215 protein-coding genes, 2 tRNA genes and 1 other RNA gene (1 of these 218 only partly in view) are annotated in these 223,959 nt (G+C 67.4%); 100 read left to right on the top strand and 118 right to left on the bottom strand.

Translation table 11 applies throughout. The features are described 5' to 3' along the window. Positions 1–1,005: the 3' portion of an MATE family efflux transporter gene (locus tag BM397_RS14295; RefSeq protein WP_092425045.1), read on the top strand. It extends 321 nt beyond the left edge of the window; only the last 1,005 of its 1,326 coding nucleotides appear in the window; its start codon lies beyond the left edge, outside the window; its stop codon occupies positions 1,003–1,005. 202 nt (positions 1,006–1,207) lie between these two features. Here BM397_RS14295 and glmM read toward each other — a convergent pair whose 3' ends face one another. The 7 genes from glmM to BM397_RS14260 all read right to left on the bottom strand — a co-directional run bounded on the left by glmM (position 1,208) and on the right by BM397_RS14260 (position 13,279). Then, on the bottom strand, positions 1,208–2,554 hold the full coding sequence (gene glmM, locus BM397_RS14290; RefSeq protein WP_092425047.1) for a phosphoglucosamine mutase: 1,347 nt from the start codon (positions 2,552–2,554) through the stop codon (positions 1,208–1,210). Next, a complete protein-coding gene (folP, locus tag BM397_RS14285; protein WP_092425049.1) occupies positions 2,551–3,555 on the bottom strand; it encodes a dihydropteroate synthase in 1,005 nt (334 codons plus the stop codon). The genes glmM and folP overlap by 4 nt, the downstream gene beginning before the upstream one ends. A gap of 52 nt (positions 3,556–3,607) precedes the next feature. After that, positions 3,608–4,537, bottom strand: a complete 930-nt coding sequence (locus tag BM397_RS14280; RefSeq protein WP_092425051.1) for a dihydroneopterin aldolase — start codon at positions 4,535–4,537, stop codon at positions 3,608–3,610. Positions 4,538–4,633: 96 nt separating this feature from the next. Beyond that, complete coding sequence (locus BM397_RS14275) at positions 4,634–5,275, bottom strand: cell wall hydrolase (protein WP_092425053.1); 642 nt, start codon at positions 5,273–5,275, stop codon at positions 4,634–4,636. Positions 5,276–5,436: 161 nt separating this feature from the next. Next, positions 5,437–8,001 (bottom strand): putative PEP-binding protein, encoded by a 2,565-nt coding sequence (locus tag BM397_RS14270; RefSeq protein WP_092425055.1) that lies wholly within the window; start codon positions 7,999–8,001, stop codon positions 5,437–5,439. A gap of 151 nt (positions 8,002–8,152) precedes the next feature. Further along, complete coding sequence (gene glyS / locus BM397_RS14265; RefSeq protein ID WP_092425057.1) at positions 8,153–10,375, bottom strand: glycine--tRNA ligase subunit beta; 2,223 nt, start codon at positions 10,373–10,375, stop codon at positions 8,153–8,155. A 105-nt stretch (positions 10,376–10,480) separates the two neighbouring features. Continuing rightward, entirely contained in the window at positions 10,481–13,279 is a 2,799-nt protein-coding gene (locus BM397_RS14260) for a hypothetical protein (RefSeq protein ID WP_092425059.1), read from the bottom strand. A 164-nt stretch (positions 13,280–13,443) separates the two neighbouring features. Between BM397_RS14260 and BM397_RS14255 the strand changes: the two genes are divergently transcribed. Beyond that, on the top strand, positions 13,444–14,169 hold the full coding sequence (locus BM397_RS14255) for an SIMPL domain-containing protein (protein ID WP_245696076.1): 726 nt from the start codon (positions 13,444–13,446) through the stop codon (positions 14,167–14,169). 221 nt (positions 14,170–14,390) lie between these two features. On the opposite strand, the gene BM397_RS14250 is transcribed toward BM397_RS14255, so the two are convergent. From BM397_RS14250 to BM397_RS14230, 5 genes are all read right to left on the bottom strand, one after another. Beyond that, positions 14,391–15,536 carry a glycoside hydrolase gene (locus BM397_RS14250; protein ID WP_092425060.1) on the bottom strand — a complete coding sequence of 382 codons (1,146 nt, stop codon included), beginning with the start codon at positions 15,534–15,536 and terminating at the stop codon, positions 14,391–14,393. Positions 15,537–15,686: 150 nt separating this feature from the next. Continuing rightward, positions 15,687–16,688, bottom strand: coding sequence for a GT-B fold glycosyltransferase domain-containing protein (locus tag BM397_RS14245; protein ID WP_092425062.1), 1,002 nt, complete (start codon positions 16,686–16,688; stop codon positions 15,687–15,689). 144 nt (positions 16,689–16,832) lie between these two features. Further along, the gene (locus BM397_RS14240; RefSeq protein WP_092425064.1) at positions 16,833–17,525 is read right to left on the bottom strand and encodes a metal-dependent hydrolase; all 693 of its coding nucleotides are present in this window, start codon (positions 17,523–17,525) and stop codon (positions 16,833–16,835) included. 224 nt (positions 17,526–17,749) lie between these two features. Continuing rightward, a complete protein-coding gene (gene adh / locus BM397_RS14235; protein ID WP_092425066.1) occupies positions 17,750–19,267 on the bottom strand; it encodes an aldehyde dehydrogenase in 1,518 nt (505 codons plus the stop codon). 397 nt (positions 19,268–19,664) lie between these two features. Then, positions 19,665–20,630 carry a GAF domain-containing protein gene (locus BM397_RS14230; RefSeq protein ID WP_092425068.1) on the bottom strand — a complete coding sequence of 322 codons (966 nt, stop codon included), beginning with the start codon at positions 20,628–20,630 and terminating at the stop codon, positions 19,665–19,667. Between the two features lie 506 nt (positions 20,631–21,136). Here BM397_RS14230 and rpsA point away from each other — a divergent pair. From rpsA to BM397_RS14205, 5 genes are all read left to right on the top strand, one after another. Then, the gene (gene rpsA / locus BM397_RS14225; protein WP_092425070.1) at positions 21,137–22,813 is read left to right on the top strand and encodes a 30S ribosomal protein S1; all 1,677 of its coding nucleotides are present in this window, start codon (positions 21,137–21,139) and stop codon (positions 22,811–22,813) included. Positions 22,814–22,985: 172 nt separating this feature from the next. Then, positions 22,986–23,675, top strand: a complete 690-nt coding sequence (locus tag BM397_RS14220) for a gamma-glutamylcyclotransferase (protein ID WP_092425072.1) — start codon at positions 22,986–22,988, stop codon at positions 23,673–23,675. A 268-nt stretch (positions 23,676–23,943) separates the two neighbouring features. Beyond that, positions 23,944–24,225 carry an integration host factor subunit beta gene (gene ihfB, locus BM397_RS14215; RefSeq protein ID WP_092425075.1) on the top strand — a complete coding sequence of 94 codons (282 nt, stop codon included), beginning with the start codon at positions 23,944–23,946 and terminating at the stop codon, positions 24,223–24,225. A 5-nt stretch (positions 24,226–24,230) separates the two neighbouring features. After that, positions 24,231–24,581 (top strand): LapA family protein, encoded by a 351-nt coding sequence (locus BM397_RS14210; RefSeq protein WP_092425077.1) that lies wholly within the window; start codon positions 24,231–24,233, stop codon positions 24,579–24,581. A gap of 120 nt (positions 24,582–24,701) precedes the next feature. Continuing rightward, positions 24,702–25,370, top strand: a complete 669-nt coding sequence (locus BM397_RS14205; RefSeq protein WP_092425079.1) for a phosphoribosylanthranilate isomerase — start codon at positions 24,702–24,704, stop codon at positions 25,368–25,370. A gap of 166 nt (positions 25,371–25,536) precedes the next feature. Here BM397_RS14205 and ykgO read toward each other — a convergent pair whose 3' ends face one another. Both ykgO and BM397_RS14195 read right to left on the bottom strand, forming a co-directional pair. Next, entirely contained in the window at positions 25,537–25,662 is a 126-nt protein-coding gene (gene ykgO / locus BM397_RS14200; RefSeq protein WP_008884645.1) for a type B 50S ribosomal protein L36, read from the bottom strand. A gap of 80 nt (positions 25,663–25,742) precedes the next feature. After that, positions 25,743–25,817 (bottom strand) — tRNA-Val (locus BM397_RS14195). A gap of 159 nt (positions 25,818–25,976) precedes the next feature. Here BM397_RS14195 and BM397_RS14190 point away from each other — a divergent pair. Next, on the top strand, positions 25,977–26,837 hold the full coding sequence (locus BM397_RS14190) for an N-formylglutamate amidohydrolase (RefSeq protein ID WP_092425081.1): 861 nt from the start codon (positions 25,977–25,979) through the stop codon (positions 26,835–26,837). A 58-nt stretch (positions 26,838–26,895) separates the two neighbouring features. Here the strand turns inward: BM397_RS14190 and BM397_RS14185 are convergent, their stop codons facing one another. Together BM397_RS14185 and BM397_RS14180 are read right to left on the bottom strand one after the other, a co-directional pair. Continuing rightward, a complete protein-coding gene (locus BM397_RS14185; protein ID WP_092425083.1) occupies positions 26,896–27,543 on the bottom strand; it encodes an RluA family pseudouridine synthase in 648 nt (215 codons plus the stop codon). Positions 27,544–27,607: 64 nt separating this feature from the next. Next, the gene (locus BM397_RS14180; protein ID WP_092425085.1) at positions 27,608–28,795 is read right to left on the bottom strand and encodes a thiolase family protein; all 1,188 of its coding nucleotides are present in this window, start codon (positions 28,793–28,795) and stop codon (positions 27,608–27,610) included. Between the two features lie 547 nt (positions 28,796–29,342). Here BM397_RS14180 and BM397_RS14175 point away from each other — a divergent pair. After that, positions 29,343–29,702: an STAS domain-containing protein gene (locus BM397_RS14175; RefSeq protein WP_092425087.1), complete on the top strand. Its 360-nt coding sequence runs from the start codon at positions 29,343–29,345 to the stop codon at positions 29,700–29,702. A 15-nt stretch (positions 29,703–29,717) separates the two neighbouring features. Beyond that, positions 29,718–30,200, top strand: coding sequence for an ATP-binding protein (locus BM397_RS14170; RefSeq protein ID WP_092425514.1), 483 nt, complete (start codon positions 29,718–29,720; stop codon positions 30,198–30,200). Between the two features lie 722 nt (positions 30,201–30,922). Here BM397_RS14170 and BM397_RS14165 read toward each other — a convergent pair. From BM397_RS14165 to BM397_RS14150, 4 genes are all read right to left on the bottom strand, one after another. Then, complete coding sequence (locus BM397_RS14165) at positions 30,923–32,293, bottom strand: glutamate--cysteine ligase (RefSeq protein ID WP_092425089.1); 1,371 nt, start codon at positions 32,291–32,293, stop codon at positions 30,923–30,925. 66 nt (positions 32,294–32,359) lie between these two features. Then, positions 32,360–32,887 carry a hypothetical protein gene (locus tag BM397_RS14160; RefSeq protein WP_092425091.1) on the bottom strand — a complete coding sequence of 176 codons (528 nt, stop codon included), beginning with the start codon at positions 32,885–32,887 and terminating at the stop codon, positions 32,360–32,362. Beyond that, positions 32,884–33,741: a GNAT family N-acetyltransferase gene (locus tag BM397_RS14155; protein ID WP_092567398.1), complete on the bottom strand. Its 858-nt coding sequence runs from the start codon at positions 33,739–33,741 to the stop codon at positions 32,884–32,886. Before BM397_RS14155 ends, BM397_RS14160 begins: the two co-directional genes overlap by 4 nt. Next, a complete protein-coding gene (locus tag BM397_RS14150; RefSeq protein WP_092425095.1) occupies positions 33,738–34,466 on the bottom strand; it encodes a 16S rRNA (uracil(1498)-N(3))-methyltransferase in 729 nt (242 codons plus the stop codon). The genes BM397_RS14155 and BM397_RS14150 overlap by 4 nt, the downstream gene beginning before the upstream one ends. Positions 34,467–34,478: 12 nt before the next feature. Here BM397_RS14150 and ubiA point away from each other — a divergent pair, with 12 nt between their 5' ends. From ubiA to BM397_RS14135, 3 genes are all read left to right on the top strand, one after another. Continuing rightward, positions 34,479–35,447, top strand: coding sequence for a 4-hydroxybenzoate octaprenyltransferase (gene ubiA / locus BM397_RS14145; protein ID WP_245696077.1), 969 nt, complete (start codon positions 34,479–34,481; stop codon positions 35,445–35,447). A 62-nt stretch (positions 35,448–35,509) separates the two neighbouring features. Further along, positions 35,510–37,495, top strand: a complete 1,986-nt coding sequence (locus BM397_RS14140; protein WP_092425099.1) for an OmpA family protein — start codon at positions 35,510–35,512, stop codon at positions 37,493–37,495. Continuing rightward, entirely contained in the window at positions 37,492–37,821 is a 330-nt protein-coding gene (locus BM397_RS14135) for a hypothetical protein (protein WP_092425101.1), read from the top strand. The genes BM397_RS14140 and BM397_RS14135 overlap by 4 nt, the downstream gene beginning before the upstream one ends. A gap of 257 nt (positions 37,822–38,078) precedes the next feature. Here BM397_RS14135 and BM397_RS14130 read toward each other — a convergent pair whose 3' ends face one another. The 7 genes from BM397_RS14130 to dctP form a co-directional block, all read right to left on the bottom strand. Continuing rightward, on the bottom strand, positions 38,079–39,593 hold the full coding sequence (locus tag BM397_RS14130; RefSeq protein WP_092567397.1) for an aldehyde dehydrogenase (NADP(+)): 1,515 nt from the start codon (positions 39,591–39,593) through the stop codon (positions 38,079–38,081). 328 nt (positions 39,594–39,921) lie between these two features. Next, positions 39,922–40,647, bottom strand: coding sequence for a ribonuclease activity regulator RraA (locus BM397_RS14125; protein ID WP_092425105.1), 726 nt, complete (start codon positions 40,645–40,647; stop codon positions 39,922–39,924). Positions 40,648–40,670: 23 nt separating this feature from the next. Continuing rightward, positions 40,671–42,404 carry an L-arabinonate dehydratase gene (gene araD / locus BM397_RS14120; RefSeq protein ID WP_092425107.1) on the bottom strand — a complete coding sequence of 578 codons (1,734 nt, stop codon included), beginning with the start codon at positions 42,402–42,404 and terminating at the stop codon, positions 40,671–40,673. A gap of 5 nt (positions 42,405–42,409) precedes the next feature. Continuing rightward, positions 42,410–42,577: a hypothetical protein gene (locus tag BM397_RS29345; protein ID WP_176806657.1), complete on the bottom strand. Its 168-nt coding sequence runs from the start codon at positions 42,575–42,577 to the stop codon at positions 42,410–42,412. A gap of 10 nt (positions 42,578–42,587) precedes the next feature. Beyond that, complete coding sequence (locus BM397_RS14115; protein ID WP_092425109.1) at positions 42,588–43,904, bottom strand: TRAP transporter large permease; 1,317 nt, start codon at positions 43,902–43,904, stop codon at positions 42,588–42,590. Further along, positions 43,894–44,415, bottom strand: coding sequence for a TRAP transporter small permease subunit (locus tag BM397_RS14110; RefSeq protein ID WP_092425111.1), 522 nt, complete (start codon positions 44,413–44,415; stop codon positions 43,894–43,896). The genes BM397_RS14115 and BM397_RS14110 overlap by 11 nt, the downstream gene beginning before the upstream one ends. 74 nt (positions 44,416–44,489) lie before the next feature. Beyond that, a complete protein-coding gene (gene dctP, locus BM397_RS14105) occupies positions 44,490–45,515 on the bottom strand; it encodes a TRAP transporter substrate-binding protein DctP (RefSeq protein ID WP_092425113.1) in 1,026 nt (341 codons plus the stop codon). 135 nt (positions 45,516–45,650) lie between these two features. Between dctP and BM397_RS14100 the strand changes: the two genes are divergently transcribed. The 3 genes from BM397_RS14100 (at position 45,651) to BM397_RS14090 (ending at position 50,823) form a co-directional block, all read left to right on the top strand. Further along, positions 45,651–46,376: a GntR family transcriptional regulator gene (locus BM397_RS14100; protein ID WP_245696078.1), complete on the top strand. Its 726-nt coding sequence runs from the start codon at positions 45,651–45,653 to the stop codon at positions 46,374–46,376. 177 nt (positions 46,377–46,553) lie between these two features. Beyond that, positions 46,554–49,805 carry a M10 family metallopeptidase C-terminal domain-containing protein gene (locus BM397_RS29910; protein WP_092425115.1) on the top strand — a complete coding sequence of 1,084 codons (3,252 nt, stop codon included), beginning with the start codon at positions 46,554–46,556 and terminating at the stop codon, positions 49,803–49,805. Positions 49,806–49,896: 91 nt separating this feature from the next. Beyond that, positions 49,897–50,823: a LysR family transcriptional regulator gene (locus BM397_RS14090; protein ID WP_092425117.1), complete on the top strand. Its 927-nt coding sequence runs from the start codon at positions 49,897–49,899 to the stop codon at positions 50,821–50,823. A gap of 9 nt (positions 50,824–50,832) precedes the next feature. On the opposite strand, the gene BM397_RS14085 is transcribed toward BM397_RS14090, so the two are convergent. The 5 genes from BM397_RS14085 to BM397_RS14065 all read right to left on the bottom strand — a co-directional run bounded on the left by BM397_RS14085 (position 50,833) and on the right by BM397_RS14065 (position 57,235). Further along, positions 50,833–51,834, bottom strand: coding sequence for a glycosyltransferase (locus tag BM397_RS14085; RefSeq protein WP_092425119.1), 1,002 nt, complete (start codon positions 51,832–51,834; stop codon positions 50,833–50,835). Between the two features lie 27 nt (positions 51,835–51,861). Continuing rightward, positions 51,862–52,839: a glycosyltransferase family 2 protein gene (locus tag BM397_RS14080; RefSeq protein ID WP_092425120.1), complete on the bottom strand. Its 978-nt coding sequence runs from the start codon at positions 52,837–52,839 to the stop codon at positions 51,862–51,864. Positions 52,840–52,858: 19 nt separating this feature from the next. Then, positions 52,859–53,773 carry a glycosyltransferase family 2 protein gene (locus BM397_RS14075; RefSeq protein WP_092425122.1) on the bottom strand — a complete coding sequence of 305 codons (915 nt, stop codon included), beginning with the start codon at positions 53,771–53,773 and terminating at the stop codon, positions 52,859–52,861. A 301-nt stretch (positions 53,774–54,074) separates the two neighbouring features. Beyond that, entirely contained in the window at positions 54,075–56,699 is a 2,625-nt protein-coding gene (locus tag BM397_RS14070) for a hybrid sensor histidine kinase/response regulator (RefSeq protein WP_092425124.1), read from the bottom strand. Positions 56,700–56,725: 26 nt separating this feature from the next. Then, positions 56,726–57,235 carry a putative pterin-binding protein gene (locus BM397_RS14065; RefSeq protein WP_092425126.1) on the bottom strand — a complete coding sequence of 170 codons (510 nt, stop codon included), beginning with the start codon at positions 57,233–57,235 and terminating at the stop codon, positions 56,726–56,728. A 357-nt stretch (positions 57,236–57,592) separates the two neighbouring features. Here BM397_RS14065 and BM397_RS14060 point away from each other — a divergent pair, with 357 nt between their 5' ends. Beyond that, a complete protein-coding gene (locus tag BM397_RS14060) occupies positions 57,593–58,255 on the top strand; it encodes a response regulator (protein WP_092425128.1) in 663 nt (220 codons plus the stop codon). A gap of 151 nt (positions 58,256–58,406) precedes the next feature. On the opposite strand, the gene ffs is transcribed toward BM397_RS14060, so the two are convergent. Then, an RNA gene (gene ffs / locus BM397_RS14055) (signal recognition particle sRNA small type) lies at positions 58,407–58,503 on the bottom strand. A gap of 198 nt (positions 58,504–58,701) precedes the next feature. Between ffs and BM397_RS14050 the strand changes: the two genes are divergently transcribed. Continuing rightward, positions 58,702–59,853, top strand: a complete 1,152-nt coding sequence (locus tag BM397_RS14050) for an ATP-binding protein (RefSeq protein ID WP_092425130.1) — start codon at positions 58,702–58,704, stop codon at positions 59,851–59,853. A 7-nt stretch (positions 59,854–59,860) separates the two neighbouring features. Here the strand turns inward: BM397_RS14050 and BM397_RS14045 are convergent, their stop codons facing one another. From BM397_RS14045 to BM397_RS14030, 4 genes are all read right to left on the bottom strand, one after another. Then, on the bottom strand, positions 59,861–60,622 hold the full coding sequence (locus tag BM397_RS14045; protein ID WP_092425132.1) for an ABC transporter permease: 762 nt from the start codon (positions 60,620–60,622) through the stop codon (positions 59,861–59,863). 103 nt (positions 60,623–60,725) lie between these two features. Next, positions 60,726–61,520: an ABC transporter ATP-binding protein gene (locus BM397_RS14040; RefSeq protein ID WP_092425134.1), complete on the bottom strand. Its 795-nt coding sequence runs from the start codon at positions 61,518–61,520 to the stop codon at positions 60,726–60,728. A gap of 87 nt (positions 61,521–61,607) precedes the next feature. Then, complete coding sequence (locus BM397_RS14035; protein WP_092425136.1) at positions 61,608–62,612, bottom strand: ABC transporter substrate-binding protein; 1,005 nt, start codon at positions 62,610–62,612, stop codon at positions 61,608–61,610. 151 nt (positions 62,613–62,763) lie between these two features. Further along, entirely contained in the window at positions 62,764–63,453 is a 690-nt protein-coding gene (locus BM397_RS14030) for an HAD family hydrolase (RefSeq protein ID WP_176806659.1), read from the bottom strand. Between the two features lie 138 nt (positions 63,454–63,591). On the opposite strand from BM397_RS14030, the gene BM397_RS14025 reads away from it, so the two are divergent. After that, complete coding sequence (locus BM397_RS14025; protein ID WP_092425140.1) at positions 63,592–63,903, top strand: antibiotic biosynthesis monooxygenase family protein; 312 nt, start codon at positions 63,592–63,594, stop codon at positions 63,901–63,903. Here BM397_RS14025 and BM397_RS14020 read toward each other — a convergent pair. Both BM397_RS14020 and BM397_RS14015 read right to left on the bottom strand, forming a co-directional pair. After that, complete coding sequence (locus BM397_RS14020) at positions 63,893–64,474, bottom strand: histidine phosphatase family protein (protein ID WP_092425142.1); 582 nt, start codon at positions 64,472–64,474, stop codon at positions 63,893–63,895. The genes BM397_RS14025 and BM397_RS14020 overlap by 11 nt on opposite strands. 43 nt (positions 64,475–64,517) lie before the next feature. Further along, positions 64,518–66,491, bottom strand: a complete 1,974-nt coding sequence (locus BM397_RS14015; RefSeq protein WP_092425144.1) for a bifunctional 2',3'-cyclic-nucleotide 2'-phosphodiesterase/3'-nucleotidase — start codon at positions 66,489–66,491, stop codon at positions 64,518–64,520. A 399-nt stretch (positions 66,492–66,890) separates the two neighbouring features. On the opposite strand from BM397_RS14015, the gene nudC reads away from it, so the two are divergent. Then, positions 66,891–67,865: an NAD(+) diphosphatase gene (gene nudC / locus BM397_RS14010; RefSeq protein WP_092425146.1), complete on the top strand. Its 975-nt coding sequence runs from the start codon at positions 66,891–66,893 to the stop codon at positions 67,863–67,865. A gap of 48 nt (positions 67,866–67,913) precedes the next feature. Further along, positions 67,914–68,372 (top strand): SRPBCC family protein, encoded by a 459-nt coding sequence (locus tag BM397_RS14005; RefSeq protein ID WP_092425148.1) that lies wholly within the window; start codon positions 67,914–67,916, stop codon positions 68,370–68,372. Here BM397_RS14005 and xylB read toward each other — a convergent pair whose 3' ends face one another. From xylB to BM397_RS13985, 4 genes are all read right to left on the bottom strand, one after another. Then, entirely contained in the window at positions 68,373–69,827 is a 1,455-nt protein-coding gene (gene xylB / locus BM397_RS14000) for a xylulokinase (protein WP_176806661.1), read from the bottom strand. Positions 69,828–69,902: 75 nt separating this feature from the next. Further along, a complete protein-coding gene (locus tag BM397_RS13995) occupies positions 69,903–70,535 on the bottom strand; it encodes an ATP-binding cassette domain-containing protein (RefSeq protein ID WP_092425152.1) in 633 nt (210 codons plus the stop codon). Next, positions 70,528–72,216 (bottom strand): ABC transporter permease, encoded by a 1,689-nt coding sequence (locus tag BM397_RS13990; protein ID WP_245696079.1) that lies wholly within the window; start codon positions 72,214–72,216, stop codon positions 70,528–70,530. The genes BM397_RS13995 and BM397_RS13990 overlap by 8 nt, the downstream gene beginning before the upstream one ends. Beyond that, complete coding sequence (locus tag BM397_RS13985; RefSeq protein ID WP_425425939.1) at positions 72,217–73,449, bottom strand: ABC transporter substrate-binding protein; 1,233 nt, start codon at positions 73,447–73,449, stop codon at positions 72,217–72,219. Between the two features lie 179 nt (positions 73,450–73,628). Here BM397_RS13985 and BM397_RS13980 point away from each other — a divergent pair, with 179 nt between their 5' ends. After that, the gene (locus BM397_RS13980; RefSeq protein ID WP_092425154.1) at positions 73,629–74,222 is read left to right on the top strand and encodes an SAM-dependent methyltransferase; all 594 of its coding nucleotides are present in this window, start codon (positions 73,629–73,631) and stop codon (positions 74,220–74,222) included. Between the two features lie 12 nt (positions 74,223–74,234). Here the strand turns inward: BM397_RS13980 and gph are convergent, their stop codons facing one another. From gph to coxB, 11 genes are all read right to left on the bottom strand, one after another. After that, a complete protein-coding gene (gene gph / locus BM397_RS13975) occupies positions 74,235–74,900 on the bottom strand; it encodes a phosphoglycolate phosphatase (RefSeq protein ID WP_092425156.1) in 666 nt (221 codons plus the stop codon). Positions 74,901–75,030: 130 nt separating this feature from the next. Beyond that, entirely contained in the window at positions 75,031–75,873 is an 843-nt protein-coding gene (locus BM397_RS13970; RefSeq protein ID WP_092425158.1) for an MBL fold metallo-hydrolase, read from the bottom strand. Between the two features lie 139 nt (positions 75,874–76,012). After that, entirely contained in the window at positions 76,013–76,597 is a 585-nt protein-coding gene (locus BM397_RS13965; RefSeq protein WP_092425161.1) for a GNAT family N-acetyltransferase, read from the bottom strand. Next, a complete protein-coding gene (locus tag BM397_RS13960; RefSeq protein WP_092425163.1) occupies positions 76,597–77,859 on the bottom strand; it encodes a M16 family metallopeptidase in 1,263 nt (420 codons plus the stop codon). Before BM397_RS13960 ends, BM397_RS13965 begins: the two co-directional genes overlap by 1 nt. Continuing rightward, positions 77,856–79,244 (bottom strand): threonine synthase, encoded by a 1,389-nt coding sequence (gene thrC, locus BM397_RS13955; RefSeq protein ID WP_092425524.1) that lies wholly within the window; start codon positions 79,242–79,244, stop codon positions 77,856–77,858. The genes BM397_RS13960 and thrC overlap by 4 nt, the downstream gene beginning before the upstream one ends. Before the next feature lie 15 nt (positions 79,245–79,259). Continuing rightward, positions 79,260–79,949 (bottom strand): SURF1 family protein, encoded by a 690-nt coding sequence (locus BM397_RS13950; RefSeq protein WP_092425165.1) that lies wholly within the window; start codon positions 79,947–79,949, stop codon positions 79,260–79,262. 345 nt (positions 79,950–80,294) lie between these two features. Further along, the gene (locus tag BM397_RS13945) at positions 80,295–81,095 is read right to left on the bottom strand and encodes a cytochrome c oxidase subunit 3 (protein WP_092425167.1); all 801 of its coding nucleotides are present in this window, start codon (positions 81,093–81,095) and stop codon (positions 80,295–80,297) included. Between the two features lie 25 nt (positions 81,096–81,120). Continuing rightward, the gene (locus tag BM397_RS13940) at positions 81,121–81,705 is read right to left on the bottom strand and encodes a cytochrome c oxidase assembly protein (protein WP_092425169.1); all 585 of its coding nucleotides are present in this window, start codon (positions 81,703–81,705) and stop codon (positions 81,121–81,123) included. Further along, positions 81,695–81,877: a cytochrome c oxidase system small membrane protein gene (locus BM397_RS13935; protein ID WP_092425171.1), complete on the bottom strand. Its 183-nt coding sequence runs from the start codon at positions 81,875–81,877 to the stop codon at positions 81,695–81,697. The genes BM397_RS13940 and BM397_RS13935 overlap by 11 nt, the downstream gene beginning before the upstream one ends. After that, positions 81,877–82,839, bottom strand: a complete 963-nt coding sequence (cyoE, locus tag BM397_RS13930) for a heme o synthase (protein WP_092425173.1) — start codon at positions 82,837–82,839, stop codon at positions 81,877–81,879. Before cyoE ends, BM397_RS13935 begins: the two co-directional genes overlap by 1 nt. 67 nt (positions 82,840–82,906) lie before the next feature. Continuing rightward, a complete protein-coding gene (gene coxB / locus BM397_RS13925) occupies positions 82,907–83,812 on the bottom strand; it encodes a cytochrome c oxidase subunit II (RefSeq protein WP_092425175.1) in 906 nt (301 codons plus the stop codon). Positions 83,813–83,999: 187 nt separating this feature from the next. On the opposite strand from coxB, the gene tldD reads away from it, so the two are divergent. The 6 genes from tldD to BM397_RS13895 all read left to right on the top strand — a co-directional run bounded on the left by tldD (position 84,000) and on the right by BM397_RS13895 (position 92,910). After that, positions 84,000–85,421, top strand: coding sequence for a metalloprotease TldD (tldD, locus tag BM397_RS13920; protein ID WP_092425177.1), 1,422 nt, complete (start codon positions 84,000–84,002; stop codon positions 85,419–85,421). A 169-nt stretch (positions 85,422–85,590) separates the two neighbouring features. Continuing rightward, positions 85,591–86,769 carry a DNA-processing protein DprA gene (gene dprA, locus BM397_RS13915; protein ID WP_092425179.1) on the top strand — a complete coding sequence of 393 codons (1,179 nt, stop codon included), beginning with the start codon at positions 85,591–85,593 and terminating at the stop codon, positions 86,767–86,769. Between the two features lie 154 nt (positions 86,770–86,923). Continuing rightward, positions 86,924–89,614, top strand: coding sequence for a type I DNA topoisomerase (gene topA, locus BM397_RS13910; RefSeq protein ID WP_092425181.1), 2,691 nt, complete (start codon positions 86,924–86,926; stop codon positions 89,612–89,614). Between the two features lie 280 nt (positions 89,615–89,894). Further along, entirely contained in the window at positions 89,895–90,599 is a 705-nt protein-coding gene (locus BM397_RS13905; protein WP_092425184.1) for a CoA transferase subunit A, read from the top strand. Next, positions 90,599–91,225: a CoA transferase subunit B gene (locus BM397_RS13900; protein WP_092425186.1), complete on the top strand. Its 627-nt coding sequence runs from the start codon at positions 90,599–90,601 to the stop codon at positions 91,223–91,225. Before BM397_RS13905 ends, BM397_RS13900 begins: the two co-directional genes overlap by 1 nt. Before the next feature lie 182 nt (positions 91,226–91,407). Further along, positions 91,408–92,910, top strand: coding sequence for an SLC13 family permease (locus BM397_RS13895; RefSeq protein WP_092425188.1), 1,503 nt, complete (start codon positions 91,408–91,410; stop codon positions 92,908–92,910). Positions 92,911–93,073: 163 nt separating this feature from the next. Here the strand turns inward: BM397_RS13895 and BM397_RS13890 are convergent, their stop codons facing one another. Together BM397_RS13890 and BM397_RS13885 are read right to left on the bottom strand one after the other, a co-directional pair. Next, positions 93,074–93,526: a phasin family protein gene (locus BM397_RS13890; RefSeq protein ID WP_092425191.1), complete on the bottom strand. Its 453-nt coding sequence runs from the start codon at positions 93,524–93,526 to the stop codon at positions 93,074–93,076. Positions 93,527–93,671: 145 nt separating this feature from the next. After that, complete coding sequence (locus BM397_RS13885; RefSeq protein WP_092425193.1) at positions 93,672–95,468, bottom strand: PHA/PHB synthase family protein; 1,797 nt, start codon at positions 95,466–95,468, stop codon at positions 93,672–93,674. Positions 95,469–95,630: 162 nt separating this feature from the next. On the opposite strand from BM397_RS13885, the gene phaZ reads away from it, so the two are divergent. Next, complete coding sequence (gene phaZ, locus BM397_RS13880; protein ID WP_092425195.1) at positions 95,631–96,896, top strand: polyhydroxyalkanoate depolymerase; 1,266 nt, start codon at positions 95,631–95,633, stop codon at positions 96,894–96,896. Between the two features lie 112 nt (positions 96,897–97,008). On the opposite strand, the gene BM397_RS13875 is transcribed toward phaZ, so the two are convergent. From BM397_RS13875 to BM397_RS13860, 4 genes are all read right to left on the bottom strand, one after another. Next, positions 97,009–97,548 (bottom strand): adenine phosphoribosyltransferase, encoded by a 540-nt coding sequence (locus BM397_RS13875; protein ID WP_092425197.1) that lies wholly within the window; start codon positions 97,546–97,548, stop codon positions 97,009–97,011. A gap of 13 nt (positions 97,549–97,561) precedes the next feature. Further along, positions 97,562–98,185 (bottom strand): LysE family translocator, encoded by a 624-nt coding sequence (locus BM397_RS13870; protein WP_092425200.1) that lies wholly within the window; start codon positions 98,183–98,185, stop codon positions 97,562–97,564. Positions 98,186–98,258: 73 nt separating this feature from the next. Next, entirely contained in the window at positions 98,259–99,131 is an 873-nt protein-coding gene (locus BM397_RS13865) for an S-methyl-5'-thioadenosine phosphorylase (RefSeq protein ID WP_092425202.1), read from the bottom strand. 56 nt (positions 99,132–99,187) lie between these two features. Further along, positions 99,188–99,928 (bottom strand): sulfite exporter TauE/SafE family protein, encoded by a 741-nt coding sequence (locus BM397_RS13860; protein ID WP_092425204.1) that lies wholly within the window; start codon positions 99,926–99,928, stop codon positions 99,188–99,190. A 224-nt stretch (positions 99,929–100,152) separates the two neighbouring features. Between BM397_RS13860 and BM397_RS13855 the strand changes: the two genes are divergently transcribed. Further along, complete coding sequence (locus BM397_RS13855) at positions 100,153–101,772, top strand: SulP family inorganic anion transporter (protein WP_092425206.1); 1,620 nt, start codon at positions 100,153–100,155, stop codon at positions 101,770–101,772. Between the two features lie 218 nt (positions 101,773–101,990). On the opposite strand, the gene rpe is transcribed toward BM397_RS13855, so the two are convergent. The 9 genes from rpe to BM397_RS13810 all read right to left on the bottom strand — a co-directional run bounded on the left by rpe (position 101,991) and on the right by BM397_RS13810 (position 110,910). Next, positions 101,991–102,686, bottom strand: a complete 696-nt coding sequence (gene rpe, locus BM397_RS13850) for a ribulose-phosphate 3-epimerase (protein WP_092425208.1) — start codon at positions 102,684–102,686, stop codon at positions 101,991–101,993. Between the two features lie 37 nt (positions 102,687–102,723). Further along, entirely contained in the window at positions 102,724–103,659 is a 936-nt protein-coding gene (locus tag BM397_RS13845) for a 2-hydroxyacid dehydrogenase (RefSeq protein ID WP_092425210.1), read from the bottom strand. A gap of 17 nt (positions 103,660–103,676) precedes the next feature. After that, the gene (gene rodA, locus BM397_RS13840) at positions 103,677–104,816 is read right to left on the bottom strand and encodes a rod shape-determining protein RodA (RefSeq protein ID WP_092425213.1); all 1,140 of its coding nucleotides are present in this window, start codon (positions 104,814–104,816) and stop codon (positions 103,677–103,679) included. Further along, positions 104,813–106,732, bottom strand: coding sequence for a penicillin-binding protein 2 (mrdA, locus tag BM397_RS13835; protein ID WP_092425216.1), 1,920 nt, complete (start codon positions 106,730–106,732; stop codon positions 104,813–104,815). The genes rodA and mrdA overlap by 4 nt, the downstream gene beginning before the upstream one ends. 10 nt (positions 106,733–106,742) lie before the next feature. Next, the gene (locus BM397_RS13830) at positions 106,743–107,285 is read right to left on the bottom strand and encodes a rod shape-determining protein MreD (RefSeq protein WP_092425218.1); all 543 of its coding nucleotides are present in this window, start codon (positions 107,283–107,285) and stop codon (positions 106,743–106,745) included. Continuing rightward, positions 107,278–108,237, bottom strand: a complete 960-nt coding sequence (gene mreC, locus BM397_RS13825) for a rod shape-determining protein MreC (protein WP_092425220.1) — start codon at positions 108,235–108,237, stop codon at positions 107,278–107,280. Before mreC ends, BM397_RS13830 begins: the two co-directional genes overlap by 8 nt. A gap of 118 nt (positions 108,238–108,355) precedes the next feature. Beyond that, positions 108,356–109,402, bottom strand: a complete 1,047-nt coding sequence (locus tag BM397_RS13820; RefSeq protein ID WP_092425222.1) for a rod shape-determining protein — start codon at positions 109,400–109,402, stop codon at positions 108,356–108,358. Positions 109,403–109,735: 333 nt separating this feature from the next. Then, positions 109,736–110,185 carry a YtoQ family protein gene (locus BM397_RS13815; protein ID WP_092425225.1) on the bottom strand — a complete coding sequence of 150 codons (450 nt, stop codon included), beginning with the start codon at positions 110,183–110,185 and terminating at the stop codon, positions 109,736–109,738. A gap of 83 nt (positions 110,186–110,268) precedes the next feature. Further along, positions 110,269–110,910: a hypothetical protein gene (locus BM397_RS13810; protein ID WP_092425228.1), complete on the bottom strand. Its 642-nt coding sequence runs from the start codon at positions 110,908–110,910 to the stop codon at positions 110,269–110,271. Between the two features lie 757 nt (positions 110,911–111,667). Between BM397_RS13810 and mscL the strand changes: the two genes are divergently transcribed. Together mscL and BM397_RS13800 are read left to right on the top strand one after the other, a co-directional pair. Continuing rightward, positions 111,668–112,090: a large conductance mechanosensitive channel protein MscL gene (mscL, locus tag BM397_RS13805; RefSeq protein WP_092425231.1), complete on the top strand. Its 423-nt coding sequence runs from the start codon at positions 111,668–111,670 to the stop codon at positions 112,088–112,090. A 114-nt stretch (positions 112,091–112,204) separates the two neighbouring features. Beyond that, positions 112,205–113,092 carry a cation diffusion facilitator family transporter gene (locus BM397_RS13800; protein WP_092425234.1) on the top strand — a complete coding sequence of 296 codons (888 nt, stop codon included), beginning with the start codon at positions 112,205–112,207 and terminating at the stop codon, positions 113,090–113,092. Positions 113,093–113,248: 156 nt separating this feature from the next. On the opposite strand, the gene ald is transcribed toward BM397_RS13800, so the two are convergent. After that, entirely contained in the window at positions 113,249–114,367 is a 1,119-nt protein-coding gene (gene ald / locus BM397_RS13795) for an alanine dehydrogenase (protein WP_092425236.1), read from the bottom strand. 150 nt (positions 114,368–114,517) lie between these two features. On the opposite strand from ald, the gene BM397_RS13790 reads away from it, so the two are divergent. The 3 genes from BM397_RS13790 (at position 114,518) to BM397_RS13780 (ending at position 117,045) form a co-directional block, all read left to right on the top strand. After that, complete coding sequence (locus BM397_RS13790) at positions 114,518–114,976, top strand: Lrp/AsnC family transcriptional regulator (RefSeq protein WP_092425238.1); 459 nt, start codon at positions 114,518–114,520, stop codon at positions 114,974–114,976. A gap of 81 nt (positions 114,977–115,057) precedes the next feature. Beyond that, positions 115,058–116,635, top strand: a complete 1,578-nt coding sequence (locus BM397_RS13785; protein ID WP_092425240.1) for a GMC family oxidoreductase — start codon at positions 115,058–115,060, stop codon at positions 116,633–116,635. Between the two features lie 83 nt (positions 116,636–116,718). Then, on the top strand, positions 116,719–117,045 hold the full coding sequence (locus tag BM397_RS13780) for an EF-hand domain-containing protein (RefSeq protein WP_092425242.1): 327 nt from the start codon (positions 116,719–116,721) through the stop codon (positions 117,043–117,045). Between the two features lie 204 nt (positions 117,046–117,249). Here BM397_RS13780 and ccoS read toward each other — a convergent pair whose 3' ends face one another. From ccoS to ccoN, 9 genes are all read right to left on the bottom strand, one after another. After that, positions 117,250–117,411, bottom strand: a complete 162-nt coding sequence (gene ccoS, locus BM397_RS13775) for a cbb3-type cytochrome oxidase assembly protein CcoS (protein WP_092425244.1) — start codon at positions 117,409–117,411, stop codon at positions 117,250–117,252. Continuing rightward, positions 117,408–119,603: a heavy metal translocating P-type ATPase gene (locus tag BM397_RS13770; protein WP_092425246.1), complete on the bottom strand. Its 2,196-nt coding sequence runs from the start codon at positions 119,601–119,603 to the stop codon at positions 117,408–117,410. Before BM397_RS13770 ends, ccoS begins: the two co-directional genes overlap by 4 nt. 3 nt (positions 119,604–119,606) lie before the next feature. After that, on the bottom strand, positions 119,607–120,080 hold the full coding sequence (locus BM397_RS13765; protein ID WP_092425248.1) for a FixH family protein: 474 nt from the start codon (positions 120,078–120,080) through the stop codon (positions 119,607–119,609). After that, the gene (gene ccoG / locus BM397_RS13760; protein ID WP_092425250.1) at positions 120,080–121,513 is read right to left on the bottom strand and encodes a cytochrome c oxidase accessory protein CcoG; all 1,434 of its coding nucleotides are present in this window, start codon (positions 121,511–121,513) and stop codon (positions 120,080–120,082) included. The genes BM397_RS13765 and ccoG overlap by 1 nt, the downstream gene beginning before the upstream one ends. 90 nt (positions 121,514–121,603) lie before the next feature. Next, entirely contained in the window at positions 121,604–122,482 is an 879-nt protein-coding gene (locus tag BM397_RS13755; RefSeq protein ID WP_092425252.1) for a LysR family transcriptional regulator, read from the bottom strand. Positions 122,483–122,929: 447 nt separating this feature from the next. Further along, the gene (gene ccoP, locus BM397_RS13750; protein WP_092425255.1) at positions 122,930–123,817 is read right to left on the bottom strand and encodes a cytochrome-c oxidase, cbb3-type subunit III; all 888 of its coding nucleotides are present in this window, start codon (positions 123,815–123,817) and stop codon (positions 122,930–122,932) included. A gap of 13 nt (positions 123,818–123,830) precedes the next feature. Next, the gene (locus tag BM397_RS13745) at positions 123,831–124,028 is read right to left on the bottom strand and encodes a cbb3-type cytochrome c oxidase subunit 3 (RefSeq protein ID WP_092425257.1); all 198 of its coding nucleotides are present in this window, start codon (positions 124,026–124,028) and stop codon (positions 123,831–123,833) included. A gap of 12 nt (positions 124,029–124,040) precedes the next feature. Beyond that, positions 124,041–124,769, bottom strand: coding sequence for a cytochrome-c oxidase, cbb3-type subunit II (gene ccoO, locus BM397_RS13740; protein WP_092425259.1), 729 nt, complete (start codon positions 124,767–124,769; stop codon positions 124,041–124,043). 12 nt (positions 124,770–124,781) lie between these two features. Beyond that, entirely contained in the window at positions 124,782–126,395 is a 1,614-nt protein-coding gene (ccoN, locus tag BM397_RS13735; protein WP_092425261.1) for a cytochrome-c oxidase, cbb3-type subunit I, read from the bottom strand. 205 nt (positions 126,396–126,600) lie between these two features. On the opposite strand from ccoN, the gene BM397_RS13730 reads away from it, so the two are divergent. Both BM397_RS13730 and BM397_RS13725 read left to right on the top strand, forming a co-directional pair. Next, positions 126,601–127,440, top strand: coding sequence for a universal stress protein (locus BM397_RS13730; protein WP_092425263.1), 840 nt, complete (start codon positions 126,601–126,603; stop codon positions 127,438–127,440). Positions 127,441–127,667: 227 nt separating this feature from the next. Then, positions 127,668–127,982 (top strand): SH3 domain-containing protein, encoded by a 315-nt coding sequence (locus tag BM397_RS13725; RefSeq protein WP_245696080.1) that lies wholly within the window; start codon positions 127,668–127,670, stop codon positions 127,980–127,982. A 41-nt stretch (positions 127,983–128,023) separates the two neighbouring features. Here the strand turns inward: BM397_RS13725 and BM397_RS13720 are convergent, their stop codons facing one another. Beyond that, positions 128,024–128,479: a MarR family winged helix-turn-helix transcriptional regulator gene (locus BM397_RS13720; protein WP_092425265.1), complete on the bottom strand. Its 456-nt coding sequence runs from the start codon at positions 128,477–128,479 to the stop codon at positions 128,024–128,026. Between the two features lie 71 nt (positions 128,480–128,550). On the opposite strand from BM397_RS13720, the gene BM397_RS13715 reads away from it, so the two are divergent. After that, the gene (locus tag BM397_RS13715; protein WP_092425267.1) at positions 128,551–128,901 is read left to right on the top strand and encodes a DUF1428 domain-containing protein; all 351 of its coding nucleotides are present in this window, start codon (positions 128,551–128,553) and stop codon (positions 128,899–128,901) included. 28 nt (positions 128,902–128,929) lie between these two features. Here BM397_RS13715 and fnrL read toward each other — a convergent pair whose 3' ends face one another. Further along, positions 128,930–129,676 carry a transcriptional regulator FnrL gene (gene fnrL, locus BM397_RS13710; RefSeq protein ID WP_092425269.1) on the bottom strand — a complete coding sequence of 249 codons (747 nt, stop codon included), beginning with the start codon at positions 129,674–129,676 and terminating at the stop codon, positions 128,930–128,932. Between the two features lie 64 nt (positions 129,677–129,740). Here fnrL and hemN point away from each other — a divergent pair, with 64 nt between their 5' ends. Next, positions 129,741–131,096: an oxygen-independent coproporphyrinogen III oxidase gene (hemN, locus tag BM397_RS13705; RefSeq protein WP_092425271.1), complete on the top strand. Its 1,356-nt coding sequence runs from the start codon at positions 129,741–129,743 to the stop codon at positions 131,094–131,096. 47 nt (positions 131,097–131,143) lie between these two features. On the opposite strand, the gene BM397_RS13700 is transcribed toward hemN, so the two are convergent. The 7 genes from BM397_RS13700 to BM397_RS13670 all read right to left on the bottom strand — a co-directional run bounded on the left by BM397_RS13700 (position 131,144) and on the right by BM397_RS13670 (position 138,852). Beyond that, positions 131,144–132,739 (bottom strand): ABC transporter ATP-binding protein, encoded by a 1,596-nt coding sequence (locus BM397_RS13700; RefSeq protein WP_092425273.1) that lies wholly within the window; start codon positions 132,737–132,739, stop codon positions 131,144–131,146. Beyond that, a complete protein-coding gene (locus tag BM397_RS13695) occupies positions 132,736–133,941 on the bottom strand; it encodes an ABC transporter permease (RefSeq protein ID WP_092425275.1) in 1,206 nt (401 codons plus the stop codon). Before BM397_RS13695 ends, BM397_RS13700 begins: the two co-directional genes overlap by 4 nt. A gap of 1 nt (position 133,942) precedes the next feature. Then, positions 133,943–135,058 (bottom strand): microcin C ABC transporter permease YejB, encoded by a 1,116-nt coding sequence (locus BM397_RS13690; RefSeq protein ID WP_092425277.1) that lies wholly within the window; start codon positions 135,056–135,058, stop codon positions 133,943–133,945. 1 nt (position 135,059) lies between these two features. Continuing rightward, positions 135,060–137,036, bottom strand: coding sequence for an extracellular solute-binding protein (locus BM397_RS13685; RefSeq protein WP_092425279.1), 1,977 nt, complete (start codon positions 137,034–137,036; stop codon positions 135,060–135,062). Between the two features lie 175 nt (positions 137,037–137,211). Then, positions 137,212–137,637: a lipocalin-like domain-containing protein gene (locus BM397_RS13680; RefSeq protein ID WP_092425282.1), complete on the bottom strand. Its 426-nt coding sequence runs from the start codon at positions 137,635–137,637 to the stop codon at positions 137,212–137,214. 85 nt (positions 137,638–137,722) lie between these two features. Then, entirely contained in the window at positions 137,723–138,178 is a 456-nt protein-coding gene (locus BM397_RS13675) for an NUDIX hydrolase (protein WP_092425284.1), read from the bottom strand. Between the two features lie 164 nt (positions 138,179–138,342). Then, a complete protein-coding gene (locus BM397_RS13670; protein WP_092425286.1) occupies positions 138,343–138,852 on the bottom strand; it encodes a c-type cytochrome in 510 nt (169 codons plus the stop codon). 144 nt (positions 138,853–138,996) lie between these two features. Here BM397_RS13670 and BM397_RS13665 point away from each other — a divergent pair, with 144 nt between their 5' ends. Together BM397_RS13665 and BM397_RS13660 are read left to right on the top strand one after the other, a co-directional pair. Continuing rightward, positions 138,997–139,830 (top strand): prephenate dehydratase, encoded by an 834-nt coding sequence (locus tag BM397_RS13665; RefSeq protein ID WP_092425289.1) that lies wholly within the window; start codon positions 138,997–138,999, stop codon positions 139,828–139,830. Between the two features lie 20 nt (positions 139,831–139,850). Next, positions 139,851–140,357 (top strand): hypothetical protein, encoded by a 507-nt coding sequence (locus BM397_RS13660; protein ID WP_245696081.1) that lies wholly within the window; start codon positions 139,851–139,853, stop codon positions 140,355–140,357. Positions 140,358–140,433: 76 nt separating this feature from the next. Here the strand turns inward: BM397_RS13660 and BM397_RS13655 are convergent, their stop codons facing one another. Genes BM397_RS13655 through BM397_RS13645 form a run of 3 tightly spaced genes read right to left on the bottom strand, consistent with a single transcriptional unit; the run spans position 140,434 to position 143,050 of the window. After that, positions 140,434–141,180: a TadE/TadG family type IV pilus assembly protein gene (locus BM397_RS13655; RefSeq protein WP_092425291.1), complete on the bottom strand. Its 747-nt coding sequence runs from the start codon at positions 141,178–141,180 to the stop codon at positions 140,434–140,436. 11 nt (positions 141,181–141,191) lie between these two features. Then, positions 141,192–141,716, bottom strand: a complete 525-nt coding sequence (locus BM397_RS13650) for a TadE/TadG family type IV pilus assembly protein (protein WP_245696082.1) — start codon at positions 141,714–141,716, stop codon at positions 141,192–141,194. Between the two features lie 8 nt (positions 141,717–141,724). Further along, complete coding sequence (locus BM397_RS13645) at positions 141,725–143,050, bottom strand: Tad domain-containing protein (protein ID WP_245696083.1); 1,326 nt, start codon at positions 143,048–143,050, stop codon at positions 141,725–141,727. A gap of 458 nt (positions 143,051–143,508) precedes the next feature. Here BM397_RS13645 and BM397_RS13640 point away from each other — a divergent pair, with 458 nt between their 5' ends. Beyond that, a complete protein-coding gene (locus BM397_RS13640) occupies positions 143,509–144,945 on the top strand; it encodes a Glu/Leu/Phe/Val family dehydrogenase (protein WP_092425298.1) in 1,437 nt (478 codons plus the stop codon). Between the two features lie 81 nt (positions 144,946–145,026). Here BM397_RS13640 and ribD read toward each other — a convergent pair whose 3' ends face one another. The 4 genes from ribD to BM397_RS13620 all read right to left on the bottom strand — a co-directional run bounded on the left by ribD (position 145,027) and on the right by BM397_RS13620 (position 147,555). Beyond that, a complete protein-coding gene (ribD, locus tag BM397_RS13635; RefSeq protein ID WP_256218756.1) occupies positions 145,027–146,115 on the bottom strand; it encodes a bifunctional diaminohydroxyphosphoribosylaminopyrimidine deaminase/5-amino-6-(5-phosphoribosylamino)uracil reductase RibD in 1,089 nt (362 codons plus the stop codon). Positions 146,116–146,163: 48 nt separating this feature from the next. Beyond that, positions 146,164–146,631 carry a transcriptional regulator NrdR gene (gene nrdR, locus BM397_RS13630; RefSeq protein ID WP_092425303.1) on the bottom strand — a complete coding sequence of 156 codons (468 nt, stop codon included), beginning with the start codon at positions 146,629–146,631 and terminating at the stop codon, positions 146,164–146,166. A 174-nt stretch (positions 146,632–146,805) separates the two neighbouring features. Next, positions 146,806–147,225 carry a secondary thiamine-phosphate synthase enzyme YjbQ gene (locus BM397_RS13625; protein ID WP_092425305.1) on the bottom strand — a complete coding sequence of 140 codons (420 nt, stop codon included), beginning with the start codon at positions 147,223–147,225 and terminating at the stop codon, positions 146,806–146,808. 78 nt (positions 147,226–147,303) lie between these two features. Further along, positions 147,304–147,555 carry a hypothetical protein gene (locus BM397_RS13620; RefSeq protein ID WP_092425308.1) on the bottom strand — a complete coding sequence of 84 codons (252 nt, stop codon included), beginning with the start codon at positions 147,553–147,555 and terminating at the stop codon, positions 147,304–147,306. A gap of 198 nt (positions 147,556–147,753) precedes the next feature. Between BM397_RS13620 and BM397_RS13615 the strand changes: the two genes are divergently transcribed. The 15 genes from BM397_RS13615 to BM397_RS13550 all read left to right on the top strand — a co-directional run bounded on the left by BM397_RS13615 (position 147,754) and on the right by BM397_RS13550 (position 162,188). After that, the gene (locus BM397_RS13615; RefSeq protein ID WP_092425310.1) at positions 147,754–148,428 is read left to right on the top strand and encodes an SDR family oxidoreductase; all 675 of its coding nucleotides are present in this window, start codon (positions 147,754–147,756) and stop codon (positions 148,426–148,428) included. A 143-nt stretch (positions 148,429–148,571) separates the two neighbouring features. After that, a complete protein-coding gene (locus BM397_RS13610; RefSeq protein WP_092425312.1) occupies positions 148,572–151,985 on the top strand; it encodes a transglutaminase family protein in 3,414 nt (1,137 codons plus the stop codon). Positions 151,986–151,992: 7 nt separating this feature from the next. Then, entirely contained in the window at positions 151,993–154,395 is a 2,403-nt protein-coding gene (locus BM397_RS13605; protein ID WP_092425530.1) for a circularly permuted type 2 ATP-grasp protein, read from the top strand. A gap of 15 nt (positions 154,396–154,410) precedes the next feature. After that, positions 154,411–155,289: a transglutaminase family protein gene (locus tag BM397_RS13600; protein ID WP_092425315.1), complete on the top strand. Its 879-nt coding sequence runs from the start codon at positions 154,411–154,413 to the stop codon at positions 155,287–155,289. Between the two features lie 97 nt (positions 155,290–155,386). Further along, positions 155,387–156,376, top strand: a complete 990-nt coding sequence (locus tag BM397_RS13595; RefSeq protein ID WP_092425317.1) for a beta/alpha barrel domain-containing protein — start codon at positions 155,387–155,389, stop codon at positions 156,374–156,376. A gap of 401 nt (positions 156,377–156,777) precedes the next feature. Beyond that, complete coding sequence (locus BM397_RS13590; protein WP_092425320.1) at positions 156,778–157,539, top strand: sulfite exporter TauE/SafE family protein; 762 nt, start codon at positions 156,778–156,780, stop codon at positions 157,537–157,539. 150 nt (positions 157,540–157,689) lie between these two features. Next, the gene (locus BM397_RS13585; RefSeq protein WP_092425322.1) at positions 157,690–158,583 is read left to right on the top strand and encodes a 2-dehydro-3-deoxygalactonokinase; all 894 of its coding nucleotides are present in this window, start codon (positions 157,690–157,692) and stop codon (positions 158,581–158,583) included. Further along, positions 158,580–159,200 carry a 2-dehydro-3-deoxy-6-phosphogalactonate aldolase gene (locus tag BM397_RS13580; protein WP_092425324.1) on the top strand — a complete coding sequence of 207 codons (621 nt, stop codon included), beginning with the start codon at positions 158,580–158,582 and terminating at the stop codon, positions 159,198–159,200. Before BM397_RS13585 ends, BM397_RS13580 begins: the two co-directional genes overlap by 4 nt. A gap of 46 nt (positions 159,201–159,246) precedes the next feature. Continuing rightward, complete coding sequence (tsaA, locus tag BM397_RS13575; RefSeq protein WP_092425326.1) at positions 159,247–159,747, top strand: tRNA (N6-threonylcarbamoyladenosine(37)-N6)-methyltransferase TrmO; 501 nt, start codon at positions 159,247–159,249, stop codon at positions 159,745–159,747. A 180-nt stretch (positions 159,748–159,927) separates the two neighbouring features. Then, positions 159,928–160,770, top strand: a complete 843-nt coding sequence (locus BM397_RS13570) for an urease accessory protein UreD (protein ID WP_092425328.1) — start codon at positions 159,928–159,930, stop codon at positions 160,768–160,770. 2 nt (positions 160,771–160,772) lie between these two features. Further along, positions 160,773–161,075: an urease subunit gamma gene (locus BM397_RS13565; protein ID WP_092425330.1), complete on the top strand. Its 303-nt coding sequence runs from the start codon at positions 160,773–160,775 to the stop codon at positions 161,073–161,075. A gap of 47 nt (positions 161,076–161,122) precedes the next feature. Continuing rightward, positions 161,123–161,290: a hypothetical protein gene (locus BM397_RS29340; protein WP_176806664.1), complete on the top strand. Its 168-nt coding sequence runs from the start codon at positions 161,123–161,125 to the stop codon at positions 161,288–161,290. Continuing rightward, positions 161,287–161,592: an urease subunit beta gene (locus BM397_RS13560; RefSeq protein ID WP_092425332.1), complete on the top strand. Its 306-nt coding sequence runs from the start codon at positions 161,287–161,289 to the stop codon at positions 161,590–161,592. The genes BM397_RS29340 and BM397_RS13560 overlap by 4 nt, the downstream gene beginning before the upstream one ends. Positions 161,593–161,624: 32 nt before the next feature. Next, positions 161,625–161,954: a hypothetical protein gene (locus BM397_RS13555; protein ID WP_092425334.1), complete on the top strand. Its 330-nt coding sequence runs from the start codon at positions 161,625–161,627 to the stop codon at positions 161,952–161,954. 21 nt (positions 161,955–161,975) lie between these two features. After that, the gene (locus BM397_RS13550; RefSeq protein ID WP_092425336.1) at positions 161,976–162,188 is read left to right on the top strand and encodes a hypothetical protein; all 213 of its coding nucleotides are present in this window, start codon (positions 161,976–161,978) and stop codon (positions 162,186–162,188) included. A gap of 93 nt (positions 162,189–162,281) precedes the next feature. On the opposite strand, the gene BM397_RS13545 is transcribed toward BM397_RS13550, so the two are convergent. Continuing rightward, on the bottom strand, positions 162,282–163,124 hold the full coding sequence (locus tag BM397_RS13545; RefSeq protein WP_092425338.1) for a c-type cytochrome: 843 nt from the start codon (positions 163,122–163,124) through the stop codon (positions 162,282–162,284). A 100-nt stretch (positions 163,125–163,224) separates the two neighbouring features. Between BM397_RS13545 and BM397_RS13540 the strand changes: the two genes are divergently transcribed. The 8 genes from BM397_RS13540 to argC all read left to right on the top strand — a co-directional run bounded on the left by BM397_RS13540 (position 163,225) and on the right by argC (position 170,347). After that, the gene (locus BM397_RS13540; RefSeq protein WP_176806666.1) at positions 163,225–163,581 is read left to right on the top strand and encodes a lysozyme inhibitor LprI family protein; all 357 of its coding nucleotides are present in this window, start codon (positions 163,225–163,227) and stop codon (positions 163,579–163,581) included. A gap of 20 nt (positions 163,582–163,601) precedes the next feature. Beyond that, positions 163,602–165,350, top strand: coding sequence for an urease subunit alpha (gene ureC, locus BM397_RS13535; protein ID WP_092425342.1), 1,749 nt, complete (start codon positions 163,602–163,604; stop codon positions 165,348–165,350). A gap of 453 nt (positions 165,351–165,803) precedes the next feature. Next, positions 165,804–166,022, top strand: a complete 219-nt coding sequence (locus BM397_RS13530) for a DUF1127 domain-containing protein (RefSeq protein WP_092425344.1) — start codon at positions 165,804–165,806, stop codon at positions 166,020–166,022. Positions 166,023–166,161: 139 nt separating this feature from the next. After that, complete coding sequence (gene ureE, locus BM397_RS13525; protein ID WP_092425346.1) at positions 166,162–166,749, top strand: urease accessory protein UreE; 588 nt, start codon at positions 166,162–166,164, stop codon at positions 166,747–166,749. Then, the gene (locus BM397_RS13520) at positions 166,739–167,374 is read left to right on the top strand and encodes an urease accessory protein UreF (protein WP_092425348.1); all 636 of its coding nucleotides are present in this window, start codon (positions 166,739–166,741) and stop codon (positions 167,372–167,374) included. Before ureE ends, BM397_RS13520 begins: the two co-directional genes overlap by 11 nt. Before the next feature lie 16 nt (positions 167,375–167,390). Further along, positions 167,391–168,023 (top strand): urease accessory protein UreG, encoded by a 633-nt coding sequence (gene ureG / locus BM397_RS13515; RefSeq protein ID WP_092425350.1) that lies wholly within the window; start codon positions 167,391–167,393, stop codon positions 168,021–168,023. Continuing rightward, the gene (locus tag BM397_RS13510) at positions 168,020–168,991 is read left to right on the top strand and encodes a ketopantoate reductase family protein (protein WP_092425352.1); all 972 of its coding nucleotides are present in this window, start codon (positions 168,020–168,022) and stop codon (positions 168,989–168,991) included. The genes ureG and BM397_RS13510 overlap by 4 nt, the downstream gene beginning before the upstream one ends. Positions 168,992–169,372: 381 nt before the next feature. After that, positions 169,373–170,347, top strand: coding sequence for an N-acetyl-gamma-glutamyl-phosphate reductase (argC, locus tag BM397_RS13505; RefSeq protein ID WP_092425354.1), 975 nt, complete (start codon positions 169,373–169,375; stop codon positions 170,345–170,347). Between the two features lie 182 nt (positions 170,348–170,529). Here argC and BM397_RS13500 read toward each other — a convergent pair whose 3' ends face one another. Together BM397_RS13500 and BM397_RS13495 are read right to left on the bottom strand one after the other, a co-directional pair. Then, the gene (locus BM397_RS13500; protein ID WP_092425357.1) at positions 170,530–175,398 is read right to left on the bottom strand and encodes a translocation/assembly module TamB domain-containing protein; all 4,869 of its coding nucleotides are present in this window, start codon (positions 175,396–175,398) and stop codon (positions 170,530–170,532) included. Further along, on the bottom strand, positions 175,395–177,047 hold the full coding sequence (locus BM397_RS13495; protein ID WP_245696085.1) for an autotransporter assembly complex protein TamA: 1,653 nt from the start codon (positions 177,045–177,047) through the stop codon (positions 175,395–175,397). The genes BM397_RS13500 and BM397_RS13495 overlap by 4 nt, the downstream gene beginning before the upstream one ends. A 385-nt stretch (positions 177,048–177,432) precedes the next feature. On the opposite strand from BM397_RS13495, the gene BM397_RS13490 reads away from it, so the two are divergent. Further along, positions 177,433–178,344, top strand: coding sequence for an NAD-dependent epimerase/dehydratase family protein (locus BM397_RS13490; RefSeq protein ID WP_092425362.1), 912 nt, complete (start codon positions 177,433–177,435; stop codon positions 178,342–178,344). Between the two features lie 16 nt (positions 178,345–178,360). Then, complete coding sequence (locus tag BM397_RS13485) at positions 178,361–178,924, top strand: DedA family protein (RefSeq protein WP_092425365.1); 564 nt, start codon at positions 178,361–178,363, stop codon at positions 178,922–178,924. Positions 178,925–178,984: 60 nt separating this feature from the next. Here BM397_RS13485 and BM397_RS13480 read toward each other — a convergent pair whose 3' ends face one another. From BM397_RS13480 to BM397_RS13465, 4 genes are all read right to left on the bottom strand, one after another. Then, the gene (locus BM397_RS13480) at positions 178,985–179,272 is read right to left on the bottom strand and encodes an HlyU family transcriptional regulator (RefSeq protein WP_092425367.1); all 288 of its coding nucleotides are present in this window, start codon (positions 179,270–179,272) and stop codon (positions 178,985–178,987) included. A 16-nt stretch (positions 179,273–179,288) separates the two neighbouring features. Continuing rightward, the gene (gene rpoD, locus BM397_RS13475) at positions 179,289–181,286 is read right to left on the bottom strand and encodes an RNA polymerase sigma factor RpoD (RefSeq protein WP_092425370.1); all 1,998 of its coding nucleotides are present in this window, start codon (positions 181,284–181,286) and stop codon (positions 179,289–179,291) included. A 141-nt stretch (positions 181,287–181,427) separates the two neighbouring features. Beyond that, entirely contained in the window at positions 181,428–183,437 is a 2,010-nt protein-coding gene (dnaG, locus tag BM397_RS13470) for a DNA primase (RefSeq protein WP_092425372.1), read from the bottom strand. 150 nt (positions 183,438–183,587) lie between these two features. Continuing rightward, on the bottom strand, positions 183,588–183,869 hold the full coding sequence (locus BM397_RS13465) for a hypothetical protein (protein ID WP_092425373.1): 282 nt from the start codon (positions 183,867–183,869) through the stop codon (positions 183,588–183,590). Positions 183,870–184,054: 185 nt separating this feature from the next. On the opposite strand from BM397_RS13465, the gene BM397_RS13460 reads away from it, so the two are divergent. The 4 genes from BM397_RS13460 to BM397_RS13445 are packed head-to-tail and all read left to right on the top strand — an operon-like array spanning position 184,055 to position 187,012. Beyond that, the gene (locus tag BM397_RS13460) at positions 184,055–184,252 is read left to right on the top strand and encodes a hypothetical protein (RefSeq protein WP_092425374.1); all 198 of its coding nucleotides are present in this window, start codon (positions 184,055–184,057) and stop codon (positions 184,250–184,252) included. After that, positions 184,249–185,769 (top strand): CHAD domain-containing protein, encoded by a 1,521-nt coding sequence (locus BM397_RS13455; protein WP_092425376.1) that lies wholly within the window; start codon positions 184,249–184,251, stop codon positions 185,767–185,769. Before BM397_RS13460 ends, BM397_RS13455 begins: the two co-directional genes overlap by 4 nt. Then, the gene (locus tag BM397_RS13450) at positions 185,766–186,518 is read left to right on the top strand and encodes a ParA family protein (protein ID WP_092425377.1); all 753 of its coding nucleotides are present in this window, start codon (positions 185,766–185,768) and stop codon (positions 186,516–186,518) included. Before BM397_RS13455 ends, BM397_RS13450 begins: the two co-directional genes overlap by 4 nt. Next, the gene (locus BM397_RS13445; RefSeq protein ID WP_092425379.1) at positions 186,515–187,012 is read left to right on the top strand and encodes a CYTH domain-containing protein; all 498 of its coding nucleotides are present in this window, start codon (positions 186,515–186,517) and stop codon (positions 187,010–187,012) included. Before BM397_RS13450 ends, BM397_RS13445 begins: the two co-directional genes overlap by 4 nt. Before the next feature lie 596 nt (positions 187,013–187,608). Here BM397_RS13445 and BM397_RS13440 read toward each other — a convergent pair. After that, positions 187,609–187,683 (bottom strand) — tRNA-Thr (locus BM397_RS13440). A 135-nt stretch (positions 187,684–187,818) separates the two neighbouring features. Between BM397_RS13440 and BM397_RS29335 the strand changes: the two genes are divergently transcribed. The 3 genes from BM397_RS29335 to BM397_RS13430 are packed head-to-tail and all read left to right on the top strand — an operon-like array spanning position 187,819 to position 189,727. Beyond that, a complete protein-coding gene (locus tag BM397_RS29335; RefSeq protein ID WP_176806668.1) occupies positions 187,819–187,992 on the top strand; it encodes a hypothetical protein in 174 nt (57 codons plus the stop codon). After that, positions 187,992–189,263 carry a UDP-N-acetylglucosamine 1-carboxyvinyltransferase gene (gene murA / locus BM397_RS13435; protein WP_092425382.1) on the top strand — a complete coding sequence of 424 codons (1,272 nt, stop codon included), beginning with the start codon at positions 187,992–187,994 and terminating at the stop codon, positions 189,261–189,263. Before BM397_RS29335 ends, murA begins: the two co-directional genes overlap by 1 nt. Next, entirely contained in the window at positions 189,260–189,727 is a 468-nt protein-coding gene (locus tag BM397_RS13430) for a DUF2948 family protein (RefSeq protein WP_176806670.1), read from the top strand. The genes murA and BM397_RS13430 overlap by 4 nt, the downstream gene beginning before the upstream one ends. Positions 189,728–189,768: 41 nt before the next feature. Here BM397_RS13430 and BM397_RS13425 read toward each other — a convergent pair whose 3' ends face one another. Continuing rightward, positions 189,769–190,182: a c-type cytochrome gene (locus BM397_RS13425; RefSeq protein WP_143015383.1), complete on the bottom strand. Its 414-nt coding sequence runs from the start codon at positions 190,180–190,182 to the stop codon at positions 189,769–189,771. A 169-nt stretch (positions 190,183–190,351) separates the two neighbouring features. Between BM397_RS13425 and hisD the strand changes: the two genes are divergently transcribed. From hisD to BM397_RS13360, 13 genes are all read left to right on the top strand, one after another. Next, positions 190,352–191,653 carry a histidinol dehydrogenase gene (gene hisD, locus BM397_RS13420; RefSeq protein ID WP_092425385.1) on the top strand — a complete coding sequence of 434 codons (1,302 nt, stop codon included), beginning with the start codon at positions 190,352–190,354 and terminating at the stop codon, positions 191,651–191,653. A gap of 109 nt (positions 191,654–191,762) precedes the next feature. Then, on the top strand, positions 191,763–192,242 hold the full coding sequence (locus tag BM397_RS13415; protein WP_092425387.1) for a UPF0262 family protein: 480 nt from the start codon (positions 191,763–191,765) through the stop codon (positions 192,240–192,242). Positions 192,243–192,246: 4 nt separating this feature from the next. Beyond that, positions 192,247–192,693 (top strand): arsenate-mycothiol transferase ArsC, encoded by a 447-nt coding sequence (locus BM397_RS13410; protein ID WP_092425390.1) that lies wholly within the window; start codon positions 192,247–192,249, stop codon positions 192,691–192,693. After that, entirely contained in the window at positions 192,690–193,088 is a 399-nt protein-coding gene (locus BM397_RS13405) for a ketosteroid isomerase-related protein (RefSeq protein ID WP_245696086.1), read from the top strand. Before BM397_RS13410 ends, BM397_RS13405 begins: the two co-directional genes overlap by 4 nt. After that, on the top strand, positions 193,085–193,693 hold the full coding sequence (locus tag BM397_RS13400; protein ID WP_092425395.1) for a GNAT family N-acetyltransferase: 609 nt from the start codon (positions 193,085–193,087) through the stop codon (positions 193,691–193,693). The genes BM397_RS13405 and BM397_RS13400 overlap by 4 nt, the downstream gene beginning before the upstream one ends. Before the next feature lie 91 nt (positions 193,694–193,784). Beyond that, entirely contained in the window at positions 193,785–194,669 is an 885-nt protein-coding gene (locus BM397_RS13395) for a carbon-nitrogen hydrolase family protein (RefSeq protein WP_092425398.1), read from the top strand. Between the two features lie 108 nt (positions 194,670–194,777). Further along, positions 194,778–194,996 (top strand): translation initiation factor IF-1, encoded by a 219-nt coding sequence (gene infA / locus BM397_RS13390; protein ID WP_005978431.1) that lies wholly within the window; start codon positions 194,778–194,780, stop codon positions 194,994–194,996. A gap of 66 nt (positions 194,997–195,062) precedes the next feature. After that, complete coding sequence (locus tag BM397_RS13385; RefSeq protein WP_092425400.1) at positions 195,063–195,641, top strand: Maf family protein; 579 nt, start codon at positions 195,063–195,065, stop codon at positions 195,639–195,641. Between the two features lie 17 nt (positions 195,642–195,658). Further along, positions 195,659–196,702, top strand: a complete 1,044-nt coding sequence (locus BM397_RS13380; protein WP_092425402.1) for a ribonuclease E/G — start codon at positions 195,659–195,661, stop codon at positions 196,700–196,702. Next, positions 196,699–196,887 (top strand): DNA gyrase inhibitor YacG, encoded by a 189-nt coding sequence (locus tag BM397_RS13375; RefSeq protein WP_092425405.1) that lies wholly within the window; start codon positions 196,699–196,701, stop codon positions 196,885–196,887. Before BM397_RS13380 ends, BM397_RS13375 begins: the two co-directional genes overlap by 4 nt. 194 nt (positions 196,888–197,081) lie before the next feature. After that, a complete protein-coding gene (locus BM397_RS13370) occupies positions 197,082–197,831 on the top strand; it encodes a 5-oxoprolinase subunit B family protein (RefSeq protein WP_092425407.1) in 750 nt (249 codons plus the stop codon). 8 nt (positions 197,832–197,839) lie between these two features. Continuing rightward, positions 197,840–198,853: a 5-oxoprolinase subunit C family protein gene (locus BM397_RS13365; RefSeq protein WP_092425537.1), complete on the top strand. Its 1,014-nt coding sequence runs from the start codon at positions 197,840–197,842 to the stop codon at positions 198,851–198,853. 27 nt (positions 198,854–198,880) lie between these two features. Next, a complete protein-coding gene (locus BM397_RS13360; protein WP_092425409.1) occupies positions 198,881–199,657 on the top strand; it encodes a LamB/YcsF family protein in 777 nt (258 codons plus the stop codon). Between the two features lie 26 nt (positions 199,658–199,683). Here the strand turns inward: BM397_RS13360 and BM397_RS13355 are convergent, their stop codons facing one another. The 6 genes from BM397_RS13355 to BM397_RS13330 all read right to left on the bottom strand — a co-directional run bounded on the left by BM397_RS13355 (position 199,684) and on the right by BM397_RS13330 (position 205,719). Continuing rightward, positions 199,684–200,715, bottom strand: coding sequence for a siderophore-interacting protein (locus BM397_RS13355; protein WP_092425412.1), 1,032 nt, complete (start codon positions 200,713–200,715; stop codon positions 199,684–199,686). Positions 200,716–200,731: 16 nt separating this feature from the next. Then, positions 200,732–201,538: an ABC transporter ATP-binding protein gene (locus BM397_RS13350; RefSeq protein WP_092425414.1), complete on the bottom strand. Its 807-nt coding sequence runs from the start codon at positions 201,536–201,538 to the stop codon at positions 200,732–200,734. Then, positions 201,535–202,512, bottom strand: coding sequence for a FecCD family ABC transporter permease (locus BM397_RS13345; protein ID WP_092425417.1), 978 nt, complete (start codon positions 202,510–202,512; stop codon positions 201,535–201,537). The genes BM397_RS13350 and BM397_RS13345 overlap by 4 nt, the downstream gene beginning before the upstream one ends. Beyond that, complete coding sequence (locus tag BM397_RS13340; protein ID WP_092425420.1) at positions 202,509–203,495, bottom strand: FecCD family ABC transporter permease; 987 nt, start codon at positions 203,493–203,495, stop codon at positions 202,509–202,511. The genes BM397_RS13345 and BM397_RS13340 overlap by 4 nt, the downstream gene beginning before the upstream one ends. Beyond that, on the bottom strand, positions 203,495–204,499 hold the full coding sequence (locus tag BM397_RS13335; RefSeq protein ID WP_092425421.1) for an ABC transporter substrate-binding protein: 1,005 nt from the start codon (positions 204,497–204,499) through the stop codon (positions 203,495–203,497). Before BM397_RS13335 ends, BM397_RS13340 begins: the two co-directional genes overlap by 1 nt. A gap of 179 nt (positions 204,500–204,678) precedes the next feature. After that, complete coding sequence (locus tag BM397_RS13330) at positions 204,679–205,719, bottom strand: zinc ABC transporter substrate-binding protein (RefSeq protein ID WP_092425423.1); 1,041 nt, start codon at positions 205,717–205,719, stop codon at positions 204,679–204,681. Between the two features lie 150 nt (positions 205,720–205,869). Between BM397_RS13330 and BM397_RS13325 the strand changes: the two genes are divergently transcribed. Genes BM397_RS13325 through BM397_RS13315 form a run of 3 tightly spaced genes read left to right on the top strand, consistent with a single transcriptional unit; the run spans position 205,870 to position 207,928 of the window. Next, positions 205,870–206,361, top strand: coding sequence for a transcriptional repressor (locus BM397_RS13325; protein ID WP_092425425.1), 492 nt, complete (start codon positions 205,870–205,872; stop codon positions 206,359–206,361). Next, positions 206,358–207,134, top strand: a complete 777-nt coding sequence (locus tag BM397_RS13320) for an ATP-binding cassette domain-containing protein (protein ID WP_092425539.1) — start codon at positions 206,358–206,360, stop codon at positions 207,132–207,134. The genes BM397_RS13325 and BM397_RS13320 overlap by 4 nt, the downstream gene beginning before the upstream one ends. Beyond that, positions 207,134–207,928 (top strand): metal ABC transporter permease, encoded by a 795-nt coding sequence (locus tag BM397_RS13315; RefSeq protein ID WP_092425428.1) that lies wholly within the window; start codon positions 207,134–207,136, stop codon positions 207,926–207,928. Before BM397_RS13320 ends, BM397_RS13315 begins: the two co-directional genes overlap by 1 nt. 7 nt (positions 207,929–207,935) lie before the next feature. Here BM397_RS13315 and BM397_RS13310 read toward each other — a convergent pair whose 3' ends face one another. The 3 genes from BM397_RS13310 to BM397_RS13300 form a co-directional block, all read right to left on the bottom strand. Beyond that, positions 207,936–209,861: a capsule polysaccharide biogenesis protein gene (locus tag BM397_RS13310; protein WP_092425431.1), complete on the bottom strand. Its 1,926-nt coding sequence runs from the start codon at positions 209,859–209,861 to the stop codon at positions 207,936–207,938. A gap of 116 nt (positions 209,862–209,977) precedes the next feature. Continuing rightward, positions 209,978–211,120, bottom strand: coding sequence for a polysaccharide biosynthesis/export family protein (locus BM397_RS13305; protein ID WP_092425433.1), 1,143 nt, complete (start codon positions 211,118–211,120; stop codon positions 209,978–209,980). Positions 211,121–211,215: 95 nt separating this feature from the next. After that, positions 211,216–212,526 carry a capsule polysaccharide biogenesis protein gene (locus BM397_RS13300; protein WP_092425435.1) on the bottom strand — a complete coding sequence of 437 codons (1,311 nt, stop codon included), beginning with the start codon at positions 212,524–212,526 and terminating at the stop codon, positions 211,216–211,218. A 153-nt stretch (positions 212,527–212,679) separates the two neighbouring features. Between BM397_RS13300 and BM397_RS13295 the strand changes: the two genes are divergently transcribed. From BM397_RS13295 to BM397_RS13255, 10 genes are all read left to right on the top strand, one after another. Then, positions 212,680–213,267: a riboflavin synthase gene (locus BM397_RS13295; protein ID WP_092425437.1), complete on the top strand. Its 588-nt coding sequence runs from the start codon at positions 212,680–212,682 to the stop codon at positions 213,265–213,267. A 405-nt stretch (positions 213,268–213,672) separates the two neighbouring features. Further along, the gene (locus tag BM397_RS29330) at positions 213,673–213,825 is read left to right on the top strand and encodes a hypothetical protein (protein WP_176806672.1); all 153 of its coding nucleotides are present in this window, start codon (positions 213,673–213,675) and stop codon (positions 213,823–213,825) included. Positions 213,826–213,948: 123 nt separating this feature from the next. Beyond that, positions 213,949–214,869: a cation diffusion facilitator family transporter gene (locus tag BM397_RS13290; protein ID WP_092425443.1), complete on the top strand. Its 921-nt coding sequence runs from the start codon at positions 213,949–213,951 to the stop codon at positions 214,867–214,869. A 110-nt stretch (positions 214,870–214,979) separates the two neighbouring features. Beyond that, positions 214,980–215,606 carry an ATP-dependent Clp protease proteolytic subunit gene (locus tag BM397_RS13285; RefSeq protein ID WP_092425445.1) on the top strand — a complete coding sequence of 209 codons (627 nt, stop codon included), beginning with the start codon at positions 214,980–214,982 and terminating at the stop codon, positions 215,604–215,606. A 156-nt stretch (positions 215,607–215,762) separates the two neighbouring features. Next, on the top strand, positions 215,763–217,028 hold the full coding sequence (gene clpX, locus BM397_RS13280) for an ATP-dependent Clp protease ATP-binding subunit ClpX (RefSeq protein ID WP_092425448.1): 1,266 nt from the start codon (positions 215,763–215,765) through the stop codon (positions 217,026–217,028). 89 nt (positions 217,029–217,117) lie between these two features. Beyond that, a complete protein-coding gene (locus BM397_RS13275) occupies positions 217,118–217,687 on the top strand; it encodes a hypothetical protein (RefSeq protein ID WP_143187065.1) in 570 nt (189 codons plus the stop codon). A gap of 6 nt (positions 217,688–217,693) precedes the next feature. Continuing rightward, positions 217,694–218,056, top strand: coding sequence for a RidA family protein (locus BM397_RS13270; protein WP_092425454.1), 363 nt, complete (start codon positions 217,694–217,696; stop codon positions 218,054–218,056). A 79-nt stretch (positions 218,057–218,135) separates the two neighbouring features. Next, positions 218,136–218,519: an NADH:ubiquinone oxidoreductase subunit NDUFA12 gene (locus BM397_RS13265; protein WP_092425457.1), complete on the top strand. Its 384-nt coding sequence runs from the start codon at positions 218,136–218,138 to the stop codon at positions 218,517–218,519. 17 nt (positions 218,520–218,536) lie between these two features. Then, a complete protein-coding gene (gene mlaD / locus BM397_RS13260) occupies positions 218,537–218,986 on the top strand; it encodes an outer membrane lipid asymmetry maintenance protein MlaD (protein ID WP_092425459.1) in 450 nt (149 codons plus the stop codon). Next, positions 218,983–219,342 (top strand): DUF2155 domain-containing protein, encoded by a 360-nt coding sequence (locus BM397_RS13255; RefSeq protein ID WP_092425461.1) that lies wholly within the window; start codon positions 218,983–218,985, stop codon positions 219,340–219,342. Before mlaD ends, BM397_RS13255 begins: the two co-directional genes overlap by 4 nt. Here BM397_RS13255 and aat read toward each other — a convergent pair. From aat to BM397_RS13230, 5 genes are all read right to left on the bottom strand, one after another. Beyond that, complete coding sequence (aat, locus tag BM397_RS13250; protein WP_092425464.1) at positions 219,306–219,941, bottom strand: leucyl/phenylalanyl-tRNA--protein transferase; 636 nt, start codon at positions 219,939–219,941, stop codon at positions 219,306–219,308. The genes BM397_RS13255 and aat overlap by 37 nt on opposite strands. A 66-nt stretch (positions 219,942–220,007) precedes the next feature. Beyond that, the gene (gene accC / locus BM397_RS13245) at positions 220,008–221,360 is read right to left on the bottom strand and encodes an acetyl-CoA carboxylase biotin carboxylase subunit (protein WP_092425467.1); all 1,353 of its coding nucleotides are present in this window, start codon (positions 221,358–221,360) and stop codon (positions 220,008–220,010) included. 9 nt (positions 221,361–221,369) lie between these two features. Beyond that, on the bottom strand, positions 221,370–221,858 hold the full coding sequence (gene accB, locus BM397_RS13240; protein WP_092425470.1) for an acetyl-CoA carboxylase biotin carboxyl carrier protein: 489 nt from the start codon (positions 221,856–221,858) through the stop codon (positions 221,370–221,372). A 288-nt stretch (positions 221,859–222,146) separates the two neighbouring features. Then, entirely contained in the window at positions 222,147–222,770 is a 624-nt protein-coding gene (locus tag BM397_RS13235) for a hypothetical protein (RefSeq protein WP_092425472.1), read from the bottom strand. A 275-nt stretch (positions 222,771–223,045) separates the two neighbouring features. Continuing rightward, positions 223,046–223,959 (bottom strand): AMP-binding enzyme (locus tag BM397_RS13230; RefSeq protein ID WP_143187064.1); only part of this gene is annotated, 914 nt, incomplete at its 5' end.

Below are 223,959 nucleotides of genomic sequence, written 5' to 3'. Positions count from 1 at the left end.
CTGCAGACGCTGATCTTCCGTATCGCCTTTGCCGCCTCGCCGGCCTCGGCGGAGGTCGAGCACATGGCGCGGAGCTACATGCAGATCCGCATCTGGTCGGCGCCAGCGGCGGTGGCGATCTACGGGCTGACCGGCTGGCTGATCGCGCAGGAGCGCACCCGCGCGGTGCTGGTGCTGCAGCTTGGCATGAATTTCGTGAACGTGGTGCTCGATCTCGCGCTGGTGCTCTGGGTCGGCATGGGCGTCGAGGGCGTGGCGCTGGCCACATTCGTGGCGGAATGGACCGGGCTCGGGCTCGGCATCTGGCTTTGCCGCGACGGTTTTCTCGGCGCCGGCTGGCGCAACCGGGCGCGGGTCTTCGACCCGGCGAAGCTGCGGCGCATGGCGGCACTCAACGGTGACATCCTGATCCGCTCGCTGCTGCTGCAGGGGATCATCGTGTCCTTCATGCTGGTCGGCGGGCGCTTCGGGGACGTGACCCTCGCGGCGAACCAGGTGCTGATGCAGTTCATGATGATCACCGCGCACACGATGGACGGGTTCGCCTTCGCCGCCGAGGCGCTGGTCGGCCAGGCCGTCGGCGCGCGCAGCATACCCCACCTTCGGCGCAGCGCGCGGCTCTCCGGTCTCTGGTGCGTGGTGGTCGCGGTGCTGCTGTCGCTGCTGTTCTGGCTGGCCGGGCCGGCGCTGATCCGCGGCATCGCTGCCGATGCCGAGGTGCGCGCCGCCGCCATCGCCTTCCTGCCCTGGATGGTGCTCTCGCCGCTGCTGCAGGTGCTGCCCTTCATGCTCGACGGCATCTTCATCGGCGCCACCCGTTCGTCGGACATGCGCAACATGATGGCGGTCTCGGCGGTGATCTACGCGGCGGTGCTGCTGCTGGCGCTGCCGGGGATGGGCAACCACGGGCTCTGGCTGGCGTTCCAGCTGTCCTTCGTGGCGCGGGGCCTGACCCTGGCGCTGCGCTACCCGGCGCTGGAGCGCTGGGTGAAGAAGAGCGCCTAGGCCAAGGCCACGCCCTGCGGCCGCAGCCGCGCCACGCGCGACGGCATTTACAGACGGGGGCGCTGCCCCCGAGGCGCTGGGCGCCTCTCCCCCGGGATATTTCAGACATGTGGAAGCGGGGAGGCGTCGGGTCCCCGGCTTCTTCTCTTTCCAAATACGCATCTCCGGCGGTTGCCACGAGGGGGCATCGCCGGAATGGCGGTCAGGCGGTGGCCGCCTGCACCTCGGCAACGATGCCGTCGACCACCTGACTGAGCAGGGCCTCGTCCTCGCATTCGGCCATGACCCGGATCAGCGGTTCGGTGCCGGACTTGCGGATCAGCAGGCGCCCGCGGCCCGAGAGCGTCGCTTCGGCCTCGGCGATGGCCCCCTGCACGCTGGCGGCCTCCAGCGGCGTCTGCCCGGCACCGAAGCGCACGTTCTTCAGCAGCTGCGGCACCGGCTCGAAGTTGCGCGCCAGGCGGCTGGCGGGCTGGCCGGTACGCACCATCTCGGCAAGGAACTGCAGCCCGGCCATCAGGCCGTCGCCGGTGGTGGCGTAATCGGTCATCACGATGTGGCCCGACTGCTCGCCGCCGAGGTTGAAGCCCTTGGCGCGCATGGTCTCGACCACGTAGCGGTCGCCGACCTTGGTGCGGGCAAGTGTCAGGCCGCGATCCCCGAGAAAACGCTCGAGCCCGAGGTTCGACATCACCGTGGCAACGAGCGTGCCGCCGTTGAGCCGGTCTTCCTCGGCCCAGCGGCCGGCCATCAGCGCCATGATCTGATCGCCGTCGGCGACGGTGCCTTTCTCGTCGATCAGGATCACCCTGTCTGCGTCGCCGTCGAGGCAGATGCCGACATCGGCACCATGCGCCACCACCGTCTCGGCGGCGGTCTGCGGCTTGGTCGAGCCGCATTGGTCGTTGATGTTGAGGCCGTTCGGGTGCGTTCCCACCGGGATCACCTCGGCGCCCAGTTCCCAGAGCACTTCGGGGGCGGCGCGGTAGGCGGCGCCATTGGCGCAGTCGATCACCACCTTCATGCCATCCAGCCGCATGCCATGCGGGAAACTCGACTTCACCCGCTCCTGGTAACGGAAGCGGCCGTCGTCGATGCGCTTGGCGCGGCCGATGTTACCGGCCTGCGCCGGCTCGACGCCTTTCTCGACCAGCGCCTCGATCTCGGCCTCTGCCTCGTCCGAGAGCTTGAAGCCGTCGGGGCCGAAGAACTTGATGCCGTTGTCATGCGCCGGGTTGTGCGAGGCAGAGATCATGATGCCGACATCGGCGCGCATCGAGGGGGTCAGCAGGCCCACGGCGGGGGTCGGCACCGGGCCGAGCAGCAGCACGTTCATGCCTGTGGAGGTAAGGCCCGCGGTCAGCGCGGTCTCGAACATGTAGCCCGAGAGCCGGGTGTCCTTGCCGATCACCACGCGGTGCGTGCCCCCCGCCTCTCGGCGGAAGTAACGCCCGGCGGCGGCGCCGATGGCCAGCGCCATCTCGGCGGTCATCGGGTGCATGTTGGCGGTGCCGCGCACCCCGTCGGTGCCGAACAGCTTGCGGGTCATTGAGTGCCTCCTCCTTCGACGGCCTGCCAGAGCGTCAGCGCCTGGCGCGTCTCGGCAACGTCGTGAACGCGGATGATCTGGGCGCCCTGCGCGACGCCTGCAAGGGCGACGGCAATGGAGCCGGGGAAACGTCTGGCGGCCTCGCTCTCGCCCGAGAGCTTGCCGATGAAGCCCTTGCGCGACACGCCGAGCAGGATCGCGCAGCCGAGGCCGTGGAACAGCGACAGCCCGTGCAGCAATGCGAGGTTCTGCTCCAGCGTCTTGGCAAAGCCGATACCGGGGTCGACCACGATCTTCTCGCGCGGCAGACCGGCGTGTTCCAGCGCGTGGATTTGCGTCTCGAGGAAGTCGTAGACGTCGAGAAGCACGTCCTCGTAATCCGTCTCGGTCAGCATCGTCTCGGGGGTGCCGCGCATGTGCATGACGCAGACCGGCAGGCGGGACGAGGCGCAGAACTCGGTCATCTCGGGATCGAAGACGAGGCCGGAGACATCGTTGATCAGCGTGGCGCCGGCTTCGGCGGCAGCGCGGGCGACGGCGGCCTTGCGGGTGTCGACCGAGATCGGCACGCCTTTCAGGGCCGTAGTCACCGGTACGACGCGGGCGATCTCCTCCTCGACCGGCACCTCGGGTGCGCCAGGTCGTGTGCTCTCACCGCCGATGTCGAGGATCTCGGCGCCGTCCTCCAGCATCCGGCGGGCGCGGGCGATGGAGTCTTCGGCAGAGCTGTCGGTGCCGCCGTCGGAGAAGCTGTCGGGGGTAACGTTGAGGATGCCCATGATCCGCGTGCCGCCCATGGGCAGTCCCGCCACGGGCTCCCGCGGCGCGGTGAGCCGAGCCAGCACGTCCTGCGGCACTTGCGTGACCGGGACCACGGTCACCGGCTCGCCGCGGCCGTGGCGGGCGCAATGGCTGAACCAGCGCGGCCCCCCGGCAAGCGGCAGGGCGTCTTCGGGGCGGGCGTGTCCAGACTGGACAAGGGGGCGGTATCGGGCAGTCATTGATCGTCTGTGCCCGATGCACGCCAGCTTGGCAAGCCGCGCCGCGGCGCGATCAGAGCGTGGTATTTCCGACTGTTACAGCCCGTGCCGGGACCGTCAGCCCGGCGGGCGGCTCTTCGCCGATCATCACCAGCTCGCAGGCCTCCATCAGCCCGGCGAACCAGGCCGCCAGCTCGGCGGGGTCCTCGGGGTGGGCGTGGTGCCCGGCGGGCGTGTCGAGCACGATCTTCGAGGGCGCCCAGATGCAGCTCTGGCCGTTCTTCATCGCCCAGTCGAGCTCGGTGCGTGTGGCGACCACCTTGGCGCGGGGATCGCGGGCGGCCAGCATCCAGGCGTTCTGTTCGATGGCCAGAAGATCGATGCGGCGCTGCGCCAGCGGGTGGCTGGCCTGGGGGCGGGTGCCCTCGGGCAGGCCGACGCAGAGGATCACGGGTGCGCCCATGGCCTCGGCCTGGTCGAGCCAGCTCTTGAGCGCTGCATCTGCAATGGCCGCGTTCGAGAGGTAGAGGACCCGCGGGTGCGGCCGGGCACGCGCGTCATCCTGCGCCGCACCTACTGGCTCGCCGTCCCGTGCGCGGACGATTTCAACCCCCAGCGCGCCGGGGCCGCGATCAAGTTTCTCGATACGCACGAAGACCCGCAGCGCCTGCGGCTCCAGCAGGATGCGTTCGGCGATACGCTCGGCCAGGGTCTCGAGCAAGTTGAGCCGTTCAGCCTCGAGCTCCGCGGCGATGGCCTCGGTCACCTTGTCGTAGGAGAGGATCAGGTCGACGTCATCCTCGAGCGCGCCCTTGCCCGGAGCCACTTCGACCACGACATTGAAGCGCACGCGCTGGCGCTGTCCGCGTTCGGCCTGGAAGGCACCGATCTCGACCTCGACCACGTGGTCGCGCAGGGAGATGCGGTCGCGCGGGGTCTCGTCCGCGGTGGCGATGGCGCGTTCGTCGGGATGGGCGAAGGCGAGGCGGATTTCATCGGCCATGGCAGCGGCTCCGGATGCGAAAAGTGCCGCCTCTCTAGCAGGGGCCTGCCGCGGGGGCGACCCCGGCAACGGCGTGCCGGGGCATAAAAACGGCGCTCAGTTGCTGGTGCTGATCCGGTAGTTCGCGCCGCGGTAGAAATAGTGTGCGCCGATGGTGGCGGTCTTGGTGAACTTGCGCGCCCAGCTGGGGCGCACGGCACGGGTGTGGTAGTAGGTGGCGCCCTGGGTCAAGGCGCGCGGCGCGCCGGAGATCACCGCCTTGGCGACCTTGGCGACGCGGTCCCATGCCGCCTTCTCGTTCACGTGCTCGGGACGACCGTCGCAGGTGTAGGAGAACTGGCAGGCGTGAAGTCGACCGGTCCCCTGTTTGATCACGCCGCAGACCGAATCCGGGAAACGCGGGCTGTCGACGCGGTTCATGATGACCTCGGCGACGGCGAACTGGCCCTGCAGGCTTTCACCGCGGGCCTCGAAGTAGAGCGCCTCGGCGAGACACTGGAACTGCGCGCCGCCCGTGGCCTTTGGCTGGGCGGCGAGCCAGGCGCGGTCGTAGTGCGGCACCTTCGCGCTGCCGGCCGAGACCGGGGTGATCATGCTGCGCAGGTGCGAGTTGTTTGCGGAACGAAGTGCGCTCTGTTCGAGTTTGACGAGGTGACGGATGCTGTCATGCTGGATGTCAGCGCGGACGGGAAGCGCCGCAAGACATGCGGCGAAGGCGATCGCGGTGGCACGAAACATTAAGGGCTCTCACGGCTCGGGGGGGCACCCTCGCGGATGCCGAAATCCGAGGCGATTTACAAAAATGTCGCCAATTCGTCCACCCGCGTAAAAACGCGCAAAAGTAGAGCGCCCACATCCCTTGTGGAAAACGGCGGATTTTAGGCGAAAATCGGCCTTTTTTACCCGATCCTCTCTTTTAGCGCGAGTTGCGCAGCGGCAAGTCGCGCAACCGGAACGCGGAACGGAGAGCAGCTCACGTAGTCGATTCCGGCCTCTCGGCAGAATGCAATCGAATCAGGGTCGCCGCCATGCTCGCCGCAAATCGAGAGCATGATTCCTCCGTTACCGTGTCTCCCGCGCTCCACCCCGATCTTGATCAGCTCGCCGACCCCGTCTGGATCGAGCCGGTGGAACGGGTCTTCGGCAAAGACACCCTGCTGCACGTAGTGCGACATGAAGCGCCCGGCATCATCGCGCGACAGGCCGTAGGTCATCTGCGTGAGGTCGTTGGTGCCGAAGGACATGAAGTCGGCGTGCTGCGCGATCTCATCGGCGCGCAGGCAGGCGCGCGGGGTCTCGACCATGACGCCGAGCGAATAGTCGAAGTCGCGACCCCGTTCGTTGCGCACCGCCGCGGCAACGGCGTCGATGCGGGTTTTCACCAGCTCGACTTCCTTCATCGCCGAGACCAGCGGCAGCATGATCTCGGGCTCGACCGGCGCGCCATCCTTCGAGGCGTCGATCGTCGCCTCGAAAATGGCACGGGCCTGCATGTCGTAGATCTCGGGGACCGCAATGCCGAGCCGCACGCCGCGCATGCCAAGCATCGGATTGTATTCCCCCATCGCCTCGACGCGGCGGGTCACGTCGCTGACCGGCAGGTCCAGCGCCTCGGCCAGATCACGCAGCCCGGCGCGATCGGTCGGCAGGAACTCGTGCAGGGGCGGGTCGAACAGGCGGATGCAGACGGGCATCCCCTCCATGATGCGGAAGAGTTCAGTGAAATCCGCGCGTTGCATGGGCATGAGCCGGGCCAAGGCGGCCTTTCGGTCATCGGGGCTGTCAGCGAAGATCATTTCGCGCATGGGCGTGATGCGTTCCGCCTCGAAGAACATGTGCTCGGTCCGGCACAGGCCGATGCCCTGCGCCGCGAAATTGCGCGCGGTGGCGGCATCGGCGGGCGTGTCTGCATTGGCGCGGATGCCGATGTCGCGGGCGTCGTCGGCCCAGGACATGAAGGTTCGGAAGGCATCGTCGAGCGCCGCCTCGACCATTGCCGGAGCGCCGGCGAGGATCTGTCCCGAGGTGCCGTCGACGGTGATCGTGTCACCTTCGCGGAAGCGGCGGCCATCCTGCGAAATCAACAGCTTGTCGTTCAGTCGAAAGCCCATGTTGGCAGCGCCGACGACCGACGGCAGGCCAAGCCCGCGGCCGATCACCGCGGCATGGCTGGTCATGCCACCGCGCTCGGTCAGAACCGCCGCAGCCACATGCATGCCGCGCACGTCCTCGGGCGAGGTTTCACGCCGGACAAGGATGCAAGGCTCTCCGCGTGCGGCGGACGCCTGCGCCTCGGCGGCGTTGAAGACGATCTTGCCCGTGGCGGCGCCGGGCGAGGCGGCCACGCCGCGGCCGATCACGTCGCGCTCTGCCTCGGGCGAGACCTGCCGGTGCAGCAGTTCCGAAAGCCCGCGCGGCTCGACGCGCATCAGCGCCTCCTCGCGGCTGATGATGCCGTCCTCGGCAAGCCGCACGGCGATGCGCAGCGCGCCGCGGGGCGAGCGCTTCACGCGCACCCCGTCAAGGATATGGACCCTGCCATTCTCGATGGTGAATTCGATCTGCATCTCGGCGCGCAAGCGCTGGCGCATCAACCGCGCGTGCGCTTTGAGCTGCTCGAAGGCCTCCGGCGCCAGTTCTTCGAGCGATGGCCCACGCGGATCGCGCTCGAGAAACAGCGCCTTGCTCTCGTTCCGAAGCGCTTCGCGGCCCTGGCTCTGGTGCATGTAGCGACCGGTGATCTGCGGCAGGCCGGTGTCGGAGTTCACCAATTGCAGCACGCCGGAGCCGCATTCGCCGGTTCCGAGCCCCAGCGCCATCTCCTGCACGATCAGCCCGAGCCCGGCATCAACCGGCGCGCCCTTGGCCTGGCGCAGCAGCCGGGCGGTGGTGCCCTCCCAGGCACGGGCCATGGTACGCAGTACGGCAGTCAGCTGAACCGCGGGGTCCTGCGGGAAGGGTTCCTCGGCCTCTTCCTCGTAGGCGCGCAGCGCATCAGACAGGCCCTGCTGGCCGGTGGTGTCGATCTCTTCGAAGACGTCCGGGTCGAGCCGCGCCACATGGATTGCGTAGCCCGTGACGAAGCGCATGTAGAGCGCCGAGGCGGCCTCGGCCCCGATGCGGTCGGAATATTCGACGAAGGTGGCATCATTCATGCCGATGTTGAGCACCGAGCCCGGACCGCCCCAGTCGGGGTCCTCCGAAGACGGGCGCACGCAGAGCAGCGTGCCGGGCGCGAATTGGCCGAGGATCAGCGCGGGCGGGGGCACCTCTCCCTGGGCAATGCGGTGCACCGTGTCGAAGCTGAGCGCAACGGTGCGCGGCACCGGCAGTTCGAGCCGCACCAGCCGCTGCAAGCATTTCGCACGACCGCCGTGGCTCGGCGTCGCGATCGGCGCCGAGGGGGTGATGAGCGTGACATGCGGATCATCGGCCTGCATGTCTTTCCGGTAGGTGTCGGGCATGACGGGGCCCCTGTTTCTCCGCAATGCAGCATATCCCGAAAAGGGTGTACCGCACTAATACCTTTTGAAAGGCCCGGTGCCATGACGGGGCGTAACGAGGGGCACCGGTACCGGAATGATCGCCCCGGCCCGCGGGCCGGGGCGGAAATGGTCAGCCCTCGACGCGGGTGAGGTCGGCCACCTGCAGGCAGATCTGGCGGATCCGCGACAGCAGGTTCAGGCGGTTGCGGCGCACCACCTGGTTGTCCGAGTTCACCTGCACCGCTTCGAAGAAGGCGTCGATCGGTCCGCGCAGCGCGGCCATGGCGGCCATCGCCGCGGCGAAGTCCTCGCTCTCCATTGCGGGCTTGATTTCGGCCTCGGCCTTGTCCAACGCGGCGAAGAGCGCCTTTTCCTCGTCGCTCTCGGCGAACTTGGGATCGGCGCCGAAGCTGTATTCAACGCCGTCCTTCTCCTCGGCCTGCGTGAGGATGTTGTTGGCGCGCTTGAAGCCCTGCACGAGGTTGCCGCCATCCTCGGTCGCCAGCGTCTCGCTCAGCGCCGTGGCGCGGGTCACCAGAAGCGCGAGGTCGTCGCGGTTCGGCATGGCAAGGCAGGCGTCGATCACGTCGTGGCGGATGCCCTCGTCGCGCAGGTGCACCTTCAGGCGGTCATGGATGAAGGCCAGCAGGTCGTCGCTAAGGTCGCCCGAGTGGTTCTCGACCTCTTGGATCCACTCCGGGGAGTCGCCCTCGATCTGGTCGATCACCGCGCGCACGGCCGAACCGAACACGCCGTGATGGGCGATCTCTTTCAGCACCGCGTCGCGCAGCGCCTCCTCGTGCTTGCCCTCGGGGTTGATCTTGTGGCGCAGCAGTTGCGCGTCGATCAGCCGGTCGAGGTGCAGGCGCAGGCCGTTGTTCAGCACCAGCCGGATCACGCCGAGCGCGGCGCGGCGGAGGGCGAAGGGGTCCTTGGAGCCGGTCGGCTTCTCGTCGATCGCCCAGAAGCCGGTCAGCGTGTCGAGCTTGTCGGCCAGCGCCACGGCCACGGAAACCGGCGCGGTCGGCACGTCGTCGGACGGGCCGAGCGGCGAGTAATGCTGCTGGCAGGCGGCGGCCACCTCGGTCGGCAGGCCGGCGGCCTCGGCGTAGTAGCGGCCCATCAGGCCCTGCAGCTCGGGGAATTCGTACACCATTTCGGACGACAGGTCCGCCTTGGCCACCAGCGCGGCCTGCTCGGCCAGCGCGGCATCGGCCCCGACCATGGGCGCGATCTCGCGCGCCAACGCGGCGATGCGCTCGATGCGGGCCTTCTGGCTGCCCATCTTGTTGTGGAAGGTGACGTTGCCGAGGCGCTCGGTCCAGGCGGTGAGCCCGGCGGACTTGGCGACGCGCAGGTCGTTCTCCCAGAAGAACTTGGCGTCCGACAGGCGGGCCGAGAGCACCTTCTGGTTGCCGGCGAGGATGGTCGCGCCGTCGTCGGCGGTCTCGATGTTCGCCACGGTGACGAAGCGCTCGATCTGCCCGGACGCAGCATTCTTCACCGAGAAGAACTTCTGGTGTTCCTTCATCGAGGTCTGCAGCACCTCGGGCGGCAGCTGCAGGAAGTCCTCGCCGATTTCGCCCATCAGCACGACCGGCCATTCGACCAGCCCGGCCACTTCGGCCAGCAACCCGCGGTCGTCCACCACCTCGAGACCTGCGGCAAAGGCGCGGTTGGTGGCGTCATGCCAGATGGTGTCGGCGCGCTCGGCGGGGTTCAGTACCACCTTGGCGCGCTTCAGCTTGGCTTCGTAGTCGTCGAAAGAGCTGACCTCGAAGGCCTCGCCGCCCATGAAGCGGTGGCCGCGCGTGCTCTTGCCCGCTTTGATGCCATCGATTTCCAGGGGCACGACCTCGGCGCCCTGCTCGTCGGTGAGCAGGCAGATGATCGAATGCAATGGACGCACCCAGCGCAGGCTGCCCGCGCCCCAGCGCATGGACTTCGGCCAGGGGAAGTTGCGGACGGTCTTTTCCAGCACCTCGGCGACGATTTCGGTGGCCGGTCGGCCCGGCTTTTCGATGATCGCGAAGAGCACCTTGCCCTTCTTGTCTTCGCGTTCCTCGCATTGCGCGCGGGTCACCCCGGCACCGCGCAGGAAGCCCTCGATTGCCTTCTCGGGCGCGTCGACCTTGGGGCCGCGGCGCTCTTCGCGGGTGGCGCGCGAAGCAGCCAACAGGCCCTGCACGGTCAGCGTCAGCCGGCGCGGCGTCGAGAAGGCGGCGGCACCCGCGTAGGTCAGGCCGGCCTCGACCAGACCGTCGGTGACGAGCTTCTTCAGGTCCTCGGCGGCGCGGGTCTGCATCCGGGCGGGGATTTCTTCGGAAAAGAGTTCGATCAGCAGGTCGGGCATGGTCTCACCAAAGCAAAGTTCGGATGCGGGGATAGACCCGTAAGGCGCTGGCGTCCAGCCGTTTGCGGGAAGGAAAGGCAGATGCCGGCGCGGGCCGGGCCGAGATCAGCTGCGCGGCATCTTCAGTACGACGTTGCGGCCGGATTTCACGTAGCGCAGCTCGTCCTCGTCGATGGCCGCGATGCGCCCGCCGTCGATACGGTCGCCGACCTGCACCTTCTGGTACTTGCCCGAGGGCAGGCGGACCAGCGCGCGGCGGCTCGAGTCCTTGCCGTAGACGCCGATCAGGCTGATCTCGCGCAGGTCGATCTGGTTGGTGAGCGTCGCGCTCCTTGCCACGTTGGCGTTCTGCGGGATGCTCGGCCCGGGGGCGATGGGAGCGGGCGCGTTCGACGCCTGCTTCACCGCTTCCTGCACGATCGCCTCCATGCTGCGCGGGCGCGGCAGCGGGGTCAGCGAGGCGCCGATGGCCTGATCGGTCACCGGCAGGTCGAGCGCCAGCGCCTCTTCCTGCGCGGTGAGCGGGCGCATCTGCGGGCGCATCCGCTCGAGCTCGGCCAGCGACACGCCGCCCAGCACCGCGCGCTCGGTCTGCTCGATCAGGTCGCCCGGGCGGCCGCGCGGGCGGAAGCCCGAGAGCGCGGGGTCGGCGGCGGGGTCGAGCGTCGGGACTTCGTCGGAGGCCGCGCCCGTGTCGGAGGCTGCGGCACCTTCCTCGGCGCTTGCGTTGCCGTCCTCGGGCGTGCCGGGCTGAGCCTCGGGTGCGGGATCGCGCAGCGGCGGGGTCTGCGGCGGCAACCCGGTGAAGATGCGCACCCCGTCGGGCGAGACCGTGCCCTCGGGCGTGGCCTTCACCAGTCCCCGGTCGTCGAGATCGAAGCGCACACCCGGACCGGGTGGCAGGCGCACCGGCTCGAGGCTCAGGTCGTCGCGGGGGCCGGCGTCGAGGTCGGGCAGGGCGACGGCGTCGAACTGCTGAACCTCGGGGTCGATGGAGGCGACGTAGACATCCTCGGCATTGGTCTGTGGCGGCCTGTCCGGGGCGCTCGGCGCGCGCTGCCAGATGCCGGTGACCGCGTAGCTGGCGGCGGCCTCCTCGTTGCTCATGCGGCTGCGCCCGGTAGGCTGCGGTGCCGGCACGTCCTCGAAGCCGTCGCTGGCCGCGGGTGGCAGCTCGAGCGCGGCCAGAATGCTGTCGGCCTCTTCCTCGGTGGAGTCTTCGGGCGCGGCGGTGTCGGCGGCCTCGGAGGGGGCCGCCTCGTCGATGGTCTCGGGTGCGGCAAGCGCGATCTCATCGGCGGGATCTGATGCGAAGAAGCGCGAGATCTCGTCACCGAGGAAAGCCGACGAAAAAGCCGCGACCGCCGCGAGGAACAGCAGCAGAAGCACGGTAAGGATGAGCCCGAGGAAACGCGGCTTGCCGCCCACCTTCTGGCCGTCGCGGGCTCCGAAGACGGTCAGCCGCTCGCGTTCTTCCTCCGGGGTCAGCGAGGCTCCGCGCCGGCTGCGGACCTTGGCATCGCCTTTTTCGGCCTCTTGCCTCAGCGCGGCCACTCGGGCTTGCCCCGACACCGGTGCGCTGCCCGAGGGGGCGATGGGCTGCGAGACCGGTGGGCGCGGCGTGACTTGCTTGATGCCCTGGGTGGTGCCCGATCCGGTTTCCGGTTCGGGCGGGGTCCGCACGGGCGTGCGCGCAGGGGGACGCCCAGAGGTTGTCACTGGGGGCGGCACTGGGACGGCGGTTGCCGCGCCGGGGGTGGTCTGGCCGTCGCGCCGCTTGCCGAAGCCGAAGGGCTTGCGCTTCGCAGGTTTGGTTCCCGCTACGGGGGCGGCCTCGGCCGGGCCGCGCAGGTCCGGGGTTTCCGGGGGACGGGTCTCGGGCGCGGGCACCGGGGCGGCGCGCGCCGTGCCGGGAGTCTCGCGCCCCATGGAGAGGCGTGGCGCCGAGGCGGGGGCCGCCGGCGCAGGCGCCCGGCTGGCGCGGACGCTGCTGAAGCTCGGGCTGGCCGGGAGCTCGGTCGGGGCGCTGACCGCCGGGGCCGGGGGGGCGGGGAAGGGCGCAGGCTCGGGCCGAGCAGCTGGGGGCGCGACGTCCGGCGCCGGCGGCGTGGCATCTGGGACCGGTGCATCGGCCGCGGGCGCTTCGGGGGCAAGATCGGCAGGAGCCCGCGCGCTTTCGGGCGCAATGGAGGACTCGGGGGCGTCGGGAGTCTCGACAGGCTCGTCGGTTGTGCCCGCGGCGCTCGACGTTTCGGCGGCGGTCGCCTCGTCTTGCGCAGACGCGGCATCGGCAGCTACGCCTTGTTCTGTAAGCTCGGACGCGGGCTCTGACGAAGCGCCGTCTGCAAGGGTTTCCGCAACCCCCGCCTCGTGGCCCTCTTCAGCAGCTTCGGGCGGCAGCAGCACGACCTTACCCGGGCGTTCGGGCGCCGTGCCGGACCAGCCCGCTGCGGGGCCGAAGAAGGCCGTGCCCCGGAAGGTGCCCGAGGGCGGGATGGCGGCGAAGAGCACCGGGTCGAATCCGTGGTCGCGCAGGAAGGCTTCGGCCTCCTCCAGCGACTCGCGGGCCACGGCGGCGCCGAGCAGCGTGGTGCCGGAGATCGACCAGTCGAGCACCAGCGCGTCCACCGGATAGGGCGTCGTCCCGTCGAGCGCGGCCTCGAGGGCGGCGCGGCGGGCGGACTCGGTGCCGGGATCGGGCACTTCCAGGTAGCGCACCTGGTCGTTGGGCAGGAACAGCGCGACTTGCGCGCCCGCGGGATCCTCGGAGAGCGCGCGGTCGCGGGTCGTGTCGAAGGCCTCCGCCGACAGGTCTGTCTCGGCCAGCGCGAGCCAGCCGCCGGCCTTGCGGCGCAGCAGGGTAAGCCCGTCGGATGAAAGCGAAAGCGCGAAATCTGGTGTCATGCGCGGTCTCTAGCACTGCTCTTGGAGCCATGGGAGTCTCGGGCTCCCTGAGCGCAGCCTACAGCAGGAGTTTGCTCAGCGGAAGAACCGGGGCTCGCTGCCCTTGTCGTTGCGCTGCTCCCTACCGACATTGTGACAGGAATTCCAAGCCAAAGGATGTGCTCATGACCAGTATTCCCCGCCGCGCGACGCTGATGGCCGCGACCTGCCTCGCGATGATCGGTCCGATCGTCGCCCCGCTGGCGGCCTCGGCGCAGGAGGCACCGCTGCCGCGCATCACCGTCACCGGCGAAGGCGAGGTGGCCACGGTGCCCGACATGGCGACCATCTCGCTGGGCATCACAGCCGAGAATGCCGAGGCCGGTGCCGCCATGGACGAGGCGTCGCGGGTGGCCGAGGCGCTGCTGGCGCGGCTCGACGAGATGGGGATCGCCGCGCGCGACCGGCAGAGCTCGGATATTTCGCTGCGGCCGGTGTGGTCGGGGGGCAACGACGGCGTTGAGCGCGGCATCACCGGTTTCGAGGCCGGCAACCGGCTGACCGTGCGGGTACGCGATCTTGACCGTCTCGGCGAGGTGCTTGGGGCGGTGCTCGACGATGGCGCGAACCAGCTTTCCGGCCTGACCTTCGGCCTGCAAGAACCTAAGCCGGTGATGCAGGACGCGCGCCGCGCCGCCGTGGCGGACGCGATGGACAAGGCCAAGGTGCTTGCAGAGGCGGCGGGTGTCGCGCTCGGCCCGGTGATCTCGATTGCCGAGGCGGGCGGCGGCTACGCCCCGGCGCCGATGATGGAAATGGCCCGCGCCTCGGCGGTGCCGGTTGCCGCCGGCGAGACGGTGATCAGCACGCAGGTGACCATGGTGTTCGAACTGGGTGATGCGGCGGAGTAGGGGTCGTACTCCCGGGCTGCGGACAGGTTCGCGGCCCGGGAGGCACTTGCGTGGCGCTCTTCTGACATCTGGTCTCCGTGACAGAGCACGGGTCGCAGCGGAAACATCCGTGCCATCCCAGCAAGACGCGGCACCGCCGCCTGAAGCAGATGCGGCTTTGCGCGGCGAATCTCACCGTGCAGCGTCCTTGAGGTGGACCCGACCTCGAAGCTGCGCTCCGGTCAGCTTCGAGGCATGACCTCGACACAGAGCACCGTGGGCAGGTGCCGCGCCAGCTCGGACCAGCTGTCGCCCTCGTCGAAGGAGCCGAAGACCGATCCCGAGTTCGTGCCGAAGAACACCCCGGCGGGCTCGGCGGCATCCACCGCCATGGCCTGCCGCAGCACCGTGAAGAAGCAGCCCTTTTGCGGCAGCCCCTCGCGACAGGCCTGCCAGGTCTCGCCGCCATTGCGCGAGCGCCAGACGGCGGCCTGCGCGTCCGGGGGATAGCGGCCGTCCATGTCGCTGTTGAGTGGCAGGGTCCAGATGGTATCGGGATCGCTGGGGTGCAGGCCGATGGGAAAGCCGAAGGTCGAGGGCAGCCCCTCGGTGATCTCGTCCCAGCTGCGGCCGCCATCCCGGGAGCGGTACACGCCGTGGTGGTTCTGCTGGTAGAGCAGGTCGCCGTCCCCGGCGGCGCGGCCCATGTTGTGCACGCAGTGACCGGTCTCGTGGCCATCTCCCGCTGCGGGGTGACTGCTGGGATGCGCGGGGGCGTTGGAGCGGCGGTTGCGGCGCTCCCAGGTCTCGCCGCCATCCTCGGTGGCAAAGACACCGGCGGCAGAGATCGCCAGCCACAGGCGTTTCGGATCGGCCGGGTCGGCGACGATGGTGTGCAGGGTCAGCCCCGCAGCGCCGGGGGTCCAGTCGTCGGACGAGGGGTGTTTGCGCAGGCTCTCGATCTCCTCCCAGGTCTCGCCGCCGTCGCTGCTTGAATAGAGCGCGGCAGGCTTGCCGCCGGCATAGAGCCGGCCCGGTGTCGCCTTCAGCGACCAGAGCGCCTGCAGTTGTCCGGTGAAGGGCGCGGGGCCGACGGGCGTGACACCGAGCTTCGCGGCAAGCTCCGGGTCTGCGGCCATCCATTCGTCCATCTGTCCGCCGGCGAGTCGCGACAACTCCCAGCCCTTGCCATTGCGGCGCCAAACGCCGGCACCGAACCATTCGTTGCCACCGGCGGCCCAGACGGTGCCGCTCGCCGCATCGCCAGCCATGTGGTTGATCGGCCAGCCGTTGCAGAAAGGTCCTTCGGCGGTCCAGCCGTCATCGCCTTCGCTGAGCACGAAGGCCCCCTTGGTGGTGCCGACGAGAAGCGTGGGTGCGGTGCTCATTGGGTCTCCTCCTCAGATGAGTTGATATCAACGTACCACGAGTCGTGGCGATCCCGGACCGGCTTTTGCGGGGCGCGCGAAAAATCGCGGAAGAGCGATGCAGCGCCGCTTGGGCTTTCAGTGGCGCGCGATGCCGAGAGCGTCTGAGGGTCAGCGCATCCAGAGCCCGGCGCGCTTGATTGGGTTGCGGATGCCCTGTTCGCGCCGGGGCAGGTCGTCCCGGTCGAACATGGCGCGCACCTTTTCGCCGCGCCCTTGATAGATATAGCGCAGGAAGGGCTCGTGCTCCTTCAGCAGCTTCTTCACCCGGTTGGGCGCGGCGATGGCTTCGAGGAATGCCACCAGCTCGTCGCTCTCGCGGGCGTAGAGCAGTGGCATGGCGCGGTAATGGCAGCTGTGGCTGCCGTCGAGCATGCCGTCGGGCACCGTGTCGCGCCCGCCGCCGAGCCCGTGGATGACCAGCGGCAGTGCCACCTGGTCAAGCCAGGGATCGAGGCTCTGGCATTCCAGTGCCTTCGGGGGGTCGTCGCGGATGCCGAGCGCGATTTCGAGGAAGCGCCGGCCAAAGCGGTGGGGGCATTCGTAGAAGAAGAAGCCCGCGTTGAAGTAGAGGTAGTGCTGCCAGTATTCCTCGGGCCAGCTGGGATCGAGCGAGCTCGCGAAGTCGAGGCCGAAGCGGTCGTAGAGCGATTTCCAGATTTGTGTGTAGCCGGGGCCGTAGAGCTCGATCTTCGGCCACGTGCCTTCGCGGTTCATCGAGGCCGTGGGGCGGGAAAAGTCGAAGGGCACCTCGGACAGATCGCCGGTGATCAGCGTATCGGTGTCGAAGAAGACGAAGGGCTCGCCCGGCGGCAGCGCAAAGAGCGCCTCGATCTTGTTGCCATAGGGATAGGCGTGCCCGAAGTGGCGGCTGGTGAAAGGAAGGATCTCAGCGCCGAGGTCGCGCAGGATGTCGCAGGCCTCGGACGACATGCGCGGGTCGTTGGGCCAAAGCGGACCGGGCTTCGGTTCGGCCACGAAGAGCCGGGTGCGGCCCTCGGGCGTGGCGGCATCCAGCGAGAGCGCGAAGAGCACGGCCTCGTACTGCAGCCGCCCGGACTGCCCGACGATGAGGATGTTGAGCGGGGAGGTGCGCTCGGTGGTGCCTGCCATGCTGCCCGGCCTTTGCCTGCCGTTGTCCTGTGTTGGCTGGACTATAGGCGGGAAGGCGCGCGCCCGGAAGCGGGCTGCACTGCGGGTGGGCAAAGCTGTGTTATCGGGAGCAGAGCGCTACCCGCCCGGCTCCCGTTGCGCGGCTCAGAGGGTGATCGCCAACATCACCTCGGGCTCGATCACCTGCACGCCCGGCAGACCCTCGGCGAGCTTGGCGGCCGATTGCTCCAGCGCCGGGAAGGTGCGGTAGTGGCCGGGGATCACCGTGTCGAAATCGAAATAGGTCTTCGACGCCCAGGCCGCCTGTTCCATGTCCATGGTGTAGTAGCCGCCGCAGCTCAGGATGCCGATGTCGGGTTTGTAGTATTGCCCGATCCAGGCCATGTCCGCCATGATCGCGGTGTCGCCCGAGAAATAGATGGTCTTGCCTTCACCCTTGATGATGAAGCCCGTCTCCATGCCGGCATACTTGGGACCCTCGTCGGTGGGCAGCGAGGAGCTGTGCGAGGCGGGCACCATGCTGACGGTGACTGCGCCGAAGCTGATCGTACCGCCCTTGTTGAAGGCATGGCCCTCGACCGCGCCCTTGCCGTGCAGCTGGCCGGCAAGCTCGACCATGCCGGAGACCGGCGCCTTGGTACGCTGCGAGACCTCGACGGCGTTGTCGGTGTGGTCGAAATGGCCGTGGGTGATGAGGATCTGCGTCACGCCTTCGAGTGCGTCTCCGGCGCGATCCTCGGGAAAGACCGGATTGCCGAAGACCCAGGGGTCGATCAGCAGGACCTGGTCCTCGATCTCGATGCGGAAAGAGCCGTGGCCGAGCCAGATGATGTTCATGGGAGTGCCTCCTGAGCCGTGTCAGTCTTGAGTTGGGGCGGAGGGTAGCACGCAAAAAATGACGGGCAAGCGAAGGCTTGGCGCAAAGGGTGCCGGAGGGCGCAGGCCCTGAAAGGGAACTGCCGGCCAGGCGGGAGGGCCTGGCCGGCAGACCCCGGGCGGCGCGCGCGGGGTGGGATACGCAGGTGCGCCGCCCGGAATACCGGGAGATCAGAGAGCGCTGATCAGAAGAAACCCAGCTTGTTGGGGTTGTAGCTGACCAGCATGTTCTTGGTCTGCTGGTAGTGGTCGAGCATCATCTTGTGGGTTTCGCGCCCGATGCCCGACTGCTTGTAGCCGCCGAAGGCCGCATGCGCGGGGTAGGCGTGGTAGTTGTTCACCCAGACCCGGCCCGCCTCGATGTTGCGGCCGAAGCGGTAGGCGCGGGTGCCGTCGCGGGTCCAGACGCCGGCGCCGAGCCCGTACATCGTGTCATTGGCGATGGCGAGCGCCTCGGCCTCGTCCTTGAAGGTGGTGACCGAGACCACCGGGCCGAAGATTTCCTCCTGGAAGACCCGCATCTTGTTGTGGCCCTTGAGGATCGTCGGCTCGATGTAGAAGCCGTTTTCCAGCCCGTCGATCTGCGCCGCCTTGCCGCCGGTGAGCACCTCTGCCCCTTCCTCGACGCCGATGGTCAGGTAGGAGAGGATCTTGTCCTGCTGCTCCTGGCTGGCCTGCGCACCCACCATCGTCGCCATGTCGCGCGGATCGCCGCGCTTGATCGCCTCGACCCGGGCGATGGCGCGCTTGATGAATTCCTCGTAGATGTCTTCCTGGATGAGCGCGCGGCTCGGGCAGGTGCAGACCTCGCCCTGGTTGAAGGCAAAGAGCACGAAGCCCTCGACCGCCTTGTCGAGATAGGCGTCATCCTCGGCCATCACGTCCGAGAAGAAGATGTTCGGGGACTTGCCGCCCAGCTCCAGCGTTACCGGGATCAGGTTCTCGGTCGCCGCCTGCATGATCTTGCGGCCGGTCTCGGTGGAGCCGGTGAAGGCGATCTTGGCGATGCGCGGGCTGCGGGCCAGCGGTGCGCCGACCTCGGCGCCCATACCGTTGACGATGTTGAGCACGCCGTCTGGCAGCAGATCGGCGATGCATTCCATCAGCACCATGATCGCCGCAGGCGTCTGCTCGGCCGGTTTCAGCACGATGCAATTGCCGGCGGCGAGGGCCGGGGCGAGCTTCCAGGCAGCCATCAGAACCGAGAAGTTCCACGGGATGATCTGCCCGACCACGCCGAGCGGCTCGTGGAAGTGATAGGCCACGGTGTCATGGTCGATCTCGGACATGTTGCCTTCCTGCGCCCGCAGCACGCCGGCAAAGTAGCGGAAGTGGTCAACCGCGAGCGGGATGTCGGCGGCCATGGTCTCACGGATCGGCTTGCCGTTGTCCCAGGTCTCGGCGGTGGCGATGACCTCGAGGTTCTCCTCGATGCGGTCGGCAATCTTCAGCAGGATGTTCGATCGCTCGGCGGCGGCGGTCTTGCCCCAGGCCTCGCGGGCGGCATGGGCCGCATCGAGCGCCAACTCGATGTCCTCGGCGGTGGAGCGGGCCACCTCGCAGACCTTGGCGCCGGTGATCGGGGTGATGTTGTCGAAATACTGGCCCTTCACCGGGGCGGTGAACTTGCCGCCGATGAAGTTGTCGTAGCGGGTGCGGAACGGCGATTGGTACTCGGCCGCGACCTGGGTCATTTCGTTCATGCTTGTCCTCCTCTGGTCCCGGTCCTCCACCGGGTATGAGAGGAGTGTGGCGGCGGGCGGATGCCGCGTCAGCCGGGGGGAAGACGCCGGGTGTGCGGAACTGTCTCAGGGGTGAGACAGGTGTGCGGGGCGGTTGCGATGTCGGCGCAGGGGTGCGGTGCCGTTTCGACGCGAAGCCGACGGGAGAGCGCCCTCGCGCCGACCGTGGTCGCGCCGGGCAGAAAGCTACATGGCTTGGACCCGCGACGCAGGCTCGCGATTTGTTTCTTGTTGCGGCGGAGTGCGCGCGGGCAAAGGTGATCGCCATTCAGCGAAGCGCCGAGGCGCCTGCCCGCGATCGGGTGCTCGCCCGGCTTCCATGGCGGACAGCAAGCGTTCACCGCGCAGTGGCGGCTTTCTACGACAGCCCCAGCTTCTTCATCCGCCGGTAGAAGGTCGCCCGCCCGACGCCGAGTGTGCGCGCAGCTTCCGAGACGTTGCCCTTGGCGCGCGCCAGCGCCCGCACCATGGCGGCGCGTTCGGCGCGTTCGAACCCGGACGGGCCGTCCTCGCGACCGAAGAGGTCGCTGGCCGGGCGCGCGATCAGCGGCCCGCTGCTTTCCAATCCGAAGGATCGCCGTGCGGCGCGGGTGGCCCCCTGCACCAGGTCGTCGCGGTCTACCGCCAGCAGCACCGAGGCCTCACTGTCCTCGGCCTCGGCGGTGATGATGCGTGCCTCGGGAAAGGCGGCGCGGAAGGCGTCTGCCTCGATCTGTCGCGCGGTCTGGGCGACCATGGCGGCGATCAGCCGATTGAAGGCTTCGGTCTGGTCGGCGCGGGCAGAGGAAACGTCGAGTGCGCCGATGAGTTCTCCCTCGGGGCCGAAGATCGGCGCATCCATGCAGCTCATGGCGATGTTGCGGGCGTGGAAATGCTCGTCGCGGTGAATCACCACCCGCCGCGTCTCGGCGATGCAGGTGCCGATGCCGTTGGTGCCTTCCGAGGCCTCGGACCAGTCGGCACCCGGGCAGAGGCCCCACGCCCGGAAAACGCCAAGATCGCCCGAGCCGGCACGCAGGTCGAGCACCACCCCCTCGGCATCGGTGAGCAGCACGCCGCAGCCCGAGCTGCCGACCATCTGGTAGAGCGCGTCGAGTTTCGGGATGGCGATATGCAGGAGTTGTGCCGCGCGTTCGCGGCGCTGGGCGAGAGCCGTCTCGGTGATCCTGTGCACCCCGTCCTGCCGCGCCGGATCGAGCCCGTAGTGCGACAGCGAGCGGCGCCAGGAGGCGGCCAGTCGCGAGCGCGCCGCGGCGGCGGGGTCGGTCGCCGTCTCGACGACGCGGGCGGCGTGGCGATCGGCAGAAGGACGGGATCGGGTCATGCGGGTCTCCTCCGGAGGGTGACGTTACAGCAAACACCGCGCGCGCCAAATCCTTCGTTCGTGACAGCCACGCGAAATGCCGGAGGTGCGGGGCGCCGCCCTTGCGGGGCACACATACCCGAGGTCGGCGGGATCGGGGGCTCTGCCCCCGCCGCGTTGCGGCTCCCCCGGGATATTTGGACCATGTGGAAGCCGGGGCAGGGAGGCAGCTGTCGTCGGGGTCTGCGGCAGCTTCTTCTCTTTGAAAATACGCATGGCGCGACAGGCAAGCTTGGCGCTTTCGGCGGAGGCGGCGCCTGCAATACGGTGTTCGCGCTTGATCTGCAGGGCCCTGGGGGCTATATCGCGCGCGTCAAGCAAGGCAATCAACGCCGCGGACATAGAGACGGGCAGGGTCGGTCAACCGGCCCTCTTTGTCATATGCGGAGCGCCCGAAAGACCAATCCGAAGACCGGTGGAGACAACCACCCGGCCAGCAAAACCGATGTAAAGGACATATACGCCACATGGCAAACGCAACCATGGAGGAGTTCGAAGCCCTCCTTTCCGAAAGCTTCGAAATGGACACCCCCGAAGAGGGGTCCGTTGTTAAAGGCAAGGTCATCGCGATCGAAGCGGGCCAGGCCATCATCGATGTCGGCTACAAGATGGAAGGCCGCGTCGAGCTGAAAGAATTCGCAAACCCCGGCGAAGCCCCCGAGATCTCGGTCGGCGACGAAGTCGAGGTTTACCTGCGCGCAGCAGAAAACGCCCGCGGCGAAGCCGTGATCAGCCGTGAGATGGCCCGCCGCGAAGAGGCATGGGACCGTCTCGAGAAGGCCTATGCCGACGACGCCCGCGTCGAAGGTGCGATCTTCGGCCGCGTCAAGGGTGGCTTCACCGTCGACCTCGGCGGCGCCGTTGCCTTCCTGCCCGGCTCGCAGGTTGACGTCCGCCCCGTGCGTGACGCCGGCCCGCTCATGGGTCTCAAGCAGCCGTTCCAGATCCTCAAGATGGACCGTCGCCGTGGCAACATCGTTGTCTCGCGTCGTGCAATCCTCGAGGAATCGCGCGCCGAGCAGCGTGCGGAAGTCATCGCCAACCTCACCGAAGGCCAGACGGTCGACGGCGTGGTCAAGAACATCACCGAATACGGTGCGTTCGTTGACCTGGGCGGCGTCGACGGCCTGCTGCACGTCACCGACATGGCATGGCGCCGTGTCAACCACCCGTCCGAGATCCTGTCGATCGGCGAGACCGTGAAGGTCCAGGTCATCAAGATCAACAAGGACACCCACCGTATCAGCCTCGGCATGAAGCAGCTGCAGGAAGATCCGTGGGATCTGGTGGCCGTGAAGTACCCGCTGAGCACGGTGCACACCGGCCGCGTGACCAACATCACCGACTACGGCGCCTTCGTGGAGCTGGAGCCGGGCGTCGAAGGTCTGGTTCACGTGTCGGAAATGTCCTGGACCAAGAAGAACGTCCACCCGGGCAAGATCGTGTCGACCTCGCAGGAAGTCGAAGTCATGGTTCTCGAGATCGATCCCGCGAAGCGTCGCGTGTCGCTCGGCCTCAAGCAGACCATGCGCAACCCGTGGGAAGTGTTCTCCGAGACTCACCCGGAAGGGACCGAGGTCGAGGGCGAGGTCAAGAACATCACCGAGTTCGGTCTGTTCATCGGCCTGCCCGGCGAGATCGACGGCATGGTTCACCTGTCGGACCTGTCGTGGGATCAGCGCGGCGAGGAAGCCATCCAGGAGTACCGCAAGGGCGACGTGGTCAAGGCCGTTGTCACCGAAGTGGACACCGACAAGGAGCGCATCTCGCTTTCGATCAAGGCACTCGGCGGCGACAAGTTCGCTGACGCGGTTGGCGGCGTGAAGCGCGGCTCGATCGTGACCGTCGAAGTGACCGCGATCGAAGATGGCGGCATCGAGGTGGAATACGAAGGCATGAAGTCCTTCATCCGCCGCTCCGACCTGTCGCGTGACCGCGCAGAGCAGCGCCCCGAGCGTTTCTCGGTCGGCGACAAGCTCGACGTCCGCGTCACCAACATCGACAGCAAGACCCGTCGTCTGGGCCTGTCGATCAAGGCACGCGAGATCGCCGAAGAGAAGGAAGCCGTGGAACAGTACGGTTCTTCCGCTTCCGGCGCATCGCTGGGCGACATCCTCGGCGCAGCTCTGAAGCGCGACGAGTAAGCCCTGCGCTTGCACGAATGAGGAAGGCCCCGGGAAACCGGGGCCTTTTTCTTTGGCGCAGCGTGTCACGCCTGTGCGCGGCTGCCCGCTCTTCAAGCAGCCGCGCACAGGGGGCTGTGCAGGACGTCCCCGTGCCTTGAACCTCCCCTCCGGCCGTGACGATATTGCGCCCATGAATACCGATCTGCATCTCACCGAAGACCATGTGAACCGCGTCTTCCGCGACATTCCGGAGGGCGACGATGCCGAGCACTGGGGCTGGACCCGGCTCGACGACGACGCGATCGACGCCAAGGCACGAGAAATCCTCGCGCAGCGCCCCGAGGGACCGTTGCATGTTTTTGCCTATGGCTCGCTGCTGTGGAAGCCCGAGTTCCGCCCTGTTGCCTCGCGGTCGGGTCGCGCGCTCGGCTGGCACCGGTCGTTCTGCATCGAGCTGACCTCCTGGCGCGGGACACCCGAGGCGCCTGGCCTGATGATGGCACTGCTGCCGGGTGGCGAGTGCACCGCATTGCTGCAGGAAGTCGCCGAGACCGAGGTGGCGGAGGCGGTGGCGGCGCTCGTGCGCCGCGAGATGCCCTACGAGGAGCAGGCCACCTCCTATGCCTGGGTCGATGTCGAGGCGGGTGCCGGACATGTCCGGGCGCTGACCTTCTATGCGCCGCCGGAAGGTGAGTTGCTGCGGACCGATCTTACGCTGGAGCAAACCGCGGCACTGATCGCGCGGGCCTGCGGCCATGCCGGGTCGAACACCGAATACCTGCATCGGACGGTCACGGCGCTTGCGGCGCAGGGAATTCACGATCCCAGCCTGTGGCGGTTGCAACAGCTGGTCGCCGCAGAGATCGACGCGCTGGATTGAGCGTCGCAGATTGCCGCCTGGCAGAGCCTGATCGCCCCATTCCGGGCCATTTTCCGAAGCGAATCGCGCCCATCGGCGCGGCTTAGCCGCATTGCAGCAATGGCTCTCCGCATGGGCCTGATCGGCCTCAGACCGGCATGAAGCCGCGCAATATGCTGCTTTTCATGGATTTTTCTCTGATTCGTGCGCTTTCCGTTTGGCGAGATGCCGGCAAAAGTCGTACAACGGGGGAAGGCGCTGAAAACGCGATAAATAGGGATGGGCGAGGATGATCAGATCGGAATTGATCCAGAAGATCGCGGAGGAGAACCCGCATCTCTACCAACGTGACGTCGAGAGGATCGTGAATACGATCTTCGAGGAGATCACATCGGCAATGGCCCATGGCAACCGCGTCGAACTGCGCGGTTTCGGGGCCTTCTCCGTCAAGCAGCGGGATGCTAGGCAGGGGCGGAACCCCCGCACCGGCGAAGCCGTTGACGTCGAGGAGAAATGCGTGCCGTTCTTCAAGACCGGCAAGCTCCTGCGGGATCGACTGAACGGGAAGTGACCTCGATGAAATACATTCGCTACGCCTTCTGGGCCGTGCTGGCCGTGGTGCTGATTTGCGTGTCTCTGGCCAACCGCGGCCCGGTGACGCTTAACCTGCTGCCGGCCGATCTGGCCGAGCTGCTGAACTTCCAGTACTCGGCAACCGTTCCGGTCTTCATCGTCATTCTTGGCGGGATCATCGCGGGCCTGCTTATCGGCTTCGTCTGGGAGTGGCTGCGCGAGCACAAGCACCGTGCCGCCGCCGCGCAGCGCAAGACCGAGGTGAAGCGTCTGGAGCGCCAGCTGAAGAAGACCCAGAACGAGCGCGACAAGGATAAGGACGAGGTGCTGGCGATTCTCGACCAGAGCGCCTGAGCGGCCCGTCAGGGTGCATCACCGGATGAAAGCGAAGGGGGGCATGGCCCCCCTTTTGCTTGCGATTCGCGGCGCAGGGCGTATCACGGCCGCACCTTCTGAACGAACCAGAGGATCGGAATGGACATCCAGGTGAAGATTTGCGGGCTGCGCACGCCCGAAGACGTGGCGGTCGTGGCCGAGGCCGGGGCCCGCTACGCCGGCTTCGTCTTCTTTCCCAAGAGCCCGCGAGCGGTCACCGTCACGCAGGCGCGGGCGCTGGCGCTTTCGGCTCCGGTGGGGCTCGCCAAGGTGGCATTAGTGGTGAACGCGGACGACGCGCTCCTGGACGAGATCTGCGCCGAGGTGCCGGTCGACATGCTGCAGCTCCATGGCACCGAGAGCGTCGAGCGTGTGGCTCAGATTCGGGCCCGCTACGGGCTGCCGGTGATGAAGGCGGTAGGGGTGGCCTCGGAAGGAGATCTGCCGGCCCTGGAGGCCTACGGCAAGGTCGCAGACCAGCTTCTGGTCGATGCCAAGGCACCGAAGGATTCGGTGCTCCCGGGCGGGAACGGGTTGGCCTTCGACTGGCGACTTGTCGCCGGTCGCCGCTGGCCAGTGCCCTGGATGTTGGCAGGCGGCCTGACGCCCGAGAATGTCGCCGAGGCCGTGCGGCGCACCGGGGCGCGTCAGTTGGATGTTTCCTCGGGTGTGGAGTCCGGACCCGGCGAAAAATCGCCGGAGCTGATTCGGGCCTTCGTTCGCGCGGCGCATTCAGCGGGGGCTGAACCTGCGGTGCCCCGGCTCTGAGTTTCGGCACTAACGTGCCTCGGAAGATGGAAAAGCCCCGCGCATTGCGCGGGGCTTTCTCATGTGTTCCTGCCGGGACGAATGGGGCCCGCTGCGGCGCGGCCCAAGAAAGCAAAAAGGCCACCCAAGCGGGCGGCCCTCAGCCGGATCAAGTCCTGCGCTTCGTTTAGCCCTGACGGGCCTTGAAACGGCGCTGGGTCTTGTTGATCACATAGACGCGGCCCTTACGACGCACGACGCGGCAGTCGCGATGGCGCTGTTTGAGCGAGCGGAGCGAGTTTGCGACTTTCATATCAAGTCTCTCCTCTTTCGCGGCGCGCGAGCGCCTGGCGTTGCGTTGTGCCCCGGGACGTATCCCGAAGCGGTGAATAATGGTGGGCGGTACTGGGATCGAACCAGTGGCCACTACGATGTCAACGTAGTGCTCTACCGCTGAGCTAACCGCCCGTATGGCCTGCGCTTTTCTTTGCTTTCGCTCCGTTTCCCTCTGGCGAGGTCCGCGGTGAGCAGCGCCGGTGGAGGGCTCTATAAAAGGAGTCGGAGGGGGGATCAAGGGCTTTTGGCAGAAATAGGATTCAGGCTATCTTGTTTTCGCAAGGAGCCCCGATGCCCAAAGTCGCTTATCACCTCGATCTGCCTGAAACGCCCAGTTCGGCGGTGGTTTTCGCCTCTCCGCACTCGGGACGCGATTACCCGTGGAGCTTTCTGCGCGGCACCATTCTCGACGAGACCTTGATTCGATCTTCCGAGGACGCTTTCGTGGATCGGCTCGTTGATTGTGCACCGCAATTCGGCGCGCCGCTGCTGCGCGCCGGGGCACCGCGCGCCTTCGTCGACCTCAACCGGGCTTCGGACGAGCTGGATCCTGCGTTGATCGACGGGGTGCGCCGCACCGGCCACAATCCGCGCGTGGCCAGCGGCCTCGGGGTTGTGCCGAGGGTCGTGGCCAACGGGCGCGCAATCTATTGCGGTAAGCTGCCTCTGGCCGAAGCCGAGCGCCGCATCGGGCTCTACTGGAAGCCCTACCACACGCGCCTGCAGGCGCTGCTCGACAGCGCCAAGGCGCAATTCGGCGAATCGATCCTGATTGACTGCCACTCGATGCCGCACGAAGCGGTGGAGAGTGTCCTGCGCAAGGGCAGCGCGCGACCGCAGATCGTTCTGGGAGACCGCTTCGGTGCCTCTGCGGCGCCGGAGATCGTCGAGTTGGTGGAGCAGGCATTCACGCGCGCCGGCCTCGTGGTGGCGCGCAATGCACCCTTTGCAGGCGCCTTCACCACGATGCATTACGGCCGCCCCTCGCGGCGCCAGCACGCGATCCAGATCGAAATCGACAGGTCGCTCTACATGGATGAGGCCGCGATCAAGCCGAGCGGCGATTTCCACGCATTCCGGCGGCTGTTGCGCGGGGTGATCGCAGAGATTGCCGCCATCGGCCATCGCGAGCAGCGCGTGGCGGCGGAGTGAGCTCGTTCCCGCCGGGACGCCCGCAGGTCGGGGCCCATCCGGCCGAATCAGCGAACGCTCAGAACGGGGCAGGGGCGCGGAACGTGTGACCCATGCCGCCGTCCGGATGGCGCAGGCGCAGTTCTTCGGCGTGCAGCATCATACGCGGATAGTTGGCCGCGGTTTCGGGCGCGTAGAAGGGATCGCCGAGAATCGGGTGCCCCTGCGCCAGCATGTGCACGCGCAGCTGGTGGCTGCGGCCGGTGAGCGGCAGCAGGTGCACCCGGGTTTCCTCGTCGCTGGCCTTGATCACCCGCCAGTCGGTCTGCGCTGGCTTGCCGGTCTCGTGGCAGACCATCTGCTTGGGCCGGTTTGGCCAATCGACGATCAGCGGCAGGTCGATGTGGCCGGTCTTCGGCGCGAGTCGCCCGGCGACGCGGGCAAGGTAGGTCTTTTTCGTTCGCCGGTGTTCGAACTGCTGGCCGATGTGGCGCTGCGCGTGCGGCGTCAGGGCAAAGACCATGACGCCCGATGTGTCGCGGTCGAGCCGGTGCACCAGCAGCACCTGCGGAAAGGCCTGCTTGAGGCGTTCGATCAGGCAGTCCGCCAGCTCCGGCCCCTTGCCGGGGACCGAGAGCAGCCCGGCGGGCTTATCGACCACGAGGATCTCGTGGTCGGCGTGAAGGATCGGGATCTCGCCCTGCGGGGGATTGTAATCGGAGCTCATGGGCGGTGCTCATGGCAAAGGACGCGCGGGGCCGCAAGGCCCCCTGCCGCCGCAGGGCGCACCGTCAGAGCCGCTCGATGGCGATCGCCGTGCCCTCTCCGCCGCCGATGCAGATCGCAGCCACGCCGCGCTTCAGCCCGCGGGCTTCCAGGGCGTTCAGCAGGGTGACCATGATGCGCGCACCCGAGGCACCGATCGGATGGCCGAGCGCGCAGGCGCCGCCGTTGACGTTCACCACGTCACGCGGCAGGCCCATCTCCTTCATGAAGGCCATCGGCACCACAGCGAAGGCCTCGTTGACCTCCCACAGATCGACGTCCGACAGCCGCCAGCCGATCCGCTCGAGCAGTTTCCGCGTGGCGGGAATCGGCGCGGTGGGGAAAAGCCCGGGAGCCTGGGCGTGGCTGGCATGGCCGAGGATGCGGGCGCGGGGCAGGGCTCCGGAGGCCTCCGCTGCGCCGAGCGTCGTCAATACCAGCGCCGCGGCACCGTCGGAGATCGAGCTGGAGTTGGCGGCGGTGACCGTGCCCCCAGGGCGGAAGGCGGGTTTCAAGTGCGGGATCTTCTCGGGCCGGGCGCGGGCGGGTTGTTCGTCGCGGGTGATCACCTCCTCGCCGGTGCGGGCGTGAATGGTGACCGGCGCGATCTCGTTCTCAAAGGCGCCGCTGCGCTCGGCGTCGAGGGCATTGGACAAGGACGCCAGCGCGTATTGGTCCTGTGCCTCTCGGGTGAACTGGAACGCCTCGGCGCAGTCTTCGGCAAAGGTGCCCATGAGCCGGCCCCCGCCATTGTCGCCCCTGTCATAGGCGTCCTCCAGCCCGTCGAGAAACATGTGATCGACCACTTCGCCGTGGCCGAGCCGCGCGCCACCGCGCATCTTGGGCAGCAGGTAGGGGGCATTGGTCATGCTTTCCATTCCCCCCGCGACCATGACCCCGGCCTGGCCGAGCGCAATGCGGTCCCAGGCCATCATCGCCGCCTTCATGCCCGAGCCGCACATCTTGTTGAGCGTGGTGGCGGGAACCTCCTCGCCGAGTCCGGCCCGGAAGCCCGCCTGCCGCGCCGGGGCTTGCCCCTGGCCGGCGGGCAGGACGCAACCCATCAGCAGTTCGTCCACCGCGGGACGCCCCGCCTCGGAGAGCGCCGCGCGGATCGCCGCGCCGCCCAGGTCAGAGGCCGAAAGCCCTGACAGCATCCCCTGGAACCCACCCATCGCGGTGCGCGCTGCACCGGTGATCACGACATCCTGCATGCTCTCTCCTCCCTCGGCTGCGGCTCCTGAATACCGAATGGTAAGGATTGCCGTCTACCGTCCCGAGAATATGGGCACTTGGCGGCGTGCAGACAATGTTCCTGGGGGACACGGCCCGTGTCCGGTCGCCGGCCATGACGGGCGGGCGGACGGGCGGAGCGATGGGACGTCGCGACCTAGCAAGGGGCGAGTCACGACCGGACATGACCCTGCTTGTTGGGTTTTCGGCGAGCGCACCCCCGTGGCGGCCTGTTGTGGCGGGCCTGTACACGGCGGGTCGCCGGTAGCGGACCGGGTCGCGCGCATCCGGATGGCCTGTGACAGGACGGTTCGCTTCCGGCGCGCCGGCCTGCAGTCGGCCCGTGGCTGGTCCGTGGACGGGATGTGCTTCGCGGTCGGCGACCGGACGCAACGCGGTTCGGAAGTGTGGTTTCGGAAGAGTGGTCGGGCGGTCGCCGCTCGCGGCGGGCCTTCAATCTCCGGAGCAGGGTGGCGCGATGTGTGTGGCTGGGGCGAGCTGGCCGAGCGGTGCGGAAAGGAACTGCGCATGAAGTTCACAACCCGGGGGACCGAGCCGCAGGTGATCGGCGTCCGCGAGACGCGCATCGATTCGGCGGTTGCGATCCAGTTCAAGGATACGATGCGCGAAACCCTGTCGCCCGCGGCGAGGCGGGTGATTCTCGATCTGTCGGAGGTGGAGTTCATCGATTCCAGCGGGCTCGGGGCGATCGTCGCCGCCAAGAAATCCATGGCGCCGGGCCAGCAACTTGATCTCGCCGGCCTGATGCCAATGGTCGACAAGGTGTTTCGCCTGACCCGGATGGACACGATCTTTGCGCTCTACCCAACGCTGGCCGAGGCCGAGGCCGACGCGCCGCCGCGTCTGGCCGGTGGGACCGAAGGTTGAAAGGGAATGGGGACCATGGCGTTTCGTTCCGGGACGGATGCCAGGGCGCCAGACGCCGCGTGCGAGGCGCTTTCGCTGGACATCGTGGCCACACCCCAAGGGGTGCGCGCGGCACTCGCTCGCGCCGCCGGGATGCTGAGCCGCGCCGACCTTTGCCCAACCGTACAGGGCTGTATCGAACTGGTTCTGGCCGAGGCGCTGAACAACGTCGTCGAACATGCCTACTCTACCTCCGAGGGCGGGCGCATCGCGGTGCGTCTCGACCCGCGCGGGGAAACCATGCTGCTTGAGCTGCGCGACAACGGCAGACCGATGCCTGATCTCACCCTGCCAGAAGGACAGCTGAGGCCGCTCGTCGGCAGCGGTGACCTGCCGGAAGGGGGATTCGGTTGGTACCTGATCCGCCGACTCGCCGTCCGGGTGACCTACCGGCGCGAAGCCGGCACGAACGTGCTGCAGATCGAGATGCCTCTCGGTCGACAGTCGAAGGGGATATAGTCGGCCCGACCTGTAAGGGCGGGTTCTTCTCGGCTCGGACGGCAGGCAGAAGACGCGCTGTCTGCCTGACATACGAACCGATTGGTGTGTCGGTTCCCGATCCTGCAAGGGTCCCGGCACCCGACATCCGGGTAACGCGGCTCTCGCGGCGCCACGAGATCGACAATGTGCTCCCCAAATATCGCCTTATTCTTCACGCATCCTGTGAGTGTAGCTGCATAAAGCTTCCCTCGGCGCCGCGCCGTTCAGCCCCCACCCAGTGCGCGGTGCCGAGGTTCCCTCTCTCTGAAGATTCCCCAAAGATCACGACCTTCTGCGAGCGTCCGCAGCGGGCTGGGCGCTTTTTTGCCGTTGCGGCAGTATGGGAGGCGAGGTTTCGCCGGTCCTGCGAAAACGGCAATTTTTGCTGCACGAAGGCCTCAGGCCCACCATAGTCTCGCCCGATTTCGGGGGGATACCCGATCTTGTAGCTGCATATGGCTTCCCTCGGCGCCGCGCCGTTTCAGCCCCCACCCAGTGCGTGGCGTCGAGGAATTACCTGCTCCGTGGAGCGCGCTTTTCGCCTTTCTCGGCTTCCCCTCTTCTCATGATCGGATCGACGCGACACAGCGCCGGAATTCCGCGCGTCTCTGCGGCTGCGTACAAGTTTCCGCAATGGGCAAGTGAAAACCGCCCGGTCGAGGGGCCGGGCGGGTCCAGGTCTGGGCGCGGGGTGCCGTGCGTCAGTAGCTGTAGGCGCTGTAGATCTTCGACAGGTCGCCGCCCCAGTCGCCTTCGTATTGGGCCAGCATCTCGTCGGCCTGCACCGTGCCGCTCTCGACGCTTTCCTTCAGCGCGTTGAGGAAATGCGTCTCGTCCGGCAGCAGGCCGCCCGCACCGGGCTTGGCGCGCGATTTGAGGCCCGCCTCGGCGATCTCCAGCACCTGCGCCGCAAGATCGTGCATGCGGATGCCGTTCACCTCGGCCTGCAGCGCCTGCTCCGAGGCGGCGACACGCAGCCCCTGACGGGTTTCCGCATCCCAACCCTTCACCAGGTCCCAGGCGGCGTCCAGCGCACCCTGGTCGTAGGTCAGGCCCACCCAGAAAGCGGGCAAGGCGCAGAGCCGCCGCCACGGACCGCCATCGGCGCCGCGCATCTCGATGAATTTCTTCATCCGCGCCTCGGGGAAAAGCGTGGTCAGGTGGTCGGCCCAGTCAGAGAGCGTCGGCTTCTCGCCGGGCAGGGCAGGCAGGCGGCCCGCCATGAAGTCGCGGAAGGACTGGCCGAGCGCGTCGATGTACTTGCCGTCGCGGTAGACGAAGTACATCGGCACATCGAGCGCATATTCAACGTAGCTCTCGAAGCCGAAGCCCTCATCGAAGACGAAGGGCAGCATGCCGGTGCGCGCGTCGTCGAGGTTGCGCCAGACATAGGAGCGATAGCTCTTCATGCCATTGGGCTTGCCCTCGAGGAAGGGCGAGTTGGCAAAGAGCGCGGTGGCGACGGGCTGCAGCGCCAGCGCCACGCGCATCTTCTTGATCATGTCGAGCTCGGAGCCGAAGTCGAGGTTCACCTGCACCGTGCAGGTGCGCCGCATCATCGTGGTGCCGGTGGTGCCGACCTTGCCCATGTAGGCATCCATCAGCTTGTAGCGGCCCTTGGGCATGAGGGGCATTTCCTCGTGCTTCCACTCGGGCGCGGCGCCGAGGCCGATGAAGCCCACGCCGATCTCGTCGGCAATGCCCTTCACCTCGCGCAGGTGCTCGTTCACCTCGTCGCAGGTCTGGTGGATGGTCTCGAGCGGGGCGCCCGAGAGCTCCAGCGCGCCGCCGGGTTCGAGCGAGACGTTCGCCCCGTCCTTGGTCAGCCCGATGAGGTTGCCACCCTCGTTGACCTCGGCCCAGCCGTGGCGGTCGCGCAATCCTTCGAGCACGGCCTTGATCGACCGCTCGCCGTCATAGGGCAGCGGCGCATGGGTGTCGGTCAGGTAGCCGAACTTCTCGTGCTCGGTGCCGATGCGCCAGTCGTCCTTGGGCTTGATGCCCTCTTCGAGGTATTCGCCAAGCTGCGCGTGATGTTCGATCGGCCCGCCGCCGGATTGAGGAATGGACATAGCTGGGTTCCGATCTTGCTCGCCTCTGGTGTCGAAGGTCAGGGATGGAAGGAACCGAAGCCCTTGTCAATGCAGACGGAGGATGCGGTTTTGTGCATTGGCGCGCTGCCAGATGAGCACCGGTGCGGAGCCGCCCGCCATCATCTTCGAGAGCATCCGCTCGGTCTGCAGCCCGGGCAACTGCGCGAAGATGTCGAAAAGATGCTCCGACCCTTCGGCGGTGAGCGGAATCGCCAGAGTGGTGCCGTCCTCGCTGCGCAACAGCCAGTGTGGCGGTTTCGCGGTTGGATCGAGGGTGAGGGCGGTGAGGCTGCCGAGGTCGGCGAAGCCGCCGGTGAGCGGGCCGAAATAGCTGATCCGCCCCTCGACCACCTGCACCATCCCCGGCCCGCCGGTGCCCGTGCGGAAGCGCGCGCGCTGCACCCCGGCGAAGGTCAGTGCTGCCCCGATGGCCGCAACGATCCATCCCAGCAGCGCCAGCAGCCCACCGGTAAACAGCGCCCAGTAGAGCCCGAGCGCCATCGTTCCGGCCCCTGCCAGCACCTCGCGCCAGCGCATCAGCGTGGCTTTGGCTTCGGGACGCAGGAAGCTCATGCGGGTGCTCCTGCCGTCTGCGGGTGGTGCAGAACCGCGACCCTATAGCCTCCGATGTGCTCGAAGCCGATCGCCTCGTAGGCGCGCGCCGCCGCCGGGTTGTTGGCAAAGAGCACCGCGGTGCGGATCCCGCGGGCCCGCGCCTCGCAGAGCTGCGCATGGACCACGCGCCGGCCTCGTGCGGCGTTGCGCAAGGCGCGGGGCACGAAGACGCCGCCGATCTGGACGATGTCCGCGACCTCGGCGTTGAAGTCAGTCATGGCGGCGGGGGTGCCGCCTTCGATCAGAAGGCGCAGCGCCGGGCGGTCTATGCTTCGCTCGGCGCGCGCTCGGGCTTCTTTGCGGGCGGCTGCATCGGTGCCGCCGATCCCCGTATCCACCCCGTAGTCGAAGAACCAGTCGGCGAGCAGGTCCATATCCTCTGGTCGGGGCGGGCGGATGTGGTCCGGGCTCTCTGCCATCGCGGCGAGGTCGAGCCGGTAGAGCGGCTCGACGTGGTTGAGACGGAAGGTCTCCACACCAAGTCCCATCGCGTCGATCAGCCTGGCCGAAGCATCCGGCGGGCCGGTGACCGCGGCAACCGGCTGGTCAGCGATGGTCCCGGCATAGGCACGAAACACCTCGGCGGGAGCGTCCGGGGCTTGGCACATCACATATCCGAGGGCAGTCCGGCCAAAGGCGGCGCGGATCGGGCCGCTCTCGGGCCAGACGTGGACGGTCGTGGCATAGGGGTGCGAGCTGTCGCCGAGGCCCGCGACCGCGATATTGCCGCGCAGGAACATCGATGTCTCGGCGTGCTGCGAAAGAGATCTTTCAAGCGCCGCCGCATCTCCCGGCAGGGCGCGGCGGATCATGCCCAGTCCCCGCAATGCGCCTGCCAGAGCGTCAGCGCGGCCACCGCCGCCGTATCGGCGCGCAGGATTCGCGGGCCGAGCGCGATGGCCGTGGCCTGCTCCATGCCATGCAGCCTCGTACGCTCCTGATCGGAAAAGCCGCCCTCGGGACCGATCAGCACCGCCCAGGGTGCGGGGTCTCCAGCGAGCAGCGCGACGTAGTCCGTGCCGCCCCCGGCCGATGCCTCGTCGCAGAAGAGCAGCCGGCGATCGGCCCACTCGGCCATCAGCCGGTCCAGCTTCTGCAGCTCGGCGACCTCGGGAACGAAGGTGGCGCCGCATTGCTCGGCCGCCTCGACCGCATGCGCCTGCAGCCGGTCCTGCCGGATGCGCTCGGAATTGGTGAAGGCGGTCTGCACTGGTACGATGCGGCGCACGCCGAGCTCCACCGCTTTCTCGACGATGAAATCGGTGCGCGCCTTCTTGATCGGCGCGAAGAGTAGCCAGAGGTCGGGCGGCGTGCCTTGCGGGCGGGTCTGTTCCACGCAGGTCAGCGTGCCGCCACGCTTCCCGGCCTCGGCCACCTCGGCCAGCCATTCGCCGTCGCGCCCGTTAAACAGGGCAACCGGCGCGCCGACCGGCAGCCGCATCACGGAAAAGAGATAATGGGCCTGCTCCCTCGCGAGAGCGACCGGTTGTCCCGCGCCCAGCGGGTCGTCTACATACAGGCGTACCTTAGCAGTCATGAGGCGGACCATATGACCCATCCCGGCGCAGCGCCAGATCCCGAAGGACAGGTCTCCGACGCGGTTCGGGGAAACTGGGTGGATCACCACGCCCCGGCCTGGAGCCGACCCTACCTGCGCCTGTCGCGCGCCGACCGGCCGATCGGCACGTGGCTTTTGCTGCTGCCCTGCTGGTGGGGGCTTTTGCTGGCGATGGTTGCCGACGGGCAGGCGCGCTGGTTCGACCTGTGGATCTTCGCTGGCTGTGGTATCGGGGCGATCCTGATGCGTGGCGCCGGCTGCACCTGGAACGACATCACCGACCGCGACTTCGACGGCTCGGTGGCCCGCACCGCCTCGCGCCCCATCCCCTCGGGGCAGGTGAGCGTGAAGCAGGCGCTGGCCTGGGCGGTGATCCAATGCCTGATCTCCTTTGCCATCCTGCTGACCTTCCCGCCGATGGCGATCCTGCTGGGGATCGTGGCGCTGGGACCGGTGGCGATCTACCCCTTTGCCAAGCGCTTCACCTGGTGGCCGCAGGTCTTCCTCGGCATCGCCTTCAACTGGGGCGCGCTTCTGGCCTGGACGGCGCACAGCGGCAGCCTCGGCTGGCCCGCCGTGGCACTCTATTTCTCGGGCATGGCCTGGACGCTGTTCTACGACACGATCTACGCCCACCAGGACAAGGAAGACGACGCGCTGATAGGGGTCAAATCCACCGCGCGGCTCTTCGGCGACGCCCGCACCCCGGCGATGCTGGCGCGCTTCCTGGTGATCTCGGTAGCGCTCATGGGGATCGCCGTGGTGCTGGCCGCGCCGCATGGCGAGATCGGGCAGCTGGTGATCCTGATCGCCGGCCCCTGGGCCTTCGGCTGGCACATGATGTGGCAGATGCGCAAACTCGACGTGAACGACAATGACGTGCTGCTCAAGCTGTTCAGGGCCAATCGCGACGCCGGCCTGCTGCCCGTGCTGTTTTTCGCCGCTGCCCTGTTGGCATGATTGCGCCGACCTGGGGCCGGGCGTATCAGAGATAAAAATATGATCAAGAAAGGGACGCATTGATGCGCCTTTCCGGCTATCTCATTCCGGCAACCGCCTTTGCTGCCGCTGCGGCGCTCTGCGCCGGCACCGCCTTTTTCTCGATGCAGATGATCGAGGCCGCATCGCGGCAGGATGTCGCCGACGCGCTGGTGCGCGATGGGCAGGACTGGGCCGAGGTCGACGTCAACGGCTTGCAGGTCTTCTTGATCGGTACCGCCCCCGACGAGGCGGCGCGTTTCCGCGCGATGACCGTGGCCGGCTCGGTGGTGGATTCCGCCCGTGTGATCGACCAGATGCTGGTGGCCGACGCCGAGGCGATCGAGCCGCCACGCTTCTCGATGGAAATCCTGCGCAACGAATCCGGCATCTCCGTCATCGGCCTCGTGCCCGGCGAGACCGACCGCGAGCGCCTTCTGGACCGGCTTTCGGGGATGGTCAGGGACGAGCAGCAGGTGGCCGATCTACTGGAAGAGGCCGATTTCCCCAGACCCGAGGGCTGGGCTGCCGCGGTGGACTTCGCCGGTCGCGCGCTCGAAGACCTGCCGCGCTCGAAGATCTCCGTCTCAGCGGGGCGGGTGCACATCAAGGCGATGACCGACAGCGAGACCTCGCGCCGGGAAATCGAACGCGAACTGCTGCGCCGGGTGCCGCGGGGCGTCGAGCTGACCCTCGACCTGTCCGCGCCGCGCCCGGTGATCACGCCATTCACCCTGCGCTTCGTGATGGATGAGGAAGGGCCGCGTTTCGACGCCTGTTCCGCCGATACCGAAGCCGCGCGCGACCGCATCCTGAACGCCGCGGGGACCGCGGGCTTCGAGGGCAATGCCAACTGCCGCCTCGGGCTCGGCGTGCCCTCGCGCCGCTGGGGCGAGGCCGGGGCCATGGCCATCGCGGCGGTGCAGGAGCTGGGCGGCGGATCGGTCACCTTCTCCAATGCCGATGTCTCTCTGCTGGCGCTCGAAGGCACCGATCAGGCGCTTTTCGACAAGGTGGTGGGCGAGCTCGAGGCAGGACTGCCGCAGGTCTTCGCCCTGCATGCCACGCTGCCCGAGCCGCCGCAGGAGACCGACCAGGGCCCGCCCGAGTTCACCGCGACCCTTTCGCCGGAGGGCGCCGTGCAGCTGCGCGGCCGGATCAACACGGATATGGCGCGCGAAACCGCGGACAGCCTCGCCAAGGCGCTGTTCGGCTCCGAAAGCGTCTATACCGCCGCGCGCGTCGCCGAGGGGCTGCCCGCCGGCTGGTCGACCCGCGTGCTGACCGGGCTCGAGGCGCTGGGATATCTCAGCAACGGCGCGCTGCGCGTGACCCCCGAGCTGGTCCGCGTCTCGGGCAATACCGGCAACAAGGACGCCAACGCCGAGATCGCCGGGCTGCTGTCCGAAAAGCTCGGCGACGGCGCCGACTACGAGATCGACGTCACCTACCAGGAAAAGCTCGATCCCGAGCTGGGCATCCCGACCCCCGAGCAATGCGAAGCGCAGATCGTGGAGCTGATCGGCGATCGCAAGATCAGTTTCGAGCCGGGATCGGCCAATCTCGACTCCTCGGCGAAGGACATCATGGACGATCTCGCAGAGCTGCTGAAGCTCTGCGGCGACATCCCGCTCGAGATCCAGGGCCACACCGACAGCCAGGGCCGCGAGTCGATGAACGAGGCGCTGAGCCGCGACCGCGCGCAGTCGGTGCTCGATGCGCTGCGCAATCGCCGCGTCCTGACCTCGAGCTATCGCGTGAAAGGCTATGGCGAAACCCTGCCGATTGCGGATAACAGTACGGAAGAGGGCCGCGAGGCGAACCGCCGCATCGAGTTCAAACTCGTGCGGCCGGAACCCACCGAAGAAGAACCGACCGCGCTCGAGCAGATCGAGCAGGAGAGCGCCGAAGGCGCGCAGGACGCGGGGCAGGATGCGGGCCCCGGCGAAGAAGATGACGCCGCGCAGGACGACGCGGCGCAGGACGAGGCAGGCACGGGCGAAGCTGGCATGGAAGGGGCAGAGGAATGAACCGGACGGAATTCGTGATCGCGACGGCGGTCATACTCTTCGTGGCCTTCTGCATGGGCTGGTTCGCCAACTGGCTGGTGCATCGCTTCAAGCGTGTGGCGCAGGCAGATGTCGACCAGCTCGAGAAGATGAGCCGCGAGCTGCACGAAGCCGAAGAGACCCGCGACCAGGCGATCACCTATCTGCAGCAGCGCGAGGCCGAGCTGACCAACCAGCTGGCGCAGACCGAGGCAGAACTGTCCGCCGCCATGGAAGGCCTGCGCGAGGCCCGTCACGAGGCCGAGGACCTGCGCGGCATGCTGGAACGAAAGAAGGGTTTGGCCTGAGCACCTGGGTCTGACGCTCCTCCGTGGCAGCGCAGGGCTGAATGCGGCGAAGCAAGGCGGGGCGGGGGCCTCGCCTTTTTGTTTGCGCGCCAGATGGGGGCTCTGCCCGCGCCCTTCGGGCGCCCGCGGGATATATCTGGGTCTGGACGAAGAGGCGGGCGGCCGGCGGCTTCTTCTCTTTGCAAATACGCATGGCGGCACGCAGACGCCCGCGCCGCCGGTGGGGCAGCGCGGGCGCGTTTCGGTTGCCGGGCGGTTTACTTCAGATCGCCGGGCAGCAGCGCGTCGGGCAGGTTCTGGTAGCTCACCGGGCGCAGGAAGCGGCGGATCGAGAGCGTGCCGACCGAGGTGGCGCCGAAGTTGGTCGAGGCGGGGTAAGGCCCGCCGTGCACCATCGCGTCGCAGACCTCGACGCCGGTGGGGAAGCCGTTGACCAGCAGTCGGCCGGCCTTGCGTTCGAGCACCGGCACCAGGCGCTGCGCGAGGCCCGTATCGCCTTCGTCCATGTGGATCGTGGCCGTGAGCTGGCCCTCGAAGCCGCGGGCGAGCTCTTCCATCTCGTCCGCGCCGGAGACCCGCACCACGAGCCCGAGCGGGCCGAAGACCTCCTCGCCAAGTGCATGATCCTGCAGGTAATTCGCCGCGTCGGTCTCGAAGAGGTTGGGCAGCGCGCTGCGGCCCTCGCTGTCGGTGGTCAGCACCGGTTTCACCGCATTGCGGCCGTCAAAGCGCGATTTACCATCTTTATACGCCTGCGCGATACCATCGGTGAGCATGCATTGGGCGGATGCGCCCTTCAGCGCCTCGGCGGCGGCGGCGACAAAGGCGTCGCCCGCCGGGCCCGTCTCCACCACGGCGATGCCGGGGTTGGTGCAGAACTGGCCGGCACCCATGGTCAGGGAGCCTGCCCAGCCGGTGCCGATCTCGGCGCCGCGCGCCTTCATGGCTTCGGGAAGGAGGAACATCGGGTTCACCGAGCCCAGCTCGCCGAAGAAGGGGATTGGCACCTCGCGCTGCGCGCAGAGGTCAAACAGCGCCCGGCCGCCACCAAGCGAGCCGGTGAAGCCGACGGCGTTGATCAGCGGGTGCTGCACCAGCGCCTGGCCGACGTCGCGTTTGCCGCCCTGCACGAGCGAGAAGACGCCCTTGGGCATGCCGGTCTTTTCGATCGCGGCGAGGATCGCCTCGGCGACGATCTCGCCGGTGCCGGGATGGGCTCCGTGGCCCTTGACCACCACCGGGCAGCCGGCGGCCAGCGCTGCGGCGGTGTCACCGCCGGCGGTGGAGAAGGCGAGCGGGAAGTTGGAGGCGCCGAAGACCGCGACCGCGCCGATCGGGCGCATCACCAGCTTGATGTCGGGGCGCGGCAGCGGCTGGCGGTCGGGCAGCGCTTCGTCGTGGCGGCGGTCGAGGTAGTCACCCTTGAGGATGTGGCTGGCAAAGAGCCGCAGCTGGCCGGTGGTGCGGCCGCGCTCGCCCTGCAGGCGGCCTTCGGGCAGGCCGGTTTCCTGCGTGCCGATCTCGGTGATCGCCTCGGCGCGGGCCTCGATCTCGTCGGCGATGGCATTGAGAAACTCGGCGCGGGCTTCGCGGGTGGTGTAGCCGTAGGTCCAGAAGGCCTCTTCGGCGGCCTTGCAGGCCTGATCGACCAGCGCCGGGGTGCCGACCGAGAACTCGTGGCTCGGCCCATGCGCCGGCTCGGAGGCGAAGGTGGTCTCGCCGGCCACCCAGGCGCCCGCGATCAGATGTTTGCCGTGCGGGGTGAAACTCATGTCTGTCTCCTTGGAGTGGGAGGGATCGGGGAATGGGACGGAACGGGAATGGAGGTTCCGTCAGGAGGGCCCGGGCGCAGGGGTTGGGGGGGGCGGAGATTTGAGGCCGGGCGGTGAAGGCCCCGAGGTGGGCCCCCGGAGGCTACCCCTCGGGGCCCGGGGCAGAAAGGGGGGCGGATAGAAGGCGTGCATCCGCTGCGCCCTTGATCCTCCCCCGATGCGCCTGCATCCCCTATCGGGCCGGTGAACCGTCGCGTACGCCGCTTCATCGTCCTTCCGAGGGATCATCCGGCCCCGGATCGTCTGATCCCGGTTCTGTGGCCCTCAATCAGCGCCCGGTCTTCTCGCGCCAGGCCTCGTATTTCTTCTGGTTCTCTTCCTTGGTGCAGGGATAGAGGCCGATGATCGGCGCGCCCGCCAGCACCTCCTCGAGCACGAAGTCCTCGAAGCTCTCCATACCCGCGCAGACCTCGGCGATCTCGTCGGCCAGATGCGCGGGGATCACCATCACGCCGTCGCGGTCGCCTACCAGCACGTCGCCGGGGAAGACCGGCGCGTCGCCGCAGGCGATCGGCACGTTGATGTCATAGGCCTCGTGCAGGGTGAGGTTGGTGGGTGCGGACGCGTTTGCGCAATAGGCCGGCATGTCGAGCTGGCCGATGCCATGGGCGTCGCGGAAGCCGCCGTCCGAGACCACGCCGGCGCAGCCGCGCACCGCGAGGCGGGTGACGAGGATCGAGCCGGCAGTGGCGGCGCGGGCGTCCTTGCGGGCGTCCATCACCAGCACGTGGCCCGGCGGGCAGGTCTCGACCGCCACGCGCTGCGGGTGATCGGCATTGCGGAACACCTCCAGCGGGTTGCGGTCCTCGCGCGCGGGGATGTAGCGCAGGGTGAAGGCCTGGCCGACCATGTTCTTGTCCTTGGGCGCAACGGGGGTGACGCCTTGGATGAACTGGTTGCGCAGGCCGCGCTTGTAGAGCTGCGTCGCGATCGAGGCTGTGGAGACGCGGGAAAGCTTTTCGCGGGTGTCGTCGGAAAGGATGTAGTCGCTCATGTCGGGTCCTCTGTCCTAGTCCCTCAGAAGATGTCCGGCTCGCCGGTGGGGCGGCCGTAGTCGGATTGCAGGAAGTCGAAGTCGCAGCCCTGGTCGGCCTGGCTGACGTGGCGCGAGAACATCACACCGTAGCCCCGCCCGAAGCGCGGCTCGGGGGCTTTCCAGGCGGCACGGCGCGCGGCGATCTCCTCCTCGGGGACGAGCATATCGAGCCGCCGGGCGTCCAGGTCGAGCCGCACGATGTCGCCGGTCCTGAGCAGCGCCAGCGGACCGCCGACAAAGCTCTCCGGGGCGACATGCAGCACGCAGGCGCCGTAGGAGGTGCCGGACATGCGCGCATCCGAGATGCGCAGCATGTCGCGGTGGCCCTGCTTGATCAGAGCCTTGGGGATCGGCAGCATGCCCCACTCGGGGAAGCCGGGGCCGCCCTGCGGTCCGGCGTTGCGCAGCACCATCACCGTGTCGGGGGTGATCTCGAGGTCCTCGTCGTCAACCGCCGCCTTCATCTCGGGGTAGCTGTCGAAGACCAGCGCCGGCCCCTCGTGCTGGTAGTACTTGGGATCGCAGGCGGCGGGCTTGATCACCGCGCCGTCGGGGCAGAGGTTGCCGCGCAGCACCGCCAGCGAGCCTTCCTTGTAGACCGGGTTCGACAGCGGCCGGATCACGTCGTCGTTGAAGACCTGCGCGCCCTCGAGGTTTTCGCCCATGGTCTTGCCGGTCACCGTCAGGCAGGAGGTGTCGAGACGGTCCTCGATCTGCTTCATCAGCGCGCGCAGGCCGCCGGCGTAGTAGAAGTCCTCCATCAGGTAGTCCTTGCCCGAGGGGCGGACGTTGGCGATCAGCGGCGTGCTGCGTCCCAGCGCGTCGAGATCGTCGAGCGTCAGGTTGACCCCGGCGCGGCGCGCCATGGCGATGAGGTGCACGACCGCGTTGGTCGAGCAGCCGGTGGCCATGGCGACGACGGCGGCGTTGCGGCAGGCGGCATCGGTGATGATCTGGTCGGGGGTCAGGTCCTCCCAGACCATCTCGGTGATGCGGCGGCCGCAATCGGCGGACATGCGCATGTGGCCGGAATCCACCGCCGGGATCGAGGAGGCACCGGGCAGCGTCAGCCCCATGGCGTCGGCGATCGCGGTCATCGTAGAGGCGGTGCCCATGGTCATGCAGGTGCCCGCCGAGCGGGCGATGCCGCCCTGCACGCCGAGCCATTCCTCGTCGGTGATATTGCCGGCGCGGCGCTCGTCCCAGTACTTCCAGGCGTCCGAGCCGGAGCCCAGGATCTTGCCCGCGTAATTGCCGCGCAGCATCGGCCCGGCGGGCAGGTAGATCATCGGCACACCGGCCGAGATCGCGCCCATGACGAGGCCAGGCGTGGTCTTGTCGCAGCCGCCCATCAGCACCACGCCGTCGAGCGGGTGCGAGCGGATCATCTCCTCGGTCTCCATCGCCAGCAGGTTGCGGTAGAGCATCGAGGTCGGCTTGGTGAAGCTCTCGTCGACGGAGAGCGAGGGCATCTCGACGGCAAAGCCGCCGGCCTGCGCCACGCCGCGCTTGACGTCCTGCACCCGCTCGCGGAAGTGCGAATGGCAGGTGTTGAGTTCGGACCAGGTGTTGAGCACGCCGATGATCGGGCGGCCGCGGAAGTCCTCCTCGGCGTAGCCGAGCTGCATCATCCGCGACCGGTGGCCGAAGCTGCGTAGGTCGTCGGGCGCGAACCACCGCGCCGAGCGCAGGGTGTCGGGGGTTTTCTTGGTCATAGGTCTTATCCCGTGAAGGCGAAGATCAGCCAGCAAACGAAGAGGGTGAAGAGCAGTCCGGCGACTTCGGGCCAGTTGCCGAAATCATGGGCGTCCTGCTGTTCCTCGGCCGCGTATTCCGGGGCCGAGATGTCTTCGTCCTGACGGGTGAGGTCGTCGTCGGAGGGTTTCATGTCTCTCTCCTCAATCCAGCATCGAGGGCAGCCAGAGCGCCAGCTCGGGGATGAACAGCACCAGCATCAGCCCCACGAACTGCAGCGCGATGAAGGGCAGCACGGCGGCGAAGATGGTCTGCAGCTCGATCGACTTTGGGGCCACGGACTTCAGGAAGAAGCAGGCGGGTCCGAAGGGCGGCGACAGGTAGTACATCTGGATGTTCATTGCGAAGAGCACTCCGAACCAGACCGGATCGAAGCCGAGTTCGATCACCACCGGCGCAAAGATCGGCACGGTGATGAAGATGATCGCGATCCATTCCAGGAAGGTGCCGAGCACCATGACGATCAGCATCATCACCACGATCACCCAGATCGGGCCGATGTCGAGCGAGGTCAGCACCCCGCGCAGGAAGTCGCCGCCGCCGATGCGGTTGTAGATGCCGATCAGCGAGACCGCGCCCAGCACCAGCCAGATGATCGAGCCGACGGTCAGCACGGTCTGGCGCATGGCGTCGCGGGCCATTTTCCATTTCAGCTCGCCGCGCACGGCGGCCACGACCAGCGCGCCCACGGCACCGATGGCGGCAGCCTCGGTCACGGTTGCGACGCCCGAGTAGATCACGCCCAGAACGGTGCCGATCAGGATGCCGGGCAGGATCACGCCCTTGAGGAACTTTAGCCGCTTGAAGAAGGGCAGGCCGGTCTCGGGGACATCGTAGATCGGTGCCATGGCCGGGTTCAGCCGCACGCGGACCAGGATGTAGGTGATGTAGAGTGCCGCCAGGATCAGCCCGGGCACCGCCGAGGCGGCAAAGAGCTTGGTGATCGAGACCTGCGCGGCGAGGCCATAGATGATCAGCACCACCGAGGGCGGGATCAGCGTGGCCAGCGCGCCGGCGGCGCAGATGATGCCGATCGACAGTTTCTTGTCGTAGCCGAGCCGCAGCATCTGCGGCAGCGCGATGAGGCCGAGCATGACGATCTCGCCGCCCATGATGCCGGACATGGCGGCCAGCACCACGGCCACGATGCAGGTCTGCACGGCAACCGAGCCGCGGAAGCGCCCGCCCATGATCGCCATGGAGTCAAAGAGCGAATTGGCGATGCCGGATCGTTCGAGCACGTTCGCCATGAAGACGAAGAAGGGCACCGCGATCAGCTCGTACTTGTGCAGCACCTCTCCGACGTTGGCGGCGACGATGAAGAAGCCGGCGCGCTCGCCGAAGTAGAGGATTGCCGTGCCCAGCGAGACGGTCAGCGTGGTGATGCCGAGCGGCACCCCGAGCGCCATCAGCGCGAGCAGCGAAACGATGATGAGAAGGGTGATGATTTCAATGCCCACCGCTGACGTCTCCCTCGGTGTGCTGGGCCCAACGGATGATGTTGGCGAGCAATTGCAGCAGGTAGAACGCGCAGCCGACGACGATCAGCACCTTGAGATAGGTGGGCTGGACCGAGTTCATCGCGGTTCCGGAGTATTCGGTGCGCGACAGCACCTTCACCGCCGGCTTCCAGAGCGCGGCGGTCAGTACCGCGACAGCGCCGAAGGCGATCAGCATCTGGAAGAGCCGGAACAGGCGCCAGACGCGCGGGCTCACCAGCAGCTCGACCATGGTGATCGAGATGTGGCGGTGGCGCTGCGTGACATAGCCGACCGACAGCACCCAGGCCGAGGCGCAGAGGGTCATCGCCAGCTCGGTCGACCACAGGGTCGGGCGGTCGAAGCCGTAGCGCATCACCACCTCGAGCGCCGAGGCGACGATGCAGGCAAAGAAGAGGACAGAGCAGCCATGCCCGATGAACACGCTTATGCGGTCCATCGCGTCGGCATAGCGGGCAAGAAAGCGTTTCATCGCGTCTCCCCGGAATGTGCAGGAGGGGTGGGCCGCCCAGGGAGCAAGGAGGGCGGCCCGATGAGCCCGAAGGCTCAGTTCTTGAACAGGCCGATCTCGGTCATGTAGGCGATGTTGGCGTCCAGCGCCTCTTTCGCCAGCTCCGACTTCTCGGCGTATTTCTCCCACTCGACGCGGGCGACGTCGCGCAGCTTGTCGCGGTCTTCCTGCGCCCAGTCGATCACCTCGATCTTGTCGCCCTCGTCGTCGCGGGCGGCGAGTTCGGCATCTTTCTTCGAGACTTCCTCGGCCATGGCGAACATCGCGTCGTACCACCAGGTGCGCAGCGCCTGCTGGTCTTCCTCCGACAGGCTCTCCCAGGTCTCGGTGTTCAGGGTGAACTGCATCGACGGCATCGAGTGGATGCCCGGGTAGAGCGGGTAGGGGGCCACGTCGTGCAGGCCGGTCGCGTCGTTGTTGACGTAGGCCGAGGCGTCCGCGGCATCGACGATGCCCTTTTCAAGCGCGCCGAAGACTTCCGAGAAGGGGATCGACACGGGCGAGGCACCGGCGGCGGAGAAGACCGCGGCGGCAAGCCCCTCGGGCGAGCGGATCTTTTTGCCTGCGAGGTCTTCGAAGGTGCGGATCGGGGTGCGCGCGGGCAGCGCCTCGCGCGAGTAGGGGCCGCAGGCGACCACGTGGACTTCGCCGCCGGTCACCGCGTCGGCGGCCTTCTGCATCATCGCCTCGCCGCCGCCGTCCTTGCAGAAGCCGAGCATCTGCTGCGGGGTGTCGTAGCCCGAGATCAGGTCGCCCATGATCGCATAGGCGGGCTCAAGCCCGGCGAAATAGTTCACCGAGGTGAAGTCGCCGTCGAGCACGCCCGCGGCCACCGCCTCGGGGGTTTCCTTCGCCGGAACGACCGATCCGTTCGGGGTCAGCACGATCTCGATGCGGCCGTCGGTCATCTCGGTGATCTTGGGCAGCCAGTTTTCGGTGATGAACTGGGTCGAGAAATCCCCGGCGTTGAACGAGGTCTGAATGTTGAGCGTCTGTGCCTGCGCAGCGGCGGCCAGGGCCGAAACCGACAGTGCCAGAATGGCGGTTTGGGTGAGTTTCACGTCTATCCTCCCAGAAAGAATCGCGCGGGCATTCCTCGGGCCCGCTGTCCTTGTACTAATATATTAGTGTATCTGTGGCAAGGATGGTTTATCGTTCGGACTTGAAGCAATGGGGAGTCGGAGGCAGAAGCTGATATGAAGGCCAAGGAGGATCCGGTGAAAGACATGGCAGGCGGACCGTTTCAGGGTTCTGGTCGGGGACAGGTAAAACGCCAGTCCGCGAGCCAGCAGATTCACGAGGCGCTGCGCCTTCGGATCCTTTCGCTCGAGCTTGCGCCGGGCCAGAACCTGTCGCGCAGCGAGATCGCGGACTACTACGGCGTCAGTCAGACCCCGGTGCGCGACGCCATGATGCGGCTCGAGGAAGAGGGGCTGCTGATGATCTTCCCGCAGTCCAAGACCGAAGTGTCGAAGATCGACGTGGCGCAGGCGCGCGAGACGCAGTTCCTGCGCATGTCGCTCGAGATCGAGGTGGTCAAGCGGCTGATCGAGGCGCAGGATCCTGGGCTTCTGGCACCGGTGGACGATCTTCTGGCGCAGATGCAGCGGGCCTTCGAGGAGGGCGACCTTCAGCGGTTCGCCGAGCTGGACAGGCACTTTCACCGCGCGCTCTTCGAGGCGGCGGGCGTGGCCCCGCTCTGGGAACTTGTCACCGGCCGCTCTGGGCATATCGACCGCCTGCGCAAGCTCAACCTGCCGGACCCCGGCAAAGCGTCGGAAATCCTCGGCTACCATCAACGCATCGTCGCCGCGATCCGCGCCGGCAAGGCGGTCGAGGCAGAAGCGGAGGTGCGCGGCCACCTCACCGGGACGCTGGCCAAGGCGGACGAAATTTCCGAGCGACACCCCGAGTATTTCTGACAATCCAGCAACAATGCGGCGGCCCGCCCTTGGCTGTTTCCGTTCCGTACTCTTGTTTGAAATCAGTGCCTTAAAGTCGTCGTAAATCTTCCCTATCTGGCCTTAATCGGGTCGCAATTCGGCGCCCGTGATTCCCAGTCCCCGGGTGTTTGGGGCGTCTTGTTCAGGGTAAGTGCGATGACAGTCTATGCGGTGACGCTGGAGAACTGGAACGATCCGGCATTCTGGGCGGGCATTTCCGAAAGCTCCGCAGGACACACTCTGGATCTCTCGGCGCTGCCGGACGGCTTCGACATCGAGTTCGACCAGGACAACTTGGTGCTGTTCCTGAACTACGACGGCGGCAGCTTCATGATCGGCGACAGCACCGCGCCCGCGGCCTTCGACGCGCAGCTCGGCGCGGGCACCGACTGGAGCTATTTCAGCGTTCTCGCCGGGGGCGGCGGTGACGACACGCTGGGCGGCGGCGCGGGTGTCGACACGATCTCGGGCGGCGACGGCGGTGACAGCATCCTCGGCTATGCCGGCGACGACCTGATCCACGGCGAGGCCGGCGACGACACGGTCTACGCGGGCGAGGGGGCCGACACCGTCATCGGCGGCGAGGGCGACGATTCCATCTCGGGCAACGAGGGCGACGATTCGCTGGTCGGCGGCGCTGGCAGCGACTCGCTCTACGGCCAGGAAGGCAACGATTACGTCAGCGGCGGCGATGGCGACGACACGCTCGAGGGCAACGAGGGCAACGACACGATCTACGGCGGCGCGGGCAACGACTGGATGCGCGGCTCCTATGCCAACGACGATCTTTGGGGGGGCGCTGGCGACGACTCTTACTGGGGCGGCTGGGGCGACGATACCTTCCACATCGAGAACGATTTCGGCAACGACACGGTGGACGCCGAGGGCGTCGACGAGGTGCTGGGCGACACGCTGGATCTGTCGCTGGTCACCGATGATCTGCGCATCGACCTCGGCCATATCAGCCCCGAGATCGGCAACGTCACCGATGGCACCGGCACGCTGGTCTATGACGAGGTCGAGCACATCATCCTCGGCGCGGGCGTCGACACGCTGGCGCTGGCGGACGGTGGAGGGCTCGATGCGGTCCAGGGCTTCGCGGCTCCGAGCGAACTTGGTGATGGAACCTATGTGGGCAACGACCTGCTCGATGTCTCGGAGCTGACCGACGACGACGGCAACCCGGTCGACGTGGGCGACGTCACGGTGAGCGACACTCTGGGCGACGGCACCGGCGACGCGGTGCTGAGCTTTCCCGGAGGCGTGGCGCTGACGCTGGTCGGCGTGCTGGCCTCCGAGGTCTCCTCGGCGGCACAGCTGCAAGCGATGGGAATCCCCGCCGCGGCGGATGCGACGGACCCGGTTGATCCCGTCGATCCAGCCGACCCCGCGGACCCGGTTGATCCCACCGATCCGGCCGACCCTACGAAACCCAGCGACCCGACCGACCCTGCCGAGCCGATCGCAACCACCGGCGAGCTGCCGCAGATCGACGGCGCCTTCGAGTTCGAGGCGACGCTTCGTTTCGACGACCTCTCGGCCACCCAGGGGCAGAAGGTCTTCGAGTTCGGCGGCGAGGGCGAGGACCGGATCAGCTTTGGTCAGCTCGGTCCGAGCAGCGCGGTGCTCTTCGAGATCGTGCAGGATGGGGCCACCTGGCTGATCGTCGCCGAGGACGCGATCACCGAGGGCGAGACCGCGACCTGGACCGTCGGTGTCGACGAGACCGGCTTCATGTACATCGAGAAGGATGGCGTGCAGATCGCCGAGGGCGATGGCGTGGTGCCTGCCGACAGCGAGCGGCTGACCAACCAGCTGGGCGGCACGGGCGAGACGGCGCTTGTCGGCGAGATCACCGAGGTCTCGATCACCCAGGAAAGTGGCGTATGGACGTCCGACGACACGGCGGAAGACACCTCCGGCGGGGCCGGGGGTGAGAGTTCGGAAGGTGGCTCGGACGGCGGGGAGACCGAAGATCCGACAGATCCCACAGACCCGGCCGAGCCCGAAGAACCGACGGCCCCCGCGGATCCCATTGACCCCGTGACGCCGGAAGAGCCCAGCGATCCCGCGGATCCCGAAACCGATCCGGAGACCTCGGGCGAGATCCCGCAGATCGACGGGGCTTTCGAATTCGAGGCGACCCTGCGGTTCGACGACATCACCGATGCCCGCGACCAGCGTGTCTTCGAGTTCGGCGGCGAGGGCGAGGACCGGATCAGCTTTGGTCAGCTCGGCCCCAGCAGCGCGGTTCTTTTCGAGATCGTGCAGGACGGGGTGACCGCGCTGATCGTCGCCGAGGATGCGCTGATCGAGGGCGAGACCGCGACCTGGACCGTCGGCGTGGATGAGACCGGCTTCATGTACATCGAGAAGGATGGCGTTCAGATCGCCGAGGGTGACGGCATCGTGCCCGCTGGCAGCGAGCGCCTGGTCAACCTGCTGGGTGGCTCGGGCACAGCGACGCTGCAGGGAGAGATTGGCGATGTCAGCCTCGCCCAGGGCGACGCGGTCTGGACCCCCGAGGCGGGTACTGAAGTTCTTCTGCCCACCGAAGACGAGACTGCCACAGACCCCGAAGTCGACACCGGCGAGGCGGAGCCCGAAGTGCCCGACTTTAGCGGAGACAGCCTGCCGCAGATCGGCGGTGCCTTCGAGTTTGAAGCGGAGCTGCGCTTCGACGACTTGACCGACGCCCGCGGCCAGCAGGTGTTCGAATTCGGCGGCGAGGGCGAGGACCGCATCGCCTTCGGCCAGTTGGGCCCGAGCAATGCGGTGGTCTTCTCGGTCAGCCAGGGTGGCTATACCCATTACGTCGTCGCCGAGGATGCGCTGATCGAGGGCGAGACCGCGACCTGGGCCGTCGGCGTGGATGAGACCGGCTTCATGTATGTCGAGAAGGACGGCGTGCAGATCGCCGAGGGCGACGGTGTTGTGCCCAACGACAGCATCCGGCTGAGCAACCTGCTGGGCGGCACCGGCGACACGGCGATGCAGGGTGAGATCGCCGATGCCAGCGTCAGCCAGGATGGCAGCCTGTGGTGGCTCGACGAGGACGGCGAGGCGCACCTGGAACTGACCGGCACCGGAGAGGACGAGCTTCTGGAGGGGGGCGATGGCGATGACTCGCTCTGGGGCGGCGGCGGGGACGACACGCTGACCGGCGGCGCGGGCGACGACATCTTTGGCATTAGCGCGGTCGCGGGCAATGTGACCATCACCGACTTCGCGGATGCCGATCGGATTGACCTCTCGGCGCTTGGCCAATGGGCAGACGGCGAGGCGCTGATGGCGTCGCTGGTCCAGGAGGACGGCACCGCCAGCCTTAGCTTCGACGTGGATGGCGAGGCGCAGATGCTGAGCATCCAATCCGCCGAAGAGCTGGACGTGGACGACTTCCTGTTCTGAGGCGGCGATCAGGGCCGGTGCCTTGGCAAGCGCCCGGCTGCGTGGTTCACTCCGCGCGATCCGCGTAAGCGTCTCCCTGCAAAGGACCCCGATGTCAGGACTGCCCCATCTGCGCGCCATGCAGGCCTTCGAGGCCGTGGGCCGCTGCGGCTCGGTGCGCCGCGCCGCCGAGGAACTTGGCGTGTCCTCCGGGGCGATCAGCCAGCAGGTGCGGCGGATCGAGGAGCATCTGGGCGTCGCCCTGCTGGAACGGCGCGGGCGGCAGCTCGAACTGACCAGCTGGGGGCGCGTCTACCATGCCGAGCTGAGCAAGGGCTTCGCCCAGCTTGCTCACGCGGGCGAGGCGCTGGCGCGGGCACGCAACAGCCGAGGCTTCGTGATCAGCTCGCTCACCACGGTGACCAACAAGTGGCTGGGACCGCGGCTCTTCGAATGGACCGCGGAGAACCCCGGCGCGCCGGTGCGTCTGGTGGGCACCGAAATCGAGCCGGACCTCACCCGCGACAACGTCGACTTCCGGCTCTATTTCGACGACGCCCCGCCGCACGGCCAGTACACCGAGCTGTTCACCGACCGCATCGTGCCGGCCTGCGCGCCGTCACTGCTCGACGGGAGGGTGCTGCAGCGGCCCGAGGAGATCTTCGACTTCCCGCTCCTGCAGGTCGTCTGGATGGAGAGTTTCGCGGCGCACCAGGTGCCCGGCTGGACGGAGTGGGCGGCGTATTGCGGCGTGTCTGCGCCGCCTGTGCCGGAGGCCTCGGCGCTGACCTTCGCGCTCTCGTCGAGCGCCATCGACGCGGCGGTTTCGGGGCGGGGTTTCGTGCTCGGCCAGCTTGCGATGATCGGCGAGGAGCTGGCCAGCGGGCGGCTGGTTGTTCCTTTCGATCTGCGTATGCCGCTCTCGGTGCCCTACGGGCTGGCCTGGGATCGGGCGAGCCTCGAAAAGCCGATGGGCCGCGCATTGCGCGACTGGCTGGTGGCGCAGGGACGGCGACAGGCGGCGATCTGCGCCAGCTGAAGGTCGGTATCAGATCGTGGCGAGCGCGTTGCTGCCGGATGTCTTGCGGCTGGCAAGCCGGTCGAGCAGCGTCTGCCAGCCTTCGATGGTCGCCCCGCGGACGGGCTCCATGGGCTGGCGCGGAGCAGCACTCGTCTCAGCCAGCACGTCGCTGAGCGCGCGGCTCCAGGCAGCGACCGAGAGATCCGCAACGGTGACCTGGCCCGTGCCACTGACATGCGAAAGCGCATCGCGGCCCGTGTGCAGAACCCGGCGTCCTGCGGCCAGCGCCTCATGGGCGGCCAGCGCGGAGGGCTGCCAGCGCGAGGGGATCGCCACGGCATCCGACTGGCGCAGGGCGGCAAGCCGGGTTGTATTGCCATGCACCCGGATGCGCAGGTCGTTTCGGGCCAGCGCGCGCAGCTCGGCGCGCTGCGGCCCGTCACCGAAGATGTCGAGACGGGCGTCCGGATCCGAGACGACGGTGAAGGCCTCGATCAGCATGTCGAAGCCGCTCTGGCGGTGTAGCCGCCCAAGAGCGCCGATGCGGCGCACCGGGCCGCTCGGGGCGGGCAGGGTGGCAGAGGCATCGGTGGTCGCACAGGGCGGGATCACCGAAAGCTGCGCCGGGCTCGCCAGCTCGTGCCGGCGCATCCAGCGTGCCTGGGCCGGGCTGAGTGCGACCACGTGATTGAACAGCGCATAGCCGGACCGCAGCATCGCGCGCAGGCGGGCCCGGTTGCGCGTGGCCGCCGTTGAGCCCTCGCAGTGGACATGCTCCACGTGCACCAGCGCCGCATGCGGGTAACGTGCGCGCAGCGCCATCAGCCCCGGCAGGCTCTGCAAGCTCAGCGGCACATGCGAGACGATCACCCGGGCGTTGACGGCGGCCGCCCCGGCAGCAAATCGCGACACCCTTACCGGGCGATGCTCGGCGGCCTCGGCCAGAACTGGATCGGCCGCGAGAAACGACAGGTAGCGAGCCAGGTCGCCGGCGGTCTGGTCTTCGTGAAGATGGGCTATGCGAAGCATTGGCTTTGTCTCCATGCGATCTCTGGCTCAGGCCGACTTGCCGCGCTGCCCGGCGAGCCGATCATAGAGCGGCGTTCGGGCGGCGGTGAGAAGCAGGCTCGACGCGCAGATTGCCAGCGTCTTGCGGGGTTCTTCGATGATCGGGCGCAGCGAGCAGGCGAGCGCGGCGCGAAGCAGGCGGGCGGAGCCCGGCGCATCCCCGACGGCGATGGCGCAGCGCGCGAGGTGGCGCAAGTGGTAGGCGCGCGCGACCGACGCATGCCGCGCGAAGAAATGCCGGTCCTGGGCTGAGAGCTTCGCGACCATGCGCTCCCAGGCGGCGAGCTGCTTGCCCATCGAGGCGGCAGGGTCGGCGCTCGAAGAGCGGCAGGTGCAGAGCCGCCGCGGTATCCCGGCGATCTCCCAGTCGGTGACCAGGGCCAGGCGCAGCCAGAGTTCCAGGGTTTCGACCTGGCGGAAGGTCTCGTCGAACCACCAGTCGCGCTCGGTCTCCTGCGGCGGCCGGAAGGCGATGCTGTCGAGCGCGGCGCGGCGGAACACGGCGCTGCTGGCCGGTCCGATCGGGTTGCGCTTGAAAATTGCCGCGGCACCGATGGCGCGCCGGCGTGGCAGCTTCCACATGTTGGTCCGCGCGCCCTTGGCAGTCACCATCTCGAAGCCGGAGTAGCTCAGGCCGATCGTGGAGGATGATTGCAGGTGCTCCACATGTGCGGCGAGCTTGTTCGCTGCCCAGAGGTCACCCGCGTCACAGAATCCGATAATGCTGCCCCGTGCAGCGGCGATGCCGGTGTTGCGGGCGCCGGGAATGCCGCGCGCACGCTGGCGCAGCACGCGGATGCGCAGGTCGCCGAAACCTTCGGCCACCTCGGAACAGCCGTCGACCGAGCCGTCGATGACGACGATGATCTCGAAGTCCGGGAAGCTCTGCGCGCAGAGGCTGCGCAGGCTATCCTGCAACCGGTCTGCGGTAGTGCCAACCGTGACGATTATCGAGGCGCGGGGCATGGGCGGGACTTCCGGCGGCTCAGCGAGAGAACAGTGCGTTGCGCAGCGCGCGGGGCAGCACGGCGGCGATCAGCGTGGTGCTCAGCACGCGCAGGCCGTGCAGCGGGCTCGAGGTCCAGCCACCGGGCGTGGCAGCAAGGGCCGAGAGCCCGAGGCGGAGCGTGTCCATCCCCGGGGCGCCACGGCGCAGGGCGCGGGAGAGCAGACGGCGCAGGTAGGCGGCCTCGTCCCCTGCGTCACTGCGGAAGCCGTAGCGCGCGGCGCTGATCAGCGCTATGGCGCGACCCGCCTTCATGCCTTCGATATCGGAGGAAAGACCGGCGCCGATGCTGCGGTAGGTCACCAGTGGTGCGTCGATGCCGACCACCTTGGCACCGTCACCGATCAGCCGAACCAGCCACTCGAGATCGGCATTGTGGCTGATCTCCGCGTTGAAGCCTCCGCTGGCGAGAAAGCTCTCGAGCCGGATCGCCAGGTTCGACATGGTGCAGACCGGGTTTTCGGCGAACAGCGCCTGCAGCGTCAGCGTGCCTTCGTAGGGGCCGGTGAGCGAGCCCACGGTGCGGCCGTCGGACTGGTAGACGCGACCGAAGCAGGCGTCGGCACTCTCCTCCTCGAAGAAGGTGTCGAGCATTTCGAGCTTTTCGGGGTGCCAGGTGTCGTCGGCATCGAGGAAGGCGATGATCTCGCCGTCGGCCTCGGCGAGCGCCATGTTCCGCGCCGCGCTCGGACCGACGCCGTCGTTCTTCATCAGGCGGAAGCGCATGTCGATCCCGGCCATGGAGGCGGCGATCAGCCGGGTGTCATCGCTGGAGCCGTCGTCGATGATGAGCGCCTCCCAGTCCTGTTCCGTCTGGGCGAGCAGGCTCTCGATGGTGTCTGCAATGGTGTCTTCGGCGTTGAAGCAGGGAATGACGACGGAAAAGCGGGGCATCTTCGGGCATCCTTCTCTGCTGACTGGCAGGATCGAAAAACAACAGGGGTACGAGGCTGGGCGCTTGGCGTCCGATGTCTCTTTTGTACCTGTGGTCCCGGGAGGCTGTCGCCCGCGCCAGAGGGGTGCCGGATGGGGCAAGCGGGGAGAGTCCTATCCTCTCGGATAGGCGCGCTACCCCGCGCCCGGGAAGAGCGCGGCAAGACTGTGACGAAGCTGGTGCGGGAAAGCGGCGTCGAGCCGCGTGGCGGGGCCGAGTCGAGGTTCGCGCGACTCGGCCCCGGTCAGTTCTGAAGTCGGATCAGGCGGCTTCGAGTCGCGCCTCTAGCGCGCTTCGGCTTTGCTGCCAGAGGTCGGCGAGGGCCTCGAGCTCGGCAGGCTCGGGGAGGGTGCCGGTCTTCACCTGTGTTTCGATCCGTCCCAGCGCGCGGCGCAGGGCCTCGACGCCGAAGGGACCGCAGGATCCGGCGCATTGGTGCGCCACGGGGGCGAGGTCGGGATCCTCCGGAGAGGTCTCGGCCAATGCCGCGATGTTGCGGTCCATCTCGGCAAAGAAGCGTTCCAGCAACTTGCCGGCCGCGGCACGCGGCACCTCGGAGAGGAAGGCGCCGAGCCGCGCTTCGTCCAGCAGGTCAGACTGCGACGCAGGGGCGGAAGTTACCGCTGGCGCAGCTGCGCTCGCCTGCGCTGCCGAAGCTGCTTGCGGCCCGTCTTCCGGGATGGCGGGAATCTCGCCCGAGATCACCTGCGCCAGCGTGCGCAGCAGCAGCGGGCGCTCGATTGGTTTGGTCAGGCAGGCGCTCATCCCGACCTTGCGGAAGCGCTCGCGCTCTTCCGGCAAGGCATGGGCCGTCAGCGCGATGATCGGCGCAGCTGCGCAGGCGCCGGTGCCGCCGCGGATGTGGCTGGCGGCGGTGGTGCCATCCATGATGGGCATCGAGATGTCCATCAGGATCGCGTCGAAGCGGCGCAGCGCCGCAGTATCGACGCCGGCCTGTCCATTCTCGGCAATGGTGACCGAGTGGCCTTCGCCCTCGAGCATCTCGCGGACGATGAAGCGGTTGATCTCGTTGTCCTCGACGAGCAGCACGTCGAGCGGGCGCTTTGGCTTGCCGGGGCAGTCGCGGGGCTCTTCGGGGTCCGCCTCGACGTCCGCGACCGGCGTGAGCGGCACGCGGATCCAGAACAGGCTGCCTTCGCCGGGTTCGCTCTCGGCACCGATCTCGCCGCCCATCAGGCGCATGAAACGCCGCGCGATGCCCAGCCCCAGCCCGGTGCCGCCGGCTTCGCGGGCGTAGGAGGAATCGAGCGTCTCGAAATCCTGGAAGATGCGCGCGAGGTCCTTCTCGGCGATGCCGATGCCATTGTCGATGACCCGGAACTCGACCTCGGTCCGCGCCGCGTCGAGGTATTCCACCTCGACCTCGACGCTGCCGTCACGGGTGAACTTCAGGGCGTTGCCCACGAGGTTCAGCAGCACCTGCCGAAGCCGTCGCGCGTCGCCGATGGCACCGCCTCCCTCGACACCGCACCAGCGCCAGTTGAGCTCGTTGCCATAGGTCTGCGCCAGCGGCTGCGCCGTCTCGACCAGCCCGTCGAGCAGGCGGTTGATCGAGAAGGGGGCCTCCTCGGCCTTCATCTTTCCGGCCTCGAACTTGGCGAGGTCCAGCACGTCGTTCACCAGCTCCAGCAGCAGTCGGCCCGAGCTTTGCATCCGGTCGAGCAGGTCGCCCTGCCGCGGGCTGAGGCTATGGTCGCGCATCAGCTGCATCGCGCCGAGAAGACCGTTCAGCGGCGTGCGCATTTCGTGGCTCATCACCGCGAGGAACTCGGATTTGGTGCGCTCGCCGGCGAGCGCGCGGTCGCGGGCCTCGGTGAGCTGCTCCTCGGCCTCTTTCCAGTTCGAGATGTCGCGGATGTAGAACACGTAGAGCGCGTTGTCGGCCTCGGCCCGGTCGGCGGAAACCTCCGCCGGGAAGAGGTGCAGGTCGCGGGTCTGCAGCGTGATCTCGAAATGCTGCTCCTCGGGGCGCGGCCGGCGGTGCTCGTCGAGGAAGGCCAGCGCGCCGAACTGGTGCCGTGCGAGCGTTTCCGCCGGCACCATGAGTTCCAGCGCCAGCCGCCCCACCGCCTCGGCGCGGGTGTAGCCGAAGAGCGCCTCGGCGGCGGTGTTGAACTCGCGCACCACGCCGACTTCGTCGGTCACAACGATGGCGTTGGGAGAGGTCTGCACGATGGTCTTCATCCGCGTGCTGGCGAACTGCAGCGCATCGGCGCGCTTCTGCGCGAGGCGGAACAGCCGGAACATCGCGTAGGCCAGCAACGTCAGGCCGATGAACAGCGCCAGCAGCACCGCGGCGATATAGATCATCAGCTCGGTGATGCCCTCTCGCCGTGCGTCCGAAACCTCGGCAAAGGCCGAAAGCGCCGCAAGCGAGAACGCCCGGACGTCGGCGGTGACCTGTTCGGACTGTTCAAGCAAGTCCGGCAGTTCGGCGAGGAACTCCTCGTCCGGCCCATCGATCAGCGGCACCGTGTTCTCAAGGAAATCCAGAACCCGCATCCGCGGGGCAGAGGATTGCACCGACTCGCGCAGCGTGTGGAACACACGGCCGCTGCTCATCGTCACCATACGGCTGTAGAAAATGTCGAAGCGCCGGCGCACGTCTTCCATTGCGGCCGGATTGTCCTGCGCGTCCTTCATCGACAGGCGGAACTGCAGGAACTCCACATCCGCCTGCGCGAGGCTCCATTGCAGGTTGTCGGAGTTGGCGACCGAGAAGTCGTCGATCTCGCGCAGGACGAGCCAGGCGAGCCAGACGACGAGCCCGACACAGAGCAGAAGCGCGGCCGCAGCACCGCTCGTCTGGACCAGCGTTGTTCGGCTCTGGGTTGACGTATCGTCGGGCAAGTTCACCTTGATCATGCCTCCAAGGGCATGAACCGCGCGGCCTAGTCAAGCACGATGATGCGGTCCAACTGCCAGATTGCGCGGGAATAAATCTGCTCGGTCTGGTACTCGGGCTTCTGGTCGAACGGGTAGACGATCCAGAGCGGGCCCTTGTTACGCACGGGCATTTTCTCGCCGTGGTTGAGGAAGGCGACCATCGGGCCATCGTCCACCCAATCCTCGCGCGGGATGTTGACCGCGTAGTCGTTGATCGCGGTCGCCTTGATCTCGTTGCCCTCGGCCCCGACCAGCTCCATCAGATCGCTCAGTTGCACACCGGTGAAGGTCTGATCGCCGTCGGTCCAGATGGTCTTGGTGGTGAAGGTGCGCGTCTCCAGGCCCTCGAGCATTTCGTAGTCGAAGGACGCTGTTTCGCCGACATTGGTATTGGTGATCGCACCGCTGACCACCAGCACCGGCGTATCTTCAGGGATCGGCAGGTCTTCCGCGGCCAGGGGCGTGGCGAGGAGAGCAACAGCAATCACGGCGCGCAGGGGCGGAAGGCGAAACATCGAAGGCGACTCCTTGGTAGCTTGGCGAATACTGTCACATGCGCGACAAAAGCGGTATCGGGGCAATCGGAGTGGCCCCTATCCGTCCGGGTAGGGAAGGATAGGAGCTCCCATAGTGAGGTTTCCGGAGTTCCGCAGCCTTGCCGTGGCGGCGGCCAGACGCGAAGTCGAGCCAGTGTGGCGGGGATTGGCTCGCGAGAAGGGCATTCAACCGCCGGAGTGACCCTTGGTCACGCGGTGTTTGCGGGCCACACGCCCCCCTTTGTCCATAATTTAACCGCAATCCCCTGCGTATTTTGCTATTTGTTTAGAAAATGATGTTCGGCGATTCGCCGTGAGGTTGCAGGGAGACGGATCATGATTGCACAGCAGGCGGCGCAGGTGGTAACCAGATCGGCCAATGTGCTCCGCGTATTGATCGCAGACGACCACGACCTTCTGCGGGACACGCTCCAGATTTTCCTTGAAGGTGAAGGCACTTTCGAGACCGTTTGCGTCGCGAGCTACTCCGAGGCGGAAGCGCTGGTGAAAGCGGGTGAGCAGTTCGACCTCGTGCTTCTGGACTACTCGATGCCGGGCATGAACGCGCTCGAGGGGTTTCACAAGATGCGCGCGCTCGAAGGCTCGCACCGGGTGGCGATCATCTCGGGCACCGCGAACCGCGATGTCGCCGAGCAGGTGCTCGAGGCCGGGGCCGCCGGCTTCCTGCCCAAGACGCTTTCGGCCAAGTCGCTGGTCAACGCCGTGCGCTTCATGGCGATGGGCGAGCAATACGCGCCGCTGGACTTCATGCGCCAGGAAGAGGCGACGCCGAGCCACCCGATGGCCGAGCGCCTGTCGCCGCGCGAGCTGGAAGTGCTCGAGGGGCTGACCCAGGGCAAGTCGAACAAGGAGATCGCCCGCGATCTCGATATCCGCGAGCCGACGGTGAAGCTGCACGTGAAGACGCTCTACCGCAAGATCGGCGCGTCGAACCGCACCCAGGCGGCGCTGCTGGCCAAGGAGGCCGGGCTCTTCTGAAGCCGGGCATCCGGGTCCATGCAAATCAGACAAGACACGCGCCGGACTTTCCGGCGCGTTTTTCTTTGCGGCAGGGCATGTGCGCAGATCGACCCGCGCCAAGGCGGTCTTCGCGCGGTGTCCGTTCCGCGGGGTATTCATGTGGGGAAGAGGTGAGAGGCTGGACAACGACCCAAGCGGGGCTCGTTACGGCTGCTTCCTTCCGGACCTGACCGGGTTGGCGAGGCGCCTGCCCGCGCCAACCTCTCGACGGGGGATATAGGCCCTTGGGGGCAGGGTCCGCAAGGGGGAGGGCAGAGATTTTCATGCGCGGCGGCGCCTGCGGTTTTACCAAAGAATATCCGAGGCGCTATAAAATCGGCGCGTGCCGGCAGGTTGCTTGCCGGAGCGGAGCGGCGTTCTACCTAGAATTATCACAGTTCCTATAAAGAGACGGGATCATTCACATGGGCGCGGATGCGAACGGGCGCGAATTCTACGTGCCGCGCAAGGAACTGGCACAGGCGATTGCCGAGAGGCTGTCTCTCGACCCGCTGATGGGCAGCCCCTCGGGCCTGATGCTGGCGGCGCCGCGGCGCACCGGCAAGAGCACCTTCCTGCGCCGCGACCTTTTGCCGGTTCTGAAGGCGCGCGGTGACCATCCGGTGCTGGTCGACCTCTGGTCCGACCGCAAGGCCGATCCGGGCCAGCTCATCGCCAACGCGCTGGCCGCCGAGATCGCCGCGCTGCCGACCCCGGCGGAGCGCGCGCTGCGCGCCCTGCCGATCAAGGCGATCACCATCGGCGGGCTGCGGGCCGAGATCGGCGGCGTGGCCGAGGGCAGGAGCCTCACGCTCACCGAGGCGCTGCTGGAGATCGGATCGCGGGCGAAGTCGGACGTTGTGTTCATCATCGACGAGGCGCAGCAGGCGGTGACCTCCGAGGCCGGGTTGGACGCGATGTTCGCGCTCAAGGCGGCGCGCGACGCGATGAATCAGCGCCCCGAGGGGGCGCGGCTCTTCGTGCTCTGCACCGGGTCGAACCGCGACGGGCTGGCGGGGCTGGTCTCGACCAACCAGCAGCCCTTCTACGGCGCCCGGGTCGAAGCCTTCCCGACCTTGGGCCGGACCTATGTCGAAGCGTTGGTGGCGGCGATCAACCCACGGCTGGCCGAAGACAACAAGCTCGATCCCGAGGACGTGGCCGAGGCCTTCCGCCTGCTCGGCTATCGGCCGGAGAAGCTGGTCGAGGTGGTGCAGCAGCATGCTGCCTGGTTGCCGGGAAGCGCCGGCCTGAGGCGCACGCTTCAGGAGCGGGCGGACGAACTCCGGGCGCGGGTCTGGGACCAGTACGGCTCGGATTTCGACGGTCTGACTGTGCTGCAGCGCGCTGTTCTGGAGGTGCTGATCCGAGACGGTGCGGATTTCGCGCCTTTCCACGAGAAGACCGTGCGGCGCATCGCGGAAATCGCCGGGCGCAAGACCTCGGCTCAGGCGGTGCAGAAGGCGCTGGACGCGCTGCGCGACAGGCAGTTGGTCTGGCGGCCGGGGCGTGGGCGCTATGCGCTCGAGGACCCGGACATGCGGGGCTGGCTGCTGGCGCGGATGGAGAAGGGCTGAGCGCGGCTCAGCCCTGCGGACGCTCGGCCCAGCCGGCGAAGATCTTCTCCAGCGCGACGACCACGTAGTAGAGCACGATCCCGAGGAAGGCCAAGGCGATCAGCACCGCGAACATCAGCGGGTAGTCGGAGTTGGTCTTGCCGCTATCGAACAGCGCGCCGAGGCCGCGGCCATGCGGGCTGACGATCTCCATCAGGTTGGTGCCGATGAAGGCCAGCGTCACCGCCACCTTCAGCGCGCCGAAGAACTCCGGCAGGGTCTTGGGCAGGGCGATCTTCCAGAAGATCGTCGACTGACTGGCTCCGAGCGAGCGCAGGATGTCGCGATACTCGGGCTCCAGCGTCGAGAGCCCGATCGAGACCGAGACGGCGATCGGGAAGAAGGAGATCATGAAGGCGATGAGCACGGTGTTGAAGTCGTGCATGCCGACGAACATCAGCGCGACGATCGGCACCACCGTCGCCTTGGGCACGGCGTTGAACCCCACGAGCAAAGGGTAGAGCGCATCGCGCATGGTGCGCGAGAAGCCCATCACCATGCCGAGCGCCGTGCCGAAGACCACGGCGATCAACAGTCCCACCACGGTGCGCCAGAGCGTCTGCCAACCCATGGTCAGGAAGAGGCTCCAGTAGCGTTCGTAGGCCGGCAGCAGGTCTGAGGGCGAGGCCATCTTGTAGTTGGGCCAGCCCATGACCCAGACCAGCGCCTCCCAAAGCGCGAGGAAGATGACGATGGCGAGGCAGGGGACGGCGATCTGGCGGAAGGTCATGTCGGGCTCCGCTGCGCGGCCTGACCTGCGGAGGCGCGGGTTTCGGCGGCGGGATATGCGTATTTGGAAAGAGAAGAAGCGGGGAGGGGGCGCGCGGATGGCATCAGGCGGGCGCCCCGGCGGGGGCGCGGCCCTGGGCGATCTCGATCTGGTGGCGCAGGGTGGCGAGCATCTCGGCGGCCTGCGGCGTGTAGAGGTGCTCGATGTCGCGCGCGCCGCTGATCCCGGTGTCAAGGGTGAACTGGGTGCGGGCCGGGCGGCCCGAGAGCACCACCACCTGGTCGGCGAGGTAGATCGACTCGCGCAGGTCGTGGGTGATCAGCACGCCAGTGAAGGGCTCTTTTTCTTTCACCTGATGCATGATCTGCCAGAGATCCTCGCGGGTGAAGGCGTCGAGCGCGCCGAAGGGCTCGTCGAGGATCAGCACCTCAGGCGAGTGCACGAGGGCGCGGCAGAGCGAGGCGCGCTGACGCATGCCGCCCGAGAGCTCGGAGGGGCGCTTGTCCTCGAAGCCCTCGAGGCCGACGAGGGCGAGCAGGTAGCGGGCGCGCTCTTCTTGCTCTTTCTTGCCCAGCTTGGTCGGAACGATCTCAAGCGGCAGCATGACGTTCTTCAGGATCGAGCGCCATTCCAGCATCACAGGGTTCTGAAAAGCCATGCCGACGGTGGAGCGCGGGCTCTTCACCTTCTCGCCATGCAGCCAGACCTCACCCTCATCCGGCTTGAGCAGGCCGGCGACCAGCTTGGTGAGCGTGGACTTGCCACAGCCGGAGGGGCCGACGACGGCGACGAAGCCGCCCTCGGGCACCGACAGCTCCAGCCCGTCGAGCACCGGCAGCGGGCCTTTGGCGGTCTTGTAGGCGTGGCGCACGCCCTTGATCTCGATGAGGTTGGTCATGTCTTGCCTTGCATGCGCGCGGGGGCGGGCAGGCCGCCCCGGCGCGGGGTCTTGGTCAGAGGCTCGGTCAGCGTCTTGATCAGAGACTCACTCGAGCGGGAAGCCGCCCTCGGGCAGGTAGTCGCCGGTGAAGTAGAGCGCGGCGTCGGGCTCGTGCTGGAACTCGTAGGTCAGCTTGATCTGCTCCAGGGCGCTGTCCATGCGGGCATCGTCGATCGGACCGAAGCCGTTCGCCTTCGTCCAGTCGGTGACCACGTTGGCGTCCAGCGCCAGTTCCAGGCGCCGGGTCTCCAGCTCGGCATCGGAGGCGGGGTTGCGCGACACGAGGCTTTCCACCGCAGCGGCGGGATCGGCCACCGCATCCTTCCAGCCCGCGGCCACGGCGGCGAGGAAGCCCTTCAGCAGCTCGCCGTTCTCAGCGGCCCAGTCGGTGTTGACGATGATCGCGTTGCCGTAGAGGTCGACGCCGTAGTCGGCCATCAGGATGGTCGATATGTCGCTCTCGTCCACGCCGAGACGCGCGGTGTTGAGGTAGGAGGTGAACGAAAAGCCAGTAACCGCCGCGACCTTGCCCTCGGCCAGCATCGGCTCGCGGGTGGGGAAGCCGACCGGCTCGATGGTGATCGCATCGGTGTCGAGGTCGTTCTCGGCGGCGAAGATCGGGAACTGCGCCCAGGCGCCATCCGGCGGCGGCGCGCCCAGCACCTTGCCCTCGAGGTCCTTCGGCGCCTCGACGCCCAGCGACTTGCGACCGATGATGGCGAAGGGCGGTTTGTCGTAGACCATCATCACCCCGGTCACCGGCGCGCCGGGGTTCTGGTCGAGGAACTTGATCAGCGAGTTGATGTCGGCAAAGCCCACCGGGAAGGCGCCGGTGGCGACTTTCGGAATGGCGTCGAGCGAGCCGGAACCGGCGGAGATTTCCACCTCGAGCCCGGCATCGGCGAAATACCCCTTGTCGATGGCGACGAAATAGGGCGCCGAGGGGCCCTCGAATTTCCAGTCGAGCGCGAAGGGCAGGGCGGTTTCGGCAGAGGCGGCGGCAGCGGCGGCCACGAGGGTGGCTGCCAGCGCGAAGGCGCGGGGGGTCATGGGGGTCTTCCTCCGTGTTGTGGCAGCCGGGGCCGCCTGGATTTCCGGCGTGTTGCTCACGTCTTGCGGCGAGTTTGCCCGGAAATGCGGCGGTGGGAAGGCCTGATCGGAAGAAGTCGCGTACATAGCTTGCTACATTTTGACCGATTGATCAAAATTTAGGCGAGGGCATCCCGGGGCTGTTGCGCAGCGGCAGTCCGGCGGCCAGCGCCCCCTCGATCAGCGAGGCGGCAAGGTGGTGCGCATGGTCGCCGTCGCTGGGCAGCATGTCGGGCACCTGCACCACGCGCATGCCAGCGGCGCGAGCGCTGGCAGCGCCGGTGTCGCTGTCCTCGAAAGCAAGGCAGAGCTCGGGCGCATGGCCGAGCGCTTCGGCCGCCAGGAGGTAGGGGTCGGGCGCGGGCTTGGGGTTCTCGACGTGGTCAAAGGCGATCACCGCGGCAAAATGCGCGCGCAGCCCGGCGAGGGATAGCTTGCGCTCGGCCTCCTGCGCGCCCGAGCTGGTGGCCACCGCCATGGGCAGGCCGAGCGCCGAGATCTCTTCGATCAGCAGCACCGCGCCGGGTTTCAGCGGCAGCCCCTCGGCTTCGCGCAGGGCGATGCTCTCCTCGCGGATCGCCTGCACCAGCATCGGCTGGTCGAGGTGTCCGTAGCTTTCGAGCAGCGCCGCCGCCACGGCATTGCGGTCGCGCCCGATCAGCGCTTCGAGAAAGCCCGGCGCCACGGTCTCGCCAAAGCGCAGGAAGGCGCGGCGCCCGGCCTCGAGCGCGACCCTCTCGCTGTCGACGAGCGTGCCGTCGAGGTCGAAGATGACGGCGGCGAAGGGGAGGGCGGTGGTCATGTCGGGCCTTTCGGGTTCGGGCGGCACCATGTGACCCGCCGCGGGGGGGAATGTCGAGGCCGCGATTTCGTGTTATGCTGGCGTCCCTTGAGGCAGGCAGGCACCCCCGGAACCCCGTGTATCAAGGAGGGTGGTTCGATGATCATGCGCGTCTTCCAGGTCGTGACCCGGCCGGGCAAGGAAGAGGAATTCGCCGAGTTCTTCCACAAGGTGGCGATCCCGCTGCTGCGCCGCACAGAGGGGATCGTCGAGGTGCTGCCGGGCGCGGCGCGGCCCGAAAGCCCGCGCGAGTTCTCGGTGGTCATGGTCTGGCGCGATCTTGCCTCGCTGAAGGCCTTCACCGACGAGGATTACACCCGGCCGCACGTCGACCCGGCGGAGGCGGACCTCGTGGAAAGCCGGCTCATCCGCCATTACGAGCTGGTCGAGGACGGGGTGATCAGGCGCTGAGACGTTCCATCGGCTGCCAGGCCGAGAGCACCGCGCGCGGTGTCCAGGTGAAGGTGAAGACGTTGCCGCCGCCGCCCGGTCCCTGATCGTGCGCGCGGCTGATCGGCTTGCCTGCCAGCGCGCACCAGAGCAGCGTGCCCACGCCGCCGTGGCCGACGAAGAGCACATCGCCGTCGCAGGGCTGCGCGAGACAGGTTGTCACCTCCGCGAGGATACGGGCCTGCGCATCGGCGGCGCGTTCCCAGCCGCGCACGGAGTCTTCCGGTGCGGCGAAGAAGCGGTCGGCCACCTGCTCGAATTCGGTCGGGGGCAGGAAGCCGGTCGCGCTGCGGTCGTTCTCGTGCATCGCCGGGCGCACCTCGACCGCCAGCCCGAGCGCCTCGGCGAGCGGCTGCGCGGTTTCCAGCGCCTTGGTCTCGCCGCTCGAGATGATCCGGGTGGTGCCCCGCAGCGCCTCGCCGCCGGCCAGCGCCGCGACCCGTGCCTTGCCGACATCGCTCAGGTGCCAGCGCGGCACGTCCAGCGCGGGATCGACGATGATCTGGGGGTGGGTGAGATAGCGGCAGAGCATGTGCAGGGGAAAGGGGGCGCGGTGATGCGCCCCCGATCGGTGGTCAGAGCTTGATGCGGAACTGGGCGTAGCCGTCCGCGTTGTCGCCCGCGTCCTCGATGTCGAGCGCCACGCTCTCCATGTAGTCGCGCGCCTTGGGGCCGGTCTCGAAAAGGACTGTGGTGCCCTCCATCGGCGCAAAGCTCCAGTTGTCATCGGCACTCGGGTTGATGGTGCCCTGCTCGACGATGTAGCGCACGATCACGTCGCGGTTGGTGTCCGGCGCCTCGAAGACGATGGTGTCGCCGGTACCCGGGAAGCTGCCGCCGCCCGTCGCGCGGTAGTTGTTGGTGGCGATGATGAACTCAGCCTCGGGATCGATTGGTGCGCCGTTGTACCTCAGGTTGACGATCCGGTTGGTTTCCTCGTTCACCACGTTGCCCTCGCGGTCGAACATCGCCGGCTGCGACAGGTCGATCTGGTAGGTCACCCCGTCGATCACGTCGAAGTTGTAGCTCGGGAAGTCGGTGTTGAGCAGCGGCGCGTCGGTCGCACCCGGCTCGATCTGGTTGAACATGCCCGCCGAGCGTTCCAGCCAGCCCTTCACCTGCGCGCCGGTCACCTTCACCGCCCGCACGGTGTTGGGATAGAGGTAGAGGTCGGCGACGTTCTTGATCGCCACCGGGCCCGCGGGCACGTCGGTGTAATACTCCGGCCCGCCGCGGCCGCCGGCCTTGAAGGGGGCCGCCGCAGAAAGGATCGGCAGCCCCTCGTACTCGGTGCCCATCATCATCTGTTCGATGTACCAGCTCTGCGCGATCGAGACGATCTGCACCGAGGGGTCATCCGCCACCAGCGCGAAGTAGGAATAGAGCGGCGCCGAGGTCTCGCCCACCGCGCGGCGCACGTAGTCCAGCGCCGCCTCGTGCTCGGGGCGGATCGACTCGAGCACCTCCGGATCGTCCTCGACCAGCGCGGTGACCTTGCGATCCTCGCCGCGCTGGTAGATCGGCCGCGCCTCGGAGGTGGTGGAGACCACGCGCCATTCATTGCCGTCGCGTTCGAGCAGCAGGTCGATGAGCCCCATGTGCGAGCCCCAGAACCCGCCCATGACCGCGGGCTTGCCGTGGATCGTGCCGGCGGAAAGGTCGATGGCATCCTGCCCGTCGTAATCTGCCGAGGGGAAGACGAGGTGGCTGTGCCCGGTCATCAGCGCGTCGATACCCTCGACGGCGGCCAGCGGCACCGAGGCGTTCTCCATCCCATCCTCGCGCTGCGCCGCGCCGATGCCGGAGTGCGACAGCGCGATGATGATCTCGGCACCCTCTTCCTTCATCTGCGGCACCCAGGCCTCGGCGGTGGTGACGATGTCGCGCGCCTGGACATTGCCCTCGAGGTGCTTGCGGTCCCAGTTCATCACCTGCGGCGGGGTGAAGCCGATGATGCCGACGCGGATCGGATGGGACGTGCCGGCACCGTCGGTGATCTCGCGGTCGAGGATCACGTAGGGTTTGAACAGGGTCTCATCCTCGCGCGGAGTGGCGCCCTGTTTCTTGGCGATATTCGCCAGCACGATGGGGAAGTTCGCGCCGCCGATGGATTTTTCTAGGAAGCCAAGACCGTAGTTGAACTCGTGGTTGCCGATGGTGCCCGCGTCATAGCCCAGCGTGTTCATCGCGGTGATGACCGGGTGCATGTCGCCGTCTTTCATGCCGCGCTCGTAGGCAATGTAATCGCCCAGCGGGTTGCCCTGCAGGAAATCGCCGTTGTCCACCAGCAGCGCGTTGGTCGCCTCGGCCCGGATGCCCTCGATGATTGAGGCGGTGCGCGACAGGCCGACGGTATCGACCGGCTTGTCGGCGTAATAGTCGTAGGGGAAGACGTGCACGTGCAGGTCGGTGGTTTCCATGATGCGCAGGTGTGCCTGATTGGCCGCGGCGCGGGCCGAATAGGGGTGCAGTGCGATCAGTGCACCACTCGCGGCGCTGCAGGCGAGAAAGCCTCTGCGGCTGATCGGGGTCTGGGGAAGCTTGCGCATCTTGCTCTCCTTCGAGTGTCGTCGCTGTGGGGAATAGTGCAGCTCCAAGACAGTCTTGCAACGCTCCTCTTCCGGCGCGGCACGCACCGGCGGCGCCGCGTCGGGTAACGTCGCGACACCCGCCGCAGAGCTGTGCACCGCGCCTGCGGCGCGCCGGGGCAATGCCCCGGTGCGTATTTGCAAAGAGAAGAAGCAGGGGCCGTGCTGTCCTTCTTCTCTTTCGAAATACGCCGGGGAGCGCGAGGGGCAGCGCCCCTCGCCCTGTTCCGGGCTCCAAGCCCTAGGTGCGAGGGACGGCGTCTATCGCCTTTCCTTCTGCCACAGTCGTGGCTTGCGGCCCGCCGGTTGTCACTCCGCGCGGCGCGTGCCATGGCTTGCCCACCCAGAAGGAGGCGCGGCATGCGGCAGACGGAAGAGGTGACATTCGGCGGATCGGGGCTCGACCGCGCGGCGGAGCTGCGGGGCGATATCCCGGCGCTTGCGGAACGCATGCAGCGCCCCGGCGCGCGCGGCGTGGTGTTCTGGCGCGGCAAGCCGCTGGTGTCCGATGACGCGGCGCGCGGAGAGACCTGCGCCGCGCTGCCGCGCCTGCCGCTGGACCACCCGCTGCTCGCCTCGGCGCGGGCGCGTCCCGTGCTGCTCGGCCGTGAGGCGGGCGAGGTGGTGCTGGCCTATGACATTTCCGCCTGGGAGCCCGATGCGCCGCAACAGGAGGGCTTTGTCGACCCGAGCGTGCAGACCCACCCGGACGCACCGGAGGGTGCACGGTTCGTCGAGCTGCGCACGCTGCTCATGGCGCTCACCCCGCGCGATGCCGAGCTTGGCGCCACCGGCAAGGCGATCCTCGGCTGGCATGACACGCATGGTTTCTGCGCGCGTTGCGGGCAGCCCTCCGATGTCACCCAGGCGGGCTGGCAGCGGGTCTGCCGCGCCTGCGGCGCGGCGCATTTCCCGCGCACCGATCCGGTGGTCATCATGCTGATCACCCGCGGCAACGCCTGCCTTCTGGGCCGCTCTCCGGGCTGGCCCGAGGGGATGTACTCCTGCCTCGCGGGCTTCATCGAGCCGGGCGAGACGGTCGAAGCCGCGGTGCGCCGCGAGGTGATGGAGGAGACCGGGATCGAGGTCGGCCGCGTGTCGCTGCTCACCAGCCAACCCTGGCCCTGGCCGTCCTCGCTGATGCTCGGTTGCCGCGGTGAGGCGACGAGCGAGGCGATCAGCATCGACCCCGTCGAAATCGAGGACGCGCAATGGGTCAGCCGCGAGCGGCTCGCCGATGCCTTTGCCGGGCTGGAGCCGGGGATCGTGCCGGCGCGGCGCGGCTCGATTGCAAATTACCTGCTGCGCAACTGGGTTGCGGACCGCCTCGATTAGGACAAGATGCGCGGATAGCGAGTTAACACGGGTTGAACGAGGCAGGCGATGGACATCTCTACCAAGGAAGACATCGAGGTTCCGGTCGAGCGCGTCTACGCGGAGGCGACCAACTTCGAACACCTCGAGCGGCAGATCATGCGCCGCGGGATCGAGCTGCGGCGGATCAACCCGGCAGGCGAGGGCAGCCACGCCTGGCACGCGGTGTTCAACTTCCGGGGCAAGGCGCGCTCTGCCGACATTACCCTGGTCGAGGAGGACGCCCCAAACCTGCTGGTCTACCGCAGCCTCACGGACGGGCTGGAGGTGCTGACGCGGATCGAGTTCGTGGCGCTGTCACGCAGCCGTACCCGCGTCGCCATGGACCTCGAGCTGAAGCCCAAGACGCTCTCGGCGCGGCTCATGGTACAATCGCTGAAGCTGGCGCGCGCCAACCTTGAAAAGAAGTTCCGTGTGCGCATGGCCGATTACGCACAGGCGATCGAGGACCGGCTCAAGAGCGCCTGATCAGCCCGGCTGCGCCAGCGGTTTCAGCGCGCGGTAGAGCGCGCGCCACCTTTCCAGACGATCCTGCAGGGACGCCTGCGCGCGGGGCGAGAAGACCTCGCGTGCGTCCGGTCTCTGCGCCAGATCGCCCCGCGACAGCGCGCCGGTCGCCAGCGCGGCCAGCTTCGCCGCGCCCAGCGAGGGGCCGCTCGTCGCTCCCTCGGGGCGGAACAGGGTCAGCCCGCTGGCATCGGCCACGCTTTGCAGCAGAAGGTCGCTCTGCGCGCCGCCGCCGAGCGCAGGCAGCGCGGCCGGCCCCTGCGCGGCAGCTCCAAAACTCTCGACCGCATCGGCAAAGCAGAAGGCCACCGCCTCGACAACCGCGCGCATCATCGCGGCGCGGCTTGTGCTGTCCTCCAGCCCGAAGAAGCCGCCGCGGATGTGCGGATCGCCATGCGGGCTGCGCTCGCCCGTGAGGTAGGGCAGGAAGAGCGGCACGCGGGCCTCGGGCACGGCGGCGGCCTCCTGCAGCAGCGCGCCGATCTCGACCCCGGCGACCCCGGCGAACCAGGCCATGGGGCGGGCGCCGTTGAGCATCGCCGCCATCTGGTACCAGCGATCCGGTAGGGTGTGCGCGAAGGCATGCACGAAGGCGCCGGGGTTGGGGCGGTAGCCGGTGCCGGCCTGCAGGAACTGCGCCGACGTGCCGAGCGAGATCAGCCCGGTGCCATCCTCCACCGCGCCGACGGCGACCGCCCCGGTTGCCGCATCGCCGCCGCCGGTGACGATCCGGACCTTTGGCGACAGTCCCAGCTCGGCGGCCAGCTCGGGGAGGATCCGTCCCGCCTCCTGCGTGCCGTCCAGCACAGGGGGAAGCCAGGCGGGATCGGTGGCCGAGATGGCGCAGAGCTCTCCGGACCAGCACCGCTGCGCCTGGTCGAACCACAGCGTTCCGGCGGCATCCGAGGGGTCTGTGGCGTAGCCGCCGTGCAGGCGGTAGCCGAGGTAGTCCTTTGGCAGAAGCGCATGGGCGATGCGGGCGTGGACCTGCGGCTCGTGGCGCGCGAGCCAGAGCAGCTTGGGCGCGGTGAAGCCGGGCAGGGGCGGCACGCCCGCCAGCGTACCGATCCCCGGCAGGGCTTCGCGGAGGGCGCTGCATTCGGCGTGGGCGCGGCCGTCGTTCCACAGCATGGCGGGGCGCAGCACTGCGTCCGATGCGTCGAGCAGCACGGCCCCGTGCATCTGGCCCGAGAGGCCAATGGCGGTGATGCTGCGACGTTCGCCTTCGGGCAGACCGGCGACCAGCTCGGCCAGCACCTCGCGCGCCGCGCGCCACCAGTCCTCGGGGTCCTGCTCCGAGGCGTAGGGCATGGGCGACGTTGTGGTGAGCGCGCGCCGCGCCTCGGCCCGGGGGACGCCGGCCTCGCACAGCAGGCCGATCACCGAGCTGGTGCCGAGATCCAGTCCGATTTCCAAGGCAGGTCTCCTCCCAAGAACCCTGTCACGTGTGGTGCCGACCATTTCCCGGATCGGCGTGGCCTGCAAGGGGCCTCAGCCGAGGGTGATGACCCGCCCGCCCGCGGCCTCGGCATCCTCGGGGTCGTGGGTCACCAGCAGCACCGGCAAGCCCTGCGCCCGGGCGCGCTCGAAGACCAAGCTGCGGATCTGGTCGCGCCGCGCCGCGTCGAGCCGTGAGAAGGGTTCGTCGAGCAGCAGCGCGCGGGGTTCGGCCAGAAGCATGCGCATCAGGGCCACGCGCGCCTTCTGCCCACCCGAGAGCGTGGCGGGATCGCGGGCGGCGAAACCCTCCAGCCCGATGTCGCGCAGCGCCGCATCGATCCGCGCGCGCCGGGCCTTGCCGCGCAGGCGCGGCGGCAGGCCGAAGCCGAGGTTGCCGCCGACAGACAGGTGCGGGAACAGCAGCTCGTCCTGGAAGAGGATGCCCACGCGGCGGCGCTCGGGCGGCAGAAGGGTGATCTCGGTGCCGTCCAGCGTGATCTGCCCGCTCAGCGTGAACCCCGGCGCCAGCGTGCCGATGATCGCCGAGAGCAATGTGGACTTGCCCGACCCGGATGGCCCCATGACCGTCAACACCTCGCCCGGCGCGACGCGCGCGTCGAGCGACAGCATCGGCGCGCCGTGGCGGTCGATGCGCAGGTGAGCGAAGCTCAGCCCCTCAGCCATGCCGCATCCCCCGCCGGTTGCGCCAGGCCAGCGCCGGGATCAGCAGCGCCAGCCCGAAGGGCAGGAAGGCCGCAGCCGTCTGGGCCAATGCGGTGACCCCGATGACCCGTCTGTCGCCGCCGGAGGCGAGGGCGAGGGCTTCCGTGGTCAGGGTCGGCACGCGGCCTCCGCCGATCAGAAGCGTGGGCAGGTATTGCCCGACGCTCACGGCGGCGCTGACCGCTGCGGCGGCGAGCCAGGGGCGCAGCAGCATCGGCAGCCGCAGGCGCCAGAAGGTGGCACCCGGCCCGCGCCCCAGCGCGTGGGACACCGCGGCGAAGCGAGGGTCGAGCGCGCGGTAGGGGTCCGACAGCGACAGGAAGGCGTAGGGCAGCACGAAGACCACGTGCACGGCGATCACCGCGCCCAGCGTGCCGTCGAGCCCGGTCAGCAACGCTGCGATCTGCAGCCCGGGCAGGAAGGCGATCTGCGGCACCAACAGCGGCAGGTAGAGCAGCCAGAGCGCCCGCGCGCCGGGCCGCAGCCCGTGACGCTGCTCGGCTTCGAGGCAGGCGGTGGTCAGCGCCATGGCGATGCCGGAAACGGCGGCGGCGATCAGCAGCGTGCGGCCGAAGAGCGCCAGCAGCTCGGGCCCGTGGCGCATCCAGCTGCGCAGCGTCCAGCCCTGCGGCAGCAGTTCGGGGAAGCGCCAGAGCCCGGCGAAGGACCAGACCGCCAGTCCGACCAGCCCCAGCAGCACCGCCGCCGCGGACAGTGCGCCAAGCCCCAGCCCCAGACCGCGCAGCACCCGTTCGCCGTGGCCGCGCCCGCCAGCGACCAGCCAGCGGGCCGAAAGCCGGGCAGTGGCGATCTCGCCGCCGCGCCAGAGCAGCAGCGCTCCGACGGTGAGCGCCAGCAGCATGAGCGCCCCGGCAGAGGCGCGGAAGCGCAGCGCGAGGTCGGGGTCGTTCATCCATTTCAGCACCTGCACGGCCAATGGTGGTGGCGTGCCGGGGCCGAGGATCATCGCCACGTCGACCACCGAAATGGAAAAGGCCAGCACCGCGTAGACCGGCAGGCGGATCTGCGCATAGAGCCTCGGCAGCAGCACCTTGGCCCAAGCGGTGACCCGCCCGTAGCCGAGCGCCTGCGCCGTGGCGACGCTCTGCGCCGGGCGCAGCGCCGGCAGGGCCGCGAGGCTCATCAGCAGCAGGAAGGGCATCTCCTTGACCACCAGCCCGGCGATCAGCGACAGGCCGAAGGGGTCCTGCAGGATCAAGAGATCCGGGGGGCGCTCCCAGCCCAGCGGCAGGGCGATCAGCCGGGCGACCCAGCCCGAGGGGGCGATGAGAAAGGCCAGCCCGAAGGCCGCGGCGGCATGGGGCACCGACAAGAGCGGCGAGAGCACCCGTTCGAGCGCGGCAAAGGCCTGCGTGCCCTGCCACCCGGCGCAGATCAGCAGCGTCAGTGTCAGCGAGATCAGCGTCGCCGCGAGACCGGTGAAAAGCGACAGGATCACCGCACGGGGCAGGCCCGGCCAGTCAAACAATTCACGGAAGGGATCAAGGCTCAGCCCTGTTCCGCCAAGCGCCGGCATCAGGCCGAGGGCCGGGGCGAGCGTGCCCGCCAGACCCGCCGCCACCGGCCCGAGCAGCGCCAGCAGCGTGAGGGCCGGCGCCGCGCGGGTCAGCGAAAGCGCCACTCAGGGGGCCACGCCGTAGCGTGCGGTCCAGTCCTCTTCGAGCTTTTCCATCCACGACGGATGCGGCTCGGGCAGGGTGGGGCCCAGTTCCTCGGGGGTCAGCGTGGCGATTCCCACGGGAATCTCGTCGAAGAGCCGCACCTGCTCGTCCGAGAGATTGTCCATCGCCAGCACCGTGCCGAAGCCGAGCTCGTCGGGGCTTGCCATGCGCGCCTGCGCCTGCGGCGAGAGCAGCAGGTTGGCGATCACCATGGCCCCGGCCTTGGCATTGGCATTGTAGGGGATGGCGACGAAGCTGGCATTGCCCAGCGAGCCGCCCTCGAGCACGAAGCTGCGCACCGTGTCCGGAAGCTGGAAGTTGGCGATGGCGTTGGAGGCGGCGTTGGGGTTGAACTCGAAGCCGATGTCGATCTCATTGTCGGCCATCAGCTGGATCATCCGCTGGGCGTTCTGCGGGTAGGCCTTGCCCTGCCGCCAGAGGTTGGGCGTCAGCGCGTCGAGCCAGTCCCAGAGCGGGGCGGTGGCGGCGTCATAGTCGGCTTCATCGACCGGGGCAGACAAGGCCTCGGGGTTGGGTGTCAGCTCGATCAGCGCCTGCTTGAGGAAGGTCGAGCCGAGGAAATCCGGCGGCTGCGGGTAGGTGAAGCGGCCCGGGTTGGCGGCGGCCCATTCGGCCAGTGCCGACATGGTGCGCGGCGGTTCAGGCAGGCGGGCGGTGTCATGATAGAACACCAGTTGCGCCATGCCCCACGGGCTCTCCAGACCCTCTGTCGGCACTGTGAAATCGGCGGTCAGCGCAGCGTTGGCCTCGGGGTCGGTGAGCTGCCAGTTCGGCAGGTCCTCGGACCACGGACCGTAGAGCAGCCCTTGGCGCTTCATCGCCGCGAAATTCTCGCCGTTGATCCAGATGAGGTCGATGGCCCCGCCCGCGTCCTTGCCGGCGCTCTTCTCGGCGAGCACCCGGCTCACCGCCTCGGCGGTGTCCGAGAGCTTCACGTGTTCCAGCGTCACGCCATACTCGTCCTGCGCCAGATCGCCGATCCAGTCGATGAAGCCGTTGACATTCTCGGCCCCGCCCCAGGCGTTCCAGTAGACGGTCTGACCCTCGGCCTCGGCCACCACGGCGTCCCAATCGGCGGGGTCCGCCTCGGCAAAGGCAAGAGGCGGAGTTGTGACGGTAAGGGTTGCTGCGAGGCCAAGCGGCAGCCAGTTGCGCATCGGGCGGCGGATCATTGCGCGGGACTTTCCTTCTGTGCCGCGACCTGCGGCGCTTTCGTGCTATATGGAGTCATGTTGTCGCAAGCACGCCGCCCCGGGGTCAATGACAAAAGGGCGTGAAGGCACTGCCGCGCGCTTGCCGCCTTCGGGCGAATTCCTATCTGAAACGTGTATAATTTTCAGGAGCATCGCCCATGTGGGACGAACGATACGCCGTCGAGGATTACGTTTACGGAACCGAGCCTTCGGGCGTTCTGATCCGCCGAAATCACTGGTTGAAACCGGGCGCAAAGGCGCTCTGCGTCGCCGACGGCGAGGGGCGCAACTCGGTGCATCTCGCGCGACAGGGGCTGAAGGTCACCGCCTTCGATGGCTCGGCACCCGCAGTGGACAAGGCGCGTCGCCTCGCCGCCGAGCGCGGGGTCGAGGTGGATTACGCGGTGCAGGACGTCTTCGACTGGGACTGGCCGGTGGCGGAGTTCGATCTGGTGGTTGGCATTTTCATCCAGTTCGTCGGCCCGGAGGGCCGCGCGATGCTCTTTGACAGGATGAAGCAGGCGCTGAAACCGGGCGGCGTGCTGCTGCTGCACGGTTACACGCCCCGGCAGCTGCAGTTTGGCACCGGCGGTCCCGGGGCGGTGGAGAACCTCTACACGGCAGGGATGTTGCGCAAGGCCTTTGCCGATATGAAGGTGCAGGTGCTCGAGGATTACGAGCTGGAGATCCGCGAGGGGCAGGGCCACAACGGCCGCTCGGCGCTGATCGACATGATCGCCGTCAAGCGCTGAGCGCCCGAGGGGTCACGCCTCGATCGCGCCGAAATGCTGCGCGACGATGCCGGGAAGCTGGTCCCAGTGGTCGAAGGCATAGGCGTGGGTCAGATCGGAGAGGGGGGCCTTGCGGTATCCCTCGGTGAAGAGCGCGAAGGGCATGCCGGCGCGCTCGGCGGTTTCGGCGTCCACCTCGCTGTCACCGACGTAGAGACCCGGCCCGCCGAGGTCTTCCATCACCTTCATCAGCGGCGCGGGGTCCGGCTTGCGCACCGGCAGCGTATCGGCGCTGGCCACGGCGCGCAGGTGCCGGTCGAGCCCGAAGTGCTTCAGCGCGATATGGGTCGGGGCTTCGGGCTTGTTGGTGCACAGTCCCATGGCGCAGCCCAGCAGTTCCAGCCGAGCCAGCGCGTCGATCACGCCGGGGTAGAGCACGGTGAGCGCCGGTTCGCGCTCGTATTCCTGCATGAACTTGCCAAGAAGGCGGGGGTGCGCCTCCGGGTCATCCCCTAGACCCACGGTCTCGACGACGCGGGCAATGAGTACCGAGGCGCCCTTGCCGATGAAGCTGCGGGCCTGATCGAAGGTGATCTCCGGCAGGCCCTCGCTGCGCAGCACGACATTGGCGGCGCGATGCAGGTCGGGCGCGCTGTCGATCAGCGTGCCGTCGAGATCGAAGACCACGGACTTCAGCATGGTGCGCCGCGCTCGGCTCGGGGGGAACGGGACTTGGGCATGGGCGAAGATTCCTTGTACCGGGCCACCCGGCGGCGGCGCGGGGTCATAGTGACGGCACCACCCGGCAAGGTCCAGCGGATCGCCGGGGTCATTCGCTCAGCCATTCGGGTTGCAGCACCATGACGGTCGGTTGGGGAGGCAGGTCGCGCAGGCCGATCACCAGCTCAGAGGTGTCACGCCGATCCACCGGGAAGGTGTCGGACACATCGGCGATGAAGCGCTCCAGCGAGGCCCCCGAGAACCAGTGCATCGGCAGGATCACCGAGCTGCGGAGCCGTTCCACCACCCGGACCATGGAATCGAGCGCCATGGTCATGCCGCCGTCTACCGGCACCATCAGAACATCCACACGGCCAAGCGCGGCGTATTGCTCGTCGCTCGGCTCATGGTGCAGGTGGCCGAGATGGCCGATGCAGAGCCCCTCGACCTCGAAGACGAAGATCGAGTTGCCCTTCTCCTCGGTGCCGCCATAGGCCGAGCGGATATCGGTCGAGACGTTGCGCACGAGCATCTCGCCGAGATCGAGATGGTGTTCGATACCCTCGCCGAATTCCCCCCAGCCTTCGAGGATGTGCGGGATCGCCGGGTCGGGGTTGGCGGTCCAGTGGCTGGAGTGGGCGTGGTTCATCGTCACGATGTCGGGAATCATCGGCACATTGCCGATGTAGCCGGTGAAATCGGTGACCGCGTTCAGCCCGCCGCGCGTCTGGATCAGAAAGGCGGCATGCGACAGGTATTGAATGCGCACAGAATACTCGGGCACTGGATCGGTCCAGGCGGCCTTGTGGAGGTACTGCAGGCCCGGGGCGGCATCGGCGATGGCGATGCAATGGGAGGCGCGGCGTTCCTGCGCCTCGGCGGGCAGAGAGATCAGGCCGGAAAGACCGGCGCTGACGGCGAGAACCATCGTGTCGCGGGCGGTGCGCAGCATGGCAAGGCTCCTTTCGGATCTCAGCCTAAGCCGGGATGGCCCCGCGCGGCGCTAAAATTTACGTGGGGTAAGCTTTGGGCGTTCGGCGAAGGCACGCGACGCGCGGATTCGCGGCAATCCCGTGCCCGTGGCGCCCTGCTCAGCCGACCTGCGTGCGGCCGCGCCGGTCGAGCCGCAGCGCGCTGTAGAGAACGTGGGTGCGCCAGCGCCCGTTGATCTGCAGGTAGCTCTGCGCCACGCCTTCGTATTTGAAGCCCGAGCTTTCCAGCAGCCCGCGCGAGGCGACGTTCTCGGGCAGGCAGGCGGCTTCGATCCGGCTCAGGTCCATCTCGGTGAAGGCATGGTGCACCAGCGCGGCGATCGCCTCGCGCATGTAGCCGTGCCGCGAGAAGGGCTGGCCGGTCCAGTAGCCCAGCGTGCCCGATTGCGCCGGGCCGCGGCGGATGTTGTCGAGGGTGATCGCCCCGACCAGCACCTGATCTTCGCGCCGGACGAGGAACAGGGGCACCGCCGAGCCGGCGTTGATCGACCGCGTGGCCCAGTAGACCCGGTTGGTGAAGGCGCGCCGCGACAGGTGGTCCTCGGCCCAGGATGGCTCCCAGGGGGTGAGGTACTCCTTGCTCTGCAGCCGCAGCGCGACCCAGGCGTTGAAATCGCCATGCATCGGCGGGCGCAGTATCAGGCGCTCGCTGTCGAGCCTGAACTTCCGCCGCCGACCCAGCATCAGGCCGCCCGCTGTGCCTGCAGCTCGCCCAGCCCGGGCGCGCTGCCGACCGGCCCGTAGAGCGCGAGCGCCGCAGGAGCCTCGGCTGCCATCTTCTCGGCGAAGTCGCGCACGTCGCCGGTGGTGACGTTGTCGATTTTCTCCACCGTCTCCTCGATTGGCGGCACCTCGCCCCAGATCTGCACCATGCGCGCCATGCGCTCGGCGCGGGAGGACGAGCTTTCGAGCCCCATCAGCAGCCCGGCCTTCATCTGTGCGCGGGCGCGGGCGACCTCCTCGGGGGACATGTCGTCGGCGGCGCGCTTCATCTCGTCGATGGTCAGCCGTGCCAGCTCGCCGACTTCCTCACCGGAGGTGCCGGCGTAGATCGTGTTGAGCCCGGTTTCCGCGTAGGCACCGGTCTGCGAGAAGATCGTGTAGCAGAGCCCGCGCTTTTCACGGATCTCCTGGAAGAGGCGCGAGGACATGCCGCCCCCCAGAGCGATCGAGTAGATCTGCGCGGTGTAGAAGCTGGGGTCCCGGTAGCCCGGCCCCTCGAAGGCCAGTGCCATATGCGCCTGCTCGAGCGTCTTCTCGCGGCGAATCTCGCCGCCGGTGAAGCGGGCGTTCTCGGCAACCGGTGCGAGCCGAGGAACCATCCCGCCGAACAGGCCTTCGGCCTGCGCCACAAGCGCCTCGTGGTCGACCGCGCCGGCGGCCGAGAGGATCATCTGGCCCGGTCCGTAGTGCTCGGCGACGAAGGCGGCGAGGTCGTCCCGGCCGAAGCCCTTCACATTGGCCGCCTCGCCGAGGATGGTCCGCCCCAGCGCCTGGCCGCCATAGGCCTGTTCCTGCAGCCAGTCGAAGATCACGTCATCGGGCGTGTCGAGCGCCTGGCCTATCTCCTGCAGGATCACGTGGCGTTCGGTTTCGATCTCCTTGGGCTCGAAGATCGGGTTGAGCAGGATGTCTCCGACCACGTCCATGGCGAGGCGAGTGTCGTTCTCCAGAACGCGCGCGTAATAGGCCGTCACCTCGCGCGAGGTATAGGCGTTGATGTAGCCGCCCACGTCCTCGATCGCCTCGGCAATCTGCAGCGCGCTGCGCGTCTTGGTGCCCTTGAACGCCATGTGCTCGAGGAAATGCGCGATGCCGTTCTGCTCGAGCCGCTCGTTGCGGCCCCCGGCGGTGACCCAGATGCCAAGCGAGGCCGACTGCAGGCCGGGCACGTTTTCCGAAACGACGCGGAAGCCGTTCTTGAGGGTGGTCAGTTGCACGGTCACTTGGAGATACGCTCCCGGATAAGGGTTTCGAGTGCGCCAAGGTCATTGGGCACGCGGGTGACGCGCTCGGGGCGGTCGAAGAGGTCGGCCATGCGCGCGGGCAGCGGCGGGCGGAGGCCGCTGGCCTTTTCCACGGCGTCGGGGAATTTTGCCGGATGCGCGGTGGCAAGGGTGATCATCGGCACGGCGGGGCTGCGGTGCTCCTCGGCCACCTTCACGCCGATGGCGGAATGCGGGCAGAGCAGCTCGCCCATGGTCTTGTGCGCCTGCGCGATGGTGGCGAGCGTCTCTTCTTCCGAGGCGCGGCCGCTCTCGAAATGCTCGCGCAGCGCCTGCAAGGCGCCCTGCGAGACGTGGAAGCCGCCCGCTTTCAGCTCGTCCATCAGCTGGCCCACGGCGGCACCGTCGCGCCCGTAGGCGTCGAAAAGTGCGCGCTCGAAGTTGGAACTGACCTGGATGTCCATCGACGGGCTGATCGACGGGTGCACTTCCGAGGTCTGGTAGTCGCCGGTCGAGAGGCAGCGGTGCAGGATGTCGTTCTGGTTGGTCGCCACCACCAGCCGGTCGATCGGCAGGCCCATCTTCTTGGCGATGTAGCCCGCGAAGATGTCGCCGAAGTTGCCGGTGGGCACGGTGAAGCTGACCTTGCGGTCGGGCGCGCCGAGCGAGACCGCCGAAGAGAAGTAATAGACCACCTGCGCCAGCACCCGCGCCCAGTTGATCGAGTTCACGCCCGCCAGCCGCACCTCGTCGCGGAAGGTGAAGTCGTTGAACATGTCCTTGAGCTTGGCCTGGCAGTCGTCGAAATGCCCGTCGAGCGCCAGCGCATGGACGTTGGCTTCCGACGGCGTGGTCATCTGGCGGCGCTGCACCTCCGAGACGCGGCCATGCGGGAAGAGGATGAAGACATCCACCGCGTCGAGCCCGCGGAAGGCTTCGATCGCCGCCGAACCGGTGTCGCCCGAGGTGGCGCCGACGATGGTCACCCGCTCGCCGCGGCGCGTCAGCGCCTCCTGGAACAGCTGGCCGATGAGCTGCATGGCGAAGTCCTTGAACGCCAGCGTCGGGCCGTGGAACAGCTCCAGCAGGAAGTGGTTCGGTGCCAGCTGCACCATCGGCGCGCGGGCGTTGTGGCCGAAACCGGCATAGGCCTTGGAGATGAGATCCCCGAAGGTCTCGTCGCTGAAGCTGTCGCCGACGAAGGGCCGCATGACGCGGAAGGCGACTTCCTCGTAGGACAGCCCGTTCAGCGCGCGGATGTCATCGGGGGTCATCACCGGCACGGTCTCGGGCACGTAGAGGCCGCCGTCACGGGCGAGGCCGGAGAGCATGGCCTCTTCGAAGCTGAGCGCCGGGGCTTTGCCGCGGGTCGAGATATAGCGCATGGAGCTCATGGGGGCTCAGGCCTTTCCTGTCTTGGACTGCCGGCGGATGTAGTAGCCGGTCATGATCAGCCACACCACGGCCAGCGAGAACCAGGTGATGGCATATTGCAGGTGATCGTTGGGAATGCCGCTGGCGCTGACCGGCAGCGGCTGAATGGTCGGGTCGGCAGGGTCGATCTCACGCGCGACGACGAGCAGCGGTTCGGTCTGCAGCACCTCGGCCATGGCGCCGATGTCGCGGGCGAACCAGATGTTCGCCGCCACGTCGTTCTCCGGCGTCGAGCTGTTGCGGTCATCGGGCCAGTGCAGGTTGCCGGTCACGGTGACCGGGCCAGTGCTGCGCGCGGCGTCCTTGTTCTCGTCGGCGGTGAAGCCGCGGTCGAGCAGCAGCAGGCGCGGCCCGCCTGTCACGCCCTCGACCCGGAATGGCGAGATGATCCGGTAGCCCGCGCCGACCTGCTTCTGGCTGACCAGCACGCGGATCTCGCCGCGCAGAATCTCGCCCTGCAGGGCGACGGGCTGGTAGCGTTGCTCGTCGGGCGCGATCATCCGGGGCAGCGGCTGCGCCTCGCCGGAGATGCGGGCGTCGATCTCGGCCAGCACCGCTTCCTTCCACTCCAGCCGGCGCAGCTGCCAGCTGCCGAGCGACACGAGGATCGCGGCGCCGATCAGGCCGAAAAGGAGGGGGGCGAGGTAGCGGGTCAACTAGGTCCGGGTCCGGCTTTCGGGTCGTGGGTCGGGGCGCCTGCGCGCCCTGCCTGCTTTAGCGCCTCTGCGCGGGGCACATCAAGGCGCGATTGAGCCGCCGGGCAAAGCTACACCGGACTGCGGCAGAAGGGCAGGGGCGCTGCCCCTCTGCGGCTGCGCCGCATTCACCCCGGCGTATTTGGAAAGAGAAGAAGGGGGGGCGCGCTCGCCTGCTTCTTCTCTTTTCAAATACGCCTGCCGGAGGCCTGCCACAGGCGCTTGCGCTGGAAATACGCGAAACGCCCGCCGGAAGCGGCGGGCGTTTGTGGTCTCGGTGAGACGAGAAGGTTCAGCTGGACTGTCTCAGCCGCCCCAGATGTAGATCGAGGCGAAGAGGAAGAGCCACACCACGTCGACGAAGTGCCAGTACCAGGCGGCGGCCTCGAAGCCGACGTGCTTGTCGGGGGTGAAATCGCCCTTCATCAGCCGCAGTAGGCAGACGAAGAGAAAGATCGTCCCGATGATCACGTGCATGCCGTGGAAGCCGGTCGCCATGAAGAAGTTGGCGCCGTAGATGTTGCCGGAGAAGCCGAAGGCGGCGTGGCTGTACTCATAGGCTTGGAACACGGTGAAGAGCACGCCGAGCGCGATGCCGATGATCAGGCCCCACTTCATGTCCTCGCGGTTGTTCTCATGCACGAGCGCGTGGTGCGCCCAGGTCACGGCGGCACCCGAGCAGAGCAGGATCAGCGTGTTGATCAGCGGCAGGTGCCAAGGATCGAAAGTCTCGATTCCAGCGGGCGGCCAGACGCCATCGACCGCCGGCGAGTTCGGGCCCATCGGGTAGAGCGCGTGTTTGAAGAACGACCAGAACCAGGCGAGGAAGAACATCACCTCGGACATGATGAAGAGGATGAAGCCGTATTTCAGGCCGATCTGCACCACCGGGGTGTGATCACCCACGCGGCTTTCGGCGATCACCTCGGACCACCAGCCGAACATCGTGTAGAGCACGCCGACGAAGCCGGCGAGGAAGATCCACGGCCCGCTGTCATGCATCCACAGCACCGCGCCGAACAGCATGACGAAGGCAGAGGCGGAGCCGATCAGCGGCCAGGCTGATGGGGGCAGGATGTGGTAGTCGTGGTTCTTTGCATGCGCCATCTCGTTTCCCTCGTTGGTCAGGCGGTCAGTTCACGGAGCTCGTGTCCGCTTCTTCCTTGGCGAGAGCGGCCTGCGTCTCCTCTGGCAGGTCGATCTCGTAGAATGTGTAGCTCAGCGTGATGTGCTTGGCGAACTTCGCGTCGGGATCGTTGACGATCTCGGGGTCGACGTAGAAGCTCACGGGCATTTCCACCCGCTCGCCGGGCATCAGCACCTGCTCGGTGAAGCAGAAGCATTCGATCTTGCTGAAATAGGCCCCGGCGTCATAGGGGGCCACGTTGTAGGCGGCCTGACCGGCGATCGGTCGGTCGGTCGGGTTGTAGGCCTCGTAGAAGGCCAGGCCGTCTTCGCCAATGCGCAGTGTCATCTCGGTCTGCATCGGCTTGAATTCCCAGGGGAAGCCGCGGTCCTTCGAGGCATCGAAGCGGATCTTGATGGTCTGATCGAGGATCTGCGAGGATTCGCCCGCCGCGACATTGGTGGTGCCGCCATAGCCGGTGACCCGGCAGAACCAGTTGTAGAAGGGCACCGCTGCCCAGGCCATGGCGCCCATGAAGACCACCACGCCGATCAGCGACCAGAGGGTTTTCGTCGTCCCCTTAGTTGCCACTCTGCACCTCGCCTGCGCCCTGGGGCGCGGTTGCGGACGAGAAGTCGCCCGAGCCGATCTTGACGATGGTCAGCCCGAAGACGATGGCGATGAAGGCGGCCAGGGTCAGCCCCACGCCGATATTGCGGCCACGGCGGCGCTGATGCAGTTCATGCTCGTGCGCGATGCCCATTACCAGGCTCCCAGAAGGTCGATGCCGAAACGGGCCAGCCCCGCTTCCACCAGGATCGCGCCGAAGTGGGCGAAGAGGTAGAGCAGCGAGAGCTTGAAGAAGCTCTTTTCGGTCTTGAAGTTGTCCGCTTCCGACATGGTCTCGTCGCGGCGGAAGATGTCCCAGGCGCCCTTGAGGAAGAGCGCGTTCAGCACCAGCGCCACGGCGAGGTAGATCGGCCCGCCCACCGAGGTGAAGCCGGTGCCGATGGCCAGCGCCGCCAGCAGGATGGTGTAGACGAGGATGTGCTTGCGGGTCGAGCGGCGGCCGTGGGTCACGGTCAGCATCGGCACGTCCGCGTCGTCGTAATCCGAGCGCATGAAGAGTGCGAGCGCCCAGAAGTGCGGCGGCGTCCACATGAAGGTCAGGCAGAACATCAGCACGGCCTCGACGCTGACCGATCCGGTCGCGGCGGCCCAGCCGATCATCGGAGGGAAGGCGCCCGCGGCACCGCCGATGACGATGTTCTGCGGCGTCGAGCGCTTCAGCCACATGGTGTAGATCACCACGTAGAAGAAGATGGTGAAGGCCAGCAGACCGCCGGCCAGCACGTTGGTCGCGAGCGCGAGGAAGACGCAGGAGAATCCCGAGAGCGCGAGGCCGAGGGCCAGCGCCTCTCCGGGCTGCACGCGGCCCGAGGGAATCGGGCGCTTCGCGGTGCGTTTCATCACCGCGTCGATGTCGGCGTCCCACCACATGTTCAGCGCCCCCGAGGCGCCGCCGCCGACGGCGATGAAGAGGATCGCGCAGAAGCCGACGAAAGGATGAACCGGGACCGGGGCGGCCAGCAGGCCGACGAAGGCGGTGAACACCACCAGCGTCATGACGCGCGGCTTGAGCAGGGCGAAATAGTCGCCGAACTGCGCGTCGTACTCGGACGCGCGGGCGGCGGGAGCTGCCGTGTTGGTGGTGAGGTCGCTCATCTTGGTCTCGATTCAGGTCTTGGCGGCGCGCCCTCCTCCTCGGGGCGCGTCGCCTTGTTGCAAAGGGTTAGGACGCCGCCAGGAACTGGCGCACGTCGACGTAGCCGCCCTCGTCCTGCGAGGCGGCGAGCCAGGCGTCATAGACCTCCTGGCTGACCACCTTGACGGTGATCGGCATGTAGGCGTGGCTGATGCCGCAAAGCTCCGAGCACTGGCCGAAGAACACGCCTTCGCGCTCGGGCTTGAACCAAAGCTCGGCGATACGGCCGGGGACGGCGTCCTGCTTCACGCCGAAGGCCGGGATGGTCCAGGAGTGGATCACGTCGGCCCCGGTCACCTGCATGACCACGGTTTTGCCGACGGGCACGACCACGGCGCTGTCGGTGGCGAGCAGGAACTCGCTGTCGCTGTAGCCGGCTTCCTGCAGTTGGGCAGAGACCTCGGGGTTCATGCGGTTGTCGCCACCGGTGGCGGGTGCGCCGATCATGTAGCCTTCGTAGCCAAGGTCGGTGCCGACGTATTCATAGCCCCAGTACCACTGGTAGCCAGTCACCTTGATGACCACGTCGCCCTCGGGGATTTCCTGCTGCTTGAACAGGACCGGCAGCGAGAAGGCACCGATCACCACGAGGATCACGATCGGACCCAGGGTCCAGGCGATCTCCAGCGGGGAGTTGTGGGTGAAGCTCTTTGGGTTCGGATTGGACTTGCTGTTGAAACGCAGCACTGCGAAGGCGAGCAGCGCGATAACGAGGATACAGATCGCGGTGATGATCACGAGCAGCATCCCGTCGAGCCATTGCAGGTCGCGCGCCAGCTCGGTCGAGGCGGGCTGGAAGCCGGTCCCGCCCGCCTTCGGGTGGCCGACAAGTTCCAGCGAATCCTGCGCCAGGGCGGGCGCTGCCTGCACAGCGGCGAGAGCTGCGGCGAGGGTGCCGGTCGCGAGGCCCTTCAGCATCGAAAGTTTACGCATGTATCACCTGATCCGGTTGTCATTCTTCTCTGCGGACAGGAGGATTCATCCCCCGAGCCGCCGCCCGAAGAGCCTCCTCCCTGTTGTTGTGGACTTTAAAAAGCACATTGCGCCCATCAAATAAAGATGAACGCTTGCGGCAAAAGCGCACTTTTTTGATCCAGATCAAATCTAAAAGGACAATGACATGAGCGAAAGCCCCTTCCGGCCCTTTGAAACCGCCCTCGATCTGGACCGCACGCTGGGGCAGCTGCGTAATGCTGTCGCGGGGGCGGATGACGGCGAGTTGTTCCTCGAAAGACGCAGGGGCGAGGCGCTGGTGCTCGACGACGGGCGAATCAGGACCGCCAGCTACGACGCCTCCGAGGGCTTCGGCCTGCGCGCGGTGCGCGGCGAGGTGGCGGGCTACGCCCATTCCACAGAGATCTCCGAGCAGGCCATCTCTCGCGCCGTCGAGACCGCGCGGCTCGCGGTCGGCGATGGCGGCGGCGTGCTCGCCCCTCCGCCCGCGGGCACCAACCGCAAGCTCTACACCGATGCCGATCCGATCGCCGGGCACAGCTTCTCGGTGAAGCTCGAGACCCTGCGCGAGATCGACGCCTTCGCCCGCGATCTCGATCCGCGCGTGGTGCAGGTGACCGCCACGATTGCCGCCTCCTGCCAGGAGGTCGCAATCCTGCGCCCCGAGGGCGGGCTGGTGTCGGACGTGCGACCGATGACCCGCGTCACGGTGAGCGTCATCGTCGAGGAAAACGGCCGCCGCGAGCAAGGCGCCGCCTCGGGCGGCGGGCGCTACCTGCTGGACGGGCTGCTGGAGCCGTCGTCGTGGCAGGGGCAGGCGCGCGAGGCGCTGCGCGTGGCGCTGGTCAACTTGCGGGCCGAGGATGCGCCGGCGGGGGTCATGGACATCGTGCTCGGACCGGGCTGGCCGGGCATCCTGCTGCACGAGGCGGTGGGCCACGGGCTCGAGGGCGATTTCAACCGCAAGGGCAGCTCGGCCTTCGCGGGGCTCATGGGGCAGCGCGTCGCCGCGCCCGGGGTCACCGTGGTCGATGACGGCACAATGCCCGACCGCCGCGGCTCGATCTCGGTGGACGACGAGGGCACGCCCTCGGCGCGCAACGTGCTGATCGAGGACGGCATTCTCGTGGGCTACATGCAGGACCGGCAGAACGCCCGGCTGATGGGCGTCGAGGCCACCGGCAACGGCCGCCGCGAGAGCTATGCCCATGCGCCGATGCCGCGGATGACCAATACGATCATGGAGGGCGGCGACGCCGACCCGCAGGACATCGTCGCGGATCTCAAGGACGGCATCTGGGCCGTGGGCTTCGGCGGCGGCCAGGTGGACATCACCAACGGCAAGTTCGTCTTCTCCTGCACCGAGGCCTACCGGGTGAAGAACGGCAAGGTCGGCGCGCCGGTGAAGGGGGCCACGTTGATTGGCGACGGTGCCACGGCGCTGCAGCACGTGCGGGCGCTCGGCAATGACATGGCGCTGGATCCGGGGATGGGCAACTGCGGCAAGCAGGGGCAATGGGTTCCGGTGGGCGTCGGCCAGCCGACGGTGATGATCGGAGGCCTGACCGTGGGCGGCGCCGGCAGCTGAGGCTGCCAGTCGCGGCGCGGTCGTCGCACCGGAAGAAGCGAGGGGCGCTGCCCCTCGCGCTCCCCGGCGTATTTGCGAAGAGAAGAAGGACAGAGCGGGGGCGCTGTGCGCTTCATGCTTGCTTAACCAGTCTTGGGGTAGAGAGGATCCTGCAAGAGGCGGGATCAGGATGACCGGGCCAGGACAGACTTCCAAACACCCCCCACTCCCACCCACCACGGAAGCCGACCGGCTGGATTGGCTCCGTCTCTTGCGCTCGCGCCGTGTCGGGCCGACGACCTTCTGGCGACTGCTGTCGGAACACGGCTCGGCCGCAGGCGGATTGGCCGCCTTGCCCGAGGTGGCGGCGCGTGCCGGGGTCGAGGGGTACAGGGTCTGCCCCGAGGGCGTGGTGCATGCGGAGATGGAGGCGGGTGCCCGCGCCGGGGCAAGGTTGCTCTTTCACGGCGGTCCCGACTATCCGCCGGGACTCAGGGAACTCGAAGACGCGCCGCCCATGCTCTGGATGATCGGGCAAGGCGCGTTGATGCGCCGCCCGGCGGTCGCCCTTGTCGGCGCGCGCAATGCTTCTTCACTCGGCGCACGCACGGCGCGATTGCTGGCCCGCGGCCTCGCCGAAGCGGGCTGGCTGGTGGTCTCCGGCCTGGCACGCGGCATTGATGCAGAGGCGCATCGCGCGGCGCTGGAGGCTGGAGCGGAGGTTGGTGCGGCGGGCGGCACTGCGGCGGTCATGGCTGGCGGGGTCGACGTGGTCTACCCCAAGGAAAATGCCCTGCTCGCCGCCAAGTTGCGGGACCAGGGCGCGCTGCTGTCGGAACAGCCCCCGGGCGTGCAGCCGCAGGCCCGGCATTTTCCGACCCGCAATCGCATCGTCTCGGGAATGGCGCAGGGCGTGGTGGTGGTCGAGGCGGCGGTGAAGTCGGGCTCGCTGATCACCGCGCGCTGCGCGCTCGACCAGGGTCGCGAGGTCATGGCCGTGCCCGGTCACCCGCTCGACGGGCGGGCGGGGGGATGCAACCTTTTGCTGCGCGACGGCGCGCGTCTGGTGCGCCATGCCGAGGACGTGATCGAGGCGCTGGCCCCACTGCACCCCATCGACGCATCGCACGCCGCTCCGGACGCCATCGTGGAGGTGCCGCCGCCACCGCCCGAGCGCCGCAGCCGCTCCGAGACGCTGGCGCTGCACCAGCGCATCCTCGACCGTCTCGGACCGGTGCCGGTCGCCGAGGATCAGGTGATCCGCGACCTCGGCAGTACGGTGGCGCAGATCGCCCCGGCGCTCACCGACCTGGAGCTCGAGGGGCAGCTCGAACGCCGTCCCGGCGGGCTGCTCAGCCGTCGCTCCTGAGCAGCGCAAGCGCGCGGAATCGCGGCAATCGCCCTGTGGTGAAGGCGACTCGCGAGCGCACCACATTGACATTTCCCCCTTGCGTCCCACATGTTGCGCCGCCATAGCGGCAGGCAAGCCGTTTTGAGCACAGCGTTGCAATGAGGTCTTATTAATGCCCGTCGTCGTCGTCGAATCCCCGGCCAAGGCCAAGACAATCAACAAGTATCTGGGATCCGACTACACGGTGCTCGCCTCCTACGGCCACGTGCGCGACCTGCCTCCGAAGGACGGATCGGTCGACACCGAGCACGATTTCGACATGAAATGGGAAATCGCCAACGACTCGCGCAAGCACGTCTCCGCGATTGCCGAGGCGCTGAAAAGCGACAACGCGCTCATTCTCGCGACCGACCCTGATCGCGAGGGTGAAGCGATCTCCTGGCACCTGAAAGAGGCGCTGACCAAGCGCCGCTCGATCAAGAAGGATACGGCGGTCAGCCGCGTGACCTTCAACGCGATCACCAAGGCGGCCGTCACCGAGGCGATGAAGAACCCGCGCGAGATCGATGCGCCGCTGGTCGAGGCCTATCTCGCCCGCCGCGCGCTCGACTACCTCGTCGGCTTCAACCTCTCGCCGGTGCTCTGGCGCAAGCTGCCGGGCGCGCGCTCGGCGGGCCGCGTGCAGTCGGTCTGCCTTCGGCTCATCGTCGAGCGCGAGATGGAGATCGAGGCCTTCAACCCGCGCGAATACTGGCAGGTGAAGGCGCTGCTCTCGACCCCGCGCGGCCAGGAGTTCGAGGCCCGGCTGACCACGCTCGCGGGCAAGAAGCTGGACCGCTACGACCTGGAAAATGCCACGCAGGCCGAGATGGCGGTGCAGGCGGTTTCCAAGCGCGCGTTGAAAATTCTGTCGGTCGAGGCGCGGCCCAGCACCCGCAACCCTTCGGCGCCCTTCATGACCTCGACCCTGCAGCAGGAGGCGAGCCGCAAGTTCGGCATGGGCGCGCGCGCCTGCATGAATGCGGCGCAGCGGCTCTACGAGGCGGGGCACATCACCTATATGCGGACCGACGGCATCGACATGGCCCCCGAGGCGGTGACCGCCTGCCGTGAGGCCATCGGCGACCGTTTCGGCAAGGAATACGTGCCGGGCAGCCCGCGCATCTACAAGAACAAGGCCAAGAACGCACAGGAAGCGCACGAGTGCATCCGCCCCACCGACATGACCAAGGATGCGTCGGAGCTGAAACTGCGCGAGGACGACCAGCGCAAGCTCTACGACCTGATCTGGAAGCGGACGCTGGCCTGTCAGATGGAGGCCGCCAAGCTCGAGCGGACCACCGTCGAGATCGGCTCGGACGACCAGCAGGTCGGCCTGCGCGCCACCGGCCAGGTCATCGTCTTCGACGGATTCCTGAAGATCTACGAAGAGGGCCGCGACGATGTCGCGGATGATGACGACAAGCGCCTGCCGCAGATCATGCAGGGTGAGAACGCCGGTTTTGCCAAATCGGGGCTGAAGGCGCAGCACGAGAAGGCCGCCGAGCGCGCCACCGCCGCCTCGGGTGTGTCGTCGATCCTGTCGGACAACAGCGCCGTGCTGGGCACCCAGAGCTTCACCCAGCCGCCGCCGCGCTACACCGAGGCGACGCTGGTCAAGCGCATGGAAGAGCTGGGCATCGGCCGGCCCTCGACCTATGCCTCGGTGATCACCACCATCCAGGACCGCGAGTACGTCAAGAAAGAGCAGAACCGCCTGATCCCCGAGGACAAGGGCCGGATCGTCACGATCTTCCTGCTCAACTTCTTCCGCAAATACGTGGGCTACGAGTTCACCGCCGAGCTTGAGAACGAGCTCGACGAGGTTTCGGCCGGCGAAATGGATTGGAAGGCGCTGCTCGGAAAGTTCTGGCGCGACTTCTCGGCGGCGATCTCCGAAACCTCCGAGCTGCGCATCTCCGAGGTGCTGGACGTGCTCGACGCTGCGCTGGCGCCGCAGCTCTACCCGCCGCGGGAAGACGGCTCGGACCCGCGCGTCTGCCCCAAGTGCGGCACCGGCCAGCTGCACCTGAAGACCTCGCGCACCGGTGGTTTCGTCGGCTGCGGCAATTACCCAGAGTGCACCTACACCCGCCCGATCGCGGGCGAGGGGGCCGAGGGGGACGAGCGGCTGCTGGGCGAGGATCAGGGCGACGAGATCTGGCTCAAGGCCGGGCGCTTCGGCCCCTATGTGCAGCGCGGCGAGCCGACCCCCGAGAACAAGAAGCCGCCGCGCGCCTCGCTGCCGCGCGGCTGGTCCAAGGACGAGATGACGCTGGAAAAGGCGCTGGTGCTGCTGTCGCTGCCGCGCGAGGTGGGCGAGCATCCCGAGGGCGGCATGGTGTCGTCCAACTTCGGGCGTTTCGGCCCCTATATCATGCACCAGCTGCCCGACGATGCGAAGCCGACCTACGTGAACCTCAAGGACCCGGCGGATGTCTTCGAGATCGGCATGAACCGTGCTGTCGAGATGCTGGCCGAGAAGCGCGCCAACCCCGGCGGGCGGGGGCGTGCGGCGGCCAAGGCGCTGAAGGAACTGGGCGATCACCCGGACGGTGGCAAGATTGCCATCTTCGACGGGCGCTATGGGCCTTACGTGAAGTGGGAGAAGGTGAACGCCACCCTGCCCAAGGACACCGACCCCGAGAGCGTGACCATGGAGCAGGCGCTCGAGTGGATCGCCGAGAAGGCCGCGAAGTCCGGCAAGAAGAAAGCTGCTCCCAAGAAGGCCGCGGCCAAGAAGACGACCGCGAAGAAAACCACCGCCAAGAAGACCACGGCGAAGAAGGCCCCGGCCAAGAAGGCCGCCGACTCGGAAGAGTAATCGGGTCCCTTTGGCAGTTCGGCATAGGCCCGCGCCTCCCCTGGCGCGGGCCTTCTCATGCCTCCCGGCTGTGCACTTGCGCCTCCGGCGGGGATATTTTCGACATGCGGAAGGGGCTTGCGGCGGCGCTGGCGGGAGGTGATGCTGCATTGCGGCGTCATCATGCTGCATCTGCGAGGATGACTTGGCGAGAAGCCCCTGGCGGGGGCGGGTGGCTTCGTTGACTCTGGATGTTTCGCGGGTGACAAGTCTCGCAGACTCTTTCTTTCGGGAGGACGAAATGAAGAAAGTATACGGCTCCGCCGCCGAGGCGCTGGACGGGCTGCTGTTCGACGGAATGACCATCGCGGCGGGCGGCTTCGGCCTCTGCGGCATCCCCGAGCTGCTGATCGACGCCATGGTCGAGAGCGGCGTGAAGGATCTGACCATCGCGTCGAACAACTGCGGCGTCGACGGCTTCGGCCTCGGCAAGCTGCTCGACACCAAGCAGATCAAGAAGATGATGAGCTCCTACGTGGGCGAGAACGCCGAGTTCATGCGCCAGTACCTGTCGGGCGAGCTGGAGCTCGAGTTCAACCCTCAGGGCACGCTGGCCGAGCGCATGCGCGCCGGCGGCGCGGGTATCCCCGGCTTCTACACCAAGACCGGCGTCGGCACCGTGGTGGCCGAGGGCAAGGAAGTGAAGACCTTCCGCGGCGAGGACTACATCCTCGAAGAGGGCATCTTTGCCGACCTTTCGATCGTCAAGGCGTGGAAGGCCGACACATCGGGCAACTGCGTGTTCCGCAAGACGGCGCGCAACTTCAACCCGCCGGCGGCCATGTGCGGCAAGGTCTGCGTCATGGAAGTGGAGGAGATCGTGCAGCCGGGCGAGCTCGACCCGGATCACATCCACCTGCCGGGCATCTTCGTGCATCGCATCATCAAGGGCGAGCACGAGAAGCGGATCGAACAGCGCACCACGCGCAAGCGGGAGGACGTGTAATGCCTTGGGATCGTAACCAGATGGCCGCGCGTGCGGCTGAGGAACTCGAAGACGGCATGTATGTGAACCTCGGGATCGGCATCCCGACGCTTGTCGCCAACTACGTCGGCGACAAGGAGATCACGCTGCAGTCGGAGAACGGCATGCTGGGCATGGGACCCTTCCCCTATGAGGGCGAAGAGGACCCCGACCTCATCAACGCCGGCAAGCAGACCATCACCGAGCTGCCCAAGACCTCCTATTTCGACAGCTCCATGTCCTTTGCGATGATCCGCGGCGGCAAGATCGCGGCGGCCATCCTCGGGGCCATGGAAGTGGCCGAGAACGGCGATCTCGCGAACTGGATGATCCCGGGCAAGCTGGTCAAGGGCATGGGCGGTGCGATGGACCTGGTGGCGGGCGTCGGCCGCGTCATCGTCGTCATGGACCACACCAACAAGCACGGCGACAGCAAGCTGCTCAAGGAATGCACCCTGCCGCTGACCGGCAAGGGCGTGGTGGACCGGATCATCACCAACCTCGGCGTTCTGGACGTGGTCGAGGGCGGCCTGAAGATCGTCGAGACCGCCGAGGGCGTGACCGAGGACGAGCTGCGCGCCGCCACCGAGGCGACCATCGTCAACTGAGCCGGATCGGCTCGCGTTCAACCGAACAGAAAGGCGCGATCCTCATGGGGCGCGCCTTTTTCCATGCCGCTTACTAGCCGACGTGGACCGTACTCGCGCAGTTGTGACCCGCGCCGCTTGCCCTGCCGGGCGAAAGCTGGTGCAGCACCTCGGACTACCATACCACGATGGCGGAGCCGAGAATGCGGACAGATCCCAGCGAACGCGAGTTGCAGGCGCAGACAAACCCCAACCACCCGCCGCAGGACTGCACGGTCGAGATGATCTCGCTCGGCAAGCTCGTGGCCCTGATCGCGGGGCCGCTGGCGGCGCTGCTGGTCTACCTGCTGCCGGCGCCGCCCGAGATGCCGCTGGTTGCCTGGCATCTGGTGGCGCTGACGCTCTGGATGGTGATCTGGTGGCTGAGCGAGGCGGTGCCGCTGCCCGCGACAGCGCTGCTGCCCATCGTCATGCTGCCGCTGATGGACATCCAGCCGGTGGGGGAAGTGACGGCGCGCTACGGCAATCACCTGATCTTCCTCTTCCTTGGCGGTTTCATCCTGGCGGGAGGCATGCAGCGCTGGGGGCTGCACCGGCGCATCGCGCTGTTCATCGTGCGGCTGATCGGCACCACGCCGCAGCGCATCGTGCTGGGCTTCATGCTGGCGACGGCCTTCCTGTCCATGTGGATCTCCAACACCGCCACGGCGGTGATGATGTACGCGGTGGGCGTCTCGGTGATCGAGTTCATCGACAGCCGGGTCGAGGACAAGAAGCTGGTGCACAACTTCGGGGTCGCGCTGATGCTGGCGGTGGCTTACGCGGCCTCGATCGGCGGCGTGGGTACGCTGATCGGCACCCCGCCCAACGCGCTGCTGGCGGGACTGCTGGGGGACAGCTTCGGTGTCGAGATCGGCTTTCTGCAATGGATGCTGATCGGTGTGCCGGTGGTGCTGGTGATGCTGCCGCTGACCTTCCTCGTGCTGACCCGCGTCGTCTTCCCGATGAAGGGGTTGGAGCTGGGCGAGGTGCGCTCGGTGATCGACAGCGAATACGCCGACCTGGGCCGGATGGAGCGCGGCGAGAAGATCGTCGCGGCGGTCTTCGCAGCGGCGGCGCTCGCCTGGGTGTTCCGCGGCGCGCTGAACCTTCCGATCACCGACTCGGGCATCGCCATGGCGGCGGCGCTTCTGCTCTTTGCCATCCCGGTGAGCCGCAGGGACGGCTTCGTGATCGACTGGAACGTGGCGCGGACGCTACCTTGGGGGGTGCTGATGCTCTTCGGCGGCGGTCTTGCGCTGGCCGGGGCCTTCGATGCCACCGGGCTTGCCGAGTGGATTGGCGGGCGCGTCGCTGCGCTGCAGGGCATCGACCTGTGGATGTTGATCCTCGTGGTCGCGGTAGCGATCATCTTCCTGACCGAGATCACCTCCAACACCGCCTCGACGGCGACCTTCCTGCCGATCCTCGGCGCGGTGGCGGCGGGGCTCGGCGTGGACCCGCAATGGCTGATGGTGCCGGTGGCGCTGGGGGCCTCCATGGCCTTCATGATGCCGGTGGCGACGCCGCCGAACGCGATCGTCTTCTCCTATGAGCGGATGACGCTGGGCGACATGGTGCGCGCGGGCTTCATCATCAACCTGCTGAGCGTCGCGGCGGTGTTTCTCGCCATGCGGCTGCTGGCGGGGCCGGTCTTCGGCATCTGACCCCGACCGCCGCGCCGCGTCGCAGGACCACCGGAAAAGGAGCCGGCAAAAGAAAAAGGGCGGGCTCTGATGAGCCCGCCCCACGCATTGCGCCGGAAACATGGGAGGAGAGGAGTGGCGCAACAGTGGTTCGCCCCCGGGAGTAGAAGGGGCGAAACCGGACTTACTTCGCGGCCGCCGTGGTGGTTTTCTTGGCAGCGGCAGTCATGTCGTCGGTCGCTTTCTTGACGGCGGCGGAGGCATCTTCGGTGAAGTCCTTGCCGGCGGCCATCATCAGCTCGACGGTGTCCATCTGCACCTTCTTCGCGATCTCGGCGAAGGCGGCCATGTTCTCGGCGGCAACTTCGGCCTGCGCGGAGGCGAAATCGGTCATCGCCTTGGCGTAGTCGGCCGGTTCTTTCTTGACCTTGGACATGTCGGAGAGCTTTGCCAGCGTTTCCTTGGTCCACTTGGCGGAGATCTCGGTCGACTTTTCAGCCGCTTCGAGAGCAACCGACGAGAGCTTCTCGTTCAGAGTCGCGGAGGTCTTGAAGGCTTCGTCCATGGCCTTGGTGTCCACGGGGAACGCGCCCATCATGTCCTTCATCATGGCGGTGAAGTCTTGAGTCTTAGCCATCCTTAAAATTCCCGTATTCAGCCTGGCGGGCCCACCCCGCGCTTTGTCTATCGGCTGACTTCAATATGAATGCTGCAGTGCAGCATTTCAAGGATTTTCGCCGCATTGCAGCAAAAATCGCACAACGCCCTGAATTGACGTAAGGTTACGCGGCCTTCACCCGAACGTATTCACCCGGAGCAGGGCACAGCGGCTTGTGCGCCGAATCGCCGGGAGTGCGCGCAGGCACAAGTTTTCCCGAGCGTTTGCGCAGCCAGGCCTCCCAAAGCGGCCACCAGGACTGCTTGTCGTGGAAGGTCGCCCCGGCCTGCCAATCGTCGGCAGAGAGCTTGAGGTCGGGGTTCACGTAGTGGCCGTACTTGTTCTTGTTCGGCGGGTTCACGATGCCGGCGATATGGCCGGACTCGGACAGTACGAAGGTCTTCGACCGCGAGCCCATCTTCTGCACGCCGCGGTAGCAATCCTTCCAGGCAGCGATGTGATCGCCTTCGGCGGCAATCGACATCAACGGCACGTCGACGTCTTTGATGTCGAGCTTGAGGCCTTTCATCTCGAACTCTCCGCGCGAGAAGAGGTTCTGCTGGCACAGGCCGCGCAGGTACTCGATGGTCATCCGCCCCGGCAGGTTGGCGCCGTCGCCGTTCCAGTAGAGCAGGTCGAAGGCGGGCGGCGTCTCGCCCATCATGTAGCTGCGGATCGCCGGCGTGTAGATCAGGTCCGTCGAGCGCAGGAACGAGAAGGTGCGCGACATGATGAAGCTCTTGAGAATGCCACTGGCATTGATCTCGGCCTCGATCCCGTCGACGAAATCGTCCTGCAGGAAGGGGGTGAACTCGCCCTGGTCGGAGAAATCGGTGAGCGTGGTGAAGAAGGTTGCCGATTTCACCGAGGTGTCGCCGCGCTGCTTGAGCAGCGACAGGGTGAGCGCCAGCGTGGTGCCAGCAATGCAGTAGCCGACGGCGTTGATCTGCTCGACGCCGCACATCTCGCGCACGAGGCGGATCGCGGTGAGGTAGCCGTCGTCGATGTAATCCTCGAGCCCGACGTCGGAATAGCTCTCGTCGGCGTTGACCCAGCTCACCACGTAGAGCGTGTAGCCCTGATCGACGATGTACTTGATCAGGCTGTTCTGCGGCTTGAGGTCGAGGATGTAGTATTTGTTGATCCACGGCGGGAAGAGCACGATCGGCGTCTCTCGGACCTTCTCGGTGGTCGGCTTGTACTGGATCAGCTCCATCATGCGGTTGCGGTAGACCACTTCCCCTTCGGCGGTGGCGATGTTCTCGCCCAGCTTGAAGGCGTTCTCGTCGGCCAGCCGCACCACCAGCTCGCCGTTGTTCGCCTCTAGGTCGGCGACGAGGTTCTCCATGCCCTTCACCAGGCTCTCGCCCTCGGTCTCCAGCGCCTTCTGCAGCGCGTCGGGGTTGGTGGCGAAGAAGTTGGTCGGCGCCATCATGTCGACGATCTGCCGCGCGAAGTACCGCAGGCGCTTCTTTTCCTTGGGGTCCAGGTCGTCGATCTCGTCGACCGAACGGTGAATCGCCTCGGCGGAAATCAGGTACTGCTGCTTGATGAAGTTGAAGTAGGGATGGTTGTCCCAGAGAGGGTTGGAGAACCGCTTGTCGCGGGGGCCGGTGTCGTCGGGCGGGGTGAGCTGCCCGCCGGCCAGCGCCGAGTGCGCCTCGAAGTAGTGGCTGAGCGCCTTGCCCCAATAGGAGACCTGCTGCTCGTAAACCTTGGCCGGGTTCTGCATCCACTCCATCCAGTAGGCCTGTGCGGCCTTCCCGTAGAGCAGAGGATCGGGGCCATTTAACGCATGATTGATCGGCTTACGTCGCGAAATTGCTTCCATAAGACGTTGAGAAAGGACTTCGATCTTCTCAATATTTGCTTCGAGTCGTGCGCGGTCAGACGTGACGTCCGTGCCCGGAGTAGTTGTCATAAGGTCGAATCCCCCCTACTTTCGGCATGTTGCAGAATAACGGCGGCAGAGCGGGGGGCAAAGCGGCGAATTGATCCGGGGTCCGGATCGGCGGCGATTGCGTGACGGGAGGTACGCAGACGCCGGACGCTGTGAGCGACCGCATCTCAGGAGACACGCATCATGCGTCAAATGGCGACCTACGATCTGATGGAAACCTTCCGGAACACCAACCAGTGGCTCGGGGCCACGGCGCGGACGATGGCGTCCTACCCGGCCTTCGCAGCCATCCCCAACCCGATGATCGGTTGGATGGCCGCCTGGGGCGAGGTGACCGAGCGCACCTTCGAGCGCATGGTGGTCAAGCCCGACTGGGGCATCCGCACGGTGACCTGCAACGACGGCCGCGACCACGTGGTCGAGCCGACCACGGTGGTCGAGAAGGCCTTCGGCGATCTGGTGCACTTCGAGGTGGTCGGCCGCCCGCCGAAGGAACGCAAGGTGCTGTTGGTTGCGCCGATGTCGGGCCATTACGCGACGCTGCTGCGCTCCACCGCCGTCTCGCTGCTGCCCGATTGCGAACTCTACGTCACCGACTGGAAGAACGCCCGCGACATCCCGGTGTCCGAGGGCAAGTTCGACATCGAGGACTACACGCTCTACCTGATGGATTACATGCGGGCGCTGGGGCCGGACACGAACGTGATCGCGGTCTGCCAGCCGGCGCCGCTGACGCTGGCCGCCACCGCTTATCTCGCCGAGCTGGAGCCCGCCGCGCAGCCGCGCACCATGACGCTTATCGGCGGGCCGATCGATCCCAATGCGACGCCCACCGATGTGACCGACTTCGGCCACCGCGTGACCATGGGCCAGCTCGAGGAGACGATGATCCAGCGCGTCGGCTACAAGTACGCCGGCGTCGGACGTTCGGTCTATCCCGGCCTCCTGCAGCTCGCCTCGTTCATGTCGATGAACGCCGAGCGCCACTCCAAGGCCTTCTCCGAACAGATCCTGCGCGTCTGCCGCGGCGAGGCGTCGGACCATGACGCGCACAACCGCTTCTACGACGAGTATCTCGCGGTGATGGACATGACCGCCGAGTTCTACCTCTCGACCGTCGAGCGCATCTTCAAGAACGGCGAGATCGCCTCGAACAGCTTCACGGTGAACGGGCACAAGGTTGACATCGGCAAGATCACCGACGTGGCTGTGATGACTGTCGAGGGCGCCAATGACGACATCTCGGCCCCGGGCCAATGCGTCGCGGCGCTGGACCTCTGCACCGGCCTGCCGGACAGCAAGAAGGGCCAGCATCTCGAGCCGGGCGCGGGCCATTACGGCATCTTCGCCGGACGTAGCTGGCGCAACAACATCCGCCCGCTGGTGCTCGATTTCATCGACCGCAACTCGAACGCGCCGCGCAAGGCAGCGAACAGCAACGCGGCCTGAGCCGGAGCGGAAGGGGGGCGCTGCCCCCCTCTTGGCCGGACGGCCAATTCACCCCCCGGCGTATTTTCAAAGAGAAGAAGAACAGGGGCGGAGCTGTGCTGCCCCCAGGTGCTCAGAGCCCTTCGTAGGCGACGAGCGTGTGGACGCGCACGCCGAGCGCCTCGAGCCGCTTGCGGCCGCCGAGATCGGGCAGATCAACGATGAAGGCGGCGGCGCTGACCGTGCCGCCGAGCCGCTCGACCAGCGCCACCGCCGCCTCGGCGGTGCCGCCCGTGGCGATGAGGTCATCCACCAGAAGCACCTGGTCACCCGGGGTGATGGCGTGTTCCGAGAGTTCCACCACCGCCTCGCCGTATTCCAGCGCGTAGCTTTGGGCGATCACCGGCGGCGGCAGCTTGCCCTGCTTGCGCAGCGCCGCGAAGCCCGCCGAGAGCTGGTGCGCCACCGCCCCGCCGAGCAGGAAGCCGCGCGCCTCGGGTCCGATCACCTTGTCGATCTTCTGGCCGGTGAAGGGCAGGGTCAGCTGGTCCACCGCCAGCCGGAAGCCCTGCGGGTCGGCGCAGAGCGGCGTCACGTCGCGAAACAGGATCCCTGCGTGCGGGTAATCGGGGATCGTGCGGATGTAGTCGGGGATGGTCTTGGGCGGCTTCATCGGGTCTTTCCTGTCAGGCGGCGCGGCGCAGCGTGGCGGTGAGGGCCCCCATGGCGATCAAGGCGGCACCGCCCGCGCGGGTGAGCCAGGCAAGCACCGAGGGGCGGCCGATCAGCACGCGCAGCCGGTCGGCGGCCAGCGCATAGGCCAGCACGTTGAGCGCGGCAAGGGTCACGAAAGTGGCCACCAGCAGTGCGAACTGCGGCAGCAGCGGCGCGCCGGTGTCGACGAACTGCGGCACGAAGGCGATGAAGAAGGCGATGCTCTTGGGGTTGAGCGCGGTCACCGCCGCGGCATGGCCGAAGACGCCGCGGGGCGTGACCTCGGCGCGCGGCATGGAGAGGCCGCTGCCGGGAGCCGAGCGGAGCAGCTTCACCCCCATCCAGACGAGGTAGAGCGCGCCGATCCATTTCAGCACGGTGAAGGCGGTGGCCGAGGCCAGCACCAGCGCGCCGAGCCCCGCCAGCGACAGGCTCATCGCGGTGAAATCGCCGAGCGCCACGCCCGCCGCCGAGGCCAGCGCTACCGAGCGGCCCTTCGAGAGCGCGTAGGAGAGCACCAGCAGCACGGTCGGGCCGGGGATCAGCAGCAGCGCGACGGAGGCGGCCACAAAGGTCAGCCAGAGATCGAGGGGCATGTCGGGGTCCTGTCCTGTTCGGCGGGCAGTCTGGCGCGGCGGCGGGTACGGGGCAATGGGGGAGTGGGTTCGTTCAGAGCACCCGACCCGCGACGGCGGCCAGCTTTGCCAGAACCTCGGGGTCGCGCGCCGCGGGGGCGGTGATGATCGCGTGTTCCAGCGCGCGGTCGCAGCCGTGCGGGCAGGGCGCGCGTACCGCGCCGAGCATCGCCGGCAGGCGCGAGACCAGCGCGCGGGCCTTCTCGGCGTTGCCGTGCAGCACCTTGACGATGTCCGAGACCTCGACCGCGCCATGGTCCTCGTGCCAGCAGTCGTAATCGGTGACCATGGCCACCGAGGCGTAGCAGAGCTCGGCTTCCCGGGCGAGCTTGGCCTCGGGCATGTTGGTCATGCCGATCACGTCGGCGCCCCAGCTCTCGCGGTACATGCGCGATTCCGCGAGGGTCGAGAACTGCGGACCCTCCATGGCGAGGTATGTGCCGCCGTCATGCACGGTGATCCCGGCGTCGATCGCGGCCGCGAGGGCATGGGCGCCGAGCCGCGGGCAGGTGGGGTGACCGAGCGAGACATGCGCCACGCAGCCGCTGCCGAAGAAGCTCTTCTCGCGGGCGAAGGTGCGGTCGATGAACTGGTCGACGATGACAAAATCGCCGGGGGCCATTTCCTCGCGGAACGAGCCGCAGGCGGAGACCGAGATCACGTCGGTCACCCCAAGCCGCTTCAGCGCGTCGATGTTGGCGCGGTAGGGGACAGTAGAGGGTGACAGCCGGTGCCCCCGCCCGTGGCGGGGCAGGAACGCCATGCGCACCCCGTCCAGCGTCCCGGTCAGCAGCTGGTCCGAGGCATCGCCCCAGGGGGTCTCCACCGTGACCCACTTGCGGTCTTCCAAGGTGTCTAGGTCGTAGACCCCGGATCCGCCGATCACCCCGATCATCGTCTCAGCCATGCACGGTCTCCTTTCGCGCGCAGCCTGCCTTGCGGCGACCGCGAAGAAAAGGGGGCTCAGCTGATCAGGTCGCGGGCCCCGCGGAACAGCAAGATCAGCGACAGCAGGAACAGGAAGCCCTGGATCACCCGCATGTAGAGCGCCTCGGGCAGCCAGGCGGTGAGCCGGCGCCCGGCGTAGGTGCCGGCGATCCCCGCGACCGCGAGCCCGCCGATCAGCCCCCAGTTCAGCCCGTCGAGCTGTCCGATCGCGAAATAGGCGGGCAGCTTCACGAGGTTGCCCACCGCGAAGGCGATGGCGATGGTGCCGGCGAACTCGAGCTTCGGCAGCTGCTGCGGCAACAGGTAAGCCTGCGCCGGCGGCGCGCCGGAATGGGTGATGAAGCTGGCGATGCCGGTGGTGGCACCCCAGAAGATTCCCGGTGCGACCCGCGCCTCGGCCTTCTCGGCGCGGCCGCGTTTCAGCCAGGTGCGCAGGCAGTACCAGAGCCCGATGGCGCCGGTGAAGAGCAGCAGCACGCTTTCCGGCGTGTAGGGGGTGATCAGCGTGGCGATGCCGACGCCGAGCACGATCGAGGGCGTCAGGATCGCGAGGTTACGCGCCGAGTAGTTGCGCCGATAGAGCCAGACCCCGATCCAGTCGGTGACGATGTAGACCGGCAGGAGCGTGGCGGCGGCCTTCACCGGGTTCATGAAGAGCGCGAGCATCGGTACCGCGATGGCGGCGGCGGAGGCCAGCCCGCCCTTCGACAGGCCGACGATCAGCGCGGCGAGGATCAGTAGCGTGGTTTCGGTCAACGTCGGGCTCCTTGCGGGTGCGCTCCTCCCCGAGGGACCAGATGGGCCGATGCCGCGCGAATGCCCGTTTTGCAGGCTCACGCATGCGCGAGCGCGGACGCTCTCCTGCGCAACTGCATCAATCGGGAGCGATCTGCTGAATCCATGCGCAGGCGGGTAGCGCTCGCGGCCCGTGTGCCTTATGGGCAAGGACGCGCGCAAACAGACCGATTGGATAGCTCCCCATGGCCAAAGCCCTCCTGGCGCGATACGCCAGCCGCATTCAGAAACCCGACCTGAGCCTGTCGCCCACGGCGCGGCTTACCCCCGCACAGATCCGCACCGACATCCTGTCCGGCCTGACCGTGGCGCTGGCGCTGGTGCCCGAGGCGGTGGCCTTCGCCTTCGTCGCCGGGGTGCACCCGCTGGTGGGTCTCTATGCCGCCTTCATGGTGGGGCTGATCACCGCGCTGATCGGTGGCCGGCCGGGGATGATCTCGGGCGCCACGGGCGCGCTGGCGGTGGTCATGGTGGCGTTGGTGGCGGATCATGGCGTCGAGTATCTCTTCGCCACGGTGGTGCTGATGGGCATCCTGCAGATCTTTGCCGGGGTCATGCACTGGGGCAAGTTCATCCGGCTGGTGCCGCACCCGGTCATGCTGGGCTTCGTCAACGGCCTCGCGATCGTCATCTTCATGGCGCAGCTGACGCAGTTCAAGGTGCCGGGCACCGCCGTGCCGGGGGTGTCGCCCGGTGAATGGCTCTCTGGCCTGCAACTGGCGATGATGCTCGGCCTCGTAGCGCTGACCATGGCGATCATCTGGCTGCTGCCCAAGCTGACCAAGGTGATCCCGGCGCCGCTCGCCGGCATCGCGGTGACCGCCGCCATCGTCATCGCCTTCGGGCTCGACGTGCCGCGGGTCGGCGACATGGCCTCGATCAAGGGCCAGTTCCCGCCGTTCCACCTGCCGATGGTGCCGCTCAACCTCGAGACGCTGCAGATCATCCTGCCCTATGCGGTGATCCTCGCCGCCATCGGCCTGATCGAGAGCCTGCTGACCCTCAACCTCGTCGGCGAGATGACCGGCCAGCGCGGCGGTGCCAGCCAGGAGTGCATCGCCCAGGGGACGGCCAACGTGGTCACCGGCTTCTTCGGCGGCATGGGCGGCTGCGCGATGATCGGCCAGTCGATGATCAACGTGAAGTCGGGCGGGCGCACACGTATCGCCGGCATCGTCGCGGCGCTCTTCCTGCTGTCGTTCATCCTCTTCGCCTCGCCGCTGATCGAGCTTATCCCGCTCGCCGCGCTTGTCGGGGTGATGTTCATGGTGGTGATCGGCACCTTCGCCTGGAACAGCCTGCGCATCCTCGCCAAAGTGCCGCTGATGGACGCTTTCGTCATCGTGCTGGTGACGGTGGTGACGGTGTTCGAGGATCTCGCCGTGGCGGTGGTCGTCGGCGTGATCGTGTCGGCGCTGGCCTATGCCTGGAACAACGCGCGCCGCATCCATGCCAAGAGCTACACCACTCCGGAGGGCGCCAAGGTATACCAGATCCAGGGTCCGCTGTTCTTCGGCTCGAGCGACGGCTTTGCCGAGCTCTTCGACATCGAGGGCGACCCCAAGGCGGTCATCGTCGACTTCGCCGACAGCCGCGTCGTGGACCAGTCGGCGCTGCAGGCGATCGAGGCGGTGGCCGGCAAGTACGAGGCGGCGGGCAAGCGCCTGCAACTGCGCCACCTGTCGCGTGACTGCCACCGGTTGCTGACCAAGGCCGGTCACCTGGTGATCGACAGCGACGACGACCCCGATTACGCGCTGGCCGCGGACTATCACGTCCGCACGGGTATTCTCGGCGGGCACTGACCCCCGGGACAGCAGAAATGAAAGAAGGGCGCCGCGGGAGATCGCGGCGCCCTTTTTTGGTCGGACGGAAGGGGGCTCTGCCCCGAGGCGCTGCGCGCCTCTTCCCCGGGATATTTTCATCAGGACGAAGGGCAGGGTCCCTGTGTTTCGTCTAGACCCAGATATCCCCGCCGGAGGCAGGCCGGAGCGTGCCTCCCCGCGGGGCGTTCGGGCTTTGCTCAGCCCCCGAGACTGGCGCGGATGGCGCGGATGTTCTCACCGTAGGGGGCGGGATTCTCGACCGAGCCGCCGCGGAAGACGGCGGAGCCCGCCACCAGCACGTCGGCACCGGCCTCGACCACCAGCGGGGCGGTGGCGGGATCGACGCCGCCGTCGATCTCGATGTGGATCTCGCGGTCGCCGATCATCTCGCGCATCTTGCGCACCTGGGCGATCTGGCTGTGGATGAACTTCTGACCGCCGAAGCCGGGGTTGACGGTCATCAGGCAGACGAGATCGCAGAGATCCAGCAGCGGCGCGGCGGCTTCGACCGGCGTGCCGGGGTTGAGCGCGAGACCGGCCTTGGCACCTGTCGCGCGGATCGCCTGCAGCGTGCGATGGGTGTGCGCGCCGGCCTCGAGGTGGGCGGTGATGATGTCGGCGCCTGCGTCCGCGAAGGCCTCGATGTAGGGATCAACCGGGGCGATCATCAGGTGCACGTCCATGACCGTCGAGATATGCGGGCGGATCGCCTTCACCAGCGGCGGGCCGAAGGTGAGATTGGGCACGAAATGCCCATCCATCACGTCGACGTGGATCCAGTCGGCGCCCTGCGCCTCGACGGCGCGGATCTCGGCGCCGAAATTGGCAAAATCGGCGGAGAGGATCGAGGGGGCGATCTTCACGGTGCGGTCGAAGGTCTCGGGCAGGGGCATGGCGGCAGCATCTCCAGTTAAGATGCGCCGCGCCTTATCAGTATCCCGCGCCCCGGTCCACAAGATGCAGCAGCGGCGCGCCCGTGACGCCGCGCCGCACGTTCTCGGCAATCACCCGCGAGGCCGAGTCCGCCCGGGTCTCGGCGGCGATATGCGGGGTGACGGTGACCCGTGGGTGGGCCCAGAACGGGTGGTCCTGCGGCAGCGGCTCGACGCGGAAGACGTCGAGCGTGGCCTGGCCGACCTGGCCGCTGTCGAGCGCTGCCAGCAGGGCCTCGTCGTCGATCAGCGGGCCGCGACCGGGATTGATGATCGCGGCGCCGGGGGCCAGCAGCGCGAACTGCTCGGCGCCGAGGGTGTTCTCTGTCTGCGGGGTGGAGGGCAGCAGCAGCACGACGATCTGCGCGCCGCTGAGCGCCTCGGCCAGGCCCTCGGTACCGGACAGGCAGCGGATGCCCTCGATCTCGCGCGGGGTGCGGCTCCAGCCGGTCACCGGGAAGCCGATCTGCGCCAGCTGCCGGGCGCAGGCGCGGCCCAGCATGCCGAGGCCCAGCACCGTGACCGGGCGCTCGCGCGCCAGCGGCGGCGCCTTACCCTCCCAGCGGTGGTCGGGGTTCACGATATGCGCGTCCATTCCGAGGTGATGGCGCAGGGCGTGGCCGGTGACGTATTCGACCATGCCCTGGGTCAGCCCCTCGTCGTCGACCATGCGGGTGAGCGGCACCGTCAGCCTGTCGTTGCCGACGATCTTCTCCACCCCGGCCCAGAGGCTCAGCACCGCCTTGAGCTTCGGAAAGCCGGTGAAGTCGGTCAGGCCGGAGCTGGGCGCATAGACGATGTACTCGACCTCCTCGGCGGGGATGTCGCGGGAGAGGCGGTAGTCGATCCCCGTGGCGTCCAGCGCCTCGGTGAGCGGCGCGCGGTAGGCGTCCCAGCTGTCCTGCGGGGCGGCGAAGAGGATCGTTGTGGTCATGGAAGTCCTTGTGAAGTCTAGCGTGGCCTGTGGATATGCGCACTCTGCACGAGGCCGAAGGCGATCATCAACACCAGCATCGCCGAGCCACCGTAGCTGACCATCGGCAGCGGCACGCCGACCACCGGGGCGAGGCCCATGACCATCGACATGTTGACCGCGAAGTAGAGGAAGAAGGTCAGCCCGATGCCCAGCGTCAGCAGCGAGGAGAAGCGGTCGCGGTTGCGCAGCGCGGCAAAGATGCAGAACAGCAGGATCAGCACGTAGAGCACCAGCAGCGACATGCCCCCGACGAACCCGAACTCCTCCGCGAGCGTGTTGAAGATGAAGTCCGTGTGCTTCTCGGGCAGGAAGTTCAGCCGCGACTGGGTGCCCTGCATGAAGCCGCGCCCGGTCCAGCCGCCGGAGCCCATGGCGATCTTGGCCTGGGTGATGTGATAGCCCGCGCCGAGCGGATCGGTGGAAGGATCGAGGAAGGTGTCGATGCGCCGGAACTGGTAGTCCTTCAGCAGCTGCCAGTCGGTGCCGCGCGACTCGAAGACGGTGAAGATCGTCCCGACCCCGGCGGCGATCACCACGGCGAAATAGGCCCAGTGGACCCCGGCAAGGAACATGATCAGCCCGCCACCGATCATGAGCAGCAGCGCCGTGCCTAGGTCGGGCTGGATCAGCGTCAGCCCGGTGGGCAGCATGATCAGGACAATCGGCATCAGCACCCAAAGCGGCCGCGAGGTCTTCTTCAGCGGCAGCCAGTCATAGTAGGCGGCCAGCACCATCACCAGCGAGATCTTCATCAGCTCCGAGGGCTGCAGGCGCATGAAGCCGACGTCGATCCAGCGTTGCGCGCCCATGCCGACCGTGCCGAAGAGCTCCACCGCCACCAGCAGGCCGAGCGAGCCGAGGTAGGCCAGCACCGACAGGTTGCGCCACAGCCAGATCGGCACCATGGCGGTGATGAACATCGCCGCGAGCCCGAGGCCGAAGCGTTTCATCTGCGGCTCGGCCCAGGTGTCGAGCCGTCCGCCGGCCACCGAGTAGAGCATCAGGAAGCCGACGCAGGCCACGGCGGTCAGCAGGATCACCAGCGGCCAGTTGATGTAGAGCACCTTGCGCCAGCCGGTGGGCGTGGTCTTGACCGTATACTCGAGATAGCTCACGCGCGCCCCCGGGCCTGTTCCGCGCGCTCGAGACGCTCGCGGGTGAGCCGTTCCTGCAGCTCCTTGATCTTCTCGTGGTCCGACGAGGGGTAGGCGTCGAGCGGCGGCGTGCCGCCGTACAACGCCTGCAGCGCGACGTCCCGCATGATGGGCGCGCCTGCGGAAGAGCCGCCGCCGCCGTGCTCGACGACCACCGAGACCGCGACACGCGGCGCGTTCACCGGCCCGTAGCCCACGAAGAGCGCATGGTCGCGCTCGATCCAGGGCACGTCCTCGTTGCTGACCACGCGGTTGCGCACCTGTGCCGTGCCCGACTTGCCTGCGAGCTCGTAGCCTTCGGCAACCGAGCGCGAGCGGTAGCCGGTGCCGCGCGCGGTGTTCATCACCGACGACATGCCCTTGCGCACCCAGCGCAGGTGGTTTGGGTTGATGTCCAGATCCTGGCCGCCGACGATCTCCGGCTCGACGCCGTCGATGGTCTTGACCAGCCGCGGGTGAACCTCGCGGCCGGTGGCGATGCGGGCGGTCATGATCGCCAGCTGCAGCGGCGAGGTCAGCACGAAGCCCTGTCCGATCGAGGCGTTCACCGTGTCGCCGATCAGCCAGCCCTTGCCGCGCTCGCGCTGCTTCCAGTCCTTGTCAGGCATGATGCCCGAGGTGATCGCCGACATCGGCACATCCGGCGCGATGCCGAGCCCAAGCCGCCGGCCGACATCCGCGATGCGGTCGATGCCCACCTTCATGGCGACGTCGTAGAAGAAGACGTCGCAGCTCTGCTGCAGCGCCTGTTCGAGCGTCAGATGGCCATGGCCCGCGCGCTTCCAACAGTGGAAGCGGCGCGAGCCGACCTCCAGGTGACCGGGACACCAGACGGTGTCGTCGGGCGAGAGCACGCCGGCCTCGAGCGCCGCCAGCGCGGTGACCATCTTGAAGGTCGAGCCGGGCGGGTAGGCATCCTGCACGGTCTTCGACGCGAGCGGACGGTGATCGTTTTCGCGCAGGATCGCATAGTCGGGCACCGAGATGCCGCGCACGAACTTGTTGGGGTCGAAGGACGGGGCCGATGCGATGGCCAGAAGATCGCCCTTCTCCACGTCCATGACGACGCAGGAGGCGGACTCATGTCCAAGCCGTGCCTGGACGTAGTCCTGCAGATCCGCATCGATGGTCAGCTGGATATCGGCACCATTGTCGCCCTCGCGCCGATCGAGCTCGCGCATCACCCGGCCCACGGCGTTGACCTCGACCCGCTTGGCCCCGGCCTTGCCGCGCAGCTGCTCCTCGTATTTGGCCTCCACCCCGACCTTGCCGATCTGGAAGCGCGGGATGCGCAGCACCGGCTCCGGGTCCTCGTAGCGTTCGAGATCGCGCTCCGAGACCGGGCCGACATAGCCCACCACATGCGCGAAGTTGCCGTGGTCGGGATAGAAGCGCGACAGGCCGACCTCTGGCGTCACGCCGGGCAGGGCGGGGGCGTTGACCGCGACGCGGCTGATCGACTCCCAGCTCACCCGGTCGGCGATGGTGATCGGCAGGAAGGGAGCGGAGCGGCGCATCTCGGCCAGCGCGCGGTTGAGCTCGTCCTCGTCCAGCTCGACCAGTGCCGAGAGCTTGGCGATGACCTCCTCCACGTCCCCGGCATCCTCGCGCACGAGAGTGATGCGGTAGGTCGGGGTGTTCTCGGCGATCACATGGCCCTTGCGGTCGAAGATGCGGCCACGGCTCGGCGGGATCAGTCGCATGTTGATGCGGTTTTCCTCCGCCAGGAGACGGAATTCGTCGGCCTGATCGACCTGCATGTGATGCATCCGCAGGCCCAGCATTCCGGCAAAGCCCAGCTGCGCGCCGCCCAGCAGCAGGGCGCGGCGCGAGATGCGGCGCCAGCTGTCGGAGCTTTCCTTCGGGGTACGTCTCACATCGGCCTCCTCACATCGGCCTTCCGGCATGGTCGAAGTCGCCCGGCGCCATCCGCCGCACGCCGAACAGCCCCTGCGAGAGGATGACGACCAGAGGATAGCAGATCACTGTCGTGGCGTATCGCATGAGCGCAAGGAAAGAGGTTCCTTCGGGCACGATCAAGAGCCCCAGCACCAGCCGGTACAGGATCGTGATCACCGCCAGCACCACGGCGATGGTGATCCACTCCATCAGGAAGGTCGACTCGCGCCGTGGGCGGTCGCGGTTCTTCAGCGACTCGGTGGCCATGAGCACCAGCACCGCCCAGAGACCGGGGGGGCGCTGGAACAGCAGGTCAGCCAGCAGCATCACCCCGGCGACCAGCAGCGCGGGCACGTAGTCGGGCCGGCGCAACGCCCAGGCAAAGCACATTGCGGTCAGCACGTCGGGTCCGGCGTAGGCGGCCGGCACCAGGTCGAGCGGCAGCAGGTGGTAGAAGATCAGCCCGAAGGTCAGCGCCACGAAGGTGGCGCGCATCAGCCAGACCTTGGTCGGGCGGCTGCTCTCAGCCATTTCCCGCCTCCGAGGCGTTGCCGGTGTCCGCATCGCTCAGCGGCGGCACCGTGGGGTCGGTCTCGGCCTCGGGCTGCGGTGCTTCGGGGGGTGTCTCCGGCAGAATCAGCCCGGAGGGGGTGCTGACCCGCCGCGCACCGTGGTCGCGCAGCACGCGCAGGAATTCGAGCCGCTCGTAATCGGCGGCGAGGCGCACCCGCAGGCGTCCGCCTGGGTCCTGCGCCACCTGGCCGATCAGCAGGCCCGGCGGGAACACCTCGCCGTCGCCCGAGGTGACGATGCGGTCGCCGGGCTTCACCAGGTCGGGGTTCTCGAGGAAATCGATCGGCGGGTTCGCCGAGTTGTCGCCGACCACCATTGCTCGCTGGCCCGAAGGCTGGATGGTGGCGGGAATGCGGCTGGTGGCATCGGTCAGCAGGATGACCCGGGCCGTGTTGTTGCCCACCCCCGAGATGCGCCCGACGAGGCCGATGCCGTCCATCGTGGCCCAGCCGTCGACGATGCCGTCGCGGCTGCCAACGTTGATCAGCACCGACTGACGGAAGGGCGAGCCGCTGTCGGCCAGCACCACGCCGGTGATATAGGTCAGCCGCGGATCGAGCTGGACGTTGTTGAGATCGCGCAGCTTGGCGTTTTCCTGTTCCAGCTGCAGCGCGGCCTCTTTCCAGGCAGTCATGCGGCGCAGCTCGCGGCGCAGCTCCTGGTTCTGTTCGTGGATGCGCTGGTAGGACTGGAAGTCGCGCAGGATCGTCACCGCGCCGGTCACCGGGGCCATGGCCCAGTCGAAGCCGGGCATCAGCGTGTCGATCACCTGGGCGCGAAACCGTTCAACCCGTGGGCTGTCGATCCGCCACAGGATGAAGAGCCCGGTCAGGCACAGGATCAGCACCGCCAGAAGCAGGCGCTTCAGCGGGGCCGAGTAATCTTCGCTGTTCGTGCCGTGTTTCGCCATCGGGTCTCTGCGTGTGGCCTCCGAGGCGCGCGCGCCTCACGGGGTGTGCAGGGCGGGGGCGTGGATTGCCACGCTCCCGCCCCGGACTATGCCGCAGCCGGAATGATCCCGAAAGGGATCAGCTGTCGTAATCGATCGCGTGCTGCAGCTGCTTTTCGTACTCCAGCGCCTTGCCGGTGCCGAGTGCCACGCAGTTGAGGCTTTCCTCGGCGATCGACACGGCCAGGCCGGTCTGTTCGCGCAGCGCCAGGTCGAGATCGCCCAGCAGCGCGCCGCCGCCCGTCAGCATGACGCCGCGGTCGACGATGTCCGCGGCCAGATCCGGCGGGGTCGCCTCGAGCGCGGACATCACCGCCTCGCAGATCGCCTGCACCGGCTCGGCCAGCGCCTCGGCCACCTGGGCCTGCGAAATCTCGGTTTCCTTCGGCACGCCGTTCAGCAGGTCGCGACCGCGGATCTGCATCGAGCTGCCGCGCCCGTCGTCGGGCATGCGTGCGGTGCCGATGGAGGTCTTGATGCGCTCGGCGGTGGCATCGCCCACCAGCAGGTTTTGCTGGCGGCGCAGGTAGTTGACGATGGCCTCGTCCATGCGGTCACCGCCGACGCGGATCGAGCGCGCGTAAACGATGTCACCCAGCGAGAGCACGGCCACCTCGGTGGTGCCGCCGCCGATGTCGACGACCATGTTGCCGGTCGGATCGGTGATCGGCATGCCTGCGCCGATGGCCGCGGCGATCGGCTCGGCGATGAGGCCGGCCTTGCGCGCGCCGGCGCTCAGCACCGACTGGCGGATCGCCCGCTTTTCCACCGGTGTTGCGCCATGCGGCACGCAGACGATGATCTTCGGCTTCGAGAAGGTCGACCGCTTGTGCACCTTGCGGATGAAATGCTTGATCATCTCTTCCGCGGTATCGAAGTCCGCGATGACGCCTTCGCGCATCGGCCGGATGGCTTCGATGGAGCCGGGGGTGCGCCCCAGCATGAGCTTTGCATCCTCGCCGACGGCCAGCACCTTCTTGACGCCGTCCTTGACGTGATAGGCCACAACCGACGGTTCGGACAGAATGATTCCGCGACCTTTCACGTAGACCAGCGTGTTCGCCGTGCCGAGGTCGATGGCCATGTCCGCCGAGAAGGCGCCCATGAGTCTGTCCAGTCCAAACATTAAGTGTCCCGCCCCAGAAATACGCGTTTTGGCCCTCGACTCCCCGTGAGCGAAGGCTCGGGTCTTATAGGGTCCTACGGCGCGGCAAAAAAGCCCCCACCCAGCGCAAATGCGCGTGAAATCGCGTGTGGAGTCTTGATGTCGCAGATGTGAGCAGATGGCGGGCCGCGACTCGCAGGTGAACCGCGGGGCGCATCCCTCGGCATTTGCAGGCGAAAGGGGCGCGCGGGGGTCGCCCGTCCCTTGCCTTGTTTCGCGCGGTAAGGCGAGCCGCTTCGTGGCGTCAACCTGCTGGGGTCAAAGCCTAATATTCAGGCAGGCTGTTCGGGCAGCCTATTCGGGCAAAGCCCCGGTCAGCACGTAGCGCAGGGTGGCGACCACCTCCTCGGGCTCGCGGGTCACCGCCAGCGCCGCGGCATCGACCTCCTTGAGCGCATGATCGTGTTCGGGGCGCTGCAGGATGATCAACGACTTGCCGAGCGCGGCGGCATATCCGGCGTCGAAGGCGGCGTTCCACTGCTTGTACTGCTCGCCGAAACGCACCACGACCACATCCGCATCGGCGATCGCCTTGCGGGTGCGGATGGCGTTCATCTTCGCGCCCTTGTTGTCGTGCCAGAACTTGCTGTCCTCGGCGCCGAGGATCGCGACGCCGCAATCGTCGCTGGCCGCATGGTCGGTGACCGGCGCGCTGAAAGTCACGTCCAGCCCCTGCGCGCCCTCGATGATGCGCTCGCGCCAGTCGGTGTGAATCTCTCCCGAGAGATAGACGTTCAGTCCCATGCGGTGTCCCTTCCGTGTCCTTGTTTGCCGGGCAACCTATGCACTGACGGACGCGAGACAACCGCAAAGGAGGCTGGTCGGGCTCAGAATTCGTGTCGGTAGGAGACGCCCAGCTTCTGTTCGTCGCCGAAATCATTGTCGATATAGGACCCGAAGAGCGCCACGGTGTCGGCCTCGGTCAGGTGGTAGGAGAGGCCGCCGCCCAGCGAGATGCCGGTGAAGTCATCCGAGCCGCGCGTGTAGATGCCGCCGGTCATGAAAGTGAGTTTCTCGTTGAAGGGGCGGATCGCGAACATGCCGAGATAGCCGCTGTTGTTGCTGACCTCGACGTCGAAGGTCTCGTGCAACTCTAGGCTTGTCACGGAAACCGTGCCCTCGCTGTAGGTGTAGCCGAAGGGGGTGAAGAGCTGCCATTTGCCGGTCTTCAGGCCCATGGCGGTCAGCGGGACGAAGCCGCCGAGCGAGTAGCGGGTCTGTTCCGAGCCGTTGTCGAACTCGTTCTTGCCGGCCGAGAAGGTCAGGATGCCGAAGGAAAAGAGATAGGAGGCCCCCAGCGACCATTGCCCGCTTTCCGAGATGCGCGCGTTGACCTTTGTCACCGGACCGAAAGCCAGCGAGCCGGAGACCGAGAATTCGTCGGAGTAGGAAACCCCCGCCTTGGTGGCGATCTTGGTGGGGTCTTCTGCGGCCTTTTCCTGCTGCGCGGCCAGCGGCCCGGCGGCCATCAGGGCTGACAGGGCACCGAAGGCACAGCGCCGTAAGGTGCGCGCCGCTGCGGGTGAAGCCGTGGCTGAGACAGCGGAAGAAGGTTTGGAAACGGATCTGGTCACGAGAGCGCCCCTAGCGAAATACCTGCGGGAATCGATCGGTCCGGGTGCCTGAGTGGTGCATGTCCGGAGTAATGCCTGCACCCATACTAAGGCGGGAAAGATAAACGACAAGCACCAGTTAGAGTGGAGCGGAACTCTGCCCGCGGGGTGTCGCCAGAGAGGTGCGTCGGTCTTTCGGCGCGCCCTTGATGGTCGAAGATCGCTGGGATCGCGCTGCGTTGCGCCCTCTGGTCGGATCGTCGCGTTGTCGGGACTCATGTAAGTTCCCGGTCATCGCCGCGTGCCGGAGCTTGCTCAGTCTCCCGCCGACCATTGTCCTGGTTCCAGTGATCGCCCGCTCGGGCGTCACGCAGTCCGCGCAGAACCCCACGACGAAGGCCGCTCAGGCAGCGGGTGCCTGTTTCGCCCGGGACCCCGGCGGGGGGCGAGGGCAACAACTTCAGAAGTCTGCATCGCATGATGGTGGAACAGGGGGGCATGCGCCGACCAACTTGCGGGCGGGCTCGCGAAAAGTGAGCGCCAGGCGCACTTTATCGGGTTCCACGGCGAAGGAACGCCCGGTTTTCCGTGGCGTCACCGGGCCAAACGTGCCACCTCTGAGCTCGGAAACGGCCGGGCAGCCCGGCAGCGTGGGGCATAGGAAGCAGAATACATGATTCAGGAATTCAAGGACTTCATCGCCAAGGGCAACGTCATGGACATGGCGGTTGGCATCATCATCGGCGCCGCCTTCACCGCCATCGTGAAATCGCTCGTGGGTGACATCTTCAACCCGATCATCGCGCTGTTCACCGGCGGCATCGATTTCTCGGGCTGGTTCTACGCGCTCGACGGCGGCGATTATGCCTCGCTCGCGGCGGCGCAGGAGGCCGGCGCGCCGGTCTTCGCCATCGGCAGCTTCCTCATGGCGGTGATCAACTTCTTCATCATCGCCTTCGTGGTCTTCATGCTGGTCAAGACCGTCAACCGCATCAAGTCGGCGGCGGAAAAGCCCGACGAGGTGGCTCCCGAGGTCAAGACCGGCCCGTCCGAACTCGATATCCTGATCGAGATTCGTGACGCGCTGAAGAAGTGAGCTGAGTTGCGCATTCTGCAGCCCCGCCATGCGTGCCCGGAGTCCGATGCGGGTTCCGGGTTGCGGGGGTCGGGCGAGTTCTCTAAATCGCCCGGACCCCTCCGGAGACCCAGCATGACACGCAGCGTGAAAATCGCCATCGGCAGCGTATTCATCGGCATTCTCGTGCTTGCGATCAAGACCCTTGCCTGGTGGCTGACCGGCTCGGTGGCGCTGATGTCGGACGCGCTGGAGAGCATCGTCAACGTCGCCACGGCGCTGGCGGCGCTGCTGGCGATTCACATTGCCGCGCAGCCGGCGGATGCCGATCACCCCTTCGGACATCACAAGGCCGAGTATTTCAGCGCCGTGCTCGAGGGCGTGCTGATCGTCGTCGCGGCGGTGCTGATCCTGCGCGAGGCCTGGGGGGCCTGGCTGCAGCCGGAGCCGATCCAGCAGGTCGGCATGGGTCTGATCATCAACCTCTCGGCCGGCGTCCTCAACGCGGTCTGGTGCTTCGTTCTCCTGCGCGAGGGGCGCAAGCTGAACTCGCCGGCGCTGGTCGCCGATGGCAAGCACCTGCTGACAGACGTGTTTTCCTCGGCTGGCGTCGCCATCGGTGTCGGCGCGGCGGCGCTGACCGGCTGGCTCTGGCTCGACGCGGCCCTGGCTGCGCTGGTGGCGGTGAACATCCTTTGGTCGGGCTGGCAGGTGATCCGCGGCTCGGTCGGCGGGCTGATGGACGCGGCGGTGCCCGAGGAGGATCTCTCGGAGATGCGCGCGATCATCTCGGCCAACGCCGAGGGCGCGGTCGAGGCGCATGACCTGCGGTCGCGCCGCGCCGGACAGGCGGTGTTCCTGGAGTTCCACCTCGTGGTGCCGGGCGATATGACCGTGGATTGCGCGCATGAGATCTGCGACCGCATCGAGCACGCGCTGCAAGACGCGATCGCCGGCTGCCGGGTGACCATCCACGTCGAGCCGGAGCACAAGGCAAAACACTCGGGAATCGTGGTGCTCTGATCCCGGGGCGGCAGGGGGCGCTGCCCCCAGCTGCCTGCGGCAGCTTCCCCCGGCGTATTTTCAAAGAGAAGAAGGGGCGGGCGCTATTGGCGGCCCGCCCCACTTATTGTCGCTTTGGCTCTTGGTGCCCCGGCTCTTGTCGGGGTGTGGCGCCGGTCAGGCGGCCAGAGCCTTTTCGATGCTTTCCAGCGGCAGGTTCAGCGCGCGGGCGACGGCGGCATTGGTGATCTGCCCGTCGTGCACGTTGAGCCCGGCCTGCAGGTGAGGGTCCTCGGCGCAGGCAACGCGCCAGCCCTTGCCGGCCAGCGCCAGCAGGAAGGGCAGGGTGGCATTGCCGAGCGCCAGCGTCGAGCTGCGCGGCACCGCGCCGGGCATGTTGGCGACGCAATAGTGCTGGATGCCGTCGACGGTGTAGACCGGGTCTTGGTGGGTGGTGGCCTTCGAGGTCTCGAAGCAGCCGCCCTGATCGATCGCCACGTCCACCAGCACCGCGCCGGGCTTCATGGTCCCGAGCTGCGCGCGGCTCACCAGTTTCGGTGCGGCGGCGCCGGGGATCAGCACCGCGCCGATCACCATGTCTGCCTCGGCCAGAAGCTCGGCCACCGCACCCTCGGTCGAGTAGCGGTTCTTGAACAGGCTGCCGAAGGTCTCGTCGAGCTGGCGCAGGCGCGGCAGCGAGCGGTCGAGCACGGTGACATCCGCGCCCATGCCCGCGGCGATGCGCGCCGCATGGGTGCCGACGACGCCGCCGCCGAGCACCACCACATTGGCCGGGCCGACGCCGGGCACGCCGCCCATCAGCACGCCGCGGCCGCCATTGGCCTTCTGCAGTGACCAGGCGCCCATCTGCGGCGCGAGACGGCCCGCCACCTCGGACATCGGCGCCAGCAGCGGCAGCCCGCCGCGCGCGTCGGTCACCGTCTCGTAGGCGATGCAGGTTGCGCCGGACTCGATCAGGTCCTGCGTCTGCTCGGGATCGGGGGCAAGGTGCAGATAGGTGAACAGAAGCTGACCGCGCGAGAGCTGCTTGCGCTCGACTGCCTGCGGCTCCTTCACCTTGACGATCATCTCGGCCTCGGCCCAAATCTCCTCGGCGGTGGCGGCGATGCGGGCCCCCGCGGCGGTGTAATCCTCGTCGGAGAAGCCGGCACCGAGACCCGCGCCCTGCTGCACGATCACCTCGTGGCCATGGCTGGCCGCCTCGCGCGCCGCATTGGGGGTGATGCCGACGCGGTATTCCTGCGGTTTGATCTCTGTCGGGCAACCGATTTTCATGATAGCTCCTCCTCCTGGCCCCTTCGGGCATCTTTTGATGACACCAGATTGCGCCTGCCCGCGTGCAATTTCCTTGCTGAAGTGTCCCGTCCAAAGCGCTATTGGGGGGAGAATCTTCGACCAAATCCCCGAGTTTTCGAAAGACTGCGCATGCAACTCGACGATACCGACCGGCGCATCCTGCGCGCGCTGCAGAAGCAGGGCCGCATGTCCAACGCGGAGCTGTCGGAAAAGGTGAACCTCTCGGCCTCCGCCTGCCACCGGCGGGTGCAGCGGCTGGAAGCGGAGGGCTACGTGAAGGATTACGTGGCCCTGCTCAACGCGCGCAAGCTGGGCCTGGCGAGCACGGTCTTCGTCGAGATTCGCCTCAGCGCCCAGGCCGACGAGGTTCTGGACGCCTTCGAGAAGGCCGTGGCGCGGGTGCCGGCGGTGCTGGAATGCCACCTGATGGCGGGCACGGCGGATTACATCCTCAAGGTGGTGGCCGAGGACACCGAGGATTTCGCCCGCATCCACCGCCAGTACCTCACCCGCCTGCCGGGCGTGGCGCAGATGCAGTCGAGCTTCGCCCTGCGCACCGTGTTCAAGACCACCGCCCTGCCGCTCTGAGCGGCCTGCGCCGCCATGACGCCTTGCGGGTCTGCCGCGCCCTGACTTACCTTCGGGAAGAGTGAGGAGCCGGGAGGGAAAATGGCGTTCGATCATGTGATTGTCGGCGCGGGCAGCGCCGGATGCGTGCTGGCCAAGCGGCTGGCCGAAGCTGGACGCCGGGTGCTGTTGCTCGAGGCAGGCGGGCGCGACACTTACCACTGGATCCACATTCCGATGGGGTATCTCTACTGCATCGGCAACCCGCGCACTGACTGGTGTTACCGGACTGCCGAGGAAAAGGGGCTGAACGGGCGGTCGCTGCTCTACCCGCGCGGCAAGGTTCTGGGCGGCTGTTCGTCGATCAACGGCATGCTCTACCTGCGCGGCCAGGCGGCGGATTACGACGGCTGGCGGCAGATGGGGCTCACCGGCTGGGGCTGGGACGACGTGCTGCCCTTGTTCAAGAAATCCGAGGATTACGTCGACGGAGCTTCAGAGGCGCATGGCGCGGGCGGTGAATGGCGGGTGGAGAACCAGCGCTTGCACTGGGAGATACTCGATGACTGGATGAAGGCCGCCGAGGCCGAGGGCATCCCGCGGGTGGATGACTTCAACACCGGCGACAACGAGGGCGTCAGCTACTTCCGGGTGAACCAGCGCAACGGCTGGCGGATGAACACCGCCAAGGCCTTCCTGCGGACCACCCGCAGCGACCGGCTGAAGGTGGAAACGCAAGCCCATGTCACCCGCCTGCTCATCGAGGGGCGGCGGGTGGTCGGCGTCGAATACGAGCAGGGCGGCCAGCGCCACCAGGTGCGGCCCGAGGGCGAGGTGATCCTCTCGGCGGGGGCGGTGAACTCGCCGCATCTGTTGCAACTGTCGGGCGTGGGCCCGGCCGAGCACCTGCGGCAGCACGGCATCGACGTGGCGCTGGATGCGCCCGAGGTGGGCGGCAACCTGCAGGACCACCTGCAGCTGCGCTGCGCCTGGCGGCTGACCGGGGCCAAGACGCTGAACACGCTGGCCAGCACGCTCTTCGGCAAGGGCAAGATCGGCCTCGACTATGTGCTGCGCCGGCGCGGGCCGATGTCCATGGCGCCCTCGCAGCTCGGCGCCTTCTCGCGCTCGCGCGAGGGGCTGGCGACGGCGGACCTCGAATACCACGTGCAGCCGCTCTCGCTGGAGGCCTTCGGCCAACCGCTGCACAATTTCCCGGCGATGACCGCCAGCGTCTGCAATCTGCGCCCCGAGAGCCGGGGCACGGTGCGGCTGGCCTCGGGCGACAGTCGCGCCGCGCCGGTGATCGCGCCCAATTACCTCTCGACCGAGGGCGACCGGCGGGTCGCCGCCGATGCGATCCGGCAGGTGCGGCGGATCATGGGGCAGGCCCCGATGGCCCGCTACGCCCCCGAGGAGCTGAAGCCCGGCCTGCAATTCGAGACGGAACACGAACTGCACCGCGCCGCCGGGGAGGTGGGCACAACGATCTTTCACCCCGTGGGCACCGTGCGCATGGGCGCCGAGGAAAGCGCGCCGCTCGATCCGCAGCTGCGCTTCCGGGGGCTCGACGGGCTGCGCGTGGTCGATGCCAGCGTGATGCCGCGGATCACTTCGGGCAACACCAATGCGCCGACCATCATGATCGCGGAGAAGGCGGCGGAGATGATCCTGCAATGAAGCTCTGCTGGTGCGGCGGAACCGTGCTATGCTCGGGCGTGTTTCACACTCAAGACTTTGCCCGAAGCATTTGGAGACAGCCGATGAACGCCTTGACGCCGATCGCCGCCACGATCCTTTCGCTGAGTTTCGCCGCCCCGGCGCTGGCCGGAGACTTCACCGTCTACGAGGGGGCCCCCGCGGACCGCGAGGTAGACGACAGCCGCTACTTTTCGCGGCTCGATCTGAACAGGGACGGCGTTCTGACGTGGTCGGAGCTCGTTGCCGCCTTCGGGGATGGGGCTTTCGACGCGATCATGGCCTTCGATGCCAATGCCGACCGGATGATCACCCGGACCGAGATGCGCGCCTACACCGACCTCGGCACCGGCAAGCCCGCGGGGCTGCTGCACGAGAGCGTGCGCGGCTGACTTAGGTCGAAGAGGGGGCGCTGCCCCCCTCGCGGCTCACCCCCGGGATATTGTCGTCCAAGCGAAGACGAAGACTGGCTACGCGAAGTCAGGTCTAGGGAAGTCAGGTCTAGGGAAGTCAGGTCTAGGATAGCGCGGCCTTTACTTTGTCTGGATCAAAATATCCCCGCCGGAGGCAGGCCCGCAGGGCCTTCCGGCGGTGGCTCAGTCCTGCTTGGGCTTGTCGTCGTACTGGCCGGAGAGGATGCGATGGGCGTCGCCCTCGGGGTCGTCGTATTGTCGGCTCTTGACCGTAAAGACGAAGAAGCCGAGGCCCAGTCCGCCAAGGATCAGCGAAATCGGGATGAGATAGGCGAGGATGTTCATCGGGAGCCCTTCAGGCGCAGCGCGTTCAGCGAGACGGTGATCGAGGAGGCCGACATGGCCAGCGCCGCGATCAATGGCGAGCACAGTCCGGCGACGGCCAGCGGCACGGCGATCACGTTGTACCAAGTGGCGATGGCGAAGTTCTGTCGGATGCGTTTTGTCGCCTTGCCAGCCACCGCCAGCGCGTCGGGGATCGGCGCGAGGGATCGGCCCAGAAGCACGATGTCCGATGCGGTGCGTGCCGCATCCAGCGCCGAGGCCGGGGAGATCGAGACATGGGCGCCGGCCAGCGCCGCCGTGTCATTGAGCCCGTCGCCGACCATCAGGACGTGTCTGCCTTCGTCCGAGAGAGATTTGATCTGCGCCGCCTTGTCCTGCGGCAACGCCTCGGCGACCCATTGCGGGATCTGCAGCCGCGAGGCCAGCGCCTCGACCGCACCCAGGCTGTCGCCGGAGATCAGGATCACCTTCTTGCCCATTTCTATGAGCGCCTCGACCGTCTCTTCTGCGCCGTCGCGCAGGCTGTCCTCGAAACGGAAGGGCTGCGCGGGCCCCTCGCCGACGCGCAGCCAGGCGGAGGTGGTTGCGCTCTGACCGCCGCCAACCCAGGCGGCCCGACCAAGCCGCACCTGCTGGCCGCGCCAGAGCGCCTCGGTGCCGTGGCCGGGCACCTCGGTGACGCCGGTGACCTCGGCGGGGGTGATGCCAGCGGCGCGCAGGGCGGCGGTCAGCGAGACCGAAAGCGGGTGGGAGGAGCCTTCGGCGAGGGCGAGGGCGATCTCCAGATCGTGGCGGGTGAAATCGTCGCGATTGGTCAGCGTCGGGGTGCCCGCGGTCAGCGTCCCGGTCTTGTCGAAGACCACCGTGTCCACTTCCGCCAGCCGCTCCAGCGCGGTGCCGTCCTTGATCAGCAGGCCGTGCTTGAAGAGCCGCCCCGAGGCGGCGGTGGTCACCGCGGGCACCGCAAGGCCGAGCGCACAGGGGCAGGTGATGATCAGCACCGCGGCGGCGATATTGAGCGCGACGCGGAAATCGCCCGACCAGAGCAGCCACCCGAGGAAGGCCAGCGCGGCAAGGATATGCACGCCCGGCGCATAGAGCTTCGCGGCCTTGTCGGCGAGCGGTGTGTAGTTCTCGCGGCCCGATTCAGCCACCGCGACGAGGTCGGCCATGCGGTGCAGCGAGGTGTCGCGGCCCACCGCCGTGGCGCGGATCACCAGCGGGCCGGTGAGATTCACCTCGCCGGCGCTCACCGTCTGGCCGGGGGCGGCGTAGACCGGAAGTGTCTCGCCGGTCAGCAGCGAGCGGTCGAGCTCGGACTGGCCTTCGCAGATCTCGCCGTCGACGGGCATCCGGCCGCCGGGGCGCACGCGGATCAGGTCGCCGACGTGGAGCTCCGAGGCGGGTACCTGCTCCTCACCCGTTTCGGTCAGCCGCCAGGCACGGGGCACCTCCAGCGCCGAGAGTTCCTCGGCGGCGGAGCGCGCGATGGCCCGGGTGCGGTGGTCGAGGTAGCGCCCGGTGAGCAGGAAGAAGGTCAGCGCGATGGCGGCGTCGAAATAGGCGTGTTCGCCCGAGAGCATCGTCTCCCAGAGCGAGGTGACGATGGCCAGCAGGATCGCCAGCGAAATCGGCACGTCCATGTTGAGATGCCCGGCGCGCAGCGCGGTGAGCGCGTTGCGGAAGAAGGGCTGGGCCGAGAAGGCGATAGTGGGCAGCACGATGGCCGCCGAGACCCAGTGGAAGAGATCGCGGGTTGGACCCTCGGCGCCTGACCAGACGGCGATCGACAGCAGCATGACGTTCATCGCGGCGAAGCCGGCGACGGCGAGGCGCATCAAGAGGTCGCGCCCGGCCTTGTCGGTGGCGGTGGCCGCCAGCGTGCCGGCGTCGAGCTCATGCGCCTCGTAACCCGCCGCTTCGACCACGGGGATCAGTGCCTCGGCGGTGATCTCCGGCGCGGCCTCGATGCGCACGCGTTTCTGGCTGAGGTTGACGCGGGCGCTGCGCACGCCGGGTACCTTTTCGAGCGCGGTTTCGACCGCGGTCATGCAGGCGGCGCAATGGATGGTCGGCAGCGAGAGCGCCAGCCGTGCCTCCTGCGGCTGCGCGCGCTCCGCCAGCGCCTCGGCGGCGGGGGCGGCGACGCAGGCGGGGCAGGCAGAGGCCGGCGGGCGCAGTGTGGCGGTCATCACTCAGCCCCGGACATAGAATTCCAGCCGCTGCTCGAAGAGCGTGCCGTCCTGGGAGCGGGCCTTCACCCAGACGTTCCAATGCCCCGGTGCAAGGTTGTCGGCGGCGACGAACTGGCGACCGTCCCAGAAGAACTCGGGCTCGTGGTCGTCCTTGACGTGAGTCGAGCGGCCGAGTTTGGCAGTCAGCTCGGCGGGCTTCACTGGCTGTCCCCCGGCATCGGTGAAGCGCAGCACAACCGCGCCGTCTCGCGGCTCGGCATGGGCGGTCCAGCGCAGGGCTTCCTGTTCGGCGCGGCGCACATCGAAGGTCTGGCTGGCGACGTAGGAGTTGGGCACCTCGAGACCGGGGAAGGTGGCGATGGCATTGTAGGCCAGCGCGATGTTCACCGCGATGATCACCCCGAAGGCTCCGCCAAAGATGGCCAGCACGTGCCAGCCGGTGAGCTTGCGTCCGCTATCCTGAGCTTCGGTCATCAGTTGTCCCGTCCGTTGAAGATGGTTGCCTTGGCGGCGCGGTCGCCGGTGGTGAGATCCTCGACCCAGATGTGGAACTCAGTGCGTTCGGCCTGGGCTTCGGGGGTGTCCTCCGGGGCGGTTACGTAGACCCTCTGAAGGTGCGTTTCATTGGCGGGGACGTCAACGGTGGTGTCCTCCTCGCCCTCTAGGGTGATCTGCAGGTTGGCATCGTCCGACAGCGAGAGCTGGAAGGGCCGGTCCTCGCCATGCTTGTTGAGCAGCCGCACGTCGTAGGTGTTGCGGATCGAGCCATCTGAGAGCACCACGAAGGTCGGGTTGCGCACCGGCGCGACGCTGAGCTCGATCTCGGGGCGCATCACCAGCGCGATGACGAGGCCGAGGCCGACCAGCGACCAGAGCGCCGTGTAGAGGATGACGCGCGGGCGGAAGATGTGCTTCCAGACCTTGCGCGGTTCGTGACCTTCGCGCTCGCGGGTCTCGTCCGACAGGGCGAGGTAGTCGATCAGCCCGCGCGGCTTGCCGATCTTCTCCATCACGTCGTCGCAGGCATCGATGCAGAGCGCGCAGGTGATGCAGGCGAGCTGCTGGCCGTCGCGGATGTCGATCCCCATCGGGCAGACGTTGACGCAGGCGTTGCAGTCGATGCAGTCGCCGAGCTGCTCGGCGCCCTCGGCCTTGCGGTGCTTGCCGCGCGGCTCGCCGCGCCAGTCGCGGTAACCGACGGTCAGCGTGTCTTCGTCCATCATCGCCGCCTGGATGCGCGGCCAGGGGCAGGCGTAGATACAGATCTGCTCGCGGGCGAAGCCGCCAAAGGCGAAGGTCGTGGCAGTGAGAATGGCGATCGTGGTGTAGGCGACCGGGTGTGCGTTGCCGGTCACCAGATCGACCAGCAGCGTCGGCGCATCGGTGAAATAGAACACCCAGGCACCGCCGGTGGCCAGCGCGATGAGCAGCCAGGCGACCCATTTGGTCACGCGCAGCCGCGCCTTGCGGACATCCCATTTCTTCTGCCGGTGCAGGCGCAGGCGGGCGTTGCGGTCACCCTCGATCCAGCGCTCGACGAGGATGAAGAGGTCGGTCCAGACGGTTTGCGGGCAGGCATAGCCGCACCAGACCCGCCCGAGCGCCGAAGTGAAGAGGAAGAGCCCGAGCCCGGCCATGATCAGCAGACCGGCGACGAAATAGAACTCGTGCGGCCAGATCTCGATGAAGAAGAAAAAGAAGCGGCGGTTCGCCAGGTCCACCAGCACCGCCTGGTCAGGCAGCTGCGGTCCCCGGTCCCAGCGGAGCCACGGGGTGATGTAGTAGATGCCCAGCAGGACGAGCATCAGCACCCATTTGAGGTTGCGGAAATGCCCGCGCACCCGGCGGGGGAAAATCGGCTCGCGCGCCGCGTAAAGCGAGGGCGCGCCTGGTTGGGTATCGGACACCGCACGTACTCCGGTTCGAATCTGCCTGTGCCGCCCGTTCTGACGCCGCGGCGCGCCCCGAACTTTGACATGCATCAATAAGCATATCTTTCACTTAGCTTTTGCGGCCTCACGTCGCAGCCAGGTGGTGAACAGCCGGAGCGGGGCGCGCATGACGCCAGGGCGGGTAACCAGATAGTAGCCCTTCTTGCGGGAATCCTCGAACAATAGCCGCAGGCGGCCCGCAGCGATGTCGTCCTCTGCGAAGACGCGGGCGGTGATCGCAATGCCATGGCCCTGCCGCGCCGCCTCGAGCATCAGGTTGCCGGGCAGAGAGCTCACGCCCTGCCGTGCGTCGTGATCGATGCCGAACTGGGCGAACCACTCGGTGGCCTCGTTGGTGCCGAGCTCCTGCAGCCAGTGAAACGCCTGCAGGTCGGCCGGGTCGCTGTAGTCGCGGGTGCCGACAAGCCGGGGCGAGCCGACGAGCGCGATCGGCGACTCGACCAGAAGCTCGGAGTCGAGCCCGGGCCAACGACCGGAGCCGAAGCGCAGCGCCACGTCGACGCCGCCCGGCTCCAGCGGCGCGAGCTTCGCCGAGGGGTCGATCATCAGGCTGATCTCGGGGTGAGCTTCGCGGAAGCGCGCCAGCCGGGGCATCAGCCAGGACGAGGCGAAGCTCGGCGTGGTGGTGATCGTCAGGGGGCGGTCCGCCTCGGCGCCGGTCAGCGCCTCGAGTTCCTGCGAGATACGGCCGAAGCCCTCGGCCAGCGCCTGGGCCAGCCGTGCGCCTTCTTCGGTGAGCGCCATGGATCGCCGCGAGCGGTCCAGCAAGCTGATCCCGACGTGCGATTCGAGATTGCGTATCTGCTGGCTGATCGCCGCGTGGCTGACGTTGAGTGCTGCCCCCGCTCGTTGGACCGAACCGGTCTCGGCGTAGGCGGCAAAAGCCCTTAGCGCAGGGAGGGGTGGGAGAGAGGTCCAATTCATTATGTCAATCAATCTTACATGTCAGAATTCTTCCTGACTGGCTGGAATCTGCAGTTGGGTCAATACTGGCAGGGCGAAATGGAGGCTACAGGAGGTCAAAAGTGCTTGGAATATATGCAAAAACTTTCATGACTGCGACCCGGACAGATATGGCGCCCGAGAATCCGCACTCAGCAAACGTAACACATGATACAACTCCCGATGCGCAAAATGCGCCCCGGGAAAGCGACGATCGTCGCCGGGGAATTGCTTGGATGATCGGCGGAAATTGGGCGCGTGCCAAGGGCAGAAATGCGCCAACAGCCCCTTGCGAGGGCTGATGGACGTGAAACGTCTGCTTTCGCGGCTTCTGAAAGAAACGTCGGCACCCCTGGAAACGCGCGAACAGGAGGGGGTGCCGACGTCTTGCCCCCGAGCCGGTAGGCTCGGAGGTATGGCTTTGCGGCCTTACTCGGAGGCTTCGCCGCCGCCGAGACCATGCACGTAGGTGGCCACGGCGCGGATCTCGGCTTCCGACAGGCGCGTGTTCCAATTCGGCATGACGCCGAAACGGGCGTTGGTGACGGTCTCGTGGATCGTCGCGTAGTCGCCGCCATAGAGCCAGATTGCGTCGGTCAGGTTGGGCGCGCCCTGGAAGCGGTCGCCGGTGCCATCCTCGGCGTGGCAGGCCGCGCAATTGTCGGCAAAGACCGTGGCGCCTTCCTCGACAAGTGCAGGATCCTGCGGCTCTTCGCCCGAGAGCGTCATGACAAAGTTGCTGACCGCGGCGATCTGCTCGCGCTCCAGCAGCCCGTCGCGCCCGAAGGCGGGCATCTCGGAGTAGCGCGCATCGGGATCGTCCTCGTTGCGGATGCCGTGGGTGATCGTGGTGTGGATATCCTCGATCGAGCCCCCCCAAAGCCAGTCGTCGTCGAGCAGGTTGGGATAGCCCTTGGCCCCCGCCGCGCCCGAGCCGTGGCATTGCGCGCACCAGGTGCGGAAGACCGCGGCCCCGGCGTTCTGCGCGTAGCCGTTGAGCTCGGGATCACCGGCAATCGAGGTCAGCTCGACCGAGGCCAGCTGCTCGTTGATCGGGGCGAGCTTGGCTTCCTGCGCCGAGATCTCCTCGGCGACGGCGCCGCGGGTGGACCAGCCGAGCAGGCCCGCAGTGGCCGAACGCACGCCCGGCCAGGCAGGGTAGGCGATGGTATAGCCGACGCCCCAGATGATGGTGGCGTAGAAGACCATCAGCCACCAGCGCGGCAGCGGCTTGTTGTACTCCTCGATCCCGTCCCAGGAATGGCCCGTGGTCTCGTAGTCGAGATCGTCTCTCTTGGTGTCTTTCTTGTCGCTCATGATCCTCGCCTCCTCACTTCTGGGCGGGTGCTTCGGGCGCGCGCGCAGCGGCCGGAGCGGTGTCGTTGCGGAGCGGGATGCTTGCGGCGTCGTCGTGGCTTCGCTTGGCTCCGGGGCGGAAGATCCAGAGGATCATCCCCACGAAGAACAGGAACATCGCCAGCAGACCCCAGCTGTCCGCGAAGTGGCGCAGGGCGGAATAGGTGTCCATTTCGTCCTCTCCTCAGCGGCTGGCGTCGGGCGTGAAGGTCGAGAAATCGACCAGCGTGCCGAGCATCTGCAGGTAGGCCACCAGCGCATCCATTTCGGAGATGCCCGGTTCACCGTCGAAGTTGCGCACGCTGACCTTCTCGCCGTAGCGCTCGAGCAGCCCGTCGTAGTCGAGATCGGGGTTCGACTGCACCCGGAAGTCGGCCGAGGCGTTCTCGACCATCTCGTCGGTGTAGGGCACGCCGACCATGCGGTGCGTGGCCAGCAGGTCTTCCATGTGCTCGCCGTCGATCAGCTTGGCCGAGAGGAACCCGTATTTCGGCATCACCGATTCAGGCACCACCGATTGCGGGTTGGTCAGGTGATCCACGTGCCACTCGTCCGAGTAGCGGCCGCCGACGCGGGCGAGGTCGGGCCCCGTCCGCTTCGAACCCCATTGGAACGGGTGGTCGTACTGCGACTCCGCCGCGAGGCTGTAGTGGCCATAGCGCTCCACCTCGTCGCGCATTGGGCGGATCATCTGGCTGTGGCAGACGTAGCAGCCCTCGCGGATGTAGATGTCGCGCCCGGCGAGCTCCAGCGGGGTGTAGGGGCGCATGCCCTCCACGTCCTCGATGGTGTTTTCCAGGTAGAACAGCGGCACGATCTGCACCAGACCGCCGATGGTCACCACCAGGAAGGCAAAGAGAGCCAGCAGGGTGACGTTCTTCTCAAGGATCCCGTGTTTGTCGAGAATGCTCATCTTCGGCCCTCCTTATTCGGCCGGAGTGGCATGCGCCGTGGCGGTCTCGGCTTCGACAGCCGGAGCCCGTTTCACGGTCATCCACAGGTTGTAGCACATGATGATTGCGCCGGAGATGTAGAGCAGGCCGCCAAGCGCGCGCACCACGTACATCGGGAACTTGGCGGACACGGTGTCGGCGAAGCTGTTGACGAGGAAGCCGTTGGCATCCACCTCGCGCCACATCAGGCCTTCCATGATGCCCGTGACCCACATCGAGGCGGCGTAGAGCACGATGCCGATGGTGGCGAGCCAGAAGTGCCAGCTGACGAGGCTGAGGCTGTAGAGACGCTCACGGTTCCACAGTTTCGGCGTCAGGAAGTAGAGCGCGCCGAAGGTGATCATGCCGTTCCAGCCGAGTGCGCCGGAGTGCACGTGGCCGATGGTCCAGTCGGTGTAGTGCGACAGCGAGTTCACCGCGCGGATCGACATCATCGGGCCTTCGAAGGTCGACATGCCGTAGAAGCCGATGGAGATCACCAGCATGCGCATGATGGGATCGGTGCGCAGCTTGTCCCAGGCCCCCGAGAGGGTCATCAGGCCGTTGATCATGCCGCCCCAGCTGGGCATCCACAGGATGATCGAGAACACCATGCCGAGGGTCGAGGCCCAGTCGGGCAGGGCGGTGTAATGCAGGTGGTGCGGACCGGCCCAGATGTAGATGAAGATCAGCGCCCAGAAGTGCACGATCGACAGCTTGTACGAAAACACCGGACGCTCGGCTTGCTTGGGCACGAAGTAGTACATCATGCCGAGGAAGCCGGCGGTGAGGAAGAAGCCCACGGCATTGTGGCCGTACCACCATTGCGTCATCGCGTCCTGCACGCCCGAGAACACCTGCACCGACTTGGAGCCCCAGATCGACACGGGGATGCTCAGGTTGTTGAAGATGTGCAGCATGGCGACGGTGATGATGAAGCTCAGGTAGAACCAGTTCGCCACGTAGATGTGCGGTTCCTTGCGCTTGATGATCGTGCCGACGAAGACCAGCAGGTAGGCGACCCAGACGACGGTCAGCAGCCAGTCGACGTACCATTCGGGCTCGGCGTATTCCTTGGACTGGGTGGCGCCCAGCAGGTAGCCGGTCGCGGCCAGAACGATGAACAGCTGGTAGCCCCAGAACACCCACCAGGCGAGGTTGCCGCCCCAGAGGCGCGTCGCCGAGGTGCGCTGGACCACGTAGAACGACGTGCAGATCAGCGCGTTGCCGCCGAAGGCAAAGATCACCGCCGAGGTGTGCAGCGGCCGCAGCCGTCCGAAGTTCGCGTAGCCTTCGGCCCATTCGAAGTTGAGCGCCGGGAAGGCCAGCTGGGTGGCGATGAACACGCCGACCGCGAAGCCGACCACGCCCCAGAAGGCGGTTGCAATCACGCCGGCGCGCACCACGTCATCCATGTAGGAGAGTTCGCGTACCTTGGGGGGCACCGGCTCGTCGGTGTTGCGGAGGGTCCAGAGGAACAGACCCGCCGTGATGAGGAAGATGGTCAACGCATTGACCATGTAAGCCACGTCTCGTGCGTAGTTGGCGGCGATCAGCGCAAAGAGCGCGACACCCGCCAGCACGATGAGCTTGATATAATTCAGCATCGTTCGTCCCTTCGTCTGACTCGCACGATTCGTTGACCGCGCGAGCGGTTCTGACTGACGGGGTTGTGAAGTGAATGCCCCCGACCAACCTTGATCTGAATCAAGGCTTTGACTGCGAAGTCTTGCGTTAAGTCATTCTAAGGGTTGCCCTTCGGGCGTAATGTGCCGGTGTCGGGCCCTCCCGGACAATACCATGGAGATTGCTATGGGCTACAAATCATTACTCACGGTTGTGACGGACGAGGCTTTCCTCGACTCGACCATCGACCATGCCGCCGCTGTTGCGGCCTGCTGGGACGCCCATCTCGATGTGCTCGGCTTCGGTGTCGACCGCACCCAGACCGGCTATTACTATGCCGGGGCGGATGCGATCATCCTGCAGGAGACGCTTGATCGCGCCTCCAAGGATGCCAGCGTGCTGGCGGCTGCTGCCAAGGAGCGTCTGAACCGCTTCGAACTGCGCTGGTCGGTCGAGGAGGGTGTCGCCCAGCTTGCCGATATCGGCCGCCACGTGGCGGGGCGCGCGCGCTTTGCCGACATGGTGGTGTTGCCCAAGCCCTACGGTCCCGATCGCGGCGTCGAGCTCGAGCCGATCGTCGAGGGCGCGCTCTTCGAGGGGCAGGCGCCCGTGCTGGTGGTGCCGCGTGCCTCCGATCCGTCGAGCAAGCCCAAGCGCGTGGTGCTGGCCTGGAACGAGAGCGCCGAGGCGCTGCGCTCGGTCCGCGCGGCCATGCCGATCCTCAAGGAGGCGGATGCGGTGCACGTCGTGGTCATTGACCCGCCGCAGCACGGGCCGAACCGGTCGGACCCCGGCGGGATGCTGTCGCAATACCTGTCGCGCCACGGGGTGAGCGCCGAGATCGACGTGCTGACCAAGACCATGCCGCGCATTTCCGACATCCTGAACCGCCACGTGCAGGACGTGAATGGCGACATGATCGTCATGGGCGCATATGGCCATTCCCGCTTCCGCGAGGCGATCCTTGGGGGCGCGACGCGGAACATGCTGGAACTGGCAGAGGTACCGGTTTTCCTCGCGCATTGAGGCTTGGGAGAAGAGGCTTCTGCCGAGAGACCGGAGAGGCGGCGTCAGCCGTCCGGGGGCGGGCCTGCGGGCCCGCCCTTGCTTTGTCCGCCCTCCGCCGATCGCGCTGTTGTGCCGGTGCCGCGCAGGGTCTTTCGCCCCCGGGCGGGGGGCATCGAGCCGTTCCTTTCACGGGCCGGGGACGGTAGGTTGGCGGCCGAGGCAAAAAGAACGAGCAGGAGATTCCAATGCACGCAGCAATCGCGACCGCGATGACCAGGGGCGCGGCAGCGCTCGCCCTCGCGGCAACACTGGGCGGATGTGCCGCCAATACGGAATGGGGCGGGCGGTTTGAGGTCTACGGCGTCGACGAGGGCGACATGCTCAAGCTGCGCGGCGGACCGGGTACCGGCTTCGACGTGATTGTCGGCCTGCCGAACGGCACCGTTCTGCGGGTCTACGAGTGCACCCAGACCGGTGGCACACGCTGGTGCGAAGCAGCCCTCGACCGGGCGCCGGAGACGACGGGCTACGTGTCCTGGGCGTACCTCAGGGAACTCTGACCCCACGAGGCAATTCTGACCCCCCGAAGCCGGGCGATCTCTCAGAGCTCGCCCAGCTTCATCAGCGCAGCCTTGAGCGTCTCGAGGTCCATGCCGTCGAGCGCCGCCTCCACCGCGTCGTGTTCGCGCCGCCAGATCGGCATCGCCTCGTGCAGGATCGCGTGTCCCCGCGGGGACAGGCGCAGCCGCTTGCCGCGCTTGTCCTCGGCATCGGCGGCGCTCTCGACCAGCCCGCGCCGCTCCAGCACCTTCAGCGCGGCGGTCAGCGTGGTGCGGTCCATGGCGAGGAAGGGCGCGAGGTCGGAGATGCGCGGCGGCTCGGGACGGTTCAGCGACATCAGGATGGAGAACTGCCCGTTGGTCAGCCCCACGGGCTTCAGCGCGATGTCGAAACGCCGCCCCAAGGCGCGCGCCCCGCGCTGCGCGCGGAAGCACAAGCAGCGGTCGCGCACCTCGAGGGTGACTTCACGGGGCAGGGCAGGCGTCGTCTCGCTCATGCGCTCTCGGTCATGTTGATATCAACTTAATTATGCGCCTATGCTGCCCGGGAGCAACAGGGAGATGTCTCATGACACATGTTTGGGGGTTTCTGACGCCAGTGCCGCAGGAAAACAAGGCGGCCTACGTCGAGTCCGCCCGGAAATCCTGGGAGCTGTTCAAGGAATACGGCGCCCTGTCGATGCACGAATGCTGGGAGGCCGAGGTGCCCGAGGGCAAGGTGACCTCCTTTCCCATGGCCGTGAAGCGCGAGGAAGGGGAGGCCGTGGTCTTCAGCTGGATGCTCTGGCCGGACAAGGAGACCGCGGACCGCTGCGGCGCGTCCTTCGAGACCGACGCGCGCTGGAAGGAGATGATGGACATGCCCTTCGACGGCAAGCGGATGATCTACGGCAGTTTCGATCCGGTCTTCGAGGCCTGATCCGGGGCGCAAACGAACGCGCGGGCGGTCAGGCGAAGACGCCGCCGTCCGCGTCGTCGCCGGCTTCCTCGAGCAGGCGGCCCATGTCGGGAATGGTGACGTGGCGCTTGCCCTCGAGCTCGATCACCCCGTCCTTGCGCAGGGCCGACACCTGACGGCTCACCGTTTCCAGTGTCAGCCCGAGGTAATCGGCCATGGCCTCGCGGGTCAGCGGCAGGTCGAAGGTGAGACGGTCGCCGACGTCGCGCTGGTTGATCGAGGCATCACGGCGAGCGATGATCGACAGCAGCGACGCGATCTTCTCGCGCGCGGTCTTGCGGCCCAGCACCAGCATCCATTCGCGGGCGGCGTCGAGCTCGTCGAGGGTCATTTCGAGCAGCCGCTGCGCGATGTGCGGGGTGCGCACCATCATCTCCTCGAAGGGAGCCTTGCGGAAGCAGCACATCACCAGATCGGTCGTGGCGACCACGTCATAGGCCGCGCTGGAACGCCCGGGGCGGCCGACGAAATCCGACGGCAGCAAGAGGCCGACCATCTGCGTGCGCCCGTCCTCCATGGTCTGCGTCAGCGTGGCGATGCCGGAGACCACCGAGCCGACGAATTCCATCCGGTCACCGGACCAGATTACCGTCTGCCCGGCCTCGAACTTGCGGTAGTACTTGATCTCTTCCAGCCGCTCGAGCTCGTCGGTCTCGCAGCGGGCGCAGACCGCACGGTGCCGAATCGGGCACTCGCTGCAGTCCGGGGATACTGAGAGGCTCTTTTCGTTCAGCATTGCGCTTCCAAATCTTGATCTGCGTCAAAGTCTTGTCGCGGAAATTTTTTGTAAGCGTACGCGTATGATTACGCGAACACAACTCTCCCGACTCGGTCTCTTCGACGCTAAGGTCCCGCGTTATACGAGCTATCCGACGGCGCCGCATTTCTCGGGCGATGTCACCCCGGGTGATTTCGCCCGGTGGATCGAAGCCGTGCCGGAAAATGGCACGGTCTCGCTCTACCTGCACGTGCCTTTCTGTCGCAGGCTCTGCTGGTTCTGCGCCTGCCGTACGCAAGGCACCGCCACGCTGGGCCCGGTGGAGAGCTACGTCGAGACGCTGAAGGCCGAGCTCGACCTGCTGAAACAGCACCTCCCGCGCGGGGTGAAACTGTCGCGGCTGCACTGGGGTGGGGGTACGCCGACGCTGCTGACGCCGGACCTCATGAAGGCGTTGATCGACAAGGTGGCCGAGGTGGCGGACTTCGCGCCGAACGCCGAGTTCTCGGTCGAGATCGACCCCAACGAGATCGACGGCGCGCGGCTCGACGTGCTGGCCGCGGGCGGCATGAACCGCGCCTCGATCGGGGTGCAGGACTTCGATCTGGAAATCCAGCAGACCATCGGCCGCGAACAGAGTTACGATGTGACCCGGACGGCGATCGAGATGATCCGCGAGCGGGGCGTGGCGAGCCTCAACGCCGACATCCTCTTTGGCCTGCCGCACCAGTCCAAGGCGCGGATCACCGAGACGGTGCAGAAGCTTCTGTCGCTGGGGCCGGACCGGGTGGCGCTCTACGGCTATGCCCACGTGCCCTGGATGGCCAAGCGCCAGCAGATGATCCCCTCGGATGCGCTGCCCACGCCGGACGAACGGCTGGAGCTGTTCGAGACCGCGCGGCGGCTCTTTGCCTGGGACGGCTACGCCGAGATCGGCATCGACCATTTTGCCGTGCCGGAGGATGGGCTGGCGATCGCGCAGAAGACCGGCAAGCTGCGGCGCAATTTCCAGGGCTACACCGACGACACCTCCGAGGTGCTGATCGGGGTGGGGGCCTCGTCGATCTCGCGCTTCCCGCAGGGCTTCGCGCAGAACGCGCCGGCCACCTCGGCGCATGTGGCCGCGATCCGCGAGGGTCGCTTCTCTACCGCGCGCGGGCATACCTTCCGGGGCGAGGACAAGCTGCGCTCGCGGATGATCGAGATGCTGATGTGCGACTTCCGCATCCGCTCGGCGGAACTGGTGCGCGACTTCGGCGCGCGCGAGGCCGAACTGGTGGCGATGTACCGCGCCGCCAACGAGCGTTTCGAGGGGCTGCTGGAGATCACCGAGGACGGGCTTTTCGTGCCGGTGGAGGCGCGGCCGCTGACCCGCATCGTGGCGCGCGCCTTCGACGCCTACGACCTGTCGAAAGCCGGGCACAGCTCGGCGATCTGAGGCATGGGCGGCCCGGGGTCGGTCACCCCGGGCAAGCTATGGCTCGCTCAGCCTGCCAGCTCGAAGGCCGCGGCAAAGAGTTTCTGCGTGTAATCGGTCTTGGGCGCGGCGAAGATCTCATCCGCGTCGCCCATTTCCACTACGTCACCCTGCTTCATCACGATGACCTTGTGGCTCATCGCGCGCACCACCTTCAGATCGTGGCTGATGAAGAGGTAGGCGAGGTCGTACTTGCGCTGCAGGTCGCGCAGCAGCTCGACGATCTGCACCTGCACCGTCATGTCGAGCGCCGAGGTTGGCTCGTCCAGCACCACCAGCTTGGGCCGCAGCACCATGGCGCGGGCGATGGCGATGCGCTGGCGCTGGCCGCCGGAGAATTCATGCGGGTAGCGGTGCATCGTGGCCGGGTCGAGACCCACCTCGGTCATGATCTCGGCCACCACTTCTTTCGCCGCGCGCCCGTCGGGCGAGCCATGCACGCCCAGACCCTCTGCGATGATCTGCTCGCAGGTCATCCGTGGGCTGAGCGAGCCGAAGGGGTCCTGAAAGACGATCTGCATCTCCGAGCGCAGCTTGCGCAGCTGGCGGGTCGAGAGGTCGCGCACGTCGCGCCCGTCGAAGGTGATGCCGCCCTGTGATTGGATCAGCCGCATGATCGCCAGCGCCAGCGTCGTCTTGCCCGAGCCGGATTCGCCGACGATGCCCACGGTCTCGCCCGCGCGCACCGAGAAGGACGCGTCGTTGACCGCCTTCACGTAGCCGACGGTCTTTTTCAGAAAACCCTTCTGGATGGGGAACCAGATCTTCAGGTTGTCTGCCCGTGCAACTTCCTTCGCGCCCGCCTCGATGGGGCGGGGAGTGCCGGTGCTCTCGGCCGAGATCAGTTTCAGTGTGTAGGGGTGCTGCGGGTTGGCGAAAAGCTCGGCGGTAGGGCCGTGCTCGACGATCTCGCCATCCTTCATCACGCAGACCCGGTCGGCGAACTTGCGCACGATGTTGAGGTCATGGGTGATGAACAGCAGGCTCATGTTCTCTTGCTGCTTGAGCTCCGCCAGCAACTCGAGGATCTGCGCCTGGATGGTCACGTCGAGCGCCGTGGTCGGCTCGTCGGCGATCAGCAGCTCGGGACCGTTGGCCAGCGCCATGGCGATCATCACCCGCTGCCGCTGCCCGCCGGAAAGCTGGTGCGGATAGGCGGAAAGGCGGCTTTCTGGGTCGCGGATGCCAACCTTGTTCAAGAGGTCGAGGATGCGCGCGCGGGCCTTGTCGCCGGTCAGCCCCTGGTGCAGCGCGAGGCTTTCGCCCAGCTGCTTTTCCAGCGTGTGCAGCGGGTTGAGCGAGGTCATCGGCTCCTGGAAGATGAAGCTGATGTCGTTGCCGCGCACCTTGCGCAGCCGCTTGAGGTCGGCGCCGATCATCTCCTGATCGTTGTAGCGCACCGATCCCTCGACATGTGCCGCGTCCCCAAGCAGCGAAACGGTCGAGAGCGCGGTGACCGACTTGCCGGACCCGGACTCGCCGACCAGCGCCACGGTCTCGCCGCGCGGGATGTCGAAGCTCACGCCCTTCACGGCAAGGCTGCGCTTGCCGTCCTGGGTGAAGCTGACCTTCAGGTCGCGGACCTCGAGGATATTGGCGCTCATGAGAAGGTCTTTCTGGGGTCGAACGCGTCGCGCACGCCTTCGAAGATGAAGACCAGCAGCGACAGCATCAGGGCGAAGACGGTGAAGGCGGTGAACGCCAGCCACGGTGCCTGCAGGTTCTGCTTGGCCTGCAGCGTCAGCTCGCCAAGCGAGGGCGCCGAGGAGGGCAGGCCGAAGCCGAGGAAGTCGAGCCCCGCGAGGGTGCTGATCGTACCGGTGACGATGAAGGGCAGCATGGTCAGCGTCGCCACCATGGCGTTGGGCAGCATGTGACGGAACATGATGGTCCAGTTGCTGACCCCAAGCGCCTTGGCGGCACGTACGTACTCGAGGTTGCGCGCGCGCAGAAACTCGGCGCGCACCACGCCCACCAGTGCGGTCCAGCCGAAGAGTACCGTGAGGAACACCAGCAGCCAGAAACTACGGCCTAGGATCGCGAAGAGGATGATGATCACGTAGAGCGACGGGGTGGCCGACCATATCTCGATCAACCGCTGGAAGATCAGGTCAAGCCAGCCGCCGAAGAAGCCCTGCAGCGCCCCCGCGACGACCCCGATGATCGACGAGACCACAGTCACCACAAGGGTGAAGAGGATCGAGAGGCGGAAACCGTAGATCACCCGCGCCAGCACGTCGCGCTTGGTGTCGTCGGTGCCGAGCCAGTTCTGCCCGTTCGGGGGCAGGGGGGCCGCGCCGGGGCGGTCGACGGGCGTGTTGAAGCTATAGGGGATGGGCGGCCAGATGGTCCAACCCTTGGCGAAGTCACCCTCGGGGGTGCCGCCCGCGTCCACCGTCTCGATCAGCCCCTCTGGGTCGTCGAAACATTCCTCCAGCCCGCCGGTGCGGATCAGGCACTGCACCTCTGGGTCGCGGTAGGCGGCCTCGGTGCGGAAGTCACCGCCAAAGGCGGTTTCCGGGTAGAAGTTGAAGATCGGCATCCGCAGCTCGCCGCGGTAGCTGACGAGGATCGGCTTGTCGTTGGCGAGGAACTCGGCAAACAGCGACAGGCCGAAGAGCAGCAGGAAGAGCCACAGCGACCAGAAGGCTCGGCGGTTGCGCTTGAAGTTGCGCCAGCGCCGCTGGTTCAGCGGCGACAGGGCAAAGCGTCCGGGTTTGGGCTGCGGGACGACGGGAATGCCGGGTTCCGGCTGCGGGCGCAGCGGGGCGGACTCTTCAATGCGGGGATCGGGCTCGTAGCTCATCTCAGCCCTCCCGCTTCTCGAAGTCGATGCGCGGATCGACCAGAACGTACATCATGTCCGAGATGATCCCGACGACGAGGCCGATGAGGCCGAAGATGAAGAGCGTGCCGAAGATCACCGGGTAGTCGCGCGCCACCGCCGCCTCGAAGCCGAGGCGCCCGAGCCCGTCGAGCGAGAAGATCGTCTCGATGATCAGGCTCCCCGAGAAGAAGACGCCGATGAACACCGCCGGGAAGCCGGCGATGACGATCAGCATAGCGTTGCGGAAGACGTGGCCGTAGAGAACGCGGCTCTCGGTCAGCCCCTTGGCGCGGGCGGTCATCACGTAGTGCTTCTTGATCTCGTCGAGGAAGGAGTTCTTGGTCAGCAGCGTCAGCGTGGCAAAGGCCGAAATCGTCGAGGCGATCACCGGCAGCGCGATGTGCCAGAAATAGTCGGCGATCCGCATCGGCCAGCTCAGCGCCTCCCAGTTGTCGGAGGTCAGCCCGCGCAGCGGGAAGATCTGCCAGAACGAGCCGCCAGCGAAGAGCACCAGCAGCAGGATGGCGAAGAGGAAGCCGGGGATGGCATAGGCGACGATGATCACTCCAGAGGTCCAGGTGTCGAAGGACGAGCCGTCCTTCACCGCCTTGCGGATGCCAAGCGGGATCGAGACGATATAGGCGATGATCGTGGACCAGAGGCCGAGCGAGATCGACACCGGCATCTTCTCCAGAACGAGGTCGATCACCGAGATCGAGCGGAAGTAGCTCTCGCCGAAATCGAGCCGCATGTAGTTCCACATCATCCCGAGGAAGCGCTCGAGCGGCGGCTTGTCGAAGCCGAACTCCTTCTCAAGGCTCTCGATGAACTCGGGCGGCAGGCCGCGGGCACCGACGTATTTCTCGTTTCCGCCGCCGCCGCCCATGCCGGCGCCGACGTTGTCCATCCCGGCACCGGGGGCATTGCCGCCGCCGCCGGAGAAGCCGCCGAAAACGTCTCCCTGGCCCTCGATCTGGGCGATGATCTGCTCGATGGGTCCGCCGGGCACGAACTGCACCAGCGCGAAGTTGATGATCATGATCCCCAGCAGCGTGGGGATGATGAGCAGCAGTCTGCGGAGAATGTAGGCTCCCATATTACTTCAGCACGCCGGCCTCTTTGAGGGCCTTCTCCTTGTCGGGGTTCACCCACCACAGGCTGAGGTAGCCCAGATCGTAGGGCGGGATGGTCTCGGGATGTTCGTACATGTCGTAATAGGCAACCCAGTAGTCTGCGATATAGCCGTCGGGAACGATGAAGAACTCGTAGCGCAGCGCGCGGTCGAGCGCCATCAGTGCCACGTCGGTTTCGTCCTGGCTGGTGGCCTCGAAGCTGGCGGCGATGATCGCGTCAACCAGCGGGCTGGCCAGCCCGGCAGGGTTGAAGAGCGAGAATTCGGCCTCGCGCGAGCCGTACATCTGGCTGAGCCCGCCGCCGGTGGACAGGAAGGCGCCATAGCGGCTGGAGTAGATCATGTCGTAGTCGCGCTCGCGCTGGCGCAGCGTGTACTGCGAGGGATCGACCTTCTCGTAGCTGGCATCGACGCCGATGGCGCGCAGGTTCTGCACGTAGGTCTCGTGCATCGACTCGACGCTGGCCTCGATGTTGCTGGGGATGATCATGTGCAGCTTGAGCGTCTCGCCCGCTTCGTTGCGCGCGATGCCGTCGTCACCCACGGTCCAGCCTGCCTCCTGCAGCAGCGCGCCCGCAGCACGCCGGGTACGGCGGTTGATCAGCTCGGCGGGATCGCTTTCATGCATGGTCCAGACGTCGGTGGTGTAGAGGTCCTCCGGCACCACGTCGCCCAGCGACTTCAGGAACTCCAGCTCGGAGCCCTCGGGCAGGCCCTTGGCCTCGATCGGCGTGCCTTCGACGAAGGACGAGCGCGGGCTGTAGAGCCCGTAGCGCAGGCTCTCGTTGCTCCATTCGAAGTTGAAGGCGAGGGCAATCGCCTCGCGCACCTTCTTGTCCTGCAGCTGCGGCTTGGCGAGGTTGAAGACGAAGCCGGTGGGATTGGGCGGGCTGCCGTCGGCGATCTCTTCCTTCTTCACCGTGCCCTGCTGGATGCGGGGGAAGTCGTAGGACGTCGCCCAGAGCTTCGGATCGCTTTCAACGCGGAAGGTGTACTCGCCGGCCTTGAACGCCTCGAAGGACGCGGTCTGATCGGAGAAATACTCGATGCGGATGGTGCCGTAGTTGTGCCGGCCCTTGTTGAAGGGCACGTCGCGGCCCCAGTAGTCGTCGCGCAGCTTGTAGACGATGCGGCGGTTCACCTCGTAGCTGTCGAGCTTGTAGGGACCGGAACCGACGGCGACTTCCATGCGCGGCTCGTCGAGGCGGCGGTTCTCGGGGTCCTCGTCGAACCAGGCCTTCTCGAAGACCGGGGTGGAGCCGACGGTCTCGATGCGCGATCGCTTGGTCAGCTCGGTATTGAAGGTGAATTTCACCGTGTGCTCGTCCAGCGCCTCGGCGCTGGTGACCATCTCGCCGACGGCGGCGGCATAGGAGGGCAGGCCCTGGGTGACGAAGAGCTTGTGCGAGAAGACCACGTCTTCGGCGGTGACCGGGTTGCCGTCCCAGAAGGTGGCCTCGGGACGGATGTGGAAGATCACCCAGGACTTGTCCTCGGGGTATTCGAGGCTCTCGGCAAGGATGCCGTAGTACTGGCCGACGGAATCCTCGGTGCTCTCGATCAGGCTGTCGTATTGCAGCGTGGTCAGCGCGCCGGAGCGGCCCTTGCGCGAGTAGGGGTTGAGGCTGTCGAAGGTGCCAGAGGCCCCCAGCACGATCTCGCCACCCTTCGGCGCGTCGGGGTTGGCGAAGTCGAAATGGTCGAAATCTGCGGGGTAATCGAGCTCGCCGAAGTAGGAATAGCCGTGCGAGGTGATGATCTGCTGATCCTGCGCCTCTTCGGTGGCGGCGGCCTCGGTGGTGGCCGGGGCGCTGTCCTGGGCCCATCCAGCCTGGGCGGCGAGGGCGATCCCCAGCGCTGTCAGCGCGCCGAAAAGGGGTCGGAAAGCAATCGGATCGAGGCTGCGAATGGCGGCCGCGGCAGGGCGCGTCGTCCGGATCATGTGGTCTCCCCTCAGGTTGTCGGCTTGAGCTCTGCCGTTTCATGTAAGCTAAGGTCCGGCCGTGACGACATTCAAGCCGAACTTGCTGGAGATTGCGTGAGCGCCCGCGATTTCGGCGCGAGGGCGCTCGCCATGGCACAGCGGTGGGGGAGGGCCGCCGACCGGGGTCGCCGGATCAGACCCGGGTGAATTCCATCCGGTAGATCACCTCTTCGCCGGTCGCAGGGTCTATGCCCGGGGCGCCGCTGATCACCAGGCGGTCGCCCTCGAGCGTGAAGGGCCGGGACAATGCGCCGCCCCACTTGGGGTTCCACGATCCGTCGACCTCGTGCACGACCCGGTTCCCCTCGAGCCGATAGGTGGCGACATAGGCGAGCATGTCGTCGAAGAGCCGGGCCTTCTCGGCCTCTGTCCAGGGCGCGTCCGAGGCGGGCAGCCGGTCGCGGCGGAAGACGCTGGCCATCATCCGCCCGTCGCGGTGGTAGGCGATGTAGCCGATTGGGTCGGGGCCGAGCGCGTCGGTGGTCTTGCCCGTTTCGACCGAGGTCCGGGTCCAGGCGTCCATGCGCCAGCTTCCGATAAGCTCTTCGGCGGTGGCCATCTCGTCCTCCTGCGGCGGGCCGCCCCAGCATGGCCTTCGGACCCCTGCGGCACCAAGCGAATTCTGCGCCCGCCGCTGCGGTCGGTCAGCGCGCTTTCAGCAGATGGGCCTTCAGGCCGTCCGGGTAGAGACGCGGTCGATCAGGCAGGTCCAAGGTCTCGAGCGCAAACCACTCGGCAAAGCACGTGGTGCCATTGTCCTCCTGGAAGGCGATGCGGGTTTCGCCGGCAAAAGCGGCCGCCGGGAAGGAGACATCGAAGATCGCGAGAACCTCGTGCCCAAGCTGACCCTCGTGAGTGTAGATGTTCTCGATCATGACCGGGGGGCCCAGCACTTCGACCGTGATGCCGAGTTCCTCGCGGAACTCGCGAATGACGGCGGCCTCTGCCGTCTCGCCGAATTCGACAGAACCTCCCAGAGGGCGAACACCCTTCACCCGCCCGGCGTCATCCAGAACTTCGGCCGCAAGAAGCTTGCCGTCGCGCCAGTGAAGTCCAAGGGCTTTGAAGCGAATTTCGGGAGCCGGACGCCAGGGTGTCATCGTCGCAGGCTATTTGGCGGGAGCACTTCGCACAATGGGGGCACGCAACCTGCGCATTGCAAGTCTGGGCATCATCTTCCCACCCCGCACCACGCAATGAAAAAGGCCACGGCGCGGTGCCGTGGCCTTGGAAATTCTTGCAGAATTCGTGTCGCGCGTGGCGATCAGCCGCCGAGCGAGTCGAGGTAGGCGATCAGGTTCACGCGGTCCTCTGCCTTCTTCAGGCCGGCGAAGGACATCGCGGTTCCGGGGGCCACGCCCTTCGGGTCCTCGAGGAAGTGGAACAGGTTCTCGGGGGTCCAGACCTCGCCGACCTGCTCAAGCGCGCCGGAGTAGGAGAAGCCGTCAACGGCGTCGATGTTGCGCCCGACCACACCGTCAAGATGCGGGCCGGTGGCGTTGCTGCCGTCGACCTTGTGGCAGGCGCGGCACTTGCCGAAGACCTTCTCGCCCTTGCCAGCATCCGCCGAGGCCATGAGCGTCGCGAAGTCGACTTCTGCTTCTTCTTCGCCGCCGCCGCTTTCTTCGACTTCGATCACATAGGAAGCGACTTCCTCACCGTGGCTGCCGCCGACGTGGTAGAGGCCCTCGCCGACCCAGCCACCGAGCAGGTAGATCAGAAAGGCGCCGCAGAGGCCGCCCACAACTTTGGTCAAGGTCATGGTATCAAACATGTGTCGCGTGTCCTCCCCAGGTCGGGCGTCGAAAGATAACCGTCGCTCAGTGGTCTACGGCTTCCCTTGGCCTCTGGCAAGGTATACTAGCCGCGACCAAATGCCCACAAGCTGCAAGTGTTTCCAAAACGACGCGAGACTGACATGACCAACCGCATTGCCTTCCAGGGAGAGCTTGGCGCCTATTCGCACCAGGCCTGCCGTGACGCCCGTCCGGACATGGAGGCACTGCCGTGCCGTACGTTTGAAGACGCGATCGAGGCGGTCAGGGGCGGTGAGGCCGAGCTGGCCATGCTGCCGGTCGAGAACTCCACCTACGGGCGGGTCGCGGACATCCATTCCCTGCTGCCGCATTCGGGGCTGCACATCATCGACGAGGCCTTCGTCCGGGTGCACATCAACCTGCTGGCGCTGCCCGGCGTGCCGCTGGAGAAGATCGAGCAGGCGATGACCCACACGGTGCTGCTGGGCCAGTGCCGCAAGTTCCTGAGCGAGCACGGCATCAAGCGGCTCACCGGTGCCGACACCGCCGGCTCGGCGCGGCAGGTGGCCGAGATGGGCAAGCCCGAGATCGCCGCGCTGGCCTCGGAACTGGCGGGCGAGATCTACGGGCTCGACGTGCTGGCGCGCCACATCGAGGACCAGGGCAATAACACCACGCGTTTCCTCGTCATGTCGCCGGAGGCGAATCATGAGCGCCGCGGCGACCACGGCATGATGACCACCTTCGTGTTCCAGGTGCGCAACATTCCGGCCGCGCTCTACAAGGCGATGGGCGGCTTCGCCACCAATGGCGTCAACATGACCAAGCTGGAAAGCTACATGGTCGGCGGCTCCTTCACCGCGACGCAGTTCTACGCCGACATCGAGGGCCATCCCGAGGACCCGGCGGTCAAGCGCGCGCTGGAGGAACTCGACTATTTCACCGAATATCTCGAGATCCTCGGGGTCTATCCGCGCGATCCGCGCCGCGACTGATCCGGGGCAGGGGAGGAACCATGAACGACATGACGGACGACAAGATTCTGGCACGGGCCTCGGCCACCGGGCCGCGGCGGGTGATCGGCGTCGGCACGATGGGGGGGCTGGGGCTGCTGCTGCTCTGGCTGGCGGTGATGCAGCCGCCGGCGAACCCGCTCTGGCTGGTGTTCCTCATCGTGCTCGGCGTCGCGGCGCTCTGGGTGGCGCAGCACATGTGGCGCGTGACCTCGCGGGAGCTGCTGCTGACGGACGAGGCGCTTACCGACAGCTCGGGCGCGGTGGTCGCGCGCATCGCTGATGTGGTGAAGGTGGATCGCGGTGCCTTTGCGCTGAAGCCCTCGAATGGCTTCGCGCTGATGCTGAAGGAGCCGGGCAAGCGGGCCTGGTATCCGGGCCTCTGGTGGCGCACCGGTCGGCGGGTGGCCGTGGGCGGGGTGACCGCTGCGCGCGACACCAAGCCGATGGCCGACATCATCTCGGTGCTGGTCATGCGCCGCGACGGTACGCTGCCACCGGAAGAGTGACCCTCGCAAGGTCCGAAAACGCAAAGGCCGCAGCATTGCTGCGGCCTTTGTCTTTTTCCCCAGGCGGGTGCCGGGATCAGCTGTCGTCCCAGCTCGGCTCGTTGTTGTAGGAGCCGTCGGTGTTGTCGCAATCGGTCGCGTTCTCGGCGTTGTTGTTGCACAGCGAGTTTCCGGGGGCATCCTGGTCGCCGTTGCCCCAGCCGTTATTGCCGCTGGTGCTGGAGGCATAGAGCAGCTGCGGCGCGTAGCGCGGTTGCGTGAAGCTGTAGGTCTTGATCGGGAAGGCGTTGAGGCCGACGCGGAACAGCGGGAAATAGTCGTCCCAGGTCTCCACCAGGATCACCTGCGCGGCATCGGCCAGCACCGGCAGGCGGTCGCGCATCCCTGCCAGGTCGCTATCGGTGAGCGGGTCGGGATCGCCGCGGACGACCGACCATTCGACCGAATACTTGTCGTTTTTGTCTTTGTAGCTGACCACGGTGATGCGCAGATCGGTGGGGTAGAGCTCCCCCTCGGAGAAACCCGCATCATCGGCGCCTTCCTCGTACAGATCATCATTGGTCCGCGTGAAGAGTTTCAGCAGCTTGTAGGAGTTGTCGATATAGGTGTCGTCGATCTCATCGGTCTCGCGCGAGAGGGCGTCTCCGATAACGTAGTTCGCCTTCTGGTTCACCGAGGCTTCGCGGAAGACATCGAAGTAGACCCAGCAGGCGGCGAAGATCAGCACGAGGATGGGCATCACGATCATCGCTTCGAGCGTGACGCTGCCCTCGGTGTCGCGGGCGAAACGGGGCAGGCGCATTTTGCGGTTCTCTCTGGTCATCTCCCGTCTCCTCACATCGGCTCGTGCACGAAGGCCGAGGTGGCCACCAGCGCGGTGTAGCCCATCTCGTCCTTGGCCATGGAGGCGGCAACCAGGCCGCCGGGGGTGACCGGGCGATACTTGTAGCAGGCACGCAGCAGCATGGTCTCGTGCTGGCCGCCGTTCACGAAGTTGCGCATCGGGGTCACCGCGAGATTGGTGTCGACGCAATCGGTGCTCTTTTCCGGGGCGACCCAGTCGCGCATGTCGAGACCGACCATCTCGAGCTGCAGGGTGTCGACGCAGCTGCCGAGGATCGTTGCGCGATCGCAGATCATCTCCTTGAGCTGGTCCGCGGTATAGAGCGTGCCGGTGCCGATCTTGACCTCGCGCACGGTCTGGTCGAGCGCACGGTCCAGAACGGTTTGCCGCATGGTGGTGGTTCCGGCCTCGACGCTGGCGATCAGCAGACCCACGAACAGGGGCGTCCAGAGTGCGAAGGGAACGATCATCGAGCCGTCTTCGTCACGGCCGAAACGCCGCAGGGCGGTTTTCATGGAGCCGATCATTGGGTCAGCCTCAGCTGGTTGAGGGTATGGGCGATGGTCGAGAAGGCTTCGGAGATCTCCGTGCCCTCGACGCGGAAGAAGTGCGATGGCGAAGAGGCGCAGCTTTCCATCACGTCGGCACCATGGTCCTCGACTTCGAAGCCGATGGACCAGATGACGATCCCCTTGGCCTTGGCGGCATCGCAGATGTTGTCCAGCAGCGTGTCGCCGGTGGTGGCGTCGTACTTCTGGTAGTAGAAGTTCCCGCGCTTGTTCTGGTCGACGTATTTATACAGGTAGTACCAGAGGTTGTACTTGTTCCACTGGGCGTATTCCGAATCCGAGTTGTAGTAGCCGTCGCGGATGCGGAATGACCGGTCATGCTGGCCGTCGGTCATCAGCACCACGGTCTTCAGCACGTCCTCGTCGTCGTAATCCACCGGGCGCCCCTCGAAGACCGAGGAGACAACGCCGTCGGAGATCAGACCGCTGGCGATGTCGCGCGTCGATGGGTCAAGCAACGCCGTGCCCCATTTCATCCCGAGGAAGATCGAGGTGCCGGCGCGCGGCGTCAGCTTGTTGATTTGCTTCTTGAGCGCCGAAGCGTCCTGGCTGAACGGGGCGATGCGCTCGTAGTCGTACCGCGGGCAGACCGTATCCGTCAGGGTGTTGTGGCCCGAATAGTTCCACTGGAAGTGCTGCATCTGCTCGTAGGTGATCGAGGTGTCGAGCTCGGTCGAGCTGAACACCGAGTTCGGCATCTCGAGGCAGTGCGAGAAGCCGTGCTTCCAGTTCACCGGCAAGTAGTTGAGGATGTCGGGCCCGGCGTTGACCTGCTCGGAATAGGGCACAAGCGACACCGAGACGAGGTCCTCACTGCCGTCGGCCAGCACCGTGTCCACGAAATTGTTCGCGGCGGCCTTCAGGTTGTCCATCTTGCTGTTGTTCTGCATCGAGCCGGAAATATCGACGACCAGAGACACTTCGACCTTGTTGAACCGCTCGGTAGCCTGGGCATGGCCCGCGGCCTGGGTCGTCTCGACGCCAAGCAGCCCGATGAAGTTCGAGGGCATTTCCACTTGGCCGTCGGCGGTCACGGTGCGGTAATTGAGACCCTCGTCGATGGTCGAATCCACCAACGCGTCGCCGAGGCCCATCTTGATCATGTAGTCGGCGACCACCTCCGAGGGTTCCAGCGTCTGGTCGAGGTCCGCCGCGGCGAGCACCGCGCGGTCGAGGGTGTTCTGGATCTTGGTCCTGTTCAGTTCGGCAAAAACCATGTCCACGCCGATACCGCCGAAGACCATCATCACCAAAGAGGAGACCAGCGCGAAGTAGGACATACTGCCCTGTTCGTCACGGAGGAACGCATCGCTACCGCGCATCAGCGCCGTCAGCGAGGTCCTGCTCCGTGCGGAAAATCCGCGCCGGTAAGCAGACTGCTTTTCCATGCTCTCGATACCCTTTTCCTGACCACTGCAACCGCAGGGCCCTCAAGACTCACCACACTACGAGGGAAACTATTCCCATCCATAATGGCTAAAATGCGGCTTTTATCGCGGCGAAAGTGGGACTTAGGGTCATGCCATGGGGACAATGCGGGGCCCGTCTCGTGTCCTGTGCCGGGCTGGGAACAATCCGTTGCCCAGCGGTTAGCAAACGGTTTCGTCGCACGGGGTTTTCCGTCAGAAATGGGAGGCGGCCCGCTGCCGCGCCTCCGGTCGATCCGGCTCGGCGGCAGCGGACGGCGTTCCGTGCCCCGCGCGGACAGGCAGCGTGAGCTTGGTCAGGAGGAGAACCGATGAACGTGCTACCATCCAACGAACCGACATTCCGCCAGAGCGTGGATCTGATGTTCAACCGCGCCGTGGCGCTGATGGACCTGCCGCCCGGACTGGAAGAGAAGATCCGCGTCTGCAACGCCACCTACACCGTGCGCTTCGGGGTCCGGCTGCGCGGCAAGATCGAGACCTTTACCGGCTATCGCTCGGTGCACTCCGAGCACATGGAGCCGGTGAAGGGCGGCATCCGCTATGCCGTGGCGGTGAACCAGGACGAGGTCGAGGCGCTGGCGGCGCTGATGACCTACAAATGCGCGCTGGTCGAGGCACCCTTCGGCGGCTCCAAGGGCGGGCTGCGGATCGATCCGACGCAATACGAGGAACATGAACTCGAGCTGATCACCCGCCGCTTCGCCTATGAGCTGTGCAAGCGTGACCTGATCCACCCCAGCCAGAACGTGCCCGCGCCCGACATGGGCACCGGCGAGCGCGAGATGGCCTGGATCGCCGACCAATACGCGCGGATGAACACCACCGACATCAACTCGCGCGCCTGCGTCACCGGCAAGCCGCTCAACGCCGGCGGCATCGCCGGCCGGGTCGAGGCCACGGGGCGCGGCGTGCAATACGCCCTGCGCGAATTCTTCCGCCACCCCGAGGACGTGGCCGCGGCGGGGCTGTCCGGCGGACTCGCGGGCAAGCGGGTGATTGTGCAGGGGCTCGGCAATGTGGGCTACCACGCCGCCCGCTTCCTGTCGGAGGAGGACGGCGCGCTGATCACCGGCATCATCGAGCGCGACGGCGCGCTCTACGATCCCAAGGGGCTGGACGTCGAGGCGGTGAAGGACTGGATGATGCGCCACGGCGGGCTGGCGGACTATCCAGATGCCACCCATACTCGCGACGGCGGGGCCGTGCTCACCGAGGAGTGCGACATCCTCGTTCCGGCCGCGCTGGAAGGCGTGATCAACCTGACCAACGCCCACAACGTCAAGGCAAAGCTGATCATCGAGGCCGCCAACGGGCCTATCACCGCCGGGGCCGACGACATCCTGCGGGCGCGCGGCACGGTGATCATCCCCGATCTCTTCGCCAACGCGGGGGGCGTCACCGTGTCCTACTTCGAGTGGGTGAAGAACCTCAGCCACATCCGCTTCGGCCGCATGCAGAGGCGGCAGGAAGAGGCGCGACACCAGTTGGTGGTGGATGAGCTGGCGCGGCTCGATGCGGCGCTCGGCGACACCTGGAACCTCGACCCGGCCTTCAAGGCGCGCTACCTGCGCGGCGCCGACGAGCTGGAACTGGTGCGCTCGGGCCTCGACGACACCATGCGCACCGCCTACCAGTCGATGCGCGAGATCTGGCATGGGCGCGACGACGTCACCGATCTCCGCACCGCCGGTTTCATCGTGGCAATCGACCGGGTGTCGAAGAGCTACAAGGCGAAGGGGCTCTGAAGGCGCGGCCTGCCGCCGCCGCTTCATTGTTCCACAAATACGCCGGGGAGCCGGGGGCAGCGCCCCCGGTTCTTCGCGCCGTCAGCGCAGCCAGCGGTGCATCACGTCATTGCCGAGCGTGCGGGTCTCCACCAGCCTGAAGCGCGGCGCCTCGGTCAGCGTGTCGACGCCCATGGCCCCGACGCCGGGCCGCCCCTCCGCGCCGAGTGCGAGGCCCGCGGTAAAGCCGACCAGTTCGTCCACCAGATCGGCGGCGAGCAACGAGGCGGCGAGCTGTCCGCCGCCCTCGCAGAACACCCGCGTCAGCCCCTGGCTGCCGAGCGCCGCAAGCAGCGCGCCGGGGTCGAGACGCCCTGCTGTCACGCGGCTCTGGATCAGGGTCGCCCCGCAGCTCTGCCACGCCCGGCGGGTGGCCGTGGCGGCATCCGAGCCATGCACGATCCAGACCGGCACCTCGCGCGCGGTCGAGGCAAGGCGGCTCATCAGCGGCACGTCGATCAGCCGGGAGGCGATCACCCGCACCGGCTGGTGCACATGGCCCCTGCCGCGCACGGTCAGCTCCGGATCGTCGGCCCGAGCGGTACCGGCGCCGACCATCACCGCATCATGGCAGGCGCGCAGCCCGTGCACCGCGCGGCGCGCCTCGGGGCCGGTGATCCACTTGCTCTCACCGGTGGCGGTGGCAATGCGCCCGTCGAAACTGCTCGCCAGCTTCAGCGTCACCCGGGGACGGCCTTCTTCGGTCTTCATAAGGAACCCGGCGTGGTCCTGCATTGCCTCCTCGGCACAGGGGCCGGTGGTCACCTCAATGCCGGCTCTGCGCAGCATCTCGAAGCCCTGGCCGGCGACCCGCGGGTCGCTGTCGGCAATGGGGGCGACCACGCGCGCCACACCGGCCTGGATCAGGGCCGTGGCGCAGGGCGGGGTCTTGCCGGTATGGGCGCAGGGCTCGAGCGTGACGTAGGCGGTGGCGCCGCGCGCCTGCGCGCCGGCATCGGCCAGTGCCACGACCTCGGCGTGCGGACGGCCGCCGGGCTGGGTCCAGCCGCGGCCGACGATGCGGCCATCCTTCACCAGTACGCAGCCCACGGCGGGGTTGGGCCAGCAGTTGCCCATGCCCCGGCGCCCGAGGCGCAGGGCATGGGCCATGTGGCGGACGTCATCCTTCACGCGAACTTGCTCCCCGTGTTGCGTCCGTGGGCGCGTTGCAGACCGCGCTCACTTCTCCGGCTGGGTGCCGGGACGCAGCTCGCTCACGAACTTGTCGAAATCATCAGCAGCCTGGAAGTTCTTGTAGACGCTGGCAAAGCGCACATAGGCCACGGTGTCGATCCGCGCGAGCGTCTCCATGACGATCTCGCCGATCTGTTTCGACTGGATGTCGGTTTCGCCGAGGCTTTCCAACCGTCGCACGACACCGGAGATCATCTGGTCGACGCGCTCAGGATCGATCGGGCGTTTCTGCAGCGCGATGCGGATCGAGCGCTCGAGCTTGTCGCGGTCGAAATCCTCGCGCCGACCGCTGGTCTTGATCACCACGAGATCGCGCAGCTGCACCCGCTCATAGGTGGTGAACCGGCCGCCGCAGGCCGGGCAGAAACGGCGACGACGGATCGAGACATGGTCTTCTGCCGGGCGTGAATCCTTGACCTGGGTGTCGATATTTCCACAAAACGGGCAGCGCATGCCTTCCCCCAATCACTTCGTTCCAACGTGGGCATGAGGTTATCCCTCATTTATCCACAGCCACTATAGGGGAGCGCCCAGAAATTGGGTAGAGGTCAATTTGCTCCGCAAGATGCGGGGCGTGCAAAATCCTCGAAATCTAGAAAAACCGCTGAGAAATCATCCTGAGCGGCTTCAGCCGCCGAGATGGGCGAGGACTTCGCGCCAGTGAGGCGCGTTGCGGTGCTCGAAGAGATAGATGCCCTGCCAGGTGCCGAGCCCGAGTTTTCCACCGTTGATCGGAATGGAAAGGGAGACCGGCAGCAGGGCCGCCTTGATATGGGCGGGCATGTCGTCCGGACCTTCGTAGGTATGCGTGAGATAACGCATCGAAGGGTCGCTGCTCGGCGGCACGAGACGGTGGAAGAACTCGGTCAGGTCGGTCCTCACCTCGGGGTCGGCGTTCTCCTGAATGAGCAGAGAGGCCGAGGTGTGGCGAATGAACAGGGTGAGTAGCCCGTCGCTCGCACCACTCCCGCCGACCCAGCGGTTCACGTCGCGGGTGAACTCATAGAGGCCGGGACCCCGCGTCTCGATGGTGAAGCTGGTCTGCATTCCTGGACCCCGTATCGCGCGCTGCCGTGTCGGCCCATGCCTAGCAAGCGCGGCGGCGGTCTGCCAGTGGCGCGACCGTCAGACCGTCGATGCCACGCAACGCACCTGGGGCAGGTCGTCGGAGGACTGGAAGAGCAGGGGAGTGCCATCATCGGAGACGGCGGGCATCGAGGCGACCTGCTGCAACGTTTCGCGGCACTCTGCCAGTTCGTGCGGCGCGACCTCGATCTCAATGACCGTGGCGGCGCCGGTTCCGAGCACCTCTGTCGCGGCATAGGCGGCGACGGCGGTGCAGGTCGTAACGGCAGTGAGCAGTGCGAGGCGTTTCATCGAGGATCTCCCTTACTGGTCGGCAAGAAAACGCCGGTGCTGCGAAAGTTGTTCCATTTCCGTTGCGTGACGGGTGCGTGATCGACCCCTGAGGCCGCTTTCATGGGCCGGAACACCGCGCGCGCTATCTTGCCTGGCAGCCGCGCCGGGTCGCCCCTGCGCCAAGTTTCACGCGAATGTCCTTCGGGAGGGTTAATCATGATCCGCAAGACACTCTTCATCACCGGTGCCTCTTCCGGCATCGGCGCGCAGACCGCCCGTGCCGCGGTCGAGCGCGGCTGGAATGTGGGCCTCTTCGCGCGGTCCAAAGACAAGATTGCCGACCTCGAGAAGGAACTTGGTCCGCATGCACTGGCACTGCCGGGCGACGCGACCTCCCTCCAGGAGCAGGAAGCGGCCATGGCGAAACTGGCCGGGCATTTCGGCGATGTGAACGCCGCCTTCGCCAACGCAGGGACCGGCCTGTCGCAATCGGGCACGCGCAAGGGCGATCCGGGGGAATGGGAGCGGCTGGTGCAACTCAACATCCTCGGGGTGCTCTGGACCGCGAAAGCCGCCTCGGCCTATTTCGTGAAAAACCGGGGACATCTGTTGCTCACCGGCTCGGCGGCTGGCCGGACGACCATCAAGGGGTCGGTCTACGGTGCCTCGAAATGGTTCGTGCACGGCTACGGCGGCAACCTCGCCGAGGAGTTCCGCGAATGGGGCGCACGGGTCACGGTGATCGCGCCGGGCATGGTCGACACGCCCTTCTTCGACGAGGCCAAACCCGACAAGCTGAAACCCGAGGACATCGCCCGCTCGGTGATGTTCGCGCTGGAAGCCGATGCGCGCGCGGGCGTGCGTGAGGTCTTCGTCATGCCGGTGAACTGAACACCGCGATCCATGCCTCCGTGCGTCGCCTGCGGAACGGGCGGCGCGGCAACGGTCGATGCCGCGGGGTCATGCAAGGCTTTACAAGCGCGGGCCAAGTCGCTCAGGTGTGAGAGGTTTCCACCAGTTGCGGGCCCTAGCGAATGGCGATTACGGCAAGTATCCACCACCTGACGCACTACAAGTACGACCGCCCGGTGTCGCTCGGGCCGCAGATCATCCGGCTCAGGCCAGCGCCACACTCGCGCACGCGGGTGATCTCGCATTCGCTGAAGGTCTCGCCCGAGGGGCACTTCGTCAATCATCAGCAGGATCCCTATGGAAACTGGCTGGCGCGCTTCGTGTTTCCCGAGCCGGTGACCGAGTTCAAGATCGAGGTCGATCTCGTCGCCGACATGACGGTCTACAACCCGTTCGACTTCTTCGTGGATGAGAGCGCCGAGGCCTTTCCCTTCGAGTATTCGCAGGACTTTGCCGAGGACCTGTCGATCTACCGCACCCCCGAGCAGGCCGGCCCGCGGCTGCAGGCTTATCTCGATACCATCGAGAAAAGCGCGCCGCGCACGGTCGACTACCTCGTCGGGCTGAACGCCCGGCTGGAGAAGGACATCGGCTACATCGTCCGCATGGAGCCCGGCGTGCAGACCCCCGAGGAGACGCTGCAACTGGCCAAGGGCTCCTGCCGTGACACCTCGTGGTTGCTCGTGCAAATCCTGCGGCATTTGGGTTTCGCGGCGCGCTTCGTGTCCGGGTACCTGATCCAGCTCAAGCCCGACCTCGTCTCGCTCGACGGGCCGGCGGGGACCGATCACGACTTCACCGACCTGCACGCCTGGTGCGAGGTCTACATTCCCGGCGCCGGCTGGATCGGGCTCGACCCGACCTCCGGCCTGCTAACCGGCGAGAGTCACATTCCGCTCGCCGCCACGCCGCACTACCGAAACGCCGCGCCCATCGTCGGCGGCTACTCCGCGCCGCCGAATACGCAGACCGATTTCGATTTCGACATGCAGGTGCGCCGCGTCGCCGAGCACCCGCGCATCACCAAGCCCTTCTCCGACGAGGCCTGGGACGCGCTGGACGCGCTCGGGCACAAGGTCGACGCCGAGATCGAGGCGCAGGACATGCGCCTGACCATGGGCGGCGAGCCGACATTTGTCTCGATCGACGATTTCGAGAGCGCCGAGTGGAACACCGCCGCGGTCGGGCCGCAGAAGCGCGCGCTCGCGGATCAGCTGATCCGCCGGTTGCGGGAACGTTTCGCGCCGGGCGGCTTCCTGCACTACGGGCAAGGCAAGTGGTATCCCGGCGAGACCCTGCCGCGCTGGACCTTTTCGCTCTACTGGCGGCGGGACGGCAAGCCGGTGTGGAAGAACCCCGACCTGGTGGCCAAGGAGGCCGCCAAGGGCGCGGATGCCGCGCAGGCCGACAGCTTCATGACCAGATTCGCCGAGACGCTGGGTCTCGATGGCAACTACGTCCACCCGGCCTACGAGGATCCGGCGGAATGGATTCTCAAGGAAGCCGATCTGCCGATGAACGTGACGCCGGAGGATTCCAAGCTCAAGGATCCCGAGACCCGCGCCCGCATTGCACGGGTGTTCACCCGCGGGCTCGACGAGGCGGCGGGCTTCATCCTGCCGCTGCAGCGCTGGCAGTCCAAGGCGAGCGGGCCGAAGTGGCGTTCCGAGCACTGGAAGACCCGGCGCGGGCATTTGTTCCTCATCCCCGGCGACAGCCCGGTGGGCTTCCGTCTGCCGCTCGGGGCGCTGCCCTTCGTGCCGCCCTCGGCCTACCCCTATGTCTACCCGACCGATCCCAGCGTGCCGCTGACCGAGCTGCCGGATTTCCACGCGCAGCAACAGGAACGCCGCGCGCAGCTGATGGAGGAGCTGGAGCGCATCGCCGCCGAGGAGCGCGAGGCCATGGCCGCGTTGCCCGAGGTCACGCCGGGGCACGACCAGCCGGTGTCCGAGGCGCGCGACGTCGGGCGGCGGCAGCGCATCATGGAGCAGGGCGTCGACCCGGCGGGCGGCGCGGTGCGCACCGCCATCGCCATCGAGCCGCGGGACGGCCGGCTCTGCCTCTTCATGCCGCCGGTGGAGTCGCTCGAGGACTATCTCGACCTGCTCGCCGCGGCGGAGACCACCGCCGAGGAACTGGGCCTGCCGATCCATATCGAGGGCTACACGCCGCCGCATGACGCGCGCCTCAACGTGGTCCGCGTCGCCCCCGATCCCGGCGTGATCGAGGTCAACGTGCACCCGGCGCACAGCTGGGAGGACTGCAAGGCGATCACCAACGGCGTCTACGAAGAAGCCCGTCAGTGCCGCCTCGGCGCCGACAAGTTCATGATCGACGGCAAGCACACCGGCACCGGCGGCGGCAACCACGTCGTCGTGGGCGGCGAGACGCCGCATGACAGCCCCTTCCTGCGCCGCCCGGACCTCATGCGCTCGATGATCCTGCACTGGCTGCGGCATCCCTCGCTCAGTTACCTCTTCTCGGGTCTCTTCATCGGCCCGACATCGCAGGCCCCGAGGATCGACGAGGCGCGGCACGACAGCCTCTACGAGCTGGAAATCGCGCTGGCGCATTTCCCGGCGCCGGGGCAGGGCGAGCCGCCGCTGCCGTGGCTGACCGACCGGCTGCTGCGCAACATGCTGATCGACGTCACCGGCAACACCCACCGGGCGGAGATCTGCATCGACAAGCTCTACTCGCCCGACGGGCCCACCGGCCGCCTCGGCCTCGTCGAGTTCCGCGGCTTCGAGATGCCGCCGGACGCCAAGATGAGCCTTGCGCAACAGGTGCTCATCCGGGCGCTGCTGGCGCGCTTCTGGAAGGCCCCCATCCAGGGCAAGCCCGTGCGCTGGGGCACCACGCTGCACGACCGCTTCATGCTGCCGCATTTCGTCTGGCAGGATTTCCTCGACGTGCTGCGCGACCTCGGCGATCACGGCTTCACCTTCCGTCCCGAGTGGTACGAGGCGCAGCGCGAGTTCCGTTTCCCCTTCGCCGGAGAGGTCGACTACGAGGGCGTCCACCTCGAGCTGCGGCAGGCGCTGGAGCCTTGGCACGTGCTGGGCGAGCGCGGTGCCATCGGCGGCACCGTGCGCTACACCGACAGCTCGGTCGAGCGCATGCAGGTGCAGCTCACCGCCACCGAGCCGGGCCGCTACATCGTCGCCTGCAACGGCCGCGCCGTGCCGATGGCCGAGACCGGTGCTTCTGGCGTCAGGGTTGGCGGCGTGCGCTTCAAGGCCTGGCAGCCCGCCGAGGCGCTGCACCCGACGCTGCCGGTGAACGCGCCGCTGACCTTCGACATCTTCGACACCTGGACCGGCCGAGCGCTGGGCGGCTGCCGCTACCATGTGGCGCATCCGGGCGGGCGCAACTATGACACCTTCCCGGTGAATACCAACGAGGCCGATGCGCGGCGGCTTGCCCGCTTCGAGAAACTCGGGCACACCCCGGGCAGCTACTGGCCCGCGCCCGAGACACCGCATCCGGAGTTCCCGATGACCCTCGATCTGCGCCGCCTGCCGGGGATCTGACGCCTTGGTGGCGGAGACGAAACGCCCGCTGCCGGAGACGGTGGCCAAGTTCCTGCAAGGCTACAGCCCGCCCCCGGGCGTGGCCGACGAGTTGCTGCGTCCGGACGGCACGCTGCGCCCCGCCTGGCAGCCGCTGATCCGCCACCTTGCCACGCAGAGCGCCGAGACCCGCGCCCGGGCCTTTGCCCGGGGGGACCAGTACCTGCACGACACGGGCGTCTATTTCCGCCAGCACACCGGCGAGGGCTCGACCGAGCGCAGCTGGCCGCTGAGCCACGTGCCGGTGGTCATCTCGGGCAGCGAATGGGCCACGCTCGCCGCGGGCATCGTGCAGCGCGCCGAGCTGCTCGAGCGGGTGATGGCCGACCTCTACGGGCCGGGCGACCTGGTGCAGCAGGGCTATCTGCCCGCCGACCTGGTGGCACGCAACCCCGAGTGGCTGCGGCCCATCGTCGGCGTGCAGCCGCGCTCGGGGCATTTCCTGCACTTCCTCGCCTTCGAGATCGGCCGCTCTCCGGACGGGACCTGGCTGGTGCTGGGCGACCGCACGCAAGCGCCCTCGGGCGCGGGCTTCGCTCTGGAAAACCGCATGGCCACGGGGCGGGTGTTTCATGACCTCTTCCCCAAGGCCAACGTCGAGCGGCTCGCGGGATTCTTCCGCAGCTTCCGCGACGCGCTGATCGGCCTGCGCGCTGACGAGCGCAGCCGGGTGGCGATCCTCACGCCGGGCCAGCACACCGACACCTATTACGAGCATGCCTATATCGCCCGCTACCTCGGCTTCATGCTGCTCGAATGCGAGGACATGGCGGTGCGCAATGGCCAGCTCAAGGTGCGCACCGTGGCGGGGGACGAGCCGGTCTCGGTGCTCTGGCGTCGCCTCGACTCGCGGTTTGCCGACCCGCTGGAGCTGGACGAGAGCTCGGCCCTCGGCACGCCCGGCATGGTCTCGGCGCTGCGCGCGGGGGCGATCACCATGGTCAACTGCCTCGGCTCCGGCGCGCTGGAGTCGCGGGCGCTCATGGCCTTCCTGCCGCGCATCTGCGAGGCGCTGACCGGCGAGGCGCTGAAGCTGCCGAACATCGCCACCTGGTGGTGCGGTCAGCCCTCGGAGCGTGCCTACGTGCGTGACAACCTGCACCGCATGCTGATCGGCCCGGCGCAATCGACCAAGCTGCCCTTCGACATCGACGCGGGCACCGCGCTCGGCGGGCGCTTCAGGGGGCAGGCGCATGGCTCGGTCTCGGACTGGCTGGAGCGCGAGGGCGACACGCTGGTGGGGCAGGAGGCGGTGACCCTTTCGACCACCCCCGCCATGGTCGGCGACCGGCTGGTGCCGCGCCCGATGGTGGTGCGGGTCTTTGCCGCGCGTACGCCCGAGGGCTGGACGGTGATGCCGGGCGGCTACGCCCGCATAGGGCGCAACGGCGATCCCACGGCTCTGGCGATGCAGTCGGGCGGCTCGGTGGCCGACGTCTGGATCACCTCGGACGCGCCGGTCCCCAGCGAGACCCTCGCCCCCCGCGACAAGGGGCCGTTCCTGCGCCGCCAGCCGGGGCAGCTGCCGGCGCGGGCGGCGGACAACCTTTACTGGCTCGGCCGCTACGTCGAACGGGCGGAGATGGGCGTGCGCCAGATCCGCGCCTATCACCTGCGGCTCGAGGATTACGGCCCCGACGCGCTGCCGCTGGTGGAAAGCCTCGCACGTTTCCTCGCCGGTTTCGGCCTCGATCCCTCCGAGGAGCCTGTGCCGCCGGGGCTGCTGCAGCTCTTCGAGGTTTCGCGCGGCTGTGCCGCCAAGGTGCGCGACCGCTTCTCCACCGACGGCTGGACCGCGCTGTCGGACCTCGCCTTCACCGCCCGCGACGTGGCCGAGGGCTGCCATCCCGGCGATGATGCCGCCCGCGCCATGAGCCTGCTGCTGCGCCGCCTCGCGGGCTTCTCCGGCCTCGTGCACGAGAACATGTTCCGCTTCCTCGGCTGGCGCTTCCTGACCGTCGGGCGGGCGCTCGAACGCACTGACCAGATGGCCGCCTTCCTTGCCGCCTTCACCTCGGCGAAGGCACCCGAGGGCGGGCTCGATCTGGCGGTGGAGGTCGGCGATACGGTGATGACCCATCGTCGCCGTTACTCGGTCGAGACCTCGCGCGAGACGGTGATCGACCTCCTGGCGCTCGACGCGGGCAACCCGCGCTCGATGCTCTTCCAGATCGACCTGTTGCTGGGCGAGGAAGAGCGCATCCGTGCCGCCAGCGGCCGCCCGATGGGCGAAGCGGCAAAGCGCATCCTGATGCTGCGCACCGCGCTGGCGGTTGCCGAACCCTCCGAGATCACCCCCGCGCGGCTGAGCGGCTTCCGCGCCGACCTCGCCGCGATTTCCCACGCGCTCACCGCGCAATACCTGAGCTGAGCCCGGAGCCGCCCCATGTCCCAGCTCTATGACATCTCGTTGCGGATCACCTACGAATACGCCCATCCCGCAGCCAACAGCCGTACCCTGCTGCGGATGCTGCCGCGCGCGCTGCCGGGGCAGGAGCTGCTGGCGGGGGTAGTGAGCGCCGATCCGGCGCCCGGCTGGCGCCGTGACGGAGTGGATTTCTTCGGCAATCCGACCTGCGAAATGGCCCACGACATGCCGCTGAGCGAGATCGCCTTTGCCTTCAGCGGCCGCGTGCGCAAGGCGCGTCCGGTCGCCGGTCTCGATCTTTCGGGCGATCTTGCGGCCCTGGCGCAGGATCTGGCGGCGGTGCGCAGCATCGGACCGGAGAGCCCGCACCACTTCCTGGGCGCTTCGCCGCGCCTGCCCGCGGCGCCCGAGATTGCTGCCTTCGCGCGGGACACACTGACGCGCGGCATGTCTGTCCGCGCCGCTGTCGCGGCGATCAGCCACCGGCTCAACACCGAGTTCGCCTTCGACCCCGAGGCCACCGAGGTCACCACCACAGCGATCGAGGCCTTCCGCGCCCGCCGCGGCGTCTGCCAGGACATCAGCCACGTGATGATCACCGCGCTGCGCGGCCTCGGCATTCCCGCGGGCTACGTGTCGGGCTTCCTGCGCACCCTGCCGCCCGAGGGCCAGCCCCGGCTCGAAGGCGCGGACGCCATGCATGCCTGGGTGCGCGCCTGGTGCGGCGCCGAGACCGGCTGGATCGAGATCGACCCGACGAACGACATGCTCGCCGGGGCCGACCACGTCACCGTCGCCTATGGCCGCGATTATTCCGATGTGGCGCCGACCCGGGGCTCGCTGCGCTCCGAGGGCAGCCACGTGACGACCCACCAAGTGGATGTCGTGCCTGTCTGAGCCGCCCCGGCACCGCCCGCGTTGACGATTGCGAAACCTCTTTGGCGCATCGTGCCGGGCAGGGCGCATACGGGGACGGGCCAAGCGGGGACACGCGATGCGACGGATCGATGAGAAACTGGCCAAGATCGCGCGCGGCCGCTACGGGCCGCGCGATTTCATCCTGACCTTCTGCAAGGATGCTGACCTGATGCGCGGCTGCTCCGCCGCCGGGCGCGACGAGGCGGGACGCCTGCGCAACGCCCCGGCCTACCGCGCCGACATGCGCCGTGTGATCGAAAGCGACCTTGCGGACATCGTGCTTACCTCGCTCGGCAGCGCCGAGGTGTTCAGCGAGGAGGGGATCTATTCCCGCTCCAACGTCACCCCCGCCGTCCGGTTGACCGACAACACCGACATCTGGCTGGTGCGCGGCGGGCGCTACGTTCAGTTCCCCGCCATGCCTTTCCGCAGCTCGCGGCTGGAAAACGTGCGCCCGGTGGCCAATCTCGGGCTCTACGCGCTGAGCTTCTACAACGACATCGACATCGATCATGCCACGCTGTCGGCCTATGCCGACTTCCGGCAGATGGCCGCCTCCGTCGGCTTGCGGCATTTCCTGCGGGTCGGCGATCCGCCGATCCCCGTCGACAGCGGTGAAGAGGAATACGGCGGCTATCGCAACGACATTCTGACCCGCAGCCTTGCCGGGATCGCCGGCAAGGAACGGCCGCTCTTCGTCGAGGTGGGGTACCACGGCCCGCGCGCGATGGAGGAACTGGCCGACTGGGACCCGGCGCGCGTTATCTTCGGCCTTACGGGGTTCAAGGAAGGGACCACGCGCGATTGTCTCGAACGGCTGGCGCAGGGCGAACGCTACGGTGCCCGCACCGCCAGCTTCAGCCGGGTCGAGTTCGAGTGCGAGGACCCTGTGCTAATGATGCGCGCCATGCGCCACGTCGTGCGCGAAGGGATGAGCTCGCAGGAGGCGGTGCAGGCCTATCACGCCGATCTCGGGGTCGCTGGTCTGACACCGCTGCGGCCCCTGCAGGAGGACCTAGAGCTGACCGTGCCGCTGCTCAGTCGTAACCACAGTCGCGCCGCCTGACTCCGGATTGGCTCCGCACCGTCGGGGGGCACCCATGCCCTTCGCTTCCGTATCGGGCCGCGCTGCCCTCGGCATCAGGGCGGCCATGGCGATCCCCTGCAGCGCGTATCGTGGCCCCGGTGTCCCCACACCATGCCCGCATCGCCCGCCGAAGCCCCAGAACCCCGCCAGCCCCAGAACCCCGCCAGCCCCAAGACCCCGCCAGCCCCAAGACCCCGCCAGCCCCAAGACCCAGCCAGCCCCCGAAGCCCCGTCAGGCTCCAACGCCCGACTAGACCGCGCTGCGGTCATGCCCGGCTCCCGCGCTGCGGGGGGGCGGATCGGGCAGTGACCCGGCGTCTTTCCGCTTTCACCTTCCGGCGCATTTCTTCAGAAAGAGGCGCGGCAGCTAGGGAAGTGGCATGGAAGACGGAAGCGGGTTCTGGATCGCGGCGGTGCTCGCCACCTTTTGCGTCGGCGCGTCGAAGGGCGGCATGCCGGTGATCGCCATGCTCGGCGTGCCCATGCTGACGCTCTTCGTCGCGCCCGCCGCCGCCGCCGGCTTGCTGCTGCCGATGTACATCCTGGCAGATGTCTACGCGATCTGGCTGTTCCGCCGCGATTTCTCGCCCCGCAACCTGAAGATCCTCATTCCCGCCGCCGCGGTCGGCATCCTGCTCGCCTTCCTCTGCATCTCGCGGGTGCCGCCGGAAATCGGCAAGCTGATCGTCGCCCTGGTCGGGCTCTACTACCTCGGCGACACGCTGCGCAAATGGCTGGCGCGCGATCATGCGGCCCGTCCCGCCGACGTGCCGCGGGGCCTGTTCTGGGGGGCGCTGTCGGGCTTCACCAGCTACATCTCCCACGCCGGCGGGCCGCCTTATCAGGCCTACACCCTGCCACAGATGATGCCCAAGATGACCTTTGTCGGCACCCAGGCCATCGTCTTCGCCTGCATCAACTGGATGAAGCTGCCGCCCTACATCGTCGCGGGGCAGGTGACTTGGGAGAGCCTGCAGAGGGTGGCGATGCTGGCGCCGGTGGCGCTCTTTGGGGCCTGGTCCGGGCAGCGGCTGGTGCGCTGGCTGCCCGAGCGCATTTTCTACGGCGTGGTGCGCGCGGCGCTCGGCCTGCTCAGCCTGCGCCTTCTATGGGAGGTCGCGCAGGCCTGGGGTTGGCTCTAGCGTCGCGCGGCTCCTTCTTCTCTTTTTCAAATACGCCCGGGGGAGGCGCGCGCAGCGCGGCGGGGGCAGCGCCCCCTCGGCTGCGGGTCCCCGCGCTTGCGCCCGCAGGGGGTGGGCGCTAACACCGAAGCGGCAATTCACGGAGGGCACATGTCGGCAGCTGACTGGATCGCGGTGGACTGGGGCACGTCGAACCTGCGCCTGTGGCGCATGGCAGCGGATGGCACGGTGCTGGACCGCGCCGAGAGCGAGGCCGGCATGGGTCGCCTCGCGCCGGAGGAGTTCGAGCCGACCCTTCTGGAGCTGCTGCCCGACCTCGACGCCGAGACCCCGGTGATCGTCTGCGGCATGGCCGGGGCCCGGCAGGGCTGGGCCGAGGCACCCTACGTGAAGACCCCCTGCACCCCGCCCGGCATCGCCGAGGCGATCGCCGTGCCGACGCGGGACCCGCGCCTGACCGTCCGCATCCTGCCCGGCGTCGCGCAGGACCGCCCCGCCGACGTGATGCGCGGCGAGGAGACGCAGGTCTCTGGCTTCCTTGCGCTTAACCCGCGCTTCGACGGGGTGATCTGCCTGCCCGGCACGCACAGCAAGTGGGTGCATGTGAGCGCTGGCGAGATCGTCTCCTTCCGAAGCTTCATGACCGGCGAGATCTTCGAGCTGCTGAGCCAGAAGTCGGTGCTGCGGCACGGGCTTGGTGGCGGCTGGGACGACGCGAGTTTTGCCGAGGGCGTGGATCAGGCCATGGGCCGCCCCGCCGCTTTCGCCGCCGAGCTCTTCACCCTGCGTGCTGAGGGGCTGCTGCACGGGCTGACCCCGGAAAAGGCCACCGCGCGGCTCTCCGGTCTGCTGATCGGCATGGAACTGGCGGCTGCGAAACCCTACTGGCTCGGCCAGAGCGTAGCGTTGCTCGGGGCATCGAAACTCGTCGCGCACTACCGCAGCGCGCTCGAGACGCTGGCAGTGCCGGTGGTGATCGCCGACGCCGAACGCATGACGCTGGAAGGGCTGAAGGCGGCCCGCAAGACGGAGAAGACCGAATGACCCGCGAGATCATCGCCATCCTGCGCGGCCTTACCCCGGAGGAGGCGCCCGCCGTCACCGAGGCGCTGATCGGCGCCGGGATCACCAAGATCGAGGTGCCGCTGAACTCGCCGCGCCCCTTCGACTCGATTGCCAAGATGGTGCAGGGCTTCGGCACCGACGCGATCATCGGCGCGGGCACGGTGCTCGCCCCCGAGGAGGTGCTGCGCCTGCACCAGATCGGCGCGCGCATGGTGGTCTCGCCCGACATGAACCAGCGGGTGATCATGGCGACCAAGAAGGCGGGGATGCTGAGCTACCCCGGCGTGCTGACCCCGACCGAGGCTTTCACCGCGCTGCGCACCGGTGCTGACGGGCTGAAGTTCTTCCCCGCCTCGCTGGTCGGCCCCGAGGGCGTCAAGGCAATGAAGGCGGTGTTGCCCGAGGGCGCGGCGACCTATGCGGTGGGCGGCGTCAGCGCTGGCAACATGGGCGAGTGGCTGGCGGCGGGTGTCACCGGCTTTGGCATCGGCACCTGGCTCTACAAGCCGGGCCGGAGCCTCGCCGAGGTGACCGCCCGGGCCCGCGAAGTCGTTGCCGCCTATGATGCCGCGAAGGGCGCGGAACTGGCGGGCTGAGCCGGCACGCGCTACCTTTCCGGTGATGCAGGACAGGGAGCGCGCCATGAGCCGAACCGGGAGCCGAACCGGGGCCACCCAAACCACCGACGACGAGATTCGCCCGGGCGAGACCGCCATCGAGCTCTTGCCCGCGCAGGACGCGCAGCTGCGCTTCATCGGGCGTATCCGCACGCCCTTTGCCATCCGGCGCGACTGCCCGCGGCAGGGCGATCTCGATGGCCCCGAGTGCCGGATCGAGCTCGATCCGGAATGGGAGCCCGCGCTCGAGGGCATCGAGCGGGCCGAGCGCATCCAGGTGCTCTACTGGCTCGACCGGGCCCGCCGTGATCTGCTGACCCAGACGCCGCACGGCAACGCTACCCGCGGAACCTTCGCGTTGCGCTCGCCGGTGCGCCCCAACCCGATCGGGATTTCCTCGGTCCGGCTGGTCCGACGCGACGGGCCGGTGCTGGTGGTGCAGGGGCTCGATTGCGTCGACGGAACCCCGCTTCTGGACCTGAAGCCGGACCGCTGCGAGCACCGCGCGCGACCCAAAGAGGGCTGATTCAAATGTGCTTAATATGGTGGCAGAACTCGATAAAGAGGTAAGTTTTCGGTCGTTTGATGTAGAATTCAGCAAAGGGCGCCTGCAGAGCTCCGCGCCTCTGCTTGTGGTCCGCCACGCCCTGAAAGAGGGTCCGCGTGGCAAGCGGAGGACAGCCCCATTCCCTATGATCAGCCCCAGATGAGTGCGCCGAACGGCCTGCCCGCAGCGGTCTCCGCGCAGCGTGCCCGCGGGCGCGCGCGGCTGGCGGCGCGGTGTCGGGGCAGCAGGAGCGCCATCGGAGATCTGCACATGTCCGGCAGCTCCAAGCTGCTGTTCCCGCGTGGGCTGGATGCGCTGCAGGCGGTGTATCTCAACAGTTCGGGCGGCGTGACCGGGGGCGATGCCTTCGACATCGAGGCGACCGCCCGCGAGGGCGCGCATCTGGCGCTGACCACGCAGGCCGCCGAGCGCGTCTACCGTGCGCTGCCGGGCGAAACCGGTCGCGTCGACACGCGGCTGGCACTGGAATCGGGCGCACGGCTCGACTGGCTGCCGCAGGAGACGATCCTCTTCGACGGCGCGGCACTCGACCGGCGGCTCTCGGTGGAGATGGCCCCGGATGCCCGTCTGCTGCTCTGCGAGCCGCTGATCTTCGGCCGTGCGGCCATGGGCGAAAATGTCACCGACTTGCGCCACGCCGACCGTATCGACATTCGCCGGGGCGGCAGGCTCGTCTGGTCCGACCGGCTGCGCCTCACGGGCGACGCCGCCGCGCATCTCGCCGATCCCGCGATTGCCGAGGGTGCCCGGGCCTTGGCCACCGTCGTGCTCGCCGCGCCCGGCGCCGCCACGCAGGTCGATGCGCTGCGCGCCATGCTGCCGGAAACGGATGGCGAATTCCTTGGCGGTGTCTCGGCGCTCGATCCCGACCTTCTCGTGCTGCGCATGCTCGCCATTGACGGGTTCGAGCTGCGCCGTCACCTTTGCCCCATACTGCGGCGCCTGTCGGGCGCCGAACTCCCAAGACCCTGGATGATCTGACCATGCAACTGACCCCCCGCGAAAAGGACAAGCTTCTGGTGGCCGTGGCCGCCGAGGTGGCCCGCAAGCGCCTCGCGCGCGGCGTAAAGCTCAACTACCCCGAAGCGGTGGCGCTGATCACCGACGCGGTGGTCGAGGGCGCCCGCGACGGCCGTTCGGTGGCCGAGATGATGGAGGCCGGGGCGCAGGTCATCACCGCCGAGCAATGCATGGAGGGGATCCCCGAGATGCTGCACGAGGTTCAGGTCGAGGCCACCTTCCCGGACGGCACCAAGCTGGTGACCGTGCACAACCCGATCCGCTGAGGCCCCCCGGGGCCGACGCCACGCAACGAAGACCAACAGGTGAGACGATGAAATACCTTCTGCCGATCATGGCCCTGCCGCTCGCAACCCCGGCCCTCGCGCATTCCGGCGCGCACCTGCACCCGCATGGCGCCGAGACCTGGCTGACCGCCGTGGCGGTGCTAGGCGTTGCGGCCTATGCCGGCTGGCGCATGTACGGCGGCGGTCGCAAATGATCCCCGGCGAGATCATCCCCGCCGAGGGCGATCTGCTGCTGAACGCCGACCGCGAGGCGATCACGCTGATGGTCGCCAATACCGGCGACCGCCCGGTTCAGGTGGGCTCGCACTACCATTTCGCCGAGACCAATCCGGCGCTTGATTTCGACCGCGACGCGGCGCGCGGGTTGCGGCTCGACATTGCGGCGGGCACCGCCGTGCGCTTCGAGCCCGGCCAGCGCCGCGAGGTGCAGCTCATCCCCTTCTCGGGGGAGCGCAAGATCTACGGCTTCAACCAGAAGGTCATGGGGGCACTCTGAGGTCTCCTCTTCCAGCGAAAGGGACGGCAAGCATGTTCGACGCATTCACGGCATTGACCGGCAGCATGATGCGGCTGGGGTTCCTCGGCGCCGAGGCGCAGAGCGTGGTGGCTTACCGGATGCTGGGCTTCGCCGGCATGTGGTCGGTCCCCTCGACCGAGGCGTACCGGATGACCGCAGAAAAGGGCCCCGCCTTCATGCAGGCCTGGTGGCAGGCGAGCGCGGCGATGATGCGCGGCGCGCCTGCGCCAGTGGTGATCAACGCCTTTTCTCGTCCACTGGAAGTGAAAGCCCGCCGCAACCGCAGGCGGCTCAGCCGGCGCGGGCCGCAGTTCCGTCCTGGCCAGCGTTCGGGCTGGTAGGCGCAGGCAGGGGGGGCACCGATGGTCTTCATGACACCTTTCGACTGGGCTGTGCTCATGTTGCGTGGCACGAGCCAAATGCTCGCTGTCCAGACGCAGATGACCGAGGCGCTCCTGACCTACGGCCGCAAGCAGGGGGCTGCTTTGCCGACCGCCGGCGCGACGGTGCTGCCCTTCGTGCGGCCTGCGCCTGTGGCGACGTTGGGCATCTGCGGCCCGGTGCGGATGAAGTGAGGCGCTGACGTGCATCGCTTGGCCACCGCATATCCCTCTCCGGACCACCTGGCACCGGCGCGCCCCACTCGGGCACGCCGGTGTTTTCGCGGGTCAGGCGTCGGGCAGCGGCGACAGGCTGCGCAGGTAGAGCACGATGGCGTCGAGATCGCCCTCGGTCATCTGCGCGAGGTAGCCGTAGGGCATCGGCGGAAGCATCTGCGAGCCGTCCGTCCGCATGCCCTTGGTGATCATCGCCTTCAGCTCCTCGTCGCTGTAGCCGGCCAGCCCGTCTTCGGAGCTGGTGAGGTTCGGTGCGGTGACGCTGCCCCAGGGGCCGTGGAACTCGAAGCCGCCCTGACCGAGGTGCTCGGGATCGGTCATCGGGCCCTTGTCGCTCATCGGCGAATGACACTCCATGCAATGGGTGACCGCGTTGGCGAGGTAGGCCCCATACTCCACGGTCACGCCGCGCTCGGGCGGGGTGACGCTCTCCACCGGCGGCCCATAGGCCGGGGGCAGGGGAATGTTGTAGACCGAGTCCGGCACCTCGTTTTCGACCGCCGGGAGCGTGCGCAGGAAGGCGACGATCGAGGCCAGGTCGTCATCGCCGAGACCCTTGTACATCGCAAAGGGCATGGGCGGGCCAATCACCGAGCCATCGGGCAGAATGCCCTCGCGGATGGCGCGCGCCAGTTCCGCGTCGCTCCAGTTCGCGACCTCGCCACCGGGGGTGATGTTGGGGGCGTAGGCGGTGAACATCGGGTTGTCCTCGACGAGGCGTCCGCCGAGTTCCATGCTCATGTCCGGGCCCGCCTCGCCAAAGGGCGTGTGGCAGTTGCCACAGCCCGCCGGGCCCCTGACCAGATATTCGCCGCGGGCGACGTCGCCCGCCGCGCTTGCCGTGCCGGCACCAAGGGCCAGCAGAGAAAGTCCTGTAATCGTCGACCTGAACATTCCAAACTCCTTGCTGAAGAACTTGCTGGGAGGAAAAATGGACTTCTTTGACTTCAAGAGGACGCTACTCCCGTTTCGCCGTGGTACAAAATGCTTTCGCATGGCCGGGTTTGCGATTTTCGCCAGTGCCGTTCTGATCCAGGCTGATCCGGCCCGTGCCGCCTGCAGCGATGCAACCACCACGGTGGAAATGCGGGAGTGCCGCAGCCACGAATACGAGGCCGCCGATGCCGAGCTGAACGCGGTCTACGGCCAGCTCAAGGCCATGGCATCGGACGCGGTGATGGCGCAGGTCCGGGCCGCGCAGCGCGCCTGGATCCCATTCCGCGATGCCGCTTGCCTCGCCGAGGCCGCCCCCTACGAGGGCGGCTCCATCCAGCCGCTGATCCACGTCAGCTGCCTGACCAGACTAACCCAGCGCCGCAGCGAAGACCTGCGCACGCTCTTGCCGAACTGACCAACCCGAGGACGACCCGAATGCCCGCAACGATTTCCCGCCGCGACTACGCCGCCATGTTCGGCCCCACCACCGGGGACAAGGTGCGGCTTGCAGACACCGACCTGATCATCGAGGTCGAACGCGACCTCACCGCCTCGCGCGCCGGTGCCGCCAGCGGGGGCAACGGCAATCTCTACGGCGAGGAAGTGAAGTTCGGCGGCGGCAAGGTGATCCGTGATGGCATGGGCCAGTCGCAGTACACCCGCGCGCAGGGCGCGGTGGACACGGTGATCACCAACGCGCTGATCGTCGACCACACCGGCATCTACAAGGCGGACGTGGGCCTGAAGGACGGGCGCATCGCGAAGATCGGCAAGGCGGGCAACCCCGACACCCAGCCGGGCGTCGACATCATCGTCGGCCCGGGCACCGAGGTGATCGCGGGCGAGGGGCGCATCCTCACCGCCGGCGGCATGGACAGCCACATCCACTTCATCTGCCCGCAGCAGATCGAGGACGCGCTGCACTCGGGTCTGACCACCATGCTCGGCGGCGGCACCGGCCCGGCGCATGGCACGCTGGCGACGACCTGCACCCCCGGCCCGTGGCACCTTGGCCGGATGATGCAGGCCGCCGATGCCTTCCCAATGAACCTCGCCTTCGCCGGCAAGGGCAACGCCTCGCTGCCTGCCGCGCTGGAAGAGCAGATCAGGGGCGGTGCGTGCTGTCTCAAGCTGCACGAGGACTGGGGCACCACGCCGGCCACCATCGACACCTGCCTGTCGGTCGCCGACGACTGGGACGTGCAGGTGATGATCCACACCGACACTCTGAACGAGAGCGGCTTCGTCGAGAACACCGTCGCGGCGATGAAAGGGCGGACGATCCACGCCTTCCACACCGAGGGGGCGGGCGGTGGCCACGCGCCTGACATCATCAAGATCTGCGGCGAGGAGTTCGTGCTGCCCAGCTCGACCAACCCGACGCGGCCCTATACGCAGAACACGCTCGAGGAACACCTCGACATGCTGATGGTCTGCCACCACCTCGACAAGTCGATCCCCGAGGACGTGGCCTTTGCCGAAAGCCGCATCCGCCGCGAGACCATCGCCGCCGAGGACATCCTGCACGACATGGGCGCCTTCTCGATCATCGCCTCGGACAGCCAGGCCATGGGCCGCGTTGGCGAGGTGATCATCCGAACCTGGCAGACCGCCGACAAGATGAAGAAGCAGCGCGGCAAGCTGGCCGAGGAGCAGGGCGACAACGACAACTTCCGCGTCCGCCGCTACATCGCTAAGTACACGATCAACCCGGCCATCGCCCATGGCATCAGCCAGCACATCGGCTCGATCGAGGAGGGCAAGCGCGCCGATCTGGTGCTGTGGAACCCGGCGTTCTTCGGGGTGAAGCCCGAGATGGTTCTCATGGGGGGCACCATCGTCTGTGCGCAGATGGGCGATCCCAACGCCTCGATCCCGACGCCGCAACCGGTCTACTCCCGCCCGATGTGGGGTGCCTATGGCCGCTCGGTCGAGAACTCGGCGGTGATCTTCGTGTCGGAGGCGGCGCAGGCCGACGGGCTGCGCGATAAGCTCGGCATCGCCAAGCAGACGCTGGCGGTGAAGAACACCCGCGGCATCGGCAAGAAGGATCTGATCCTCAACGACGCGCTGCCGCACGTCGAGGTGAACCCCGAGACCTACGAGGTGCGGGCCAACGGCGAGCTGCTCACCTGCGAGCCGGCCAAGGAACTGCCGATGGCGCAGCGCTACTTCCTCTACTGAGGGCGCGCAGGCCGCCTCTGCGCGGCTCCGAAGATATGACGCCGGTCCGCTCCCACGGGCCGGCGTCTTTGTATTCAGGGGGTGAGTCGCGAAGGGCCGAATCCGGTCGAGCGCTGCAAAAAGCGCAGATCGCGCGCGACGTCCGGCCCTGCCAGATGCGCCCGGAAATTCGGCAGCCTCCCCGCTCATGCATGGCTGACCCCGGCTAAATGCCGTGTCTTGAAGGGATTTTTACGGGAATTGTTCGCAAAGCGCTGCCCATTTGAGCGCCTAATAATTTTGCATCCGATCTGGGTCGGTGCGAGCAACAAAATTATCTGTGATCTTTGCATGGCTGGGGAGCCAGCTATGCAGATGCAGCATTTGTTGTTCCCGGGTGGCTGACCTATCTTGGCTGTCAAGGGAGGAAACCAAAACCGAACGCCAACACCAAACGCTAGGATAGGTTTCCAAATGGCATTTCTGACTGCATCCGCACGCACCGAGCAGGCACCGTTCTTCTCGCGTTTCTTCGCCGCCATCGGCAACGGCCTCGTCGCCATGGGTGAAGCAAACCCGCGTCTGCGCAAAATCGAAGCCCTGCAGCGTCTCTCGGACGAGCAGCTGGCAGAGCGTGGCATCCGTCGCGAAGACATCGCACGTCACGTCTTCCAGGACGTCTTCTACCTCTGAGTTCGCTTGGGGCGCGACAGCGCCGCAGAACTCGGCACATCAAGGCCACGCCCCGGTGATCCCGGCGCGTGGCCTTGCCTTTTCCGGCGGTTGGTCCGAGGGTGCAGGCGCACTTCAGACGACGATCGGAGCCCTTCCCATGACATCTTTGCCCGTGTCCCACGAGATCGCCCGCAAGGGGGCCGCACCCGAGGCGGTGCTGAGCGTGACGCTCAGCTACGAGGACCGCTTCCTGCGCCGCAAGGTGCTGAAGAGCGACCAGGGCGAGAGCTTCCTCGTCGATCTCGCGCATACCGAAAGCTTGGACCAGGGCGACGCCTTCGTGCTGACCGACGGGCGCGCCGTGCGCGTCGAGGCCGCCGCCGAGCCGCTGCTGGCTGTGAGCGGTGATGACCTGCCGCGCCTTGCCTGGCACATCGGCAACCGCCACACCCCCTGCCAGATCGAAGCCGCGCGGCTGCTGATCCAGCGCGACCACGTGATCCGCGACATGCTCGCCCATATCGGCGCGACGGTGGCGGAGGTGCTTGAGCCCTTCACCCCCGAGGGCGGCGCCTATGGCCACGGCCGGACGCATGGCCACGACCATTCGCATTCCCATGGGCCGGAGGAGCACGCGCACAGCCACTCACACGCCCATAGTCATTCCCATGATCACGGGCATAGCCACGACCATACGCACAGCCACAGCCACTCCCACGGTCCCGCGCACACGCATGACCACTGATCCGCTGCTGACGCTGCACCAGCTTTTCTCGCCCTCCTTCCCGGTGGGTGCCTTCGCCTATTCGCACGGGCTGGAAACGTTGGTCCAAGAGGGCCGCGTCACCACCGCGGCGCAGCTGCAGGGCTGGCTCGAGGCGGTGCTGCGCCACGGCGGAGGCTGGAGCGACGCGGTGCTGATGGCGCAGGTGGCGCAAGGGGCTGACGTTGCAGAAATCGCCGAGCTGGCCACCGCGCTCACCCCCTCGGCCGAGCGCCGGCTGGAGACGGTAAAGCAGGGGGAGGCCTTTGCCTCGACCGTGCGTGATCTTTGGCAGGCCGACATCCTGCCCGCCCCCTATCCGGTGGCGGTGGGGCAGGCGGTGCGCGCGCTGGACCTGCCGCTGATCCCTGCGCTGCAACTCTACCTGCAGGCCTTTGCCTCGAACCTCGCCGCCGCGGGCATCCGCCTGATCCCGCTCGGCCAGACCGAGGGGCAGGGCGTTGTCCGGGCGCTCTCGCCGCTTTGCGAGGCCCTCGCGGCGCAGGCAGCGAAAGCGTCGCTCGACGAGATCGGCGGCTTCTCCCCGCTCTCGGACATTGCCAGCCAGCGCCACGAGGCGCTCTATTCCCGTATCTTCCGATCCTGACACCTCTGGAGACCACATGACTTCCCCCAACGGACCCCTCCGCGTCGGCCTCGGCGGCCCCGTGGGCGCCGGCAAGACCACCCTCACCGCGGCGCTCGCCCGCGCCCTGCGCGACCGGCTCTCGATGGCCGTGGTGACCAATGACATCTACACCCGCGAAGACGCCGAGGAGCTGATGCGCCAGCAGATCCTGCCGCTCGACCGCATCAAGGGCGTCGAGACCGGCGGCTGCCCGCATACGGCGATCCGCGAGGATGCCTCGATCAACCTCGCCGCCATCGCCGAGCTGAACGAGGCCTTCCCCGACCTCGACCTGATCCTGATCGAGAGCGGCGGCGACAACCTCTCGGCCACCTTCTCGCCGGAGCTGGCGGATGTGACGATCTACGTGATCGACACCGCCGCGGGCGAAGAGATCCCGCGCAAGGGCGGCCCGGCAATCACCAAGTCGGACATCCTCGTGATCAACAAGACCGACCTCGCGCCCCATGTCGGCGCTTCGCTCGAGGTGATGGAGCGCGACGCCACGCGGATGCGGGCGGGCAAGCCCTTCGTCTTCGCGCAGGTCAAGCACGGCAAGGGCGTCGACGAGATCGTCACCCTGCTGGCGCAGATCGGCGGGCTGCCGCTGGCGGAGGCGGTGGAATGAGCCGCATCGTCATTCTGGGCGTCGGCGCGGTCGGCGGCACCCTTGCCGTCGCGCTGGCCGAGGCCGGCGAAGAGGTGCTCGGCATCGCCCGCGGCGCGCAGCTCGAGGCGATCCGTGCGGGCGGTTTGACGCTGCGCACGCCCGAGGGCACCCGCCACGCCGAGTTTCCCTGCGTGGCCAGCCCGGCCGAGGCGCAGCTGCGCGCGGACGACGTGATCTTCCTGTGCGTGAAGACCCAGCACACCGAGGCGGCGCTGATGCAGCTGCGCGACGCGGGTCTGCAGGACCAGCATGTCTTCTGCTTCCAGAACGGGGTCGAGAACGAGCGCCTGGCACTGCGCTATTTCCCGAACGTGCACGGCGTCACTGTCATGCTGCCCGCCGATTTCGTGCAGCCGGGCGAGGTTGTCTGCTACGGCGCGCCCTGCATCGGCTCCTTCGACATCGGGCGGTTCCCCTCCGGCTTCGATGCAGCCGACAGCGCGCTGGTGGCGCGGCTCGAAGCGGCGGGTTTCCCCTCTGCCACGCGCGCGGCGGTGATGGAGCGCAAGTACGGCAAGCTGCTGATGAACCTCGGCAATATCGTCGGTGCGGCGCTTGGCGAAGAGGTTGATGGCAAGGCGGTCACCGCGGCGCTCAAGGCCGAGGCAGAGGCGGTCATGGCCAAGGCCGGCATCGCCTGGTCGGATCCCGCCGAGGATGACGACAAGCGCGCGGCGCAGCTGCAGATCGTGGAAGTTCCGGGCGTCACGCGGGTCGGCAGCTCGACCGCGCAGAGCCTCGCGCGCGGGGCGGGCTCGGTCGAGACCGATTATCTCAACGGCGAGGTCTCGTTGCTGGGCCGCCTGCACGGCGTGCCGACCCCGGGCAACGACTGGTTCACCGCGCAAGCCGCCCGGCTGGTGCGCGAGGGTGCAGTGCCGGGGGCGGTCACGCTGTCCGAGGTCGAGGCCGCGCTCGGCCTCTGAACGGGCTCAGATTGCCGCAATTGAGCGCCCCGGCTCGCCGGGGCGCTTGTCGTTTTCGGACCCCGGGAGAGCCGTCCCACGGGGTGGCCCCGGTGCCCTGCGCAGCCGATACGAAGCAGCCGCAGTCCAGATTTCTCTTGACCGGGCGTGAGCATGACGACATTTCTCCCAGTCATGCTTGGGAACCCGACCCTCTTCGATCGACGCCGACGCCGCAGTTCCTTGCGGCGGCTCTTCGGGCTGCGCGTCGATCAGCGTCCCCCGGCGCGGTAGCCCACCCGGCTGATACCGCCCGCCGGAGCCTCTCCGACCCGCGTTCCTGAACCCCCGCAGCCCTCGGCTCCGGGGGCTTTTGATTTCTGCACTCTGGAAGGACATACCATGAGCATTCGTACCGGCATTGTCGGCATCAGCGGTTTCGGCGGCGGCGAGGCGCTGCGTCTGATCGCCGGCCACCCATCATTCGAGCTTGTCTACGCCGCGGGCGAGGGCAGCGCGGGCAGCCGCCTTGTCGACCGCTTCCCCGGGGTGCCGCAGGCGCTCGCCGGGCTGGTGATCGAAAAGTGGGACCCCGAAGCGCTGCCCGAGCTGGACCTGCTCTTCGCCTCGCTGCCCACCGGTGCCTCGGCAGAGGCGCTGGCAAAGGTGCCCGAGCGCGTAAAGATCGTCGACATCGGCGGCGACCATCGTTACGCGCCGGGCTGGACCTATGGCCTTGCCGACGTCTGGCCGGAGCAGATCAAGCGCCAGGCCCGGGTTGCCAACCCCGGCTGTTTCCCCGCCGCGACGCTCAACGCGCTGGCGCCGCTGCTGGCGGGCGGGCTGATCGCGCCTGGCAATATCGTCATCGACGCCAAGACCGGCATTTCCGGCGCGGGCCGGGGCGGCGGCGGCAGCTTCGGCTATGCCGAGAGCAACGAGAACCTGCAGCCCTATGGCCTGCTGCAGCACGTCCACATGCCGGAGATGGCGACAACGATCGAGCGGATCGGCGGCGGCAGCGCCGCCGGGCTGGTGTTCACGCCGCACCTCGTGCCGATGACCCGCGGCGTGCTGGTCACCATCTACTGCCGCGGCAGCGCCACCATGAAGCAATGCCTGCAAACGGCGCAGAGCTTCTACGCGGATCGCCCCTTCGTCCGGGTCACCGACCGGCCGCCGCAGACGAAGTGGGCGACCGGCTCGAACCTGTCGTTCGTCAGCTACGCGGCCGATCCGGAGCGCGATCTGGTGATCGCCATGGGCGCGGTGGACAACCTCGGCAAGGGTGCGGCAGGTCACGCGGTGCAGAACGCCAACCTGATTTGCGGGCTGCCGGAAACAACCGGGCTGGAAGGAGCCTCCATCTGGCCGTGACGAGCGAGCATCGCGCCAGCACCTCGCCGAAGACGGGCGGCGGCGTAAAGGAGGCGGCCAAAGGTCTGCCTGCGTGGACCCGGCCCTGCTCTCAACCATCCAGGCGGTTTACGCGCCGTCCGTCGCGACAGAAAAAGGGCCCCGCGAGGGGCCCTTTTTTGGGCTGCGAGCGGCCATGCGCCTCAGTAGTCGTGCTCGTAGTAGAGACCGATGGTGCTGTCGCCCTCCGAGGTCACGCTGCCCTTGGCCTTCAGGCTGGGGGTGATCTTGATGTTGAGGTTCACCGCGCTGTCGCCGCCGGAATCCACCTCGACGTCGGTATAGATGTCCTCGGAGATGTACTTGCCGAGCCGCAGCCCGGCCTCGCCCTCGTCGTTGGTGGTCACGTCGAGGTCATCCAGCCCGAGGTTCTGGCGCAGCCCGTCCACCGCCCCCGAGCCGCGCCCGGCGAGCGTATTCACCGCCGCGGCGATCTGCAGCGCCTGGAAGCCCGAGATCTCGGTGATGTCGCGACCGAAGAGCAGCAGGGCCAGCACCTCTTCCTCCGGGCGCGATGGGTCGGAGCTGAACTCCACGTCGGGTTCGGTGGCGAGCCCGGTGATGCTGACGGTCACCGTGGTGCTCTCGACCTGGCTCGTGGCAGCGATGTCGAGCGTCGGGATGAACCCGCCGGTCAGCGCCATCGAGGCGCGGTCCAGCGTGAGCCGCTGGCCGAGGATGTCGAGCCGGCCCCGGATCAGGTCGAACCGACCCTCGGTGATCACGTCGCTCGAACTGCCGGTGATGCGCAGCGCGCCGCCGAGCTCCATGTCGAGGCCGCGGCCCCGCACGAAGATCTGCTGCGGCGCCCGGATCACCAGGTCGAGCGGCAGCGAATAGGCCGATCCGCCGCTGGACTTCTCTTCGTCGAGCAGCCCGGCACGGATGCGGGTGACCCGAGATCCGAAGGGTTCGGAGACATGGGTCAGCACGAAGCCATGGCTGCCCGGCCCGAGCCCGGTTTCTGGAATGCGGATCTCGGCGTTGTCGATGAGGATCTCGCCGCCGATCGTCGGGCCGGTGAGCAGTGGTCCAGAGATCGATACATTGCCGCCGAGCTGCACCTGGTAGAGCCGCCGGTCCTCGAGCACGAGTTGGTTGAGCGCGATGTTGAGGTCAGCGGGGAAGCTGCCACTCATGCCGATGGTGCCATCGACATTGATCCGCCCGCCTGTGGCCAGCGCGGTCGTGGCGGTCAGCCTGGTCTGCCCGCCGCCGACATTGGCGTTGACGTTGAGCCCGGTGAATTCGAGCCCGGCGGTGGGCACGATCACCCGCGCGCCGTTCACCGTGACGTTGCCCGACAGGGACTCCACCGCCAGCGGACCGTTCAGCCGCAGGTCGATGTTGGCCATGCCCGACATCAGGTTGGGCGAGGCAATCTCGTTCGCGAGCTCGAGCGGCGCGTTGCCGGTGATCGCGAGGTTGGCGCTGCCGAAGTCCTGCGCGATGCTGCCCGAGACCTGCGCCCGCGTGCCGCCGGGGGCGGTGAGGTTGCTCTGAACCTGGTACTGGCTGCCATTCAGCGCCAGCGTGCCCTCTGCGGTGGCCCGGCCCGGAAGCTGCGGCACCAGCAGGCCGAGATCGCGCAGCGCGACGTTATAGGTGATGCTGCTGTCACCGGTGCCATAGGTGCCGCTTGCGGTGGCGGTGATCTCGCGGGTCTGCACCTCGAACTGCTGGATGCTCAACGCGCCGCTGGCATCGCGGCTGACCTGCACCACGGCGCTGCCATCGCCGCCGACCAGCTGGTCGACGGTCGGGATGCCGAGCGCCAGCGCGCGGGTGTCGAGCCGCCCGTCCGCCGAGAGGCTGCCGTCCGCGAGATTGTAGCCGACGGTGCCATCGAAGTTGACCCCGCCGGACAGCGGCTGGCCGACCAGCGGCGCGTAGGCGCCGAGCGAGGCCACCGAGGCGCTGCCGTCAAAGCCCACCATGCCGAGCTGGCCGCCGCCGAGCTTCTCGGCGGTGAGACGGCCCTGCGCGCTGGCCTCGCCCGGGCCGGAGCCGGTGAAGTCGAGCTGATAGGCTCCGTCGCTTTCCTGCAGCGTGCCGCGAAGCTGCGCGCCACCGGTCACGCCGGGCTGGATCAGCGACATGTCGGGCAGCGCGATGTCGAAGCTGGCGTCGCTGAGGCCGCTTTGCGCAGAGGGCTCCTTGCCGAGCAGCGCGGCGGTGTAGACATCGCCCTGCGCGGTGACCTGGATCGCCTGGCCGTTCACGTCGAGCTGGCGGATCTGCACCAGGTCGCCGTCATAGGCAACCGAGGCATCCAGATCGACCGTGCCAGTGAGCAGCCCGTCCACCTGCGCGATGCCGGTGCCGAGATCGCGGGTCGTGCCGTCGATCACCGCATCCGCCGCGCCTGACGCCATGTCGTAGGAAACGTCGGCGGTCAGGTTCAGCCCGCCCGCCAGCGGCCTGCCGGCCAGCGGCGCGTAGATCGACAGGTCCGAGGCGGCGACATCGCCGTCGAAGGTCACCATACCGAGGCTGCCGTCGGCCTGCTTCTCGGCGCTGGCCTTGCCGGTGATGCGGACATCGCCGGGAGCAGACGCGTCGAGGTCGAGCAGATAGGCGGTGCCTTCTTCCTGAAGCGTGCCGGTGAAGCGCGCGGGGCCGGTGATTTCCGGCTGGATCAGCGACATGTCGGGCAGCGAGATATCGAAGCTGGCGTTGCTCTGACCCGCGCCGGGGGTGGGGGCGCCGCCGAGCAGCGCGGCGGTGTAGACCTCGCCCTCGGCCGAGACTTGTACCGCCTGTCCGTTCACCGTGAGCTGCCGGATCTGCGCCAGATCGCCGTCATAGGCCACGGAGGCATCGAGATCGACGGTGCCGGTCAGCAGCCCGTCGACCTGCGCGATGCCGGTCTCGACGTTGTTCAGGGTGCCGTCGAGCACGGCGTCGATGGCGCCGCCGTCGAGTGTGTAGGTGACGTCGGTCTGCAGATCGAGGCCGCCCGCCAGCGGTTTGCCTGCCAGCGGTGCGAAGGCCGCGAGGTCCTGCGCCGCGGCATCGCCCTCGAAGCGGATCGTGCCGATGCCGCCATCCTCGAGCTTGCTGGCGGTGAGCAGGCCGTCGAGATCGGTCCCGCCCGGCGCGCTGCCCTCGATGTCGAGCCGGTAGGCCTCGGGGGTCTCGTCGAGCGTGCCGGAGACCTGCACCGCGCCCGAAAGCCCGTCCTGCACCTTCGATACGTCGGGAATGGAGATGTCGAACGTGCCGGTGCTGCCGCCGGTCTGCAGCTTGGCCTCGGCCACGGCCTTCAGGCCGTCGCCCGAGAGATCGAGGCGGCGCAGTTCGGTGCCTTCCTCGTTGCGCACGGCGGAGGCAAAGAGATCGACCTCGCCCTCCAGCAGTCCGTCGGCCTGCGGGATGCCGGTCCTCAGATCCAGCGTGCGGCCCTGCGCGGTGACGTCGAAGCGGCCCGCGACCGGCTCCAGCGTGCCCTTCACGGCAAGGTCGGCATCGCCGCCCAGCTGGCGTCCGGCAAGGCCGGAGAAGCGGGCGATGTCCTCGGCTTTCACCGCAAGGTCGGGCTCGATGACGATGTTGCCGCTGTTGCCGAGCCCCGAGAAGGTCACGTCGCCGGCGAGCGAGAGTCCCGCGCCGCCAAAGTCGATCTGGCGCAGGTAGAGCGGATCGCCCGCCTGCCAGTCGATCTGCATGATGCCCTTCAGCTCCTCGCCGGCCGCATCGGCCATGGAGGCGTCGGCGAAATCGAGGCCGGAGGCGTCGAAGGTGAGCTGCGCCTCGACGCCGCCGGGAAGCGAGGCGCCGGCGCTGCGACGGATGGTGCCGCGCCCGGCGATGTCGGCGCGTTCGATGGACATGTCGGGGCGGTCGATGCCCTCGGCCACGAGATCGAGGGTGAAGGCCTCGCCCTGCGCGGCGTCGAAGTCGACCGTCAGCGTGGCGCTGTCGAGCATGGTCACGTCGCCGGACATGGCAAGCCGCACCGGGCTGCCGTCCTCAGAGGCGATCTTGCCGTCGAGCTGCATCAGCTCGGGCCAGCCGTCGGCGCCGATGCGCGCAGAGCCGGTGAGCGCGACCATGGCGGTCTGCAGATCGAGCGTGTCGAGGTCGAGCGTGCCGTCCGCGCCCTGCAGGCCCGAGACCTGAAGGCTCTGTTCGGGGCCGAAGAATTCGCGGTGTTCCTCGGGCAGCAATGGGCGCAGATCGCCCGAGAAGTCGGCAGTAAACTGGCGCCCGGCTTCGGAACTGCCCTGCAGCGTGACCTGACCGCCGAGCCGTTCCTCGCCGTCGGTGGCGAGTTGCAGGTCGGCGGTGAAGTCGTCGAGCACGCCGTCGCCCTGCACGGTCAGCGCCAGCGAGGGCGCGCCGGGCAGGCCGAGCTTGCTGCCGACGATGCCGCCGCTCTCTTCCTCCAGCGACACATCGATGGTCAGCGCGCCGCTCTCGTTGGCGTAGCTGCCGGCAAGCGTCAGCGAATCCTGCGGCCCGTCGAGGCGGTTCACCGATACATCGGCCTCGCCCTCGCCATCGGCGAGCCGGGCCGAGCCCTGCACTTCGAGCGCGATGTCCTCGCCCATCAGCGGGGCACCCAGCTCGACGCGGGCAATGTTCAGCGCGCCGACCTCGACCGAAACCGGCAGGTCGGGCAGGGCGAAATCGCCCGAGGCTTCGGGCGCAGGGGCTTCCCCCTCGGTGATCGGGGCACGGGAGATGGCCAGTCGCTCGGCGCTCAGCTCGTTGACCACGAGCTGGCCGCGCAGCAGTGCGGTGCGGCGCCAGTTCAGCGTGGCGTTCTCAAGCTCCAGCCAGACGCCCTCGGAATCGGAAATGGTCATGCGCTCCAGCGTCGCCTCGGAGCTCAGCGCACCGCGAAAGCCGACGATGCGCACATCGCGCCCCGCGCCCGAGAGGGAATCCTCGATCAGCCGTTCAAGAAAGCCGCCGCCGTCCTCGTCCTCTTCCTGCGCGAGGGCAGGAGGGGCCGCCAGAATGAGCGGCAAGAGCAGCAGAGTGAGAAATCGCTTGAGAAGGGTCAAAACGCCTGTCCTATCCCGAGGTAAATCTGAACGCCGTCGCCGGTGTCGCCGCCGACGGGCATGGCGACGTCGAAGCGCAGCGGGCCGATGCCCGTCTTGTAGCGCACGCCGAGGCCCGCGCCGCCGTGCCATTCGCCGTCGTCGCCGCCGGGGGTGCTGTCGCGGCCGACGTAGCCCGCGTCATAGAAGAGCACCGCGCCGAGGCTCTCGCCGATGTCCTGACGGAACTCGGCCGAGAGGCCGGCGAAGCTGCGGCCGCCGATGGTGTCGCCGTCGCCGACATCGATGGCCAGCGACTGGTAGGGCTGGCCGCGGACGGTCCCGGCGCCACCCGAGTAAAACAGGTAGTCCGGCGGGGTCTCGTTGATGTCGGGGCCGATAACCGAGCCCAGCATGACGCGTCCGGCGAGCACCGAGCGTTCGCGTTCGCCAAGCGCGAGGTAGCCGCGGAAATCGCCGTAGAGCCGCGCGCCGTTGGGATCGTCTCGCAGGTTCAGGAAGGGAGTGGCCTCGGTCAGGATGTAGAAGCCGTGGCGCGGGTCGAACTCGTTGTCGCGGCGGTCGTATTCGGCCTTCATCGGCAGGGTCAGCAGCTCGAAGGTCCGGTCACCGAGGTCATCGGAGGTTTCGGAGTAGAGGTAGCCGACGCCGATCTCGGTGTAGAGGTGCTCGGTGAGCTGGCGGCTGATGCCGAGCGTCAGCTCGATGCTGTCGAGGTCGTAGTTCGGCTCCTGCAGGTGCTGCAGCTCGGTCTCGAAGTAGCCATCGGTTTCCGGGCCGATGACCGCGGGCACGTCTAGCCGCCCGGTGAGCGTATAGTCGAGCGTGTCGGCCTGGTCGGTGATGTCGGTGATCGAGGCATCGAAGCGCAGTCGCTCGGCCCCGCCGAGGATGTTGCGGTGCAGCCAGTAGCCGGTCAGTGACAGGCCCTCGAGCGAGCTGATCTCGGCGCCCGCCCCGATGCGCCGCGGCTTGGAGTCGACGACCTCCAGCGTGTAGTCGAGCGTGCCGTCGGGGTTAGGCACGTCCTTCTCGCGCAGGGTCACGGTGGCGAAGGCCCCGGTGCGGGTCAGCCGGTCCACCGCGTCGTTGACTTCCTGCGGGTCGTAGATCTCGCCGGTGGGCAGGCCGGCGATGCGTCGCCGCGCGCTGCCGCGCACCTCGCTCCTGCCGACGTTGAGCAGGCGACCGAAGCGCAGCCGCGGGCCGGTGGTCACGCCGAGATCGACATCGACATTGCGGTTCGTGTGGTTGGCGGTCACATCCTCGCGCGTCAGCTCGGCCTTGGGGTAGCCGACGTTGCGCCAGCCGTCGACCGCCGCTTGGGCGGCACTTGTGATGGTGCTGGCGCGGGCGCGGTCTCGCCGCTTGAAATCCGCCGGCAGGTCGGTGCCGGGGGCGAGCGGCGCGACATTGGTGCGTCCGAAGCGGAAGCTGGGCCCGCGCTTGACCAGCACGTCAACCCGATTCACCTGCTGCGGCGTGGTCAGCAGCGGGATGTCCGCCGCTTCGCGCCCGTCGATGCGGATCGACACCTCGGGCCCGTAGTAGCCGTTGGCATAGAGCGTCTCGACAATGATTCCATAGTCCTGCAGCGCCGCTGCGAGCACGTCCGGCCCCTCGGTCTTGCCGTCGGTCTTGGTCCTCACAAGCGCTGAAAAGCTCGTGATCTGATCCTGGATATCCTGGTCGAGTTCCGGAAATGCGAAGCTGAGCGTTTCAAAGGCCGATGCCGGCAGGGCGGCGAGGCTCAGGGCGAGGCTCAGGGAAATCAAAGAGTGCCGAGGGCGCAATGAACTGTCCTTTCTCGAAACCATGCGGGCACCTTAACGCAGCGGAACACGGGCGGCTAGGCGCAGCGGCAATAAGGTCAGCGTTCCGCGTGATTTAGCGCGCCTTCGTGAAGCGGCTATGGCAGGCTGCGAAAGTGGGCATCTCAGGGCTCGCCGCGATGCCGTTTCGCCGCATTCGGCAGGGGCGGTGGGCGTCCATCCCGGAGGCATAAAATCCGCTTGGAAAGGGGCAGGAAAGACCATGGCGACGCAGACCTACGTGACCGGATGCGCCGGCATTCTCGGCTTCGAGATCCTGCGGCATCTGAATGGGGCGGGTCACGCGGTCACCGGCATCTCGCGCAGCGCGCTGCCCGACGGTACCCCGGCCCTGCCACATGTGCGGGTCAGCGACGCGCTGCACCCGGGGTGGCTGGCACCGGGCGACGCGGGCGCGACCATCGTGCATTGCGCCGGCCTGTCGGATGCGCGCCGCCGCTTCGGCTCGGTGGCCGCGCTCATGCAGGAGGTCACCGCGCCGCAGACGGAGTTTGTCGAGGCGCTTGTGGCACGCGGCTGGCGCGGGCATTTCGTCTACCTCTCGACGGCGGCAGTTTACGGTGACACCGACGAGCTGCCGATCTCGGAGACCCGCGAGCCGCAGCCCAAGGGCTACTACGCGCTGCACAAGCTTGAGGTGGAGAACGCGCTGTTGCTGCTCGCGGCGCAGCACGGCTTCCGGCTGTCCATCCTGCGGCTGGGCAACCCCTATGGCACCGCAATGCCGCGTCGCGAGCGCGGTGTAATGCGGCTGCTGCTGGATGCGCTGGCCAGCGGCGCGCCCTTCACCGTCTACGGCAGCGGCGAGACCTCGCGCGACTACCTGCACATGGACGACTTCTGCGATGCCGTCGAGCGGGTGGTTCGCACACCGCTTCCGGGACCGGTGACGCGGCTGAACCTCGGCGCGGGGGAGGGCTGTTCTCTCACCGCGCTGATCGCGCGGCTGGAGGCGGCGACGGGCCGGCAGCTCAATCTCGTCAGCGAGGCCTCGGCGCTGGAGGTCAAATCGAGCGTGCTCGACATTTCGCGCGCCCGCCGGGTGCTGGACTGGGCACCGCAGGTCTCGCTCGATGACGGTCTGGCACGCATGGTCGCGGACTACGGGATATGAGTAGGGCGGGGCGCAGATGATCGATGCGCTGATTGCCAAGTACGGGCTGATCGTCGTCTTCCTCGGTTGCGCCCTGGAGGGTGACACCGTGGCGATCACCTCGGGGCTTCTGGCGCATCACCAGCTGCTGCCGCTCTGGCCCACCCTGGCGGCCGCCTGGGCCGGGGGCTGGAGCGCCGACGTCGGAATCTTCCTGCTGGCGCGGGGCTACCGGGATCATCCGCGGGTGCTGCGCATCCTCGGCCATCCCGTGTCGCAGGGCATGGCGCGGAAGTTTCTCGGGCGGCCGGCGCTGCTGGCCGCGGTGTTCCGCTTCCTGCCCGGAATGCGGACGGTGACGCCTGTACTGCTGGCCACGAGCGCGCGCCTGCGGTTGGCGCTCTACCTGCCGGTCACCTGCCTGTCGGCGCTGGTCTGGGCCGTGGTGATGGTGGTGATCGGCCATGGCATCGGCACGCTGGTGCACCGCATCTGGGGGCACGTCGATCGCACCGAGCTGCTGCTGGCCCTGCCGGTGTTGCTGGTCGCGCTGTTCCTCGGCCACCGTCTGTGGCGAATGCGGCGGGACCTGGAGCGCTAGGGTCGCAAAGAAAAACGCCGCCCCGGGGGGCGGCGTTCTCCATCTCGAAATCAAGGACCTTCAGCCGAAGAGCCGAGCGCCTTGTTCATCGATCATCTGCTTGGCCTTGCGCAGCGACGCCTCCACGGCTTCGCCGTGATCGCGGATGACATCGGCCCGGATCAGCTCGTGCACCTTGGTCTCGCCGTTCACCTCGCCCTCGATGCGGGCGGCGATGCGGAACTGACCGTCCGCGGGCTGCGGTTCGGGGAAGATGCGGAAGCCATTGTACTCGATGGCTTCCACCTGCGGCTGGGCCTTGGCGGTGTCGGAGCTTCCGCCACCGAAGAGGCGCGACCAGAAGGACATGGACGTTCCTCCGCGATTACTGGTCGAGGAAGGAGCGCAGTTTGCGCGACCGCGACGGGTGCTTGAGCTTGCGCAGCGCCTTCGCCTCGATCTGACGGATCCGCTCGCGCGTCACCGAGAACTGCTGGCCGACCTCTTCCAGCGTGTGGTCGGTGTTCATGCCGATGCCGAAACGCATCCGCAGAACCCGTTCCTCACGCGGGGTGAGCGAGGAGAGCACGCGGGTGGTGGTCTCCTTGAGGTTCTCCTGGATCGCGCTGTCGAGCGGCAGGATGGCGTTCTTGTCCTCGATGAAATCGCCGAGCTGCGAATCCTCCTCGTCGCCGATCGGCGTTTCGAGCGAGATCGGCTCCTTGGCGATCTTCATCACCTTGCGGACCTTCTCGAGCGGCATCTGCAGCTTTTCCGCCAGTTCTTCCGGGGTCGGCTCGCGGCCGATCTCGTGCAGCATCTGGCGTCCGGTGCGGACCAGCTTGTTGATCGTCTCGATCATGTGTACCGGGATACGGATGGTGCGCGCCTGGTCGGCGATCGAGCGGGTGATCGCCTGGCGGATCCACCACGTCGCGTAGGTCGAGAACTTGTAGCCGCGGCGATACTCGAACTTGTCCACGGCCTTCATCAGGCCGATGTTGCCTTCCTGGATGAGGTCGAGGAACTGCAAGCCGCGGTTCGTGTACTTCTTGGCGATGGAGATCACGAGGCGCAGGTTGGCCTCGACCATTTCCTTCTTCGCCTGACGGGCTTCTTTCTCGCCCTTCTGCACCTGCTGGACGATGCGGCGGAATTCGCTGATGTCGAGGCCGACGTACTGGCCGACCTGCGCCATGTCGGCGCGCAGCTCTTCGGCCTTGTCCGAGAAGCGCTCGATGAACATCTGCCAGCCGCGGCCGTCCTTGGCCGCCATGTGGTCCATCCAGTTCGGATCGAGCTCGCGGCCACGGTACTCGTCGATGAACTCACGGCGGTTGATGCGGGCCTGGTCGGCCAGCTTCACCATCGAGCTGTCGATCGACATGATGCGCTTGTTGATGCCGTAGAGCTGGTCGATCAGCGCCTCGATCCGGTTGTTGTGCAGGTGAAGCCCGTTCACCAGCACGACGATTTCCGAACGCACGCGCTGGTACTGGGCCTCGTCTGCAGCCGAGAAGGAGCCGTCCTCGTTCAGCGTGGCGCTGATCCGGGCGTCCTGCATCTCCGAGAGGGTCTCGTAGTCGGCGGCGATCACGTCGAGGGTTTCGAGCACCCGCGGTTTCAGCGCGGTCTCCATCGCGGCCAGCGACATGTTGGCCTGATCGTCGTCCTCGTCGTCGTCGTCGCTGCGGATCGGGTTGCCGTCGGCGTCGAGCTCGGGCTCGTTGCTCTTGGACTTCTGGGCCGTGCTCTCGCCGCTTTCCGCGCCGACGACCGGCTCGTCGAGCTCGCCGTCCTCGTCAAGCTGGTTGCCGAAGGTGGCTTCGAGGTCGATCACGTCGCGCAGCAGGATTTCTTCGCTGAGAAGTTCCTCGCGCCAGATGGTGATCGCCTGGAAGGTCAGCGGGCTCTCGCAGAGGCCCGCGATCATCGTGTTGCGGCCGGCCTCGATGCGCTTGGCGATGGCGATCTCGCCCTCGCGCGACAGCAGTTCCACCGAGCCCATCTCGCGCAGATACATGCGCACCGGGTCATCTGTGCGGTCGAGCTTCTCCGCGCCGCCGGAAGACACGGCGACGTCGCGGCCGCGCGAGGCGTCCACGAGATCGGTCGAGCCCTTGTTCTTGTCGTCGCCGTCCTCGGACTCCTCGTCCTCTTCGGTGACCTGGATGCCCATTTCGGACAGCATCGACATCACGTCTTCGATCTGGTCCGAGCTGACCTGATCGGGGGGCAGAACCTGGTTCAGCTGATCATAGGTGATAAAGCCACGCTCACGCGCCTCGGCGATCATCTTCTTGACCGCGGCCTGGCTCATGTCGAGGCTGTGAGCGTCGTCCTGAGTTTCCGGCTTGGCGTCGTCGTTGTCTTTGGCTGCCATGAAGTGCTCCGTCAAAGGGAGGGGCCGGTTCTGGCCGGCACTCGCGCAAGTGAAGTGATTCGATTTTGCGAATCATGGGGGGAATCGTTTGATTCGGCCACCCGTCTACCGGTTTTTCCTCCAGTTTCCCTAAATGGCCATCTAGTTCTGACCCTTGGAAAAGCGAATCTGCTGCAGCAGCGCGTCGAAGGCGCTGCGTTCTTCTTTGTCCATTCGTGCGCCGTTCGCGCCCACGTCGAATTCCACGTCATCCTCCGAACGGTTCATGACCGCTTGGTTGCGTGCCTGCGCTGCTTGCCCCAGTCGCCAGGTAAGCGCTTCGTCGGCAAGGCTTTCCATGTCTTCCAGCGCCTCGGCGAGTTCGGCCACGAGCCCGGCCTGAGCGGCAATCTTTGCGAATTCCTCGGCCACCGTCAGGCGGGCGAGCTCGGTGTCACCGAAATGTCGCAGGCAGGGTACGACAGCCACATGGCGTGCCGCGAGGAGGGAATCAAGGGCCTCTGGTCCGATTCTCTGCATCGCCTCGTCTTGCAGCGTCTCGGGGTCGTCGGTGATTCCCGACAGCAGCAGGCTGCGAAGCGCCGCGTGCGAGGGGTCTTCGCAGGGCAGGGACTCCAGCGGGGTCTCGAATTCGGCCATGAGCGCGGGATAGCGCAGCAGCACCGCAAGGATGACATCCTCGCGCAGCCGCGTCTCGGCGGCCTCGCCAGCGGCGACCAGCAACGAGGACTTGGCCGCGGCGCTCGGTGCGATGGGAACGGCCTGCCCCCATTTCTGCGTGCGCTTGCCGCTGCGGAAGGGGCTGTACTGGCTTGAGCCACCGGAGAACCCGCCGCTGGACCCGCTGCCGGAAGTGCCGGCGCGGCGGCCGCGGAAGAGCTGCCAGCGCAGGTCCTTGATTTCGTCGCCGTAGTGGTGCCGCAGGTCGGGGTGCTGGATGCGCTTGATCACGTCTCGCAGAGTGGCGTCCAGGGCTGCCTTGCGCTCGGGGCTGTCAAAGACCTTGCCCTCGGTCTCGCGTCGCCAGAGCAGCTGTACCATGGGCAGCGCCTGGTCGAGCACCGCCTTTACCGCCTGCGGTCCCTTCGCGCGCAGCAGGTCGTCGGGATCCTGCCCCTCGGGCATGAGGGCAAAGCGCAGGCCCTTGCCGGGCACCAGCAGCGGCAGGGCGGTGTCGATCACCCGGTAGGCGGCGCGCAGCCCCGCCTTGTCACCGTCGAGCGCGATCACCGGCTCGTCGGCGATGCGCCACAGCAGCGCGATCTGGTGTTCGGTCACCGCCGTGCCGAGCGGCGCTACCGAGGCCTCGAACCCCGCTTCGCTGAGCGCGATCACGTCCATGTAGCCCTCGGCGACGATCAGCGGCTGGCCCTTGCCTGCCGCCTCGCGCGCGGGCGCATGGTTGTAGAGGTTGCGGCCCTTGTCGAAGAGTTCGGTCTCTGGCGAGTTGAGGTATTTCGCATTGTCGCGCGGGTCCATCGCGCGCCCGCCGAAGGCGATGGCGCGGCCGCGTCCGTCGCGGATCGGGAACATGATGCGGTTGCGGAAGACGTCATAGGGTGCGCGGCCCTTGTCCGAGGGCTTGGCGAGCCCGGCGGCGAGGATAAGTTCCTCGGCCACGCCCTGTCCGCGCAGGTGCTCCCAGAGGTTCTGCCAGCCGGCGGGGGCGAAGCCCAGCTCGAAGCGGTCCTGGACCTCCTGCTTCAGGCCGCGGCGTTCGAGGTAGCCGCGCGCCTCGGAGGCTGCGCCGGTGCGCAGCTGCATCCGGAAGAATCGCAGCGCCTGCTCCATCACCTCGGAGAGCTGGCTGCGGCGGTCGGCCTTCTGCGCCGCCTGCGGGTCGCGCGCCGGCATCGGCATCCCGGCCTCGCGGGCGAGAATCTCGACCGCCTCCATGAAGCCGACGTTCTCCGACTCGCAGACGAAGGAGATCGCGTCCCCTTTCGCGTGGCAGCCGAAGCAGTAGTAGAAACCCTTGCGGTCATCCACGTGGAAGGAGGCGGACTTTTCCTGATGGAACGGGCAGGGCGCCCACATGTCGCCTTTGCCCTGGTTCGATTTCCGGGTGTCCCACATGACCTTGCGGCCCACGACCTGCGAAAGGCTCGTGCGCGTGCGCAGCTCGTCGAGGAAACCGGGTGGAAGACTCATGCTCGGAGTATCAATGGACATTGGGGCCGAGTCCATGCGCCCCGGCCTAGGCTTTCATCTTTCCGACAAATACTCGAAGCCGCCGCCATCCGGAAGGGCGACGTGAGGGCCGATTTCGGCCCCCACCGTCACCGCGAGGTCAGCCCGCAATCACTGCGTGAGGCATTGCTGCTCCCAGCTGCGACCCACATCGAGGGTCAGCTGGTCTTCGGGCAGGCCGTAGATCCATTGCGCCAGCATCGAGCCGGCGTCGCGGTCCAGCGCCCGGCGCAGCTCGCGCTCGGTGCGCTTGAGAGGAATTCCGTCCTTACGCGCCTGCACCGCTTCCATGACCACCTTCGCGGAGGTCTCGCAGCGTGCCGCCTTGTCACTTTGTGCGGAGACGGGCGTGGCGGCGGCAAGCACCAGCCCGAGAATCACAAGGTTCCGCATGGTATGCATCTCCTTTGACAACCATGCGGGCTATCTAGTCACTCCTTTTGTGGGTGTCATCAGTCGGGGCCTGTTCGGACATGCACAGGTCATCGTGCAGGTTGCCGTTTTATCACAGGAAACCAAGTTGCAGCCGGTGGTTGACAGTGACATCATGACGTCACTTTTTGAGATGGGTGGCCGAAATGCCGAAAGTCAAACTGTCCGCGGCCAAGAGTTCGAGGGACGCCGGAGACGAGAAGAAGAACACCTCGCTGCGGCTGAGCGGCAAGACGCTGAAAGCGCTCAAGATGCGCGCGATCGAGGAAGACACGAGCGTGCAGAAGATCGTCGAGACACTGATCGAGGGCTACCTGAAAACGAGCAGGAAGAAGGCGAAATGATCCCGGACGACACGAAGCTCTATTTCATGTCGGCGGCGGCTCTGGAGGGCCTGTCCGATGCGCCAGCCGGCGGGCTTGTCCCGGTGATCACCTGGCAGGAGGGCGTCAGCCCGTTCCAGGTGCGCGACACCTTCGACCGGGAATTGCGGACCACGGGCAGGATGCTGATCGAACTGGAGGGCGGGGCAGAGGTGCTCAGCCCCGGATCGGGCTCCGCCGCGCAGCCGGATGTGGGAGGCACCCGCTTCGTCGCGGACTTCCCCGAGGGGCCGGTGAAGGCGGCGCTTGGCGGTCTGTCGCCGCTGCGCTGCCTGCTGCCGGTGGGGGCGGGCCATTTGCGCCGCGGAACGCTGTCGCTGCTGGACGACGAGCAAAAGACACGGGCCCGGGCGGTGCTGCTTCATCTGGATGCCACCGAAGGGGGCGCGCTCACCATCGTGCAACTCCAAGGGTTGCGCGGCTACGACAAGGCGCTGGCGCGGCTGCGGGAGATGATCGGGGCGGCGGGGGGGAAGGCCTTCGGGGATGACACGGCCTATACGCAGCTCTTCCCGGACCTTGCGGACTACACACCCAAGCCGGTGGTGCCGCTGGATCGCGAGACCAAGGCCTTCGACGCCGCCTGCGACATCATCGCGGCTTATCTGCCGGTGGCGCGTGCCAACGAAGCCGGGGTGATCGCCGATGACGACACCGAGTTCCTGCATGACTACCGTATTGCCCTGCGCAAGGTCCGCTCGGTGCTGAGTCTCTTCAAGGATGTCTACGGTGCTGAGCAGACCATCGAGCTGAAGGGGCGATTTTCCGACCTCATGGCGGCAACCGGGCGGCTCCGCGATCTCGATGTCTACCTGCTCGAGAAGGACGCATTCTATGCGCTGGTGCCGGACAGCCTGCACGTGGGGCTCGATCGCATGTTCGCGCTCTTCGCCGAGCAGCGGGCCGCCGAACAGCAGGCGCTCGCGCGGCACCTGCGCAGCGCCGCCTACCGCAAGGAGATCGCGGCGCTCTGCAAGCTCTTCGACAAGCGCAGGAAGCTGGCGCGCGGTGGCAAGGCGGACAAGCCGGCCTACGACTTTGCCTGCAGGCTGATCTGGAAACGCTACCGCAAGATCTGCACCATTGCCGAAGCCATCGACGCGGAAACGCCCGACCACGAGGTCCACGAGCTGCGCATCCACTGCAAGAAATTGCGCTACCTGATGGAGTTCTTCGCACCGCTCTTCCCGGACGGGCCCTTCAAGCGGCTGATCAAGCCGCTGAAGAAGCTGCAGGACAACCTTGGCCTGTTCAACGATTACTCGGTGCAGCAGGAGAGCCTGCAGGCCTTCCTCGGGGGACTCGACGGGGCGGAGCCGGGCAATCTTCAGGCGGCGCAGAGCGTCGGCGCGCTGATCGTCGTGCTGCATGGCCGCCAGTTGGCCGAACGCGCGCGGGTGGTGGACAGCTTCGCCGCCTTCAACAGCGCAGAGACCCGCCAGACGTTCCGCGACCTGTTCCACGGGGGAAAAGAATGAAGATCATCGCCTGCTATTCCAACAAGGGTGGCGTGGGGAAGACCGCGACCTCGGTCAACCTCGCCTATGCGCTGGCGCAGGGCGGGCGGCGCGTGCTGCTGTGCGACCTCGACCCGCAGGGGGCCTCGGGCTTCTACTTCCGGGTGAAGCCGTCGAAAAAGCTGACGGACACGCGCTTCTTCGAGGATGTGGAGCGCTTCACCAAGGCGATCCGGGGCAGCGACTTCGACAATCTCGACATCCTGCCCGCCAATATGACGTTCCGCGACTTCGACATCTTCCTTGCGCGGATGCGCAACTCGCGCTCGCGGCTGAAGAAGGCGCTGAAGGCGGTGAAGGGCGATTACGACGTGATCCTGCTGGATTGCCCGCCCAATATCTCGACCCTGTCAGAGAACGTCTTCCGCGCTTCCGACGCCATTGTCGTGCCGGTGATCCCCACGACGCTTTCGCAGCGCACCTTTGAGCAGCTCAAGGAGTTCTTCCGTGAACACGACCTGCCGGCCAAGAAGCTGCACGGGTTCTTTTCGATGGCACAGGGGGTGAAGTCCTTGCATGGCGACACGATGGACGAGATGCGCCGCGAACACGGCAAGCGGCTCATGAAGGCAACGATCCCCTTCGCCTCGGAGGTCGAACGCATGGGCGTGCATCGCGCACCGGTGCTGGCCTCGGCACCCTCCAGCGGGGCGAGTGCCTCCTATGGCGCTCTGCACGACGAGCTCGTGGCCCGGGTGTTCGGCAAATGAGTGGCGGGGTGGAGATCGAGCGCAAGTTCCTCGTTGCCCGGCTGCCGGTGCTCGAGGAGCTGAAGGCCAAGCCGGTGCGTCAGGGCTACGTGACGCTCGAAGGCGATTCCGTCGAACTGCGCCTGCGCGAGAAGGGCGGAGCGTTCTTCCTGACGCTGAAGTCCGAGGGCGGGCTTCAGCGGATGGAGCGCGAGATCGAGATCGGCCGCGAGCAGTTCGACGCGCTCTGGCCGGCGACCGGCGGGCGGGTCGTGGAAAAGACGCGCTACGTCGGCGCTCTGGCGGATGACGTCACCTTCGAGCTGGATGTTTTCGCAGGCGCGTTGGCGCCTCTGGTGCTGGTCGAGGTTGAGTTCGACACGGTAGAGGCGGCGCGCGCCTTCACCCCGCCGGACTGGTTCGGCGAGGACGTGACCGAGGATCGGCGTTACCGAAACCGCGCGCTCGCCGATGACGGCGTGCCGGATCAGGCGGCCAATCCCGGAGCCCAGTAAGTGGTGGGCTCAGGGCAGTGAGCCCACCATTTGAGAACGTGTCCTGTAGGTCCCAGGTGGGCGGCGGCGCCCCCTTGGGGCTTGGCGTCGCTTGGCCTGAAACCGTGACCAGACGGCAAAGGCCTCGCGATGTTCTTGGCTCACTCCATCGGATTTGCGACGGCGCATACGATCAGCAGCATCCTTGCCGAAGTGCCGGGTGCCGAAAATAGATCGAGAGGACCGAGATCGCCGCTCCCCAAGAGAAGGGCCTGCTTCAGATCGCGAGTTGGAGCGTCCGGGGCGAATCGATGTCGGTCGCCGGACTCGCTCGGCTGCAGGGCTACGATTGAGCGGCAGGCAGGTACGCCGGGTTCTGGCCGTCCGGAAGGCGGCGAGGGCTCCCGCCCGGCGGGAGTGATCCCGAGAAATATCTCTGGCGCAGACCTTCGCTGGTCTGCGGGTTTCGATTGTGCCGGAAGTTGGTTGGGGCGTCGCGCTGGTCTGTCGGCTAACGCGGCACCGAGTGTTGCGGAGGCGCGGAGCAAGACGGTCGCAAACAGTTACCGACGGCCTGTGCGAGCGCTGATTTTTGCAACCATTTCAGGGGATTGAAGTGGTGCTGCTGGAGAGAATTGAACTCTCGACCTCTCCCTTACCAAGGGAGTGCTCTACCTCTGAGCTACAGCAGCGCCGTATCGCCTTTTCGGTGTCCCGCGCTAGCTAGCGTCGGTGTGCCTCGTGGCGTGGCGCGGTGTCTAAGGGCAAACGCAGAGGGGTGCAAGCGCAATCTGGACGGTTTTTTGCCTCTCAAGTAAAGAAAGTTCATGGAGCCGAAAAACAGCCCCCGAATTTCCCCCGCGCAGGAGCGGGAAACCCGTCTAAAAGCCGCGCTGAAGGCGAATCTCGCCCGGCGCAAGGCGCAGGCCAAGGCGCGCGACGCCGCGTCAACCGAAGAAAACAAGCCCGAAGACGGGCAGAGCAGTGAAAAGGACATCTAATGGATTCGATCGTCGTCACGGGTAACGGCCCGCTGTCGGGACAGATTCCCATCGCCGGCGCAAAGAATGCCTGCCTCACGCTGATGCCGGCGACCCTTCTGTCCGACCAGCCGCTGACGCTGACCAATGCACCGCGCCTGTCGGACATCCGCACCATGACGCTGCTGCTGCAGTCGCTGGGAGCCGAGGTGCAGGCGCTGAATGACGGGCAGGTGCTGGCCATGTCGAGCCACGCCCTGAGCTCGACCCGCGCCGACTATGACATCGTGCGCAAGATGCGCGCGTCGATTCTCGTGCTCGGTCCGCTGCTGGCGCGCTTCGGCCATGCCGAGGTCTCGCTGCCCGGCGGCTGTGCCATCGGTGCGCGCCCCGTGGACCTGCACCTCAAGGCTCTCGAGGCCATGGGCGCCGAGCTCGACCTGCGCGACGGCTATGTGCATGCCAAGGCGCCCTCGGGCGGGCTGAAGGGCGGTATCGTCGAGTTTCCCTTTGCCTCGGTCGGGGCGACCGAGAACGCGCTGATGGCCGCGACCCTGGCCAAGGGCACCACGGTGATCCGCAACGCCGCGCGCGAGCCCGAGATCGTCGATCTCGCGCAATGCCTGCGCAAGATGGGCGCGCAGATCGAAGGTGAGGGCACGTCCACCATCGAGATTCAGGGCGTTGAGACGCTGGGCGGCGCCACCCACCGTGTGGTCACTGACCGCATCGAGCTGGGCACATACATGCTGGCCCCGGCGATCTGCGGCGGCGAGGTCGAATGCCTCGGTGGCACCATCGAGCTGGTAAAGAGTTTCTGCGAGAAGCTCGACGAGGCGGGCATCGCGGTCGAGGAGACGCCGACCGGTCTCAAGGTGGCGCGCAAGAACGGCCGGGTGAAGGCGGTCGATGTGACCACCGAGCCGTTCCCCGGCTTTCCCACCGACCTGCAGGCACAGATGATGGCGCTGCTCTGCACCGCCGAGGGCGAGAGCGTGCTGGAAGAGAAGATCTTCGAGAACCGCTTCATGCATGCCCCCGAGCTGCTGCGCATGGGCGCAAAGATCGACGTTTCGGGCGGCACCGCCCGCGTCACCGGCGTAAACAAGCTCAAGGGGGCACCGGTGATGGCCACCGACCTGCGTGCCTCGGTATCGCTGATCCTCGCGGGCCTCGCCGCCGAGGGGGAAACCGTGGTAAGCCGGGTCTACCATCTGGACCGCGGCTACGAGCACGTGGTTCGCAAGCTGCGCGGTGTGGGCGCCAAGATCGAACGGGTGAAGGGCGAGTGACCGAGGACGCAAGATTCGAAGACGCGGGCAACCAACCGCTCAACCTGGGTGCCATGGATCCGGAGGACCTGCAGGTCCTTTCGGCCCTCGCGCAGGATTCGGTGCTGACCGTGGCCGACGTGGCCTGGGAAAAGCGTCACCACCGGCTGGCGCTGCTGATCAACCGGCTGCGCCGCGAGGACGGCGTGCATGTCTCGCCGCCCGAGCGGGTGCGGTCACTTCTGGTGATCGAGAACGTGCTGAAGGTCTCCGCGCAAGGGGTGAACCCGGGCGAGAAGGATACCGTGCTCTCGCTGCTCTCGGTGAATTTCGAGCCGGGCGAGGAGGGGGCGGGCTTCGTCGAGCTCACTTTTGCCGGCGACGGCGCGCTGCGCGCCGAGGTCGAAGCGCTAGAGCTGCGCCTCAAGGATGTGACCCGGCCCTACACCGCGGTGTCGGGGCAGGTGCCGGATCACGGGGCCTGAACCGCAGGGCCTGTACCGTTGGGCTTGAGCCCGTCGGGACCCTATTGCGCCTGGATCGATTCCAGGTGCTGCGCGAGGGCGAGAATGCGTCCTCGCGTCACGATCTCGCTGGCGTAGGGGCCGATTTCCACGGAAAGCGCTTCCTTGAAGCGCTGCCCCCAGACCGGCATCGGGTAGCCGTGGCCGCGGATGCCGCTGCGCCCGTCGATGATCTGGATGACGTCGAGCATCGGGAACTCCCCATCATTCTGCGCCGAGATCTGTGTCAGGTCGGGCAGCTCGACGGTCATCAGCTCGGCCAGCGGCCCGTCGCCGGTGCCGTTCTCGCCATGGCAGGCGGCGCAGGCGTTCATGTATTCCGTTTCTCCGGCGCTCTGCGCCATGGCCGATCCGCCAAGGCAGAGGGCGCTCGCGGCAATCACCAGCCCCAGGGCTGAAAATGTCTGCTGAAACATCTTTGCTCCTCCAAAATGCATCGGCTCTCCCATGCCGATTCTGGAATTCTAGATGAGTCGCGCGCGGTTCGAGGTGATCCATATCAATGGGTGCGGGCGAATCCCCCTGCGCGCCACTTGAGCCGGGCGGCGCTTGTCTCTAAGCAGTCCCGCGACAAGGAGACCGCCCATGCCCGTCTTTCTCGACACGACCGACCCGGATTTCGAGCTGGAGTTCGCCCGGCTGCTCAGCGCCAAGCGCGAGGACAGCCCCGACGTGGATGACATCGTCGCCGGGATCATTGCCGATGTGCGCGCGCGTGGCGACGCCGCCGTGCTGGAGATGACCGCAAAGTTCGACCGGCTCGAGCTGGAGGCGGCGGGGCTGCGGTTCTCCGCCGAGGAGATCGACACCTATTGCGCGCAGGTCCCCGCAGCCGAGCGCGCCGCGCTGGAGATCGCCGCCGAGCGCATCCGCGCCTACCACGTGCGGCAGATGCCCGAGGATGCGCAATGGACCGATCCCGACGGGGCAACCCTCGGCTGGCGCTGGACACCGGTGTCGGCGGCGGGTCTCTACGTGCCCGGCGGACTCGCCAGCTATCCCTCCTCGGTGCTGATGAACGCCATTCCCGCAAAGGTGGCGGGGGTCGAGCGGCTCTGTATCGCGGTGCCGACGCCCGATGGGATTGCCAACCCGCTGGTGCTGCTCGCGGCACGCATCGCCGGGGTCGACGAGATTTACCGTATCGGCGGCGCGCAGGCGATCGCCGCGCTCGCCTACGGCACCGAGAGCATCGCCCCGGTGGACAAGATCACCGGCCCGGGCAACGCCTTCGTTGCCGCCGCGAAGCGCCGGGTCTTCGGCAAGGTCGGGATCGACATGATCGCCGGCCCCTCCGAGATCCTCGTCATCGCCGACGCGGACAATGATCCCGAGTTCATCGCCCTCGATCTGCTCAGCCAGGCCGAGCACGACGAGAGCGCTCAGTCGATCCTGATCACCCCCGATGCGGGCTTTGCCCAAAAGGTGGCAGACGAGGTCGCCCGGCAGCTCGAGGTGCTGGAACGGCGCGGCATCGCCGGGGCGAGCTGGCGCGATTTCGGAGCGGTCATCATCTGCCGGGACCTCGACGAGGCGGCCTCGCTGTCGAACCGCGTCGCGCCCGAGCACCTCGAGCTCTGCGTCGCCGAGCCCGAGGCGCTGTCCGAGCAGATCCGCCACGCCGGCGCGATCTTCCTCGGCCAATGGACCCCCGAGGCGATCGGCGATTACGTTGGCGGCCCGAACCACGTGCTGCCCACCGCCCGCTCGGCGCGGTTCTCCTCGGGGCTGTCGGTGCTCGATTTCGTCAAGCGCACCACCCTGGCGAAGATGTCGCCCGAGGCGCTGCGCGCCATCGGTCCCGCCGCCGAGACATTGGCCAGCTCCGAAAGCCTGCAGGCGCACGGCCTGTCGGTGACCGCGCGGCTGCGCAAGCTCAACGGATGAGCCCCGGGTCGGGACGGCGTCGCCGTCCTGACCCGATGAGTCGCAAGTCGCATTGCCCCATCCTCTCGCATTGGCTACAGATTCCGGAGCCGCTGCCGAGGACGCGCCCATGAGCACCATCGCCCGTATCGAGCTTGACGACGCCAACCTGCCGCCTCCGACCCCGGAGATCGAGCAGGAGCGACGCGTGGCGATGTTCGACCTCATGGAAGACAACAGCTTCACCCTGCCGGCGCGCAACGGTCGCGACGTGCCCGAGGGTCCCTATGCGCTCGGCCTGTCGATCCGCGACAAGCGGCTGGTCTTCGACATCACCACCGAGGGCGGCGATCCGGCGGCGGAGTTCCACCTCTCGCTGGCGCCCTTCCGGCAGGTGGTGAAGGACTACTTCCAGATCTGCAAAAGCTATTTCGACGCGGTGAAATCCGCTGCGCCGAGCCAGATCGAGACCATCGACATGGCCCGCCGCGGCATCCACAACGAGGGCGCGCGCATCCTGCAGGAACGGCTCGAGGGCAAGGCCGAGGTCGACACGGACACCGCGCGGCGCCTCTTCACCCTCATCTGCGTGCTGCATTTCGGGGGCTGACCGGGTGCCGAAGCTGCCGCAATCGGTGCTCTTTTGCTGCGACCACAACGCGGTGCGCTCGCCCATGGCCGAGGGCATCATGAAAAAGCTCTACGGTCAGGGCACCTACGTGCAATCCGTCGGCGTGGTGAACGACCTCGAGATCGACGGTTTCGCCATCTCGGTCTGCCAGGAGATCGGCGTCGAACTCAGCAAGCACCGCTCGCGCAGCTTCGAGGAGCTAGAGGAAATGGGCGAAACGCTCTCCGGCTTCGACCTGATCGTCGCCATGTCGCCCGCCTCGCAGCGCGCCGCGCTGGAGCTGACGCGTTTCTTTCACCTGACGGTGGAATACTGGCCGATCATGGATCCCACGGGGCTCGGCGAAACCCGCGAGACCAAGCTCAACGCCTACCGCCAGACCCGCGACCAGATTTACGACAAGCTCAAGACCCGATGGGGAGACACATGACGGCCACCGACACCATCAAGGCCTATTTCGACGCCTTCAACGCCAAGGACACCGAGGCGATGTTGGAGCTTCTGGCGCCGGACATCGCGCACCACGTGAACGAGGGGCAGATCCGCTCGGGCAAGACCAAGTTCGCCGAGTTCTGCGCGCACATGTCCCACTGCTACGACGAGCATCTGACCGACATGGTGATCTTCGAGGCCGAGGGCGGCACCCGCGCCGCTGCCGAGTTCACCGTGAACGGCACCTACCTGCGCACCGACGCCGGGCTTCCCGAGGCGAAGGGCCAGACATACCGCCTGCCGGCGGGCTCGTTCTTCTCTCTGGAGGGCGGCAAGATCACCCGCGTGGTGACCTACTACAACCTCGCCGACTGGATCCGGCAGGTCTCGTGACCAAGGTGACCGAGGTCCGCGTGCTCACCGGGGCGGCGCTCGACGCCGCGCTCGACGACGTGGCGCGGCTGCGCATCGCGGTGTTCCGCGACTGGCCCTATCTCTACGACGGCGATCTGGGGTACGAGCGGAGCTATCTCGAAAGCTACCGGACCAGCGCCGGGGCGGTCCTCGTCGGTGCCTTCGACGGTGCGCGCCTCGTCGGGGCCGCCACCGGCACGCCGATGGAGGACCACGCCGAGGATTTCGCCGCGGCCTTCGCCGCCACCGGCCTTGCGCTGCCAGATATCTTCTACTGCGCCGAGTCGGTCCTGTTGCCCGAGGCGCGCGGGCAGGGGATCGGACACCGCTTCTTCGACCTTCGCGAGCAACACGCGCGCCAGCTCGGCCGCCGCTACAGCAGCTTCTGCGCGGTGCAGCGCCCAGCGGATCACCCATTGCGGCCCGAAGGCTATGCCCCGCTCGACCCGTTCTGGCGCAAGCGCGGCTACGCGCCGCTGGACGGCGCTATCGCCCGCTTCCGCTGGCGCGACGTGGGCCAGGCCGACCAGACCGACCACAGCCTGCAGTTCTGGCTGCGCGATCTCGACAGGGACGCCCCCTGACCCTTCTTCTCTTTCCAAATACGCCGGGGGAGTCCGCGCAGCGGACGGGGGCGGCGCCCCCTCGAGCCCGGCATCACCAAGGACCCCGCCCATGAAGATCGCCACCGCAGCCTACCCGATGGATTTCCTCGAGGACTGGGACGCCTATGCCGCCAAGATCGAGGCCTGGGTGGCCGAGGCCTCGGGGCAGGGGGCCGAGCTCATGGTCTTCCCCGAATATGGGTCTATGGAGATCGCGACGCTGGCGGGACGCGCGGCGGCCGGGGATCTTGAGGCCTCGCTGCACGCCGTGTCCGAGCGCATGCCGCAGGTGGATGCGCTGCATTCGGATCTGGCGGGCAAGTACGGGGCCCATATCCTTGCCGCCTCCGCCCCGGTCTTCGACGCCGCGATCGGCCCGCGCCCGGTGAACCGCGCGCGGTTCTTCGCGCCGGGCGGCGGCATGGAGTTTCAGGACAAGCAGATCATGACCCGCTTCGAGCGCGAGGATTGGCACGTCGTGGGCGGCGCGCCGCTGCAGCTCTTCGACACGGCGCTCGGCAAGATCGGCATCCTCATCTGCTACGACAGCGAGTATCCGCTGCTCGGCCGGGCGCTGCGCGATGCCGACCTGCTGCTGGTGCCTTCCTGCACCGAGGCACAGGCGGGGTACAGCCGGGTGCGCATCGGCGCCATGGCCCGGGCGCTCGAGCAGCAGTGTATCGCGGTCATGGCCTCGACCGTCGGTGATTGCGACTGGTCGGAAGCGGTGGACACCAACACCGGCATGGGCGGGGTGTTCTGCCCGCCCGACACCGGGTTTCCCGCCACCGGGGTGATCGCCGAGGGCAGCCTCGGAAAGCCCGGCTGGACCTATGCCGAGGTTGATCTTGACGCCGTCGCGCGGGTCCGTAACGATGGCGTTGTGCTGAACCGCAGCCACTGGGACGATCAGTCCGGGCGCGACGGCCCCGTGACCCTGCGGGCGCTGCGCTAAAGCCTATTCCTGACAATCTGCAATTGTGGTCTTGAAAATTGCGCCGTTTGGGCGCATATGCATCCGCGTTCCGCGAAAGTCAGCGGAACTGCATTTTCAGGAGAAAGCATGGCCAAGGAAGATACGCTCGAATTTCCCGGTGTCGTGAAGGAACTCCTGCCCAACGCGACGTTTCGGGTCGAGCTTGAGAACGGCCATGAGATCATCGCGCACACGGCAGGCAAGATGCGGAAAAACCGCATCCGGGTTCTCGCCGGCGACAAGGTTCAGGTGGAAATGACGCCCTATGATCTGACCAAGGGCCGGATCAACTACCGCTTCAAGTAAGTCCGCATGACCCGGAATCTCATGGCGGAGCCCGCGTTCCCGACTGTGGACACGGCAGGTCCGCGCATGACACTCGTCCTCGGCTCCGGTTCGCCCCGGCGGCTCGAGCTGCTTGCGCAGCTTGGCGTGGTGCCGGGTGACATCCGCCCGCCCGACATCGATGAAGACCCGATGCCGGGCGAGCTGCCCCGCCCGTACTGCGTGCGCCTCGCGCGCGAGAAGGCGCAGGCGATTCCCTCCGCAGACACCGAGATCGTGCTCTCGGCCGACACCACCGTCGCGCTCGGGCGCCGAATCCTCGGCAAGCCCCGCGATGCGGGGGAGGCCGCGGAGTTTCTGACGAAACTCTCGGGCCGCCGTCACCGGGTAATCACCGCCGTCGCGGTGCGCCGCGGCGACCGCATCTGGGAGCGTGATGTCGTCACCCAGGTGCAGATGAAGAACCTCTCCAACGAGGAACTGAACGCCTACCTCGCCTCCGGCGACTGGCAGGGCAAGGCCGGGGGCTATGGCATCCAGGGCTTCGCCGGGGCGTTCATCCCATGGATCAACGGCAGCTTCACCTCTGTGGTCGGCCTGCCGCTGGCCGAGACCGCGAACCTGCTGCTCGCGGCGGGATACCCGCTCTACAAACCCGCAGACTGACCAAAAAGGGGCCTCGCATGAAGGGACGCACCATTGCGCTCGACCACCTCGGCGAGGCGCAAGCCGCCGCGCTGATCGTCGATGGCAAGCTCGAGGACCTGCTGATCGAGAGCGATCACGCACGCCCGGGCACCATCTACCGCGGCATCGCGCAGCGCCCGATGAAGGGGCAGGGCGGCATGTTCCTCGACACGCCCGAGGGCTCGGCCTTCCTGCGGCAGGTCAAGGGGCTCGCGCCCGGCCAGCCGCTGATCGTGCAGGTCACCGGTTTTGCCGAGCCGGGCAAGGCGATCCCGGTCACCACCCGCATCCTCTTCAAGTCGCGCTACGCCATCGTCACGCCGGGCGCGCCGGGGCTGAACATCTCTCGCCGCATCAAGGACGAGGACATCCGCGAGAGCCTGCTGGAGATCGCGCATGAGGTCATGCCGGGTGCCAAGGAAGCCGAGAACGGCCTGATCCTGCGCTCGTCCTGTGCCCACGGCGACCCCGAGGAGATCGCCGAGGACATCGCCGCCATGGCGCAGCTCTGTGCGCAGGTGATGGCGGATGTCTCGGGCAAGGCCGAGCTGCTGGTCGAAGGCGACGGGCCGCACGAGCTGGCCTGGCGCGAGTGGGAAGAGGGCGACGTCGATGCCGAGCCCGGCGCCTTCGAGCGCCACGACGTGCACGAGATGATCGCCGCGCTGCAGCGCCCGCTGGTGCCGCTGCCCGGCGGCGGCTCGATGAGCATCGAGCCCACGCGCGCGCTGGTCGCGGTGGACGTGAACACCGGCGGCGATACCTCTCCGGCGGCGGGTCTGAAGGCCAATATTGCCGCCCTGCGCGAGCTGCCGCGTCAGCTGCGCCTGCGCGGTCTCGGCGGGCAGGTCATCGTCGATCCCGCGCCGATCCCGAAGAAGGAGCGTCGCCAGCTCGAAACCGTGCTGCGCGCGGCGCTGAAGACCGATGCCACCGAAACCATCCTCGCCGGCTGGACCCAGCTGGGGCTCATGGAGCTGCAGCGCAAGCGCGAGCGCGTGCCGCTGAGCGAGGTGCTGAAACCTGGGATGCTGCCATGAGCTGTCCGATCTGCGCCAAGCCCAGCGACGAGAAATACCGCCCCTTCTGCTCGAAACGCTGCGCCGATGTCGACCTGGCGAAGTGGATGTCGGGCAGCTACGCCGTGCCCTCGGAGGATCCGCAGGACGTGGAAGAGGCGATCGAAGCGGCCGAGCGCGAGCGCGCCAAGCAGACCCGGCACTGATTGCTCCGGAAGGGGGGCGCTGCCCCCCCCGCCGCGCAAAACGTGGCAGTTTGCAGAAGAGGGGGCGCCGCCCCCGCCGCGCTGCGCGCGACTCCCCCGGGATACTTCGACCATGTGGAAGCAGGGGCACGCCCCCGGGGCGGGGCGTGCTATTGCCGGTTGCAGCCGCCCGTGGCTGCGCTAACGTCCGGCGCATGACCGATCGTTCCGCCACCCCGGCAAAATATCCCCTGCTTCGAACCGCCGGCATCGACGGGCTTCTCGTCAGCTTCGGCGAGCGGCTCAGCGAGCCGGCCAACCGCGCCGCGCTGGCGTTCCGCGCTGCGCTCGAATCCGAGGCTTGGGACGGGGTGGAGGAGATTTCCTCCTCGCTCGTCTCGGCCTACCTGCGCTTTGATCCGATGGCGGTGTCGCATGCCGACCTCGAGGCGCGGCTCCGGGCGCTGATGGGCTCGCGCGACTGGCTGCAGGCCGAATTGCCGCACGGGCGCCGCCTGCATCGCATTCCCACCGCCTATGGCGGCACGCTGGCGCCGCAGCTCGCCGAGGCGGCGCAGGTCGCCGGCATGACCGAGGCCGAGGCCGTGGAGTCGCTGGCGTCCGCGCGGGTGCGGGTCACGGCGCTCGGTTTTGCGCCGGGCCAGCCCTACCTCGGCGAATTGCCCGAGGTCTGGAACATCCCGCGCCAGCAGGCGCTCACCGCGCGCGTGCCTCGGGGCGCGCTGGTGCTGGCGATCCGGCAGTTCGTGATCTTCTCGGTCACCGCGCCCACCGGCTGGCGCCATGTCGGCCAGACCGCCGCGCCGCTGTTCCGGCTGGGGGCAGAGCGGCCCTTCCTGCTGGCACCGGGCGACGAGGTGGAGTTCCCGCGGGTCTCGGAGGAGGTCCTTGCGCGGATGCAGGACGATCCCGAGGGCGGCGCGAGCTGGGAGGTGCTGCCATGACCGGGACACTGACCCGCGAGCTGATCGTGCACCGCGCCGGGCCGGCGGTCACCGTGCAGGACGGCGGACGTCCGGGCTGGATCGCCTATGGCCTCTCGCGAGGCGGCGCGATGGACCGCATGGCGCTGGCCGAGGGTGCCGCGCTGCTCGGGCAAAGGGAGAGCGCCGCGCTGGAAATGGGCGGCATGGGCGGGCGCTTCGAGGCGGGCTGCGATCTGCGCATCGCCCTCACCGGCGCGCCGATGCGGGCCAGCGTCGACGGCGCGCCGGTCACATGGCACGCCTGCCATGCCCTGCCCAAGGGCGCGGTTCTGGAGATCGGGCCGTTGCAGGCCGGAGCCTATGGCTACCTGTCGGTGGGCGGGGGTTTTGCGCCCGAAGACATCCTCGGCGCGGTCTCGGCGCATCTGACCGCGGGGCTGGGCCGGTCGGTGGCGGCGGGTGACCGGATCCCCGTGGGGGTGGACAAGGGCGGCGCCGTGGCGCGCAAGCTGGCGGTGGAGGATCGCTTTTCGGGCGGCGAGCTGCGCGTGGTCGAGAGCCTGCAGACCCGGCTTTTCCCCGAGGACCAGCGCGCCCGGCTCTGCACCACCCGTTTCACCCGCGACGCCCGCGCCAACCGCATGGGCGTGAAGGTGGTGCCCGAGGGAGAGCCTTTCGGCGTCGAGGGCGGGCTCTCGGTGGTCTCGGAGATCATCACCCCCGGCGACATCCAGGTGACCGGCGATGGCGCGCCCTTCGTGCTTCTGGCCGAATGCCAGACCACCGGTGGCTATCCGCGTCTCGCGACGGTGATCCCGGCCGACCTGCCGCGCATCGCGCAGGCGCCGGCGGGGGCCGAGCTTCGCTTCCGCTTCGTCTCGATGGACGAGGCACTGGCGGCGGAAGCCGCGCACCGCGAGGCGCTGAAGGCGCTGCCGCGCCGGGTCGAGCCGCTGGTGCGGCATCCCGGCGACGTGCCCGACCTCTTGAGCTACAAGCTGGTCAGCGGGTTCTCCAACGGCGAACATCACGATCACTAGACACCACAGGCAAAAGGGGAGCGCGGCATGACCAGCGTCGATCTCAACGCGGATATGGGAGAAAGCTTCGGCCCCTGGGTCATGGGGCAGGATGCGGCGCTGCTTGAGGTGATCACCTCGGCCAATATCGCCTGCGGCTTTCACGCCAGCGATCCCGACGTCATGGCGGCGACGATGAAGCTGGCGGTCGAGAAGGGCACCGGCATCGGCGCGCATCCGGGCTTTCCCGACCTGCAGGGCTTCGGGCGCCGCCGGATGCAGCTGTCTTCGGCCAACCTGCGCAACCTCGTGGCCTACCAGCTCGGCGCCGCGCAGGCGATGGCGGGGATGGCGGGCGGCAAGGTGCGGCACCTGAAGCTGCACGGCGCGCTGGCCAACATGTGTGCCGAGGACAAGGCCATGGCGCTCGCCGCCTACGAAGGCGCGCTCGCCGTCGATCCGGAGATCATCGTCATGGTGCTGGCGGCGACGCAGCAGCAGGCGGCGGTCGAGGAGCTGGGCTGCCGCTGGGCGGGGGAAATCTTTGCCGACCGGGCCTACAATGACGATGCGACGCTGGTCGACCGGGCGCTGCCCGGCGCGGTGATCCACGACGCGGCGCTGGCGGCCGAGCGCATGGTGAAAATGGTGCAGGCCGGGGCGATCATCACCGAGAGCGGCAAGCACATCCCGGCGGCGGTGGACACCATCTGCCTGCACGGCGACGGCAAGACGGCGCTGGAGATCGCCCGCGCGGTGCGTGCGGCGCTCGAGGGCGCGGGCGTGACGCTCGAGGTTTTCCCGGGCCGAAGCGGCGCGATCTGAGGGGCGCGGTCTGAGAGCGATCGCCCTCAGCCGGCGATCCAATAGGCGCCAAAATACCCGCGATCCCGCGCCAGCCCGAGGTCCTTGAAGTGGGCCTTGGCGGCGCGGACCACCGCTTTCTCGGCGGCCACCCAGACGTATTGTCCGTCTTCGATCCGCGCAACATCGGTCAGCGCCGCGGCGAGCCCGCCGCGTTCGCCGCGGGTGATCCAGCGCAGGATCATCCCCGCCGGTACGGTCATCTCGGGGCGGTCCTGCGCCGAGGCGGTCTCGACCAGGACCGTGCCGCGGCGGTCCTGCGGCGAGTGTTCGAGGATGCGGCGGATCGCGGGGAGTGCGGTCTCATCCCCGGCGAGCAGAATGTGCCCGGCTTCCGGGAAGTCGCCGCCGCCCGGGCCCATCACGCCGACCGTCTCTCCCGGTGCCGCGCGCCGTGCCCAGTCGGTCGTGCGTCCGCCCTCATGCTCGTAGATGTCGAAGGCGAAGCGGCCGGTCCCGGCATCCAGCCAGACAAAGGTATAGGCGGCGCGGTGCAAGGCGCAGGCGCCATCGGGCCAGATCGTCCGGCCTTTCTCGGTCAGCTCGGGCCAGCGCCGGGTCTCGCCCTCGGGTGGCAGCAGCAGCGAGAAGTGCATGCCGCCGGTCTGCAGCGCCGCGATGCCGTCGCAGGCCATCTCGACGCGCAGGAAATTCGGGGTGATCCGCCGGGTGCCGAGCACTGTGGCGAAGTGGAAGTTGGGCGGCGTCCGCGCCGCCTCGATGCCGCTCCAGGCCATGCGCGCGCCGGCCTCGGGCAGCACGTGGTCGAGCAGGTAGATCACGCTTTCGCGGCACTGGTGCAGCGGCACCTCGCTCTCGGCGGCGATCTCGACATCGAAACCGCGGCGGTCGATGTTCAGGGCGACCTCGGCGCCGGTATAGCGCACCTTGAGCCGCCGCCCGCGCTGCTCGAGCGGCAGGCCGTATTCCTCGAGGTGGGCACGCAGATGCGCGATGAAGCCCTCGGGGACCGCGCCGTCGAAGCGGCTGGTCGAGGTTGGTCGGGGGGGCAGGGACATGGGGCGGTCCTCTCGGTCAGAGCGGAATGATCATCGGGGTGCCGGTCACCGGATCGGGATCGACGCGGGCAGCAAGGCCGAAGGCGGTCTGCAGGTTCGCGGGGGTCAGCACGTCCCAGGGGGCGCCGGTGGCGACCAGCCCGTCCCGGCCCAGGAGCACCAGCCGGTCGGAGAAGCGGGCGGCGAGGTTCAGGTCGTGCAGCACCGAGATCACGGTCAGCCCGGCCTCGCGGTTGCGGCGGCGCAGCAGCGCGAGCACGTCGATCTGGTGCACGAGGTCGAGGTAGGTGGTCGGCTCATCGAGCAGCAGCAGCGGCGCGCCCTGCGCCAGCACCAGTGCGATCCAGGCGCGCTGACGCTGCCCGCCCGAGAGCTCGCCGATGGGGCGTTCGGCAAACTCGGTCATCTGCACGGCGGCGAGGGCCTCGGCGCAGGCGCGGGCGTCTTCTTCGCGCCAGGGGGTGAAGAGGCCCCTCCACGGCGTGCGGCCGCGCTTCACCAGATCGGCGACGGTGATGCCCTCGGGGGCGATGGGCGATTGCGGCAGGATCGCCATTTCGCGCGCCAGCGCACGGGTGTCGCGGCGGTGGATGTCCTCGCCGTCAAGCAGCACGCGCCCGGCGGAGGGCTCCAGCAGCCGCGCCATGGCGCGCAGCAGAGTCGACTTGCCGCAGCCATTGGGACCGAGGATCGCCGTCATCTCGCCGCGTGGCAGCTCGAGCGACAGCTCCGAGATCACCGGGCGCTCGGCATAGCCCAGCGAGAGCGTCTCGGCCAACAGGCCCGCAAGGAGCGTGTCTGCGGTTTGCAGGTCGAGGGTCATAACTCGCCTTTCTCCATTTCGCGCGAGAGGCGCCATAGCAGGTAGGGGGCGCCCAGCAGGCCGGTCATTACCCCGGCGGGCAGCTGGATGCCCGGAAGTGCCGCGCGGGCGGCAAGGTCGGCCACCACCAGCACCAGCGCGCCGGTGCCCGCCGCCGCCAGCATCCTGCCGGGCAACCTCTGCGCCCCGGTGATGCGCGCACCGAGCGGGCCGGACATCAGCGCGATGAAAGGCACGGGGCCGGCCACCGCCACGCCTGCCGCCGCCAAGAGCAAGGCGGTTCCGGCCAGCGCCATGCGGGCCGGGCCGACGCGCAGTCCGAGGCCCGCCGCGAGATCCTCGCCGAGTTCCAGCGCGGCGAGGCGGCGCAGCTGCGCCAGCGCCAGCGCGGCGAGCAGCGCACCGATGAGCCAGACCTGCGCCACGTGGCTCCAGTCGCGCGCGGCCAGCGAGCCGGTCAGCCAGCGCTGCGCCTCGGCGGCCTGGGTGTGCGGCAGCAAGGTCAGCAGGAAACTCGACAGCGCGGAGGCGATAAAGCCGATGCCGAGTCCGACGAGGATCATCGTCAGCGGCGGCGTCGCGTGGCCCCTGCGCTGCGACAAAAGCGCGACCAGCAGCGCCGCCACAAGTCCGCCGCCCGCGGCCAGCAGCGGCATGGGCAGGCTCAGCCCCAGAGCGATCGCGGCGATGATCGTCAGGCCCGCACCCGCGGTGAAGCCCATGATGTCCGGCGCTGCCAGCGGGTTGCGGAACAGCGTCTGGAAGAGCGCACCCGAGAGCCCGAGCACCGCGCCGGCGCCGAGCGCCGTCAGCACGCGGGGTCCGCGGATCGTTCCCAGAACCAGCGCGCCGGGGCCCTCGCCGTCGCTCAGCCCCTGCCAGAGCAGGACGGGGCTCAGCCGCACCTGTCCCAGCATCAGCGCTGCCAGCGTGGCGGCAAGCAGCAACAGGCAGAGGGTCAGCGCGCCTCTCATGCGGTGGCTCCCGGCCGCAGGCGGCGCGCGACCCAGAGGAACATGGGCCCGCCGATCAGCGCGGTCATGACGCCGGCGCGGACCTCGGAGGGGGGCATGACCACCCGGCCCAGCGTGTCGGCGAAGAGCAGCAGCGCTGCGCCCAGCAGGGCCGAGGCGATGAGCTCGCGGCGCAGCGAGTGCCCGGCGATGAGGCGGGCCAGCGGCGGCACCATCAGCCCGAGGAAGGCGATGGGCCCTGCCACCGCCACGGCGGCCCCGGTGCAGAGCGTGACCACCGCCAGCGCCGCTGCCTGCACCCGGCGCGGCTTGGTGCCGAGCCCGCGCGACAGGGCAGAGCCCAGCGAGAGCGCCTCGATCTGCGGGGCGACGGCGAGGGCGAAAATACCGCCGCCGGCGGCGATCAGCGCCATCTCGGCGAGCGGGCGGCTGGCGGCCTGGGTCAGCGAGCCTGCTACCCAGAAACGGAACATGTCGAGCGTGTCCTGCCGCACCAGCACGATGGCGGTGACCAGCGACAGCAGTAGCGCGTTCAGCGCGGCTCCGGCCAGCGTCAGCCGCACCGGGCCGACGTCTCCGCGAAGTCCGCCGCCCAGGATGAACACCAGCGCCGAGGCCAGAGCCGCGCCGGGGAACGTCAGCAGTGCCACCGATGCCTCACCCGCGGCACCGAAGGCCGTCGCTCCGATCAGCAGTGCGAAGGCGGCGCCCGAGTTCACCCCGAGGAGGCCGGGATCGGCCAGCGGGTTGCGGGTCATCACCTGCATGACAGTGCCGGCGATGCCGAGTGCCCCGCCCGCGATCAGCCCCGCCGCCAGCCGGGGCAGCCGGATCGCCACCATCGTGACGTGGTCGGGGTTGGTGGGGTCATAGGCGCGCAGCGCCTCCAGCGCCACGGCGGGCGTCACCGGACGCGCGCCGACCGACAGGGCAAGCACCAGCGCGAGCGCCAGCAGCGCGAGAAGTCCGAGCAGGCGCAGCATCAGAGCAGACCGGCCTCTTGCGCGCTCGGCACCACCGTCGCCGGATCGCCGTCGAGCGCAGCGGCGATCTCCGGCTCCAGCCGGTCCAGCGCGTAGGGCATCGACAGCACGCTGCCGAAGGAGAGCGCGCCGGACAGCAGCGCGTCGCAAAAGATCTCGCGCCCCTCGGCATTGGCGCGCAGGGTGCGGCGCATGGCCAGCGCGGCGAGGTCATCCGCCTGTCCGCCGGAGGAAATCCACATCAGCAGGTCGGCGTCGATGGGCGAGAGGTCCTCGGGCGAAAGCGCGGTGTAGAAGCCGTCGGCCCCCTGCATCCGCGCCAGCGCCTCGGGCAGGTGAAAGCCCATCTCGCGCAGCACTTGCACCCGGCTGTCTCCGCCGAGAAAGGCGCTGGTCTGCCCGCCCTCGTGCCAGGCGCAGACGGCGCTGCGGCCCTGCCAGTCGGGGTGCTGGGTGCGCAGCGCCGAGAAGCGGTCGCGCAGGCCCGAGATCAGGGTCTCGGCGCGCTCCGAGGTGCCGGTGGCGCGCGCGATCATCCGCAGCTCGGCGTCCCAGGGCATGCCGTAGGGGGTGGAGTCCGCCTCGTGCATCAGCACCGGCGCGATCTGCGAGAGCAGCGCGTATTCGGATTGGCTGATGCCCGAGCCAATGGCGACGATCAGCTCGGGGGCGAGGCTGGCGACAGTTTCAATCGACACCTCGCCGGTCATCAGCGCGGGCTGCGCCCCGCCAAGCAGCTCCTGCGCCCAGGGCCACACGCCGTTGGGGTGATCGCCGTACCAATAGCGGATCGCCTGCGGCACGACCCCCAGCGCCAGCAGGCTGTCCTGCGTCGTGTAGCCGAGCGAGACCACCCGCTTTGCCGGACCCGGCAGAACCGTCTCGCCGTAGGCATGGTCGAAGCGCAGTTCACCGGTCTGCGCCCGCAGGGGCTGAACGGTGAGCAGGCTGCCTGCGGCGGCGATGAAGCCACGGCGGCTGAATCGGGCGGGAGAGGTCTGCATCGGGGCTCCTTGCGCGGATTTGGCGCTGGCGGCTCCGGGGTGGCTGAGACTGGCGGGCCCGGTGAGACGCGGCGCCCGCGTCCTTTATCCAAGCTAATTAGTCGGGATTTACGGCAAGGAAAAGCCCCTTTGCCGTCAAGGCAAAGGGGCGTCGCGTCGCCGTGAGGGGTGGGGCGGGATTATTGCGCCGCGCAGTCGGCGATGCGCTGCGCCAAATCCTCGATCAGCGCGGGATAGAAATCGGCGCCGGGCGCGATCTTGGTGCCGAGCGGGTCAAGCTCGGCCACCGGGGTGCCTGCGCCCTCGGTCACCGCCGCGATCAGCCGAGGGTCAAACTGCGGCTCGGCGAAGACGCAGGCGGTCTCGGCCCCGTCCAGCGCATCGCGCAGCGCGTCGAGCCGGGCGGGGCTGGGCGCGGTGGCATCCGACAGCGAGATCGCCCCGAGCACGGTCAGCCCGAAGCTCTTCTCGTAGTACTGAAAGGCGTCGTGGAAGACGACGAAGTTGCTGCCCTGCACCGGGGCCAGCAGCTCCTCGGCGCTGGCGCGCGCCGCGGCGATGCGGGTCTGTGCGGCTTCGGCATTGGCGGCATAGGTCTCGGCGTTCTCCGGGTCCTGCTTTGAGAGCGTCTCGGCGATGGCGGTCAGCCAGGTGCTTGCGTTGTCGACCGACAGCCAGGCGTGGGGATCGTCGCCCTCGTGGTGGTGGCCTTCGGCGTCGTGGCCGTGATCGTCATGGTCGTCATGTGTGTCGTGCGCGTGTTCGTCATGATCATCGTGCTCGTGCTCATGATCGTCATGGCCAGCCTCCTCCTGCGCATCGTGATCATCGTGCCCGCCGTGGTCGTGTTCGTCATGTGCGCCCGGCTCGGCGAAGAGCACGTCGTTGCGGGCCTCGAAATGCTGCGTGCCGGGCAGGTCGAAGAGGGTCACGGCGGTGCCCTCCTTGGCGATCGCCTCGATCTTGCGGGCGAGGTCGGGGCTCAGTTCCTCGCCGATCCAGAACACCAGGTCGGCATTCTGCAGGGCACGCGCCTCGGAGGGTTTGAGCGCATGGCTGTGCGGCGAGGCCCCGGCCGGCACCAGCTGTTCCGGCGTGCCAAGATCGCCCATCACGCTGGCGACAAGACCCTGCACCGGGGCGATGTCGGTCACCACCTTCGGAACCTCGGCGAAGGCAGGGCTGGCGAGCAGCAGGGCGGGGAGGAGAGAACGGTACATCTGGGCCTCTTGGGTGGTGGGTCTCGGAATCGGATCATGTTATAACGTAACAACAGGCGGGGTTGATATCGGCTACACTATAACATATCAACCCCCATCTACCGCGGTCCGGATCACGGGACCGAGATGTCAGGCATCAGGGCAGGCGACATGACAGAGCACAGCGATCCTCTCGGCTTCACCAAGCACGACCACGCGCATTGCCGCGATCACGCCCTCCAGGCGGCAGAGGACACCTGCGCCCGCGAAGGGCTGTCGCTGACCAAGCAGCGGCGCCGTGTGCTCGAGCTGCTGCTGCGCAAGCACAAGGCCATGGGGGCCTACGAGCTGCTCGACGCGATGCGCGACGATGGCCAGCCGGCGCAGCCGCCGACGGTCTACCGGGCCCTGGATTTCCTCGTCAGCAACGGCTTCGCGCACAAGATCGAGCGTCTCAACGCCTTTGTCGCCTGTGCCCATCCCGGCGAGCGGCACAAGCCTGCCTTCCTGCTGTGCAGCGCCTGCGGGCTCGTGGCCGAAATGCCCTCGCAGGCCATCGGCGCGGCGGTGAAGGCCGCGGCCGAGGAGCTGGATTTCGCGCTGGAACGCATGGTGGTCGAGGCCGAGGGACTCTGCCCGCAGTGCCGCGGGGCCGCCGCATGAAACTGATAGAGGCGCAGGGGCTGCGGGTCAGCCTCGGCGAACACCCGGTATTGCAAGGGGTGGATTTCCACGTCGACCCCGGAGAGATCGTCACCATCGTCGGGCCGAACGGTTCGGGCAAGTCGACGCTGCTGCGCACGCTGATCGGCGCGGTGAAGCCGCAGGCGGGCAAGGTGACGCGCAAGCCCGGGCTTCGGCTTGGTTACGTGCCGCAGAAACTGCAGATCGACGCGACCCTGCCGCTGACCGTGGCGCGCTTCCTGTCGCTGCCGCACCGGATCAGCCGTGCCGAGGGACGCGCGGCGCTGGAAGAGGCCGGGGCGGGGGCACTGGAAGGCCGGCCCATGTCGGGGCTTTCGGGCGGCCAGTTCCAGCGCGTGCTGCTGGCGCGGGCCATCCTCGGCAAGCCCGAGGTGCTGCTGCTCGACGAGCCGACGCAAGGGCTCGACCAGCCGGGCTCGGCGGCCTTCTACCGGCAGATCGAGCAGATCCGCGCGCGGCTCGGCTGCGCGGTGGTCATGGTCAGCCACGAGTTGCACGTGGTGATGAGCGCGTCCGACCGGGTGGTTTGTCTCAATGGCCACGTCTGCTGCCAGGGCCACCCAGAAACGGTGGCACAGGCGGCGGAATACCGGGCGCTCTTTGGCACCGGAACCCATGGCGCACTGGCGCTCTACCGGCACGAGCATACCCATACGCACGACCATGCCCACGAACGTGGACATGATCATGCCCATGACCACCACCACGATCACGCGGGACACGGGCACTGATGCTGGATGATTTCCTTGTACGCGCGGCGCTGGCGGGGCTCGGCCTCGCGCTGGCCGCGGCACCGCTCGGCTGCTTCGTGTCGTGGCGGCGCATGGCCAATTTCGGCGATGCCACCGCCCATGCGGCGATCCTCGGCGTGGCGCTGTCGCTTGCGCTGTCGCTGCCGGTCTTTGCCGGCACGCTCTTCGTGGCGCTGGTCATGGCGGTGCTGGTCGGCGCATTGAGCGAGCGCGGCCTCGGCATCGACACGGTGCTCGGGGTGCTGGCCCATGGCGCGCTGGCGATCGGCCTCGTGGCGATCACCTTCGTGCCCGGCGCACGGCTCGATCTCTCGGCCTATCTCTTCGGGGACATTCTCGCGGTGACAAAGAGCGATCTTGCGGTGATCTGGGGCGGGGCGGCGCTGGTGCTAGGGCTGCTGATCTGGCGCTGGCAGGCGTTGCTGACCGCGACGCTCTCGCCCGATCTTGCCCATGCCAGCGGCATCGATCCGCGGCTGGAAAGCCGGGTGCTGACGGTGGCGCTTGCGCTGACCGTGGCGGTGGCGATCAAGGTGGTGGGCGTGCTGCTGATCGGGGCGATGCTGCTGATCCCGGCGGCGGCGGCACGGCCCTTCGCCCGCACGCCCGAGGCAATGGCGCTGCTGGCGGCGGGCATCGGCGGGATCTCGGCGCTGGCCGGGCTGGAAGGGGCGCTGATCTTCGACACGCCGGCGGGGCCGAGCATGGTCTGCGCGGCGACGCTGATCTTCGCGGTGACGGCGAGCCTCGGGGCGATGCGCGCGCGGCGCTGAGGATTTCTCAGCGCCAGAGATGGGCCTGTGAGGCGAACAGCCCCTGCAGTTTCGACAGCAGCCGGTTGCGAACGCCGGGATGAGGGATCGTGCCGCGTTCCAGCCGGTCGGCGACAGTCTCCACCGTGCAGGGCAGGCCGCTCACCGGATCACGGTAGCGCGGGTAGGCAATGAGCGTTGCGTGCACAAGGGCCTCGAGCGTCGGCCGTTGACCTGCGAGGCGGCGCGCCGGGACCGGCCCGAGATCGCGCGTGAGGCCCCAGCCCGCGTAGAAGGGCGCGCCGAGCGTGGTGACCTGAACGCCCCGCAACAGTGCCTCGAAGCCGGTGAGCGAGGTCATCGTCCAGACCTCCTGCACGTCGCGCAGCAGCGCGCCCATGTCGGCTCCCTCGACGGTGAGATCGGCCCATTGTTCGGGCCCCTCGACCGCCCCCTTGCGCAGCCCGGCGCTGACGTCGGGGTGCGGCTTCCACAGCAGGATGGCGTCCGGGTTCTCGGCCCGCGCGCGCGCGAGCAGGGCGGCGTTGCTTTGCATGTCGGGGCTGCCGAGGCGGATCGAGGTGTCGTCCTCGACCTGACCGACCACGAGAATGCGGTGCCCTTCGGGCAGTGAGGGCGGTGGAGCGCCGAGGTTGTACTTCGTCAGCCCCGCTCCGGTCAGCCGTTCCATGAGTCGCTGGGTGCGCTCCTGCTGGTCGGGGCGCAACTCGGGCGTCGCGGCGATGATCCGTTCGAGTCGCGAGGGGCGGGTGGGGTCGTAGTAGATGCCGAGATCGTCGAGCACCAGCGACAGCGGCGGCACCAGCTCGGCCCCGAGCCCGCGTGAGCGCAGAAAGCCATCCTCGACCCGCACGATTTCGCCTTCGGCCTTCCCGGCCCAGGCCATATGGCGGCGGCTCGATTGCTCGGCCTTTTGCCCGGCGACGGCACCCTCGGCAAAGATCATCCCTGTCTGTCCGCCGAAGAAGCCTTGCAAGGCTCCCCGCTTCCACAGCCGCATGCCCGAGGCGACCCAGCCGAGATGATCCTCGCGCCACGCGCGGGTCTGCGCTTCCAGCGCGCCGAGCGCGTCCTCGAAGGGACAGAGTGCGTCGCAGCAGGGGTCGTACCACGTGGGGTAGAGGATCATTGCCGCGGCGAAGAGCTGCGCGCGGGTCAGGCTGCGGCCGCGGCGAGGCAGCGGCATCTCGTCCTGCGTCAGCCCCCATCCGGCGTAAAAGGGCGTGCCGAAGACCCGGGCGCGGTGTCCGGCGAGGATCGCCTCGAAGCCCAGCTGCGAGCTGAGCGTGTAGACGGCAACGGCCCCCTCGAGCAGCGCCCAGGGTGAGACGGGGTCGGTGCAGAGGCTGATCCGTCCCTGTGCGTCCTCGGACGTGAAATGCCCGGTCCGCAGGCCCTGCGCGGTCTCGGGGTGGGTCTTGATGACGATGCGCGCGCCGGGGTTTTCCTCCTGCGCCCAGTAGAGCATTTCCAGAAACCGGTTGCGGTCGCCGCCCGAGGCACGGACCGAGGCGTCGCCCTGGGTCTGGTCGATGACCAGCACGTAGCCGGGCACGGGCACGGGGTGCGCGGGGTCGAAGCCGGTGTATTTGGTCAGATGCGCCTCGCGCATCCGGGCGATGCCGCCACGGGCGCGTTGCAGCAGCGCGTGATCATCGAGCGGATGGGTCGCGAGAAGGGTCTCCAGATCGGAGGGCGCGGAGGCGTCGAAATGCACGCCGCTGCGGTCGATCAGCAGGCCGAGCGGCGGCTCGCCCTTGCGGCCGGGGTGCAGCGAGCGCAGGAAGGCATCCTCGATCCGCAGCAGGGACGCGCCGGAGCGCGCCGCCATTGCCTCGCCGCGGGCGGCATAGGGCGACTGGCCCCAGACGCCGATGTGATCCCCCGCCGAGGGGCGCCCGAGCGAGATTTTCCAGCCCGCCAGCGAGAGCATCCGCCGCAGTCGCGGCTGGGTCAGGAAACCGCCGGTGTAGACATAGAGACGCCGGGGGATTTCTCCCCCGGCGCTGCCCTGTCCCTCGTTATGATTATTCAGGGCGCTTATCCGGGTCAGTTGGTCACCGCGTCGCGGACGGTCGAGACGGTGGCGATGGCAGTCAGCGTGCCGGTCAGCGAGGTGATCGCCTTGCTCCACTGCGCGTAGGGTGCCTCGGTGACGTAGAGCGTGTCCTGGTCGCGCACCACGAAGTCGCGTGCCATGAACATGCCGTTGGGCTTGGTCAGGTCGAGCACGTAGACCATGCGCTGCGCGCCGATCAGATCGCTGCGGCCGAGCACCTGGTTGGCGATGTCTGCGGGCTCGTTGCGGAAGATGAAGACACCGGTCGGGTCCGAGGCCGAGGGCACAAGCCCGCCAACCTGCGCGATGGCCTCGACGGCGGAGAGCGTCTGCGTCTCGAAGGGTACGCGGGCCTGCGTGCCGGTGGCGCCGAGCGCGGTGAAGGCGCGGGTGTCCTCCTCGACGAGGATGCGGTCGCCGCCGCGCAGGGCGATGTCGTAGCGCGGGTTCTTGTAGAGGTCCTGGAACCAGATCTTGCCCTGGTTGCCGCCGCGCAGAACGGTGATCTGGGCGATCTCGGGCTCGATGGTGATGCCGCCGGCGCGGGCGAGCATGGACGACAGCGTGCGGGTCGGACGCTCGATGGCGTAGACGCCCTGGCCGCCTACGGCGCCGACGAGGCTCACGGTCGAGCCGTCACCGGCAAGGCGGCGTACCTCGACCTGCGGGTCGGGGGTCTGGTCCTGCAGCTTGTCGGTGATGATCCGGCGCACGGTCTCGGGCGAGTTGCCCGAAGCCTTGATGCGGCCCGCGTAGGGCACGAAGATGAAGCCCGAGCCATCCACCTGCACCTCTTCGAGCGCGGTGGCATTGGTCTCGGCAGCGGCCAGCAGCCCGTCGTCGACGTTTTCCCAGATCGTCAGGCCGAGCGTGTCGCCGGGCTGGATGGTGTCGGAGCCGACGAGGCCGGCGCCCTGGAACTGATCGGAAAAGCCGAGCGCGGGCACGACGGCGGTGGCGCGGGTCACCCGGTCGTTCACCGACACGATGAAGGCGTCGCCTTCGCGCTGCACGGAACCGGCGTAGATTTCACCCTTGTTGGGACCGACGCGCGGCAAGGCGCAGGATGCCAGAATCGACACTGCGGCCAGAAGGGCGGCGGATTTCGCCCATCGGGAGCGGGACTGTTTCACGGCTCGGTCTCCTCGACCTGTTCTTATCTGCCTCAGGTTTTTTGCGTAAGGTACGGAAAACCGGTTCCAAAAGCGAGTCCGGCCTTTGCGCGGCGTCAGCGGACCAGTCGCAACTGTTGCCGCGGAGCCGCGGTGCCGTTGCGCAGGGCGTCGTAAGGATCGTGTGGCGATAGCATCATATCGACCACCTGCCGCAGAAGTTGTCTGCGCCCGCGCGAGGCGTAGAAGCCCCCCGGAATCTGGCTGGTTTCAAGCAGATAACGCCGGTAGTCCTTGTAGGCGCGGCTGTCGGGGCGGGTCGGCTGGGCAAAGAACTCGGGCAGCGGCTGGTCCGAGACGAACTCGGGTTTGGCATAGACCGCGCGGCCGAAGGTCCTGAGCGGAATGCCGCGCCAGAGCACCTGCTGGCCGGCCGTGGAATTCACCGTCACCGCGCTGCGCGCATCGTCGAGCAGCTTTGCCAGCTTGCCCCCGGGGACGAAATGCACCCGGTCCGCGATACCGAGCCGACGCGCCGAGGTGGCGATCATCCGGCGCAGCGGCACCTGGCCGTTTTCCAGCGGGTGGGCCTTGAACACGAGGTGATGGTGTCCCGGCGCCCCCTTGGCGAAGCCTTCGAGTACCAGATCGACGAAGTCGGCCATGCTGTCGAAGGGCGAATGCTGGCGGAAACTGGAATCATGTTCGAGCTGCAGCAGCACGAGGTGATAGGGGTAGCCGCCGCGCCGGATGCGCAGGGTTTCGAGGGCGCGCTCGAGCCGGGTCAGCGGCATCAGCAGCAGTCGTTTCAAGTAGAGCTGGAACTCGCGCGCCACCGGAAGGTCGCGGTGGGCGCGGAAGCCCGCGTAGTCGCCGTTCCGGAACATCACGAACCAATGGTAGAGCGCGCCGTAAAAGATGTGCTGGCGCATGTCGCCCCAATGACCCGGCGGCAGGGGGGCTTCCATATCCGAGCGTTCCAGCGCGTCGCGCATGTCGCCCACACCCATCTCCATCAGACGTGAATGGCCGTTGGCACCGCCGCGCTCGTAGGTGACCCAGTAAGGGCGCATGTAGCCTTCCTCGAAGACATGGATGCGCAATCCGCGCCGCCGCGCCTCGGCCACCGCCTCTGCATGGATGCTGCGGGTGTCGCCGTAGAGCACGAGGTCGGTCACCCGTTTTTCGTCCAGCAGCGCCGCGAGATGCGCCGGCCAGTCCTCGGGCGCATCGGTGAAGGGCAAGTAGCTCTCGCCGTGGAACCAGAAAGCGCGGTCTCCGGCGTTGAAGCCGACCCGCCAGACCGCGGCACCGGTGCGGCGCAGCATGGCGCCGAGACGATGGAAAAACGGCCCGTGCGGCCCCTGCAGGAAGAGGAAGACGCGGCGCGGCGGCGCGGCTGTATGCTCTGCGGTTGCCTTGGACATGGGCACTCGTTAAGGATCGGCCTACTCGTAAGGGGTTGGCGTCCGGCCCATTGGCGCGGTGGCTCTCCCTAGCGGCAGTATTTGACCAAAATAAGGCCCTTGGCCAGCGCGGCAGCGCGCCGTGGCGTTTCGGGCCAGCGAGAGGATATGCAGATGTTCACCGGCATCGTGACCGACATGGGGGAAATCCGGGCGCTCGAACAGGCGGGCGATCTGACCGCACGCATCGGCACCGCCTATGATACCGCGGGCATCGAGATCGGTGCCTCCATCGCCTGCGACGGCGTCTGCCTCACCGTCGTCACGCTCGGTGACGACTGGTTCGACGTGCAGATCAGCGCCGAGACCCTGTCGAAGACCAACCTCGGCAGCTGGGAGGCGGGCAAGCGCGTCAACCTCGAGCGCGCACTGAAAGTCGGTGACGAACTGGGCGGGCACATCGTGTCGGGCCATGTGGACGGTCTGGCCGAGGTGGTGTCGATCCAGGACGAGGGCGACAGCACCCGCGTGCAGCTGCGCGCTCCGGACGAGCTGGCGAAATTCATCGCCCCCAAGGGCTCGGTGGCATTGAACGGCACCTCGCTGACGGTCAACGAAGTGCAGGGCACTGTGTTCGGCATCAACTTCATCCCGCACACGAAGGAAGTGACCACTTGGGGCGGCGTGAAGCTCGGCGACAAGGTCAACCTCGAGATCGACACCATGGCCCGCTACGTCGCGCGCCTGCGCGAGATGAGCTGAAGCCGGGGCGGACCTTCGACGCCTTGCCCGAAGGCTACGCCTTCGGTCGGGGCGCTGGCCCAGATGCCCGCTGTTCGTCGATGTCGAGGAGAAATGGAAACGGATCGGCGCCGAGGAAGCCGGCAACTGGCACTCCGTCATAGCCGATCCCTATAGCTACCTGCTGCGCCTCCGAAGAGCTTGGGTCGCGCGCGCCGCAGAGCTGAACCGCGGTCCCGCGCTGCCCGCCCGCTTTGGGCGGCGAAATCCGAAGCAAAAGCATCAAATTGTCCCAGAACTGCCTGCTCGCAGGAATGTGAGCGGCATGTTTCCGCCGTTTTCCGGCGCCACGGTGGTTTGCGCCAGATCGCGCCCCATATGAAAGGCCAGCGCCCCGAAGCAACAGGCACCAAGAAGGACGCCCCGATGAATTTCCGCCACTGGATACTCTGTATCGCTGCCCTTCTGTCGCTCTCGGCGGCGCTCGGGTTCTTTCCCGAGAACGATCAGGCCGAGACGCCGGGTTACGAGATCACCCGCAGCACGCCGGCGCCGGATCACTCCGACGCAGTTCTCTGACGGCGCGTTCCCTCCTTCCGATTTGGCTGAAGCGATGACCTGCTTGCCTGCCGCTTGGCACGGCGCGGCGCTTATCCAGTTGCCCCTATTGACCTTCCCGGCGTACGAGCGCCTGATGCCCGCATGAGTCACCACCACCATCACCACCATCATCACGTGGACCCCGAGGCCGGCGATTTTCGCATGGCGCTGGCGGTCGGCGTAAACATTCTGCTCACCGTCGCACAGGTCGTGGGCGGCATCCTCTCGGGCAGCCTCGCGATGATCGCCGATGCGTTGCACAATTTCTCGGATGCGATCTCGCTGATCATCGCGGCGCTGGCGCGCAAGATCGCGCGCCGCCCGGCCAATGCGGATATGCCCTTCGGCTATGCCCGGGCCGAGACGGTGGCGGCGCTGATCAACTACACCACGCTGATCGTCATCGGCGTCTACCTGATGATCGAGGCGATCCTGCGCTTCCTCTCTCCCGAACCGGTCGAGGGATGGATGATCGTGATCATCGCCGGGGTCGCGCTGGTGATCGACGTGGTGACCGCGCTGCTGACCTACTCGATGTCGAAAGACAGCCAGAACATCCGCGCCGCCTTCCTGCACAACGTGGCGGATGCCATGGGCTCGCTGGCGGTGATCCTCGCGGGGACGCTGATCCTGCTCTTCGGCTGGACATGGGTCGACCCGCTGGTGACGCTGCTGATCGCCGGATACATCCTGTGGATGGCCTTCGCCGAGGTCGGCGGGGTGATCCGCGTCCTGATGCTTGGCAGTCCGCCGGACGTGGTGCCGGCGCAGGTGCTGGAGGCGGCGCAGGCGATCGAGGGCGTGGCCGGGCTGCACAAGGCGCACCTCTGGCAGGTCGACGAACATACTGCCGCGCTGCAGGCGCATCTCGTCGTGGACGAAGGGGCCTGGGCCCGAGCCGACGGCATCAAGCGCGCGGTGAAAGAAGAGATGCAGAGCCGCTTCGGCCTGCGGCAGGTGACGCTCGAGCTGGAATGCAGCCGGCACAGTTGCGCATCACCGCAGGACTGGGGCGATGCCTGAGCGGCGGAATCGGCGCGGCAGCCCTTGCAGCCCCTCAGACCCGACACTAAGACTCGTTTAACGCGCGCGCGCTAGGCACCATTTGGACAAGACACAGCAGGCAGGCGAAGATGAAAGACCCTTTTGAAACGTACATGAACACCCTCGTCCCCATGGTCGTCGAGCAGACCAGCCGCGGCGAGCGGGCTTACGACATTTTCTCGCGCCTGCTGAAAGAGCGCATCATCTTCCTCTCGGGCCCGGTGCATGACGGGATGTCCTCGCTGATCGTGGCGCAGCTGCTGCACCTCGAGGCAGAGAACCCGAGCAAGGAAATCTCGATGTACATCAACAGCCCGGGCGGTGTTGTGACCTCGGGCCTGTCGATCTACGACACGATGCAGTACATCAAGCCGAAGGTCTCGACCCTGGTGATCGGCCAGGCGGCCTCGATGGGCTCGCTGCTGCTCGCCGCCGGTGAGCCGGGCATGCGCTTCTCGCTGCCCAACAGCCGCGTCATGGTCCACCAGCCCTCGGGTGGCTACCAGGGTCAGGCGACCGACATCATGATTCACGCCGAAGAGACGCTGAAGCTGAAGAAGCGCCTCAACGAGATCTACGTGAAGCATTGCGGCCGCACCCTCGAGGAAGTCGAGAAGGCGCTCGAGCGCGACAACTTCATGTCGCCCGAGGATGCGAAGGCATGGGGTCTCATCGACGAGATCGTCGAGAAGCGCGGCGGCACCGAAGAGGCTTGACCCCGCGTCCTTGCCGCGCGCCGAGGCGCGCGCGGCAATTTTGACATTGTGGACCGGAAAGGCCTGTCCTAGACTTTCCGGACTTGGCAGAGACGATAGGCCTCGTCGGGGCAACGGCCCCGACCAATTCGAACACAAGGCCTGGAAAGGTGTGACATGGCGACGAACTCCGGCGGCGACAGCAAAAACACCCTGTATTGCAGCTTCTGCGGCAAGAGCCAGCATGAGGTCCGCAAGCTGATCGCGGGACCGACCGTCTTCATCTGCGACGAATGCGTCGAGCTCTGCATGGATATCATCCGCGAAGAGACCAAGGGCGCTGGCCTGAAGTCCTCCGACGGTGTGCCCACGCCGCGCGAGATCTGCGACGTGCTTGATGACTACGTGATCGGCCAGATGAAGGCCAAGCGCGTGCTCTCGGTGGCGGTGCACAACCACTACAAGCGGCTCAACCACTCGCAGAAGAGCGGTGACATCGAGCTGGCGAAATCCAACATCCTGCTGATCGGCCCGACCGGCTGCGGCAAGACGCTGCTGGCTCAGACGCTGGCGCGCATTCTTGACGTGCCCTTCACTATGGCCGATGCGACCACGCTGACCGAAGCGGGCTACGTGGGCGAGGATGTCGAGAACATCATCCTGAAGCTGCTTCAGGCGAGCGAGTACAACGTCGAACGCGCGCAGCGCGGCATCGTCTACATCGACGAGGTCGACAAGATCACCCGCAAGTCCGAGAACCCCTCGATCACCCGCGACGTGTCGGGCGAGGGCGTGCAGCAGGCTCTGCTGAAGCTGATGGAAGGCACCGTGGCCTCGGTTCCGCCGCAGGGCGGGCGCAAGCATCCGCAGCAGGAATTCCTGCAGGTGGACACCACGAACATCCTGTTCATCTGCGGCGGCGCCTTTGCCGGTCTCGACCGGATCATCGCGCAGCGCGGCAAGGGCTCTGCCATGGGCTTCGGTGCCGATGTGCGTGACCCCGATCAGCGCGGCACCGGCGAGATCTTCAAGGAACTCGAGCCCGAGGACCTGCTGAAGTTCGGCCTGATCCCGGAATTCGTCGGCCGTCTGCCGGTGATCGCGACGCTCGAGGACCTGGACGAGGACGCGCTGGTGACCATCCTCACCCAGCCGAAGAACGCCCTGGTCAAGCAGTACCAGCGCCTCTTCGAGATGGAGGACACCACGCTGACCTTCACCGACGATGCGCTCTCGGCCATCGCGAAGAAGGCGATTGCGCGCAAGACCGGTGCGCGCGGCCTGCGCTCGATCCTCGAGGGTATCCTGCTCGACACCATGTTCGAGCTGCCGGGCATGGCAGATGTGACCGAAGTTGTGGTCAACGAGGAATCGGTGAACGCCGACGCCAAGCCGCTGCTGATCTATGCGGATCCGAAGAAGGAGCCTGCATCTGCCGGCTGACACGAGTGTGGTGAGTGACTTTCTGGTATGAGTATATGACGTGGATTCTGGCTCAGCTTGTACAGAATGCTTTGAAGATGCTTGCCGTCGTGGCAGGCATTTTCTTTTTGGGGGGTTGGGCCTGGTTCGCCTATTTCCAGGGTCGTGACCTGGAGGTCCGCGGGCTTCCCGCGCCGCATGACGGGCTGATGCGGCACGAGCGCGAGGGACCGTCCAGAACAAACAGCGCGACGATGTTGCGCGGGGCCGACGCGCCCGCGGGTGCAGAAGCCTACGCACAAAGGGTCTTTGGCGACCTCCTCCCGATCGAGACTGTTCTCGCCAGCAAGACCGCGGGGCATGGCGTCCCTGGCTGTACCTACGCGATCATCCGCACCGGCCCTGGGATTGCCCGCACGCCGCCCACTTCGGCGCTTGGCACCGTCTCGTGGGAGCGCTTCGGCGGGGACTGGCGGCAGACGCCCGAGCGTGTCTTCGGCACGCTTCCGGCGGATGCGCTGGCCGAGTGCCGGCGCGAGTGGCAGGCCGGTCTCGCCGGCGAGCTGCAGGATGCGCTGGACACGCCGGGCAACTGGTACATGCGCAGCGCGTCCGGCGAGGAGCTTCACATCTTTTCCGCGGATGGCCGTGTCGCCGCCCGCATCCGGCACGAGGGCTGACAGACAATGACCATCAAGCGCATTTCCTCAGGCGGCGAATTCGAGGCAAAGATCGGCTACTGCCGCGCCGTGGTGGCGGGCGGCTTCGTGCATGTCGCGGGCACCGTGGGGCAGGGCGAAACGGTGGTCGAACAGTGCCGCTCGGCGTTGGCCACCATCGAAAAGGCACTGGCCGAGGCCGGGGCGAGCTTTGCCGATGCGGTGCGGGTGACCTACTACCTGCCCGATGCCGCCGAATTCGAACCCTGCTGGCCGTTGCTGCGCGAGGCTTTCGGTGAAAACCCTCCCGTCGCGACGATGATCGAGACCGCCTTGATCGACCCGAAATTCCGGATCGAAATCGAACTGACCACACTGGCCCCCGCCTGACGGGGGTGCCGCGCGACGCCGCTGGACCTCGGCGGCGGATTTGGTCATACACGGGACAGGATTAAGCGAGGAGTCGTCCATGGGCATTCTCAACACGCTGCTGCGGGCCGTCACCTGGTGGAACGGGGCAACGCTGAACACCCAGCTCTACACGTCCCGCAAGGGCCAACGCGTCGGCGAGGACGAGCAGGGCAACGTCTTCTACCAGACCAAGGACGGCAAGCGCCGCTGGGTCATGTACAACGGCGAGGCCGAGGCGACCCGCGTCAGCCCCGACTGGCACGGCTGGCTGCACCACACCTTCGACCTGCCGCCCACCGAGCGTCCCTTCGCCCACAAGGCCTGGGAAAAGCCGCATGTCGAGAACCTGACCGGCACCGCCCTGGCCTATGCGCCCAAGGGCTCTATCCGCCGCCCCGAACCGGCCCCGCGCCGCGACTACGAGGCCTGGAGCCCCGAATAAGGGCCGGGACCAACCCCATGTCGCATTCTGCCACAGAGGTGATCGTCGGCGGGCTGGTGCTGGCCGGTGCCATCGCCTTTGGCGCCTATGCGGTCAGCGCCACCGGCTTTGCCATGGGGGCGGACCGGGGCTACCCGCTGAGCGCCAGCTTCCGCTCGCTCGAGGGCATCTCGGTGGGCAGCGACGTGCGGCTCGCGGGGGTAAAGGTGGGTTCGGTCAGCGATATCCGCCTGAACCCGGAAACCTACCGCGCCGACATGACGCTTCGGATGATGAATGATGTGCAGCTGCCCGACGACAGCTCGATCGTGATCGCCTCGGAGGGACTGCTCGGTGGCAACTTCGTCGAAATCAGCCCCGGTGGCTCGCCCTTCTACTACGGCGCGGGCGATGAGGTGCTGGACACGCAGGGCTCGGTCAGCCTGATGTCCCTGCTCTTGAAATACGTCGCAGGAGGCAGCGAATGAAACGTGCTCTGGCAGGACTCCTGATGCTGGTGGCTACGGCCGCAGGTGCACAGGAAACCACCGAGGAGGGCACCGGCGCGACGCTGCGCGGGCTCGACAAGCTGACCGGCCGGGTCACCGACCTCGAGATCGCCTCGGGCGGCAGCGTCGAGTTCGGTCGGATCGACATCGCGCTTGAGGATTGCCGCTATCCCGAGGGCAACCGGGCCGGCGACGCCTTTGCCTTCCTGACCATCCGCGAGGCAGGCAAACCGGATCCGGTGTTCCGGGGATGGATGATCGCCTCGTCGCCGGCGCTCAACCCGATGGACCACCAACGCTACGACGTCTGGGTGCTGCGCTGCACCACCTCCTGACCTGAGGCCGCCAGCGGCGTATCGGCAAGCGTCGGCTTGACGAGAAGCGCCGTGGCAAGCTGCGCCCGGTATTGGTGGCGCGGGATCTCTATGGCGCCCAGCGACGCCAGGTGTTCGGTCAGGAACTGCGTGTCGAAGAGGATGAACCCGGCACGGCGCAGCAGGTCGATCAGCCAGGCCAGTGCGATCTTCGAGCCGTCACGGCGGCGCGAGAACATCGACTCGCCGCAGAAGGCGCCGCCGACCTCGAGGCCGTAGACGCCGCCGACCAGCTCATCTTCCATCCAGACCTCGATGGAATGGGCATGGCCGCGTCGGTGCAGCTCGGTGAAGAGCGCGCGGATCTCGGAGTTGATCCAGGTCTCGCGGCGGTCGGCGCAGGCGTCGATGACCCCCTCGAAATCGCGGTCGAAGGTGACCTCGTAATCGTCCCTGCGCAGCCTGCGCGCGAGGCTGCGCGAGATGCGGAATCCCTGCATCGGGATAACGCCCCGGCGGCGCGGATCGACCCAGAAGAGCTCGGGGTCGTCGCGGTGCTCGGCCATGGGGAAGATGCCGGCGCGGTAGGCCTGCAGCAGCAGCTCGGGGCTGAGAGTCATGCGGCCCCTCCCCGGGATCGGGAAGGGGCCGCAACAAGGGATCGCTCCGCTCTGCTCACGCGCGGATCAGGCGTCGGCGAGCTTGCTGGCCAGCCATTTCTCGAGCCAGTGGATCGAGTAGTTGCCGGTCTGGATGTCCTTCTCCTGCAGCAGCGCGGAGAAGAGCGGCAGCGTGGTGTCGACGCCGTCGACGATCAGCTCGCCGAGCGCGCGGTCGAGCCGCGACAGCGCTTCGTTGCGGTCGCGCCCGTGCACGATCAGCTTGCCGATCAGGCTGTCGTAATAGGGCGGGATCGAGTAGCCCTGATAGAGCGCGCTGTCCATCCGCACACCCAGACCGCCCGGGGCATGGTACTGGGTGATCTTGCCGGGGCAGGGCGCGAAGGTCGGCAGACGCTCGGCGTTGATCCGCACCTCGATGGCATGGCCGTTGATCTCGAGCTCGTCCTGCCCGAAGGACAGGTCCATGCCCGAGGCCACGCGGATCTGCTCGCGCACGAGGTCCACGCCGAAGATCGCCTCGGTCACCGGGTGCTCCACCTGCAGGCGGGTGTTCATCTCGATGAAGTAGAACTCGCCGTCCTCGTAGAGGAACTCGATGGTGCCTGCGCCGGTGTAGTTGATCTTGGCCACGGCATCCGCGCAGACCTTGCCGATGCGCGCGCGCTCCTCGGGGGTAATGCAGGGGCCGGGGGCCTCTTCGAAGACCTTTTGGTGACGGCGCTGCAGCGAGCAGTCGCGCTCGCCGAGGTGGACCGCCTTGCCCTTGCCGTCACCGAAGACCTGGATCTCGATGTGGCGCGGGCGCTGCAGGTACTTCTCGATGTAGACCTCGTCGTTGCCGAAGGCGGCCTTGCCTTCGGCGCGGGCGGTCTGGAAGGCGCGCTCCATCTCGGCCTCGGAGTTCGCGACCTTCATGCCGCGTCCGCCGCCGCCGGCGGTGGCCTTGATGATCACCGGGTAGCCGATGTCGCGGCCGACCTGCTTTGCGGTCTCGAGGTCGGGCACGCCGCCATCGGAGCCCGGCACGCAGGGCACGCCGAGCGCCTTCATCGTGTCCTTGGCGGTGATCTTGTCACCCATGACGCGGATGTGCTCGGCGGTCGGGCCGATGAAGGTGAGGCCGTGGTCCTCGACCATCTGCACGAAGCGCGCGTTCTCGGACAGGAAGCCATAGCCCGGGTGGATCGCCTGGGCGCCGGTGACTTCGCAGGCCGAGATGATGGCGGCCGGCGAGAGGTAGCTGTCGGTGGACGGTGCCGGGCCGATGCAGATCGTCTCGTCTGCCATGCGCACGTGCATGGCGTCGGCGTCCGCCGTCGAGTGGACCGCCACCGAGGCGATGCCCATCTCGCGGCAGGCGCGGATCACGCGGAGCGCGATCTCGCCACGGTTCGCGATGAGGATTTTGTCGAACATGGCTGCCTCTTACTCGAGGATGACCAGCGGGGCGCCGTATTCGACCGGAGCGCCGTCCTCGACGAGGATACGCTTCACCGTGCCCGCGCGCGGGGCGGGGATGTGGTTCATGGTCTTCATCGCCTCGACGATGACCAGCGTGTCGCCTTCCTTGACCTGCGCGCCGACCGAGATGAACGACGGGGCGCCGGGCTCGGGCTGCATGTAGACGGTGCCGACCATCGGCGAGGTGACGGCGCCGGGGTGCGCGGCCGGATCCTCGGGCAGCTCTGCTGCGGGGGCGGCTGCGACCGGTGCGGCGGCGGGGGCTGCGGCCGGTGCCGCTGCGACGGTGGCGGCCACCGGAGCCTGCGGCTGCACGCGGCTCACGCGGACATTGAGGCTGTCCTCTTCGCCGTATTCACGCTTGACCTGCAGTTCGGTCAGGTCGTTTTCACGGAGCAGTTCAGCCAGTGCCTTGATGAAGGCCACGTCGGCTTCGTGGTTGTCTTTGCTCATGCGGTCCTCGCCGGTGTTATGCTGGGCCCGGTCTGTGCAGGGCCTGATGATTTCGCGCTTATAGGACAAGCTTTGGCGCATGAAAAGCGAGGCGGTGCGGGAAATCGGACGGGAGAGGGTCGCAAATCGTGGCGTTTCGGCCCGGGATCGGACCGCAACGCCGGGGAGACAGCACAAGGAGAGGCGTTTTGCAGGGCAGAAGGCGCCGTCTCGGCGCGCTCCCTGCCTCACGGCAAGCCGGCTTGGGCCCTGCAACGGTTCAGACCGAGGGCGGGTTTCGGGGTGATCTCAACCCTCTGGATGGGTCTCGAAGGAATGGCTATCGGAGGTCGAATCAGCACCATAACCGCGTTCTGCCAAGCCGGTGGCGGGCATCTCGGGCTCGGTACGATGGTGGCCGACCGGCTGCGGATCACGGCGCGTCGACCCCGATGGAAGCGCCTCGGTGCCGCCGCGAGCCTGCGCGGGGGGCGAAACGCCCCGGGCCGCACCCTCGGGAGATTGCCCCTTGGTCAGGGCCCCGGTCGCGGTGCGCTCCGGGTCCTCGGTTGTCGGCCCGCTGCCCGAAACCGCAGCGCCGGCATCCTCGGTCGAACGAGCCGCATCGGAGCCGGTAGGGGCCCGCAGGGGCGGGGTCTCCGGCGGCCGGTTCTCAGGGGGCGGGATGCTGGCGGCCATGCGCGCGATGGCCTTGTCGCGCAACTCCTTCAGCAGCGCCTCGGCCTGTTCTTCCAGCAGCGCCGAGATGCGGATCTGCATGATCGAGGGCGGCGCCACGTGGTTTGCCGGGTCGGGCAGGCCGGTGAGGCTGCGCCAGAAACCGGCGGGCGGCTGCCCCTCGGTGCCGTGGTCCGTGGCATGGTCCGCGGCATGGTCCGTGTCGGTCGTGGATTGCTCCTTGACCGGTTGCACCTTGGTCTCCTCGGCCGTCCTGACCGGGGCGCCGGGCAAGCCGAGGGGGTGCCCGGTGGCCAGAGGTGCCACCACTTGGGGAACACCTGTCAACTGCATCGAAATGCTCCGTCTGCTATCGGCCCCACGGGATTGAGCGTAGCACAAGCTGGCGGCGGCGGCAGCGGGATCGCTCGGATTGTTCCCATTTTCGGGTAAACCGGTTGACCGCTTATCAAGGCGCTCGGCATGAAGAGGGCCCCCGCAGGGGCCCTTCCAGGCGGCGGCCCTGCGGCTCACCCCTTGTTTGCGCGGTTTTCGATGAGGTCGTCGACGACGGAGGGGTCGGCGAGGGTGGAGGTGTCTCCGAGGGCGCCGTAGTCGTTCTCGGCGATCTTGCGCAGGATGCGGCGCATGATCTTGCCGGAGCGGGTCTTCGGCAGGCCGGGGGCCCATTGGATGAGGTCGGGCGAGGCGATCGGGCCGATCTCGGTGCGGACCCAGGTGCGGAGTTCCTTCTTCAGGTCCTCCGACGGCTCGACGTCGTTCATCAGCGTGACGTAGCAGTAGATGCCCTGGCCCTTGACCGCATGCGGGTAGCCGACGACGGCGGCCTCGGCGACCTTGGCGTGGGCGACGAGCGCGCTTTCCACCTCGGCGGTGCCCATGCGGTGGCCCGAGACGTTGATCACGTCATCGACGCGGCCGGTGATCCAGTAGTCGCCCTCCTCGTCGGCGCGGCAGCCGTCGCCGGAGAAGTAATAGCCCTTGTACTGCTGGAAGTAGGTCTGCTCGAAGCGCTCGTGATCGCCCCAGACGGTGCGCATCTGGCCCGGCCAGCTGTCCTTGATCGCCAGCACGCCCTCGGTCGGCCGTTCGGAGATCTCGACACCCGAGGTCGGCTCGAGCACCACCGGCACGATGCCGAAGAAGGGTTTCATCGCCGCGCCCGGCTTGGTGGCATGGGCGCCCGGCAGCGGGGTCATCAGGTGGCCGCCGGTCTCGGTCTGCCACCAGGTGTCGACGATCGGGCAGTTTCCCTTGCCGATCTTGTCGTTGTACCAGTTCCAGGCCTCGGGGTTGATCGGCTCGCCGACGGTGCCCAAGAGCTTCAGCGACGACAGATCGCAGCCGTCCACATAGCTGTCGCCCTGGCCCATCAGCGCGCGGATCGCGGTGGGGGCGGTGTAGAACTGGTTGACCTTGTGCT

It is taken from the genome of Alloyangia pacifica, from assembly GCF_900116195.1.
Taxonomy (GTDB): domain Bacteria; phylum Pseudomonadota; class Alphaproteobacteria; order Rhodobacterales; family Rhodobacteraceae; genus Salipiger; species Salipiger pacificus.
This window is presented reverse-complemented; position numbering and strand designations above follow the sequence as displayed.

Bases quoted from the DNA above. Each gene is read 5' to 3' on its own strand.
- glmM (WP_092425047.1), bottom strand. From the start codon at position 2,554: ATGACCCGCAAGCTGTTCGGCACCGACGGGGTGCGCGGCACCGCCAAC.
- folP (WP_092425049.1), bottom strand. From the start codon at position 3,555: ATGACTGCCCGATACCGCCCCCTTGTCCAGTCTGGACACGCCCGCCCC.
- BM397_RS14280 (WP_092425051.1), bottom strand. From the start codon at position 4,537: ATGGCCGATGAAATCCGCCTCGCCTTCGCCCATCCCGACGAACGCGCC.
- BM397_RS14275 (WP_092425053.1), bottom strand. From the start codon at position 5,275: ATGTTTCGTGCCACCGCGATCGCCTTCGCCGCATGTCTTGCGGCGCTT.
- BM397_RS14270 (WP_092425055.1), bottom strand. From the start codon at position 8,001: ATGCCCGACACCTACCGGAAAGACATGCAGGCCGATGATCCGCATGTC.
- glyS (WP_092425057.1), bottom strand. From the start codon at position 10,375: ATGCCCGACCTGCTGATCGAACTCTTTTCCGAAGAAATCCCCGCCCGG.
- BM397_RS14260 (WP_092425059.1), bottom strand. From the start codon at position 13,279: ATGACACCAGATTTCGCGCTTTCGCTTTCATCCGACGGGCTTACCCTG.
- BM397_RS14255 (WP_245696076.1), top strand. From the start codon at position 13,444: ATGACCAGTATTCCCCGCCGCGCGACGCTGATGGCCGCGACCTGCCTC.
- BM397_RS14250 (WP_092425060.1), bottom strand. From the start codon at position 15,536: ATGAGCACCGCACCCACGCTTCTCGTCGGCACCACCAAGGGGGCCTTC.
- BM397_RS14245 (WP_092425062.1), bottom strand. From the start codon at position 16,688: ATGGCAGGCACCACCGAGCGCACCTCCCCGCTCAACATCCTCATCGTC.
- BM397_RS14240 (WP_092425064.1), bottom strand. From the start codon at position 17,525: ATGAACATCATCTGGCTCGGCCACGGCTCTTTCCGCATCGAGATCGAG.
- adh (WP_092425066.1), bottom strand. From the start codon at position 19,267: ATGAACGAAATGACCCAGGTCGCGGCCGAGTACCAATCGCCGTTCCGC.
- BM397_RS14230 (WP_092425068.1), bottom strand. From the start codon at position 20,630: ATGACCCGATCCCGTCCTTCTGCCGATCGCCACGCCGCCCGCGTCGTC.
- rpsA (WP_092425070.1), top strand. From the start codon at position 21,137: ATGGCAAACGCAACCATGGAGGAGTTCGAAGCCCTCCTTTCCGAAAGC.
- BM397_RS14220 (WP_092425072.1), top strand. From the start codon at position 22,986: ATGAATACCGATCTGCATCTCACCGAAGACCATGTGAACCGCGTCTTC.
- ihfB (WP_092425075.1), top strand. From the start codon at position 23,944: ATGATCAGATCGGAATTGATCCAGAAGATCGCGGAGGAGAACCCGCAT.
- BM397_RS14210 (WP_092425077.1), top strand. From the start codon at position 24,231: ATGAAATACATTCGCTACGCCTTCTGGGCCGTGCTGGCCGTGGTGCTG.
- BM397_RS14205 (WP_092425079.1), top strand. From the start codon at position 24,702: ATGGACATCCAGGTGAAGATTTGCGGGCTGCGCACGCCCGAAGACGTG.
- ykgO (WP_008884645.1), bottom strand. From the start codon at position 25,662: ATGAAAGTCGCAAACTCGCTCCGCTCGCTCAAACAGCGCCATCGCGAC.
- BM397_RS14190 (WP_092425081.1), top strand. From the start codon at position 25,977: ATGCCCAAAGTCGCTTATCACCTCGATCTGCCTGAAACGCCCAGTTCG.
- BM397_RS14185 (WP_092425083.1), bottom strand. From the start codon at position 27,543: ATGAGCTCCGATTACAATCCCCCGCAGGGCGAGATCCCGATCCTTCAC.
- BM397_RS14180 (WP_092425085.1), bottom strand. From the start codon at position 28,795: ATGCAGGATGTCGTGATCACCGGTGCAGCGCGCACCGCGATGGGTGGG.
- BM397_RS14175 (WP_092425087.1), top strand. From the start codon at position 29,343: ATGAAGTTCACAACCCGGGGGACCGAGCCGCAGGTGATCGGCGTCCGC.
- BM397_RS14170 (WP_092425514.1), top strand. From the start codon at position 29,718: ATGGCGTTTCGTTCCGGGACGGATGCCAGGGCGCCAGACGCCGCGTGC.
- BM397_RS14165 (WP_092425089.1), bottom strand. From the start codon at position 32,293: ATGTCCATTCCTCAATCCGGCGGCGGGCCGATCGAACATCACGCGCAG.
- BM397_RS14160 (WP_092425091.1), bottom strand. From the start codon at position 32,887: ATGAGCTTCCTGCGTCCCGAAGCCAAAGCCACGCTGATGCGCTGGCGC.
- BM397_RS14155 (WP_092567398.1), bottom strand. From the start codon at position 33,741: ATGATCCGCCGCGCCCTGCCGGGAGATGCGGCGGCGCTTGAAAGATCT.
- BM397_RS14150 (WP_092425095.1), bottom strand. From the start codon at position 34,466: ATGACTGCTAAGGTACGCCTGTATGTAGACGACCCGCTGGGCGCGGGA.
- ubiA (WP_245696077.1), top strand. From the start codon at position 34,479: ATGACCCATCCCGGCGCAGCGCCAGATCCCGAAGGACAGGTCTCCGAC.
- BM397_RS14140 (WP_092425099.1), top strand. From the start codon at position 35,510: ATGCGCCTTTCCGGCTATCTCATTCCGGCAACCGCCTTTGCTGCCGCT.
- BM397_RS14135 (WP_092425101.1), top strand. From the start codon at position 37,492: ATGAACCGGACGGAATTCGTGATCGCGACGGCGGTCATACTCTTCGTG.
- BM397_RS14130 (WP_092567397.1), bottom strand. From the start codon at position 39,593: ATGAGTTTCACCCCGCACGGCAAACATCTGATCGCGGGCGCCTGGGTG.
- BM397_RS14125 (WP_092425105.1), bottom strand. From the start codon at position 40,647: ATGAGCGACTACATCCTTTCCGACGACACCCGCGAAAAGCTTTCCCGC.
- araD (WP_092425107.1), bottom strand. From the start codon at position 42,404: ATGACCAAGAAAACCCCCGACACCCTGCGCTCGGCGCGGTGGTTCGCG.
- BM397_RS29345 (WP_176806657.1), bottom strand. From the start codon at position 42,577: ATGAAACCCTCCGACGACGACCTCACCCGTCAGGACGAAGACATCTCG.
- BM397_RS14110 (WP_092425111.1), bottom strand. From the start codon at position 44,415: ATGAAACGCTTTCTTGCCCGCTATGCCGACGCGATGGACCGCATAAGC.
- BM397_RS14100 (WP_245696078.1), top strand. From the start codon at position 45,651: ATGAAGGCCAAGGAGGATCCGGTGAAAGACATGGCAGGCGGACCGTTT.
- BM397_RS29910 (WP_092425115.1), top strand. From the start codon at position 46,554: ATGACAGTCTATGCGGTGACGCTGGAGAACTGGAACGATCCGGCATTC.
- BM397_RS14090 (WP_092425117.1), top strand. From the start codon at position 49,897: ATGTCAGGACTGCCCCATCTGCGCGCCATGCAGGCCTTCGAGGCCGTG.
- BM397_RS14085 (WP_092425119.1), bottom strand. From the start codon at position 51,834: ATGCTTCGCATAGCCCATCTTCACGAAGACCAGACCGCCGGCGACCTG.
- BM397_RS14080 (WP_092425120.1), bottom strand. From the start codon at position 52,839: ATGCCCCGCGCCTCGATAATCGTCACGGTTGGCACTACCGCAGACCGG.
- BM397_RS14075 (WP_092425122.1), bottom strand. From the start codon at position 53,773: ATGCCCCGCTTTTCCGTCGTCATTCCCTGCTTCAACGCCGAAGACACC.
- BM397_RS14070 (WP_092425124.1), bottom strand. From the start codon at position 56,699: ATGATCAAGGTGAACTTGCCCGACGATACGTCAACCCAGAGCCGAACA.
- BM397_RS14065 (WP_092425126.1), bottom strand. From the start codon at position 57,235: ATGTTTCGCCTTCCGCCCCTGCGCGCCGTGATTGCTGTTGCTCTCCTC.
- BM397_RS14060 (WP_092425128.1), top strand. From the start codon at position 57,593: ATGATTGCACAGCAGGCGGCGCAGGTGGTAACCAGATCGGCCAATGTG.
- BM397_RS14050 (WP_092425130.1), top strand. From the start codon at position 58,702: ATGGGCGCGGATGCGAACGGGCGCGAATTCTACGTGCCGCGCAAGGAA.
- BM397_RS14045 (WP_092425132.1), bottom strand. From the start codon at position 60,622: ATGACCTTCCGCCAGATCGCCGTCCCCTGCCTCGCCATCGTCATCTTC.
- BM397_RS14040 (WP_092425134.1), bottom strand. From the start codon at position 61,520: ATGACCAACCTCATCGAGATCAAGGGCGTGCGCCACGCCTACAAGACC.
- BM397_RS14035 (WP_092425136.1), bottom strand. From the start codon at position 62,612: ATGACCCCCCGCGCCTTCGCGCTGGCAGCCACCCTCGTGGCCGCCGCT.
- BM397_RS14030 (WP_176806659.1), bottom strand. From the start codon at position 63,453: ATGACCACCGCCCTCCCCTTCGCCGCCGTCATCTTCGACCTCGACGGC.
- BM397_RS14025 (WP_092425140.1), top strand. From the start codon at position 63,592: ATGATCATGCGCGTCTTCCAGGTCGTGACCCGGCCGGGCAAGGAAGAG.
- BM397_RS14020 (WP_092425142.1), bottom strand. From the start codon at position 64,474: ATGCTCTGCCGCTATCTCACCCACCCCCAGATCATCGTCGATCCCGCG.
- BM397_RS14015 (WP_092425144.1), bottom strand. From the start codon at position 66,491: ATGCGCAAGCTTCCCCAGACCCCGATCAGCCGCAGAGGCTTTCTCGCC.
- nudC (WP_092425146.1), top strand. From the start codon at position 66,891: ATGCGGCAGACGGAAGAGGTGACATTCGGCGGATCGGGGCTCGACCGC.
- BM397_RS14005 (WP_092425148.1), top strand. From the start codon at position 67,914: ATGGACATCTCTACCAAGGAAGACATCGAGGTTCCGGTCGAGCGCGTC.
- BM397_RS13995 (WP_092425152.1), bottom strand. From the start codon at position 70,535: ATGGCTGAGGGGCTGAGCTTCGCTCACCTGCGCATCGACCGCCACGGC.
- BM397_RS13985 (WP_425425939.1), bottom strand. From the start codon at position 73,449: ATGATCCGCCGCCCGATGCGCAACTGGCTGCCGCTTGGCCTCGCAGCA.
- BM397_RS13980 (WP_092425154.1), top strand. From the start codon at position 73,629: ATGTGGGACGAACGATACGCCGTCGAGGATTACGTTTACGGAACCGAG.
- gph (WP_092425156.1), bottom strand. From the start codon at position 74,900: ATGCTGAAGTCCGTGGTCTTCGATCTCGACGGCACGCTGATCGACAGC.
- BM397_RS13970 (WP_092425158.1), bottom strand. From the start codon at position 75,873: ATGCTGCGCACCGCCCGCGACACGATGGTTCTCGCCGTCAGCGCCGGT.
- BM397_RS13965 (WP_092425161.1), bottom strand. From the start codon at position 76,597: ATGCTGGGTCGGCGGCGGAAGTTCAGGCTCGACAGCGAGCGCCTGATA.
- thrC (WP_092425524.1), bottom strand. From the start codon at position 79,244: ATGCGCTATATCTCGACCCGCGGCAAAGCCCCGGCGCTCAGCTTCGAA.
- BM397_RS13945 (WP_092425167.1), bottom strand. From the start codon at position 81,095: ATGGCGCATGCAAAGAACCACGACTACCACATCCTGCCCCCATCAGCC.
- BM397_RS13935 (WP_092425171.1), bottom strand. From the start codon at position 81,877: ATGGGCATCGCGCACGAGCATGAACTGCATCAGCGCCGCCGTGGCCGC.
- cyoE (WP_092425173.1), bottom strand. From the start codon at position 82,839: ATGAGCGACCTCACCACCAACACGGCAGCTCCCGCCGCCCGCGCGTCC.
- coxB (WP_092425175.1), bottom strand. From the start codon at position 83,812: ATGCGTAAACTTTCGATGCTGAAGGGCCTCGCGACCGGCACCCTCGCC.
- tldD (WP_092425177.1), top strand. From the start codon at position 84,000: ATGAGCGAAAGCCCCTTCCGGCCCTTTGAAACCGCCCTCGATCTGGAC.
- dprA (WP_092425179.1), top strand. From the start codon at position 85,591: ATGACCGGGCCAGGACAGACTTCCAAACACCCCCCACTCCCACCCACC.
- topA (WP_092425181.1), top strand. From the start codon at position 86,924: ATGCCCGTCGTCGTCGTCGAATCCCCGGCCAAGGCCAAGACAATCAAC.
- BM397_RS13905 (WP_092425184.1), top strand. From the start codon at position 89,895: ATGAAGAAAGTATACGGCTCCGCCGCCGAGGCGCTGGACGGGCTGCTG.
- BM397_RS13900 (WP_092425186.1), top strand. From the start codon at position 90,599: ATGCCTTGGGATCGTAACCAGATGGCCGCGCGTGCGGCTGAGGAACTC.
- BM397_RS13895 (WP_092425188.1), top strand. From the start codon at position 91,408: ATGCGGACAGATCCCAGCGAACGCGAGTTGCAGGCGCAGACAAACCCC.
- BM397_RS13890 (WP_092425191.1), bottom strand. From the start codon at position 93,526: ATGGCTAAGACTCAAGACTTCACCGCCATGATGAAGGACATGATGGGC.
- BM397_RS13885 (WP_092425193.1), bottom strand. From the start codon at position 95,468: ATGACAACTACTCCGGGCACGGACGTCACGTCTGACCGCGCACGACTC.
- phaZ (WP_092425195.1), top strand. From the start codon at position 95,631: ATGCGTCAAATGGCGACCTACGATCTGATGGAAACCTTCCGGAACACC.
- BM397_RS13875 (WP_092425197.1), bottom strand. From the start codon at position 97,548: ATGAAGCCGCCCAAGACCATCCCCGACTACATCCGCACGATCCCCGAT.
- BM397_RS13870 (WP_092425200.1), bottom strand. From the start codon at position 98,185: ATGCCCCTCGATCTCTGGCTGACCTTTGTGGCCGCCTCCGTCGCGCTG.
- BM397_RS13865 (WP_092425202.1), bottom strand. From the start codon at position 99,131: ATGGCTGAGACGATGATCGGGGTGATCGGCGGATCCGGGGTCTACGAC.
- BM397_RS13855 (WP_092425206.1), top strand. From the start codon at position 100,153: ATGGCCAAAGCCCTCCTGGCGCGATACGCCAGCCGCATTCAGAAACCC.
- rpe (WP_092425208.1), bottom strand. From the start codon at position 102,686: ATGCCCCTGCCCGAGACCTTCGACCGCACCGTGAAGATCGCCCCCTCG.
- BM397_RS13845 (WP_092425210.1), bottom strand. From the start codon at position 103,659: ATGACCACAACGATCCTCTTCGCCGCCCCGCAGGACAGCTGGGACGCC.
- BM397_RS13830 (WP_092425218.1), bottom strand. From the start codon at position 107,285: ATGGCTGAGAGCAGCCGCCCGACCAAGGTCTGGCTGATGCGCGCCACC.
- mreC (WP_092425220.1), bottom strand. From the start codon at position 108,237: ATGGCGAAACACGGCACGAACAGCGAAGATTACTCGGCCCCGCTGAAG.
- BM397_RS13820 (WP_092425222.1), bottom strand. From the start codon at position 109,402: ATGTTTGGACTGGACAGACTCATGGGCGCCTTCTCGGCGGACATGGCC.
- BM397_RS13815 (WP_092425225.1), bottom strand. From the start codon at position 110,185: ATGGGACTGAACGTCTATCTCTCGGGAGAGATTCACACCGACTGGCGC.
- BM397_RS13810 (WP_092425228.1), bottom strand. From the start codon at position 110,910: ATGGCCGCCGGGCCGCTGGCCGCGCAGCAGGAAAAGGCCGCAGAAGAC.
- mscL (WP_092425231.1), top strand. From the start codon at position 111,668: ATGATTCAGGAATTCAAGGACTTCATCGCCAAGGGCAACGTCATGGAC.
- BM397_RS13800 (WP_092425234.1), top strand. From the start codon at position 112,205: ATGACACGCAGCGTGAAAATCGCCATCGGCAGCGTATTCATCGGCATT.
- ald (WP_092425236.1), bottom strand. From the start codon at position 114,367: ATGAAAATCGGTTGCCCGACAGAGATCAAACCGCAGGAATACCGCGTC.
- BM397_RS13790 (WP_092425238.1), top strand. From the start codon at position 114,518: ATGCAACTCGACGATACCGACCGGCGCATCCTGCGCGCGCTGCAGAAG.
- BM397_RS13785 (WP_092425240.1), top strand. From the start codon at position 115,058: ATGGCGTTCGATCATGTGATTGTCGGCGCGGGCAGCGCCGGATGCGTG.
- BM397_RS13780 (WP_092425242.1), top strand. From the start codon at position 116,719: ATGAACGCCTTGACGCCGATCGCCGCCACGATCCTTTCGCTGAGTTTC.
- ccoS (WP_092425244.1), bottom strand. From the start codon at position 117,411: ATGAACATCCTCGCCTATCTCATCCCGATTTCGCTGATCCTTGGCGGA.
- BM397_RS13770 (WP_092425246.1), bottom strand. From the start codon at position 119,603: ATGACCGCCACACTGCGCCCGCCGGCCTCTGCCTGCCCCGCCTGCGTC.
- BM397_RS13765 (WP_092425248.1), bottom strand. From the start codon at position 120,080: ATGACCGAAGCTCAGGATAGCGGACGCAAGCTCACCGGCTGGCACGTG.
- BM397_RS13755 (WP_092425252.1), bottom strand. From the start codon at position 122,482: ATGAATTGGACCTCTCTCCCACCCCTCCCTGCGCTAAGGGCTTTTGCC.
- ccoP (WP_092425255.1), bottom strand. From the start codon at position 123,817: ATGAGCGACAAGAAAGACACCAAGAGAGACGATCTCGACTACGAGACC.
- BM397_RS13745 (WP_092425257.1), bottom strand. From the start codon at position 124,028: ATGGACACCTATTCCGCCCTGCGCCACTTCGCGGACAGCTGGGGTCTG.
- ccoO (WP_092425259.1), bottom strand. From the start codon at position 124,769: ATGAGCATTCTCGACAAACACGGGATCCTTGAGAAGAACGTCACCCTG.
- ccoN (WP_092425261.1), bottom strand. From the start codon at position 126,395: ATGCTGAATTATATCAAGCTCATCGTGCTGGCGGGTGTCGCGCTCTTT.
- BM397_RS13730 (WP_092425263.1), top strand. From the start codon at position 126,601: ATGGGCTACAAATCATTACTCACGGTTGTGACGGACGAGGCTTTCCTC.
- BM397_RS13725 (WP_245696080.1), top strand. From the start codon at position 127,668: ATGCACGCAGCAATCGCGACCGCGATGACCAGGGGCGCGGCAGCGCTC.
- BM397_RS13720 (WP_092425265.1), bottom strand. From the start codon at position 128,479: ATGAGCGAGACGACGCCTGCCCTGCCCCGTGAAGTCACCCTCGAGGTG.
- BM397_RS13715 (WP_092425267.1), top strand. From the start codon at position 128,551: ATGACACATGTTTGGGGGTTTCTGACGCCAGTGCCGCAGGAAAACAAG.
- fnrL (WP_092425269.1), bottom strand. From the start codon at position 129,676: ATGCTGAACGAAAAGAGCCTCTCAGTATCCCCGGACTGCAGCGAGTGC.
- hemN (WP_092425271.1), top strand. From the start codon at position 129,741: ATGATTACGCGAACACAACTCTCCCGACTCGGTCTCTTCGACGCTAAG.
- BM397_RS13700 (WP_092425273.1), bottom strand. From the start codon at position 132,739: ATGAGCGCCAATATCCTCGAGGTCCGCGACCTGAAGGTCAGCTTCACC.
- BM397_RS13695 (WP_092425275.1), bottom strand. From the start codon at position 133,941: ATGAGCTACGAGCCCGATCCCCGCATTGAAGAGTCCGCCCCGCTGCGC.
- BM397_RS13690 (WP_092425277.1), bottom strand. From the start codon at position 135,058: ATGGGAGCCTACATTCTCCGCAGACTGCTGCTCATCATCCCCACGCTG.
- BM397_RS13685 (WP_092425279.1), bottom strand. From the start codon at position 137,036: ATGATCCGGACGACGCGCCCTGCCGCGGCCGCCATTCGCAGCCTCGAT.
- BM397_RS13680 (WP_092425282.1), bottom strand. From the start codon at position 137,637: ATGGCCACCGCCGAAGAGCTTATCGGAAGCTGGCGCATGGACGCCTGG.
- BM397_RS13675 (WP_092425284.1), bottom strand. From the start codon at position 138,178: ATGACACCCTGGCGTCCGGCTCCCGAAATTCGCTTCAAAGCCCTTGGA.
- BM397_RS13670 (WP_092425286.1), bottom strand. From the start codon at position 138,852: ATGTTTGATACCATGACCTTGACCAAAGTTGTGGGCGGCCTCTGCGGC.
- BM397_RS13665 (WP_092425289.1), top strand. From the start codon at position 138,997: ATGACCAACCGCATTGCCTTCCAGGGAGAGCTTGGCGCCTATTCGCAC.
- BM397_RS13660 (WP_245696081.1), top strand. From the start codon at position 139,851: ATGAACGACATGACGGACGACAAGATTCTGGCACGGGCCTCGGCCACC.
- BM397_RS13655 (WP_092425291.1), bottom strand. From the start codon at position 141,180: ATGACCAGAGAGAACCGCAAAATGCGCCTGCCCCGTTTCGCCCGCGAC.
- BM397_RS13650 (WP_245696082.1), bottom strand. From the start codon at position 141,716: ATGAAAACCGCCCTGCGGCGTTTCGGCCGTGACGAAGACGGCTCGATG.
- BM397_RS13645 (WP_245696083.1), bottom strand. From the start codon at position 143,050: ATGTCCTACTTCGCGCTGGTCTCCTCTTTGGTGATGATGGTCTTCGGC.
- BM397_RS13640 (WP_092425298.1), top strand. From the start codon at position 143,509: ATGAACGTGCTACCATCCAACGAACCGACATTCCGCCAGAGCGTGGAT.
- nrdR (WP_092425303.1), bottom strand. From the start codon at position 146,631: ATGCGCTGCCCGTTTTGTGGAAATATCGACACCCAGGTCAAGGATTCA.
- BM397_RS13625 (WP_092425305.1), bottom strand. From the start codon at position 147,225: ATGCAGACCAGCTTCACCATCGAGACGCGGGGTCCCGGCCTCTATGAG.
- BM397_RS13620 (WP_092425308.1), bottom strand. From the start codon at position 147,555: ATGAAACGCCTCGCACTGCTCACTGCCGTTACGACCTGCACCGCCGTC.
- BM397_RS13615 (WP_092425310.1), top strand. From the start codon at position 147,754: ATGATCCGCAAGACACTCTTCATCACCGGTGCCTCTTCCGGCATCGGC.
- BM397_RS13610 (WP_092425312.1), top strand. From the start codon at position 148,572: ATGGCGATTACGGCAAGTATCCACCACCTGACGCACTACAAGTACGAC.
- BM397_RS13600 (WP_092425315.1), top strand. From the start codon at position 154,411: ATGTCCCAGCTCTATGACATCTCGTTGCGGATCACCTACGAATACGCC.
- BM397_RS13595 (WP_092425317.1), top strand. From the start codon at position 155,387: ATGCGACGGATCGATGAGAAACTGGCCAAGATCGCGCGCGGCCGCTAC.
- BM397_RS13590 (WP_092425320.1), top strand. From the start codon at position 156,778: ATGGAAGACGGAAGCGGGTTCTGGATCGCGGCGGTGCTCGCCACCTTT.
- BM397_RS13585 (WP_092425322.1), top strand. From the start codon at position 157,690: ATGTCGGCAGCTGACTGGATCGCGGTGGACTGGGGCACGTCGAACCTG.
- BM397_RS13580 (WP_092425324.1), top strand. From the start codon at position 158,580: ATGACCCGCGAGATCATCGCCATCCTGCGCGGCCTTACCCCGGAGGAG.
- tsaA (WP_092425326.1), top strand. From the start codon at position 159,247: ATGAGCCGAACCGGGAGCCGAACCGGGGCCACCCAAACCACCGACGAC.
- BM397_RS13570 (WP_092425328.1), top strand. From the start codon at position 159,928: ATGAGTGCGCCGAACGGCCTGCCCGCAGCGGTCTCCGCGCAGCGTGCC.
- BM397_RS13565 (WP_092425330.1), top strand. From the start codon at position 160,773: ATGCAACTGACCCCCCGCGAAAAGGACAAGCTTCTGGTGGCCGTGGCC.
- BM397_RS29340 (WP_176806664.1), top strand. From the start codon at position 161,123: ATGAAATACCTTCTGCCGATCATGGCCCTGCCGCTCGCAACCCCGGCC.
- BM397_RS13560 (WP_092425332.1), top strand. From the start codon at position 161,287: ATGATCCCCGGCGAGATCATCCCCGCCGAGGGCGATCTGCTGCTGAAC.
- BM397_RS13555 (WP_092425334.1), top strand. From the start codon at position 161,625: ATGTTCGACGCATTCACGGCATTGACCGGCAGCATGATGCGGCTGGGG.
- BM397_RS13550 (WP_092425336.1), top strand. From the start codon at position 161,976: ATGGTCTTCATGACACCTTTCGACTGGGCTGTGCTCATGTTGCGTGGC.
- BM397_RS13545 (WP_092425338.1), bottom strand. From the start codon at position 163,124: ATGTTCAGGTCGACGATTACAGGACTTTCTCTGCTGGCCCTTGGTGCC.
- BM397_RS13540 (WP_176806666.1), top strand. From the start codon at position 163,225: ATGGCCGGGTTTGCGATTTTCGCCAGTGCCGTTCTGATCCAGGCTGAT.
- ureC (WP_092425342.1), top strand. From the start codon at position 163,602: ATGCCCGCAACGATTTCCCGCCGCGACTACGCCGCCATGTTCGGCCCC.
- BM397_RS13530 (WP_092425344.1), top strand. From the start codon at position 165,804: ATGGCATTTCTGACTGCATCCGCACGCACCGAGCAGGCACCGTTCTTC.
- ureE (WP_092425346.1), top strand. From the start codon at position 166,162: ATGACATCTTTGCCCGTGTCCCACGAGATCGCCCGCAAGGGGGCCGCA.
- BM397_RS13520 (WP_092425348.1), top strand. From the start codon at position 166,739: ATGACCACTGATCCGCTGCTGACGCTGCACCAGCTTTTCTCGCCCTCC.
- ureG (WP_092425350.1), top strand. From the start codon at position 167,391: ATGACTTCCCCCAACGGACCCCTCCGCGTCGGCCTCGGCGGCCCCGTG.
- BM397_RS13510 (WP_092425352.1), top strand. From the start codon at position 168,020: ATGAGCCGCATCGTCATTCTGGGCGTCGGCGCGGTCGGCGGCACCCTT.
- argC (WP_092425354.1), top strand. From the start codon at position 169,373: ATGAGCATTCGTACCGGCATTGTCGGCATCAGCGGTTTCGGCGGCGGC.
- BM397_RS13490 (WP_092425362.1), top strand. From the start codon at position 177,433: ATGGCGACGCAGACCTACGTGACCGGATGCGCCGGCATTCTCGGCTTC.
- BM397_RS13485 (WP_092425365.1), top strand. From the start codon at position 178,361: ATGATCGATGCGCTGATTGCCAAGTACGGGCTGATCGTCGTCTTCCTC.
- BM397_RS13480 (WP_092425367.1), bottom strand. From the start codon at position 179,272: ATGTCCTTCTGGTCGCGCCTCTTCGGTGGCGGAAGCTCCGACACCGCC.
- rpoD (WP_092425370.1), bottom strand. From the start codon at position 181,286: ATGGCAGCCAAAGACAACGACGACGCCAAGCCGGAAACTCAGGACGAC.
- dnaG (WP_092425372.1), bottom strand. From the start codon at position 183,437: ATGAGTCTTCCACCCGGTTTCCTCGACGAGCTGCGCACGCGCACGAGC.
- BM397_RS13465 (WP_092425373.1), bottom strand. From the start codon at position 183,869: ATGCGGAACCTTGTGATTCTCGGGCTGGTGCTTGCCGCCGCCACGCCC.
- BM397_RS13460 (WP_092425374.1), top strand. From the start codon at position 184,055: ATGCCGAAAGTCAAACTGTCCGCGGCCAAGAGTTCGAGGGACGCCGGA.
- BM397_RS13455 (WP_092425376.1), top strand. From the start codon at position 184,249: ATGATCCCGGACGACACGAAGCTCTATTTCATGTCGGCGGCGGCTCTG.
- BM397_RS13450 (WP_092425377.1), top strand. From the start codon at position 185,766: ATGAAGATCATCGCCTGCTATTCCAACAAGGGTGGCGTGGGGAAGACC.
- BM397_RS13445 (WP_092425379.1), top strand. From the start codon at position 186,515: ATGAGTGGCGGGGTGGAGATCGAGCGCAAGTTCCTCGTTGCCCGGCTG.
- BM397_RS29335 (WP_176806668.1), top strand. From the start codon at position 187,819: ATGGAGCCGAAAAACAGCCCCCGAATTTCCCCCGCGCAGGAGCGGGAA.
- murA (WP_092425382.1), top strand. From the start codon at position 187,992: ATGGATTCGATCGTCGTCACGGGTAACGGCCCGCTGTCGGGACAGATT.
- BM397_RS13425 (WP_143015383.1), bottom strand. From the start codon at position 190,182: ATGTTTCAGCAGACATTTTCAGCCCTGGGGCTGGTGATTGCCGCGAGC.
- hisD (WP_092425385.1), top strand. From the start codon at position 190,352: ATGCCCGTCTTTCTCGACACGACCGACCCGGATTTCGAGCTGGAGTTC.
- BM397_RS13415 (WP_092425387.1), top strand. From the start codon at position 191,763: ATGAGCACCATCGCCCGTATCGAGCTTGACGACGCCAACCTGCCGCCT.
- BM397_RS13405 (WP_245696086.1), top strand. From the start codon at position 192,690: ATGACGGCCACCGACACCATCAAGGCCTATTTCGACGCCTTCAACGCC.
- BM397_RS13395 (WP_092425398.1), top strand. From the start codon at position 193,785: ATGAAGATCGCCACCGCAGCCTACCCGATGGATTTCCTCGAGGACTGG.
- infA (WP_005978431.1), top strand. From the start codon at position 194,778: ATGGCCAAGGAAGATACGCTCGAATTTCCCGGTGTCGTGAAGGAACTC.
- BM397_RS13385 (WP_092425400.1), top strand. From the start codon at position 195,063: ATGACACTCGTCCTCGGCTCCGGTTCGCCCCGGCGGCTCGAGCTGCTT.
- BM397_RS13380 (WP_092425402.1), top strand. From the start codon at position 195,659: ATGAAGGGACGCACCATTGCGCTCGACCACCTCGGCGAGGCGCAAGCC.
- BM397_RS13375 (WP_092425405.1), top strand. From the start codon at position 196,699: ATGAGCTGTCCGATCTGCGCCAAGCCCAGCGACGAGAAATACCGCCCC.
- BM397_RS13370 (WP_092425407.1), top strand. From the start codon at position 197,082: ATGACCGATCGTTCCGCCACCCCGGCAAAATATCCCCTGCTTCGAACC.
- BM397_RS13360 (WP_092425409.1), top strand. From the start codon at position 198,881: ATGACCAGCGTCGATCTCAACGCGGATATGGGAGAAAGCTTCGGCCCC.
- BM397_RS13355 (WP_092425412.1), bottom strand. From the start codon at position 200,715: ATGTCCCTGCCCCCCCGACCAACCTCGACCAGCCGCTTCGACGGCGCG.
- BM397_RS13350 (WP_092425414.1), bottom strand. From the start codon at position 201,538: ATGACCCTCGACCTGCAAACCGCAGACACGCTCCTTGCGGGCCTGTTG.
- BM397_RS13345 (WP_092425417.1), bottom strand. From the start codon at position 202,512: ATGAGAGGCGCGCTGACCCTCTGCCTGTTGCTGCTTGCCGCCACGCTG.
- BM397_RS13340 (WP_092425420.1), bottom strand. From the start codon at position 203,495: ATGCTGCGCCTGCTCGGACTTCTCGCGCTGCTGGCGCTCGCGCTGGTG.
- BM397_RS13335 (WP_092425421.1), bottom strand. From the start codon at position 204,499: ATGCAGACCTCTCCCGCCCGATTCAGCCGCCGTGGCTTCATCGCCGCC.
- BM397_RS13330 (WP_092425423.1), bottom strand. From the start codon at position 205,719: ATGTACCGTTCTCTCCTCCCCGCCCTGCTGCTCGCCAGCCCTGCCTTC.
- BM397_RS13325 (WP_092425425.1), top strand. From the start codon at position 205,870: ATGACAGAGCACAGCGATCCTCTCGGCTTCACCAAGCACGACCACGCG.
- BM397_RS13320 (WP_092425539.1), top strand. From the start codon at position 206,358: ATGAAACTGATAGAGGCGCAGGGGCTGCGGGTCAGCCTCGGCGAACAC.
- BM397_RS13315 (WP_092425428.1), top strand. From the start codon at position 207,134: ATGCTGGATGATTTCCTTGTACGCGCGGCGCTGGCGGGGCTCGGCCTC.
- BM397_RS13310 (WP_092425431.1), bottom strand. From the start codon at position 209,861: ATGCTCTCGCTGGCGGGCTGGAAAATCTCGCTCGGGCGCCCCTCGGCG.
- BM397_RS13300 (WP_092425435.1), bottom strand. From the start codon at position 212,526: ATGTCCAAGGCAACCGCAGAGCATACAGCCGCGCCGCCGCGCCGCGTC.
- BM397_RS13295 (WP_092425437.1), top strand. From the start codon at position 212,680: ATGTTCACCGGCATCGTGACCGACATGGGGGAAATCCGGGCGCTCGAA.
- BM397_RS29330 (WP_176806672.1), top strand. From the start codon at position 213,673: ATGAATTTCCGCCACTGGATACTCTGTATCGCTGCCCTTCTGTCGCTC.
- BM397_RS13290 (WP_092425443.1), top strand. From the start codon at position 213,949: ATGAGTCACCACCACCATCACCACCATCATCACGTGGACCCCGAGGCC.
- BM397_RS13285 (WP_092425445.1), top strand. From the start codon at position 214,980: ATGAAAGACCCTTTTGAAACGTACATGAACACCCTCGTCCCCATGGTC.
- clpX (WP_092425448.1), top strand. From the start codon at position 215,763: ATGGCGACGAACTCCGGCGGCGACAGCAAAAACACCCTGTATTGCAGC.
- BM397_RS13270 (WP_092425454.1), top strand. From the start codon at position 217,694: ATGACCATCAAGCGCATTTCCTCAGGCGGCGAATTCGAGGCAAAGATC.
- BM397_RS13265 (WP_092425457.1), top strand. From the start codon at position 218,136: ATGGGCATTCTCAACACGCTGCTGCGGGCCGTCACCTGGTGGAACGGG.
- mlaD (WP_092425459.1), top strand. From the start codon at position 218,537: ATGTCGCATTCTGCCACAGAGGTGATCGTCGGCGGGCTGGTGCTGGCC.
- BM397_RS13255 (WP_092425461.1), top strand. From the start codon at position 218,983: ATGAAACGTGCTCTGGCAGGACTCCTGATGCTGGTGGCTACGGCCGCA.
- aat (WP_092425464.1), bottom strand. From the start codon at position 219,941: ATGACTCTCAGCCCCGAGCTGCTGCTGCAGGCCTACCGCGCCGGCATC.
- accC (WP_092425467.1), bottom strand. From the start codon at position 221,360: ATGTTCGACAAAATCCTCATCGCGAACCGTGGCGAGATCGCGCTCCGC.
- accB (WP_092425470.1), bottom strand. From the start codon at position 221,858: ATGAGCAAAGACAACCACGAAGCCGACGTGGCCTTCATCAAGGCACTG.